The sequence below is a fragment of the Kitasatospora sp. NPDC038210 genome (genome assembly GCF_055600605.1).
On record NZ_JBVJYK010000015.1, the window covers coordinates 1 to 225,434 of the forward strand.

General features: G+C 73.5%; 193 protein-coding genes, 7 tRNA genes, 1 other RNA gene, 2 pseudogenes and 1 riboswitch (1 of these 204 running past the window's edge). Of the genes and pseudogenes, 82 read left to right on the plus strand and 121 right to left on the minus strand.

Annotated elements, in window-relative coordinates; translation table 11 throughout:
* Positions 1 to 106 precede the first annotated feature (106 nt).
* The 4 genes from ACZ7KX_RS27770 to ACZ7KX_RS27785 all read right to left on the minus strand — a co-directional run bounded on the left by ACZ7KX_RS27770 (position 107) and on the right by ACZ7KX_RS27785 (position 4,931).
* Complete coding sequence (locus ACZ7KX_RS27770) at positions 107 to 769, minus strand: nucleoside/nucleotide kinase family protein (protein ID WP_470328837.1); 663 nt, start codon at positions 767 to 769, stop codon at positions 107 to 109.
* A 100-nt stretch (positions 770 to 869) separates the two neighbouring features.
* On the minus strand, positions 870 to 1,832 hold the full coding sequence (locus tag ACZ7KX_RS27775) for a S66 peptidase family protein (protein WP_470328838.1): 963 nt from the start codon (positions 1,830 to 1,832) through the stop codon (positions 870 to 872).
* Between the two features lie 204 nt (positions 1,833 to 2,036).
* Positions 2,037 to 3,176 carry a tryptophan--tRNA ligase gene (gene trpS / locus ACZ7KX_RS27780; protein ID WP_470328839.1) on the minus strand — a complete coding sequence of 380 codons (1,140 nt, stop codon included), beginning with the start codon at positions 3,174 to 3,176 and terminating at the stop codon, positions 2,037 to 2,039.
* A gap of 183 nt (positions 3,177 to 3,359) precedes the next feature.
* On the minus strand, positions 3,360 to 4,931 hold the full coding sequence (locus ACZ7KX_RS27785) for an APC family permease (protein ID WP_470328840.1): 1,572 nt from the start codon (positions 4,929 to 4,931) through the stop codon (positions 3,360 to 3,362).
* A 302-nt stretch (positions 4,932 to 5,233) separates the two neighbouring features.
* Here ACZ7KX_RS27785 and ACZ7KX_RS27790 point away from each other — a divergent pair, with 302 nt between their 5' ends.
* Together ACZ7KX_RS27790 and ACZ7KX_RS27795 are read left to right on the plus strand one after the other, a co-directional pair.
* On the plus strand, positions 5,234 to 6,295 hold the full coding sequence (locus ACZ7KX_RS27790; protein ID WP_470329000.1) for an ABC transporter substrate-binding protein: 1,062 nt from the start codon (positions 5,234 to 5,236) through the stop codon (positions 6,293 to 6,295).
* Between the two features lie 250 nt (positions 6,296 to 6,545).
* Positions 6,546 to 7,748: a hypothetical protein gene (locus ACZ7KX_RS27795; RefSeq protein WP_470328841.1), complete on the plus strand. Its 1,203-nt coding sequence runs from the start codon at positions 6,546 to 6,548 to the stop codon at positions 7,746 to 7,748.
* 103 nt (positions 7,749 to 7,851) lie between these two features.
* Here ACZ7KX_RS27795 and ACZ7KX_RS27800 read toward each other — a convergent pair whose 3' ends face one another.
* Complete coding sequence (locus ACZ7KX_RS27800) at positions 7,852 to 8,397, minus strand: NUDIX hydrolase (RefSeq protein ID WP_470328842.1); 546 nt, start codon at positions 8,395 to 8,397, stop codon at positions 7,852 to 7,854.
* A gap of 195 nt (positions 8,398 to 8,592) precedes the next feature.
* Between ACZ7KX_RS27800 and ACZ7KX_RS27805 the strand changes: the two genes are divergently transcribed.
* Complete coding sequence (locus ACZ7KX_RS27805) at positions 8,593 to 9,576, plus strand: ATP-grasp domain-containing protein (protein ID WP_470328843.1); 984 nt, start codon at positions 8,593 to 8,595, stop codon at positions 9,574 to 9,576.
* Positions 9,577 to 9,699: 123 nt separating this feature from the next.
* Here ACZ7KX_RS27805 and ACZ7KX_RS27810 read toward each other — a convergent pair whose 3' ends face one another.
* Positions 9,700 to 13,782 carry an ABC transporter ATP-binding protein gene (locus tag ACZ7KX_RS27810; RefSeq protein ID WP_470328844.1) on the minus strand — a complete coding sequence of 1,361 codons (4,083 nt, stop codon included), beginning with the start codon at positions 13,780 to 13,782 and terminating at the stop codon, positions 9,700 to 9,702.
* A gap of 429 nt (positions 13,783 to 14,211) precedes the next feature.
* On the minus strand, positions 14,212 to 14,883 hold the full coding sequence (locus ACZ7KX_RS27815) for a TetR/AcrR family transcriptional regulator (protein ID WP_470328845.1): 672 nt from the start codon (positions 14,881 to 14,883) through the stop codon (positions 14,212 to 14,214).
* Positions 14,884 to 15,010: 127 nt separating this feature from the next.
* Here ACZ7KX_RS27815 and ACZ7KX_RS27820 point away from each other — a divergent pair, with 127 nt between their 5' ends.
* The 4 genes from ACZ7KX_RS27820 (at position 15,011) to ACZ7KX_RS27835 (ending at position 21,515) form a co-directional block, all read left to right on the plus strand.
* Positions 15,011 to 16,723, plus strand: a complete 1,713-nt coding sequence (locus tag ACZ7KX_RS27820; protein WP_470328846.1) for a carboxyl transferase domain-containing protein — start codon at positions 15,011 to 15,013, stop codon at positions 16,721 to 16,723.
* Positions 16,724 to 16,866: 143 nt separating this feature from the next.
* Positions 16,867 to 19,161, plus strand: a complete 2,295-nt coding sequence (locus ACZ7KX_RS27825; protein WP_470328847.1) for an ATP-binding protein — start codon at positions 16,867 to 16,869, stop codon at positions 19,159 to 19,161.
* Positions 19,158 to 20,144 (plus strand): hydroxymethylglutaryl-CoA lyase, encoded by a 987-nt coding sequence (locus tag ACZ7KX_RS27830; protein WP_470328848.1) that lies wholly within the window; start codon positions 19,158 to 19,160, stop codon positions 20,142 to 20,144. The genes ACZ7KX_RS27825 and ACZ7KX_RS27830 overlap by 4 nt, the downstream gene beginning before the upstream one ends.
* Positions 20,145 to 20,324: 180 nt before the next feature.
* The gene (locus tag ACZ7KX_RS27835; RefSeq protein WP_396551598.1) at positions 20,325 to 21,515 is read left to right on the plus strand and encodes an acyl-CoA dehydrogenase family protein; all 1,191 of its coding nucleotides are present in this window, start codon (positions 20,325 to 20,327) and stop codon (positions 21,513 to 21,515) included.
* Positions 21,516 to 21,748: 233 nt separating this feature from the next.
* Here the strand turns inward: ACZ7KX_RS27835 and ACZ7KX_RS27840 are convergent, their stop codons facing one another.
* On the minus strand, positions 21,749 to 22,288 hold the full coding sequence (locus ACZ7KX_RS27840; RefSeq protein WP_470328849.1) for a universal stress protein: 540 nt from the start codon (positions 22,286 to 22,288) through the stop codon (positions 21,749 to 21,751).
* Between the two features lie 1,012 nt (positions 22,289 to 23,300).
* Here ACZ7KX_RS27840 and ACZ7KX_RS27845 point away from each other — a divergent pair.
* Positions 23,301 to 24,236 carry an HAD family hydrolase gene (locus ACZ7KX_RS27845; protein WP_470328850.1) on the plus strand — a complete coding sequence of 312 codons (936 nt, stop codon included), beginning with the start codon at positions 23,301 to 23,303 and terminating at the stop codon, positions 24,234 to 24,236.
* A gap of 6 nt (positions 24,237 to 24,242) precedes the next feature.
* Here the strand turns inward: ACZ7KX_RS27845 and ACZ7KX_RS27850 are convergent, their stop codons facing one another.
* Positions 24,243 to 25,043, minus strand: a complete 801-nt coding sequence (locus tag ACZ7KX_RS27850) for a GNAT family N-acetyltransferase (RefSeq protein ID WP_470328851.1) — start codon at positions 25,041 to 25,043, stop codon at positions 24,243 to 24,245.
* A 1,085-nt stretch (positions 25,044 to 26,128) separates the two neighbouring features.
* Here ACZ7KX_RS27850 and ACZ7KX_RS27855 point away from each other — a divergent pair.
* The 5 genes and pseudogenes from ACZ7KX_RS27855 to ACZ7KX_RS27875 form a co-directional block, all read left to right on the plus strand.
* Positions 26,129 to 27,131: pseudogene (locus ACZ7KX_RS27855) on the plus strand (helix-turn-helix domain-containing protein); the annotation flags it as partial.
* 865 nt (positions 27,132 to 27,996) lie between these two features.
* A complete protein-coding gene (orn, locus tag ACZ7KX_RS27860) occupies positions 27,997 to 28,599 on the plus strand; it encodes an oligoribonuclease (protein ID WP_350628681.1) in 603 nt (200 codons plus the stop codon).
* Between the two features lie 169 nt (positions 28,600 to 28,768).
* Positions 28,769 to 28,844 (plus strand) — tRNA-His (locus ACZ7KX_RS27865).
* Between the two features lie 147 nt (positions 28,845 to 28,991).
* Positions 28,992 to 29,438, plus strand: coding sequence for a DUF4442 domain-containing protein (locus tag ACZ7KX_RS27870; protein ID WP_470328852.1), 447 nt, complete (start codon positions 28,992 to 28,994; stop codon positions 29,436 to 29,438).
* A 110-nt stretch (positions 29,439 to 29,548) separates the two neighbouring features.
* Complete coding sequence (locus tag ACZ7KX_RS27875; protein ID WP_470328853.1) at positions 29,549 to 30,463, plus strand: hypothetical protein; 915 nt, start codon at positions 29,549 to 29,551, stop codon at positions 30,461 to 30,463.
* A 145-nt stretch (positions 30,464 to 30,608) separates the two neighbouring features.
* Here ACZ7KX_RS27875 and ACZ7KX_RS27880 read toward each other — a convergent pair whose 3' ends face one another.
* Entirely contained in the window at positions 30,609 to 31,514 is a 906-nt protein-coding gene (locus ACZ7KX_RS27880; protein ID WP_470328854.1) for a spermidine synthase, read from the minus strand.
* 216 nt (positions 31,515 to 31,730) lie between these two features.
* The gene (locus tag ACZ7KX_RS27885) at positions 31,731 to 32,240 is read right to left on the minus strand and encodes a hypothetical protein (RefSeq protein WP_470328855.1); all 510 of its coding nucleotides are present in this window, start codon (positions 32,238 to 32,240) and stop codon (positions 31,731 to 31,733) included.
* A 263-nt stretch (positions 32,241 to 32,503) separates the two neighbouring features.
* Between ACZ7KX_RS27885 and ACZ7KX_RS27890 the strand changes: the two genes are divergently transcribed.
* On the plus strand, positions 32,504 to 34,126 hold the full coding sequence (locus ACZ7KX_RS27890; RefSeq protein ID WP_470328856.1) for a tetratricopeptide repeat protein: 1,623 nt from the start codon (positions 32,504 to 32,506) through the stop codon (positions 34,124 to 34,126).
* Between the two features lie 43 nt (positions 34,127 to 34,169).
* Here the strand turns inward: ACZ7KX_RS27890 and ACZ7KX_RS27895 are convergent, their stop codons facing one another.
* Complete coding sequence (locus tag ACZ7KX_RS27895) at positions 34,170 to 34,826, minus strand: histidine phosphatase family protein (RefSeq protein ID WP_470328857.1); 657 nt, start codon at positions 34,824 to 34,826, stop codon at positions 34,170 to 34,172.
* A gap of 243 nt (positions 34,827 to 35,069) precedes the next feature.
* Here ACZ7KX_RS27895 and ACZ7KX_RS27900 point away from each other — a divergent pair, with 243 nt between their 5' ends.
* From ACZ7KX_RS27900 to ACZ7KX_RS27910, 3 genes are read left to right on the plus strand one after another with little or no spacing between them, the layout of a single operon-like run.
* Positions 35,070 to 36,302: a hypothetical protein gene (locus ACZ7KX_RS27900; protein WP_470328858.1), complete on the plus strand. Its 1,233-nt coding sequence runs from the start codon at positions 35,070 to 35,072 to the stop codon at positions 36,300 to 36,302.
* Positions 36,299 to 37,924: a hypothetical protein gene (locus tag ACZ7KX_RS27905; RefSeq protein WP_470328859.1), complete on the plus strand. Its 1,626-nt coding sequence runs from the start codon at positions 36,299 to 36,301 to the stop codon at positions 37,922 to 37,924. The genes ACZ7KX_RS27900 and ACZ7KX_RS27905 overlap by 4 nt, the downstream gene beginning before the upstream one ends.
* Positions 37,924 to 39,315, plus strand: a complete 1,392-nt coding sequence (locus ACZ7KX_RS27910) for an AAA family ATPase (RefSeq protein ID WP_470328860.1) — start codon at positions 37,924 to 37,926, stop codon at positions 39,313 to 39,315. Before ACZ7KX_RS27905 ends, ACZ7KX_RS27910 begins: the two co-directional genes overlap by 1 nt.
* 53 nt (positions 39,316 to 39,368) lie before the next feature.
* On the opposite strand, the gene ACZ7KX_RS27915 is transcribed toward ACZ7KX_RS27910, so the two are convergent.
* On the minus strand, positions 39,369 to 39,689 hold the full coding sequence (locus tag ACZ7KX_RS27915) for a hypothetical protein (RefSeq protein ID WP_470328861.1): 321 nt from the start codon (positions 39,687 to 39,689) through the stop codon (positions 39,369 to 39,371).
* Between the two features lie 244 nt (positions 39,690 to 39,933).
* Here ACZ7KX_RS27915 and ACZ7KX_RS27920 point away from each other — a divergent pair, with 244 nt between their 5' ends.
* From ACZ7KX_RS27920 to ACZ7KX_RS27930, 3 genes are all read left to right on the plus strand, one after another.
* Positions 39,934 to 40,290: a hypothetical protein gene (locus ACZ7KX_RS27920; protein WP_470328862.1), complete on the plus strand. Its 357-nt coding sequence runs from the start codon at positions 39,934 to 39,936 to the stop codon at positions 40,288 to 40,290.
* Positions 40,291 to 40,471: 181 nt separating this feature from the next.
* Positions 40,472 to 41,029, plus strand: coding sequence for a bifunctional DNA primase/polymerase (locus ACZ7KX_RS27925; RefSeq protein ID WP_470328863.1), 558 nt, complete (start codon positions 40,472 to 40,474; stop codon positions 41,027 to 41,029).
* Between the two features lie 68 nt (positions 41,030 to 41,097).
* Positions 41,098 to 41,171, plus strand: a tRNA-Lys gene (locus ACZ7KX_RS27930).
* Positions 41,172 to 41,323: 152 nt separating this feature from the next.
* Here ACZ7KX_RS27930 and pgi read toward each other — a convergent pair.
* Together pgi and ACZ7KX_RS27940 are read right to left on the minus strand one after the other, a co-directional pair.
* On the minus strand, positions 41,324 to 42,985 hold the full coding sequence (gene pgi / locus ACZ7KX_RS27935; protein WP_470328864.1) for a glucose-6-phosphate isomerase: 1,662 nt from the start codon (positions 42,983 to 42,985) through the stop codon (positions 41,324 to 41,326).
* A gap of 199 nt (positions 42,986 to 43,184) precedes the next feature.
* Positions 43,185 to 44,768 (minus strand): Na+/H+ antiporter, encoded by a 1,584-nt coding sequence (locus ACZ7KX_RS27940; protein ID WP_470328865.1) that lies wholly within the window; start codon positions 44,766 to 44,768, stop codon positions 43,185 to 43,187.
* Positions 44,769 to 44,937: 169 nt separating this feature from the next.
* On the opposite strand from ACZ7KX_RS27940, the gene ACZ7KX_RS27945 reads away from it, so the two are divergent.
* The 4 genes from ACZ7KX_RS27945 (at position 44,938) to ACZ7KX_RS27960 (ending at position 47,777) form a co-directional block, all read left to right on the plus strand.
* Complete coding sequence (locus ACZ7KX_RS27945) at positions 44,938 to 45,846, plus strand: NADP-dependent oxidoreductase (RefSeq protein ID WP_470328866.1); 909 nt, start codon at positions 44,938 to 44,940, stop codon at positions 45,844 to 45,846.
* Positions 45,847 to 45,912: 66 nt separating this feature from the next.
* Positions 45,913 to 45,986, plus strand: a tRNA-Lys gene (locus tag ACZ7KX_RS27950).
* A gap of 184 nt (positions 45,987 to 46,170) precedes the next feature.
* A complete protein-coding gene (locus tag ACZ7KX_RS27955) occupies positions 46,171 to 47,142 on the plus strand; it encodes a GlxA family transcriptional regulator (RefSeq protein WP_470328867.1) in 972 nt (323 codons plus the stop codon).
* A complete protein-coding gene (locus ACZ7KX_RS27960; RefSeq protein ID WP_470328868.1) occupies positions 47,142 to 47,777 on the plus strand; it encodes a DJ-1/PfpI family protein in 636 nt (211 codons plus the stop codon). Before ACZ7KX_RS27955 ends, ACZ7KX_RS27960 begins: the two co-directional genes overlap by 1 nt.
* Before the next feature lie 31 nt (positions 47,778 to 47,808).
* On the opposite strand, the gene ACZ7KX_RS27965 is transcribed toward ACZ7KX_RS27960, so the two are convergent.
* Positions 47,809 to 48,996: an MFS transporter gene (locus ACZ7KX_RS27965; RefSeq protein ID WP_470328869.1), complete on the minus strand. Its 1,188-nt coding sequence runs from the start codon at positions 48,994 to 48,996 to the stop codon at positions 47,809 to 47,811.
* 86 nt (positions 48,997 to 49,082) lie between these two features.
* Entirely contained in the window at positions 49,083 to 50,750 is a 1,668-nt protein-coding gene (locus ACZ7KX_RS27970) for a chitinase (RefSeq protein ID WP_470328870.1), read from the minus strand.
* A gap of 213 nt (positions 50,751 to 50,963) precedes the next feature.
* On the opposite strand from ACZ7KX_RS27970, the gene ACZ7KX_RS27975 reads away from it, so the two are divergent.
* Positions 50,964 to 54,173: a S41 family peptidase gene (locus ACZ7KX_RS27975; protein ID WP_470328871.1), complete on the plus strand. Its 3,210-nt coding sequence runs from the start codon at positions 50,964 to 50,966 to the stop codon at positions 54,171 to 54,173.
* Positions 54,174 to 54,239: 66 nt separating this feature from the next.
* Here the strand turns inward: ACZ7KX_RS27975 and ACZ7KX_RS27980 are convergent, their stop codons facing one another.
* Positions 54,240 to 54,470 (minus strand): hypothetical protein, encoded by a 231-nt coding sequence (locus tag ACZ7KX_RS27980; RefSeq protein ID WP_470328872.1) that lies wholly within the window; start codon positions 54,468 to 54,470, stop codon positions 54,240 to 54,242.
* Between the two features lie 193 nt (positions 54,471 to 54,663).
* Between ACZ7KX_RS27980 and ACZ7KX_RS27985 the strand changes: the two genes are divergently transcribed.
* Positions 54,664 to 55,470 (plus strand): phosphoribosyl-dephospho-CoA transferase MdcG domain-containing protein, encoded by an 807-nt coding sequence (locus tag ACZ7KX_RS27985; protein ID WP_470328873.1) that lies wholly within the window; start codon positions 54,664 to 54,666, stop codon positions 55,468 to 55,470.
* Between the two features lie 17 nt (positions 55,471 to 55,487).
* On the opposite strand, the gene ACZ7KX_RS27990 is transcribed toward ACZ7KX_RS27985, so the two are convergent.
* From ACZ7KX_RS27990 to ACZ7KX_RS28000, 3 genes are read right to left on the minus strand one after another with little or no spacing between them, the layout of a single operon-like run.
* Positions 55,488 to 55,835: a hypothetical protein gene (locus ACZ7KX_RS27990; protein ID WP_470328874.1), complete on the minus strand. Its 348-nt coding sequence runs from the start codon at positions 55,833 to 55,835 to the stop codon at positions 55,488 to 55,490.
* Complete coding sequence (locus ACZ7KX_RS27995; RefSeq protein ID WP_470328875.1) at positions 55,829 to 56,041, minus strand: hypothetical protein; 213 nt, start codon at positions 56,039 to 56,041, stop codon at positions 55,829 to 55,831. Before ACZ7KX_RS27995 ends, ACZ7KX_RS27990 begins: the two co-directional genes overlap by 7 nt.
* 7 nt (positions 56,042 to 56,048) lie before the next feature.
* Complete coding sequence (locus ACZ7KX_RS28000) at positions 56,049 to 56,294, minus strand: hypothetical protein (RefSeq protein WP_470328876.1); 246 nt, start codon at positions 56,292 to 56,294, stop codon at positions 56,049 to 56,051.
* A gap of 131 nt (positions 56,295 to 56,425) precedes the next feature.
* On the opposite strand from ACZ7KX_RS28000, the gene ACZ7KX_RS28005 reads away from it, so the two are divergent.
* The 3 genes from ACZ7KX_RS28005 (at position 56,426) to ACZ7KX_RS28015 (ending at position 58,200) form a co-directional block, all read left to right on the plus strand.
* Positions 56,426 to 57,253 carry a helix-turn-helix domain-containing protein gene (locus ACZ7KX_RS28005; RefSeq protein ID WP_470328877.1) on the plus strand — a complete coding sequence of 276 codons (828 nt, stop codon included), beginning with the start codon at positions 56,426 to 56,428 and terminating at the stop codon, positions 57,251 to 57,253.
* Positions 57,250 to 57,453 carry a DUF397 domain-containing protein gene (locus tag ACZ7KX_RS28010; protein ID WP_470328878.1) on the plus strand — a complete coding sequence of 68 codons (204 nt, stop codon included), beginning with the start codon at positions 57,250 to 57,252 and terminating at the stop codon, positions 57,451 to 57,453. Before ACZ7KX_RS28005 ends, ACZ7KX_RS28010 begins: the two co-directional genes overlap by 4 nt.
* A gap of 102 nt (positions 57,454 to 57,555) precedes the next feature.
* Entirely contained in the window at positions 57,556 to 58,200 is a 645-nt protein-coding gene (locus tag ACZ7KX_RS28015; RefSeq protein WP_470328879.1) for a dihydrofolate reductase family protein, read from the plus strand.
* A gap of 64 nt (positions 58,201 to 58,264) precedes the next feature.
* Here the strand turns inward: ACZ7KX_RS28015 and ACZ7KX_RS28020 are convergent, their stop codons facing one another.
* The 4 genes from ACZ7KX_RS28020 to snpA (ACZ7KX_RS28035) form a co-directional block, all read right to left on the minus strand.
* A complete protein-coding gene (locus ACZ7KX_RS28020; protein WP_470328880.1) occupies positions 58,265 to 60,331 on the minus strand; it encodes a phosphocholine-specific phospholipase C in 2,067 nt (688 codons plus the stop codon).
* A gap of 197 nt (positions 60,332 to 60,528) precedes the next feature.
* A complete protein-coding gene (locus ACZ7KX_RS28025; RefSeq protein ID WP_470328881.1) occupies positions 60,529 to 61,188 on the minus strand; it encodes a pentapeptide repeat-containing protein in 660 nt (219 codons plus the stop codon).
* A gap of 182 nt (positions 61,189 to 61,370) precedes the next feature.
* Positions 61,371 to 61,994, minus strand: coding sequence for a snapalysin (gene snpA, locus ACZ7KX_RS28030; RefSeq protein WP_350628731.1), 624 nt, complete (start codon positions 61,992 to 61,994; stop codon positions 61,371 to 61,373).
* A gap of 302 nt (positions 61,995 to 62,296) precedes the next feature.
* Positions 62,297 to 62,968, minus strand: a complete 672-nt coding sequence (gene snpA / locus ACZ7KX_RS28035) for a snapalysin (RefSeq protein ID WP_470328882.1) — start codon at positions 62,966 to 62,968, stop codon at positions 62,297 to 62,299.
* 270 nt (positions 62,969 to 63,238) lie between these two features.
* Between snpA (ACZ7KX_RS28035) and ACZ7KX_RS28040 the strand changes: the two genes are divergently transcribed.
* On the plus strand, positions 63,239 to 64,213 hold the full coding sequence (locus ACZ7KX_RS28040; protein WP_350521894.1) for a LysR family transcriptional regulator: 975 nt from the start codon (positions 63,239 to 63,241) through the stop codon (positions 64,211 to 64,213).
* A gap of 63 nt (positions 64,214 to 64,276) precedes the next feature.
* Here the strand turns inward: ACZ7KX_RS28040 and ACZ7KX_RS28045 are convergent, their stop codons facing one another.
* Together ACZ7KX_RS28045 and ACZ7KX_RS28050 are read right to left on the minus strand one after the other, a co-directional pair.
* A complete protein-coding gene (locus ACZ7KX_RS28045) occupies positions 64,277 to 65,491 on the minus strand; it encodes a low temperature requirement protein A (RefSeq protein ID WP_470328883.1) in 1,215 nt (404 codons plus the stop codon).
* A gap of 468 nt (positions 65,492 to 65,959) precedes the next feature.
* Positions 65,960 to 67,663 carry an ABC transporter family substrate-binding protein gene (locus ACZ7KX_RS28050; protein ID WP_470328884.1) on the minus strand — a complete coding sequence of 568 codons (1,704 nt, stop codon included), beginning with the start codon at positions 67,661 to 67,663 and terminating at the stop codon, positions 65,960 to 65,962.
* A gap of 334 nt (positions 67,664 to 67,997) precedes the next feature.
* Here ACZ7KX_RS28050 and ACZ7KX_RS28055 point away from each other — a divergent pair, with 334 nt between their 5' ends.
* From ACZ7KX_RS28055 to ACZ7KX_RS28075, 5 genes are all read left to right on the plus strand, one after another.
* A complete protein-coding gene (locus ACZ7KX_RS28055) occupies positions 67,998 to 68,978 on the plus strand; it encodes an ABC transporter permease (protein ID WP_470328885.1) in 981 nt (326 codons plus the stop codon).
* 16 nt (positions 68,979 to 68,994) lie between these two features.
* The gene (locus ACZ7KX_RS28060) at positions 68,995 to 69,969 is read left to right on the plus strand and encodes an ABC transporter permease (RefSeq protein ID WP_470328886.1); all 975 of its coding nucleotides are present in this window, start codon (positions 68,995 to 68,997) and stop codon (positions 69,967 to 69,969) included.
* The gene (locus ACZ7KX_RS28065; RefSeq protein ID WP_470328887.1) at positions 69,966 to 72,050 is read left to right on the plus strand and encodes an ABC transporter ATP-binding protein; all 2,085 of its coding nucleotides are present in this window, start codon (positions 69,966 to 69,968) and stop codon (positions 72,048 to 72,050) included. Before ACZ7KX_RS28060 ends, ACZ7KX_RS28065 begins: the two co-directional genes overlap by 4 nt.
* A 60-nt stretch (positions 72,051 to 72,110) precedes the next feature.
* Positions 72,111 to 72,184: transfer RNA gene (locus ACZ7KX_RS28070), tRNA-Lys, on the plus strand.
* A 73-nt stretch (positions 72,185 to 72,257) separates the two neighbouring features.
* Positions 72,258 to 72,914, plus strand: a complete 657-nt coding sequence (locus ACZ7KX_RS28075; RefSeq protein WP_470328888.1) for a GOLPH3/VPS74 family protein — start codon at positions 72,258 to 72,260, stop codon at positions 72,912 to 72,914.
* 48 nt (positions 72,915 to 72,962) lie between these two features.
* Here ACZ7KX_RS28075 and ACZ7KX_RS28080 read toward each other — a convergent pair whose 3' ends face one another.
* Together ACZ7KX_RS28080 and ACZ7KX_RS28085 are read right to left on the minus strand one after the other, a co-directional pair.
* Positions 72,963 to 73,805: an alpha/beta fold hydrolase gene (locus ACZ7KX_RS28080; protein ID WP_470329001.1), complete on the minus strand. Its 843-nt coding sequence runs from the start codon at positions 73,803 to 73,805 to the stop codon at positions 72,963 to 72,965.
* A gap of 116 nt (positions 73,806 to 73,921) precedes the next feature.
* Entirely contained in the window at positions 73,922 to 74,749 is an 828-nt protein-coding gene (locus tag ACZ7KX_RS28085; RefSeq protein WP_470328889.1) for a DUF998 domain-containing protein, read from the minus strand.
* A gap of 123 nt (positions 74,750 to 74,872) precedes the next feature.
* Here ACZ7KX_RS28085 and ACZ7KX_RS28090 point away from each other — a divergent pair.
* From ACZ7KX_RS28090 to ACZ7KX_RS28100, 3 genes are all read left to right on the plus strand, one after another.
* Positions 74,873 to 74,946, plus strand: a tRNA-Lys gene (locus ACZ7KX_RS28090).
* A gap of 224 nt (positions 74,947 to 75,170) precedes the next feature.
* Entirely contained in the window at positions 75,171 to 77,603 is a 2,433-nt protein-coding gene (locus ACZ7KX_RS28095) for a transglycosylase domain-containing protein (RefSeq protein ID WP_470328890.1), read from the plus strand.
* Positions 77,604 to 77,756: 153 nt separating this feature from the next.
* Complete coding sequence (locus tag ACZ7KX_RS28100; RefSeq protein ID WP_470328891.1) at positions 77,757 to 78,806, plus strand: EamA family transporter; 1,050 nt, start codon at positions 77,757 to 77,759, stop codon at positions 78,804 to 78,806.
* 197 nt (positions 78,807 to 79,003) lie between these two features.
* On the opposite strand, the gene lepB is transcribed toward ACZ7KX_RS28100, so the two are convergent.
* Together lepB and ACZ7KX_RS28110 are read right to left on the minus strand one after the other, a co-directional pair.
* On the minus strand, positions 79,004 to 79,825 hold the full coding sequence (lepB, locus tag ACZ7KX_RS28105; protein ID WP_470328892.1) for a signal peptidase I: 822 nt from the start codon (positions 79,823 to 79,825) through the stop codon (positions 79,004 to 79,006).
* 198 nt (positions 79,826 to 80,023) lie between these two features.
* Entirely contained in the window at positions 80,024 to 80,359 is a 336-nt protein-coding gene (locus tag ACZ7KX_RS28110; protein ID WP_030060240.1) for a chorismate mutase, read from the minus strand.
* Between the two features lie 282 nt (positions 80,360 to 80,641).
* On the opposite strand from ACZ7KX_RS28110, the gene ACZ7KX_RS28115 reads away from it, so the two are divergent.
* Positions 80,642 to 81,067 carry an OsmC family protein gene (locus tag ACZ7KX_RS28115; protein ID WP_470328893.1) on the plus strand — a complete coding sequence of 142 codons (426 nt, stop codon included), beginning with the start codon at positions 80,642 to 80,644 and terminating at the stop codon, positions 81,065 to 81,067.
* Between the two features lie 619 nt (positions 81,068 to 81,686).
* A complete protein-coding gene (locus tag ACZ7KX_RS28120) occupies positions 81,687 to 83,654 on the plus strand; it encodes a putative bifunctional diguanylate cyclase/phosphodiesterase (protein WP_470328894.1) in 1,968 nt (655 codons plus the stop codon).
* Between the two features lie 103 nt (positions 83,655 to 83,757).
* Here the strand turns inward: ACZ7KX_RS28120 and ACZ7KX_RS28125 are convergent, their stop codons facing one another.
* Positions 83,758 to 84,849 carry an LLM class flavin-dependent oxidoreductase gene (locus tag ACZ7KX_RS28125; RefSeq protein ID WP_470328895.1) on the minus strand — a complete coding sequence of 364 codons (1,092 nt, stop codon included), beginning with the start codon at positions 84,847 to 84,849 and terminating at the stop codon, positions 83,758 to 83,760.
* Positions 84,850 to 85,484: 635 nt separating this feature from the next.
* Here ACZ7KX_RS28125 and ACZ7KX_RS28130 point away from each other — a divergent pair.
* Together ACZ7KX_RS28130 and ACZ7KX_RS28135 are read left to right on the plus strand one after the other, a co-directional pair.
* Positions 85,485 to 86,072: a DedA family protein gene (locus ACZ7KX_RS28130; protein ID WP_350521922.1), complete on the plus strand. Its 588-nt coding sequence runs from the start codon at positions 85,485 to 85,487 to the stop codon at positions 86,070 to 86,072.
* Between the two features lie 501 nt (positions 86,073 to 86,573).
* Complete coding sequence (locus tag ACZ7KX_RS28135; RefSeq protein ID WP_470328896.1) at positions 86,574 to 87,854, plus strand: polysaccharide deacetylase family protein; 1,281 nt, start codon at positions 86,574 to 86,576, stop codon at positions 87,852 to 87,854.
* A gap of 159 nt (positions 87,855 to 88,013) precedes the next feature.
* On the opposite strand, the gene ACZ7KX_RS28140 is transcribed toward ACZ7KX_RS28135, so the two are convergent.
* From ACZ7KX_RS28140 to ACZ7KX_RS28165, 6 genes are all read right to left on the minus strand, one after another.
* On the minus strand, positions 88,014 to 88,919 hold the full coding sequence (locus tag ACZ7KX_RS28140; RefSeq protein ID WP_470328897.1) for an alpha/beta fold hydrolase: 906 nt from the start codon (positions 88,917 to 88,919) through the stop codon (positions 88,014 to 88,016).
* Positions 88,916 to 90,046 (minus strand): branched-chain amino acid ABC transporter permease, encoded by a 1,131-nt coding sequence (locus ACZ7KX_RS28145; RefSeq protein ID WP_470328898.1) that lies wholly within the window; start codon positions 90,044 to 90,046, stop codon positions 88,916 to 88,918. The genes ACZ7KX_RS28140 and ACZ7KX_RS28145 overlap by 4 nt, the downstream gene beginning before the upstream one ends.
* Positions 90,047 to 90,165: 119 nt before the next feature.
* Positions 90,166 to 91,032 (minus strand): branched-chain amino acid ABC transporter permease, encoded by an 867-nt coding sequence (locus tag ACZ7KX_RS28150; protein ID WP_470328899.1) that lies wholly within the window; start codon positions 91,030 to 91,032, stop codon positions 90,166 to 90,168.
* Positions 91,032 to 91,835: an ABC transporter ATP-binding protein gene (locus tag ACZ7KX_RS28155; RefSeq protein WP_470329002.1), complete on the minus strand. Its 804-nt coding sequence runs from the start codon at positions 91,833 to 91,835 to the stop codon at positions 91,032 to 91,034. The genes ACZ7KX_RS28150 and ACZ7KX_RS28155 overlap by 1 nt, the downstream gene beginning before the upstream one ends.
* 56 nt (positions 91,836 to 91,891) lie before the next feature.
* Positions 91,892 to 92,689, minus strand: coding sequence for an ABC transporter ATP-binding protein (locus ACZ7KX_RS28160; RefSeq protein WP_470328900.1), 798 nt, complete (start codon positions 92,687 to 92,689; stop codon positions 91,892 to 91,894).
* A 5-nt stretch (positions 92,690 to 92,694) separates the two neighbouring features.
* Entirely contained in the window at positions 92,695 to 93,966 is a 1,272-nt protein-coding gene (locus ACZ7KX_RS28165; protein ID WP_470328901.1) for a substrate-binding domain-containing protein, read from the minus strand.
* Positions 93,967 to 94,302: 336 nt separating this feature from the next.
* Here ACZ7KX_RS28165 and ACZ7KX_RS28170 point away from each other — a divergent pair, with 336 nt between their 5' ends.
* The 4 genes from ACZ7KX_RS28170 to glxA all read left to right on the plus strand — a co-directional run bounded on the left by ACZ7KX_RS28170 (position 94,303) and on the right by glxA (position 100,386).
* Positions 94,303 to 95,064, plus strand: coding sequence for a CoA transferase subunit A (locus ACZ7KX_RS28170; protein ID WP_470328902.1), 762 nt, complete (start codon positions 94,303 to 94,305; stop codon positions 95,062 to 95,064).
* A 4-nt stretch (positions 95,065 to 95,068) separates the two neighbouring features.
* A complete protein-coding gene (locus ACZ7KX_RS28175) occupies positions 95,069 to 95,830 on the plus strand; it encodes a 3-oxoacid CoA-transferase subunit B (protein WP_470328903.1) in 762 nt (253 codons plus the stop codon).
* Positions 95,831 to 96,221: 391 nt separating this feature from the next.
* Entirely contained in the window at positions 96,222 to 98,438 is a 2,217-nt protein-coding gene (locus ACZ7KX_RS28180; protein ID WP_470328904.1) for a glycosyltransferase family 2 protein, read from the plus strand.
* Positions 98,439 to 98,454: 16 nt separating this feature from the next.
* Positions 98,455 to 100,386 carry a radical copper oxidase GlxA gene (gene glxA / locus ACZ7KX_RS28185; protein ID WP_470328905.1) on the plus strand — a complete coding sequence of 644 codons (1,932 nt, stop codon included), beginning with the start codon at positions 98,455 to 98,457 and terminating at the stop codon, positions 100,384 to 100,386.
* Positions 100,387 to 100,478: 92 nt separating this feature from the next.
* Here the strand turns inward: glxA and ACZ7KX_RS28190 are convergent, their stop codons facing one another.
* The 6 genes from ACZ7KX_RS28190 to ACZ7KX_RS28215 form a co-directional block, all read right to left on the minus strand.
* Positions 100,479 to 101,531, minus strand: a complete 1,053-nt coding sequence (locus ACZ7KX_RS28190; RefSeq protein ID WP_470328906.1) for a glycoside hydrolase family 6 protein — start codon at positions 101,529 to 101,531, stop codon at positions 100,479 to 100,481.
* Between the two features lie 214 nt (positions 101,532 to 101,745).
* Positions 101,746 to 102,474, minus strand: coding sequence for a uracil-DNA glycosylase (locus ACZ7KX_RS28195; RefSeq protein ID WP_470328907.1), 729 nt, complete (start codon positions 102,472 to 102,474; stop codon positions 101,746 to 101,748).
* 78 nt (positions 102,475 to 102,552) lie between these two features.
* On the minus strand, positions 102,553 to 103,884 hold the full coding sequence (locus ACZ7KX_RS28200; protein WP_470328908.1) for a low temperature requirement protein A: 1,332 nt from the start codon (positions 103,882 to 103,884) through the stop codon (positions 102,553 to 102,555).
* Positions 103,885 to 103,992: 108 nt separating this feature from the next.
* Positions 103,993 to 104,772 (minus strand): HAD-IIA family hydrolase, encoded by a 780-nt coding sequence (locus ACZ7KX_RS28205; protein ID WP_350521867.1) that lies wholly within the window; start codon positions 104,770 to 104,772, stop codon positions 103,993 to 103,995.
* A 194-nt stretch (positions 104,773 to 104,966) separates the two neighbouring features.
* Positions 104,967 to 105,494: a hypothetical protein gene (locus tag ACZ7KX_RS28210; RefSeq protein ID WP_470328909.1), complete on the minus strand. Its 528-nt coding sequence runs from the start codon at positions 105,492 to 105,494 to the stop codon at positions 104,967 to 104,969.
* A 190-nt stretch (positions 105,495 to 105,684) separates the two neighbouring features.
* Positions 105,685 to 106,242 carry a carboxymuconolactone decarboxylase family protein gene (locus tag ACZ7KX_RS28215; protein WP_470328910.1) on the minus strand — a complete coding sequence of 186 codons (558 nt, stop codon included), beginning with the start codon at positions 106,240 to 106,242 and terminating at the stop codon, positions 105,685 to 105,687.
* 227 nt (positions 106,243 to 106,469) lie between these two features.
* Between ACZ7KX_RS28215 and ACZ7KX_RS28220 the strand changes: the two genes are divergently transcribed.
* The 3 genes from ACZ7KX_RS28220 to ACZ7KX_RS28230 all read left to right on the plus strand — a co-directional run bounded on the left by ACZ7KX_RS28220 (position 106,470) and on the right by ACZ7KX_RS28230 (position 108,994).
* The gene (locus ACZ7KX_RS28220) at positions 106,470 to 107,207 is read left to right on the plus strand and encodes a MarR family winged helix-turn-helix transcriptional regulator (RefSeq protein ID WP_470328911.1); all 738 of its coding nucleotides are present in this window, start codon (positions 106,470 to 106,472) and stop codon (positions 107,205 to 107,207) included.
* 9 nt (positions 107,208 to 107,216) lie between these two features.
* Positions 107,217 to 108,305, plus strand: a complete 1,089-nt coding sequence (locus ACZ7KX_RS28225) for a Gfo/Idh/MocA family oxidoreductase (RefSeq protein WP_470328912.1) — start codon at positions 107,217 to 107,219, stop codon at positions 108,303 to 108,305.
* An 83-nt stretch (positions 108,306 to 108,388) separates the two neighbouring features.
* The gene (locus tag ACZ7KX_RS28230) at positions 108,389 to 108,994 is read left to right on the plus strand and encodes a hypothetical protein (RefSeq protein ID WP_470328913.1); all 606 of its coding nucleotides are present in this window, start codon (positions 108,389 to 108,391) and stop codon (positions 108,992 to 108,994) included.
* Here the strand turns inward: ACZ7KX_RS28230 and ACZ7KX_RS28235 are convergent.
* Together ACZ7KX_RS28235 and ACZ7KX_RS28240 are read right to left on the minus strand one after the other, a co-directional pair.
* Positions 108,981 to 109,403 carry a type II toxin-antitoxin system VapC family toxin gene (locus ACZ7KX_RS28235; RefSeq protein ID WP_350521861.1) on the minus strand — a complete coding sequence of 141 codons (423 nt, stop codon included), beginning with the start codon at positions 109,401 to 109,403 and terminating at the stop codon, positions 108,981 to 108,983. The two genes, ACZ7KX_RS28230 and ACZ7KX_RS28235, sit on opposite strands and share 14 nt — an antisense overlap.
* The gene (locus ACZ7KX_RS28240; protein WP_470328914.1) at positions 109,396 to 109,680 is read right to left on the minus strand and encodes a type II toxin-antitoxin system Phd/YefM family antitoxin; all 285 of its coding nucleotides are present in this window, start codon (positions 109,678 to 109,680) and stop codon (positions 109,396 to 109,398) included. Before ACZ7KX_RS28240 ends, ACZ7KX_RS28235 begins: the two co-directional genes overlap by 8 nt.
* Positions 109,681 to 110,036: 356 nt before the next feature.
* Between ACZ7KX_RS28240 and ACZ7KX_RS28245 the strand changes: the two genes are divergently transcribed.
* Both ACZ7KX_RS28245 and ACZ7KX_RS28250 read left to right on the plus strand, forming a co-directional pair.
* Entirely contained in the window at positions 110,037 to 110,330 is a 294-nt protein-coding gene (locus ACZ7KX_RS28245) for a DUF6412 domain-containing protein (RefSeq protein ID WP_470328915.1), read from the plus strand.
* An 81-nt stretch (positions 110,331 to 110,411) separates the two neighbouring features.
* Entirely contained in the window at positions 110,412 to 111,113 is a 702-nt protein-coding gene (locus ACZ7KX_RS28250; protein WP_470328916.1) for a YidC/Oxa1 family membrane protein insertase, read from the plus strand.
* 73 nt (positions 111,114 to 111,186) lie between these two features.
* On the opposite strand, the gene ACZ7KX_RS28255 is transcribed toward ACZ7KX_RS28250, so the two are convergent.
* Positions 111,187 to 111,870, minus strand: coding sequence for an HAD family hydrolase (locus ACZ7KX_RS28255; RefSeq protein WP_470328917.1), 684 nt, complete (start codon positions 111,868 to 111,870; stop codon positions 111,187 to 111,189).
* A gap of 56 nt (positions 111,871 to 111,926) precedes the next feature.
* Positions 111,927 to 112,502: an NUDIX hydrolase gene (locus ACZ7KX_RS28260; RefSeq protein WP_470328918.1), complete on the minus strand. Its 576-nt coding sequence runs from the start codon at positions 112,500 to 112,502 to the stop codon at positions 111,927 to 111,929.
* 428 nt (positions 112,503 to 112,930) lie between these two features.
* Here ACZ7KX_RS28260 and ACZ7KX_RS28265 point away from each other — a divergent pair, with 428 nt between their 5' ends.
* Positions 112,931 to 113,698, plus strand: coding sequence for a CDP-alcohol phosphatidyltransferase family protein (locus tag ACZ7KX_RS28265; protein ID WP_470328919.1), 768 nt, complete (start codon positions 112,931 to 112,933; stop codon positions 113,696 to 113,698).
* 163 nt (positions 113,699 to 113,861) lie between these two features.
* Positions 113,862 to 114,443: a hypothetical protein gene (locus ACZ7KX_RS28270; RefSeq protein WP_470328920.1), complete on the plus strand. Its 582-nt coding sequence runs from the start codon at positions 113,862 to 113,864 to the stop codon at positions 114,441 to 114,443.
* A gap of 122 nt (positions 114,444 to 114,565) precedes the next feature.
* Here the strand turns inward: ACZ7KX_RS28270 and ACZ7KX_RS28275 are convergent, their stop codons facing one another.
* Positions 114,566 to 114,979 (minus strand): ArsR/SmtB family transcription factor, encoded by a 414-nt coding sequence (locus ACZ7KX_RS28275; RefSeq protein ID WP_470328921.1) that lies wholly within the window; start codon positions 114,977 to 114,979, stop codon positions 114,566 to 114,568.
* A gap of 109 nt (positions 114,980 to 115,088) precedes the next feature.
* Between ACZ7KX_RS28275 and ACZ7KX_RS28280 the strand changes: the two genes are divergently transcribed.
* The gene (locus tag ACZ7KX_RS28280; protein ID WP_470328922.1) at positions 115,089 to 116,075 is read left to right on the plus strand and encodes a quinone oxidoreductase family protein; all 987 of its coding nucleotides are present in this window, start codon (positions 115,089 to 115,091) and stop codon (positions 116,073 to 116,075) included.
* Positions 116,076 to 116,278: 203 nt separating this feature from the next.
* Positions 116,279 to 117,115, plus strand: coding sequence for an NmrA family NAD(P)-binding protein (locus ACZ7KX_RS28285; RefSeq protein ID WP_470328923.1), 837 nt, complete (start codon positions 116,279 to 116,281; stop codon positions 117,113 to 117,115).
* 43 nt (positions 117,116 to 117,158) lie between these two features.
* Here the strand turns inward: ACZ7KX_RS28285 and ACZ7KX_RS28290 are convergent, their stop codons facing one another.
* Positions 117,159 to 117,788 (minus strand): TetR/AcrR family transcriptional regulator, encoded by a 630-nt coding sequence (locus ACZ7KX_RS28290; protein ID WP_470328924.1) that lies wholly within the window; start codon positions 117,786 to 117,788, stop codon positions 117,159 to 117,161.
* 84 nt (positions 117,789 to 117,872) lie between these two features.
* On the opposite strand from ACZ7KX_RS28290, the gene ACZ7KX_RS28295 reads away from it, so the two are divergent.
* Both ACZ7KX_RS28295 and ACZ7KX_RS28300 read left to right on the plus strand, forming a co-directional pair.
* Complete coding sequence (locus tag ACZ7KX_RS28295) at positions 117,873 to 118,718, plus strand: SDR family oxidoreductase (protein ID WP_470328925.1); 846 nt, start codon at positions 117,873 to 117,875, stop codon at positions 118,716 to 118,718.
* On the plus strand, positions 118,715 to 119,299 hold the full coding sequence (locus ACZ7KX_RS28300) for a hypothetical protein (RefSeq protein WP_470328926.1): 585 nt from the start codon (positions 118,715 to 118,717) through the stop codon (positions 119,297 to 119,299). The genes ACZ7KX_RS28295 and ACZ7KX_RS28300 overlap by 4 nt, the downstream gene beginning before the upstream one ends.
* 40 nt (positions 119,300 to 119,339) lie before the next feature.
* Here ACZ7KX_RS28300 and ACZ7KX_RS28305 read toward each other — a convergent pair whose 3' ends face one another.
* The gene (locus ACZ7KX_RS28305; RefSeq protein WP_470328927.1) at positions 119,340 to 119,636 is read right to left on the minus strand and encodes a hypothetical protein; all 297 of its coding nucleotides are present in this window, start codon (positions 119,634 to 119,636) and stop codon (positions 119,340 to 119,342) included.
* A 240-nt stretch (positions 119,637 to 119,876) separates the two neighbouring features.
* Between ACZ7KX_RS28305 and ACZ7KX_RS28310 the strand changes: the two genes are divergently transcribed.
* Complete coding sequence (locus ACZ7KX_RS28310) at positions 119,877 to 120,275, plus strand: hypothetical protein (RefSeq protein ID WP_470328928.1); 399 nt, start codon at positions 119,877 to 119,879, stop codon at positions 120,273 to 120,275.
* Positions 120,276 to 120,321: 46 nt separating this feature from the next.
* Here the strand turns inward: ACZ7KX_RS28310 and ACZ7KX_RS28315 are convergent, their stop codons facing one another.
* From ACZ7KX_RS28315 to ACZ7KX_RS28365, 11 genes are all read right to left on the minus strand, one after another.
* Complete coding sequence (locus tag ACZ7KX_RS28315) at positions 120,322 to 120,801, minus strand: hypothetical protein (protein WP_470328929.1); 480 nt, start codon at positions 120,799 to 120,801, stop codon at positions 120,322 to 120,324.
* Between the two features lie 38 nt (positions 120,802 to 120,839).
* Positions 120,840 to 121,427, minus strand: coding sequence for a hypothetical protein (locus ACZ7KX_RS28320; protein WP_470328930.1), 588 nt, complete (start codon positions 121,425 to 121,427; stop codon positions 120,840 to 120,842).
* 107 nt (positions 121,428 to 121,534) lie between these two features.
* Complete coding sequence (locus ACZ7KX_RS28325; RefSeq protein ID WP_396550599.1) at positions 121,535 to 122,305, minus strand: ABC transporter permease; 771 nt, start codon at positions 122,303 to 122,305, stop codon at positions 121,535 to 121,537.
* Positions 122,302 to 123,228 carry an ATP-binding cassette domain-containing protein gene (locus tag ACZ7KX_RS28330; RefSeq protein WP_470328931.1) on the minus strand — a complete coding sequence of 309 codons (927 nt, stop codon included), beginning with the start codon at positions 123,226 to 123,228 and terminating at the stop codon, positions 122,302 to 122,304. Before ACZ7KX_RS28330 ends, ACZ7KX_RS28325 begins: the two co-directional genes overlap by 4 nt.
* Complete coding sequence (locus tag ACZ7KX_RS28335) at positions 123,228 to 124,067, minus strand: DUF4097 family beta strand repeat-containing protein (RefSeq protein ID WP_470328932.1); 840 nt, start codon at positions 124,065 to 124,067, stop codon at positions 123,228 to 123,230. Before ACZ7KX_RS28335 ends, ACZ7KX_RS28330 begins: the two co-directional genes overlap by 1 nt.
* A 92-nt stretch (positions 124,068 to 124,159) precedes the next feature.
* Positions 124,160 to 124,717: a YlcI/YnfO family protein gene (locus tag ACZ7KX_RS28340; RefSeq protein ID WP_470328933.1), complete on the minus strand. Its 558-nt coding sequence runs from the start codon at positions 124,715 to 124,717 to the stop codon at positions 124,160 to 124,162.
* Positions 124,718 to 124,912: 195 nt separating this feature from the next.
* Positions 124,913 to 126,052 carry an adenosine deaminase gene (locus tag ACZ7KX_RS28345; RefSeq protein ID WP_470328934.1) on the minus strand — a complete coding sequence of 380 codons (1,140 nt, stop codon included), beginning with the start codon at positions 126,050 to 126,052 and terminating at the stop codon, positions 124,913 to 124,915.
* Between the two features lie 15 nt (positions 126,053 to 126,067).
* On the minus strand, positions 126,068 to 127,363 hold the full coding sequence (locus ACZ7KX_RS28350) for a DUF445 domain-containing protein (RefSeq protein ID WP_470328935.1): 1,296 nt from the start codon (positions 127,361 to 127,363) through the stop codon (positions 126,068 to 126,070).
* A gap of 130 nt (positions 127,364 to 127,493) precedes the next feature.
* The gene (locus ACZ7KX_RS28355; protein ID WP_396550593.1) at positions 127,494 to 128,453 is read right to left on the minus strand and encodes an ABC transporter ATP-binding protein; all 960 of its coding nucleotides are present in this window, start codon (positions 128,451 to 128,453) and stop codon (positions 127,494 to 127,496) included.
* A 27-nt stretch (positions 128,454 to 128,480) separates the two neighbouring features.
* A complete protein-coding gene (locus ACZ7KX_RS28360) occupies positions 128,481 to 129,371 on the minus strand; it encodes an ABC transporter permease (protein ID WP_470328936.1) in 891 nt (296 codons plus the stop codon).
* Positions 129,364 to 130,227, minus strand: coding sequence for an ABC transporter permease (locus ACZ7KX_RS28365; protein ID WP_470328937.1), 864 nt, complete (start codon positions 130,225 to 130,227; stop codon positions 129,364 to 129,366). The genes ACZ7KX_RS28360 and ACZ7KX_RS28365 overlap by 8 nt, the downstream gene beginning before the upstream one ends.
* A 325-nt stretch (positions 130,228 to 130,552) precedes the next feature.
* Here ACZ7KX_RS28365 and ACZ7KX_RS28370 point away from each other — a divergent pair, with 325 nt between their 5' ends.
* Positions 130,553 to 132,892 (plus strand): transglycosylase domain-containing protein, encoded by a 2,340-nt coding sequence (locus tag ACZ7KX_RS28370; RefSeq protein ID WP_470328938.1) that lies wholly within the window; start codon positions 130,553 to 130,555, stop codon positions 132,890 to 132,892.
* Positions 132,893 to 132,902: 10 nt separating this feature from the next.
* Here the strand turns inward: ACZ7KX_RS28370 and ACZ7KX_RS28375 are convergent, their stop codons facing one another.
* The 4 genes from ACZ7KX_RS28375 to ACZ7KX_RS28390 form a co-directional block, all read right to left on the minus strand.
* Positions 132,903 to 134,084 carry a winged helix DNA-binding domain-containing protein gene (locus tag ACZ7KX_RS28375; RefSeq protein ID WP_470328939.1) on the minus strand — a complete coding sequence of 394 codons (1,182 nt, stop codon included), beginning with the start codon at positions 134,082 to 134,084 and terminating at the stop codon, positions 132,903 to 132,905.
* Positions 134,085 to 134,217: 133 nt separating this feature from the next.
* Positions 134,218 to 134,583: a hypothetical protein gene (locus ACZ7KX_RS28380; RefSeq protein ID WP_470328940.1), complete on the minus strand. Its 366-nt coding sequence runs from the start codon at positions 134,581 to 134,583 to the stop codon at positions 134,218 to 134,220.
* Positions 134,584 to 134,647: 64 nt separating this feature from the next.
* Complete coding sequence (locus ACZ7KX_RS28385; RefSeq protein ID WP_402805227.1) at positions 134,648 to 134,950, minus strand: GroES family chaperonin; 303 nt, start codon at positions 134,948 to 134,950, stop codon at positions 134,648 to 134,650.
* Positions 134,951 to 135,139: 189 nt separating this feature from the next.
* Entirely contained in the window at positions 135,140 to 135,481 is a 342-nt protein-coding gene (locus ACZ7KX_RS28390) for a DUF3618 domain-containing protein (RefSeq protein ID WP_470328941.1), read from the minus strand.
* A 173-nt stretch (positions 135,482 to 135,654) separates the two neighbouring features.
* Here ACZ7KX_RS28390 and bcp point away from each other — a divergent pair, with 173 nt between their 5' ends.
* Positions 135,655 to 136,128, plus strand: coding sequence for a thioredoxin-dependent thiol peroxidase (bcp, locus tag ACZ7KX_RS28395; protein WP_350521819.1), 474 nt, complete (start codon positions 135,655 to 135,657; stop codon positions 136,126 to 136,128).
* 109 nt (positions 136,129 to 136,237) lie between these two features.
* Here the strand turns inward: bcp and ACZ7KX_RS28400 are convergent, their stop codons facing one another.
* Positions 136,238 to 138,682 (minus strand): chitinase C-terminal domain-containing protein, encoded by a 2,445-nt coding sequence (locus ACZ7KX_RS28400; protein ID WP_470328942.1) that lies wholly within the window; start codon positions 138,680 to 138,682, stop codon positions 136,238 to 136,240.
* A 436-nt stretch (positions 138,683 to 139,118) separates the two neighbouring features.
* On the opposite strand from ACZ7KX_RS28400, the gene ACZ7KX_RS28405 reads away from it, so the two are divergent.
* Together ACZ7KX_RS28405 and ACZ7KX_RS28410 are read left to right on the plus strand one after the other, a co-directional pair.
* On the plus strand, positions 139,119 to 139,535 hold the full coding sequence (locus ACZ7KX_RS28405; RefSeq protein WP_470328943.1) for an HNH endonuclease signature motif containing protein: 417 nt from the start codon (positions 139,119 to 139,121) through the stop codon (positions 139,533 to 139,535).
* 45 nt (positions 139,536 to 139,580) lie between these two features.
* Positions 139,581 to 139,667, plus strand: a tRNA-Leu gene (locus ACZ7KX_RS28410).
* A 64-nt stretch (positions 139,668 to 139,731) separates the two neighbouring features.
* On the opposite strand, the gene rdgB is transcribed toward ACZ7KX_RS28410, so the two are convergent.
* From rdgB to ACZ7KX_RS28430, 4 genes are all read right to left on the minus strand, one after another.
* Complete coding sequence (gene rdgB / locus ACZ7KX_RS28415) at positions 139,732 to 140,337, minus strand: RdgB/HAM1 family non-canonical purine NTP pyrophosphatase (protein WP_470328944.1); 606 nt, start codon at positions 140,335 to 140,337, stop codon at positions 139,732 to 139,734.
* A 31-nt stretch (positions 140,338 to 140,368) separates the two neighbouring features.
* Complete coding sequence (locus ACZ7KX_RS28420) at positions 140,369 to 140,758, minus strand: hypothetical protein (RefSeq protein WP_470328945.1); 390 nt, start codon at positions 140,756 to 140,758, stop codon at positions 140,369 to 140,371.
* Positions 140,759 to 141,015: 257 nt separating this feature from the next.
* The gene (gene rph / locus ACZ7KX_RS28425; RefSeq protein WP_470328946.1) at positions 141,016 to 141,741 is read right to left on the minus strand and encodes a ribonuclease PH; all 726 of its coding nucleotides are present in this window, start codon (positions 141,739 to 141,741) and stop codon (positions 141,016 to 141,018) included.
* A gap of 164 nt (positions 141,742 to 141,905) precedes the next feature.
* Positions 141,906 to 142,139: a PTS sugar transporter subunit IIB gene (locus ACZ7KX_RS28430; protein WP_030060521.1), complete on the minus strand. Its 234-nt coding sequence runs from the start codon at positions 142,137 to 142,139 to the stop codon at positions 141,906 to 141,908.
* 405 nt (positions 142,140 to 142,544) lie between these two features.
* Between ACZ7KX_RS28430 and ACZ7KX_RS28435 the strand changes: the two genes are divergently transcribed.
* The 4 genes from ACZ7KX_RS28435 (at position 142,545) to ACZ7KX_RS28450 (ending at position 148,454) form a co-directional block, all read left to right on the plus strand.
* Entirely contained in the window at positions 142,545 to 143,834 is a 1,290-nt protein-coding gene (locus ACZ7KX_RS28435; protein ID WP_470328947.1) for a PTS transporter subunit EIIC, read from the plus strand.
* Positions 143,835 to 144,367: 533 nt separating this feature from the next.
* Entirely contained in the window at positions 144,368 to 145,645 is a 1,278-nt protein-coding gene (locus ACZ7KX_RS28440) for a PTS transporter subunit EIIC (RefSeq protein ID WP_470328948.1), read from the plus strand.
* 416 nt (positions 145,646 to 146,061) lie between these two features.
* Positions 146,062 to 147,171, plus strand: a complete 1,110-nt coding sequence (locus tag ACZ7KX_RS28445) for an LLM class flavin-dependent oxidoreductase (RefSeq protein ID WP_470328949.1) — start codon at positions 146,062 to 146,064, stop codon at positions 147,169 to 147,171.
* Positions 147,168 to 148,454 carry an LLM class flavin-dependent oxidoreductase gene (locus ACZ7KX_RS28450; protein WP_470328950.1) on the plus strand — a complete coding sequence of 429 codons (1,287 nt, stop codon included), beginning with the start codon at positions 147,168 to 147,170 and terminating at the stop codon, positions 148,452 to 148,454. The genes ACZ7KX_RS28445 and ACZ7KX_RS28450 overlap by 4 nt, the downstream gene beginning before the upstream one ends.
* Before the next feature lie 28 nt (positions 148,455 to 148,482).
* Here ACZ7KX_RS28450 and ACZ7KX_RS28455 read toward each other — a convergent pair whose 3' ends face one another.
* Positions 148,483 to 149,229 (minus strand): MBL fold metallo-hydrolase, encoded by a 747-nt coding sequence (locus ACZ7KX_RS28455; RefSeq protein WP_396550581.1) that lies wholly within the window; start codon positions 149,227 to 149,229, stop codon positions 148,483 to 148,485.
* A 208-nt stretch (positions 149,230 to 149,437) separates the two neighbouring features.
* Positions 149,438 to 149,629: a MerR family transcriptional regulator gene (locus ACZ7KX_RS28460; protein WP_350521811.1), complete on the minus strand. Its 192-nt coding sequence runs from the start codon at positions 149,627 to 149,629 to the stop codon at positions 149,438 to 149,440.
* A 260-nt stretch (positions 149,630 to 149,889) separates the two neighbouring features.
* Here ACZ7KX_RS28460 and ACZ7KX_RS28465 point away from each other — a divergent pair, with 260 nt between their 5' ends.
* Positions 149,890 to 150,351 carry a type II toxin-antitoxin system PemK/MazF family toxin gene (locus ACZ7KX_RS28465; RefSeq protein ID WP_470328951.1) on the plus strand — a complete coding sequence of 154 codons (462 nt, stop codon included), beginning with the start codon at positions 149,890 to 149,892 and terminating at the stop codon, positions 150,349 to 150,351.
* 25 nt (positions 150,352 to 150,376) lie between these two features.
* On the opposite strand, the gene ACZ7KX_RS28470 is transcribed toward ACZ7KX_RS28465, so the two are convergent.
* The 7 genes from ACZ7KX_RS28470 to clpS form a co-directional block, all read right to left on the minus strand.
* A complete protein-coding gene (locus ACZ7KX_RS28470) occupies positions 150,377 to 151,345 on the minus strand; it encodes a PLP-dependent cysteine synthase family protein (protein WP_470328952.1) in 969 nt (322 codons plus the stop codon).
* A gap of 72 nt (positions 151,346 to 151,417) precedes the next feature.
* The gene (locus tag ACZ7KX_RS28475; RefSeq protein WP_030242903.1) at positions 151,418 to 151,696 is read right to left on the minus strand and encodes a MoaD/ThiS family protein; all 279 of its coding nucleotides are present in this window, start codon (positions 151,694 to 151,696) and stop codon (positions 151,418 to 151,420) included.
* A gap of 120 nt (positions 151,697 to 151,816) precedes the next feature.
* On the minus strand, positions 151,817 to 151,936 hold the full coding sequence (locus ACZ7KX_RS28480) for a putative leader peptide (RefSeq protein WP_317621128.1): 120 nt from the start codon (positions 151,934 to 151,936) through the stop codon (positions 151,817 to 151,819).
* A 139-nt stretch (positions 151,937 to 152,075) separates the two neighbouring features.
* Positions 152,076 to 152,507 carry a M67 family metallopeptidase gene (locus ACZ7KX_RS28485; RefSeq protein WP_470328953.1) on the minus strand — a complete coding sequence of 144 codons (432 nt, stop codon included), beginning with the start codon at positions 152,505 to 152,507 and terminating at the stop codon, positions 152,076 to 152,078.
* Between the two features lie 144 nt (positions 152,508 to 152,651).
* Positions 152,652 to 154,106, minus strand: a complete 1,455-nt coding sequence (locus tag ACZ7KX_RS28490; RefSeq protein ID WP_470328954.1) for an amino acid permease — start codon at positions 154,104 to 154,106, stop codon at positions 152,652 to 152,654.
* A 299-nt stretch (positions 154,107 to 154,405) separates the two neighbouring features.
* A complete protein-coding gene (locus tag ACZ7KX_RS28495; RefSeq protein ID WP_350521808.1) occupies positions 154,406 to 154,978 on the minus strand; it encodes a DUF2017 domain-containing protein in 573 nt (190 codons plus the stop codon).
* Between the two features lie 91 nt (positions 154,979 to 155,069).
* Entirely contained in the window at positions 155,070 to 155,363 is a 294-nt protein-coding gene (clpS, locus tag ACZ7KX_RS28500; protein ID WP_350521807.1) for an ATP-dependent Clp protease adapter ClpS, read from the minus strand.
* Between the two features lie 140 nt (positions 155,364 to 155,503).
* Between clpS and ACZ7KX_RS28505 the strand changes: the two genes are divergently transcribed.
* Positions 155,504 to 156,838, plus strand: coding sequence for a nicotinate phosphoribosyltransferase (locus ACZ7KX_RS28505; RefSeq protein ID WP_470328955.1), 1,335 nt, complete (start codon positions 155,504 to 155,506; stop codon positions 156,836 to 156,838).
* Positions 156,839 to 157,176: 338 nt separating this feature from the next.
* Complete coding sequence (locus ACZ7KX_RS28510) at positions 157,177 to 157,767, plus strand: isochorismatase family protein (protein ID WP_350521805.1); 591 nt, start codon at positions 157,177 to 157,179, stop codon at positions 157,765 to 157,767.
* Positions 157,768 to 157,795: 28 nt separating this feature from the next.
* Here the strand turns inward: ACZ7KX_RS28510 and ACZ7KX_RS28515 are convergent, their stop codons facing one another.
* Complete coding sequence (locus ACZ7KX_RS28515) at positions 157,796 to 158,800, minus strand: hypothetical protein (RefSeq protein WP_470328956.1); 1,005 nt, start codon at positions 158,798 to 158,800, stop codon at positions 157,796 to 157,798.
* A 256-nt stretch (positions 158,801 to 159,056) separates the two neighbouring features.
* Between ACZ7KX_RS28515 and ACZ7KX_RS28520 the strand changes: the two genes are divergently transcribed.
* Both ACZ7KX_RS28520 and ACZ7KX_RS28525 read left to right on the plus strand, forming a co-directional pair.
* On the plus strand, positions 159,057 to 159,701 hold the full coding sequence (locus ACZ7KX_RS28520) for a hypothetical protein (RefSeq protein WP_470328957.1): 645 nt from the start codon (positions 159,057 to 159,059) through the stop codon (positions 159,699 to 159,701).
* A 674-nt stretch (positions 159,702 to 160,375) separates the two neighbouring features.
* Positions 160,376 to 160,816 carry an RNA polymerase sigma factor gene (locus ACZ7KX_RS28525; protein WP_350521802.1) on the plus strand — a complete coding sequence of 147 codons (441 nt, stop codon included), beginning with the start codon at positions 160,376 to 160,378 and terminating at the stop codon, positions 160,814 to 160,816.
* Positions 160,817 to 160,886: 70 nt separating this feature from the next.
* Here the strand turns inward: ACZ7KX_RS28525 and ACZ7KX_RS28530 are convergent, their stop codons facing one another.
* Positions 160,887 to 161,483, minus strand: coding sequence for a DinB family protein (locus ACZ7KX_RS28530; RefSeq protein WP_470328958.1), 597 nt, complete (start codon positions 161,481 to 161,483; stop codon positions 160,887 to 160,889).
* Positions 161,484 to 161,690: 207 nt separating this feature from the next.
* On the opposite strand from ACZ7KX_RS28530, the gene ACZ7KX_RS28535 reads away from it, so the two are divergent.
* Positions 161,691 to 162,254, plus strand: a complete 564-nt coding sequence (locus tag ACZ7KX_RS28535; RefSeq protein WP_470328959.1) for a GNAT family N-acetyltransferase — start codon at positions 161,691 to 161,693, stop codon at positions 162,252 to 162,254.
* On the opposite strand, the gene mycP is transcribed toward ACZ7KX_RS28535, so the two are convergent.
* The 4 genes from mycP to ACZ7KX_RS28555 form a co-directional block, all read right to left on the minus strand.
* The gene (mycP, locus tag ACZ7KX_RS28540; RefSeq protein WP_470328960.1) at positions 162,248 to 163,552 is read right to left on the minus strand and encodes a type VII secretion-associated serine protease mycosin; all 1,305 of its coding nucleotides are present in this window, start codon (positions 163,550 to 163,552) and stop codon (positions 162,248 to 162,250) included. The two genes, ACZ7KX_RS28535 and mycP, sit on opposite strands and share 7 nt — an antisense overlap.
* Before the next feature lie 86 nt (positions 163,553 to 163,638).
* Positions 163,639 to 165,081 carry a WXG100 family type VII secretion target gene (locus ACZ7KX_RS28545; RefSeq protein WP_470328961.1) on the minus strand — a complete coding sequence of 481 codons (1,443 nt, stop codon included), beginning with the start codon at positions 165,079 to 165,081 and terminating at the stop codon, positions 163,639 to 163,641.
* Between the two features lie 38 nt (positions 165,082 to 165,119).
* A complete protein-coding gene (locus tag ACZ7KX_RS28550) occupies positions 165,120 to 165,566 on the minus strand; it encodes a hypothetical protein (protein ID WP_470328962.1) in 447 nt (148 codons plus the stop codon).
* A 97-nt stretch (positions 165,567 to 165,663) separates the two neighbouring features.
* A complete protein-coding gene (locus ACZ7KX_RS28555; RefSeq protein WP_350521796.1) occupies positions 165,664 to 166,365 on the minus strand; it encodes an endonuclease V in 702 nt (233 codons plus the stop codon).
* A gap of 246 nt (positions 166,366 to 166,611) precedes the next feature.
* Between ACZ7KX_RS28555 and ACZ7KX_RS28560 the strand changes: the two genes are divergently transcribed.
* Complete coding sequence (locus ACZ7KX_RS28560; protein WP_470328963.1) at positions 166,612 to 166,902, plus strand: hypothetical protein; 291 nt, start codon at positions 166,612 to 166,614, stop codon at positions 166,900 to 166,902.
* Between the two features lie 36 nt (positions 166,903 to 166,938).
* Here the strand turns inward: ACZ7KX_RS28560 and ACZ7KX_RS28565 are convergent, their stop codons facing one another.
* Both ACZ7KX_RS28565 and ACZ7KX_RS28570 read right to left on the minus strand, forming a co-directional pair.
* Complete coding sequence (locus tag ACZ7KX_RS28565; protein ID WP_470328964.1) at positions 166,939 to 167,691, minus strand: RDD family protein; 753 nt, start codon at positions 167,689 to 167,691, stop codon at positions 166,939 to 166,941.
* A 91-nt stretch (positions 167,692 to 167,782) separates the two neighbouring features.
* The gene (locus ACZ7KX_RS28570; RefSeq protein ID WP_470328965.1) at positions 167,783 to 169,360 is read right to left on the minus strand and encodes an RDD family protein; all 1,578 of its coding nucleotides are present in this window, start codon (positions 169,358 to 169,360) and stop codon (positions 167,783 to 167,785) included.
* Positions 169,361 to 169,872: 512 nt separating this feature from the next.
* On the opposite strand from ACZ7KX_RS28570, the gene ACZ7KX_RS28575 reads away from it, so the two are divergent.
* Complete coding sequence (locus ACZ7KX_RS28575) at positions 169,873 to 170,289, plus strand: SsgA family sporulation/cell division regulator (protein ID WP_350521792.1); 417 nt, start codon at positions 169,873 to 169,875, stop codon at positions 170,287 to 170,289.
* A gap of 74 nt (positions 170,290 to 170,363) precedes the next feature.
* On the opposite strand, the gene ACZ7KX_RS28580 is transcribed toward ACZ7KX_RS28575, so the two are convergent.
* From ACZ7KX_RS28580 to ACZ7KX_RS28595, 4 genes are all read right to left on the minus strand, one after another.
* Complete coding sequence (locus tag ACZ7KX_RS28580) at positions 170,364 to 171,755, minus strand: glycosyltransferase 87 family protein (RefSeq protein ID WP_470328966.1); 1,392 nt, start codon at positions 171,753 to 171,755, stop codon at positions 170,364 to 170,366.
* 197 nt (positions 171,756 to 171,952) lie between these two features.
* Positions 171,953 to 173,533, minus strand: coding sequence for a glycoside hydrolase family 18 protein (locus ACZ7KX_RS28585; RefSeq protein ID WP_470328967.1), 1,581 nt, complete (start codon positions 173,531 to 173,533; stop codon positions 171,953 to 171,955).
* Positions 173,534 to 173,832: 299 nt separating this feature from the next.
* Complete coding sequence (locus ACZ7KX_RS28590; protein WP_470329003.1) at positions 173,833 to 175,257, minus strand: sensor histidine kinase; 1,425 nt, start codon at positions 175,255 to 175,257, stop codon at positions 173,833 to 173,835.
* 17 nt (positions 175,258 to 175,274) lie between these two features.
* Positions 175,275 to 175,979, minus strand: coding sequence for a response regulator transcription factor (locus ACZ7KX_RS28595; RefSeq protein WP_350521788.1), 705 nt, complete (start codon positions 175,977 to 175,979; stop codon positions 175,275 to 175,277).
* 135 nt (positions 175,980 to 176,114) lie between these two features.
* On the opposite strand from ACZ7KX_RS28595, the gene ACZ7KX_RS28600 reads away from it, so the two are divergent.
* Positions 176,115 to 176,657 carry a hypothetical protein gene (locus ACZ7KX_RS28600; protein ID WP_470328968.1) on the plus strand — a complete coding sequence of 181 codons (543 nt, stop codon included), beginning with the start codon at positions 176,115 to 176,117 and terminating at the stop codon, positions 176,655 to 176,657.
* A gap of 84 nt (positions 176,658 to 176,741) precedes the next feature.
* On the opposite strand, the gene ACZ7KX_RS28605 is transcribed toward ACZ7KX_RS28600, so the two are convergent.
* A complete protein-coding gene (locus ACZ7KX_RS28605) occupies positions 176,742 to 177,284 on the minus strand; it encodes a VOC family protein (protein WP_470328969.1) in 543 nt (180 codons plus the stop codon).
* A gap of 269 nt (positions 177,285 to 177,553) precedes the next feature.
* On the opposite strand from ACZ7KX_RS28605, the gene ACZ7KX_RS28610 reads away from it, so the two are divergent.
* Complete coding sequence (locus ACZ7KX_RS28610; RefSeq protein ID WP_350521785.1) at positions 177,554 to 178,036, plus strand: Lrp/AsnC family transcriptional regulator; 483 nt, start codon at positions 177,554 to 177,556, stop codon at positions 178,034 to 178,036.
* A gap of 70 nt (positions 178,037 to 178,106) precedes the next feature.
* Here ACZ7KX_RS28610 and ACZ7KX_RS28615 read toward each other — a convergent pair whose 3' ends face one another.
* The 3 genes from ACZ7KX_RS28615 to ACZ7KX_RS28625 form a co-directional block, all read right to left on the minus strand.
* On the minus strand, positions 178,107 to 178,913 hold the full coding sequence (locus ACZ7KX_RS28615; RefSeq protein ID WP_470328970.1) for a S16 family serine protease: 807 nt from the start codon (positions 178,911 to 178,913) through the stop codon (positions 178,107 to 178,109).
* 38 nt (positions 178,914 to 178,951) lie between these two features.
* Positions 178,952 to 179,602 (minus strand): IclR family transcriptional regulator, encoded by a 651-nt coding sequence (locus ACZ7KX_RS28620; RefSeq protein WP_350521783.1) that lies wholly within the window; start codon positions 179,600 to 179,602, stop codon positions 178,952 to 178,954.
* A 389-nt stretch (positions 179,603 to 179,991) separates the two neighbouring features.
* A complete protein-coding gene (locus ACZ7KX_RS28625; protein WP_470329004.1) occupies positions 179,992 to 181,824 on the minus strand; it encodes a DEAD/DEAH box helicase in 1,833 nt (610 codons plus the stop codon).
* A gap of 309 nt (positions 181,825 to 182,133) precedes the next feature.
* On the opposite strand from ACZ7KX_RS28625, the gene ACZ7KX_RS28630 reads away from it, so the two are divergent.
* On the plus strand, positions 182,134 to 182,559 hold the full coding sequence (locus tag ACZ7KX_RS28630; protein WP_470328971.1) for an SsgA family sporulation/cell division regulator: 426 nt from the start codon (positions 182,134 to 182,136) through the stop codon (positions 182,557 to 182,559).
* 119 nt (positions 182,560 to 182,678) lie between these two features.
* On the opposite strand, the gene ACZ7KX_RS28635 is transcribed toward ACZ7KX_RS28630, so the two are convergent.
* Genes ACZ7KX_RS28635 through ACZ7KX_RS28645 form a run of 3 tightly spaced genes read right to left on the minus strand, consistent with a single transcriptional unit; the run spans position 182,679 to position 187,218 of the window.
* Positions 182,679 to 185,258, minus strand: coding sequence for a bifunctional lysylphosphatidylglycerol flippase/synthetase MprF (locus ACZ7KX_RS28635; RefSeq protein ID WP_470328972.1), 2,580 nt, complete (start codon positions 185,256 to 185,258; stop codon positions 182,679 to 182,681).
* Complete coding sequence (locus ACZ7KX_RS28640) at positions 185,255 to 186,577, minus strand: alpha/beta hydrolase (protein ID WP_470328973.1); 1,323 nt, start codon at positions 186,575 to 186,577, stop codon at positions 185,255 to 185,257. Before ACZ7KX_RS28640 ends, ACZ7KX_RS28635 begins: the two co-directional genes overlap by 4 nt.
* Positions 186,574 to 187,218, minus strand: a complete 645-nt coding sequence (locus ACZ7KX_RS28645; RefSeq protein ID WP_350521779.1) for a class F sortase — start codon at positions 187,216 to 187,218, stop codon at positions 186,574 to 186,576. Before ACZ7KX_RS28645 ends, ACZ7KX_RS28640 begins: the two co-directional genes overlap by 4 nt.
* A 403-nt stretch (positions 187,219 to 187,621) precedes the next feature.
* Here ACZ7KX_RS28645 and ACZ7KX_RS28650 point away from each other — a divergent pair, with 403 nt between their 5' ends.
* Positions 187,622 to 188,953 carry a polysaccharide deacetylase family protein gene (locus ACZ7KX_RS28650; protein WP_470328974.1) on the plus strand — a complete coding sequence of 444 codons (1,332 nt, stop codon included), beginning with the start codon at positions 187,622 to 187,624 and terminating at the stop codon, positions 188,951 to 188,953.
* 3 nt (positions 188,954 to 188,956) lie between these two features.
* Here ACZ7KX_RS28650 and ACZ7KX_RS28655 read toward each other — a convergent pair whose 3' ends face one another.
* The gene (locus tag ACZ7KX_RS28655) at positions 188,957 to 190,420 is read right to left on the minus strand and encodes an MFS transporter (protein WP_470328975.1); all 1,464 of its coding nucleotides are present in this window, start codon (positions 190,418 to 190,420) and stop codon (positions 188,957 to 188,959) included.
* Positions 190,421 to 190,497: 77 nt separating this feature from the next.
* Positions 190,498 to 190,812 (minus strand): DMT family transporter, encoded by a 315-nt coding sequence (locus ACZ7KX_RS28660; RefSeq protein WP_470328976.1) that lies wholly within the window; start codon positions 190,810 to 190,812, stop codon positions 190,498 to 190,500.
* A gap of 44 nt (positions 190,813 to 190,856) precedes the next feature.
* A riboswitch (guanidine-III (ykkC-III) riboswitch) is annotated at positions 190,857 to 190,922 on the minus strand.
* An 84-nt stretch (positions 190,923 to 191,006) separates the two neighbouring features.
* Between ACZ7KX_RS28660 and ACZ7KX_RS28665 the strand changes: the two genes are divergently transcribed.
* A tRNA-Cys gene (locus ACZ7KX_RS28665) sits at positions 191,007 to 191,081 on the plus strand.
* A 63-nt stretch (positions 191,082 to 191,144) separates the two neighbouring features.
* Here the strand turns inward: ACZ7KX_RS28665 and ACZ7KX_RS28670 are convergent.
* The 6 genes and pseudogenes from ACZ7KX_RS28670 to ACZ7KX_RS28695 all read right to left on the minus strand — a co-directional run bounded on the left by ACZ7KX_RS28670 (position 191,145) and on the right by ACZ7KX_RS28695 (position 198,669).
* Positions 191,145 to 193,472, minus strand: a complete 2,328-nt coding sequence (locus ACZ7KX_RS28670) for a xanthine dehydrogenase family protein molybdopterin-binding subunit (RefSeq protein WP_470328977.1) — start codon at positions 193,470 to 193,472, stop codon at positions 191,145 to 191,147.
* Between the two features lie 746 nt (positions 193,473 to 194,218).
* Positions 194,219 to 194,749 (minus strand): annotated as a pseudogene (locus tag ACZ7KX_RS28675) ((2Fe-2S)-binding protein); the annotation flags it as partial.
* A 71-nt stretch (positions 194,750 to 194,820) separates the two neighbouring features.
* Positions 194,821 to 195,687, minus strand: coding sequence for an FAD binding domain-containing protein (locus ACZ7KX_RS28680; RefSeq protein WP_229928822.1), 867 nt, complete (start codon positions 195,685 to 195,687; stop codon positions 194,821 to 194,823).
* 358 nt (positions 195,688 to 196,045) lie between these two features.
* On the minus strand, positions 196,046 to 197,656 hold the full coding sequence (locus ACZ7KX_RS28685) for a beta-N-acetylhexosaminidase (protein ID WP_470328978.1): 1,611 nt from the start codon (positions 197,654 to 197,656) through the stop codon (positions 196,046 to 196,048).
* 87 nt (positions 197,657 to 197,743) lie between these two features.
* Positions 197,744 to 198,022: a DUF3039 domain-containing protein gene (locus tag ACZ7KX_RS28690; protein ID WP_224282582.1), complete on the minus strand. Its 279-nt coding sequence runs from the start codon at positions 198,020 to 198,022 to the stop codon at positions 197,744 to 197,746.
* A 62-nt stretch (positions 198,023 to 198,084) separates the two neighbouring features.
* On the minus strand, positions 198,085 to 198,669 hold the full coding sequence (locus ACZ7KX_RS28695) for a YqgE/AlgH family protein (RefSeq protein WP_350521772.1): 585 nt from the start codon (positions 198,667 to 198,669) through the stop codon (positions 198,085 to 198,087).
* A 300-nt stretch (positions 198,670 to 198,969) separates the two neighbouring features.
* Between ACZ7KX_RS28695 and murA the strand changes: the two genes are divergently transcribed.
* Positions 198,970 to 200,310, plus strand: a complete 1,341-nt coding sequence (gene murA / locus ACZ7KX_RS28700; RefSeq protein ID WP_396550533.1) for a UDP-N-acetylglucosamine 1-carboxyvinyltransferase — start codon at positions 198,970 to 198,972, stop codon at positions 200,308 to 200,310.
* Positions 200,311 to 200,386: 76 nt separating this feature from the next.
* Here murA and ACZ7KX_RS28705 read toward each other — a convergent pair whose 3' ends face one another.
* The 8 genes from ACZ7KX_RS28705 to ftsE all read right to left on the minus strand — a co-directional run bounded on the left by ACZ7KX_RS28705 (position 200,387) and on the right by ftsE (position 209,423).
* Positions 200,387 to 200,671 carry an HU family DNA-binding protein gene (locus ACZ7KX_RS28705; RefSeq protein WP_030242980.1) on the minus strand — a complete coding sequence of 95 codons (285 nt, stop codon included), beginning with the start codon at positions 200,669 to 200,671 and terminating at the stop codon, positions 200,387 to 200,389.
* Positions 200,672 to 201,179: 508 nt separating this feature from the next.
* Positions 201,180 to 202,652 carry an NAD-dependent malic enzyme gene (locus ACZ7KX_RS28710; RefSeq protein WP_470328979.1) on the minus strand — a complete coding sequence of 491 codons (1,473 nt, stop codon included), beginning with the start codon at positions 202,650 to 202,652 and terminating at the stop codon, positions 201,180 to 201,182.
* A gap of 370 nt (positions 202,653 to 203,022) precedes the next feature.
* Complete coding sequence (locus tag ACZ7KX_RS28715; RefSeq protein ID WP_470328980.1) at positions 203,023 to 205,335, minus strand: HelD family protein; 2,313 nt, start codon at positions 205,333 to 205,335, stop codon at positions 203,023 to 203,025.
* 151 nt (positions 205,336 to 205,486) lie between these two features.
* Positions 205,487 to 205,868: a transfer-messenger RNA gene (ssrA, locus tag ACZ7KX_RS28720) on the minus strand.
* Between the two features lie 86 nt (positions 205,869 to 205,954).
* Positions 205,955 to 206,431, minus strand: coding sequence for an SsrA-binding protein SmpB (gene smpB / locus ACZ7KX_RS28725; RefSeq protein WP_396550530.1), 477 nt, complete (start codon positions 206,429 to 206,431; stop codon positions 205,955 to 205,957).
* 64 nt (positions 206,432 to 206,495) lie between these two features.
* Positions 206,496 to 207,632: a S41 family peptidase gene (locus ACZ7KX_RS28730; RefSeq protein WP_470328981.1), complete on the minus strand. Its 1,137-nt coding sequence runs from the start codon at positions 207,630 to 207,632 to the stop codon at positions 206,496 to 206,498.
* 111 nt (positions 207,633 to 207,743) lie between these two features.
* The gene (ftsX, locus tag ACZ7KX_RS28735; RefSeq protein ID WP_350521766.1) at positions 207,744 to 208,655 is read right to left on the minus strand and encodes a permease-like cell division protein FtsX; all 912 of its coding nucleotides are present in this window, start codon (positions 208,653 to 208,655) and stop codon (positions 207,744 to 207,746) included.
* A gap of 78 nt (positions 208,656 to 208,733) precedes the next feature.
* Positions 208,734 to 209,423, minus strand: a complete 690-nt coding sequence (ftsE, locus tag ACZ7KX_RS28740) for a cell division ATP-binding protein FtsE (RefSeq protein ID WP_030059730.1) — start codon at positions 209,421 to 209,423, stop codon at positions 208,734 to 208,736.
* A 350-nt stretch (positions 209,424 to 209,773) separates the two neighbouring features.
* Here ftsE and ACZ7KX_RS28745 point away from each other — a divergent pair, with 350 nt between their 5' ends.
* Positions 209,774 to 209,968 carry a hypothetical protein gene (locus tag ACZ7KX_RS28745; RefSeq protein ID WP_350521765.1) on the plus strand — a complete coding sequence of 65 codons (195 nt, stop codon included), beginning with the start codon at positions 209,774 to 209,776 and terminating at the stop codon, positions 209,966 to 209,968.
* Between the two features lie 164 nt (positions 209,969 to 210,132).
* On the opposite strand, the gene prfB is transcribed toward ACZ7KX_RS28745, so the two are convergent.
* From prfB to ACZ7KX_RS28760, 3 genes are all read right to left on the minus strand, one after another.
* Positions 210,133 to 211,248, minus strand: coding sequence for a peptide chain release factor 2 (gene prfB / locus ACZ7KX_RS28750; RefSeq protein WP_470328982.1), 1,116 nt, complete (start codon positions 211,246 to 211,248; stop codon positions 210,133 to 210,135).
* 58 nt (positions 211,249 to 211,306) lie between these two features.
* A complete protein-coding gene (locus ACZ7KX_RS28755) occupies positions 211,307 to 212,560 on the minus strand; it encodes a serine/threonine-protein kinase (protein ID WP_470328983.1) in 1,254 nt (417 codons plus the stop codon).
* A gap of 278 nt (positions 212,561 to 212,838) precedes the next feature.
* Positions 212,839 to 214,701 carry a serine/threonine-protein kinase gene (locus tag ACZ7KX_RS28760; RefSeq protein WP_470328984.1) on the minus strand — a complete coding sequence of 621 codons (1,863 nt, stop codon included), beginning with the start codon at positions 214,699 to 214,701 and terminating at the stop codon, positions 212,839 to 212,841.
* A gap of 411 nt (positions 214,702 to 215,112) precedes the next feature.
* On the opposite strand from ACZ7KX_RS28760, the gene ACZ7KX_RS28765 reads away from it, so the two are divergent.
* A complete protein-coding gene (locus ACZ7KX_RS28765; RefSeq protein ID WP_470328985.1) occupies positions 215,113 to 217,968 on the plus strand; it encodes an FtsK/SpoIIIE domain-containing protein in 2,856 nt (951 codons plus the stop codon).
* Positions 217,969 to 218,115: 147 nt separating this feature from the next.
* On the opposite strand, the gene ACZ7KX_RS28770 is transcribed toward ACZ7KX_RS28765, so the two are convergent.
* The 3 genes from ACZ7KX_RS28770 to pruA form a co-directional block, all read right to left on the minus strand.
* On the minus strand, positions 218,116 to 218,964 hold the full coding sequence (locus tag ACZ7KX_RS28770; protein ID WP_470328986.1) for a hypothetical protein: 849 nt from the start codon (positions 218,962 to 218,964) through the stop codon (positions 218,116 to 218,118).
* A 204-nt stretch (positions 218,965 to 219,168) separates the two neighbouring features.
* Positions 219,169 to 224,115 (minus strand): NAD-glutamate dehydrogenase, encoded by a 4,947-nt coding sequence (locus tag ACZ7KX_RS28775; RefSeq protein WP_470328987.1) that lies wholly within the window; start codon positions 224,113 to 224,115, stop codon positions 219,169 to 219,171.
* A gap of 286 nt (positions 224,116 to 224,401) precedes the next feature.
* Positions 224,402 to 225,434 carry the 3' portion of an L-glutamate gamma-semialdehyde dehydrogenase gene (pruA, locus tag ACZ7KX_RS28780; RefSeq protein ID WP_470329005.1) on the minus strand. 593 nt of this gene lie beyond the right edge of the window, so 1,033 of the gene's 1,626 nt are visible here — the last part of the coding sequence; its start codon lies off the right edge, out of view; the stop codon is at positions 224,402 to 224,404.

Genomic DNA, 225,434 nt, shown 5'->3' on the forward strand with positions numbered 1-225,434 from the left:
CCAGCCCGAACCTGGGAAGTGGTGTTTCAGAGGATTGGCCGCCCCGGGACCGTCCGCGCCGATGCGTGTCCGGTGCTCCCTGCCGAGCGACTAGGAAACACTACGCCTATCCGGCCTCGAAGGCAAACCCGCCCGTCCCGGAGACGGTCCGGGTGCAGAGCGCCTGCCCGGGCTTCACGTACTCACCGTTGGGGTGGTCGTTGCCGGTGACCCAATGCCGGGCGCCGGCCTCGTCGCGACCGCCGGCGCGGTGGCGGCCGAGGAGCCGCTCCTCGCGGACGGTGTCGTCGGCGTGGACGTACCAGAGTTCGCGCAGCAGGCGGCGGGCGTCCGGCCACGGAGTGTCGGCGGACGCGAGGTAGTTGCCCTCGGTGATGACGAGGCGGGTGTGCGGGCGGACCACGTGGCGGGCGGCGACCGGTTCGTCCAGGGTGCGGTCGAAGTCAGGGACGTAGATGTCCTGGAAGCGGTCGGCGGCGATGCGGCGCAGCAGGGCGACGTAGCCGTGGGCGTCGAAGGTGGCCGGGGCGCCCTTGCGGTGGGTCAGGCCCAGGCGGTCGAGCTGGGCCCCGGAGAGGTGGAAGCCGTCGAGCGGGACGTAGGCGGCGGTGCCCGGTCCTTCGGCGCGCTCGGCCTCGGCGACCAGGTGGCGGGCCAGGGTGGACTTGCCGGCACCGGGCGGGCCGGCAAGTCCGAGGATCGTGCGGGCGTTGCTGCCCGGGCCGCGGAGGAAGCCGAGGGCAAGGTCGGTGAGGCGGTCCTCGTTCATGGCCGCACCTTACTCACCGGGGCCGGGGGAACCGGGCCTTCGACGACCCCTCTTTCGACGCCCCGGCCTTCGACGACATGGGCCGCCGGCGACCGGACGCTCAGGCCGCCCGCTCGGCCAGCGCGGGCGCGTCCAGGGTGAGTGTGCCGGCTTCGGCGTCGAGCAGGGCGGGGACGCCCAGCGGAACGGTCAGGGTGGACGGGCAGTGGCCGAAGCCCAGCTCCCAGAGCACCGGTATGCCGAGTCCGCCGAGCCGGTCGAGCATCACCTCGCGGACCCGCTCGGGCCGTCCGCAGCCTTCCCAGGAGCCGAGGGCGATGCCGGCCACGCCGTCGAGGGCGCCGGAGCGCAGGAACTGGGTGAGGAGGCGGTCCAGCTGGTACGGGTGCTCGTTGACGTCTTCGAGCATCAGGATGCTGCCCTCGTAGGAGGGACGGGCCGCCGGTGTGCCGCGCTCGGCGGCGAGGACGTGGACGCATCCTCCGGCGGTGACGCCGCGGGCGCGGCCGGGAACGAGCGGGCCGGCGGTGGCCGAGGTGAGGACCGTGGTGGCGGCGGGGTCGAAGAGGGTGCGGCGCAGGTGCTCGGCGGTGGGGCCGTCGGAGATGAAGGAGGCGCCCGCGGCCAGCGGCCCGTAGAAGGTGACGAGGCCCAGGTGCCGGGCGAAGGCCTCGTGCAGGGAGCTGACGTCGCTGAAGCCGATGAAGGGCTTGGGTGCGGAGGCACGCATCGCCGTCCAGTCGAGCAGGTCGACCATCCGGTGCACCCCGTAGCCGCCGCGGGCGCAGATGACGGCGTCGACGGTGGGGTCGAGCCAGGCGCTCTGGAGGTCGGCGGCACGGTCCGCGTCGGTGCCGGCGAGGTAGCCGAGGGCGGGGTGGGTGTCGAGGACGTGCGGGGCGACGGTGACGCGCAGCCCCCAGGAGCGGAGGATGGCGCAGCCGGCGGTGAGGCGTTCGGGTTCGATCGGGCCGCTGGTGGCGACGACGGCGATGTGGTCGCCGGGGCGCAGGTGCGGCGGACGGGTCAGCCCCTGGCCGGGTGTGGTCGGGTGCTGGTCCATGGGCCGGGCCGCCTTTCGGGCGCGGGAGCGGGGACGGACGGCCGCGGTGTGGTCGCGGCCGCCCGGTGACGATATGCCCCCGCGGTGACCGGCCGATGTCCGAGGGGCGGTGCCCGAAGGACGGGGGTCGTAAGGACGGGACCCGACGGACGGCGTCCGGGCGCGGACGTCTGCGGCGTGCGGGCCCGCCGGGGTGAGGGTTCTTCAGATCACGGCGCCCATCACCTCCCGGACCTCCCTCAGGGTGGCGTCGGCGACGGCATTGGCCCGCTCGGCGCCCTCGCGCAGGATCTGCCGGAGGTGTCCGCGGTCGGCGGCGAGCTCGGCACGGCGGGCGCGCAATGGCCGGAGGTAGTCGTTGACGGACTCGGTGACGACGCGCTTGAGCGCGGCGGCGCCGCCGTCCCCGATCTCCTCGGCGACGGCCTCGGGGGCGCGGTCCTGGCAGAGCGCGGCGAGCAGGACGAGGCTGGACACCTCGGGGCGGGCGACCGGGTCGTAGCCGATGCGGCGGTCGGCGTCGGTCCTGGCGCCGCGGATGATCCGGGCGGTTTCGTCCTCGGTGGCACCCAGGGCGACTGCGTTGCCCCGGCTCTTGCTCATCTTTCCGCCGTCGGTGCCGAGCAGCATCGGGGCGTCGGAGAGCAGGGCCTGCGGGCGGGGGAAGACGGCGCTGCCGTCGGCGTGCGGATAGCGCTCGTTGAAGCGGCGGGCGACGGTGCGGGCGACTTCGAGGTGGGGCAGCTGGTCCTGACCGACCGGGACGAGGTCGGCCTTGCAGAAGAGGATGTCGGCGGCCTGGTGGACGGGGTAGGTGAACATCAGCCCGCTCACCGCGGACTGGCGGGAGTGGGCGATCTCGTCCTTGACGGTGGGGTTCCGGTTCAGTTCGGCGACGCTGACCAGGCTGAGGAAGGGCAGCAGCAGTTGGTTGAGGGCGGGAACGGCGCTGTGCGCGAAGATCGTGGACCGCTCGGGGTCGAGGCCGGCCGCGAGGTAGTCGAGGACGAGGTTCTCGGTGTGCTCGGCGAGCCGGTCGGCGAGGTCGCGGTCGGTGATGACCTGGTAGTCGGCGACCACGACGAACATCTCGACGCCCTGGTCCTGCAGTCGGACGCGGTTGCGCAGGGTGCCGAAGTAGTGGCCGAGGTGGAGCGGGCCGGTGGGGCGGTCCCCGGTGAGGACGCGGTGGGCGGTCGGGTCGTCGATCAGGGCGGTCTCGGCGGCTGCAGTGCCGGGCGCAGCGGCGGCGGGCGCGGCGACGGCAGCAGCGGACTCGGCGGCGGGCGCGGAGGTCGCGTAGGTCGCGGAAGTGACGGGCGGGGCGGCGGTCTCGGTGGTCACGGGTTCTCCTCGGTGCGGCGGTGTGGCGGCCGTCCGGGGCGAGGGGCCCCTCCCGCGGGAGAGCGGGGAAAACGCAACAGGGCCGTCCATCCCGGACGGCCCTGGTCAGGCGAGTGCTGGTGGCCGTCCTAGGACGGCCACCAGCACAGGCCCACGAAGCGCTTCATGCGCCCCAGCGTAGCGTCAGTCCTCCATCACCAGCGCGGGAGTTTCCTTGCGCAGCGTCTCGCCGCGGAAGAACTCCGGCCGCACCAGGCCGTAGCAGGTCATCAGCAGCGCGCCGAGCAGCAGGATGCCGACGCCGATGACGAACACCGAGCCGATGCCGAGGACGGCTCCGCTGCCGTAGTCGGGGGCCCAGGCGTCGGTGAGGGTCTGCAGGAAGACCGCGCTCAGCAGCAGGCCGCCGAGGAACGGGGCGATGCCCTTGAGCAGCAGGTCGCGCGGGCCGGTGCGCAGCGAGCGGCGGAAGTACCAGACGCAGGCGAAGGCGGTCAGCGCGTAGTAGAAGCAGATCATCAGGCCGAGCGCCAGGATGGTGTCCTCGACGACGTTCTCGCTGATCAGGCTCATGCCGACGTAGAAGACCGCGGTGGCGATGCCGGCCGCCACGGTGGCGTAGCCGGGGGTGCGGAAGCGCGGGTGGACGGCGCCGAAGCGCGGCGGCACGGCGCGGTAGGCGCTCATCGCGAGCAGGGTGCGGGCCACCGGGATGAAGGTGGTCTGCAGGCTGGCGGCTGCGCTGGCGACCACGGCCAGGAAGAGCAGGATGCTCCACGGCGAGCCGAGCACCGGGCGGGCCAGCGCGGCGAAGACGTTGTCGGCCGTCTCCGGGTTGCCCAGACCGGTGCCGGTGGTGCCGACGCCGGCGAACATCTGGGCGGCGATCGCGACCAGCAGGTACGAGCCGACCAGGGTGACCATGGAGATCATCGCGGCGCGGCCGGGGGTCTTGGCGCTCCCGAGGGTCTCCTCGTTCATGGTGAGGCAGGTGTCCCAACCCCAGTACATGAAGATCGACAGCGACAGTCCGGCGGTGAACGCGCTGAACGAGCCCACCTGGAGCGGGTCGAGCCAGGAGAGGGAGAAGCCGATCGAGTCGGGCAGGTCACCGGCGGCGGCCTTGCCGACGGCGATCGCCGCGAACAGCAGCAGCACGGCCAGCTGGAGCCCGACCAGACCGTACTGGAACCACTTGGTGGCGGTCATCCCCCGGTAGCTCATCGCGGTGGCACCGGCTATCAGCAGGACGACGGTGAGCAGGTGGACGGCCGTGTTCTGGTCGAGATCGGCGACCCAGCCGCTGCCGGTCATCTCGCCGAGCATCAGGTAGAGGAATTCGGTCGCCACCCCGGCCAGGTTGGAGAGCACGATGATCGTCGCGACGGTCAGCCCCCAGCCGGCCATCCAGCCGACCCTGGGGCCGAAGGCCTTGGCGGTCCAGGTGAAGGACGTTCCGCAGTCCGGGAAGTCCTTGTTCAGCTCCTTGTAGGCGAACGCGACGAGCAGCATCGGCAGGAAGCCGGCCAGGAAGACCGCGGGCATCCGGACGCCGACCGCGGTGACGGTCGGGCCGAGCGTCGCGGTCAGGCAGTAGACCGGGGCGACCGTCGAGACGCCCAGCACCACACTGCCCAGCAGGCCCACGGAACCGCCCCGTAGACCCTTGTCCCCCGCTCCCCCGGCCGTCCCCGGGTCGGGGACTCCACCACTGGTGCCACTGACCGGGGCACCGTGCGGAGCGTCGGGCGCCATTGCCCGGCCGCTACTCGTGTGCTCTGAGAGCTGCTGATCAAACACCAGCGCACTCTAAGTGCGGACACGGAATGTTGAATAGACCAACTCTTGGTGATTTTTTGCACTTACGATGACTTTTCTCCTCTTGACTCCTCCCCCGAACCCCCTCCGGGCCCCCTCTCGGTAGCGCACGGCAGATCGAGATAGGTTAGCCTCGCCTAACTTCAATCTCCCCGTTCCGACCCGTGAAGGAGCGTCGCGTGGCCCCCACCTCCGACGACCTGGCCCTCGTCCCCCGCGCCCCCGACCGCCGCAGGTTCCTGAGGGCCGGGATCGCCGGCGGGACGGTGCTCGGCCTCGGCGGCCTGCTGGCCGCCTGCGGCAGCTCGGGCGGCTCCGGTGGTTCGGCCGGCTCCGGCGGCTCCGGCGGATCGGCCCCTGGTGGCGGCTCCGCGCCCGACCGGAAGTCGGTCAAGCAGGGCGGCGACGACTACGCCACCGTCATCGAGAAGATGAAGGGCTTCGGCAGCGACGCCGCACCCGGCGTCTACCCGCGGACCGTCAAGCACGCGATGGGCGAGACCGCCATCCCGGCCAGGCCCACCCGGGTCGTGGTGCTGGACACCGGCGAGCTCGACAACGTCGTCTCGCTCGGCATCCAGCCGGTCGGCGTCGTCCACGCCGACGCTTCCAAGTCCCTGCCGTCCTACCTCAAGGACAAGGCCGGCAGCCCCGCCGCCGTCGGCACCATCAACAGCCTCAACCTGGAAGCGATCGCCGCGCTCAAGCCGGACCTGATCCTCGGCAGCCAACTGCGCGCCCAGGACCAGTACGCACAGCTGTCCAAGATCGCACCGACCGTCTTCTCGCTCCGCCCCGGCTACCCCTGGAAGCAGAACTTCCTGCTCAACGCGAGCACGTTCGGCCTGGAGGCCGAGGCCGGGGCGCAACTCGACGCCTACCGCGCGGCGGCCACCGCGATCGGCGCCGGACTCGGAGACAAGCGGCCCACCATCACACCCCTGCGCTTCATGCCGGGCCGCACCCGGCTCTACGCCGAACTCTCCTTCATCGGCACCGTCCTCACCGACGTTCCGCTGCCGCAGCCCACGATCGAGCAGGTCAAGGAGCTCGCGGTGGAGGTCGGCCCGGAGCAGATCGACAAGGCCGACGCCGACTGGATCTTCTACGGCGTGTACGGCAGCCCGAGCTCGACCAACCAGGACACGGTGCTGGGCGGCGCGCTCTGGAAGACCCTCGGAGCGGTCAAGTCCGGGCAGGCCCGGCCGGTTTCGGACGAGACCTGGTTCCTCGGGCTCGGCGTCATGGCGGCGAACGCGGTCCTCGCCGACCTCAAGGGGTTCGTCGCGCCCGGCAGTTGACCGGGCGCCGTCGGCACGGGCGGCGGCGCGGCGGCGATCTTCCGCGATCCTCGCTCGGGCCCTTCCGGGAGTCCTCGGGCTGATCCTCGCGCGGTCCTTCCGGATGCCCCCGGGCCGGTCCTCCCGCGGATCCTTCCGGATGCCCTCGTGTGGTCGTGCGGTGGTCGCACGCACACCGCCGGGTCGGACGCTTGGAGCTGGTCGCGCGGTGCGGGAGGATCGTCGGGACCGTCCCCCGAAGGGCCCGCCGATGACCTCGCCCCACCTCGCCGCAACCGATCCGCGCCCGCCCGGCCCGCCCGGGGAGAGCGCCGGATCCGCACCCCCGCCCGCTGTACCCGGGCCGGCCGCCGCGGCCGGCCCGATGTGCTCGATCGCGACCGCCGTCGAGACGGGCACGGTCGCACCCGGGTCCGCCGACGGGGTGGTCCGCCGGGCCCCCTCGCCCCGCCACGACTCGGTGCCGCAGCCGCGCAGCCGGGACGATGCGGACGCGCTCGCCCTCCCCGCGAAAGTCTCCGTACCGGACCCCTCCACGGTGGACGGCGACCCGACGGCGGCACGCCTGCGGGCGGCGTTCGCCGAACGGCTGCGGGCCGCACGGACCGAGGGCCGCTCGGTCGCCGAGCTGGCGGCCGCGTGCCGTCGGCCGGTCGCGGAGGTCCGGGCGATGCTCGGCGAGGAGGAGAAGAAGGAGGAGGCCGACGGCGGCGCCGGGAGCAGCGGCGTCACCGGGGCAGAGGCCGGGGCTGACGTCGAGGCCGAGGCCGAGGTCGGATTCGTCCGCTTCCCGTCGGTCGTCGCGCCGGAGGGCGTCCCGTCCGTACCGGCGCAGCGTTCGGTGCGCGAGGAGCTGCGGGCCTTCGGGCCCCTGCGGCCGTCGCCCTCGCGCCGACTGCGCCGGATGCACCCGCAGGCCGCACCGGACGGGCAGGAGGCGACCGCACGGGAGACGGCCGCGGCCGGCCCCGCCGGGGCGGGCCTCCCGGGTGGCGCCGCACGGACGGGCGAACTCGGCGGTACGGCGGGGGTGGTGGCGGATCAGGTGGTGCCGGGGGCCGGTGCCGCGACCGCGGCACACCTGGACGGCGGCGCCCTCCACGCCGAGGCGCCGCACACCGAACCGCAGCTCGGCATCCTGATCGGTGGGAGCCCCGGTCTGCCCGAGCCCGTCGGTCGGCCGGAGGAGCGGGCGCCGGTCCGGGTGGCGGCCGAGCCGATCCGGGTCGGCCGCGGCACCAGCCTGGTGGTGTTGCCCTCCTGGCGCCCCGCCATCGCCGTCTCGGTGCCGACCGAGCAGCTGCTGGCCGCGACCGGTCTCGGCTACGAGCAGCTCGCGGGCGCCCGGCTGACGGTGCTGATGAACCCGAGCGCGCTGCACGACCGGGAGCTGGAACTGCACGGCTGGGAGACCGGTCCGGGCGCGCGGGGCCGACGCCGCGGGCGGCCCTGACAGCACGCGCCGACGCCTGGCGACCCCCGCCCCCGACACCGCCGGACGGATACCGCCGGCCCCGTGGGGGTGGGCAGGGGGGTGGGCCGCTGCCGGTCGACGGTCAGCGGACCGCCGGGGCGTTCGGGACGTACCCGAGGTCGACGGGCACCGGCGGGTTGCCGTCCACGGCCCAGCCCCGGCGGACGGTGTCCAGCAGCTCCGGAAGCCGGGGCGGCCACAGTGCGTCGGCGTTCTCGTCGGCGAGGTCGGCCGGGGTCCACCAGCGCCAGTCGAGGATCCGGTCGACGGCGTGCACCGCGCTCACGTCACCGACCGGGCCGCGGTGTGGTCCACCGGTGAGGTAGATGTGCTCGTGCTGGCGCACCGGGGTGCCGTGCCAGGTGAAGTCGTGTTCCCAGGTGCAGAGCAGCGGGCCGGGTTCGAGGTCGGTCCAGCCGGTCTCCTCCCACAGCTCGCGCCGGGCCCCCTCCCGCGGGGACTCGCCGGCCTCCAGTCCGCCACCCGGCATCGTCCAGTGGACGCCGACCTCGTCGTTGTCCGAACGGAGCAGGAACACCGAGCCGTCCTCGTCCAGGACCACCGTGCGGGCGGCCTGTCGCGGCACGCGCTTGTGGGGGCGCAGCAGATTGCGCATCGGGTTTCGCATCGGATCACTCTCGCAGCGGGCCCCTGGAACGTCGAGCGGATGCGTCGCTCCGTCCGGCCTTCGTGCGCTGCGAGCCCTTCGAGCCCTTCGAGTCCTCGGGGGGCCTTCACATCCCTGGGGTCCTTCGGGTCCTTCTGGCTCCCGAACCGCCCGGCGCGGGCGCCGGACCTGCCCGTTCGCCGTACCCTGACGGCCATGCCCGTACCCGCGATCATCTTCCCCGTCGATCCGCTCAACCCGCGCCGGCCCGATCCGCACTTCGCGTGGGAAGCCAGGCTGCGGGAGTTGGGTGGCGAGCACCACCTCGTCGACCACGACGCGCTGCTCGCCGGACGGGCCCCGGAGGCGGTCCGGCGGGTGCCGCGGGACAGCGGACCGCTCTGGTACCGGGGGTGGATGCTCCCCTCCGCCCGGTACGCCGGCTTCGCCGCCGCGCTCACGGCACGCGGCGGCAACCTCCTGACCAGCGCGCCCGGTTACGCGGCAGCGCATGAACTGCCCGGCTGGTACGGCGTGTTCGAGGGAGCGACGCCGACGAGCGCCTGGATCCCGTCGGACGGACCGGTGGCGCCCGGGCCGCAGGAGCTGTCGGCGGCCGCGGCCCGACTCGGCGGGAGCGGCCCGGCGATCGTCAAGGACTACGTGAAGTCCCGCAAGCACGAGTGGCACGAGGCTTGCTACGTACCGGAGTTGGCCGACCTGCCGGCCGTCGCGCGGGTGGTGCGGCGGTTCGTCGAGCTGCAGGGCGAGTTCCTGGCCGGCGGGGTGGTGCTGCGGCGCTACGAGGAGTTCGAGCACGCCGGCGGCGTTGGCGGCTCCGGGGGCGCTGAGGGCTCCGGGGGCGCTGAGGGCTCCGGGGGCGCCCGCGGCTCCGACGGTGGCATGGGGGACGAACCGGGTACGGGCGGGCGGGCCGTGGAGGCGCGGGTGTGGTGGCTGGACGGCCGGCCGATCCTCGTCGGGCCGCATCCGGACGCCCCTCGCCGGAACGTCGAGCCCGACCTCACCGAGGTCCGGGCGCTGGTCCGGAGGCTCGGCTGCCGCTTCGTCACCACTGACCTCGCCAGCCGGGCCGACGGCTCCGGCTGGCGGGTGGTCGAGGTCGGGGACGGACAGGTGAGCGACCTGCCGCGCGGAATCGACCCCTCGGGGCTGCTGACCTCGCTGATCACCGCCTGACGGGTCTCGCCTGGCAGGTCTCGCGTGACGGTCTCCCCCGATGGGTCGCGTCGGGCGGGCCGCCCGGCAGATCGCGGGCAGGGCGCTCCCCGGACCGGGCCCGTCCGGGGAGCAGCCCGAGGGCTACCCGGCGGCGACGCTCTCGGCGGCCGGGTGGCCGTCCGCGATGAACGCCTGCCAGAGCCGGGCGTAGGTGCCGTCCAGAGCGAGCAGTTCGGTGTGGGTGCCGTCCTCGACCACCCGGCCGTGGTCCAGCACGATCACCCGGTCGGCACGCTCGGCGGTGGTCAGGCGGTGGGCGATGACCAGCGTGGTCCGACCGCCGCTGAGCCGGTCCGCGGCGTGGTTGACCGCCGCCTCGGTGGCGAGGTCGAGCGCCGCGGTGGCCTCGTCGAGCAACAGGACGTCCGGGTCGACCAGTTCGGCACGGGCCAGCGCGATCAGCTGGCGCTGACCCGCCGAGAGGTTGCGGCCGCGGCCGGCCACCTCGTGGTCGTAGCCGCCGGAGAGCCGGACGATCATGTCGTGCGCGCCCACCGCCCGGGCCGCCGCCTCCACCTCCTCGGCCGAGGCGCCCGGCCGGCCGTACGCGATGGCCTCGCGGACCGTGCCGGCGAACAGGTAGGCCTCCTGCGGCACCACGCCCAGACGGTGGCGGTACTGCGCCAGGTCGTAGCGGGTGAGGTCGACCCCGTCCACCCGGACGGTGCCCTCGGTCGCGTCGTAGAACCGGGCGACCAGCTTCACCAGCGTCGACTTCCCGGCGCCGGTCTCACCGACCAGTGCCACCGTCTGCCCGGCCGGGATGTGCAGGTTCACGTCGGTCAGCACCTTCGGGGCACCGTCCGCTCCGCCGTTGTAGGCGAAGCCGACCCCCTCGAAGTCGATCTCGCCGCGCAGCCCCTTGGGCACCGGGACCGGGTCGGCCGCCGGGGCCGTGGTCGTCGGCGTGCGCAGCAGCTCGCGGATCCGGCCGAGGCCCACCGAGGCCTGCTGGTAGCCGTCGAAGACCTGGGACAGCTGGTTGACCGGTGCGAAGAACAGGTCGATGTAGAGCAGGTACGCGACCAGCGCGCCGACCGTCAGCGTTCCGGCGTCGACCCGGGCGGCGCCGACGATCAGCACCAGCGCGGCGGCCACGCTGGAGAGGAACTGGACGAACGGGAAGTACAGCGAGATGTACAGCTGCGCGCGGACCCGGGCCTCGCGGTACGCGATGCCGCGCGCCACGAAGCGGTCGGTGTTGGTGTCCAGGCGGCGGAAGGCCTGCACGATCCGCATGCCGGCCACGTTCTCCTGGAGGTCGGCGTTGACGGCGCTGATCAGGTCGCGGGAGCGCTCGTACTGGTCCTTGGACTTCTTGCGGAACACCAGCGTGGCGATCACCAGCAGCGGCAGCACCGCGAAGACCACCAGGGCCAGGCCTGCGTCGATGATCAGCAGGGCGGCGAAGATCCCGGCGAAGGTCAGCAGGCTGACCACGGCGGTGACCATGCCGGTCTGCAGGAAGGACGTCAGCGAGTCCAGGTCCGTGGTCATCCGGGTCATGATCCGGCCGGTCAGCTCGCGCTCGTAGTAGTCCAGGCCGAGCCGGTTGAGGTGGGCGAAGATCTTCAGCCGGAGCGTGTAGAGGACGCGCTCACCGGTGCGGCCGCTGACCCGGTTCTCGGCACCCTGCACCAGCCAGTCCAGCAGCACCACGACCAGTGCGGTGAGCGAGGCCACCGCGACGCCGGACATCAGGCCCTTGCGGACGCCCTCGTCGATGCCGTGCCGGATCAGCACCGGCAGGACCAGGCCGGCCGCCGCGTCCAGCGCGACCAGCAGCAGGGCGATGAGCAGCGGAGTGCGGAAGGGGCGCAGCAGGCGGCTCAGGCTGAAGTCCGGGTCGCCGGCCTCGGCCTCGGGGCGGGCGACGGCCGGAGTGTCGTCAGCGGGCGGGAGGGCGGCGACCTTGTCCAGCAGGTCGGGGTCCGCGGTGCGGGCGGCCTTGGACAGGGCGGGGGTCGGGAGCTCGGGGGTGGTGGGAGCGGTCGGCTGCTCGGCGGACGGCTTCCGGTCGGACGGTGTCCGGTCGGACGGTGTCCGGTCGGACGCCTGCACGGCCGACGGCTGCCTGGAGTCCTGGTGCCGGGCGACCGTCGCGTCGGCGGCCGGATCGGCCTGCGGTTCGGCGGGTACCCCGCTCTGCGGACGACCCGCCTCGGGATCGGTGATCAGCGCCCGGTACTGGGGACATCGGGCTTCGAGTTCCTCGTGCGTACCGAGGTCCAGCAGGCGGCCGTGGTCCAGGACGGCGATCCGGTCGGCGAGCTGGAGGGTCGAACGGCGGTGGGCGATCAGCAGCGTGGTGCGGCCGGTCATCACCGAGCGCAGCGCGTCGTGGATCTCCGCCTCGACCTGCGGGTCCACCGCCGAGGTGGCGTCGTCCAGCAGCAGGATCCGGGGGTCCGTGAGGATCGCCCGGGCCAGGGCGATGCGCTGGCGCTGGCCGCCGGAGAGGGTCAGGCCCTGCTCGCCGACCCTGGTCTCGTAACCGTCCGGGAGCGCACGGACGAACTCGTCGGCCTGGGCGGCGCGCGCGGCCGCGACCACCTGCTCGTCGGTGGCGTCCGGGCGGCCGTAGGCGATGTTGGTGCGGACCGACTCGGAGAACAGGAAGCTCTCCTCCGGGACGATGCCGACCGTCGCCCGGACCGAGTCCAGGGTGAGGTCCCGCAGGTCGTGGCCGTAGAGGCGGACGGCACCGGCGGCCGGGTCGTAGAAGCGGGGCACCAGCTGGGCCACCGTCGACTTTCCGGAGCCGGAGGCGCCGACCACGGCGAGGGTCTCGCCGGGGGCCAGCTTCAGGCTGAGGCCGTGCAGCACGGGTGCGGGGTGCTCGGGGTCGTAGCGGAACTCGACCTGGTCGAACTCCAGGGCGACGTCGAGGGTCCGGGGGCCGACGGCGGCCTGCCGCGGGGTGTCGCCCGCCGGGACGGAGCCGTGTGCGAGGGCGCCGGACGGGGCGGTGCCGGACGGGGCGGTGCCGGACGGGGTGGTGCCGGACGGGATGTCGTCGTGCGCCGGATCCGGGGCGGGGTCCGCGGTGAGGTCCAGGGTGAGCGCGTCCGGGCGTTCCTGGACCAGCGGACGCTCGTCGATCAGCTGCAGGACGCGCTCCACGCCTGCCCGGGCCTGCTGGCCGACCGTGATGATCATGGTCAGCATCCGGACCGGGCCGGTCATCTGCGCCACGTACGTCGAGAAGGCGACGAAGGTCCCGAGCGAGACCTGGCCGTCGACCGCCAGCCAGCCGCCGAAGGCCAGGACGGCGACCTGGGCGAGGGCCGGGATCGCCTGCATCGCGGGGTTGTAGCGGGCGTTGAGCCGGATCGAACGCAGCCGGGCCGCGAACAGGTTGCGGGACGCCTGCTCCAGCTTGTCGAGCTCCTGCGCCTCCTGACCGAAGCCCTTGACCACCCGGACGCCGCCGATCGCACCGTCCACCACGCCCGCGACGGCGGCCGCCTCCTGCTGGGCCGCCCAGGTGGAGGGGAACAGGCGCTTGCGGCTGAGCACGGAGACCCACCACAGCGCGGGCGCCATGACCAGGGCGACCAGGGTGAGCGGCGGGGACAGCCAGAGCATCACGATCAGCGACATGACGAACATCAGCAGGTAGCCGGTCATCATCGGCACCATCGAGAGCAGGCCGTTGACCAGCTGGAGGTCGGAGGTCGCACGCCCGACCACCTGCCCGGTGTCCAGCCGGTCCTGGCGGTGGCCGTCGAGCCGGCCGAGCGACCGGAACAGGTCGCTGCGCAGGTCGTGCTGCACGTCGAGGGCGAGCTGGCCCCCGTAGTAGCGGCGGACCTGGGTGCAGCCGAAGACCACGACGGCGGCCAGCAGCAGCACCACCGCCCAGGGGGCCAGCGAGCGGGTGTGGGCGACGATGACGTCGTCGATGATCAGCTTGGTGACCAGCGGCACCAGCGCGGTGACGGCCATGCCGAGGAGCGAGGCGCCGAAGGCGAGCAGCAGGCTGCGGCGCGACCGCCAGCTGTATCCGACGAGGCGGCGCAGCCAGCCGGCGGGCTCGGTTCGCCCGTCGGCGGGGTCCGTCCCGGCGGCGCGCTCGCCGACGACGGCCTCCGGGGTCGTCGAGCCGGGGGCCGGTGGGCCGCTCGGGGATTGCTCCACCGTGGATCCGTGAGTCTCAGGCATATTTAGGGATGCTAACCATTTCGTCGGGTGGCCGCTACGGCGTTTCCAACCCGGGTGGGTTCGGGGCGGGCCGCGGCAGCCCGGATCGTCCGGTCCGGCGGACTGGGCAACAGCTCGCGGCCGGCGGAGATTCCCGATCGAACATCCGCGCGGCCGGCATCGACCGCCGCCCGCATCCAGGGTCGCCGACCGCCCGTGCAGGTGCCCAGCGACCGGGGGCGGTCCGGCGCAGTCCTTTCGGCCTAGGCCTCCGGGCGGGGACGTGCACGTAAGCGGCCGGTGCCCCGCGGGAAGCGAAGCCCGGCGGGACGCGCGCAGCCCGGGGAAGCGCGCGGCCTGGGGAAGCGCGCGGCCTGGGAGAAGGGCGCGGCCTGGGAGAAGGGCGCGGCGCGGCGGAACGACGCCGCTCCCGGCGGAACGGCTCCGCTCCTACTCGGGCACCGACGAGCCCGAGCCGGCCGCGTCCGCGGCGGCGGCGAAGGCGCCGTGGGCGAGGGTGTGCAGCAGGGCGGCCATGCCGTCGCGCTGCAGACCGGACCGGTCGCCCTGGCCGGACCGCTCCCCCTGGCCGGGGTTCGAGCCGACGCTGTGCGGGGTCGAGTTGATCAGGCCGAAGACGGCGTGCACGGCGGCGCGCGCCACCGGCTCGGCGGCGGGCTCGGCCAGCGGCGGGTAGGCCTGCCGGACCACGTCCACCCACAGCTCGACGTAGCCGCGCTGGAGCCGGCGGACCGTACGACGGTCCTCCTCCTTGAGGTTCAGCAGCTCGCGGTCGTGCAGGGTGATCAGGTCGCGGTCGTCCAGGGCGAAGTCGACGTGGCCGCCGATCAGCGCGTCCAGTGCGGCGACCGGACCGTCGCCACCGCCCGCCCGGCGGCGCCCCTCCTCCAGCAGGCGCTCGCTGATGCCGATCAGCAGGTCGGCGAGCATCGCGTCCTTGCCGGCGAAGTGGCGGTAGAGCCCGGGACCGCTGATCCCGACGGCCTTGCCGATCTCGTCCACGCCCACGCCGAGGAAGCCCCGGGCCGCGAACAGTCGCGCGGCCTCCCGGCGGATCTGGTCGCGGCGTGGGAGCGCAGAGGTTGCGGGGACGTTCGGCATGCCGTCCATCGTAGACAGTCGGGTTATCGGTCGTTAACCTGGGCGGCGTAAGTTAACGTTAATTAACGTGGGACTCCATGGGCGCCGAGGCGCCCACCTGGTGCCGAGGGCAAGGGAGCTCTTGGGAATGGTCATCTCAACCGCCGGCGCACCCACCGGCATCCAGCTCAGCGCGGCGAACGGCACGGCGGCGGCGCCGACCGCCCCACCGCCCGGAGCCGCCGCACCGGCGCCCCGGCTCGGCACCTCCGTCGACCCGGGCTCCGCGGCCTACCGCGCCAACACCGAGGCGCACCAGGAGCTGGTCGCCGAGTTGCGCTCGAAGCTCGACGCGGCCGCCCAGGGCGGCGGCGCCAAGGCCCGCGCCCGGCACACCGCACGCGGCAAGCTCCTGCCCCGCGACCGGGTGGACACCCTGCTCGACCCGGGCTCGCCCTTCCTGGAGCTGGCCCCGCTGGCCGCCGACGGGATGTACGACGGGGCGGCGCCCGCGGCCGGGGTGATCGCCGGCATCGGGCGGGTCGCCGGACGCGAGGTGGTGGTGGTCGCCAACGACGCCACCGTCAAGGGCGGCACCTACTACCCGATGACGGTGAAGAAGCACCTGCGCGCCCAGGAGGTCGCGCTGGAGAACCGGCTGCCCTGTGTCTACCTGGTGGACTCCGGCGGCGCCTTCCTCCCGATGCAGGACGAGGTCTTCCCGGACCGCGACCACTTCGGCCGGATCTTCTACAACCAGGCCAGGCTCTCCGCCTCGGGCATCCCGCAGATCGCCGCGGTACTCGGCTCCTGCACGGCCGGCGGCGCGTACGTCCCGGCGATGAGCGACCAGGCCGTGATCGTCCGCAACCAGGGCACGATCTTCCTGGGCGGGCCGCCACTGGTGAAGGCCGCCACCGGCGAGGTGGTCACCGCCGAGGAGCTCGGCGGCGGCGACCTGCACTCCCGCACCTCGGGCGTGACGGACCACCTGGCCGAGGACGACGCCCACGCCCTCTCCATCGTCCGCACCATCGTCGCCGGGCTCGGCCCGCGCGCGGCCAAGCCCTGGCCGCTCGCCCCCGTCGAACCGCCGACCGTGGACCCGGCGGGCCTGTACGGAGCCGTCCCGGTCGACCCGCGCACGCCCTACGACGTGCGCGAGGTGATCGCCCGCCTGGTGGACGGCAGCCGCTTCGCCGAGTTCAAGGCGGAGTACGGCGCAACCCTGGTCACCGGCTTCGCCCGGATCCACGGCCACCCGGTCGGCATCGTCGCCAACAACGGCGTGCTGTTCTCCGAGTCGGCCCTCAAGGGCGCCCACTTCATCGAGTTGTGCGACCAGCGCGGCATCCCCCTCCTCTTCCTGCAGAACATCACCGGATTCATGGTCGGCCGGCAGTACGAGGCGGGCGGCATCGCCAAGCACGGCGCCAAGATGGTCAACGCCGTCGCCTGCACCCGCGTCCCGAAGCTCACCGTGGTGGTCGGCGGCTCCTACGGGGCCGGCAACTACTCGATGTGCGGCCGGGCCTACTCACCCCGCTTCCTGTGGATGTGGCCGGGCGCCAAGATCTCCGTGATGGGCGGTGAGCAGGCGGCCTCCGTGCTCGCCACCGTCCGCCGCGACCAGCTGGAGGCGCACGGCGAGCAGTGGCCGACCGAGGCGGAGGAGGAGTTCAAGCGCCCCGTCCGCGAGCAGTACGAGCGCCAGGGCAACGCCTACTACGCCTCCGCCCGGCTCTGGGACGACGGTGTGATCGACCCGATGGACACCCGCACCGTCGTCGGCCTCGCGCTCACCGCCTGCGCCAACGCCCCGCTGGCACCGCCGGCCCCGTACGGCGTCTTCCGCATGTGATTCCTCGTCATGGCGCCCCTGCGTTCGTGATCCCTCCCTTCCGGGTGTGACGTCTACGGCGCCGGTCCGACCCCGGGCCGGCGCCCGACCGCCCACCGCCACCTCCTTCGTACGGCTCCCCTCGACCCGGAGGAACGCCTCCCATGTTCGACACAGTTCTGGTCGCCAACCGCGGCGAGATCGCCCTCCGGGTGATCCGCACCCTGCGGCGGCTCGGTGTCCGCTCGGTCGCCGTGTTCAGCGACGCGGACGCCGACGCTCCGCACGTCCGCGAGGCGGACGTCGCGGTCCGGCTCGGCCCGGCCGACCGCAGCGACAGCTCGGCGGCCGAGACCTACCTGCGGACCGACCAGATCCTCGCCGCCGCCCGCCGCACCGGTGCCCAGGCCGTCCACCCCGGTTACGGCTTCCTCGCCGAGAACGCCGGCTTCGCCCGCGCCTGCGCCGACGCCGGCCTCGTCTTCATCGGACCGCCTCCCGGTGCGGTCGAGCTGATGGGCGACAAGATCAACGCCAAGGAAGCCGTCCGGGCCGCCGGGGTCCCGGTGGTCCCGGGCAGCCAGGCCACCGCGCCCACCGACGAGGAACTCGTCGCCGCCGCCGACGAGATCGGCTACCCGGTGCTGCTCAAGCCGTCCGCCGGCGGCGGCGGCAAGGGCATGCGCCTCGTGCGGGACCGGGCCGAGCTGCCCGCCGAGATCGCCGGCGCCCGCCGCGTCGCACGGACCGCCTTCGGTGACGACACCCTGCTGCTGGAGCGCTGGATCGACCGGCCGCGCCACATCGAGGTGCAGGTGCTGGCCGACGCCCACGGCACCACCGTCCACCTCGGCGAGCGCGAGTGCAGCCTGCAGCGCCGCCACCAGAAGCTGATCGAAGAGGCTCCCTCCGTTCTCCTCAATGCCGAGACCCGCGCCGCGATGGGCGCCGCGGCCGTCCGCGCCGCGGAGTCCTGCGGCTACACCGGGGCCGGCACCGTGGAGTTCATCGTCCCCGGCATCGACCCGGACGCCCCCGCCTCCGCCGCCGAGGGGGTGCGGGACTTCTTCTTCATGGAGATGAACACCCGTCTCCAGGTGGAACACCCCGTCACCGAACTCGCCGTCGCCGTCGGCGCCGACGCGACCAGGCTGGACCTGGTCGAGTGGCAGCTGCGCGTCGCCGCCGGCGAACGGCTCTCCTTCGCCCAGTCCGACGTCTCCTTCCTGGGCCACGCCATCGAGGCCCGCATCTGCGCCGAGGACCCGGAACGGGACTTCCTGCCCACCGGCGGCCGCATCCTCACCCTGGACGAGCCCCGGGGCGAGGGCATCCGCGTCGACTCCGGGGTCGCCCCCGGAACCGTCATCACCAGCGCCTACGACCCCATGCTCGCCAAGGTCATCGCGTACGGGCCCGACCGCCCGACCGCGCTGCGCCGGCTCCGCGCCGCGCTGGCCGACACCCGCATCCTGGGCGTCACCACCAACACCGGCTTCCTGCGGCGGCTCCTCGCACACCCCGAGGTCGCCGCCGGCCGACTGGACACCGGCCTGGTGGAGCAGACCGCCCAGCAGCAGCCAGCCCTGCTCACCGCGTCGTACTCTCCCGTCAACGCGACCGCTCCGGCCGAGGCCACGACGCCCGCCCACCCCGGGAACGGGACCGACGCCGCAGCGGCCGAACCGCCGTCGCCCGCGCACCTCCTCTACTTCGCGGCCGCGCTCGCACGGCACCTGGAACTCACCCCGGCCGCCACCCCCGGCGGCTGGACCGACCCGTTCTCCCTTCCCTCCGGCTGGCGCCTGAGCGGCACCCCCGCCTGGACCACCCACCGACTCCGTACCCCCGGCCAGGACCCGGTGTCGGTGCGCATCCGTTCGATCACTGCGGGCAACGTAGTCGACGCCACTGACAATTCCGCCGGGCGGGCCCGCGAGGTGGAGCTCCGGCTCGGCGAGGGGCCGGTGCACCGCGCCCGCGCGGCCCTGGCCGGCGACCGGCTGCACCTGACCGTCGACGGCCTGCAGACCACCTTCTCGCTGGCCACCGACGCCACCCCCGGCCTCGCCGCCGGACCGGTGACCTGGCTCGGCATCGAGGGCGACGCCTGGCCGCTGCACGCCTACGACCCGGCCGTCGAGAGCGCCGCCGGGGCCGGCGCCCACCACGGCGCCCTGACCGCCCCGATGCCCGGCACGGTCACCGTCGTCAAGACCACGGCGGGCGAGACGGTCCGCAAGGGCCAGCCCCTGCTCGTGCTGGAGGCCATGAAGATGGAACACGTGATCGCCGCGCCGCACGACGGCGTGGTCGCCGAGCTGCGGGCCACCGCCGGCGCCACCGTCGCGATGGAGGACCTGCTGGTCGTGGTCACCCCGGTCGAGGCGGCCGCGTCCGGGGAGACCGCCGCCGGGACTGCCACCGCGCCCGCCGAACCCGCGGAGGTGCGGTCGTGACCACCCCCACCCGCGAGCCCGACGCCCTCGACCTGGGCCTGCCCGACCCCGTCCGCGCCCCCGGCCTGCCCGAGGAGGTCCGGATCCACGAGGTCGGCCCCCGCGACGGCCTGCAGAACGAGGGCGCCATGGTGCCCGTCGAGGTCAAGGCCGAGTTCATCGCCCGGCTCGCCGCCGCCGGCCTGCGCACCGTCGAGGCCACCAGCTTCGTGCACCCGAAGTGGGTGCCCCAGCTGGCCGACGCCGAGGACCTGATGCCCAGGCTCGCCGAGCTGCCGGAGCGCCACCCCGGCCTGCGGCTGCCGGTCCTGGTGCCCAACGAGCGCGGCCTGGACCGCGCGCTCGCCCACCACGCCGGCGACATCGCGGTGTTCGCCAGCGCCACCGAGACCTTCGCCCGCCGCAACCTCAACCGCTCGGCGGACGAGGCCATGGCGATGTTCCAGCCGGTCGTGACCCGGGCGACCGGGGCGGGGGTCGCGGTCCGCGGCTACCTCTCGATGTGCTTCGGCGACCCGTGGGAGGGGCCCGTCCCCATCCCGCAGGTGGTCCGCCACGGCGTCCGGCTGCTGGAGATGGGCTGCTCCGAACTGAGCCTCGGCGACACCATCGGCGTGGCCACCCCGGGCCAGGTGAGCGCCCTGCTGACCGGCTTCGCCCGGGCCGGGGTGCCGGCCGACCGGCTCGCCGTGCACTTCCACGACACCTACGGCCAGGCGCTCAGCAACACCCTGGCGGCGCTGCGCGAGGGCGTCACCACGGTGGACGCCTCGGCGGGCGGCCTGGGCGGCTGCCCGTACGCGAAGAGCGCCACCGGCAACCTGGCCACCGAGGACCTGGTCTGGATGCTGCACGGACTCGGCGTCCGGACCGGCGTGGACCTGCGCGCCCTCGTCGCGACCAGCGGCTGGATGGCCGAGCGCCTCGGCCGCCCGAGCCCGTCCCGCACCGTCCAGGCGCTGCTCGGCGCCGCCCGGGGCTGACCGCCCCGCCCCGCCCCCGCTCCGGCGCCGGCCGCGCCCGTACGGTCCGGCCGGCGCCACCCACCCCGCCCGTCCCTCACCCACCCACCCCCGACCGCACCCGCGCGTCCGTCCGACCGACCGACGCCGGTCGTCCCGCTCACGCCCGCGGCCACCAGGCCGGGCATCAGGAGGATCACCATGCTCGACCACCGACTCAGCAGCGAGTACGAGGACCTCCGGCGCACCGTCGCCGAGTTCGCCCAGGACGTGGTGGCGCCGAAGATCGGCGAGTTCTACGAGCGCGAGGAGTTCCCCTACGAGATCGTCCGCGAGATGGGGCGGATGGGCCTCTTCGGCCTGCCCTTCTCGGAGGAGTACGGCGGCATGGGCGGCGACTACTTCGCCCTCGGCCTCGCCCTGGAGGAACTCGCCCGCGTCGACTCCTCGGTGGCGATCACGCTGGAGGCCGCCGTCTCGCTCGGCGCGATGCCGATCTACCGCTTCGGCACGGAGGAGCAGAAGCGCGAGTGGCTGCCCCGGCTGACCTCGGGCGAACTCCTCGGCGCCTTCGGCCTCACCGAGCCGGAGGGCGGCTCCGACGCCGGCGCCACCCGCACCACCGCGCGGTACGACGAGACCACCGACGAGTGGGTCATCAACGGCACCAAGTGCTTCATCACCAACTCCGGTACCGACATCACCGGCCTGGTCACCGTCACCGCGCTCACCGAACCGATCGCTCGTTCGAGTGAAGAAGGCGAATTCCGCTCGCCCACGCGGGAGATCTCCTCCATCATCGTGCCCACCGGGACCCCGGGGTTCCAGGTCTCGAAGAAGTACTCGAAGGTCGGGTGGAACGCATCCGACACCCGCGAACTGTCCTTTACCGACTGCCGCGTTCCCGCGGCCAACCTGCTGGGCGAGCGTGGCCGAGGCTACGCCCAGTTCCTGCGGATCCTCGACGAGGGCCGCATCGCGATCGCGGCCCTGGCCACCGGCCTGGCCCAGGGCTGCGTCGACGAGTCCGTGAAGTACGCCGGCGAGCGCCGGGCCTTCGGCCGGCCGATCGGCGCCAACCAGGCCGTCCAGTTCAAGCTTGCCGACATGGAGCTGCGCGCCCACACCTCCCGCCTGGCCTGGCGGGACGCCGCTTCCCGGATGCTGCACGGTGAACCGTTCAAGAAGGAGGCCGCGATCGCGAAGCTGTACTCGTCCGAGGCCGCCGTCGACAACGCCCGCGAGGCGACCCAGATCCACGGCGGGTACGGCTTCATGAACGAATTCCCGGTGGCGCGCTTCTGGCGCGACAGCAAGATCCTGGAGATCGGGGAGGGCACGTCCGAGGTCCAGCGGATGCTCATCGCCCGGGAGCTCGGCATCACCTCGTGACCGCGGGTCGCCGACCGTCGGGTCGGTGACCCGCGCGGCCGTGACGGCGCCTTCGTGACCGTCACGGCCGCGGCGTCTGTGACGGCTGTGACGGCTGCGGAGGTTTCCGCGGCAGTCGCGGCCTGAGCCGAGCCTGCCGAGTCAACCTCCCGCTCCATCAACGGCGTTGAGGAGCGGGCCATGGCGGAGGAGGCAACAGGAGGGGCAGCAGCAGGAGACGACCGGACGATCCCTCAGGGGATCACGATCACCGGGCGGTTGGCCCGCCGCGCCAGCCGGCCGGAGACCGAGCCGAAGATCTTGCCGAGCAGGCCGTGCGTCGTGCCGACGACGATCGCGTCGGCGGCGTACTCGCGGCCGACCTCCTCGATCTCGTGGCAGATGTCGCCGCCGCGCTCGACCAGGATCCACGGCACCCCGGCGAGGAAGTCCGCGCAGGCGAGCTCCAGGCCGAGGACCTCGGTCCGGTGGTCGGGGAGGTCGACGAAGACGGGAGGCTCACAGCCGGCCCAGACCGTGGCCGGCAGACGGTTGGCCACGTGCACGATCACCAGGCCGCACTGCGAACGGCGCGCCATGCCGACCGCGTAGGCGAGCGCGCGCTCGCTCGACAGCGAGCCGTCGAAGCCGACCACCACACCGTGCTGGAACGTCGGGTCGAGCGACGGCGCGGGGGCGTCCTGCGCCGACGGCTCGATGAGCCCGTCGAACGGGTCGGCCGCGCCGGAAGACGCTTCCGGACGCTCCGCGCCCGGGCCCAGGCGGCCCGTCACCGGAGGCCCCGCAGGGTCGGCCGGGGCCGCTCCGCGCCGTTGGCGGGGCCCAGGGCGGTCACGGCGGGCGAGGCTGCCACGGCGGGCGAGACCACGCAGAGCGCGCGCGAGACCGTGGGGTCCGTCGCCACCTGCGGCCGACTCAGCAGGCCGAGTCGCCTCGACGCGCCGCGGGGCCTCCCCGCGAGCAACGGTTCGCGGCTCGGAGTACGCACCGGCATGCCCACCGGCATGCCCATCGGCGTGGCCAGCGGCGTGCGCGTCCCGGTGCTCGTCGGCAGGGCCGCCGTTCGCTCCGTCCGCTCCGCGGTCCGCGGGGCCGTCCGCAAGATCACCCGTGCCGCCGACGGTGCGCTCGACGGCGTGCCCGTCCACCGGACCGAGGTTCGTGCGGACGCCGTCTCCACTCCCGGTCGCCGCTCCCGCACTGCGGGGCGAGTCCGGTTCGACCGGTCGGGGAGGCTCAAAACCAGCCATGGCTCACGGCTCTTCGAGGGAGAGGGGCCGACAGGAGAGGACAACGCTGCCCGGGCGGCAGGCCCGCCCACGGGATGACGTCGGTCTGCACCGCGCAGCACCGTATGTGACCTGTTCCTTTCAGAGTACGACGGGCGCGGGGCCAGGCCCAGCGGCGAAGCCCCGGAGCGACGTTGTTCCCGCGAAAGGGGGATGCGCCCGCCGTGGCAGTGCGCCCTGTCCGCAGGCGATCGCGCCCCCTCCGGAAAGGAGGTTCCCTGGAGCTTGACTGAGCGGACCGGGCGGCGCAACAGGCCCGCGGGACACCGTGACCGGACTGTCATTGATCGGCGACGATCCGTTGCGGCACGTCGCGAACCGTGACGCCCCGGCAGTCACGACAGCCCCACCGACCTGCCCCTGCACCACCCGCACCCGGCCCGGACGGGATCCGTACGCCAGCTGTCGGAGCCCGATCCAGCCACTTGGTACGGCTTCGCGACGCGCTCTGGCATTTGCCAGGTGCATAGCCGCAGGCGCTGGCACCATGCTCGGCATGCCCCTGCTCCTGTTCGACCTCGACAACACGCTGCTCCCCCGGGACGCCGCTTTCCGGGCGTGGGCGCAGGACTTCCTGTCCGATCACGGCCTTCCGCCCGGCGACCTCGACTGGTTCGTCACCATCGACGGCGGCGGCTACGTGCCGCGCAGCACCGTACTGTCCGCGGTTCGGCGCCGCTACGGCCTGGACGTCTCCGCCGACTTCCTGCTCGCCCACTACCGACGCGGCATCAACTCCCACATCCACTGCCCGCCCCGGCACATCGAGGCCCTGCAGGCCGCGCGGGCGGCCGGGTGGACGCTCGGGATCGTCAGCAACGGCGGCACCCGGCCTCAGTTGGAGAAGATCCGGCGGACCGGTCTGGGGCCACTGGTCGACGGCTGGGTCATCTCCGAGGAGGCGGACTGCGTCAAACCGGATCCGCTGATCTTCGAGATGGCCGCCCAGCGCTGCGGCATCGCGCCCACCGGGGACTGGGCCGCGCACACCTGGATGATCGGGGACCACGCGCCCGCGGACATCGCCGGGGCCGAACTGACCGGGCTGCGCAGCGTCTGGCTGCACCACGGCCGGCCGTGGGCGGAGAGCGGCTACCGGCCGACGTTGAAGGCGGCCGGGCTGCCGGAGGCCGTCGGCCAGGTGCTCGCCGCGCGGAACGCGCCGTCGCCCCGGCCGGGGATCCGCAGCGGCGGCCCCGCCAGGCGGAGGGCTGCCGGAGCGCCGGTGGGGACGGAGGAGGCGCTGGTCGGCGCACGGTCCGGCGCACGTTCGACGGCGTCCGCCCCGGCGGGTCCGAATGCGCCCGTTCCTGCGAACGCCGGGGCGGGCAGCGCGCCGGGCACCGGAGCCGGGTCCGGTGTCCGAAACCGATCAGCCGGGTTTGCCGTGATCGCCGACGCCCGCACCGGCGTCGCGGCGGCTGCCGGGTAGCGTCCGTCAGCCCTCCGCCGACGTGCGGCTCCACCAGCGGGTTCGGGCCTGCTCGACGAACCCGAGCTTGCGGTAGAGCGGTTCGCCGAGCGTGGTGGCGACCAGGGTGGCCGGGCGGTCCGGGTGCGCGTGGGCCAACGCGGTCCGCAGGACGGCCTTGGCGACTCCGCGGCCGCGCCAGTCGGGCAGGGTGGCGACCCAGTACACGCCGGTGGCCCGTCCGTCGTCGTAGGTGAGGCAGGTGCCCGCGACGGCTCCGTCGACGCGGCCGAGCCACGCCCGCCACCCGGGTTCGCCGAGCAACTGCTCCGGGAGCGCCTCACCGCGCACCCACGGCCGGCGGGCCGGCAGCGGGAAGCCCTCCACGATCGCGCGTTCGACCAGCGCGAAGCCGTCCCCGTCCAGCACCTCACCGGCCGTCAGGCTACCGACCCCGTGCGCCCCGTACACCGCGGGCAGGACGGTCGCCGCACCTTCGACCGGGCCCGGGTCCCGGACCATCACCGGCATCTCCGGCATCCGGGTCGCCCCGAAGCGGGAGAGGTCGAGCCCGCCGTACGGGTCCTCCACGGTGAAGTGCGTGGTCGACCACGCGCTCAACAGGTCCGCCAACTCCTTTTCCACCGGGCCGGGTTCGGCGTAGGGGCGCGTCACCAGGATGCGGTGCGCGTCGTCCGGGGTGCGGGCGCAGCGGACGGCCGTCAGGCCGGGCAGGACGCGGGACCGCCAGCCGTGCACCCGGGCCTGGGCGAGCCAGAAGGCGGCGGCGTTGTCGTTGGCCCGTTCGAGCCGGCTGTCGCTGTTCACGGCAGGACCGTAACCCGGCGGTCCGGATAGCGGTTCCGCCGCACCAGGCTTGGCCGGATGAAGCCTGGGAGGCGCACGACTCGTGCCCGTGCGCCCTCTCGTGCACCGCCGATTTTCGGTCAATTTCGCGCCGATCCCTCCCCCTTGGGCAAATCCGCAGCCCAGACCCGCCGATCGGGCGCACGCGGGCCGGACACCCCAGGAACGGCCCCGCGACAACCAGCCACCGTTGCCCCGGCCCTCTTCCCAGAAGGGTCGACGGGTGCCACGCTTCGTGATCGAATGCATCACGCCAAATTGCCATGTCGACATAGCGTCGGATGGTGAACTTGTCACAACGGCAATGGTCCACCCGATAGATTTCGATCTTGGCCAGCAGTGCCGCACCACCCACACCACACCACCGAGGGGGCTTGAGCGCCTTGAGCAGGGTGAGCAGGAGCGACGCGGGTCCTGACAGCGGCCAGGCGGTGGCCGGCACTGCGGGTCGGTCCGCGAGAAGCACCGGCACCTCCGCCACCTCCGCGATCGCCGCCAGCACCCGCACCCCGGGCGCCGTCCCGTACCCCTCGCACCCCGCAGCGAACTCCCCCGCCGGCGGCCCGGGCGCGAACCCGGCCGCCGCCGAGCACGGCGCGGCGGCACCGTACGGCGGCCAGCCCCCGTTCGCCGGGCAGAGCAGCTCCGGACAGAACGGCCCTGGGCAGAACGGCCCCGGGCAGAACACCGGCAGCCTGCACCCCGCCGGACACCCCGTCAGCGGCGGGAACGTCGTCGTCGGCGGCCAGTCGATCGGGGGCCAGCCGATCGGGGCCCAAGCGACCGGCGGACAGCCCGTCAGCCGAGGCCTCGTCAGCCACACCCCGGCCTACGGCGGCGAGCACCCGGGCTACGCGGGTCACCCCGGCTACCCCGCCTACTCCGGCCATCCCGGCCACCCCGCCCACCCCGGCGGCGCTCCGGGCCCCAACGGCGCCTCCGGAGCCGTCGGCGGCCCGCTCGGCGGACTCGCGCTCGGCTCCGCCCCCGGCCACGGACCGCTGGGCCACGGCGGCGGACCCGGTGCGAACGGCTCGCTCTCCGCGGTGGCGGCCGCCGCGCCGCGCAAGCTGTCGGGCCGACGCCGCCGCGAGACCGTCGCGGTGCTGATCTTCGGCGGCGCCCCGATCTTCGAGAGCTCCATCCCGCTCTCGGTCTTCGGCGTGGACCGCCAGGACGCCGGGGTGCCCCGCTACCGCCTGCTGGTCTGCGCCGGCGAGGAGGGCCCGCTGGCGACCACCGGCGGCCTGACCCTCTCAGCCCCGTACGGCCTGGAGGCCCTCGCCCGGGCCGGCACGATCGTCGTACCGGCCTGGCGCTCGATCTCCCAGCCCCCGCCGGTCGAGGCCATCACCGCCCTGCGCAAGGCCCACCACGAGGGCGCGCGGATCATCGGCCTCTGCACCGGCGCATTCGTCCTGGCCGCGGCCGGCCTGCTCGACGGTCGGCCGGCCACCACCCACTGGATGTACGCGCCGACCCTGGCCAAGCGCTACCCGCGGGTCCACGTCGACCCGCGCGAGCTCTTCGTCGACGACGGCGACGTGCTCACCTCGGCCGGCACCGCCGCCGGCATCGACCTGTGCCTGCACGTGGTGCGCAGCGACCACGGCGCCGAGGCGGCCAACGCGCTGGCCCGCCGCCTGGTGGTGCCCAGTCGCCGAGGCGGCGGAGGACAGGCCCAGTACATCGATCAGTCTTTACCGGAGGAGATCGGCAACGACCCGTTGGCCGAGGTGGTCACCTGGGCGCTGGAGAACCTCAACCAGCAGTTCGACGTCGAGGTGCTGGCGGCACGCGCGTACATGAGCCGGCGCACCTTCGACCGGCGGTTCCGCACGCTCACCGGCAGTGCGCCGCTGCAGTGGCTGATCACCCAGCGGGTGCTCCAGGCACAGCGGTTGCTGGAGACCTCGGAGCTGTCGGTGGACGACGTCGCGCGCCGGTGCGGGTTCCGTTCGCCGGTGGCGCTGCGCGGGCACTTCCGCCGCCAGCTCGGGGTGTCCCCGGCCGCGTACCGGACCAGCTACCGGGCGCGTCGTCCCGGGCAGCAGTCGCCCGGGGCGGCCGGTGCGCACGGCGGTGACCTGCGGCTGCCCGGTGCGCTGTCGCACGCGGCCGCTTCCTCGGCGGCGGGCGGAGCGCTGTTCGGCGGGGCGCACGGCGGGCCGTCGGCACAGCCGTTCGCGCCGGGGGCAGTGCCCGTCGGTCCGCACGGACAGCCGGTGCACGGGCAGCCGGTCGGTCACGGTCAGCCGGGTGCGCACGGCCAGCCGGTCGGGTTCGGTCCGGGACAGGCCGGGACGCCGGCCTCCCAGGCCTTCCACGCCCGCGCCGGTCAGCCGTACCCGCACCAGACCGCCGCGCAGCAGCCGCACCCCGGGCAGCAGGGTGCGGCGGGACGCGGTCCGGTGCGGCCGCCGCTGGTCCCGCCGCAGGCGGGGTCGGGTGCGGGACGTCCGCCGCGCACCGCCGAGCACGCGGCGGCCGAGGACGGCCTGCCCCAGCCGGGGGCGCGCGGTCAGGGCCAGGGGCACCGCAGCGCGGTCGAACGGCCCGCGGACGAGCCGGGTGCGGCCGGTCGCGGTCACGGTGCGGCCGCCGGACGGATGCCGGCCCCGACCGGGCAGCCGGCGCCGGGGGCGGGGACGGGCGAGCTCCGCGGCCGGCAGGCACGGGCGCCGCAGGTCCGCTCCCAGGGCGGTCGGCCCGCGGCCGACGGTGCCCGGACGGCGCGCGAGGCCCGTGCCGGACGGGACGGACACGCCGTCCGCACCGGCCGGGAGGGCGAGCACGCGGACGGCCGCGGCGCGCACGGCGGGACGGAGGAGCACCAGGCCGAAGGCTGCGCTCCGGCACCCCGCTCGGCTCCACCGGTCCCCGCGGCGCGTGATCGCGCCGTAGGGTGAGTTGCGTGAATGACCGTTTGGTATGGATCGACTGTGAAATGACCGGCCTCGACCTCGACCGGGACGCCCTGGTCGAGGTCGCGGTGCTGGTGACGGACTCCGAGCTGAACGTCCTCGGCGAGGGCGTGGACGTCATCATCCGGCCGCCGGCGGAGGCCCTGGCGAACATGCCGGAGGTGGTGCGCGCGATGCACACCGCCTCCGGCCTGCTGGAGGAGCTGGAGCAGGGGGTGACCCTGGCCGAGGCCGAGGAGCGGGTCCTCGCGTACGTGCGCGAGCACGCGCCGGAGGCCGGGAAGACGCCGCTGTGCGGCAACTCGGTGGCCACCGACCGCGGCTTCCTGGCCCGGGACATGCCGGCCCTGGAGAAGCACCTGCACTACCGGATCGTGGACGTCTCCTCGATCAAGGAGCTGGCCCGCCGCTGGTACCCGAAGGCGTACTACAACAGCCCGCAGAAGGGCGGCAACCACCGGGCGCTCGCCGACATCCGGGAGAGCATCGACGAACTGCGGTACTACCGCGAGGCCGTGTTCGTCCCCCAGCCCGGCCCGGACGCCGACACCGCGCGGACCATCGCCGCGAAGTACCAGGCCCCCACGAGCTGACCCGGGAGCACCCCGGAGCACCCGGGAGCACCTGGCGGCGGCCCGGATCGGGGTCCGCGGGGGTGCCGCGTCCGCCGGAACGGAACCCTGGCGCGAGCACCCTCTCGGATCCTGTAGAGTTCTTCCTGTCGGAACGGGAACGCGAGAGCGGGAACGAACCGGACAGATGGTGGGTGTAGCTCAGTTGGTAGAGCACCTGGTTGTGGTCCAGGTGGCCGCGGGTTCGAGTCCCGTCACTCACCCCAGAGCCCGAGGGGCCGATCTCTTCAAGAGATCGGCCCCTCGGGCGTTTTCGCGTTCCCCGATCTCGCGCCCCTTCAATTGCGCCCGGTGGCCCGGCTTTTCCGATCGGCCCCTGCCGCCGGAAGCTACCGGCTAGTAACATCGTCGCCATGACCACACCTGAGATCGGCCAGATGCTCGACGCCACCGTGCCGATGGCGCACACCCTGAAGCTTGAGTACCTGGAGACCACCCCGGAGCGCGCCGTGCTCCGGCTGCCCGACCAGCCCGAGTTCCACAACCACGTCGGCGGCCCGCACGCCGGCGCGATGTTCACGCTCGCCGAGTCCGCCAGCGGCTGCATCGTGCTCGCCGCCTTCGGCGACCAGCTGTCCCGCGCCGTGCCGCTGGCCGTGAACGCCGAGATCGCGTACAAGAAGCTCGCCATGGGTGAGGTCACCGCCACCGCCGTGCTCGGCCGTCCGGCCGCCGAGATCGTCGCCGAGCTGGACGCCGGCGACCGCCCGGAGTTCCCGGTCACCGTCGAGATCACCCGCGCCGACGGCGCCGTCACCGGTGTGATGACGGTCACCTGGACCCTGCGTCCCAACTCCTGACCGCCGCGCGGTCGGTGGCCCCGGGGAACGCCGGCCCGGGGCCGCTCGCGCGATGACTGTCCGTGACGACGGGCGTGACCTCACCGCCCGTCCGCTCGTTCTCAACTCACGTGCGAGCCAATCACGCGACCGAGCCCCGGGAACCCGCCCCCCACGGCGTCGCCGGAGCCCGCGGCGGGATCGCGCGGTGGCTGCCCCGCCCCCGCGCGGTGGCGGCCGCCGGAGCCCTGCTCGCACAGCTCTGGGGCCTCGGCGTGGCCGGAGCGTACGCGGCGTCCGCCGACCCGCTGCCGGAACCGGTCCGACCCGCCGTCCGCCGCGTCCCGCACGGCGCACCGGCCCTCGACGCACCGGCCCTCGACGCACCGACGCTCGACGCGGCCGCACCCGGCGCCCCCGCACTCGACGGGCAGTCAGCCGAACGCCCCGTCGGGCAGGGACCGTCGGCGGGCGAGGCACCGCGCCGCTCCCCCGGTCCCCTCGGGGACCCCGCCGACGGCTCGGCCCGCGGGGCCGCCGGAACGTCCGGCGGCAGCCTGCGGGATCGGATCCGGGCCGGCGGACTGCCCCTCCCCGGCCAGCGGGCGGCCGTCCCCGACGCCTTCGCGCTCGCCTCCGGCCTGCTCGACACCGACCCCGCCCAGGCCGACCCGGCCGAGGCCCGCGCCGTCCGCGACGGCGAGCCCGCGGCCCCGCCCTCCGCCGAGACGCACCCCGGCGCCACCCGCTCCACCGTGCCGCGGCAGCGCGAGGACGCGGACACCCCACCCGTCCTGGAAGCCTCCGAGACCGACCCGGCGACCGGGGCCTCCACCGACCGTGACGCGACGCCGGCCCCCGCTGCCCCTGCCGCACCGGGCGCCGGCCGAACGCCCGAGACCCTCGCCATCGCCGACACCGCCACGGTGACCCCCGTGCACCACGGTTCCGCCACCGCGACCGCCGTACTCGCCCCCATCGCCGCCGGGCTGCTGCTCACCGGGGCGGCCATGTGCAAGCACCGCGGGCTGCCGCGCGGCCACTAGCGGGGCGCCCCGACCTGGCGGCTTCCGCCGCCGTCGAAGGGAGTTCGCACCCGGGACCGGGGCGCACGGGAGCAGCTGCCGAGGCGCGGTACCCGGCACGGCGGGGCTCGACGGCCCAACGGGGCGGGACGGCGCCCGCCCGCCGTCAGCGGAAGACGCCCGGCGGCGGTTCCGGGGACGGCGCGGCCGTGGCGTCCGTCGCCGGCGCGGCTCCGGCGGCGAAGTCGGTGAGGCCGCGGCCGTGTTCGACCCGGGCGTGAGCGGGGTCGGAGGCGGCGCGGCGGGTGAGGTCGGCGACCGGGAGGGGGGTGTGGGCGGCGGCCAGGACGAGGTTGCCGAAGCGCTTGCCCCGCAGCACGGCCGGGTCGGCGATCAGGCAGAGTTCGGGGAAGACCGCGCCGAGGGTGGCCACTTGGGACCGGGCGAAGGGGAGGGCGCCGCCGTCGGCGATGTTCGCGGAGTACCAGCCGCCGGGGGCCAGGGCGCGGGCGGCGAGGGTGGTGAACTCGACGGTGGTGCAGTGGGCCGGGGTTCGGGCACCGGAGAACACGTCGGTGATGACCAGGTCGACGGTGCCCTCGGGGGTGCGCTCCAGCACGCTGCGGGCGTCCCCGCCGCGCACCTTGATCTGCCAGCCGCGGTCCAACGGCAGTTCGGCGCGGACGAGTTCGGTCAGCGCGGTGTCGATCTCGGCGACCTGCTGGCGGGAACGCGGCCGGGTGGCGGCGACGTACCGGGCCAGGGTGAGGGCGCCGCCGCCCAGGTGCAGGACGGTCAACGGGCGGCCCGGCGCGGCGACCAGGTCGATCAGGTGCCCGAGCCGCCGCTGGTACTCGAAGCCGAGGTGGGTGGGATCGGCGAGGTCGACCATGGACTGCGGGGCGCCGTCGATCAGCAGCGACCACGCGGCGGGGCGGTCGCGGTCGGGCCGCAGCTCGGCCAGCCCGGACCCGACGGGGCGGGTGAGCGGCCCCTGGGCGTGGGTGCGGCCACCCGCGCCGGTCGTGGCCGCCGCCTCGCCGCCACCCGCGGCCCTACTGCTTCGTCCCATGTCGGCCATTATCGCCGCAGGCCAGGAGGGTGGTGCCGCAGCAGGCCAGGAGGGTGGTGCCGCCGCAGGCCGGAAGGCGGTGCCGCCGCCCCCTGCAAGCGCAGGGGAAGCGCCGCCGCCGAGAGGGCACACCCGCCGGTCAGGGCCGTGCCACGGGGATCGGGCCGGAGGGGCGAGCGGTGCTCGCGGCCCGGCGGGATCCGCGCGGCACGGCCGCTAGAACGGGCCGAGGCCGCCTGCGGTGAGCGTGCAGGCGGCCTCGCAGAGGGCGGAGCGGAGCACCCAGGCGTCGGTCGGGCGGGCGGCGGGGCCGGAGCCGGCGGGCGGGATCACCCAGCGCGGGTCGGTGGCGGAGGGAACGAGGGCGCCGGCCGTACAGGAGCTGCCGGGCAGGTGCCAGGTCTCCCAGGTGCCGGCCGGGACGAGGAAGGAGACGGTGCTGCCGTTGCGGCTCTGCAGCACGACTCCGCAGGCGCGGCGCAGCCTCAGGATGTCGACGGCCTCCAGACCGTGCCGCAGGGCGACCGTCACGGTGTCACAGGCGGTGACGAGGGTGCCCTCGTCGGCGAGGCGCTCGCGCCGGGGGCCGCTGCGGGGGCCGTGGCCGCCCTCGACCGGACCCCGGCCGGGGATCCGGTCGTCGGCGGGATCGGGCAGCAGGGCGGGGACTGCGCCGGCGATCACGCCCCCGCCGACGGGTCGGTGCTGCGGCAGTCCGGTGGCCATCACGGGCCCTCCTGTACCTCGTCGGATCCGGAAGCACCGCCGCCCGGAGGGGCCACCGGGCTGGGACGGGCCGGGGCGACGGCCTGGGCTTCCACGTATCAGGACAACGCCGGGGATGCACTCCAGGCCACGGGGCGCCTTACAGCAAGGCATGGCATTTCATGGCAGATATCCCGCAACATCGCCCGCTCTGCCCGGGATTGCCCTCATATCTCCCGCGAACCCCATGTGTCCGGTCGGTGACTCCGAGTACTCTCGGCGCCATGGCAGCCACCCCACCGGCCGAGCCGAACCGACCGTCCCCCAACACCGTGATGCGCGCGCTGCGCGGCGACCGCTCTCCCGGCGAGTTCGCCATGGCGGTGCGCCGGGCGGCCCGCGAGATCGGCGAGCACGTCTCCTGCGACGCCCGCTACGTCGGACGGGTCGAGTCCGGTGAGATCCGCTGCCCCAACTACGCCTACGAGCGGGTCTTCCGGCACATGTGGCCGGGCAGCACGCTCGGCGACCTCGGCTTCGCCCCCCGGACCGCCGTCCGCCGCCGCTCGGCGGACGGCGGCGCCGGGCGGGCCGAGCCGCCTCCGCTCCACCCGCCGTTCCCGCCCCTGCCCGCCCCGCGCTCACCACTCTCCACTCAACTCCCGTACGCTGCCTCGCCGTACGCGGATCCAACCGCCCCGGAAGGCCCCCCCTGGCCGAGTCCCGGCGCGGTGCCCCGGGGGCCCGATGGATCGCCCTATCTCGACGAGGAGAACGACGACGTGCGTCGCCGTACGTTCCTGGCCAGCGGCACCACCGCGCTGGCCGCCGTGATCGGCATCGACCGGCCGGCCACGGCCACCGGTCGGCCGGCCGGTACCGACGGCGCCTCCGGTGTCCTCACCGGCCGAGGTGCCCTTCCCGGTGCGGAGTTCGCCGCGCCGTCGCTGCTGTCGGCCGACCCGCCGGTGCCCGGCCGGCCCGGGCCGGTGCCGCCGCTGCGCCGGGTCGGCGCCGCCGAGGTGTTCGGTGTCGAACAGGCCGTCCGGGACATCCGGTTGGCCGACGACGCGCACGGCGCCGACGCCCTCTACGAGCTCGCCGGGCAGTCGCTGCGCAACGCGTACGTCCTGCTCAACGAGGGCGAGTACAGCGCCGCGACGGAACGCCGGCTGCAGGCCGGGGCCGGCGAACTCGCCATCTCGGTAGGGTGGTTGGCACACGACTCGAACCGGCTCGCGGACGCCCGCTCGTTCTACTCCGAGGCGCTGGCCACCGCCCGGATGGCCGGGGACTCCGCATTGGAGGCGCACGTCTTCTGCAACAGCGCCTTCCTCGCCCGGGACGCCGGCCGCCCCCGGGAGGCGCTGCGCGCCGCGCAGGCCGGGCAGGTCGCCGCCCGGGGCCTGGGCTCCGAGCGACTGCTCGCACTGCTGGCGATGCGCGAGGCCGGCGCCTGGGCACTGCTGCAGGACCGCGCCGCCTGCGAACGCGCACTCGGCCGCGCGTACGCGCTGTTCGGCCGCGGTCGCTCCGAGGCCGATCCGGAGTGGATGTCCTTCTTCGGCGAGGCCGAGATCGCCGGCCTCCAGTCGCAGTGCTGGTCCGCCCTCGGCGACTGGGACCGCGCCAGCGAGCAGGCCGGGCTGGCCATGACGCTGCAGGAGCCGCACTTCCTGCGCAACCGGGTGCTGTACACCGCCGAGCTGGCCCACGACCGCCTGGGCCGGGGGGACCTGGCCGGCGCGGCGCACCACGGCTCGTCCGCCGTCGCGCTGTTCGCGGACGTCCGCTCGGCCCGGATCCGGAGCATGCTGGCGGACACGGCGGGACGGCTGCGCCCGCACGCCGCGGTGCCCGAGGTGCGGCGGTTCCTGGCCGAGTACGACCGGGCGGCGGCCGCCTAGCCGGAGCTGCGGCGGCCGCCGGGGGCGGGGGTGCGGCCGGGCGTCAGTGCCCGGCGTTCAGGGCGTCCAGGTGGGAGAGGTCGTTCCAGATCTCCACGGCCGGGGCGCCGTACTCCCAGGACAGCACACACAGCGCCGCCGTACCGAGCTTGAACCGCTGCGCGAACTCGGGCGGCAGGCCCAGCCAGCGGGCGGCCAGGATGCGCAGCAGGTGGCCGTGCGCGAACAGGACGACGTCCCGGTCGGCGCAGTGCATCACGGTGGTGTCCGGCTCGGGGACGCCGTGCTCCTGGTGGAGGCCGGCGAGGAAGTCGTCCACCCGGGCGGCCACCTCGGACAGCTTCTCGCCGCCGGGCACGCCGTCCCGCCAGATCAGCCAGCCGGGGTGGTCGGTGGCCCGGATGTCCGCGCCGGTGCGGCCCTCGTAGTGGCCGTAGTCCCACTCCATCAGCTCGGGGCGCTCCACCGCGCGGTCGCCGAAGCCGGCCAGGGCGCAGGTCTCCTTGGCGCGGCCGAGCGGGCTGGTGTAGACGAGCGCGTCCGGCAGGCCGTCCCAGGGGGCCCGGGCGAGGCGGGCACCGAGGGCCCGGGCCATCGCGCGGCCCTCGTCGGTCAGCGGGATGTCGGTGCGGCCGGTGTGACGGCCGGTGGCGGACCACTCGGTCTCGCCGTGGCGGACCAGCACTATTCGGGCGGGCATGGGGGGCTCCTCGCAACGGGGCGGTGCAACGGTCGGTCTCACCATCGAGCACCGGGTTCCATGATCCCCCACCCGGGCGGCGGCCACGATCGCGGGCCGGTGCGGACGGGGCGCGAGCCGTGGGAACGGTCGCGGGGCACCGCTTCCGGCCACCCGTAAGGCCACCCGCAAGGCCACCCGCACGGTCCGCCGCGGCCGGTCCGCACCGCGTTGTCGGACCCGGATGCGACACTGGGCCGCACCATGAACGTCTCGACGAACGTCCCGCCCGGCGGGTCCGCTGAGCCGCTCGCCCAGCGGCTCGCCGAGCTGCGCGGACCGGCCCTCCAGCGCAGTCTGAACGCCCGTTCCCTCGCCGCGCTCGCGGCCAATCCGGGTTGTCACCGCCGTGCGGTGCTCGACGCGGCCGGGATCGACAAGTCGGCGCTGGCCGCCCGGCTCGGCCGCCCCGCCCCCTTCGGCCAGTCCCCCTTCGCGATCGCCCGCGGCGTGATCTTCGAGTCCCGGCTGAAGGCGGACGACTACGCCGCGCTGCTGGAGCCGCTCCGCCGCCACCTCGACCTCCCGGTCGACGGCCACGCCCCGCTGGCGGTGCCGGACCTGCTGCAGCGCTCCGGCCCGGCGGTCCGCGCCGACCGGACGGCGCAGGCGCTGGCCCGGGCCGCCGCCGACCCGGAGTCCTGGACGCTGCTCGACCACCCGCTGCTGCGTCTGGAGGTGGCCGGCAGCACCGCCTACCTGGAGCCGGACGCGCTCGTGGTGCACGGCGGTCGGTGCACGGTGGTCGAGATCAAGTCGTTCCCGGTGGTCGACGGCAGCGCGGACCCGGCCAAGGTCGGCGCCGCCGCCCGCCAGGCCGCCGTGTACGTGCTGGCGCTCCAGCGGGCCGCGGCTTCGGCGGCCGGGCTGCCCCTGGACGACGACCCCTACACCGAGCAGGCTCTGCCCGGCAGCCCCCGGACGAGCGTGCTGCTGGTCTGCCCCAAGGACTTCGGCAACCGGCCGACGGCGGTCGCCGTCGACGTCCGCCGAGAGCTGGCCACCACCCGCCGCCAGCTGAGCCGGATGACCGGCATCGGCCGGCTGCTGGACGCGCTGCCGCCGGACGCGGACTTCGACCTGGCGTCCGACGAGGCGGGCACGCCGGCGCGGTCCGCCGAGCAGCTGGTCGCCGCGGTCGAGGCGGTGCCCGCCGCGTACAGCCCGGACTGCCTCTCCACGTGCGAGCTCGGCTTCCACTGCCGGGCCCGGGCCCGCTGCGGCGACCGGGTCGAGCAGCTGGGCCGGGGCGTGCGCGGCGAGCTGGGCAGCATCCGGACGGTCTCCGAGGCCCTGGCTGCCGCCACCGGCGGCGGCGCGGGCACCGGCGGGACGGGCGCCGACGGGGCAGGCGGTACGGACGACGGCACGGACGACGCCGCCGAGCGCCTGGCCTACGCGGCCGCCCTGCGCGCGGAAGCCCTGGGGAAGGCATGAGTCTCCTCACCACCCTGGCCCGTCTGGAGGCCGTCCGCAGCGGCCGGGCCGAGCCGCTGGCCACCGTCCGGCACCGGCACCTGTCCGACCGCCCGATGGTGCTCGTCCCGCTGACCGCCGCCGGTGAGGCCGGCGCGCCGCTGGCGATGATGCTGGGCACCGACCGCGACGCGCCCCGGCTGCACCTGGTGCCGCAGCCGCTCAACCGCACCCTGCGGTTCGACTTCCTGGCCGAGCTGGCCGCCGACCTGCTGCCCTACCTGGAGTCCTTCGCCGACGACGTCGAGCAGATCGAGGGCTCCGAGAAGGACCCGGAGACCGGCGAGAAGACCCAGGTGTTCCGCGAGCTGTGCGCGGACGCCCCGCAGCTGGTCGTGCCGAACGGCGCGGGGATCCACCACCTCGCCCTGATCGGCCGTTCGACCCGCTTCCGCCGCACCGTCGAGGACGACGAGCCGGGCCCCTACCCGGCCCCGGTCCGGGTGCCGCTGCTGGGCCGCTGGCTGACCCACCTCAGCGAGCGCGCCCAGGTGCCCGGCTCCAGCATGCTGCTGCCGATGACCGGTCTGCTGGCGCGGCACTGGGCCACCGGCCAGAGCCACCTGGAGGACCAGCACCTGGCGGCCCGGCTGGCGTGGCACCGCCCGCCGCCCGGCCTGACCGGCGCCGGGGCCGCCGAGCTGGCCGAGTCCGCGCGGGACGAGCACGGGCAGCTGCTGCACCCGCCGGCCGGCCCGGCCACCGACCCCCGCTTCGACGAGGCCGTGCTCGCCCCGGCGATCGCCCGCTACGACTCCGCCGTGGGCGCCCTGCGGCACAGCACCGAGCAGCACGACGAGGACGCCGCCGAGCGCGCCCGGGCAGCGGTGCGGGCCGCGGTCGGGCAGCTGGAGGAGGTGCTGACGGCCGTCCTGCTGCCGACCTGGCGGGACGTCTGGCAGGGCCTGGACCTGCTGCGCGGCCTGCCGCCGGGCGGCCACCTGGAAGAGCGCTGGACGGGCGACCGCTGGTCGTACACCGGCCACCGGGACCGCCTGGCGGCCGGCGAGCCCCCGCAGCCCCGGCAGGACGACGCCGTCACCGCCGCCCGCAAGCTCGCCCAGCGCGAGCGCGAGCAGGCCCGGCTGGACGTCCAGGAGGCGCTGGACGACCCGCTGGCGATGGCCGAACACCGGCTGGCCGGCGAGGCGTTCAGTGGCGAGGTGACGGAGGTGGTGCCGGACTGGGACACGACCGGCCGCTCCCCCAAGCCCCGCCCGCTGGTCACCCTGCGCACCGCCGACCGCCCGCACGCGGACCTCGGCCGGGAGGTGCACCGGGTGTGGGGCTCCCCCCGGCCGGAGTCGGGGAGCCCGGCCGCGCAGAAGGCCGAGATCGTGGCGGTCGACACCGCCGAGGGCACCATCACGCTGCGGGTGCTGTCCGGCATGGGCCGCAGGAAGGAGCCGGAGCCGGGCAGCCTGCCCGAGCCCGGCGAGCCGGTCACCTTCACCCTGTTCGAGTTGACGGTCCGCCAGTCCGCGCCGCTGCCCGAGCCGGACGACACCCCCTGGACGCACGGCGGCCCGCCCGGCGCCGCACCGCCCGTACCCGCCGCGACCGCCTCCGAGGAGTGGGAGTGATGACCGCCTCGACCCCCCAGCCGGACCGGCACGGCCGGCCGGACCCCGACCAGGCCCCGGGAGCGGCCGCTGACGCGGCCGTGGCCGGGATCCTGGCCGCGACCGTCCGCCCGCCGGCCGGCGCCCCGCGCGGCGTGGTGGTGGACTCGCCGCCCGGCGCCGGGAAGTCGACGCTCGTGGTGCGGGCCGCCCGCGAGCTGGTCGAGGCCGGCGAGCGGCTGATGATCGTCGCCCAGACCAACGGCCAGGTGGACGACCTGGTCGGCCGACTGGCCGAGAAGGCGCCGGACCTGACGATCGGCCGGCTGCACGCGGCGGACTCCCGTCCGGGCCCGGAGGTCCTGAAGCACGCCGGGGTCACGCCCTCGGACAAGATCGCCGACCTGGTCGAGCACGACGTGGTGATCTCCACCTCGGCCAAGTGGCAGTGGGTGCGGGCCGAGGCGCCGTGGCGGCACGCGATCGTCGACGAGGCGTACCAGATGCGCTCGGACGCCCTGCTCGCGGTGGCCCGGCTGTTCGAGCGGGCGCTGTTCGTCGGCGACCCGGGCCAGCTGGACCCGTTCACCGTGGTCGGCACCGAGCAGTGGGCCGGTCTGTCGTACGACCCGTCCGGCAGCGCCGTCGTCACCATGCTGGCGCACAACCCGCAGATCGAGCCGCACCGGCTGCCGGTCTCCTGGCGGCTGCCCGCCAGCGCGGCGCCGCTGATCTCCCGGGCCTTCTACCCGTACACCCCGTTCCGCTCCGGCACCGGCCCGGACGACCGTCGGCTGACCGGCACCGTCCGTCCCGACGGCTCGGCGCTGGACGCGGCGATCGACCGGGCCGCCGAGCACGGCTGGGCGCTGCTGGAGCTGCCCGCCCGGCACACCGTCCGGACCGACCCGCAGGCCGTCGCCGCGGTCGCGGCGACGGTGCGCCGGCTGCTGGAGCGCGGGCTGACGGCGCACTCCGAGCAGGGCGACGCGCCGCTCACCGCGGACCGGATCGCCGTCGGCACCGCCCACCGGGACCAGGCGGCGGCGGTGCGCGCGGCCCTGCTCAAGGTCGGCGTCCCGGTGGACGGCACGGCCGGGCCCGCCGTCACGGTGGACACCGCCAACCGGCTGCAGGGCCGGGAGTACGACGTCACCGTGGTGCTGCACCCGCTCTCCGGCCGCCCCGACGCGACCGCCTTCCACCTGGAGACCGGACGGCTCTGCGTGCTCGCCTCCCGGCACCGGCACGCCTGCATCGTGGTGGCCCGGGCCGGGATCGCCGAGCTGCTGGACGAGCACCCGGCCACCGAGCCGGTGCAGTTGGGGGTGCCGGTGGCGTTCCCGGACGGCTGGGAGGCCAACCACGAGGTGCTGCACCACCTGGCCGGCCACCGGGTCCGCCTGCGGTAGCGGCCCGGCTCCGTCCGGGGCATCGGCGCCGGGGCCGGGGCCGGGGCCCCCGGTCAGTCCTCGGTCTCGCAGACCGCGAAGGCCTTGACGGCCGTGTGGTCGGCCTGCGCGTACCAGCTGCGGGCGTCCTGGGACGGGCCGTTGTAAGTGACGGTGTCGTGCGTCCCGGCCGGCAGCTGGTAGCCGCCGCCGGTCAGGTGGGTGCCGCTGGGGCAGGTCGCCTGCGACAGGCCGCCCGGGGCGCTCACCCCGCCCTGCACGACCACCGCCGTCTCGGCGGCGACGGCCGGCGCCGCCGCGGCCAGGCCGAGGGCGGAGGCGGCCGACAGGGCGCCGAAGGGCAGGACGAAGCGCAGGATCGTCCGCACGTGCATGGGATCTCCCCGATCTGTGGGTGACTGGACTACACGGAACCGCACCGGCACAACCGGTTCGCACGCGATCCGGATGCGCGGCACTCGGAGCACGCCTGCGGCGCGCGCCGGGGAATAGCGCCCGCACGCGCACCGTTCCGCTACCGGCCCTCGCCGCGAGACAATGGACGACGGCCACAACCCGGGCGGCGCAGCCCGGAGCAGCTCTCTGCCCGCCCCACCGAGACCCCGGAGGTGTCCGTCCATGCCCGACTCCCCTGCAGAGTCGACCGAGCCCACCAGGCGCGTGCGTCCGGCGCAGCTGCTGTTCGAGCCGCAGTCCGCCGAACCGGAGCCGGAACGATTCTTCGACCTGGAGTCGATCGAGGACCCGGCGGAGCTGCTGCGCCGCTCCACCGAGCTGGCCCTGGCCTTCCGGGCGGCGGCCGAGCGGGCCACCGACTTCCAGGCCGTCGCCGCCGCCCAGCTCGCCGACCCGCGCCGGTTCGACGCCCTGTCGGACGCCGAGATCGCCGCGCGGGCGGACTGGACCCCGGACTACGCCACCAAGATGATCGAGTACGGCCGCACGCTGCTCCAGCCGCGCCGCCACGAGGACTGAGCGCTCCCCGGAGTTCCCCTGCCCAGCGGCCCGCGTCCGGTGCGCCGCGCCCCGCGCATCACGCCCGGACACGGGCCGCTGGCATATGCGCGGCGGGAAGGGTACGCCGTCCCCCGCCGCGCTGTCCGGCGAACGGGGCTTTCCGCCCTGCCGGCGGCGCGCACGGCGCAGGCTGCTGTGCGTGGACATCTGGACGCATCAGTCGGTGGAGTACGTCAGCGTGGCCGGGGAGGCCTGGCTCGCCTCCGCCAGCGAGTACCCGCGCAGCATGCGCGCCCTCTGGGAGACCCGCCCGTGGGCGCCCTCGGTACTGCCCTGCGGGCGCGCCTTCGACGTGATCAGCATGCCGGCCCTGTTCGGCCGCCGGGTGCTGGACGAGCTGTGGGCCTCCGGTCCGGGCTGCGGGCCGGTCGCGGCCTACCGGGGGCGGACCCTGCTGTTCGTCCAGCCGGGCGCGGCGCCCCGGCTGCGCCGGCTGCTGGCCTGGGAGGAGTGGGCCCGGGACGTGCCGCCGCTGCTCTGCCACGGCAAGGGTGACGCGGTGACCGTGCCGCCGATGCAGCGCATGGTGAACAGCCCGGACTCCCCCGGCCACGGCGCCGGCCGGTGGATCGTCGCACCGGAGGACCGGGAGCCCTGGCTGCCGGGCGCCTCGGTGGTGCTGTGGGCCTGCGTCCGGGCGGCGCGCGAGCCGGGCGCGCCGGTCCCCGCCGGGGCGGCCGTCGTGACCGGCGGATGAACGCCGGGCGACCGGTATTCGATTTTGGCTCGGACGCGCGGCGCTGCTAGAGTCTTCTCTGTCAGCAGGCGCCGCTAGCTCAGTTGGTTAGAGCAGCTGACTCTTAATCAGCGGGTCCGGGGTTCGAGTCCCTGGCGGCGCACAGACAGCCGGAAGGCCCTTCGCGAAAGCGAAGGGCCTTCCGGCGTTTCCGGGGCCGTCGCCGGTTCCGGGCCCGTTACCGGGTCCGGAACCGGAGCCCCCGGGAAGCAGGTCGGCCGGGCCGCCCGCCGGAGCGGACGGCCCGGCCGGGGCTCAGCGGCCGCGCAGCGCGCGGTAGCGGGCGACCAGCTCGGCGGTGGAACTGTCGAGCTGCTCGGCGCCCTCACCCGTGAGCAGCACCGGCTCGATCCGCTTGGCGAGCACCTTGCCCAGCTCGACGCCCCACTGGTCGAAGGAGTCGATGTTCCAGATCGCGCCCTGGACGAACACCTTGTGCTCGTACAGCGCGACCAGCTGGCCGAGCACCGACGGGGTCAGTTCGCCGGCCAGGATCGTGGTGGTCGGGTGGTTGCCCTTGAAGGTCTTGTGCGGGACGAGTTCGGCGGGCACGCCCTCGGCCGCGACCTCCTCGGGGGTCTTGCCGAAGGCCAGCGCCTGGGTCTGCGCGAAGAAGTTGGCCAGCAGCAGGTCGTGCTGGGCGACCAGGCCCGGGAGCAGGTCGGCGACCGGCTTCGCGAAGCCGATGAAGTCGGCCGGGATCACCTTGGTGCCCTGGTGCAGCAGCTGGTAGTAGGCGTGCTGGCCGTTGGTGCCGGGGGTGCCCCAGACCACCGGGCCGGTCTGCCAGTCCACCGGGGTGCCGTCGCGGGTCACCGACTTGCCGTTGGACTCCATGTCCAGCTGCTGCAGGTAGGCGGTGAACTTGGACAGGTAGTGCGAGTACGGCAGCACCGCGTGCGCCTGGGCGTCGAAGAACGCGCCGTACCAGACGCCCAGCAGGCCGAGCAGCAGCGGGACGTTCTGCTCCGCCGGGGCGGTGCGGAAGTGCTCGTCGACCAGGTGGAAGCCGTCCAGCATCTCGCGGAAGGCGTCCGGTCCGATGGCGATCATCAGCGAGAGGCCGATCGCCGAGTCGTAGGAGTAGCGGCCGCCGACCCAGTCCCAGAACTCGAACATGTTGGCGGTGTCGATGCCGAAGTCCTGCACGCCCCGGGCGTTGGTGGACAGCGCGACGAAGTGCTTGGCCACCGCCGCGGGGTCGCCGCCCAGGCCGCCGAGCAGCCAGTCGCGGGCGGAGACCGCGTTGGTGATGGTCTCGATGGTGGTGAAGGTCTTCGAGGCGACGATGAACAGCGTCTCGGCCGGGTCGAGGTCGCGGACCGCCTCGTGCAGGTCGGCGCCGTCCACGTTGGAGACGAAGCGGACGTCGAGGTCGCGCTCGGTGTACGAGCGGAGCACCTCGTAGGCCATCGCCGGGCCGAGGTCGGAGCCGCCGATGCCGATGTTGACGACGGCGCGGATCGGCTTGCCGGTGAAGCCCTTCCACTCGCCGCTGCGGACCCGCTCGGCGAAGGCGGCCATCTTGTCGAGGACGGCGTGCACGACGGGCACCACGTTCTCGCCGTCGACCTCGATCACGGCGCCGCGCGGGGCGCGCAGGGCGGTGTGCAGGACGGCGCGGTGCTCGGTGTTGTTGATCTTCTCGCCGCGGAACATCGCGTCCCGCAGCTCGGCGACGCCGGTGGCCGCGGCGAGGTCGCGCAGCAGCTCCAGCGTCTCGTCGGTGACCAGGTGCTTGGCGTAGTCCACGTGCAGGTCGCCGACCTGCAGGGTGAGGCGGCGGCCGCGCTCCGGGTCGGCGGCGAACAGCTCGCGCAGGTGGGTGTCGCCCAGTTCGGCCCGGTGCTTGGCCAGGGCGCCCCACTGCGGGGTGCGGTCCAGCGGGGTGCGGGCGTCGGCGCGGGTCTCCGACATCGGTGGGTCCTCGATTCATCTGGGTGCAGAAACCGGCAGGGCCAGGCGTGAGGGTTCTTCGCGAGGTCGTGCGGGTACTGGTGGTGCGCCGACTCCGTTGACGGCCTGCCCGGGCTCAGCCTATGCAACCTCGGGGGCGGTCGCGCACATTCCGCCCGGCGGCGGACAACCCGTCACCTCGGAGCGGCCCGGCCCGCCGTCACTTCCGTTCCGAGCGCAGGTCGAGCCCGCGCAGCACCTGGTCGACCAGCTCCGGGTCGGCACCCAGCTCGCTGCGGGCGACGAGCATCTCGCGGCGGGACGCGGCGATCATCTCCTGCTCGACCTCCCGGGCGGCCCGCCACTGCGACAGGCGCAGCTTGGCCTCGGCGGCCTCCTCCTCGGCGTAGTTCTCCGGGCAGAGCCGGGCCAGCCGGTCGTGCTGACGGTCCCGCAGCCGGTCGGCGACCTCGGCGGGCAGCCGGTCCTGCTCCTCCAGTTCGCCGAGCCGGGTGAGCCCGGCCTTGGCGGCCCGCCACCAGAGCTGACGGACGGCCTGCTCGTGCTTGTCCTGGTCGATGTCCAGCCGGAGCCGCTTGGCCACCCAGGGCAGGGTCAGGCCCTGCACCAGCAGGGTGAAGAGCACCACGCTGAAGGCGATGAAGACCAGCCGTCCGCGCTCGGGGAAGTCCGCTCCGGAGTGCAGGGTGAGCGGGATGGCGAGCGCCAGCGCGACGGTGGCCACGCCGCGCATGCCGGACCACCAGAGGACCACGCTCTCCTTCCAGCTGAACGGGGTGTCCTCGTCGTCGCCGCTGCGCAGCCGCCGGGACACCCAGCCGGCCGGCAGCAGCCACAGCAGCCGGACCACCACGACGACCGCGATCACCACGGCGGCGTCGCCGATGAAGCCGGTCCAGCCGCGGCCCGCCTCCTTGAGCACGGTGGCCAGCTCCAGGCCGATCAGCCCGAAGGCGACGCCGGTGATCAGGATCTCGACCACCTCCCAGAAGGCGTTGCCGACCAGCCGGTAGGAGACGGCGTCGGCGTCGGAGGCCCGCTCGGCGAGGTAGAGCGCGCAGACCACGACGGCGAGCACGCCGGAGCCGTGGATCTCCTCGGCGATGGTGTAGGCGGCGAACGGGACCAGCAGGTTGAGCGCGACCTGCTGGGTCGGGTCGTCCAGGCGCTCGGCGAGCTTGGCGTTGATCCAGCCGAGCGCGACGCCGACGACCACGGCCAGCACCGCGGACAGGACGAAGCGCAGCACCGCGTGGCCGACCGAGAAGTCGCCGCTGACCACGGCCTCGATGGCCAGCGAGTAGATGACGATCGCGGTGACGTCGTTGAACAGGCCCTCGCTCTCCAGGATCGACACCAGGCGGCGGGGCAGGCCGACGCTGCCGGCCACCGCGACGGCGGCGACCGGGTCGGGCGGGGAGACCAGCGCGCCGACCGCGATCGCGGCGGCGATCGGCAGGGCGGGCAGCAGCCAGTGCACCGTACTGGCCACCACGGCGGTGGTGACCACCACCAGGGCGACGGCCAGCAGCAGGATCGATCGGATGTTGGCCTTGAAGTAGCGCACCGAGGAGCGTCGGGCGACGGCGAAGATCAGCGGCGGCAGGACCAGCGGGAGGATCAGCTCGGGCTCGATGGTGACGTCCGGGATCTGCGGGACGAGCGCCATGACGATGCCGAGCAGCGTCATCAGGACCGGCTGCGGCACGCCCGTCCTGCGTCCGAGCGGCATGGTGACCACGGAGGCGAGCAGCACCAGGAAGAACAGGGGCAGCTGGCCCACGGGAAGGTTCCTCTCGACGGCGGACGGCTGAGCGCCGCCAGGATAAATCTGACAATGCGCCCATCCGTGAAGGCACACCGTACGACGGCTTGACCTCAAGCACGCTTCAGGTTGAAGGATCGGCACCGGTCGACGAGAGCGGTCGAACGGTCGAGGGGCGGGAGCAGACATGAAGGCGGTCGTCGTCACGGAGTCCGGCGGTCCGGAGGTCCTGCGGGTCCGGGTGGTGCCCGATCCGGAGCCGGGCCCGGGCGAGGTGCGGGTGCGGGTGTACGCGGCCGGGGTGCAGCCGGTGGACCTGGCGGTCCGGGAGGGGTTCCGGCCGCCGGGGCTGACGGTCGAACCGCCGTTCGTCCTCGGCAACGAGTTCGCCGGGGTGGTGGACCGGCTGGGGCCCGACAGCGGGGACTGGCGGGTCGGCGACGAGGTGCTGGGGTTCCGGCTGCTGGACAGCCACGCCGAACTGGTCACGGTGGCCGCCGACCAGCTGGTGGCCAAGCCCGCGGGGATGCCCTGGGAGCAGGCCGGCTCCCTCTCCGCCTCCGGCCAGACCGCGCACACGGCGCTCGCCCTGCTCGGGGTCGGCGCCGGCGACACCGTTCTGGTGCACGGCGCCTCGGGCGGGGTCGGCACGGTGGCCGTCCAGCTGGCCCGCACCTGGGGCGCCACCGTGGTCGGCACCGCGAGCGAGCGCAACCACGGGTACCTGCGCGAGCTGGGCGCGATCCCGGTCGCGTACGGGGAGGGGCTGGTCGAGCGGGTCCGGGCGGTCGCACCGCAGGGGGTGACCGCCGCCTTCGACGCCGCCGGACGGGGCGCGCTGGAGGCCTCGGTCGAGCTGGTCGCCGACCGGGACCGGATCGGGACGGTTGTCGACTTCGAGGGCGCCGGCCGGCTGGGCGTCCGGCCGCTGCGCACCCAGCGCACGGCCGCCCGGCTGGCCGAGCTGGTCCGGCTGTGGGAGGCGGGCGGGCTGCGGCTGGAGATCGCCGAGGCGCTCCCGCTGGAGAAGGCGGCCGAGGCCCACCGGCTGGTCGGCACCGGCCACGTCCGGGGCAAGGTGGTGCTGACCGCCTGAGCGGGGGCCGCCCGGGCCGATTGTGTGATTCGGCCGCTGACCAGGTAATGTTCTCCACGTCAGCAAGCGCCGCTAGCTCAGTTGGTTAGAGCAGCTGACTCTTAATCAGCGGGTCCGGGGTTCGAGTCCCTGGCGGCGCACAGACAGCCGGAAGGCCCTTCGCGAGAGCGAAGGGCCTTCCGGCGTTTCCGGGGGCGTCGCCGTTGCCGGTTCCAGGGCCGGGGCCGGGGCCGGGGCCGGGGCAACGGGCCACTCGGGAGGGGTGGCAGGAAAGGTGGGAATCAGGTCATTGCTGCCACCACGGCCCGCTGACAGGCTGGCCGCATGAGAGCGCGCAGCGTGCTGGTCCTCCTCTACGAGGGCGTGCAGAGCCTCGACGTGACCGGCCCCGTGGAGGTGTTCACGGGCGCCGGCGCCGCCTCCGGGCAGCCGGGGGCGTACCGGGTGGTCACCGCCTCGCCGGGCGGGCAGCCGGTGCGCAGCACCGGCGGGCTGCGGCTGCTGCCGGACGCGGACCTCGCCGAGGTCGGGCCGGTGCACACCCTGCTGGTCCCCGGCGGGACGGGCGCCGAGCACCCGGACGGCGCACTGGTGGCGCGGATCCGGGAGCTGGCCGGACGGGCCGAACGGGTGGTGTCGGTGTGCACCGGGGCCTTCCTGCTCGCCGAGGCCGGACTGCTGGCCGGGCGCCGGGCGACCACGCACTGGGCGTACTGCGAGGAACTCGCCCGGCGCTTCCCTGACGTCGAGGTGGACCCGGACCCGATCCACGTCCGGGACGGGCGAATCGCCACCTCGGCCGGCGTCACCGCCGGGATCGACCTGGCGCTCGCCCTGGTCGAGGAGGACCTCGGCCGGGAGACGGCACTGCTGATCGCCCGTCACCTGGTGGTCTTCCTGCGCCGCCCGGGCAACCAGGCCCAGTTCAGCACCCAGCTGGCCGCCCAGGTGGCGGCCCGGCAGCCGCTGCGCGAGGTCCAGCGCTGGATCGCCGAGCACCCGGAGGCCGACCTCTCGGTCGAGGCGCTGGCCCGCCGCTCGGCGCTGTCGCCGCGGCACTTCGCCCGCGCCTTCACCGCCGAGGTCGGGGTGACCCCGGGCCGGTACGTGGACGGCGTCCGGCTGGAGGCCGCCCGGCGTCGGCTGGAGGACACCGACGACGGCATCGAGGAGATCGCCCGCCGCTGCGGCTACGGCACCCCGGAGGCGATGCGGCGCGCCTTCGTCCGGGTGCTGGCCGCACCGCCCGCCGAGTACCGACGCCGCTTCCACCCGAGTCACCACGGAGGACACTGATGCGCACCGCCATCCTGCTGTACGACGACTTCACCGCGCTGGACGCGGTCGGCCCGTACGAGGTGCTGTCCCGGATCCCCGGCTCCGAGGTGGTGTTCACCGCCGCCCGGCGCGGGCCGGTGCGCACCGACATGCGGAGCCTGGCGCTCACCGCCGACGCCGCACTGGACGAGGTTGACTCGGCCGACGTGCTGCTCGTGCCCGGCGGGCCCGGAACGGAGGCCCGGCTGACCGATCCCGCCGTGCTGGAGTGGGTGCGCGCCGTGGACGCGACCACCACCTGGACCACCTCGGTCTGCTCGGGCTCGCTGATCCTGGCCGCCGCCGGGCTGCTGGAGGGGCGCCGGGCCACCTCGCACTGGTGCTGCCTGGACCAGCTGCCCCGCTTCGGTGCGGAGCCGACCGGGACGGAGCGGGTCGTGGTCGACGGCAAGTACGCGACCGCGGCCGGCGTCTCGGCCGGGATCGACCTGGCGCTGACGCTGACCGGCCGGCTGGCCGGCGACCGAGTGGCGGAGGCGATCCAGCTGGTCATCGAGTACGACCCGCAGCCGCCGTACTCGGCGGGCTCGACCGCCGCGGCCCCGCCCGAGCTGGTGGCCGAGCTGCTGTCGAACCGGCTGCTGCTCCGCTAGGACCCCAGGCCTGCGGCCCGACGCCGGGGGCCTACCGGACCGGGGGGAAGGCGTGGCGACGGGCGCCGACGACCACGGCGAGGACGGGGAGCATCAGCGCGAGGACCGTCCAGGGCAGGGCGGCGGTGCCGAATGCGCCCAGGACGACGCCGCCGACCACCCCGCCGGACGCCATCGCGACGTTCCACAGGGTCACCAGCACGGACTGGGCGGCGTCCGCGTGCTCCCCGCCCGCGTCGCCGAGGGCGGTCTGCAGCAGGGTGGGGGCGCCGCCCCAGCCCAGGCCCCAGAGCAGCGCCGCGAGGTACACCGCCGGCGCGCTGCCGGACCGCACCGCGAGGGCGCCCGCCGTCACCGCGACCAGCAGCGCGCCGCCGATCGTCAACTGCCGCAGCCGGCGGTGGATGTGGGCACCGGTGAGCCAGATGCTCGCCAGCGAGGCCAGCCCGAAGACCAGCAGCACGGTGCCGGTGGCGCCGCCGAGGCCGGCCCGGTCGAGCAGGGGCGCGATGTAGGTGAACAGGACGGTGTGCGCGAGCACGAAGAGCACCGTGACGGTGAGCACCGGCGCCACGCCGGGCACGGCGAGCGCGCGCCGGACGGGCGAGCGCTCGCCGTCCGGCTGTCCGGGCTGGTCGGGCAGCAGCACCGCGATCCAGCCGACCACGCCCACCGCCAGTGCCGTCATGGCCAGGAACGGCACCCACCAGGCGGATATCCGGCCGACGAAGGTGCCGATCGGCACTCCGAGCGACAGCGCCACCGGCACACCCGCCATCGCGACGGCCATCGCCCGGCCCTGCTGCCCGACCGGCACCAGCCGGCGGGCGTACCCGGCCAGCACCGCCCAGGCGAGGCCGGCCGCGACGCCCGCGAGGAAGCGGGCGGCCAGCGTGAGCGGGTAGCTGCCGGAGACCGCGGTCACCGTGTTGGCCAGCGCGAAGCCGCCCATCGCGGCGAGCAGCAGCCGCTTTCGGCCCAGCCCGGCGGTGGCCGCGGTGAGCGGGATCGCGGTGACGGCGGTGCCGATCGCGTACACGGTGACGGTCTGCCCGGCCGCCGACTCGCCGACGCCGAGGGACTCCCCCATGCCGGGCAGCACCCCGGCGGGCAGGGTCTCGGTGAGCGCGGTGACGAAGACGGCGGTCGCCAGGGCGAGCAGGGAGGGGAGCGGGAAGGGCCGGTGGGGTGCGGGAGCCGGGAGCTGTGTGGTCGCCATGGGGACCATGCTCGAACCTCACACCGGTGTCAGGTTCAAGCACGGTCCCGTGGTCCTCGGGTCAGCGGCCGACCGTGGCCGTCGGGTCAGCGGCCGAAGTAGCCGTCGAAGTTCCTGGAGAACTCCCCGCCGCCGAACCGGTCCCAGTTGATCGACCAGGTCATCAGCCCGCGCAGGTTCGGCTGGGCACCCGAACGCGGCACGTACGCGCCGCAGTTGGCGAGCCTGGTGAGGCAGTCCAGCGCCTTGTCCACCTCGGCGGGGGCGACGTAGCCGTTGCCCGCGTTGGTGGTGGCCGGCATGCCGATGGCGACCTTCGAGGCGGGCAGCGGCGGGAACACGTTGTTCGCGTTGCCCGCCACCGGGAAGCCCTTGAGCAGCATGTCGGTCATCGCGACGTGGAAGTCGGCGCCGCCCATGGAGTGGTACTGGTTGTCCAGGCCCATGACGGAGCCCGAGTTGTAGTCCTGGACGTGCAGCAGGGTGAGGTCGTCGCGCAGCGCGTGGATGACCGGCAGGTACGCCCCGGCCCGCGGGTCCTGGCCGCCCCAGGGCCCGGATCCGTAGTACTGGTAGCCGAGTTGGACGAAGAAGGTCTCCGGCGCCATGGTCAGCACGAAGCCGGGGCCGTACTTGGCCTTCAGGGTCTTCAGCGCGGAGATCAGGTTGACGATGACCGGGGTGGTCGGGTTCCTGAAGTCGGTGTCGCCGGCGGCGAGGGAGAGCGAGTGGCCCTCGAAGTCGATGTCCAGGCCGTCCAGGCCCCACTTGTCGATGATCGCCGAGACCGAGCTGACGAAGGTGTCCCGGGCGGCGGCGGTGGTCAGCTGGACCTGGCCGTTCTGGCCGCCGATCGAGATCAGCACCTTCTTGCCCTGGGCGCGCTTGGCGGCGATGGCGGCCTTGAAGTCGGCGTCGGACTCCACGGTCGGGCACTCGGTCACCGGGCAGCGGTTGAACCGGATGTCGCCGGAGGTGACGGAGGTGGGCTCGCCGAAGGAGAGGTCGATGAAGTCCCAGGAGTTCGGGACGTCCGCCATCCGGGTGTAGCCGGCACCGTTGGCGAAACTGGCGTGCAGGTAGCCGACCAGGGCGTGGCTGCCGGCGGGCGGGCTGGTCGGCGTGCCCGTGGGGGTACCGGTGGGCGTGCCCGTCGGCGTCGCGGTCGGCGTCGCGGTCGGCGAGGCGGTCGCGGTGGGCGTCGGAGTCGGCGTCGCGGTGGGCGTCGCGGTGGGCGTCGGGCTGGGCGTGCCCGGGCCGTCGAGCGACACGTCGTCCGCGTAGTAGGTGCCCTGGCCGTACCAGCCGTGGGTGTAGACGGTGGCGCTGGTCTGGGTGGCGCCGGCGGTGAAGCTGAGGCTGAGCTTCTGGTACGAGCCGCCGGTGCCGGGCGTCCAGGTGCTGGGGCCGCCGCCGTCGACGCCCAGGTAGACGTACGAGCCGTTGACGTACGCGCTGAGCGTGTAGGTGGTGCCGGGGGTGACGGTGACGGTCTGGCTGCACTGGGCGGTGTCGCCGGCCGTGGCCGCGCCGGCGAGCGCGCGGCTGCCGCCGTGCACCGGGCCGGAGACGACGCTGCCGGTGCCGCCGGAGCAGCTCCAGGGGCCGAGCGAGCCGGACTCGAAACCGCCGTTGACCAGGAACTCGCCGGCCGAGGCGGTGGGCGCCAGGCCCAGGGTGATGCCGACCAGGGTGGCAGCGGCGACGGCGGAGGCGGTGCCGGCGGCGAGGCCGTTTCTCAGGGTTCTGCGCATGCGGGTGCTCCTGCGATGGCGCGGTCGTGGGGGACGTCCGAGGGCACGCCGGTGCACGCGCCAGTGGGGGGAGCGGCCCGGCCTGGCACCCTAGTTGGACTAGACCACTGAAGTGGATCCGCCGATGCCCTGTCAATGGTCCAGACCGGTCCTGACGCCTTCCCCGGTCCCCTTCCGGTTGCCGGGTGTGACACCCCGTCGAAGGATGGAGGGGTGACCCCGCCCGGCTACCTCCGCCACCCCCACCTGCACGGCGGCCTGCTCACCTTCACCGCCGAGGACGACGTCTGGATCGCCCCGCTGGACACCGACGGCGCCGTCACCGGCCGGGCCTGGCGGGTCACCTGCGACCGCACCCGGGTCAGCCACCCCCGGTTCTCCCCCGACGGCACCACCCTCGCCTGGACCAGCTGGCTGAGCCTCACCCCCGAGGTGTGGACCGCACCCGTCGACGGCGGCGAGGCCCGCCGGCTCAGCTTCTGGGGCAGCCAGGACACCCGGGTGCGCGGCTGGCTGCCGGACGGCGAGGTGCTCGCCGTCACCTCCTTCCACGAGCCCTTCGGCCACTACACCTGGGCCCACGCCCTGCCGCCGGACGGCTCCCCCGGCCGCCGGATGCCCTGGGGCCCGGTCGGCGACGCCCAGATGAGCCGCGAGCGGACCGTCCTGCTCACCGGCGCCGCCCCGCACGACCCGGCCGCCTGGAAGCGCTACCGGGGCGGAGCCGTCGGCCGGCTCTGGGCGGACGGCGAGCAGATCCTGCCCGCACACACCGGGCACCTCGCCGCCCCGATGCCGGTCGCCGGGCGGGTGGCCTTCCTCTCCGACCACGAGGGCATCGGCAACCTCTACTCCTGCCGCCCGGACGGCACCGACCTGCGCCGGCACACCGACCACGCCTCCTACTACGCCCGCGAGGCCGCCACCGACGGCACCCGCATCGTCTACCAGCACGCCGGCGACCTCTGGCTGCTGGACGGCCTGGACGCCCCCGCCCCGCGCCGGCTGCCCGTCCCGCTCGGCGGCGCCCGGGCCGGCCGCCGCCCGTACCAGGTCGGCGCCGCCTCCCAGGTCAAGGACCTCGCCTGCGACCAGACCGGCCGGGCCGGGGTGATCACCGTGCGCGGCAGCCAGTACTGGCTCACCCACAAGGACGGTCCGGCCCGCGCACTCGCCGACACCCCGGGGGTGCGGACCCGGCTGCCGGTGGTGCTCGGGCACACCGGCGAGGCGGCCTGGGTCACCGACGCGAAGGGCGCCGACGCGATCGAGGTGATGCCGCTGCCCGGGCACGAGGGCGCGGAGAAGCACCGCCACCGGATCCTCGCCTCCGGCCGGCTCGGCCGCGTCCTGGAGCTCACCGCCTCCCCCGACGGCAGCCGCCTCGCCGCCGTCGCCTCGGACGGGCGGCTGCTGCTGGTCTCCGCCGCCGACGGCGAGGTGCGCGAGCTGGCCGCCTCCGAGTACGGCCCGGTCTCCAGCGCCCGCTTCTCCCCCGACTCGCACTGGATCACCTGGTCCCAGCCGGTCGCCGGGCGCTCGCTGCGCCGGATCCGGCTCACCCGCACCGAGGCGCCCGCCCCCGTCACCGAGGTCACCGACGGCCGCTTCGAGGACGAGCAGCCGGTGTTCACCCGGGACGGCCGCTACCTGGCCTTCCTCTCCTGGCGCGGCTTCGACCCGGTCCACGACGTGCACACCGGCGACCTCTCCTTCCCGGTCGGCTGCCGCCCGTACCTCGTCCCGCTCACCGCAGACACGCCCTCGCCGTTCTCGGCACCGGTCGAGGACGGCGCCCCGCGCGGGGACGGCGGCGGCGACGGCACCGTCCGGGTCGAGCCCGCGGGCATCGGCGACCGGCTGCTGCAGTTCCCGGTGATCGCCTCCAAGTACTCGGCCACCGACGCGGTGCGGGGCGGCCTGGTCTGGCTGCGCTGGCCGATCGCCGGCACCCTCGGGCAGACCTTCGCCAGCCCGGAGGACACCTCGGGCCGCCCCTCGCTGGAGTACTTCGACCTGGCCCGGGGCAGCCGCAGCACGTTGGCGGACAAGCTCGACGGCTACGCCGTCTCCGGCGACGGCGGCTCGATCGCCGTCTACTCGGCCGGGACGCTGCGGGTCGTCCCGGTCACCGCCCCCTCCGCCGGCACCGCCGTCGACCTGCGCCGGATCACCCACACCGTGCACCCGGCCGCCGAATGGCGCCAGGCCTACCACGAGGCCGCCCGGATCGTCCGGGACCAGTTCTGGGACGAGCGGATGTCCGGCCTGGACTGGCCGGCGCTGGTCGCCCAGTACGAGCCGCTGCTGGACCGCGTCTGCTCACCCGACGACTTCGCCGACCTGCTGCGCGAACTCCTCGGCGAACTGGGCACCTCGCACGCCTACGTCACCCCGTCCCGGCGCGCCGAGGGGCCCTCGCTCGGCCAGCAGCCGCTCGGCCTGCTCGGTGCCAACGCCCACCGCACGCCCGACGGGCGCTGGCTGGTCGACCGGGTGCTGCCCGGCGAGTCCTCCGACCCGCGTGCCCGCGCCCCACTGGCCGCCCAGGGCGTGCGCGACGGCGACGAACTGCTCTCGATCGGCGGACGCCCGCTGGACCCGGTGCGCGGACCGCTCCCGCTGCTGGCCGGCACCGGCGGCACCACCGTGGAACTCGCCCTGCGCAGCGGCCCGGACGGCCCGGTGCGGCGGATCGCGGTCACCCCGCTGACCGACGAACGGCCCATCCGCTACCAGGACTGGGTGGCCAAACGCCGTTCCCTGGTGCGGGAGTTCAGCGACGGGCGGTGCGGCTACCTGCACATCCCGGACCTCGGCGGCTCCGGCTGGGCGCAGTTCAACCGGGACCTGCGGCGCGAACTGGACAAGCCCGCGCTGGTGCTGGACGTCCGCGGCAACGCCGGCGGCAACGTCTCCGAACTGGTCCTGGAGAAGCTCACCCGACACGTCCTGGCCTGGGACTTCACCCGGGACCGCCAACCGGTCCGGTGGCCGCGGCACGCCCTGCGCGGCCCGCTGGTGGCCCTCGCGGACGAGGCGACCAGCTCGGACGGGGACGTCATCATCGCGGCGATCAAGCTGCTCGGGCTCGGCCCGGTGATCGGCAACCGCACCTGGGGCGGCGTGGTCGGGATGTCCGGGCGGCACACCCTCGGCGACGGCACGCAGATCTCGGTGCCGAAGAACGCCTCCTGGTTCGACGGCGGCCTCGGCTGGTCGGTGGAGAACCACGGCGTCGAACCGGACGTGCACGTGCTGCGCACCCCGCGGGACTGGGCCCGGGGGCGCCACCCCGAGCTGGTCACCGCCGTCCAGCTGGCCCTGGACCTGCTGGAGGACGCGCCCGCCGCGGTGCCCCCGCCGGAGTCCACGGCCCGGCCGGACCTGCGGCGCCCGCCGCTGCCACCGCGGGAGCGGTGACCAGCGGGGGCGGCAGTGACCGGCACGTGGGCGGTGGCCGGCGGGGGCGGTGGCCGGCGGGCGGTCTCAGTCCCAGGGGTCGCCTTCGGCCGTCATGTTCTCGGCGGCGCGCCGGTCGGCCTCCTCCTGGGAGATCCGTTCCCGGGCCATCCGCTCCTGCGTGTCCCTGCTCCGCTCGACGTCGTCACCGAACGCGTCCGCGGCCTCGTCGTGGGCGAGGGCGGCCCGCTGGGCGGCGTCCTCGCCGGTGGCCTCGTGGTGCGGCGGCCGGTGGAACAACCTGTCGAAGATGCCCATGACTCCTCCTCCGGAGGGGAACGTCGGACTACCGGGCTGCCCCCACTCTCACACCGTGACCGGGCCGACGCACCTCGGGCCCCGGTTGAGCCCTTGGTCCCTGGTGAACGCGCCCAACGGCCGTAGCGGGGCGGTGCGCGCCGGGCGGAGGGTGGAGCCGTCGGCCGAACTGACGCCACCGTTGGAGCCCGCTGTGACCGTCGTACATTCCGGAAGCCACGCCCGGCGCACCGCCGAGGACCCGCACGACGGACCGCGCCGCCGGGTCGGCCCGCTGGCCGCGCTGGACGGGCGGCTGCCCGGCGCGCACGACCTCCTGTTGATGCAGTGCCCCAGCTCGTTGCGGCCCCTCGCGGGCGGCGAGCTGCCGGACTGGGCGCGCGCTGTGCTGCGGGCACACCCCTGGGTGACGGTCGGCCGGGCGCCCGCGGTGGTCGGCAACCCGGCGGACCTGCCGCACCCGCAGCGCTGCACCCGGGACCCCGAGGCCGCGCCCGAACTCTGGTTCCCGGTCACCGTGCGCGGCCCGCGTCACGGGCAGCGGCTGGACGCGCTGGCGCCCTGGGCGGCGGTGGCCCGGACGCTGCGGCCCGAGCAGCTGGCCGAGCGGCGCGAGCGGCTGTCCCCCGAACGGCTCACCGGGATCCCGGCGCTGGCGCTGCTGCCGGAAGTCGGCCGGCTGGTGGCGGACCACCGGATGCCCTGGGGTCCGATCGGCGCGGTCGGCTACGAACTGGGCAGCGGGGTGCCGGTGTCCGGCCCGTTGAGCCCGCTCCGGCTGGTGCTGCGCTCCCCGCAGCCGATCAGCCGGCGCGACGCGCTGCAGCTGCGGCGCGCGCTCACCAAGCTGCCGGTGCCCGTGCAGGCCGAGCTGGAGACCCGGCACGGCTCGGTGCAGCTGGCCGAGTACGCGGCGGGCGTGCACACCCTCACCCTGCTGACGCCGTACGGGCCCCGGGAGGTCCACGACCCGTGGTTTCCCCGGGGCCCGTACGCGTGAGCCGCCGGGCCGCCCCGTCAGTCGGGCCGGTTGGGCGGCCGGGACGCGGGAGGCCGACGGCGGCGGGGCACCGCAGCGAGCTCCCGGGCCGCGGCGTACCGTGCCGCGGCCCGGCGGAGCCGTTCCGTTGCCTCCCGCAACTCGGCGAGGAGCGCGTCCCGGGTGGCCTCGCGGCACGCCTCTCGGAGCTGCCGCTCCTCCGCGAGCATCCGCGCTGCGGCCGCGACCGCGCGACGGCGTTCGGGACTGAACCACAGGACCGGCGCGGCGAACCGGAGGTACCCGCCCCAGACCCAGGACCAGGTGCTGCGGGGTTCACGGATCAGGCCGAGGACCGTGCGGCCGAGGAAGGAGATCGTCAGCACGGTTCGTCCCTCCTCCGGAAGCGGAGGCGGCGGCCGAGGGCGATCAGGGGCTCCTCGAAGGGCTGGTTCGCCAGGTAGGCCGGAGACCAGGCGACGCCCCACCGGCCGCACTCCGGGCAGTTCCACGTGCGGCCGGCCTCGGTGGCGTCGCCGAGCACGTCGACCGGCGAGCAGCAGTTCGGCGCGGGACAGGTCGGGCTGGTCATCGGCGGCTCACGCGGCGCCCTCGGTGTCGACGCGGGGTCGGCCGCGCCGCTTGGCGGGGACGAGGCGGAGGACCACCGTCGGCCCGCCCGGGAGCGGGTGGATCCGGGCGGGATCGACGGTCCGCTCCAGCCCGCCGCCCACCGGCCGCACGTAGGCGAGCCCGCCCCGGGTGTCCATGTAGACGACGTCCTGATCGGTCGTCACGTCCTTGACCAGCTCGCCCACCTGCGGGCAGTAAGGCGGCGGCCCCACGGGAGACGTCCTGCGCGTCACGAGCCAACTCCCTTCCGTAGCCATATGACTACTCAGAGATGCCAACTGTGGTCTAGAGTGAGGAGGTCTTCAACCTGTCGGATCTGCTTGGGGAGATGGAATCGACACCCATGAACAAGGTTGAACTGGACCCTGATTCGTCTCCTGCCGCCAAGTTCGGCTCAGATGTCCGCAGCGCACGGGAGGCACGGGGGTGGACCCAGGATGAACTGGCACATGCCATCGGCTACTCGCCGACGCATGTATCGGCCGTGGAAACTGGTCGCCGCCCTCCAACCGCTCGTCTGGCACGCGAACTTGACAAGGCGTTTGGATTCGAGAACGTATTTGTCCGCAAGTCGCGCGATCTCAAGTCGTCGACCATCCTCGAAGGCTTCCCGGAGTACGTCGCGCACGAGTCCAAGGCGGTGGAGCTGAGGCTGTTCGACCTGGGCATCGTGCCGGGACTGCTCCAAACCGTGGCCTACGCACGGGCCATTGCGGCGGGCGCGGTCCGGCGAGGCAGTATCACGGAGGACCAGGCCGAGGAGCGGGTCACCTATCTCGCACGGCGACAGTCCAACCTGCGCCGAGAATCCCCGCCACTGATCCACGCCGTTCTGGACGAGAGCTGCCTCCGGCGGCCGGTCGGCGGGGACGCCACCATGGCCGCCCAGCTCGAAGAGCTCATCGCCTTCGCCCGGATGCCCAACACCGTTCTCCAGGTGGCTCCGTTCGCCCTCGGCGAGGAACGAGCGTTTGACCTGCCGGTGAACATCCTGACCCTGCCGGACCGATCGCTGATGTCCTACGCGGAATCGGCGCACCAAGGGCACCTGGAACGAGACAGCGGCGCGGTGCCGCCGATGCTCACGGCCTACTATCAGCTGCAGGCCCTGGCTCTCTCACAAGCCGAGTCCGTGGCCCTGATCAGCCAGCTACGAGAGGACCTGCCGTGACCGCCGAGCCTCAGTGGTTCAAGTCTTCGTACAGCAGCAATGGGGGCAACTGCGTCGAGGTCGCGGGGAACCTGGTCGCGTCCGACACCGTCCCCGTCCGCGACTCCAAGGACCCCGCCGGGCCGGCCCTCGTTTTCCCCGCCGAGGCCTGGCAGTCCTTCGTCTCCGCCGTCCGATCCGGCGAGTTCGGCGCGCTCTGAAAAACCCTCGCGGGCCGATGTCAATCCGGCCGCGTCCGCTCCGACGACGGGGTGTGCGGCGCCCCGCCGTACGAGGACGCGACCGGACCTGACGAGGAACCCGTGGACCAACTGCTCAGAGTGATGAACTTCAACGTCTCCAGTGACGGCATCGGTGCCGGTGAGCACCAGAGTCTGGAGCGGCCGTTCGGCCTCGACGGCCCCGAGCGGCTGTTCGCCTGGGCCGGGGCCACCGCGAGCTGGCCGATGCGCACCGATCCCGGGGGCAGCCGGGGTCTGGACGACTACTTCACCCGGGACTTCGCCCGCAGCATCGGTGCCGAGATCATGGGCCGCAACAAGTTCGGGCCGCAGCGCGGGCCCTGGCAGGACCACGAGTGGCGTGGCTGGTGGGGTGACGAGCCCCCGTTCCGCACTCCGGTGTTCGTCATGACCCACCACGTGCGTCCGTCGATCACGCTCTCCGACACCACCTTCCACTTCGTCGGCGGCGACCCGGCCGCCGTCCTCGAACGCGCGCGGACGGCGGCGCGGGGCAAGGACGTCCGACTCGGCGGCGGTGTCACCACGATCCGGCAGTTCCTCGCCGCCGACCTCGTCGACACCCTGCACATCGCCGTCTCACCGGTGGAGCTCGGGTCCGGACTGCGGCTCTGGGAGTCCCCCGAGGAGCTGCTCGACCGGTTCCACCTGGAGGTCGTGCCCAGCCCGAGCGGCGTCACGCACCACCTGTTCTGGCGCAGGTGACGCGAGGGCCCCACGACCCGACGGCGGGTCGTGGGGCCCGTGAGCCGTGCGCAGGGAGCGGCCGTCAGCCGCTGATGCTGGCCGCGCCGGTCTCCAGGTGGCCGGTGAAGCGCTGCGACCAGCTGCTGTCGGCGTCCACCGTGACGGTGAAGTCGTACCAGCCGTTGGTGTAGGCGACGGCGTTGAAGTAGTCGCTGACGTTGCCGCCGGCCGGGACCTGGTACGTCCAGGGGCCGTCCGTCCGGTAGTTGTTGGGGGCGATGGTGAAGGTCATCGGCGTGCTGCCGCTGTTGGTGAGCTTGAACCAGAGGGCCAGCTTGCCGGTGCCGGACTCCACCGCGTACGAGGCGGTGACCGCCGCGTTCTTGCCCGCCTTCGTCGCGTCGCCCTTGAAGCGGCGCAGGAAGCGGTTGGGGCCGACCACCGACAGGTCGTAGGGGCCGCCGCCGAAGCCGGTGCCGCAGTTGAAGAAGTCGCTGGTGCTGCCGCCCGGGTCGACGGTGTACTGCCAGGGGCCGCCACTGCGGTAGGCGTTGGCGTAGGCGGCGAAGTGCGAGGACTTGGAACCGCCGTTGGCCATGGCGATCCAGACCTTCATCACCCCGCCCGAGCCGAACTCCAGGTGGTCCAGGTTGGCGTTCGGCTGGTACGGCAGGGCGCGGGCCGGGCGGGTGCCGGACTCCTGCAACGGCAGCTGGTTGTTCACCGGGGCCGGGTTGGGCAGCGGGCCGCAGGCGGACAGGCCGATGGTCTGCGAGGTGTCGGGCAGCGCCGGCAGGCCGTACACCGGGTTGGCGAAGTCGAACACGCTGGTGAGGTCGCCGCAGACGCGCCGGCGCCAGTCGCTGATGTTCGGGCTGGTGGCGGGCCTGCCGAGGGCGGCCGTCCAGACCTCCAGGAAGCGCAGCACCGAGGTGTGGTCGAAGGTCTCGGAGTTGACCCAGCCGCCGCGGGTCCAGGGCGAGACCGCGATCATCGGGACGCGGAAGCCGAGGCCGATGTTGGTGCCGTTGTAGAACTCGCCCGGAGTGCCGGCCGGGGCGACCGGCGGCGGCACGTGGTCGAAGAAGCCGTCGTTCTCGTCGTAGTTGATGAACAGGACGGACGAGTTGAAGACGTTCGGGTCCGCGTTGAGCGCGTCGATCACCATGTGGACGAAGTGCGCGCCGTCGGCCGGGGTGGCGTACGGGTGCTCCGAGGAGGCCTGGTCGGGGACGATCCAGGAGACCTGCGGGAGGGTGCCCGCCAGCACGTCGGCCTTGATCGCGGCGGCGATGTCGTCCGGGGTCCTTCCGGTGACCTTGGGCACCGAGCCCATGCCCTTGACGGCCAGCGGGCTGCCCGCCGCAGCGCCGGAGAACTGGTTGAAGTAGGCGAGGGCGTTGTCGCCGTAGTTGTCGGCGGCGTTCTGGTAGACCTTCCAGCTGACCCCGGCGTTCTCCAGGGCCTCGGCGAAGGTCTGCCAGCGCAGGCCCTTCTCGTCGCCGCCGTCGTAGGCCGGGCCGCCGGCGGCGCCGGACGGGTCGATCTGGCCGGACCAGTGGTAGGTGCGGTTGGGGCCGGTCGCGCTCAGCACCGAGCAGTGGTAGGCGTCGCAGATGGTCCAGTTCTCGGCCAGCGCGTAGTGGAACGGGATGTCCTGGCGGGTGAGGAAGCCGAGCGTGCGCACGTTGCCCTTGGCGGAGACCCAGTTGTCCATCTTGCCGCTGTTCCACGCGCTGTGCTGGTCGCTCCAGCCGTGGCTGAGGTCGCCGTTGCACTGGGCGAGGCGCTCCGGGTCGGCGCCGCCGGCCGGCTTGGTCTGGCTGAACTGCCACGGGTACTGGCGGCTGAACAGGCCGTTGGGCTGGTTGAAGACGCTGTAGCCGCCGGCGATCTGGATCGCGCTGCGGTCGGCGAAGCCGCGCACGCCGCGCAGCGTGCCGAAGTAGTGGTCGAAGCTGCGGTTCTCCTGCATGAGGATCACCACGTGCTGCACGTCGCCGATGGTGCCGCTCTGCCGCAGCGTGGTGGTGGAGGCCACCGCGGGAGCGCCCGGGGCGGCGCCCGCGGCACCGGTGCCGGCCACGGCGAGACCTGCGGCGGCCGCCCCGGAGAGCGTGACGAACTTCCTACGACTCAGCTCGGCCATCAGCCCGGCCCGTCCCTTCGCTGGCGATGTTGTGTACACAAGTCGGGGCTCATCGATCGCGAAGCAGTCTCCACCGCGTGCGGAGCGGGCCACCAGATGCGTGCACCAGGTTTGGCGGACTGTTCGTCCTGCGGTCACCGAGCGACGCCGGGCTGAACGCGGGACGGAAACGCCGGGGAGGGACGGAGGGGGCCCGGTCAGCGGTCCTTGACGTCGATCCCCAGCGCCTGGGCGAACTGCGGCGCCAGCTCCAGCAGCTGGGTGGAGCTGATCACCGCGCCGCGCAGCCCCTGGTGCCCGTCGGCCAGCCCGAGCCGGACGGCCCCGCGCAGGTCGGTCTTGCTCAGCGTCGCCCCGCGCAGCCGGACCTCCTCCAGCGTCGAGCCGGGGAAGCACACCGAGGTCAGCTTCGCCTCGCCGAAGTCCACGTCGCGCAGCAGGCAGTCCTCGAAGACGACGTCCCGCAGCACGGCCGACCGCAGGTTGACCGCCTCCAGCTTGCAGCCGCGGAAGACCACCCGGCGCAGCGCCGAACCGTACCCGGCGACCCCGGCCAGCACGCCGCCGACGAACGAGCTGTCCTGCCACTCGGTTTCGCTGAGGTCGCAGGCCACCCAGCGGCCGGCCTGCACCCAGACCTCGTTGAACCGGGCCTGGCGCAGCTTGACCCCGCTGAGCGCGACGCCGGTGAAGGCGCATTCCAGGAAGGCCGCCCCGGCGACGGACTCGTCGGTGTGCTCGCCGCCGTCGAAGTGCACGGTGTCGTACCGCTCGTCGCTGCGCAGCGGCCCGGCGTGCGGGCGCAGCAGTTCGGCGTACGGGAGGTCGTCGAGCCGGTCGGGGACGGAGCGGGTCATGGCGGCACCTTGCGATCGGGGGCGGAGGGGTCTCGCCCGCATGCTCGCACGCGGCACCGACAGTCCCGCCGCCACACGCCACCGCCGCCACCGCCGCCGTCAGTGGCAGCGGCGGCAGCCGGGAGCGCGACGCCCCGGGCCGGCCGCAGCGGTGTGCGGCCGGCCCGGGGGTGTCCGGTGGATCAGCCGCGCGCCCAGAGGGAGTTGACGCGGCTGCGCTCGGTGCTGTTCGGGTAGGGGTTGGTGCAGGAGGTGCCGGGGCCGCCGCCCGACATCAGCTCGCTGCACGGGCCGGAGTAGTGGTCCGGCAGGCCGAGCACGTGCCCGGTCTCGTGGGCGGTCACCCGCACCGAGTTGTACTGCCGGTTCTGCTGGTAGTCGAGGAAGATGTAGCCGCGCCCGTGCCCGTCGGTGCTGGCGTAGGAGCCCCGGCTGTCGTTGCCCTCGTAGTAGCGGAAGTCGGCGGCCGAACCGGACCGCAGCTGGACGTTGCCGACCGAGCTGTTCCAGATCTGCGCGGCCTGGGATATCTGGTTGCGGAAGGTCGGGGCGGAGCTGGCGTCGTAGGTCACCACGACGGTCGCCAGGCCCGGGTTGGCGGCCTGCTTGGCCTTCGCGGAGGCCATCACGGCCTGGAAGAAGGCCTGGTTGTCCGCGGTCTCGGCGGCCGAACCGGCGTACGTCGAGGCGGTGTAGCCCTGCGTGGCCGGGGCGGCCGGGGCGGCGGCCGCGGCGGTGGCGGGCAGCACGGCGAGGCCGGCCGCGAGGGCCAGGCCGAGGGTGGCGGACAGCACGGATCGCTTCATGTGGGGGTCTCCGGTTCCTGTGGTGTCGTGGCCGGTTGGGGGCCGGCCCTGGGGGACACCTGGTCAACGGGTGATGTCCCCAGAGCTTCGGACAGCCCGGCGGGCGCGCGGATGATGTCAACCCGCGATAGCTCGGTGCAATACCCCTGGGGCACGGCCGATTTGAGCCGTCTTTTCCTCGTCTTGACTCAACCGTGCCCCTGGCATTCCGTTCCGGTGGCGGCTAGGCTCCGAGGCGGGGAAGTACCCGGAGCGGCGGGCCGCTTGATTCCGGCCGAGCGGCCCGCCGCGCCCGAACTCCTCTACCGGGCAGCCTTGTTCGCTGCCGCAAGACCGTTCGCCCAGAGGTCGTCGACCTGGCTGCGCTCGCTGGCGTCGGGATAGGGGTTGGTGCAGGAGGGGCCGGGGCCGCCGCCGGACATCAGCTCGCTGCACGGGCCGGAGTAGTCGTCGGGCAGGCCGAGCACGTGCCCGGTCTCGTGGGCGGTCACCCGCAGCGAGTCGTACTCCTGGTTCTGCTGGTAGTCGAGGAAGACGTAGCCGTGGCCGTGGCCGTCGGTGCTGGCGTAGGAGCCCCGGCTGTCGCTGCCCTCGTAGTACGAGAAGTCGCCGTTGCCGCCGGTCTCCTGGAGCTGCACGTTGCGCACCGAGCCGTTCCAGATCCGTGCGGCGCCGGCTATCTGGTCGGCGAAGGAGGGCGCGTTGGCGGTGTCGTAGGTGATGGTGACGGTCCGCAGCCAGGGGTTCGCGGCCCGCTTGGCCTCGACCGAGGCCACCACGGCCCGGAAGAAGGCCCGGTTGTTCGCGGCCTCCGCGGCCGAACCGGCGTACGTGGCCGGGGTGTAGCCCTGGACGGCCGGGGCAGCCGGGGTCGCGGGTGCGGCCGGCGCGGCGACGGCGGCGGTGGCGGGCAGGGTCGCGAGGCCGGCCGCGAGGGCGAGGCCCAGGGCGGCGGACAGCACGGATCGCTTCATGTGGGGGCTCCGGGTTCGCGGTGCGCCGCCCCGCCGGGACCGGTGGGGGCCGGGCACGGCGGCGGCGCGCGGTGGGGGACCGCCGGGGCCGGTGGCCGCGGCGGGTTGCTGCCCCCGAGCTTCGGACAGCCCGGGCCGGTCGCGGATGATGTCAACCGGCGATAGCACCGCCGCATACCTGCCGGGACCCGTCACACGTTCCGTCGAGGCACCCTTGACTGCCTGTCATGTCCTTGGCGATCCGGCGCGGAGGCGTCTATGCTCCGGAACGTGGAGCTCGACGTGAGACACCTCCGGGTGCTGTGCGCGATCGCCGACAGCGGCAGCCTCCGCAAGGCCGCGCTCCAGCTCGGCATGACCCAGCCCTCCCTCACCACCCAGCTGCACCGCATCGAACGGGCCATCGGCGGAACCCTGTTCACCCGCGAGCAGACCGGCAGCAGGCCCACCCCGCTCGGCCACTCGGTGCTCTCCCGGGCCAGGCCGGTGATCACCGAAATGGCCGCGCTGGTGGCCGCCGCCCGCCAGGAGGCCCGCGACGCGACGGGGTCCGGCCGGCACCGGCGACTGCGCATCGGCAGCGTCGGCAGCCGCGCGGTCGCGGCCTGGCTGCGCCGGGTGCACGAGCGGCTGCCGGACACCGACACCACGATCCACGTCGACGTTTCGGCCAGCGCGCTGCTGCGGATGGTCGCCGCCGACCAGCTGGACGTGGCCTTCGTGCACGAGAGCGAGGGCTTCCCGCTGCGGGTGCCGCCGGACGCCGAGCAGCGGGTGCTGATGGCGCGCGAGCCGCAGTACGTCGAGCTCGCCGCGGGGCACCCGGCGGCGGCCCGCCAGGTCGTCCGCCTCACCGACCTCGCCGAGGACACCTGGATGGTCGACCCGACCGCCGACCACGAGTACGCGGCGATGCGCCGGGTGTTCAGCGGGGCCGGGCTCAACCCCCGCGTGCTGCAGGTGCGGGACAACGCGACCGCCGCCGAGTTGGTCGCCTCCGGCGAGGCCGTCCGTCCCTGTCAGCCGACCTCCCCGCCGGGGCCCGGCACGGTCGTCCGCCCGGTGCACGGGGACCCGTTGGCCGTCCGGCTGCTGTTCACCTGGCGGCCGCGCGCGCTCAGCCCGCCCGCGCTGGACGCGCTGTACGGCGAACTGCGCGCCGCCTACCTGGACCTGGCCAAGGTCAACCCGGCCTACCTGGCCTGGCTGTCACGGCACGAACCCGTCCTGCTGGGGCGGAGCTAGGACGCCCCCGGGGCGGAGTCGGGACACCCCCGGGGTCCGGGCCGGGACTCCGCCGCGGCGGAGTCAGGACACCCCGGCGATCCTGCTCTCCCGGCCGTGGATCAGCACGCCCGCCGCCACCATCAGCGCGCAGACCAGGCCAGCCGCCAGCACTCCCGGGCCGCCGAACGCGGTACAGGCCAGCACCAGCGCGGCCCCGACCGGCGCCACCGCCTGGGCGACCGCGCCGCGCTTGGTGTGCCGGGAGTGCAGGAACCAGACCGTGACCAGGTAGACCGCGGTGGGCACGGTGACCGTCGCGGTCGCGGCGGTGTCGGAGATCTCCGCCTTGTGCACCGCCGACTCCACCGCCACCTCCAGTCCGGCGCCGATCGCCGCCGCCGAGGCGAACACCACGTAGTGCCCGTAACCCCAGGCGAAGGCCTGCCGGTTGGATCGCAGGTGCTCGTGGACGGGCCGGGCGAAGTAGATCCACCAGGCGGCGAAGCAGATCAGCAGACCGCCGACCGCCACCGGCACCAGCCGGCCCAGCTCCTCGTGCTCGTCCACCGCCGACTGGACCGCGACGGTCGCCGCCGCGACCGTCTCGCCGAGCACGATGAGGGTGAACAGTCCGTACCGCTCGGAGATGTGGTGCGGGTGCCAGGAGGTCTGCATCCGCAGCTCCGCGATCACCGGGACCGCCAGCTCGCACAGCACGCCGATCGGGATGACGTACGGCCGGACGTCCTGCGGCAGGAACACCACCACCACCCAGCCGATCTGGCAGATCGTGATCCCCACCGCGTACCGCAGCGCGACCCGGCGGGCCTCCCCCTGCTCGCCGGCCGCCGCGCGCAGCCACTGGGTGACCATCGCGAGGCGCATCACCACGTACCCGGTGATCGCCAGGGTCAGGTCCTGGGTGGCGAACAGCCGCGGAACCCCGGCGGCGAGGATCAGCACCCCGGCGATCTGGACCAGTGTGGTGATCCGGTACGGCACGTCGTCGCAGTCGTACGCCGAGGCGAACCAGGTGAAGTTCATCCAGGCCCACCAGATCGCGAAGAAGGCGAGGGTGTAGCCGCGCAGGCCGTCGCCGTAGTGCCCGGCCGCGAGGGAGTGGGCCAGTTCGCGCCCGGCCTGGCCGACCGCGACCACGAAGCAGAGGTCGAAGAAGAGCTCCAGCGGGGTGGCGACCCGGTGCGGCTCGTGGCGGTCGCGCGGGACCATCCGGCGCACCGGCGGCGGGTCGACGTGGTGCGCGCGGGGTGCCGGGGCGGCGGGATCACTGGCCATCGGGGCTGCTCCGGGGTCGGGAGGGGCGGATCGTCCCCGCGCATCCTGACAGCGCCCCGGGCCCGGCGCACGCACCGGCACGGCGCGTGCGCCGGGTGGTGCGCCCCTGCCGGGACCCGCCGCACCCCGCCGGCGAAGAACCCGAATGCCCCTTTCTTCCCTTGCCGTCAGCCGTAGTTGACGCACCGGTGCGCGAAGTGGGTGACAGCTCGGCGGGTTTCCGGACGCGCCCCGCGTGATGCACCGCGAGGGGCCGGGGCGCCGCTAGATTCATCCCCGGTCGGAAGAGCGCGGGCCCTGCGGGGCCCATGACACGGGCGGTCTGCGGGCAACGCGGAAGGTCAAGGCGGGTGGCGGGACAGCGGGGGCGGCAGAGCCGGCCTTCCCGTGTCCGCACCACCGGCCTCGTGATCACCGCGCTGCTCGCCAGCGCCTGCCGTGCGGCCCGCGTCGCCGTGCCCGCAGCGGCTACTTCTCCCAGCCGACCTTGCTGTAGTCCGTGCCGGCCAGACCGAACGCGCCGTAGTTGGCCAGGCCCTTGCGAGCCGCCACCACGGTCGGCCGCTGGTAGAGCTCGACGGTGTGGCCGAGTTCCCAGATCTTCGCGTCCGCCTGGTTGTAGAGCTTCGCGGCCTCCGCCGGGTCGAGCGTTCCGGCAGCCTTCTTCAGCAGCCCGTCGATCTCCGTGGTGCCGAGCTTCGAGTAGTTGCCGAAGACGTTGTCCCCCACCGGCAGGCGGAAGTTGGTGAGCGAGCTGGAGAGCGGGAACGAGTCGGTGTTCCGCCAGCTGGCGATCTCGAACTTGCCCGGGTTCACGTACTTGGTGAAGAAGTCGTTGGACGCCACCTTGTCCAGGTCGACCTTGACCCCCACCGCCTGCCACATCGCCGCCGCCGCGGTGGCCAGGTCGAGCTGGGCCTGCGGGGTGGCGTCGTTGATGACCCAGTGCAGCTCCAGCTGCTGCCCGTCCTTGGTGCGCGGCCGGCCGCCGTCGGCCTCCTTCCAGCCGGCCTCGTCCAGCAGCTTCTTCGCCGCGGCCGCGTCGAACTTCGCCCAGTCGCCGGAGTTGTCCTGGTAACCCGTCTGGTTGGGCATGATGATGTGGTTGCCGAGGGGCTTGAACTCCACCGGGACACCGTTGTTCGCGATCTTGATCAGCGCCGACCGGTCAAGGGCCTTCCCGAGTGCCTGGCGGACCTTCTGGTCCGCCAACGCGCCGCCCTGGCCGAACGAGATGTGCACCTCGTCCCACGGGCTCGCGGCACGGATCACGGCGTCCTTGGAGTCCTTGAGCTGCCCGTACGCGGCCGCGGTGCCGGCTGCGGCGAAGTCGATCTCGTTGTTGAGGAACGCCTGCGTGGTCGCCGACTGGGACATCACCCGGAAGGTGATCCGGTCGAGCTTGGGCTTCGTCCCCCACCAGGCCGGGTCCGGGACCAGTGACAAGGTCTGCGCGGTCTTGTCCGCCGTCCCGACCTTGAACGGGCCCGCGGTGATCGGGAACTTCTCCACCCACCCCTGGTTGAAGTCGTCCGCCGTCCCGATGCCGGCGGCCGGGATCAGCGGGCGGAACAGGTTCTGCCAGTCGGCGTACGGCTCGGAGAAGGTCACCTTGACCTCGGTCGGGTCCGCCCCCTGCTCGACGGCGGAGATCAGCTCGTAGCCGGCGGAGTCCGCGATGTTGTAGCCGTCCTTCTTGCCGTTGCTGGCCTCCCAGTCCGCCTTGAAGTCCAGGTAGCTCAGCGGCTTGCCGTCCGACCACTTCGCCTTGGGGTTGAGCTTGTAGGTGATCACCTGCGGGGAGGACGAGGTGACCTTGGCCTCCTGCAGGTAGTCGGTGACCGGTTGGAAGTTGCCGGAGGCGTCGGTGGTGAAGAGGTCCGGTTCCAGCGTGCGCATGATCTCGACGGCGTCGCCGTACCGGCCGTCCACCTGGAACGGGTTCCACTGGGTGATCCACTGGTACAGCGGGAAGCGCACCTCGCCGCCGTCCTTGACCTGGTCCAGCGGCTTGGCGTTGATGTCCTGGGAGTCCTGTCTCGGCGGCTCGCTCTTGGCCACGCCGTCGCCCGAACCGCCCCCGCCCGAGGTGCACGCGGTGACCGCCAGCGCGGCGGCGACGGCGAGGGCGGTGGCCCGGCCGAGGCGACGGGCCGTGGTGGAAGCGTCCATGAGGGTCCCCCTGGTGAGGTCTGCGGAACGGGAGTTGCGGCACGACAGGCATGACTCGGCTTGAGCATGGGCACTCAATCCGGCATCGAGCCAGAGGAACGTAACAGCGGATCAGATCCGCCACCAGGGGGAGGAGCGTGCGCCTGATCCAAACGTCACAGGAGGCAATACCGCCGCAACACCGCCGCCGTCCCCGAGTGCTTCACTCTGACCTGCGCTTTCCCGACTCCTCTGCCAACACCGCCACCTGACGGCCCGACCGGGCCCCGACCGAAGGCCGAAACCCGATGCCCACCAGACGCGTCGGCCCCGCCCCCACCCCGGGCGGCCGTTGATGCTCCGCTACCTGGCGAAGCGGCTGAGCTACTACGCGGTGCTGCTGATCGCCGCCGTGTTCCTGGCGTACGCGATCTCCGCGACCGCCCTGCAGCCGCGCACCTACTTCGACGCCAAGGTCCCGCGCCCGTCCGCTGCGTCGGTCGAGCAGCAGCTCACCGCGCTCAACCTGAACGACCACACCCCGGTCGTCGAGCGCTTCGGCCACTGGGCCGGCGGACTGCTGCACGGCGACCTCGGCCGGACCATCCACGGCACCCCGGTCTCCGACGACTTCGGCCGCAGGGTCTGGGTCTCACTGCGGCTGCTGCTGATCGGCAGCCTGCTCGGCATCCTCCTCGGCGTCGCCGCCGGGGCGTGGAGCGCCGTCCGCCAGTACCGGATCTCCGACCGGCTGCTGACCGTGGTGTCCTTCGTCCTGCTCTCCACACCGGTCTTCCTGGTCGCGCTGTTCCTCAAGAACGGCGCCATCGCCGCCAAGGACGCGGCCGGCCACGAGGTGGTCCCGTTCACCGGCTACGAGACCCCCGGGCTCACCGGCGGCCTCGGCACCCACCTGGCCGACTGGGCGCTGCACCTGCTGCTGCCCACCATCTCGCTGGCCCTCGGTGGCCTCGCCACCTACAGCCGCTACCAGCGCGGCACCATGCTCGACGTACTCGGCTCCGACTACCTGCGCACCGCCGAGGCCAAGGGCCTCACCCGCGGGCGGGCACTGCTGAAGCACGGGCTGCGCACCGCCGTGATCCCGATGTCGACCATGTTCGCCTACAGCTTCCTGGGCATCTTCACCGGCGCGATCTTCACCGAGACGATCTTCGGCTGGCACGGCATGGGCGAGTGGCTGATCCAGTCGATCAACGAACAGGACGTCAACTCGGTCGTGGCGATCAACCTGTTCACCGCCGTCGTCGTCCTCTTCTCCGGCTTCCTCGCCGACACCCTGCACGCCGCCCTCGACCCGCGCGTGCGGTCCTGATCGGAGGAGACCCGAGATGACCACCCTCTCCGCCGAACCGGCCGAGCCCACCGGGACCGCCGAACTGCCCGTTCCCGCCGCCGCACCCCGGGCCGCCGGCCGCGGACGGCTCGTGCTGGCCCGGCTGCTCGCCGCCCGCGGGGCGCTCGCCGGAGCCGCCCTCGTGCTGCTGCTGTTCGCGCTCGCCTTCGGCGGGCCGCTCCTCACGCCGTGGGACTACGCCACCCCCGACTTCTCCGCGCTGCACCGACCCCCTTCCGCCGAGCACTGGTTCGGCACCAACGGCGTCGGCCAGGACGTTTTCGCGCAGACCCTCCGCGGGCTGCAGAAGTCGCTGGTCATCGGCCTGCTGGTGGCACTCTTCTCCACCGTGCTGGCCTCCGTGGTCGGCGCCTGCGCCGGCTACTTCGGCGGCTGGGCCGACCGGGCACTGATGTTCCTGGTCGACCTGCTGCTGGTCTTCCCCGCCTTCCTGGTCATCACCATCGTCTCCTCGCGGCTGAAGAGCGCCGGCTGGATCGCCTTCGTGCTGCTGCTCGCGCTGTTCAACTGGATGATCACCGCCCGGGTGGTCCGCTCGATGACCATCTCCCTGCGCGAGCGCGAATTCGTGCGCGCCGCACGGTTCATGGGCGTGCGGCCGCTGCGGATCATCAGCCGGCACGTCCTGCCGAACGTCGCCTCCTTCCTCATCATCGACGCCACCATCGCGGTCGGCGGCGCCGTGATGAGCGAGACCGCCCTCTCCTACTTCGGCTTCGGGGTCAAGGCACCGGACGTCTCCCTCGGCACCCTGCTCGCCGCCGGGACCAGCGAAGCCCCGGTGTTCCCCTGGCTGTTCTACTTCGCCGCCGGCCTGCTGGTGCTGTTCGTCCTCGCCGTCAACCTGATCGGGGACGGGCTGCGCGACGCCCTCGACCCCACCTCGGGGGCCGCGCCCCGCCGTTCGCGTCGCAACCGCCGTTCCGACAGCCGTAGGAAGCGCCCGTGACCACCACCGTCGAAACCCCGCTGCTCGCCGTCCGGGACCTGCGGGTGGACTTCGCCGGGCCGCACGGCCCGGTCCCCGCCGTCCGCGGGGTGGACCTCACGCTGCGGCGCGGCGAGACCCTCGGCATCGTCGGCGAGTCCGGCTCCGGCAAGTCCGTCACCGCGCTGTCCGTGCTCGGCCTGCTGCCCGGGACGGCACGGGTCAGCGGATCGGTGCGACTGGACGGACGGGAGCTGGTCGGACTGCCCGGCAAGGAGCTCGCGGCGATCCGGGGCCGCCGGGTCGCGATGGTCTTCCAGGACCCGCTCTCCGCCTTCACCCCGGTCTACCGGATCGGCGACCAGATCGCCGAGGCGGTCCGCGTCCACCAGCGGGTGGACAAGGCCACGGCACGGCGCCGGGCCGCCGAACTCCTCGACCTGGTCGGCATCCCGGCGCCCGACCGGGCCCTGGACAGCTTCCCGCACGAGTTCTCCGGCGGCATGCGCCAGCGCGCGATGATCGCCATGGCCGTCGCCAACGAGCCCGACATCCTGCTCGCCGACGAGCCCACCACCGCGCTCGACGTCACCATCCAGGCCCAGGTGCTGGACGTGCTGCGCACCGCCCGCCGGGAGACCGGCGCCGCGCTCGTCCTGGTCAGCCACGACCTCGGGGTGATCGCCGGAACGGCCGACCGGGTCGCGGTGATGTACGCGGGGCGGGTGGTCGAGACGGCGGGCGTGGACGAGCTGTTCACGGCCCCGCACCACCCGTACTCGCTCGGGCTGATCGGCGCGCTGCCCCGGCTGGACGGGCGCGGCGGTCCGCTGGTGCCGATCCCCGGCGCTCCCGCGCCGATGGCCGAGCTGCCGCCGGGCTGCCCGTTCGCGGCGCGCTGCCCGCTGGCGGAGGAGCGCTGCTCGGTGTCGGAGCCGGTCCTGGAGGGCCCGGCCGACCACCTGTCGGCGTGCGTGCGGTCGGCGGAACTCGCCGAGCGACGGCCCGCGCCGGCCGAGGTCTACCCCGTACCGGAGCTGCCCGCCGCCTCCGCTCCCGGGGACCGCGCTGACCTGGCGCCGGTGCTGGCGGTGAGCGGCCTCGGAAAAACGTTTCCGCTCCTCAAGGGCGCGGTGTTCAAGCGCAAGGTCGGCGAGGTGTACGCGGTGGACGGCGTCGACCTCGACCTGCGCGAGGGCGAGACCCTCGGCCTGGTCGGGGAGTCCGGCTCCGGCAAGTCCACCACGCTGTTCGAACTGCTGCGGCTCGGCGCCCCGGAGACCGGCCGGATCGAACTGCTCGGCCACGACACCGCAAAGCTCACCCGGGCCGAGGCCCACCGGCTCCGGGGCGAACTGCAGATCGTCTTCCAGGATCCGATGGCGAGCCTCGACCCCCGGATGCCGATCGGCGACATCATCGCGGAACCCCTGCTCGCCCAGCGCGCCCCCCGCGCGGAGATCGCCCGCCGGGTGCCCGAACTGCTCCGCCAGGTGGGCCTGGACCCCGGCCACGCCGTCCGCTACCCGCACCAGTTCTCCGGCGGCCAGCGCCAGCGCGTCTCGATCGCCCGGGCGCTCGCCGTCAGCCCCAGGCTGCTGGTGCTGGACGAACCGGTCTCCGCCCTGGACGTCTCCATCCAGGCCGGGGTGCTCAACCTGCTGCAGGCGCTCAAGGCCGAACTCGGGCTCTCCTACCTGTTCGTCTCGCACGACCTCTCGGTGATCAGACACCTCGCCGACCGGGTCAGCGTGATGTACCTCGGCCGGACGGTCGAACAGGGCGAGGTCTCCGCCGTCTTCGACCGCCCCCGCCACCCGTACACCCGCGCCCTGCTCTCCGCCGTCCCGCTCCCCGACCCCGCCGCGGAACGCGCCCGCGACCGCATCCTGCTCGCCGGCGACCCGCCCTCCCCCACCGAGCGCCGCACCGGCTGCCCCTTCCGCACCCGCTGCCCGCGCTACGCCGCGCTCACCGCCCCGGCCGACCGGACCCGCTGCGAGCAGGAACGGCCCGCCCTGATCGGCGGCCCCCCGCGCACGGACCACCAGGCGGCCTGCCACCACCCGGAGGGACCACCCGCGGGCGGTCACGTCGGGTGACCACCCGCGCACGATTCGGTGGATCGGGCCCGCGCCGTGTAATGTCTTCGACGTCAGCAAGCGCCGCTAGCTCAGTTGGTTAGAGCAGCTGACTCTTAATCAGCGGGTCCGGGGTTCGAGTCCCTGGCGGCGCACATGGCAAGGTCTCAGGCCGTCCACTCCGGTGGGCGGCCTGAGGCGTTTCCGGAACGGGTAGACGTTCCCACCATGACCTCCGACACCCGCCCGCTGGCCGAAGAACTGCTGCTGCTCTGCGCCGATCCGACCACCGGGCGCCTGAGCTCCCCGACCACCTTCCCGACCGCGATCGCGGGCGCCGTCCTCGCCGAGATGCAGCTGATGGGCACGATCACCGTCGAGGACGGCAGGATCACCGCGTTCCGGCAGACGGACGAAGGCGACGAGTTCGCCACGAGGGTCCTGGCCGCGCTGGAGCGGGCGGACGGGAGCCGTCGCCGGACCACCCTCGACCACGTGCTGAGCACCCTCGGCCACCACAGCCGCCCCCGGCGGTACCTGGACCGGCTGACCGACCAGGGCGTACTCACCGTCCGCACCCCCGGTTTCCTCGGGCTGCCCCGCCGCCGCTGGACCGCCACCCGGCCGGACGTCGGGGTGCTGATCGCCCAACGGGTCGCGGCAACGCTGGCCCGGACCGCCGGCTCCGGCCCGACCACCCCGACGGAGCAGCGGGACCACCAACTGGCCGGACTGATGGGAACGGCCCGGCTGGAGCGCCGACAGTACCGGGGACCGGAGGGCGAGCCGACCCGTCGCGCGGTGCGGCAGCTCTCCCGCAACCTGCCCGTCCCCCGGGCCGTCACCCGGGTGGTGGCCCGGCGGAACCAGTCGCTGAACAGCTGACCGCTGCGGCTCCGGTCCACTCCGGTCCGGGCCCCTCCGCTTCGGGCCTCAGCGGGTGTCGAGCACGGCCGAGGCCACCGCGTCCGGGCGGTCGAACATCACCAGGTGCCCGGCCGGGGCCGTGGTGCGGAAGTCGGCGCCGAGCAGTGCCGCGAGTTCCCGCTGCTCGGCCAGCCAGGCCTCGGTCCGGCGGTTCCGGCAGCCGTCGTCGGCGGCCAGGACGGTGATCGGCAGGTCCTCCGGCAGCAGCCGGGTGCGGCGCAGCCCGTCCAGCTCGGCCGCCGTGTCCAGGTAGCGCGCGTTCTCCCGCAGCAGCGCGCGCAGCGCCCGGCCGGTGCGGTAGCAGTGCCGGACCAGCGGTTCCGGGGCTAGGTCCTCGCGCCGGACGGTGGACAGCCGGGCCACCGTCCGGCGGACGGTCGGGCCCAGCAGGTAGGGCACGGCGAGGGCGGTGGCGGCGCCGGCCAGCGCACGGGCCGCCAGGTCGCGGGCGGCGGGCGCCGGGTACGGCCGGGCCGCCGGTTCGACACTGCCGTCGACCAGGACCAGCCCGGCGGTCCGCTCGGGGTGCAGCCGGGCGAAGGCCTCGACGTGGAAGCCGGCGAGCGAGTGGCCGACGACGGTGCAGGGCTCCTGCAGCCCGAGGCCGTCCAGCACCGCCAGGATCCGCCCGGCCTCGCCGGCCGCCGTCGGAGCGGGCCGACCGGTGGCGGGCTCGCCGGCGCTCAGCCCGTAACCGGGGCGGTCGTAGCGGACCACGGTGCGGTAGGGGGTGAGGAACGGGACGACGAGGTCCCAGTCGAACCAGCTGCTGCCGAGGCCGCCGCTGAGCAGGCAGACCGGGCCGCTTCCCTCGGTGCGGACGTGCAGCGGCACGCCGTCGATGCGCAGGAAGCGCGCCCGGGTGCCAGGACCGCCCGGACCGCCGGGGCCGCCGGGGCCGCCGGGGCCGCCGGGATCGCCGGAGGTTCGGGGGTCACTGGGCTGTCGGGGGTCGCCGGGTCCGGTCAAGTCGGCCTCCGTTCCGGGAGCGGCCGGGCCGGGTGCTGCTCCGGCCGGTCCCGCCGGGCGGACCGGGCGACGCCCACGGCCAGGACGGCCAGCCAGAGCGCGACCAGCAGCACCTGCAGCCGCTGGCCGGCCCCGAGCGCCCAGGTGCCGCGCCCGGCCTGGAAGGCGGCGATCGCGGCGAGGCTCCAGCCGGTGGCGAGGAGTTCGGCGCCCAGCAGCCAGGGCCCGATCCGGCCCACCGGCGGCCACCCGCCGTGACGACGGGCGGCGACGGTGAGCGCGACCAGCGCGGTGAGCGCGCCGAGCACTGCGAGGCTGCTGGTGACGGCGTGTGCCGTGTGGGTCGCGGGGACGAGCCCGGCGGTCTCGCGGGCGGCGCACATCTCGTCGCTGGTGGGAGTGCAGCTGAGCGGCAGCCGGGAGTCGGCGGTGGTCGCGGCGCCGAAGACGGCCAGGGCGGACCAGCCGACGAGCGCCCAGCGGCAGCGCCGGGAGCCCCCGGTCCGCCCGGTGGCCCGCCCGGCCGTCCGTCCGGGGCCCTCCCCGGGGGCCTTCCCCTCGGCCGTCCCGCTCGCGAGCCCGCTCGCGAGGGCGGTACCGGCGGCGGCGAGCAGGCAGAGCCCGGCGACCAGGTCGGTGGCCCGGAACAGACCGCCCAGCGGCTGGTCCTCGGCGGCGAGTTCGCTGATGTACGCCTGCACCGGGTCGAGACCGGTGCTCAGCACGACCTCCAGCACCCAGGCGGTGTACGCCACGGCGCTGAGCAGCAGCAGGACGGCGACCGTCGTCCGCCCGGCACGGTGTCCTGGCTGGGGGCTGGGCACGGTTCCACCCTAACCAGCGGCGAACTCCGGCCCAACCCGGAGGAAACGGACGGGTCGGACGGCTGCCACCGGAAACGGTTCGAGGCACCCCTCCGGACCGTGTATTGTTTTCCAGGTCAGCAGGCGCCGCTAGCTCAGTTGGTTAGAGCAGCTGACTCTTAATCAGCGGGTCCGGGGTTCGAGTCCCTGGCGGCGCACGGACAGTTGGGGAGCCTCTCGCAGCAGCGAGGGGCTCCCCGATTTTTTGGCCCTCGAAGTCCGATTTGCGTGTGATGTCGGTCTCGATTGGTGCCCCGACGGAGCCATCAGGCCCGTCCTGCTCGTCAGGGCAGTAAAACCGGAATCGGGACAAAGGTCCCCGACCGCCGATGTCCCCCGCCCGTGCAGGCTGCTTCGGTCCGCCCGCAGGAAAGGCCGCGCTTTGTCCCGAAACGCCCAGAGCGGCCGTCGCACGCCGCCGATCAGTCTCCGGCCGGTCAAGCGCTTCGTGCGCTCCACCGGCGCGGCCGGCTTCTCCGGCGGACCCGGTGGGTCCGGTGGGTCCGGTGGGTCCGCCGGCGGGAAGTCGCGTCGGCCGAAGCGCACCGGCTGGCGCCGGCTGATACCCACCTGGCGGTTGACCCTGCTCGGCTTCGCCTCGGCGCTGCTGCTCGGCATCGGTCTGTTCGTGCTGGGGATCACGCTGGTGAAGGTCCCGGACGCGCACGCCGCCGCGACCGCGCAGAGCAACACCTGGCTCTACTCGGACGGCTCGGTGATCACCCGCACCGGCCAGACCAACCGGCAGAACGTCACCCTGGACAAGGTCTCCCCCGCCGCCCAGCACGCCGCGCTGGCAGCCGAGGACCGCAACTTCTACAACGAGGGCGCGGTCAACGTCCAGGGCCTGGTCCGGGCCGCGGTCAACACCGCCAAGGGCGAGGGCACCCAGGGCGGCTCCACCATCACCCAGCAGTACGTGAAGAACACGTACCTGAACCAGAAGCAGTCGATCACCCGCAAGGTGAAGGAACTCTTCATCGCCATCAAGGTGGACGCCACCGAGAGCAAGGACGACGTCCTCGCCGGCTACCTGAACACCTCGTACTACGGCCGTGGCGCCTACGGCATCCAGGCCGCGGCCCAGGCCTACTTCGGCGTCGACGCCTCCGCGCTCAACCCGGCGCAGGGCGCCTACCTGGCCACCCTGCTGAACGCGCCGAGCGCCTACGACGTGGCCACCGCGACGGCCGCGGGCAAGCAGAACGCCGTCAACCGCTGGAACTACGTGCTGGACGGCATGGTCAAGGAGGGCTGGCTCTCCGCCGAGGAGCGGGCCGCCACCACCTTCCCGGACGTCCGGGATCCGCAGCCCAACCCGGGCCTCTCCGGCCAGGCCGGCTACCTGGTCGACGCGGCCACCCAGTACCTGACCTCGACCAACGTCATCAGTGAGACCGAGCTGGCCAAGGGCGGCTACACGATCAAGCTGAGCATCGACCCGGGCCGCCAGCAGGCCCTCCAGGACTCCGTCCAGGCGCAGCTGCGCGACACCCTGAACCCGGACAAGCGGAAGAAGGACGCCTCCGCCCAGGCCGGCGCCGCCTCGGTGGACCCGAAGACCGGCGCGGTCGTCGCGCTGTACGGCGGCGTCGACTACGTGAAGCACTACGTGGACAACGCGACCCGGCGCGACTACCAGGCCGGTTCGACCTTCAAGGCGATCGCGCTGGCCGCCGCCTTCGAGAACGACGCCAAGACCCAGGACGGCCGCACCGTCACCCCGCGCACCGTGTACGACGGCACCAGCGGCCGGAAGGTCCGCGGCGGCAAGGGCACCCCGTACGCGCCGCCGAACGAGGGCGACAAGAGCTACGGCCAGATCACCCTGCAGCAGGCCACCGACTGGTCGGTCAACTCGGCGTTCGCGCAGCTCGCACAGGACACCGGACTGCAGAAGGTCAAGGACACCGGCATCGCCCTGGGCCTGCCCGGCAACACCCCGGGCCTCGACCCGGTGCCCTCCATCCCGCTGGGCGCGGCCACCCCGAGCGTGCTCGACATGGCCGGCGCGTACGCCACCCTGGACAACGGCGGCAAGCAGATCACCCCGTGGCTGGTGCAGTCCGTGGACCGCGAGGGCGAGGCCGTGCCGCTGCCCGCGCACAAGACCACGCAGGCGATCAGCGCGGACACCGCCAACCAGGTCACCTCGATGCTCCAGGGCGTGGTGAGCGACCCGGGCGGCACCGGCTGGCGAGCAAAGGGGCTGGGTCGCCCGGTGGCGGGCAAGACCGGCACCACCGACGACCAGAAGTCGGTCTGGTTCGTCGGCTACACCCCCGAGCTGGTCACCTCGGTCGCCCTGTTCGGCCAGGACCCGGGCACCGGCGCCCAGGTCAGCCTGAGCGGCGTCGGCGGGATCGACGGCGCGGCGGGCGGCCAGTACCCGGCGCAGATCTGGACGGCCTACATGAAGGCCGCACTCAAGGGCCAGCCGGTCAGCGACTTCCCGACCCCGGCCGACGACTACTCGGGCGCCGACGACCTGCCGACCGCGCCGAGCACGCCGAGCGGGACCCCGTCGACGGGCGCCCCCACCGGCGGCCCGACCAGCGGCCCCACTCCCTCGGGCTCCGGCTCGAAGGCGCCGTCGGACGGAACCGGCGGGGCCACCACGGCGCCGACGGCTCCCCCGACCGACCAGCCGACCAGTCAGCCCACCACCCGGCCGACCGGACGACCCACCACCCGGCCGACGCCGACCACGCAGCCGACCACGGACCCGACCTCGCAGCCGACCACCCAGCCCACGGGCGGGACGGACGCGCTCGTCGGGGCGGGCACGGCGGCCTCGTCGCGGTCCGGGGGCTGACCTCGGGGGAAGCGGGTGTTCGACTGATCGGGCTCGGCCGACCGGGCCCGATCGGTCGACTCGGTGATTGCGCCAGTGCGCACAGTTGAGTGCAGGACCAAATGCCGAAATGGCGCCTTACCGAACTATCGGTATGACTGTCACAATGCGGCGGTGCACAGATCAACGGCCTCCCCCACCCTCCCCTCGGGCCGAACCCTCGGCCTCGGTCTCGCGCTGGTCTCCGCCTTCGCCTTCGGCGGCTCCGGCACTGCGGCCAAGCCGCTGATCGAGGCCGGCCTCTCCCCGCTGCACGTGGTGTGGCTACGGGTCACCGGCGCCGCCGTGGCACTCCTCCCGATCGCCTACCGGCACCGGGACGCCGTCCTGCGCCGTCCCGGCCTGCTCCTCGGCTTCGGCCTGCTCGCCGTGGCGGGCGTCCAGGCCTGCTACTTCGCGGCGATCTCCCGCATCCCGGTCGGCGTCGCCCTGCTCATCGAGTACCTCGGACCGCCACTGCTCATCGGCTACGTCAAGTTCGTGCAGCGCAGGCCGATCAGCCGGGGCTCGGCCATCGGCGCCGGCATCGCGGTGGCCGGACTCGCCTGCGTGGTCGAGGTCTGGAACGGCCTGAGCTTCGACGCCCTCGGTGTGCTGTTCGCGCTCGGCGCCGCCTGCTGCCAGGTCGGCTACTTCGTGCTCGCCGACGCCGGCCGCCGCGGCGAGCGCCCGGTCGACCCGTTGGCCGTCAGCGCGTACGGGCTCCTCATCGGCGCCGTCCTGCTCACCGCCGTCGCCCGGCCCTGGCAGGCCGACTGGAGCCCGCTCGGCGGCGACGTGGTGATGAACGGGCACACCCTGCCCGCGTTCGTCCCGGCCGTATGGATGGTCCTGATCGCGACCGTACTCGCCTACCTGACCGGCGTGATCTCCGTCGGGTACCTCTCGCCACCGGTCGCCGGGGTGGTGGCCAACCTGGAGGCCGTGGTCGCCACCGTGCTGGCCTGGGTGCTGCTCGGCGAACACCTGGGGCTGCCGCAGATCGCGGGCGGCCTGCTGGTGCTGGCCGGGGCCTTCGCGGCGCAGGTCAGCACACCCGGGGCGGAGGAGGAGGCGGCGGTGGCCCCGGACGCGGCTGCCGCCGTGGCCGGGACGGCCACCGGCCCGGACCCGGAGGACCGAGCGGCCAGGACCGCTCGGACGGGATCCGCGACGGCTTCGTAGGAACCGGCGGCGGCCACCGGCTCCCGTCGCCGGCGGGCTGGCGGCTCACCACCGAACGTGAGACCGACGGGGTCGCCGCCGAACGCGGGGCCCACAAGTCACCGCCGGACGCGGGGCCGGCCGGCCCTTCGCCGAGCGTGGGGTCAGCGGGCTCACCGCCGAACGCGGGCCCGACAGGGTCGCCGCCGAGCGTGGGCTCAGCGGCCGGTCCAGCCGAACCAGTCGAAGTGGTTGACCGGCCAGACGACGGCCGACACCGGCCCGACCACATTGCTCACCGGCACGGCGCCGCCGCCGGGGCCGCGCTGGTGGTAGCGGGAGTCGGCCGAGTCGCTGCGGTGGTCGCCCTCGACCCAGACGTAGCCCGACGGCACCTTCACCGGACCGAAGTCCAGGCCCGCGCAGGAGTCGTCGCCCGGGTGCAGGTACGGCTCGTCCACCTTCCGTCCGTCGACGCTCAGGGTGGTCCCCTCGCACTGGACGGTCTGGCCGCCGGTCGCGATGACCCGCTTGACCAGGTAGTTGTCGTCCTTCGGCGGCACCAGCCCGACGAAGCTGAGCGCCGAGCTCACGCCGTCGGTGAGCGGGTTCGGGTCGGTGGGCTGGGGCGGCAGCCAGCCCCCCGGGTCCTTGAACACCACCGGCTGCCCCGGCTGCGGCTCCCAGCCGGTCAGCGGCGCCAGCTTGTTCACGCCGACCCGGTCGCCGATCCGCAGGGTGTTCTCCATCGAGCCGGACGGGATGGAGAACACCTGGAACAGGCAGGTCTTGATCAGCAGCGCGACCGCCAGGCCGACCACGATCATCGCCGGCAGCTCGATCCACCACGGGCGGGGACGGCGGCCCGAGCGGCCCGTCCCCTCACCGCCACCCGGACGGGTGCCCCGGCGCCCGCGCGAGCCACGGGCCCTGCGGCGCGCCTCGGCACGGCCGCCGGACACCCCGTGGGTGTGCGGGGCGTCCTGGGCGGCGGAATCGCCGGGGGCTCCGCTGGGCGTATCGGGCAGGTTCACCGCCATCGTCGCTGCTCCACCTCTCCGGCCGGGGAACCTGCACGGTACGCCAACCGCGGAGCCTGGCGAAATCGGGCATTTAGCCGTCACCGACATCCCGGGGTGCCTCCGTCCCGCCCAGCGCGGGCTGCGGACGGATGCCGGCGGCGCCCCCGGGCCCCCTCCTTCCTGCGGTTCTCCTCCTCAGGAGCCGCAGTTCCCCCTTCAGGCGCGGGCGATGGCCTCGTGGTGCCGGATGACCTCGGCGATGATGAAGTTCAGGAACTTCTCAGCGAAGACCGGGTCCAGCTTCGCGCCGGCGGCCAGCTCGCGGAGCCGCTTGATCTGGTCGCGCTCGCGTGCCGGATCGGCCGGCGGCAGCTTGTGCTCGGCCTTGAGCCGGCCGACCCGCTGGGTCGCCTTGAAGCGCTCGGCCAGCATGTGGACCACCGCGGCGTCGATGTTGTCGATGCTCTCGCGCAGGCTGGTCAGCTCAGCCCGTACGGCGTCGTCGATCCCCTCGGACAGGCCGGCGTCGGGGGTCGTGGAGTGGTCCGTCATCGGGGCGGCTCCCGGTGTCTGGGTGGGCGCCCGACCGTACGGCGGCCGGGCTCGGGCCCGGGCAAATCTAACAGGGCCCCCGCTCACGCCAGGCACCGCTGAGCGGATCCGTCCACGATCCGGACAGCCGTCCGGACCCCCGGAACACCCCCGGCGACCCGCACCGCCCGGCCCTGCCGACGCGGCGTGACACGCCGGGCCGGGCACCGGGCTGCCCGTAGGCTGGTGCGTGCATGACCGGAAGTGACCGCTGAGCAGTCCCCTGTAGTGGAGGTACCGATCGTGGCAACCACTCGCACCGCTCGTACGGCCTGGGAGGGCAACCTCCTCCAAGGAAAGGGCCAGACGACTTTCGTCTCGTCCGGGATCGGCACGTACCCGGTGTCCTGGCCGGCCCGCGCCGAGCAGCCCAACGGCATGACCAGCCCGGAGGAGCTCATCGCGGCCGCCCACTCGGCGTGCTTCTCGATGGCCCTCTCGCACGGCCTGGCCAACGCCGGGAACCCGCCCCGCACGCTGGACACCCAGGCCGACGTCACCTTCCAGCCGGGTGAGGGCATCACCGGCATCCACCTGACCGTCACCGGCGACGTGCCGGGCCTGGACGAGGGCGGCTTCGTCAAGGCCGCGGAGGACGCCAAGGCCAACTGCCCGGTCAGCCAGGCCCTGACCGGCACCACCATCACCCTGACGGCGAAGCTGGCCTGACGGCCCGGCGACTGACGCCCCGGCGGCGGACGGCCCGGCGACTTCCTCCGACGTTTCGTCCGCTCGTCCGCCCCAGGTGCGACCCCGGCGCGCAACCGGCGCCCGGGGGCGCGACTTCGGCGCACGCGCCCCTGGTGCACATCATGTGATGTGCACCAGGGGCGTCTGCACGTACCGCCACCCATGATCACAAAGCGGGCGAATCACCCTCGCGGCGGTCACCGCGCGTTGCCGTCGCGGCCTATGATCGGCCGAAGCGCCCTGTTCTTCACGCGGGTCCCCGTGCGACAGCGCCCCACGGCGGGCGCCCCGCAGCGGACCGACTCCGAGGACCGCGACAGAGTGCGGAGCCGGCCGCCGGAATCCCGACTGACCGGCCTGACCATCGTCAAGCGTCAGCAGCGGACGGGAGCATGCCGTGCCGGGCCAGAACGAGGGGGCCGACGCACACCACCCGGGCGTGCGGCACGAGGAATCACCACACCACCGCCACCTCGCCGCGCCGTTCCTCGACCCGGCCGCCGCGCCGGTCCCCGGCGCCGCAGTCGGACCCGTCGCAGGGGTCGGACCCGTCGTCGGAGCCGCGACCGGGCCCGCAGTGGGGCCGGCGGGAGGGCCGGTGGGAGGGCCGACCGCAGGATCCGGCGCCAGGCCGTCCGCCGGAGCGCTCGCCCCGCCCGGTGCCTGCGGGACGCTGGAGGAACCCGAGGTGCTGCTCTGCCCCACCTGCTCGGCCCCGCTCACCGACGGCACGCACCGCGCCGGCGCGGACGGGGCCGACCGGGCGAACGGCGGCGACCGGCTGCTGGCCGCACTGCGGGCCAGCGAGTCCCGGTTCCGGGCAGCCTTCTGCGACGCAGTCATCGGGATGGCCCTGATCGACCCCGAGGACCGGATCATCGAGGTCAACCCCGCCTTCGCCACCCTGATCGGACGGGGCGTCGGCGACCTGGTCCGCACCCACCTGCACGAGATCATCGACCCGGAGGGCATGCCGGCCAGGCTGTTCTCCGAGCTCGTCCACGGGGAGCGGGAACGGTTCCGCGTGGAGAAGCAGCTCAAGCACCGCGAGGGCCACGACGTCTGGAGCAAGGTCACCGTCTCGCTGATCCGGGACGGCGCCGGGGAGCCGCTCTACACCCTCGCGCTGGTGGAGGACATCTCCGAACAGCGCCGGCTCGGCGACCGCCTGGAGTACCAGGCCCTGCACGACCCGCTGACCCGGCTGCCCAACCGGGCCTACTTCTTCGAACGGCTCGACGCCGCCTGCGTCGCGGCCGCCGAGGAGCCCGCTCCGGGCCCGACCGCCGACGAAGGCCGCCGGGTCGGCGTCTGCTACCTGGACCTCGACGGCTTCGCGGCGATCAACGAGGCCCTCGGCCACCACATCGGCGACCAGCTGCTGATCGCCGTCGCCACCCGGCTGCGGCGCGGGTTCGACGGGTACGACACCCACCTGGTGGCCCGGATGGGCGGCGACGAGTTCGCCGTCCTGGTCACCGACAGCCTGGGCAGCGAGCAGCTGACCGAACTGGCCGGCCGGATCCTGGAGGTGCTGGAACGTCCCTTCGACGTCGCCGGACACCGGCTGGTGATCACCGCCAGCGTGGGCGTGGTCGAACGGTCCGTGCACGAGACCACCCCGACCGACCTGGTCAAGGACGCCGACGCCACCCTCTACTGGTCCAAGGCCGACGGCCGCGCCCGCTGGACCCTCTACGACCCGGACCGCGGCGCCCACCAGCTCACCCGCCAGCTGCTCGCCACCGCGCTGCGGCCGGCCCTGGAACGCGGCGAGTTCACCATCGAGTACCAGCCGCTGGTCGGCCTGGCCGACGGCGCCGTGCACGGAGCCGAGGCCCTGGTCCGCTGGCGCCACCCCCGCTACGGGACGCTCTCCCCGGACCGGTTCATCCCGCTCGCCGAGGAGTCCGGCGCGATCGTGCCGCTCGGGAAGTGGGTGCTGGAGGAGTCCTGCCGTCAGGCCCGCCAGTGGCTCACCGAGTTCCCGGACACTGAGACCTTCGTCAGCGTCAACCTGGCCGCCCGCCAGATCTGGGACTCCGATGTCGTCGCCGACGTCGCCCGCGCCCTCGAACACACCGGCCTGCCCGCCCGGCTGCTCCAGCTGGAGATCACCGAGAGCGCCCTGCTCGGCCCCGGCGGACGTCCGCTGCAGGCCCTCCAGGCCCTCGCGGACATGGGCGTGCGGATCGCCATCGACGACTTCGGCACGGGCTACTCCAACCTGGCCTACCTCTCCAGGCTCCCCGTCCACGTACTGAAGCTGGACGGCACCTTCATCGAGGGCTTCCGCGACCCGGCCCCCGCCGACCGCCCCGGCCTCCCCGAGCTCGGCACCCGCCGCAGCGACGCCGACGAGCAGATCGTCGGCGCGATGGTGCAGCTGGCCCACACCCTCGGCCTGACCGTCACCGCCGAGGGCATCGAGAGCGCGGCCCAGGCCGAGCGGCTGCGGCTGACCGGCTGCGACACCGCCCAGGGCTGGTACTTCGCCCGACCGGGCGAGGCCGCGCTGGTCGCGGCCATACTCCGCGACGGCCGACCCGCCCTGGACGGGCGGTAGCGGCAGCGGGACGCGCGGGCTGACCGCCCCGGGCGGCGGCCGCCCGGGGCGGTCAGGCGTGCACAGCGGCGGTCGGGCCCCTGCTGTCAGGCGGCTCCTGCCGTCAGGCGTCTGCCGTCAGGCCGTACGCCTCGGCGATCAGGCCGTAGGAGCGGAGGCGGGCCTCGTGGCCGTGGATGTGCGAGGTGACCATCAGCTCGTCCACCCCGGTCCGCTTGCGCAGGGCCTCCAGTCCGTCGGCGACCCGGCCCGGGTCGCCGAGCACGACGTTGTCGAGCCAGCTGTCGATGAAGTCCGCCTCGGCCGGGCCGTACGGGTACTGCTCGGCCTCCTCCGGGGTGGGGATCGGGCCGGGGTTGCCCCGCCGCAGCCGGAGCATGCCGAGCGCGGCGGAGCGGGCCAGCCGGCGGGCCGAGGGCTCGTCGTCGGCGGCGACCGCGCTCACGCCGATCAGGGCGTACGGCTCGGCGAGCACGGCGGAGGGGCGGAAGGACGACCGGTAGAGGTCCAGGGCCGGGAGGGTGTTGGCGCTGCTGAAGTGGTGGGCAAAGGCGAACGGGAGGCCGAGGCGGCCCGCGAGTCGGGCGCTGAACCCGGAGGACCCGAGCAGCCAGACCGGCGGGCGGCCCTCGCCCCGGGGGACGGCGGTGAGCCGGGCGTACGGGTGCCCAGCGGGGAAGTCGCCGTCGAGGAAGTGGGTCAGCTCGGCGAGCTGCTGGGGGAAGTCGTCCGCGCCCTCGGCCTGGCCGCGGCGCAGCGCGCGGGCGGTCGCCGGGTCGGTGCCGGGTGCGCGGCCGAGCCCGAGGTCGATCCGGCCGGGGTGCAGGGCCTCCAGCAGGCCGAACTGCTCGGCGACGGCCAGCGGGGCGTGGTTGGGGAGCATCACGCCGCCCGAACCGAGCCGGAGCGTCGTGGTGTTCGCCCCGAGGTGGGCGAGCAGGACGGCCGGGGTCGAGCTGGCCACGCCGGGCATGCCGTGGTGCTCCGCCACCCAGAACCGGTGGTAGCCCCACTGCTCGGCCTCGCGGGCCAGCGCCGTGGTGGCCGCCAGCGCCTCGGCGGGCGTGTGGCCGGCGCCGACGGTCGCCAGGTCGAGGATCGAGAGCGGAGCGGGCGCCGTACCGCGGGCGGTGCCCCGGATCGCCGCGCCGGCCACCGCCCCGGTCCCGTGCTCCTGCTGGTCCTCGCTGGTCATGCCGTCCGCCCTCCTGGCTGTCGTGAGCCGTCCTCCGTGTCGCGACGTGCCGGTCCCGGACGGCCCGGCGGTCGCTGTTGCCGACCGGGGTCAACCACGGCGGGCGGCTCGCTGTTCCCGTGGTCGGGGCACCGTTCGCCCCCGGTCCGAACACGTTTCGGCCATTCCTCCGGAGCCGCCGACCACTCGCGCGACTGACGGAGAGCCAGCGCGCGGACACGGTTGGCGACTTCACGCCAGCGCCGGAAGTCGCCAGGGTCAGGACTCGCGACGGCGGCCGACATCCGGCAGGCTGGTGATCAGGAGCGGATCGCCGAGCGGGATCCGCGCTCCACCAGCAAGATCGTCGGGCTGGACCAGTTCCGGACGATCACTGCGAGCCCTCGGCGCGGCACCCCGCCCCGGGGGCTCGTTCGGTTCCTGGCGGCGGCGACGGCGGCGTTCCCCGACGGAGGCTCCCCCTCCGCCCCGCCCGGTGCGCACGGCCCGGCACCCTGCGCAGCGGCCGGAACCGGCGGTCGTGACCTGCGGCATACCGGGGTGCTTCATGCCATGAAAAGTCGAGGCGCTAGCGTTGACCCCTACAGCCACCTGCTCGCTCGGGCGGCGTGGAGGGAGTAAGGGCCTTGAACTTCGTGGCGGCGATCGGATCCTCGTGGATCTGCGCCCTGGCTCTGTTCGCCGTGCTCGGCGACGCCCTCCTCCCCTTCATCCCCAGCGGGACGCTGGTCATCCTGGCGGTGCTCAAGACGGCGCAGATCAACGGGGCTCCGCTGATGCTCGGCCTGGGCGTGGCGGTGGCCTCCTTCCTGGGTGATCTGCTGTTGCTCCACCTGGCACGGCGCGGCGCCCCGATGCTGCACCGCCGGCTCGCCCGGCGCCCCAAACTGGCGGCCAGCGTGGCCCGGGTCCAGGAGGCCCTGGTCGAACGCCCGCACGGCGCGGCCGCCGCGATGGTGGTGATCGCGCGGTTCGTCCCGGCCGGGCGGACCGTCCTCGACGTGGCGATCGGCCACTCCCCCGCCCATCCGCACCGCTTCCTGCACTGGTCGGCACTGGCCGCGCTGATCTGGGCCGCCTACATCGTCACGCTGGGCTGGCTGAACAGCCACTGGTTCAACACCGCCTGGCTGAGCCTCGTGGTCTCCTGCGCGGCGGCCACCGCCATCAGCACGGCGATCGCGCGGATCGTGCGCCGCAACCGGCGGCTCGCCGCGCTCTGATCGGCCCACCCGGGGCTGCCGGCCCTCGCCGCTCCTGCCGGCCTCGGCCCCTGCCCTCGACCCCTACCCTCGGCCGCCGACCTCGGCGGGGCGACCTCCGACCTCCGACCTGCGACCTGCGACCTGCGACCTCCGCGGGGCGCTGTCCGCGTTGGAACTACTGCCCTGGGGGCGCACTACCCATCAAGGGGCAAAAATTTCCCCAAAAGGGCGATCAAACGGGCCGAATGCTGACGAACCGCCACCAACCCCGGACGGACCGGCGGTACCGTACTGCGCGGGCCGCGAGGAATGCGAAGCGTCACAAGACGGCAACAGATACCGGATCCCTGCAGCCCGGCCGGACGCACCCGACGTGTTGAGAGTCGTCGGAGCCCGGCGGCGTTGGAGGCCACTGCGGCGACATGACATGCTAGCGGCGGAATAATCATCAATTGCCCGATTTGACCGGTGCGGCCGCCGGACCGCCCTCACCACCGGTATCGGTACCCAGGGGAGACCATGACCAGCATCTCGCGCAGGACGGTGCTCAGTGCGACCGCTGCGACCGCGGCCCTCGGCGCGGTCTCGGCCTGCTCCAGCGGCGGATCCGGGTCGGGTCAGGGCTCCGCCTCGCCCGGCTCCGGCGGCGCGAGCGGCACCCAGGACGGCGGCGCCGGCGGTCAGGCCCAGCCGGTGGTGCCCAAGGGCACCCCGATCGGCGACGGCTCCAATGCGGACACCGGCCCGCAGCCCAACCAGCCCAAGCCCGAGAAGCTCAAGCCGGGCGAGCGGCCGCCGCAGTTCGTGGTCTTCTCCTGGGACGGTGCCGGCGGCACCGAGGACGGCCAGTTCCCCCGCTTCCTGAAGCTGGCGGAGCAGTACAAGGCCACGATGACCTTCTTCCTCTCCGGGATCTACGCCCTGCCCAAGGGCAAGGCCGACCTGTACCACCCGCCGAAGCACTCGGTCGGGGCCTCGGACATCCCGTACCTGTCGGACGGCGCGGTCAAGAGCACGCTCAAGCTCATCAGCCAGGCCTGGCTGGCCGGGCACGAGATCGGCACCCACTTCAACGGGCACTTCTGCTCCAGCCGCCCGGACAAGAACGGGGTCAACATGTGGACCCCGGAGGACTGGCAGAGCGAGATCGACCAGGCCATCGGCTTCGTCACCCAGTGGCGGACCAACACCGGCTTCACCGACGTCGAGCCGCTCCCGTTCGACTACAAGAAGGAGCTCATCGGCGGCCGCACTCCCTGCCTGGAGGGGCAGAAGGCACTGCTGCCGACCATCGCCAAGCTCGGCTGGAAGTACGACGCCAGCTCGTCGGGCGGCCTCCAGATATGGCCGCAGAAGGTGCAGGACGGCAAGGTCTGGGACTTCCCGCTGCAGTCCATACCGTTCCCCGGGCACACCTTCCAGGTCCTGTCGATGGACTACAACATCCTGGCCAACCAGTCCAAGGGCAGCACCAAGGGAGACCCGGCCAGCTACAACGACTGGCGCACCCAGGCCGCCGGCTCCTACCTGGCGGGCTTCGAGCGCGCGTACAACAGCAACCGCGCACCGTTCTTCATCGGCAACCACTTCGAGCAGTGGAACGGCGGCATCTACATGGACGCCGTCGAGCAGGCGCTCAAGTCGATCGCCGGCAAGCCGGACGTCCGGCTGGTCTCCTTCAAGCAGCTGGTCGAGTGGCTGGAGGTGCAGGACCAGTCCACCCTGCGCAAGCTGCGCTCGCTCAACGTCGGCCAGGCGCCGGCGGGCGGCTGGGAGACCTTCCTCGGCACGGCCGGCTGACGCACGGCCGGGGTGCGGCGGAGAGCAGCACCGCTGGGGGGCACCACCAGGAGGGTGGACCGACGGGAACGGGGCCACCGGGGGCGTGGCGGCCGGTGGGTGTCCTGACCCCGCCGGCCGCTGTCGCCCCCGTCCGCCCCGGTCCGGTCAAGCGGGTGGCTACCCCGTGGCGGGGGCGTCCGCGAGCAGGCTGCGGACGATCCGGTCGGCCCCGGCCTCGCCCCAGAGGATCGAGTAGTGGTTGGAGTCCGGCACCGGCGAGGCCGCAACCCGCTCCGGGTCCAGCCCGGCCAGCCCGATCCGCTGGTGGTCGTAGAGGCCCTGCGGCTCGTCGAGCAGTCCGCGTTCCGCCCAGAGCAGTTCGGCCGGGCAGGGCAGCCGGTGCACGGCGGCAGCCGCCTCCCGGTCCAGGAGCACCTGGGCGCCGTCGGCCTGCACGGCCTCCAGCACGCAGGAGGAGTGCAGTTCGGGCACCGCGCCGACGAGGTCGCGCCGGGTGTAGGCGTCGATCCCCTCCGACCACGCACCTCCGAAGGCCGGGTGTCGGCGCCAGAACTCCCGGTAGGCCTCCTGGTCCGGGAAGGTCATCGACAGCCGGGCCAGTGCGGGCCCGAGCACCGCGGCCAGGGCGTCCTCCTCGCGAACGCCCTCCGGCAGCGGGAAGGTCACCGCGCCGTCCACCAGCAGGACCCGGCGGACGAGTCCGGGGTGCCGCACGGCGGCCAGGGCGGCGACCCAGGCCCCCATCGAGTGGCCGACGACCACGGCGGGCCCCGTGTCGAGGGCGGTGATCAGCGCGGCCACGTCATCGGCGTGCCGGGCCAGCCCGTACGGTCCGGAGACCGAGCGGCTGGCGCCACGGCCCCGCAGGTCGGGCGCGACCAGGGTGACGCGTCCGGCGATCCTGCGGGCGACCTCGAACCAGGCGAGGCCGTTGGCGGTGATGCCGTGCACCGCCACGACCGTCGGCGCCCCCGGTTCGTCGGCGGGCCAGCGCAGGACGGTCAGGCCCCCGCCGGGCACGGGAACGGTCGACTCCTCGGGCTTCAGTGGCGACTGGCTCACGCGGGGGCACCTCCGGTGGGGCGGGCGGTCCGGACGTCGGCCGGCGTCCGGGCGGAGCGGGCGGATCGGGCGGCGCGGATGCGGGCGGGCAGTCCGGCCAGGCCGCCGGGCAGCAGGTAGACCACGGCGACGAACAACGCACCGAGCAGGAAGAGGGGTTGGGAGAGCGGCACCCGCAGCGCCGCGGGCAGGTCCGCGACGGCCGTGGAGTTGGCGAGGTCGCCGAGCCGGTGGCTCGCCCAGGTGTACAGGACACCGCCGAGCAGTGGGCCCCAGCGGGTGCCGGACCCGCCGAGGACGACCATGACCAGGAGGGCGAGCGTGGCGTCCGAGGAGGCGGCCTGCGGGGTGGCGCCGCCGGTCAGCAGCAGGTAGACCACCCCGCCCAGCCCGGCGAGCGCGCCGGCCAGCACGAAGGCGACCAACTTGTAGCCGTAGGGGCGCAGTCCGAGCACCTCGACCCGGCGCTCGTTCTCCCTGATCCCCTCCCAGACCCGCCCGATCGGCGAGTTGACGGCCCAGTGGACCGCGGCGACCGTCAGCACCAGGTAGCCGACGGCGATCCAGTAGAGGGAGGCGGTGTTCTCGATCCCGAGCAGGCCGGAGGGCAGCAGGTCGGCCGGGGCGGACCGGCCTTCCTCGCCGCCGGTGACGCCACCGGGGTTCCGCTGGACGAGGATGGAGCCGGCCTGGGCGAAGGCGAGGGTGACCATGGAGAAGCCGATGCCGGTGACGCGCAGGCTCACCGAGCCGAGCAGCAGGGCCAGCAGCACGGTGCAGGCGACGCCGAACACCGCGGCGGCGGCGAACGGCAGTTGCAGCTCCAGCATGCCGAGGTCGGTGGCGTAGAGGCCGGTCGCGAAGTAGAGCGCGTGGCCGAAGGAGAGCAGTCCGGTACGGCCGAGCAGGAGGTCGTAGCCGGTGGCGAGGGCCCCGTAGAGCAGGCACAGGGCGAGGAGTTGGAGGCTTCCGGGGCTGCCGAGCGGGCCGTCGAGCAGTCCCGGGACGGGAAGCGCACTGTATGGGGCGACAAGGAGCGTGATCAGCAGGGCGATCGGCCACCAGCGTAGCGCTCTGTGCAGCACTGTCCAGCGATGAGTGAATGAATCACCTGTTCGAGTGATCATGGCGGACCCGTGTGTGTGTTCCCCGTGGGTCCCGGGAAGGCCCGTGTCAGTCCCCCCTGCCGGGGCGGCACCGTGGTGGACCGCGGGGCCACCGGTGCTCGTGATCGGGGTTTCGGCGGTCACGCGAGCCTCCCGGTGAGTCCACGGGGTCGGACCAGAAGCAGTACGGCGAGCAGGACGACGACCGAGAGGTCGCCGAGCCCGGCGCCGGTGTAGTAGTTGGCGAACTGCTGGACGAGGCCGACGCCCACCGAGGCGGCGGCGGCCCCGGTCACGGATCCCATGCCCCCCATGACCACGACGACGAAGGCGAAGATGAGCAGACCGGTCCCCTGGCCGGGATTGACCGAACCGAAGTAGAGACCGCCGAGGGCGCCGCCGAGCGCGGCGGCCGCCCCGCCGAGGGCGAAGACGAGGGTGAACGCCCTCCGGACGTCGATGCCGAGCGCCGTGACCATCGCCCGGTCCTCGACGCCGGCCCGGACGACCAGCCCGTAGCGGGTGCGGGCGAGGAACAACCGAAGAGCGGGCAACAGCAGCGCGGCGGCAGCCACCAGCACGAAGCGGTTGACCGGGACGGTCGCACCGAGCACGTGCCAGGTGCCGGACAGCAGGGCCGGCTGGGGGAAGGGGCGGGCGTCCGCGCCCCAGATCCCCATGAGCAGGGCGGGTACGGCGAGCCCGACCCCGACGGTGGCGAGGATCTGATCGCGCGGGCGGCTGTAGAGCGGCCGGATCAGGAAGAGCTCCAGCAGGACGGCGGCGGCCGTCCCGACCAGGGTGCCGAACGGCACCGCGAGCCAGAAGGAGAGACCGGCCTCGGCGCCCGCCCACCAGGTGGCGTACGCGCCGATCGAGAGCAGGGCGCCGTGCGCGAAGTTGAGCACGTCCATCAGACCGAAGATCAGCGACAGACCGGAGGCGACCAGGAAGTACAGCGCGCCGAGACCGAGCCCGGTACAGGAAAGGAGGACGACGGTGTCCATCAGGGCTTCACCTCCGCGGTGACGGCAGGAGCGGCCGGGGAGGCCGCGGGCCGGGGGCCGCCCGCGAGCGGGTGGCGGGAGCCGACGCCGAGCAGGCGGCGGGCGGCGTCCTCGTCCGCCAACAGCTCGGCGGTGTCCCCGCGGTGGGCGGTGCGGCCGTCGGCCAGGACGGCGCAGGTGCCGGCCAGTCGGCGGACGAGGGCGAGGTTCTGCTCGACGAGGAGGACGGGCACGGCCTCGGCTGCACGCGCCAGGACCTCGGCCACCTCGGCGACGATCCTGGGCGCCAGGCCCTTGGTGGGCTCGTCGGCGATGATCAACCGGTTGCGGTTGAGCAGCGTCCGGCCGATCGCCACCATCTGCTGCTGGCCACCGGAGAGCGTCCCGGCCAACTGTCCGGCGCGGTGCTTCAGTTCGGGGAAGAGCTCGTGGACGAGCGGGTAGTTCGGCTCGGCGACGCTCTCCCCGCCCGGGGCCCCGCGCTCGGCGAGGCGGAGGTTCTCGGCGACCGTCAGACCGGCGAAGACCCCCCGGTCCTCGGGCGCGTACCCGATGCCATGGCGAACGACCAGATGCGTGGGAAGGGAGGAGAGTTCGGCACCGCCGAGGCGGATGCTGCCCGTACGCGGCACCAGGCCCATGACGGCCTTGACGGTGGTGGTCTTGCCCGCACCGTTGCGGCCGAGGAGCGCGGTGACCCCGGTGGGAGCCACGTCGAGGTCGACCCCGTGCAGGATGTGCAGCCCTTCGACGACCACCCGCAGGTCACGGACGGAGAGGAGGGGTTCGGCACCCGACGACAACGAGGAGGACGGCTGAGGAGAAGCGGACGACTGCGGCGAGGAGAACGGAGAGGAGGTCACAGCGCCTCGCCCAGGTAGGCCTGCTGCACGGTCGGATCGGCCATCACGGCCTCGGGGGTGTCCAGCGCGAGCAGGGTGCCGTGGTACATCACCGCGAGCCGGTCGGCCAGACCGAGCAGGACGTCCATGTGGTGCTCGACCATCAGGACGGTCCGGCCCAGGTCGCGGTGCACGGAACGGATCAGCTCGGTGAGGGCCGGTACCTCCTCCGCGCTCACGCCGGCCATCGGCTCGTCCAGCAGGATCAGCCGCGGGTCGGAGACCAGGAGGACGGCCAGCTCCAGCTTGCGCTTCTCCCCGTGCGAGAGCGCGCCGGCCAGGGTGTCGGCGCGCTCGGTGAGCTCGGTGCGGTGCAGGGTGTCGGCCAGCTGCTCCTCGTAGCGGTCGGCCCGGCGCCAGAGCCGGTACGAGGCGCGCGGGCCGGCGGCTGCCTGTGCGGCCAACCGGACATGGTCGGCAACCGTCATGCCCGGCCAGAGGGAGGAGGTCTGGAAGGTGCGGCCGAGCCCCCGGCGAGCCCGCGCGTGCACGCTCTCGGCCGTGACGTCGGCGCCGTCGAGCCGGAGCCTGCCGCGGGTGGTCGGGTGGATGCCGGAGATCAGGTTGAAGAGGGAGGTCTTGCCGGCGCCGTTGGGTCCGATGAAGGCGATGAACTCGCCTTCGGCGACCGAGAAGGAGACGTCCTCGACGATGGGAACCCCGCGGACGGACCAACCGAGCCCGTCCAGTCCCAGCACCGTAGAGGAGGAGCACACGGCCGACGCGGCATGAGCGGCGGCGGTACGGGCGGGCATCGGGATCAACCCGCCGTCGGGGCGACCGGCGGCGCCACCTCGTCCGCGGTCAGCACCTTCTCCACCGAGGGCTTGGCAGCGGACCCGGTGCCGGTCAGCCGGACCTGGAACATCGGCTGGAGGAGGGCGTGGTCCTCGGCGCGGACCGTGGTCTTGCCCTTCACCCCGTCGAAGCTCCAGCCCTCCAGCGCCTTGACCAGGGCCGACGTGTCGTCGGCGGAGCCGTGGGCGGCCTCGACGGCGTGCACGATCATCTGGGCCGCGGTGAAGCCGTCAGGGGTGAAGATGTCGGTCTTCCCACCGGCAGCGGTGACGGCCTCGTCCATGGCCCTCTCGACCGGGGTGCCCGCGGCACCACCGAAGTAGTGGTTCAGGAAGGAGATCTTCTCGCCGGCCGGTCCGAACAGCGGGTAGGAGGCCGCCAGGTCGAGGCCGGTGACGACCTTGGTGTCGGTGAACACGTCCTGCTGGTTGAGCGCCGTCCACAGGGCCGAGGCGGTGTCACCGGCCCAGGCGACGAACAGCAGGTCGGGTTTGGCGGTCCTGGCCTGGGTGGCGAACGGCGTGAGGTCGGTGGCGCTCGGCGGGGCGAGCACCTGGTCGACCGTCGCCCCCTCGGCACCGAGCACCGCCTTGACGGCGGCCACGTTGGCCTGCCCGAAGGCGTTGTCCTGGGCGAGCACGGTGACCTTCTTGCCCTTGGCATCGCCCACGAACGAGGCCGCGGTCCTGATGTCCTGGTAGGACTGGCGGCCGGAACGGAAGGTGTACGTGTTCAGACCGGTGACCTTGTCGGCGGCGGCCGGGCCGCTGATGAAGAGCACCTTGTTCTGGGCGGCGATCGGGCCGACCTGGAGGGCCACGCCGGAGGCGGTGGAGCCGGCCAGCACCTTGTAGCCCTTGCCGATCAGGTCCTTGGCGGCGGACACCGCCTTGGCCGGGTCGCCCGCGTCGTCCTGCTCCTCGAACTCGATCTTGTGCCCGTCGACCGCTCCGGTGCCCTTGGTCGCGTAGCTCAGGCCGGCCTTGAATCCCTCCAGGTACTGCTTGCCGTAGGCCGCCAACGGTCCGGTCCTGGAGTACACCAGGCCCACCTTGACCGGGCCCTTGCCACCGCCGCCCGCCGCGCCCGTCCCGGCGGTACCGGCCTTGGCGCAGCCCGCGGCGAGCAGGACGCACGCCGCGAGGACGGCGAGCTTCCGGGCCGGTCCGCCGGTCAGGGAATCGCCCGGGCCGACGCCGGAGGCGGTCCCGGTGGGGGCTGTCGAACTGCGCATGGTGACCGACTCCTGAGGTGCGGCGGGGTGGATGCCGGAACCGTAGGTGTGCGGTGGGAGCGGCGACATGTGGCCGGGCGATGCATCGGACCGGCGGGATGTGGCCCTGATCGACATACCGCCGGTCCGGCAACGCCTCCGGGGCGCGCGGGTGTGGCCCGCCGACACGGGTCCGCACCCACCCATGGTGGTGGCCGCCATCGCTGCGCCTACCCGTGGGCGGTGACGGTGGAGAGGGGCACCGGTGAGCCGGGACGGCCCCGGGAAGGGAACGGGCCGGGCCCGCGCCCGCTCTCCCCTCCCCCCCTTCCTTCCACTCCCTCACGAGGTGATCCCTTGGACAAGGTCCTGGACTCCCCCGCCGACGCGGTCGGGGACATCCCCGACGGCGCCGTGCTGGCCGTCGGCGGCTTCGGCCTCTGCGGCATCCCGAGCGCCCTGATCGGTGCGCTGGTGGACGCCGGCACGACCGGGCTGCGCGTGGTCTCGAACAACTGCGGGGTGGACGACTGGGGGCTGGGCCGGCTGCTGCGGGCGGGCCGGATCGCCCGGATGACCTCGTCGTACGTCGGGGAGAACAAGGAGTTCGCCCGGCAGTACCTCTCCGGCGAGCTGGAGGTGGAGCTGACCCCGCAGGGCACGCTGGCCGAACGGCTCCGGGCGGGCGGCGCCGGCATCCCGGCGTTCTTCACCCCGGCCGGGGTCGGCACCCAGGTCGAGGAGGGCGGGCTGCCGTGGCGCTACGCGGCGGACGGTTCGGTGGCCGTGGCCTCGCCGCCCAAGGAGGTCCGGGAGTTCGGCGGCCGCCGGTACCTGCTGGAGGAGGCGATCACGGCGTCCTTCGCGCTGGTCCGCGCCGAGGTGGCGGACCGGCACGGCAACTGCGTGTTCCACGCGGCCGCCCGCAACTTCAACCCGCTCTGCGCGGCGGCGGGCCGGATCACCCTGGTCGAGGCGGACCGGATCGTCGAGCCGGGCGAGCTGCCGCCGGACGCCGTGCACCTGCCCGGGGTGTACGTCGACCGGGTGGTGGCCGCCGACCCCGAGGACCGCCGCATCGAGCGCCGGACCGTCCGCCCCGCACTCCAGGAGGCCTGAGCCGATGTCCGCCCCGAGCAGCACCCTGCCCGTCCCCGGCACCGGCGCCGGCCCCGCCTCCAGTACCGGCCGCGGGGACGGCGCCGCGACGACCACTGCCGCCACCGCCACCGCTGCCACCACTGCCACCGGCCTCGACCGGCGCAACGCCCTGGCCGCCCGCGCCGCCCGGGAGTTGGTCGACGGGCAGTACGTGAACCTGGGCATCGGCCTGCCCACCCTGATCCCCGACCACCTCCCGCCGGGCGTCGAAGTGGTGCTGCACTCCGAGAACGGGATCCTCGGCGTCGGCCCGTACCCGGAGCAGGGCGCCGAGCACGCCGACCTGATCAACGCCGGGAAGGAGACCGTGACGGTCGCCCCCGGGGCCTCGTACTTCGACTCCGCCCTCTCCTTCGGCATGATCCGGGCGGGCCGGATCGACGTCTCGGTGCTCGGTGCGATGCAGGTGTCGGCCGCCGGTGACCTCGCGAACTGGATGATCCCCGGCAAGACGGTCAAGGGCATGGGCGGTGCGATGGACCTGGTGCACGGGGCCCGTCGGCTGATCGTCGTGATGGAGCACACCGCCAGGGACGGCTCGCCGAAGATCGTCGACGAGCTGTCGCTCCCCGCGACGGGTCGAGGAGTCGTGGACCGGATCGTCACCGATCTCGCGGTGATCGACGTGACCCCGGAGGGGCTGCGCGTGGTGGAGACGGCGCCGGGCGTCGGGTTCGAGGAGGTCCGGGCGGCGACCGGAGCCGCCCTGCTGCCGCCCGGGTGACCCCGTCGCCCGCTCCGACGCGCCACGGGCTCGCCCTCGGAAGGAATTCGTATCCATATCACCTCCGGCCGCGAGATCGGCCCGGAACCGCTGGGTCTTCATGCCTGGGTGGTGATCATTTCTCGGAACGGTTGCAATCACCGTGACGCTCCGGGAGAGTTGACCACCTAGCGGATCTGAGCGCCCGGAGGGGAAGCCGGGAGTTTCGCCGGGTCCCGCATTCGAAGTCACCGTGCAGGCGCACAACTGAACCAGTCGCACACTTCATGTGCCGAACAGCCCGGTGAACTGCCTGGAAAGGCCGCAGTTCACCGGGCCGTGTTCTGTCTGGACGACGACTCCACGACGAGGCCGAGCAGTAGAGCAAGGTGGACTCCGGGGGGGAGCAGCTATGACCACGCCGTTCTCGCGACGAAAGGGCATCGGAACGGCCCGGAGGCGAGGCACCGGGCAGCTCGACGGGGCCGCCCTGAGCGAGTTACCCATACCCGAAGCCCCGTACGACTACGGCCACTTCAGCCGCCTCGCCGGCCCGGCACACGATCCGGACGACGACGGCGACCTCGGCGGCGGGATCTACTGCCCCGAGCCGGCCCACCCCGGCCCCGGCCCCGGCCACATCCCCAGCGCCGGCCCCGGCCGCACCCCCGACGCCAGTCCCAACCCCGGCCCCGCGACAACCCCCCTGGGTGGCCGGGCGGCCCCACCCGCGGCAGGCGCTTCGCAACCCGGGTCCTCCGCCGACCCGTACCGCGCGCCCTATCGCGTCCGCTACCGCAGCCTGTTGCGCCGCGAGCCGCACCGGGTCCGGGCCGCCCTGCTGCTGGCGGCCGCCCCCGTCGTGGAGGCGGTGCTGCTGATCTGGCTCCTGCTGCCGGAGCACTGGCCGGAGCGGCTGGACGAGACGAACGTCCTGGTGCTGCTCGGCGACAAGGTGATGATCGGGATCATCGCCGTGGTCGAGGTGTTCCGGCTGGTCAACGTGGTCTCCAACGCCCACGCCACCCTCGTCGCCCGCGATCCGATCCCCGTGACCCCGGAACGGGGCACCCGGGTCGCCTTCCTCACCGCCTGCGTGCCGGGCAAGGAGCCGCCCGAGATGGTCCGGGCCACGCTGGCCGCCGCCCGCGCCGTGCGGCACGACGGCCCCTACGACGTCTGGCTGTTGGACGAGGGAAACGATTCTGCAATGCGGGAGCTCTGCGCCGAGCTGGGCGTCCGCCACTTCACCCGGGCGGGCCGGCCGCACTGGAACCGCCCCGAGGGCCGGTTCCGTGCCAGGAGCAAGCACGGCAACTACAACGCCTGGCTCCAGGCGCACGGCGACGACTACGACTTCTGGGTGGCCGTCGACACCGACCACGTTCCGCTGCCGGACTTCTGCGAGCGCATGCTCGGCTACTTCCGCGACCCCGACGTGGCATTCGTGGTGGGCCCCCAGGTGTACGGGAACTACCGCAGCTCGGGCTCCGCCGTCACCAAATTCTCCGAGAGCCAGCAGTACCTCTTCCACGCCCTCATCCAGCGCGCCGGAAACCGTTACGGCGCGCCCATGTTCGTCGGAACCAACAACGCCGTCAGAATCCGCGCACTCCAGTCGATCGGCGGGTTGTACGACTCCATCACCGAGGACATGGCGACCGGTCTGGAGTTCCACCGGAGCCGTAACCCGGAGACCGGAGAGCGCTGGAAATCCGTGTACACCCCGGACGTGCTCGCCGTCGGCGAAGGCCCCTCCTCCTGGACCGACTTCTTCTCCCAACAGCTCCGCTGGAGCCGGGGCACCTACGAGACCCTGCTCACCCAGTACTGGCGGGTGCTCCGGCAGCTCTCACCCGGCCGGCTGCTCAACTACTCGCTGATGGTGCTCTTCTACCCGATGGCCGCGCTCACCTGGCTGCTCGGCGGCCTGTCCAGCGTGCTCTACCTGGGCTTCGGCGCCTCGGGCGTCCACGTCTCCTCCGAGATCTGGATGATGCTCTACAGCGACGCCGCCGCCCTCCAACTCCTGCTCTACACCTGGAACCGCAAGCACAACGTGAGCCCGCACGAGCCGGCCGGCTCGTCCGGGGTCGCCGGAATGGTGATGTCGGCGCTCTGCGGACCGATCTACGCGGCCTCGCTGCTGCAGGCGCTGGTGCGCCGCCGCAGCCGTTTCGAGGTGACGCCGAAGGGCCGCTCGGCCAGCACCGACCGCCTCGGCACCTTCCGCTTCCACCTGTTCTGGACACTGGTGTTCGGCGGCGCGATCGCCGCCTCGTACTTCACCGGCTACGACCACGTCGCGATGCGCACCTGGGCCTGGATCGCCCTGGCGCTGACCCTGCTGCCGCTCCTGATCCTGGCCGGGGACACCGCACGCCGCCGCCGCACCCGGCCCACCGCCACCCTCACCGTCACGGGCGGCCCGGCCGCAGACCCGAAGGTCCTCCTGGAGAAGCGCCGCCCGCGCCACGCCCGCGACCCCCGGGCCCCGCAACCCGCCCAGCCCGCACAGCACCCGCACCCGCACCCGCACCCGCAGCAGCCGGCGCAGCCCGCGCACCCCGCGCACCCCGCATCGTTCGTCCGGGCCCCGCAGCACGAGAGCGGCACCCCCATCCACTGAGGGAGTAGCAACCACCGTGAGGATCCACAAGACCGGCCGCACCAAGCGCTTCGCCCTCGGCAGCACCGTCGCACTGACCGTGGCGGGGATGAACGCACCGGCCGTCCTCGGCTTCGCGACCCAGCAGTACCACCACTACGTGATCAACCGCCCCGAGTACAAGGCGCAGTACGGCCACTGGCAGACCCTGACGCTGCCCGCCGAGTTCCGGGTCAACGCCGTCCACGCCACCCTGCTGCGCACCGGAAAGGTGCTGGTCGTGGCCGGTTCCGGCAACGACCAGAAGCAGTTCAACGCGGGCACCTTCAAGAGCCTGCTCTGGGACCCGGCCCGGAACACCTACAAGCTGGTGCCCACCCCGGCCGACATGTTCTGCGGCGGGCACACCTCGCTGCCGGACGGCCGGGTCCTGGTCGCCGGCGGCACCCAGCGGTACGAGAAGCTGGCGGGCGCGGTGAAGAAGGCGGCCGGCGTCATGCGGGTGCGCAACGAGAGCCCCGAGCGCGCCCGGACCCTCCCGAAGGGCACCGTCTTCGTCGCCCCGAACGGCCGCGAGTACGCGAGCACCGTCCCGGTGACCGTCCCGGCCGCGACCAAGAGCGGCTCCGGCAAGCAGACCGTGATCACCGCCGGCGAGCAGCACGTGTTCGTCGAGGCGGTCGGCACCGGCCCCGACTACGTCGCCGGCTCGCCCGCCCAGTACCGGATCAAGGACCTGAGCGGCGCCGACGCCCGCAACCTCTACGGCCAGAGCGACAAGCTCAGCCTGGACAAGCAGGAGTACCAGGGCATCCGCTCCGCCTTCGAGTTCAACCCGGACACCGAACTGTACGAGCCGGTCACCGACATGGCCTACGCCCGCTGGTACCCGACGCTGACCGGGCTGGGCGACGGCCGGGTGGTCACCGTCTCCGGGCTGGACGACGCCGGCCGGATCCTCAACGGCAACGACAACGAGATCTACGACCCGAAGGACAAGACCTGGGCCAAGGCGCCCGACCACTACTTCCCGACCTACCCGGCGATCTTCCTGACCGCCTCCGGCAAGCTCTTCTACTCCGGCTCCAACGGGGGCTACGGCCCCGCCGACAAGGGCCGCGAGCCCGGCGTCTGGGACCTGTCGAACAACACCTTCCAGCCCGTCCCCGGCCTGCGCGACCCGGGCCTGACCGAGACCTCCTCCTCGGTGCTGCTGCCGCCCGCGCAGTCGCAGAGGGTGATGGTCCTCGGCGGCGGTGGCGTCGGCGAGTCGCCGCTGTCCACGGCGCGCACCGACATCGCCGACCTCGCCGCCGCCAAGCCCTCCTTCACCCCCGGCCCGGACCTGCCGGCCGGCGGCACCCGCTACCTCAACAGCGTGATCCTCCCGGACGACACCGTCTTCACCACCGGCGGCTCCAGCGGCTACCGCGGCCGCGGCGACAGCGACCTGCTCAAGGCGCAGGTGTACCACCCGGATTCCAACAGCTTCACCACCGCCGCCGAACCGACCGTCGGCCGCAACTACCACTCGGAGGCGCTGCTGCTGCCCGACGGCCGGGTCGCCGTGCTCGGCTCCAACCCGCTCTTCGCCGACAAGGCCGAGACCCAGCCCGGCGGCTTCGAGCAGCGCATCGAGATCTACACCCCGCCCTACCTGTACCGCGGCGACCGCCCCCAGGTGGGCACCGCACCCCGGGCGGCGAAGCTCGGCGGCACCGTCAGCGTCGGCACCTCCCGGCCGGAGGCCGTCGCCACCGCCAAACTGATCCGGCCGAGTTCGGTCACCCACGTGACGGACGTCGAACAGCGCTCGGTGGCCCTCGACATCACCGGGCGGACGGCGGACGGCATCTCGCTCGCCCTCCCCGGCAACCCCAACCTCCTGCCCCCGGGCTGGTACATGCTGTTCCTGACGGACGCCGCCGGCACCCCGTCGGTCGCCCGCTGGATCCAGGTCACCGGCTGAGCGGACCGGCCCGGGAAGGCAGCCGGACCGGACGGACAGGCAGCCCGACCAGGCGGACGCACGGTCCCGGGGCACGGGCACGGCCCGCTGCCTCAGCGCGCCGCCTGCGCCAGCCCGAGCGCGTACGGCAGCCAGAACTCGCCCGCCCGGGGCTCGCCGCGTCCGCAGTCCCCGTCCGACTCGCCCGGGTTCTTGATCCACAGGTAGGCGTCCACCCCCGGCCGGCCGGTCTCGGCGGTCGGCCGCTCACCCAGGGCCCGCCCGGGCGGGTTGCACCAGGAGTCGCCGCCCAGCGCACCGTTGCCGCTGCGACTGGTGTCGATGACGAAGTGCTTCCCGCCCAGCGCGGCGGAGAGCCGGGCGCCGTACGCCGCGTTCCGTTCGGTGTCGTAGAAGTTGGCGACGTTCACGGCGAAACCGTCCGCAGCGGCGATGCCCGCCTTGCGCAGCGCGCCGGCCAGCTCGTCCGGGTCCTGCGCCCAGCCGGGGTTGCCCGCGTCCAGGTAGACCCGGACGTTCGGACGCTTCTTCAACTCCTGGACGGCGAAGGCCAGCAGGCCGTACCGCTCGGCGGCCAGGTCTCCCTTGATGCCGCAGGTGTCCAGGGTGTGCGCGACGGCGTCCGGCTCCAGCACCACCCAGGCCTTGCGGTCGCCGAGGGCCCGGGCCACGTCGGTGATCCAGGCCCGGTAGGCGGCGGCGTCCGCGGCGCCGCCGGCCGAGTACTGGCCGCAGTCGCGGTGCGGGATGTCGTACGCGACGAAGACCGCCGTCCGGTCCGCCTCGGCGGCCCGCCGGCTCACCTGCTCGGCGATCTCCTTGGCCCCCTGCTCACCGAGCCACTGCGACGAGGGCTGGGAGGCGATCCTCAGCAGCGTGTCCGCCTCCGCCGTCCGGCCCTGGCCGCGCAGCGCCGTCACCTGCAGAGCCGCGTTGGTCCGGTCCGAGACGAAGAAGGTCTGCCCGGACAGTTGGGCGAGACCACCGGACGCGGCGGCCGTGCCCGCGACGGTGGAGCCGGAGGTGGCTGCGCCGCCCGACGACGCGGACCCGCCGCCTGCGCCACCGCCCGAACCGCTGCAACCGGACACGGCCACCAGCACCCCGGCCAGCGCCGCCCCCACGGCCCACCGGGAGGCCCTCACCCACCGAAACGTCCTCGCCCGCCCCAGCCCGTGCACGTACCGCCCCTCCCAGGACCGGTCCGGCGACCGATCGGCACCAGCTAAGCACACCCGGTACCGACCGACGGCCACCAGCCGTGAACGCCAAGTGGCCGTGGGCGAACGGGAGATCGAACCCGTCCGACCACGGCCACCGGACCCCGGGATCCGCCCCCGACGAAGCCCGGGCCGAGGCTCAGGCCTGCTTCAGGTCGGGCACCTGCCAGTCGATCGGCTCGCCGCCGAAACCGTCCAGCGCGGCATTGATCTGCGAGAACGGACGGCTGCCGAAGAACAGCTTGGCGGACAGCGGCGACGGGTGCGCGCCCTGCACCACCACGTGCTTCTCGGTGTCGATCAGCGGCAGCTTCTTCTTCGCGTAGTTGCCCCACAGCACGAAGACCACCGGCTCCTCGCGCTCGCTCACCGCCTTGATCACCGCGTCGGTGAACTTCTCCCAGCCCTTGGCCTTGTGCGAGTTCGCCTCGTGCGCACGGACCGTGAGCACCGCGTTGAGCAGCAGCACGCCCTGCTCGGCCCAGTGCATCAGGTAGCCGTTGTCCGGAGCCGGGATGCCCAGGTCGGCGTCCAGCTCCTTGAAGATGTTGCGCAGCGAAGGCGGCGTCCTGGTGCCGGGCAGCACCGAGAAGCTCATGCCGTGGGCCTGGCCGTTGTCGTGGTACGGGTCCTGGCCGAGCACCAGTACCCGGACCTTGTCGTACGGAGTGGCCTCCAGCGCGGCGAACTCCTGGCCGCTCGGCGGGAACACCTCGTGCTCCGCGCGCTGGGCCGCCACGAAGGCCGCCAGCTCGGCGAAGTACGGCTTCTCCGTCTCGGCGCCCAGCACCCCGCGCCAGGACTCGGGCAGCTCCAGCCCGCCGCCCTCGCCGGCCTCGACCACGCCCGCCTCGACCGTGTCCGTCACGACATCTACCTCCCACACCGCGGCTGCTGCGCCGCACGCCCTCTTTCACCCCGAACGCTACACAGGCCCACCGACAACTCACTCCACAGGAGCGGGCGCGGAGCCGGCGGCCGGGACCGGAGCGGGCGCGGAGGCAGGATCCGAGGCCGAGGCCGGAGCCGACGCCCCGGCGGCGGAGCGCGCGGTGCGCTCCACCCGGAGGTGCTCCAGCACGTTGAGCGTCACCAGCAGCACCGCCAGTGTCGACAGCACCACCAGCGCCGGCAGCCGGACCATGGCGGGCAGCAGCGCCAGCGCCACCACGGCAGCGGCGATCCGGGTCGACGCGACCTGGCGGAACATCATCCACCGCGTGTACCCGAAGGTCAGCAGGTACAGCCCGCAGCCGCCGTACAGCAACGTCACCGACCCCGGGCCGAGCGCCTGCCACGGGTCCGCGACCGTCTCCCCGAAGCCGACCGCCACCCCGATCACCCCGGCGACCAGCGCCAGGTGCCCGTACTGGAAGATCCGCCGGACCACGTCCCGGCGCGAGTCGGCGATCACCACGGCATGCCGCATCGCATCGGCCGCGTACACGAAGTACTGCCACCACAGGCCCGCCGAGATCGTGAACGCGACTGCCACCGCGGCGAGTTCGGCCACGTCCAACCGGGCGTAGGCCGCCGTGCCACCGATCCCGACGATCGATTCGCCGAGCGCGACCAGCAGGAACAGCGCGAACCGCTCCGGCATGTGCTCGGGGTGGTAGGCGACCTTGGCGAGCCGCCGGCGGAACACCAGCGGCGCGGCCAGGTCACAGAGCGCGGCCGCCGTCCACATCACCAGCCGCGGCCCGTCCGGCAGCAGCCCGCCCGTCACCAGCAGCGGCCCGCTGACCAGCACGCCCACGCCGTACGGGCCGCGCCAGACGCCCGGGACGCGGACCAGCAGGAGCAGCAGCACCAGCCGGGCCAGCCAGTACGCGGCGCCGAGCAGCACGCCCCGCCCGCCGTACGCGCCCGGGATCGCGAGCGCCATGAACAGGCCCGTCAGGCCGACCAGCAGGATGCCGAGGCGGTCCCGCAGGTTGTCCACGTCCCGGATGTTGGCCTGCACGGTGGTGCCCACCCAGCACCAGTAGACCGGCACGAAGACCACCAGCGCCCGGACCAGGCCGGCCGCGTCGTGGTGGTGGTGCAGCAGGCCGGAGACCTGCGTGATCGCGAAGACGAAGACCAGGTCGAAGTAGAGCTCCGCCCAGGTGACCCGCTTCTCCTCCGGGCCCGCCTGCTCGGGCTCCCGCGGTTCCGTCCCCGGCAGCTCGGGCTCCCGCGACTCGGCCCCCCCGAGCTCCGGCCCCCTCAGCTCGGATCCCGTGAGCTCCGGCCCCCGCAGCTCGGACTCCGGTGACTCCCCCGTCGTGCTCATGCGCGCCTTGCCTCCCCGCATGCCGAAGCCTCCCGCATGCCGAACCGTACGAAGCGGGCCCCGCCCCGGCGAACGGCCGGAACGGGGCCCACGACAGCACCGCAGAGGCTAGACCAGCTCGACCAGGTCCGCGATCGACTTGACCACGCGGGTCGGCCGGTACGGGAAGCGCTCCACGTCGGCGGCGGAGGTCAGGCCGGTGAGCACCAGGATCGTCTCCATGCCCGCCTCCATGCCCGCGACGATGTCGGTGTCCATCCGGTCGCCGATCATCACGGCGCTCTCGGAGTGGGCGCCGGCGGTGTTCAGCGCCTCGCGCATCATCAGCGGGTTGGGCTTGCCGACGAAGTACGGCTCGACGCCGGTCGCCTTGGTGATCAGCGCCGCGACCGATCCGGTGGCCGGCAGCACGCCCTCGGGCGAAGGGCCGGTCTCGTCCGGGTTGGTGCAGATGAACCGGGCGCCCTGGTTGATCAGGCGGATCGCCTTGGTGAGCGCCTCGAAGGAGTAGGTGCGGGTCTCGCCGAGGACCACGTAGTCGGGGTTGTTGTCGGTCAGCACGTAGCCGGCCTGGTACAGCGCGGTGGTGAGCCCGGCCTCGCCGATCACGTAGGCGGTGCCGTTCGGGCGCTGGCTCTTGAGGAACTTCGCGGTGGCCAGGGCGGAGGTCCAGATGCACTCCTCCGGGACCTCCAGGCCCATCCCGGCCAGGCGGGCGCTGAGGTCGCGCGGCGTGTAGATCGAGTTGTTGGTGAGGACCAGGAAGGGCTTGCCGGACTCCCGCAGCCGGCGCAGGAACTCCTCCGCCCCGGGGATCGGCGTGCCCTCGTGGATGAGGACCCCGTCCATGTCGGTCAGCCAGGACTCGATGGGCTTGCGCTCTGCCACGTAGGTGTCTCCTCGGTCTTGCAACGGTTCTGGTCGATCTCGTAACACCGCTCCGGACCGGACACCCTCGGCCGGCCGGGCGCCACTGGCTGCCCTGACACCGCCCAGCGTAGCCGTCCGTCAGCGCGCCCTGAAGAGCCGACCTGCCCGGCCGTCCGCACCGCCGCCGAGGCCGCCCCGGCGGGCGGGACCGGTCAACGTGGAACCCGCCCGACACTGCACACCCACACCGGAAACGGTGCGACCTCCGGCTCGGGGGCCCGCCCGCACCGGTCGTGCACATCCTCAAGGTCCGACCCGTCCTCAAGGTCCGACCAGGCGACGACGCCCGACTCCCGGTCGCCCAGGAAGCCCTCGATCACGGCGCCGAGGTCGCCGGACGGCACGTGGGCACCGCCGAACGGCAACTCGTCCGCGGCCACCGATCCGGTCGAGCACCGGAGCTGCCCGGCCTGCTCGTCGTGCCACACGTAGAACGTCGCCACCCCGGCGAAGCCCGTCCCGCGGATGCGGCGCCGGATGCCTTCGGCGGTCCGCTCGAAGGCGGCGACCACCTCCGGCACCGACGGGGCCCGCCTGTCCTCGTCCTCCGCACCCGGCCACCAGGTGTTGGTCTCCCACTCCACCCGCCGGTCGGTCGGCTCCAGCACCAGCGGCTCATCCGCCACCTCGGCGATCCGGGTCAACAGCACCCCGGAGGTGTCCCGGCGGACCTCGGGCACCGGGGAACGGCCGACCCGGGGGAGCCGGCGCCGCCTGCGGACCGGACGGTGGGCGCGGAGCGGCACTGCGGCGCACCGGCGCACCCTCCCGCCGCGGTCGGGGGGTGCGCCGGTGCGCCGCGCCGACACCCGGGGCCCGGCCCGGGACCGGAACCCGGGCCGGGACCATGACCGGGCCCCGGCCGTCGGCCTAGGCGCCGGCCGGCGTCGGCTCGGGCAGCGGAACGGCCGGGAAGTCGATCTCGGTCCGGCCGACCGAGTTGAACCAGTTGGTGAAGGAGTTCAGCGCGACCGCGCCGATGATCTCGCCGATCTCGCCGTCCCCGTAGCCTGCCGCGCGCACCTCGGCGAGGTCCTCGTCGGAGACGAAGCCCTTGCTGCGCAGGACGGTACGGGCGAACCGCAGGGCCGCGGCCTCCTTCGGGTCGGCGGCCCCGGCGTGGCCGCCGGCGGCGAGGTCGGCCGGGCTGACGCCCGCGCGGGCGCCCAGGACGTGGTGGGCGGCGTAGCAGTAGTCACACGCGTTCTCGACGGCGGTGACCAGGGCGATCTGCTCCCGCAGGCCGGCGCCGAGGCGCCCCTTGGCCAGGGCGCCGCTGAAGGCCAGGTAGGCCTCCAGGACGGCGGGCGAGGAGGCCATGGCGCGCATCATGTTGGGCGTCACGCCGAGGGCCCGCTCGACCTTGCCGAGAAGGGCCTTGGTGGCGGGTTCGGCGGTCGCGGGGTCGATCGTGCCGAGTCGGGGCATGGCTGTGCTCTCCGTTCGCTGCGATTGACTTTCGTTGGCAGTGCCAAGTGATTGTTGGCAGAGCCAAATATAGTTGGCACTGCCTAGAATGCAAGGGCGCACATCGCACGCCGGCCACCCGACCCGAACGCCGAGCCACCCGACGGCCGAGCGGGCCCGACGGCCGGACGGACCCGACGGCCGGGCCGCCCGGGCGGAAGGCCGACCAGAGGAGAGGACCGGACACCATGGCGGATCCGCTGCCCGGCCCCTCCCCCAGCGAGCAACTGCTGATCGGGCTCACCCGACTCGGCCAGGCCGTCCGCCTCAGCACCTGGCACAACGCCGGCCCGGTCCGGCTCACCCCGCTCCAGGCCGACATCCTGCTGTTCCTGGCCGGCGACCGGCGGCCCCGCCGCCAGGGCGAGATCGTCACCGCACTCGCCTCCACCGCACCCACCGTCAGCGACGCCGTCCGCGCCCTCGTCGGGAAGGAACTGGTGGACCGTCAACGCGACCGGGCCGACTCGCGCGCCGTCACGCTGGCCCTCACCGACGCCGGGCGCGCCGAGGCCGAACGCCTCGCCGTCGTCCCGCCGCCGCTCGGCGAGGCGCTCGCCGCCCTCGACGGGGACACCGTGGCCGCGATGCTCCGCGGCACCACCACGATGATCCGCGCGCTCCAGCGCCACGGCGCCGTCCCGGTCTCCCGCACCTGCGTCACCTGCCGCTTCTACCGGCCCGACGCCCACCCCGAGAACCCGCGCGCGCCGCACCACTGCGACTTCGTCGACGCCCCGTTCGGCGACGGCCAGTTGCGCGTCGACTGCCCCGACCACGAGCCGGCGGTCCTCCCCGACGACGCCCGCAACGACGGCCCCGACCAGGAGCCGTCCACGCTCCCGCGCCGCACCCCCGCCCGGGACCGGTCGGCGCTCCCCGACGCCGTGCACCAAACCGGGAGCAACCGGGCGCCCCGTGATTGAGTAGGCCTCATGAACCCGCAGACCTCCCGCCCCCTGCCCGAACAGCCGCTGCGCGTCGGTCTGATCGGCTACGGCCTGGCCGGCTCCGCCTTCCACGCACCGCTGATCGCCACCACGCCGGGGCTGCGGCTGGACGCCGTGGTCACCGCCAACCCCGAGCGCCGCGAGCAGCTGGCACGCGAACACCCGGGCGCCCGCGCCGTGGACACCCCCGAGCAGCTGCTCGCCGACCCGGACGCGCTCGACCTGGTCGTCATCGCCTCCCCCAACCGCACCCACGCCCCGCTCGCCCGCGCCGCCCTGCGGGCCGGCCTGGCCACCGTGGTGGACAAGCCGCTGGCCGGCACCGCCGCGGAGGCGCAGGAACTCTGCCGGCTCGCCGAGGAGCGGGGCGTCCTGCTCTCCGTCTTCCAGAACCGGCGCTGGGACGGCGACTTCCTCACCGCCGGCCGCCTGGTGCGCGGCGGCGCGCTCGGCCGGGTGCACCGCTTCGAGTCCCGCTTCGAGCGCTTCCGCCCCAAGCCCAAGCCGGGCTGGCGCGAGCTGGCCGACCCGTCCGAGGTCGGCGGCACCCTGTACGACCTGGGCAGCCACCTGGTCGACCAGGCGCTCACCCTGTTCGGACCGGTCGAGACGGTGTACGCGGAGATCGACGTGCGGCGCGACGGCGCGGTCGTGGACGACGACGCCTTCCTCGCCCTCACCCACGCCTCCGGCACCCGCTCGCACCTGTGGACCAGCGCCATCACCCCGCTGATCGGCCCCCGGCTGCGGGTGCTCGGCGACGCCGCCGGGTACGTCAAGCCCGGCATGGACCCGCAGGAAGCCGACCTGCGGGCCGGCCTGCGCCCCGACGGCACCCGCCCGTGGGGCGCCGACGAGCCCGGGCACTACGGCACCCTCGGCACGGACGAGTCCGCGATCTCCCTCCCGACCGACCCGGGCGACTACCCCGCCTACTACGCGGGCATCGCCGCCGCCCTGGCCGACCCGGGCACCCCGCCCCCGGTCGACCCGCGCGACGCGGTGGCCACCCTCACCGTCCTGGAGGCCGCCCGCACCTCCGCCGCGACCGGGACGGCGGTCCGCCTGGGCTGACCGGCAACCCGCGCAGGCTCCGGCAGGATCTGCCGCCCGCCGGAGCCTGCCGCTCCCGCCGACCCGCCTCCTAGGATGAGCGGATGAACAGTCAGCGGGGGCGGCAGATCAGCACCGACGAGCGTCGCGAACGCGAACGGGCGTGGTCCGCCGAGCAGAAGAAGCGCGAGAAGGCCTGGACCACGGAGTTCACGAAGCGCCAGGAGGTCGTCGAGACCGAGACCCGGGAACACCAGCGGACCGCGTCCATCGCCGCCGAACGGAAGGCCTGGGCAGAGGGCAGGCGGGCCGGGTCGATCGGCTACCTCGACGTCACCGGCCCCGACGACGAGCCCGTGCGGATCGCCGTGGTGTGGCTCGGCCGCTTCCGGGCCACCCGCAAACCGCTGGACGGATACGACCCCGTCCCGCCCACCGACCTGAGCAGCGGTGGCGTCGAAGGACTCGTCCTGTTCGTCCTCTACGTCGTCCTCGTCGGCCTGAACGCCGGCCTCCGCTGGCTGGCCCTCCGGCTCGCCGACCGCCCGCGCTGGGCCGTCGGCGCCGCTGCGGGCCCCGACCGGGGCAGGGGCGGCGACAACAACGTCATCCTGCTGCGCAGCCGCAGCCGGCGCGAGGCCCTGCGGTTCGCCGCCGCCCTCGCCGACCGGGTCGAACGGGACGGAACCGCCGCCCTCACAACCCGATGACCTCCACCGCCGAACCCAGCCCCCGGAAGTCCGCCACGTTGCGCGTGTACAGCGGCAGCCCGTGGGCGGAGGCCACGGCGGCGATCATCAGGTCGATCCGGCGCGGCCGCGGCTGCCGGCCGGCGGCGATGGTCAGGGTCACCAGCGTCCCGTAGCGGGCGGCGGCGGCCGCGTCGAAGGGCAGCGGATCGAAGTCGGCCATCGCCGCGCCCAGCACCTCCAGCCGGGCCGCCCGGCTCGCCGGGTCCCGGGCCATCGACACGCCCTGCTGCAACTCCGCGAACGTGATCGCGGTCAGCTCCGGCACGGCCGGCAGGTCCGCCGGGTTGAGCAGCGCCAGGTCGATGTAGACACAGGTGTCCAGCACCCCGGCGGGCCGCCGCCGGGACGCCCTGCGGCGCTCAGCCACGCCGCCGCTCGAACGGGTCGTCGCCCTCGTCCCCCACCAGCTCCTCGGGTCCGAAGTACTCCTCGGCCTCCTTGCGCATCTGCTGGTAGTCCACCCGCGGCAGCTTCACGTGCCGCGCCACCAGCTCCTCCGCCGTGAGCCGCCGTCGCCCGGACACCGGCCGCAGCTCCGCCACCTCGACCCCGTTCCTGGTGATGTGGAAGGTCTCCCCCGCCTCCACCGCGTCCATCACCGCGGCGGAGTTGTTCCGGAACTCCCGCTGGGAAATCGTCCTCATGCCATCCACGGTAGCCCCGCGTAGCGCCGATGGCTACACCCCGCGCGTCCCCGCGAAAGCGCCTCCTGACCTTGCCCCGTCCGCCAGGTTCGGGCACCGGTGGTTCCACGCAGAGGCGGGCTTCTGTTCATGGCCGACACCGACGATAGGCACCGGAACCCGTGGCTCTACGGCCCGGACGCACCGCCCGCGCCGGACCCGTCCGTGGCGGCGGAGGCGGGCGGGGGCACGCGCGTGTTCGTGGACGCCCGGGAGGTGCCGTGACGGGATTCCGTACGCCGCGGGAACCCGGTGGGTCGTAGGATCGTCGTGCTGTACGTCCGGGAGCCGGCGAGACACTGAGGAGGGCACGGGCCGTGGCTGTTGTCGCGATGTTGCTCGGGCTGCTCCGGGTGCTGACCGGGAACCTGGTGAGCGAGAGCGGGTCGCTGGCGTCCGTTGCCGCCGTTGCTGCCGTGGCGCTCGTGGCCGGGGCGGTTGCCGGGGCGTTGGCCGGGGCCCGGCTCCTGGGGGCGCGGGCGCCGGCGGCGGTGCGCAGCGGGGTGCTGCGACGCCGGGCGTTCCGGACGGCTTTCCTTCCGCAGCGTGATCCGGACGCCCGGGGCAGGCGACGCCCCAGGGCGCCGGGTGCGGCCCTGGCGGCCGCGTAAGCCCCGGTAGTTCCATTCCGTCTTCGCGGCCGTCCTCCGCCGACCACTCGTGTTCCGAGACCCCGGAGGGCTCGCTCCACCATGTCCGTACTCGCTGTTCTCGACCCGGCCGTCGCCGCCGCGCACGCCGTCGTCGCCGCCATCGCCCACGTCATGCCGACCGCGCTGGCTATCGTGCTGTTCACCGTTGCCGTCCGGCTCGCGCTGCACCCGTTGGCACGGGCGGCGTCGCGCGGGGAGAAGGCCAGGACGCGGCTGGCGCCGCAGGTCGCCGCGCTGAGGAAGAAGCACGAGAAGCGCCCGGAGAAGCTGCAGGAGGCGCTGGCCGAGATGTACCGCAAGGAGCAGGTGTCGCCGTTCGCGGGGTGCCTGCCGGTGCTGGTGCAGATCCCGTTCTTCTCGGTGATGTACCGGCTGTTCACCACCCCGAACGACCTGCTCGACCACACCCTGTTCGGCGTGCCGCTGGGCCTGCACGTCGGCGGTGCGCACGGCGCCGGGCAGCTGGCGGTGTTCGGGCTGCTGTACGCGGGGCTGGCGGCGGTCGGGGTCGTCAACTTCCGCCGGGCCCGGCGTGCGACGGCCGCAGCCGCGGCGCAGCCCACGCCCCAGCCGGGGGCGGGGCTGCTGCCCTACCTGTCGTTCGGGTCGGTGCTGTTCGCGACGCTGGTGCCGGTGGCCGCCGCGCTGTACCTGCTGACGACGAGCGCGTGGTCGGCCGCCGAGCGGGCGTGGCTGTACCGGGACGGGGCGCAGGCCCCGGTGACGGCGCTCACCATCTAGCTCGGCCCGATCCAGCTCGGCCCGGCCCGATCCAGCTCGGCCCGGCCCGGCCCGGCTCGGCCCGCCGTCCGGATCAGAAGTGGCGCAGCAGCTCGGGGAAGGCCCCGAGCCGGAGCGTCGCCGCGTCCGGGCCGAGCTCCTCGTGCTCCAGCACCCAGGTGTGCTCGTGCGGGATGTGGACGGTGCGCAGGCCGGCCCGGTGGGCGGGGGCGATGTCGGACTTGGGCGAGTTGCCGATCATCCAGGTGCGGTCCGGGTCGAGGTCGAGGTCCGCGGTCAGCTGCCGGTAGGTGTCGACCGACTTCTCGGCCACGATGTGGATGCCCCGGAAGTGGTGGTCGATGGTGGACGCCGTCACCTTGCCCTGCTGCTCGTCCTGGTCGCCCTTGGTGAGCAGCAGCAGGTGGTGGCGGTCGGCGAGGGTGGTGAGGGTGTCGGCGACGCCGGGGATCAGCTCGACCTGTCGGCTGTTCAGCGGGGTGAGGAGTTCGTCGATGCGGGCGAGCTCCTCCGCGGAGGGAGTGCGGCCGCTGAGTTGCTGCAGGCAGTCGGCGAGGCTCTGCCGGAAGACGGTGGCGCCGTAACCGAGGGTGGCCGAGTTGGCGGCTTCGATGCCGTCCAGGAGGGAGCGGGTGCGGTCCCGGTCGGCCGGGGTGGCGACCCAGTCCAGGAAGCCGTCGATGACCCGCTCGAAGAGGACGTTGTTCTCCCAGAGGGTGTCGTCGGCGTCGAAGATGAGGATCTGGTCGATGTGCATCCGGTGGTCTCCAGGCCGAGGGTCGTCAGGTGTGCGGGAGGGGGCGGCGGGGGGCGTCAGGCGGGCGGGAGCAGGCGGGCGACGCGGGCGAGGGTCTCGCGGAGGTTGTCCTCGGTGGTCCGCTGCACGGCCTCCTCGACGGTGAGCCATTCCAGCGGGGAGGCCGGGTTCTCCGGCCGGGCCCGGTCCGGGGTCCCGGTCGCCAGGAGGAACCGCAGGTCGGCGTGCTCGTGGGCGGGCTCGACGGGTGAGGCCGGGACGGGGACCACGACGAGGTGGGCCAGGGCGGCGTCGGGCCACGGGGTGAGGTCGGCGAGGCCGGTCTCCTCCCGGCCCTCGCGCAGGGCGATGTCCAGCGGTCGGGTCTCCCCCGGGTCGCCGTGGCCGCCGACCTGCAGCCAGGCCTGCTGGCGGACGTGCCAGCGCAGCAGGACGCGGCGGGTCGGCGGGTGGACGATCAGCGCGGAGGCGGTGAAGTGGAGGGGGAAGGTGCCGCGGTTCCAGGGGTCGGCGGCGCCGAGGAGGCTGCGGGCGCGCTCGTGGTCGGCCGTCTCCTCCGGGCCCCGCGGTCGGTGGTCGTCCAGCAGTCGGGCCAGGTCGGGGCCGTGCGACGGGCTGCCCGTGGTCACCATGGATCTGTACTCCTGTTCTGCTGCGGGCCCGGTCCGGGACTGTCGCCGCCGCCGTCCCGGATCCGGCCGGACGGCTCCGAGGCGGGTCGGAACGGCCCTGGCCTGGTGACGTCAACGGGCCTGATGGCGTCGACGGGCCTGGTGACGCCATCGGGCTTGATGACGTCAACGGGCTTGCAAGGAACGGGTGGTCGGGCCCGGGGCTTCCGGTTCCGGCGAACCCGCGAAGCCTAGCCCGGGGCTCGTCGGGGGCCCACCGGTTTTCGCCCGGCCGCACCGGCCATGCCGGCCGGTCCACGGAGGTCGCGCCGGCCCGTCCCACGGGGGTCGTGCCGGCCGGCCCGCAGGTGCCGTACCGGCTGGTCGGGGCGTTACCGGGAGGCCGTAGCCTGTGCTGATCGTCACGGGACAGGTGGAGGGATGTCGTCATGGTGGCTGCTCCGGCACTCGCCGAGCTGCGCGAGGTGTGCCAGCCGCAGGCCAAGCTGCAGAGCCGCAACGGTGAGCACTGGGCGGGTCGGCTGTACATGCGGGCGATCTCGCTGCGGACCACCCGGCAGCTGGTCCGCACCTCGGTCTCGCCGAACACCCTGACCTGGGTGATGGTGGTGTGCGGGGTCGGCGGCGGCGCGGCCCTGCTGATCCCGGGCCCGACCGGCGCTGCGCTGGCGGCCGTGCTGTTCCAGCTGTTCCTGCTCTTCGACTGCGTGGACGGCGAAGTGGCGCGCTGGAAGCGCCAGTTCAGCATGGCCGGGGTGTACGTGGACCGGCTCGGCGCCTATCTGGCGGACGCCGCACTGATGATCGGCGCGGGTGTCCGCGCGGCACGCGGCGGTTCGGAGCTGTGGGTGTCGGCGGGTCTGGCGGCCGCGCTGGGCGTGGTGCTGCTGAAGGCCTCGACGGACCTGGTGGACGTGGCCCGCGCCCGCAGCGGTCAGCCGCCGGCGGACGAGGAGTCGACGCAGCCGCGTTCGCAGGGCATGGCGACGGCCCGTCGGCTCGCTTCGGTGTTCAAGATCCACCGGGTGACCAACGGCATCGAGGCCTCGCTGGTGCTGCTGGCGGCAGCCGTGGTGGATTCCGGGCTCGGCAACCTGGACGCGACGCGGGCGACGCTCGCGGGGATCACGGTGATCACCTGGGGCATGGTGGTCGCGCACCTGGCATCGATCCTGTCGTCCTCGCGGCTGCGCTGAGCACCCTGCCCCGCGGCGGCACGGCTGGGCGTCCTCCCGGCACCGCAGGCGAGGCGCCCCGGCAGCCGGGGTGAGTCGCTCCTCCCCCGCCCGGGGGAGGAGCGCCGCGAAGCCCGTCGCCGGGTGGACGCGGCGGGCCGGGGCCCGGCGGGAGGGTAGGGGCATGACGACGCCCCAGCCCTCCTCCGACACCCGACCCCCCTCCACCGCCGCTCGCTCCCTCGCCGTCGTGCCCGCGCCGCCCCGGTGGGCTGTGCGCGCCGCCCACGTCGCGGCCGTCACCGCGCTGCCGGCCGGGCTGTGGCGGCTCGGGCTGGTCGCGGGCTGGCACGGCGGGTACACCGACGCGGGGTACCGGGCGATGGGTTTCGGCGGGTGGGGCGCGGTGTGGCCGGTCTTCCTGAGCCTGTTCACGGAGGCGCTGGCTCTGCTCACCGTCGGACTGGTCCGCCCCTGGGGCACGGCGCCGCCGCGCTGGGTCCCGTTCGTCGGCGGGCGCCCGGTCGATCCTCGTGCGGTGGTCCTCGTGGCGTCGCTCGGCGCCGCCGGGCTGGCCGTGCTCTGGACGCCGTTCGCCGGGTGGTGGGCGATGCCGGGCACGGACATGACCCGGCTGGGCCACTTCCTGGTCGGCTTCCTCTACCTGCCCACCGTCGCCTGGGCCCCACTGCTGGCCGCCGTGACGGTGTCGTACCACCGCCGCCACCGGGTCGCGGCGACGGCGCCGCTCCCCCGCTCGACCTGACGGCCCGCCGGCATCGACGGACTCGGAGGCAGTGGCCCGCTGCCGACCGCTCCTGCACCGGCGCGCGGCGGAGCCCGGCCGTACGGCGACCGCGGACCGTACGGCGACGGCGCCGAGTCCCGCTAGCCCTTCTCGCCGCCCGCGTCCCCGCCCCCACCGTCGTTCCCGCCGCCACCGCCACCACCGGCACCGGGCACGGAGTCGTCCCCGGCGCGGCCGTGGGCGGCGAGGACGGTGTCGAGCAGGCCGGGAAAGCGTCGCTCCAGGTCGACCGTGCGCAGTGCGGAGAAGCGCCGGTTGGCCTCCTCGCGCTGGCTGATCAGGCCGGATTCGCGCAGCACCTTGAAGTGGTGACTGAGGGTCGAGGGCGCGACGTCCACCGGGAAGGTGCCGCAGGCCCGCTCGGGTTCGGCGCGCAGGACCCGGACGATGGTCATCCGGGTGGGGTCGGAGAGGGCGTGCAGGACGTCGAAGAGGTCGATCTCCTCGGTCGCGGGGTGGGCGAGCGCCGGTCGGCGGCGGGTGCTGCGAGGCATGGTCAGACCTACCTGATCTGCGATGTTCGACATCCATAGAAACGGCGTGGTACCACTGTGCCGCGTCAATTTCGTAGTTCGTCGAATATCGTATCGGAGGGGGACCGACATGCGTGCACTGGTGATGACCGCGCCCGGCGGAGGCGAGAACTCGCAGATCCGGGAGGTCGAGGCACCGCGCCCCGGACCGGGGCAGGTGGCGATCGACGTCGCCTACGCCGGACTGAACTTCGTGGACGTGATGACCCGCCGCGGCGATGCCGCGTACGCCACCGAGTGGCCGCACCGACCGGGCAAGGAAGTGGCCGGAACGGTCCGGGAGGTCGGCGAGGGAGTCACCGGCCTGGCCGCGGGCGACCGGGTCGTGGCCGCTCCGGTCGGCGCCGGGCTCGCGGAGGTGGCGGTCGCGGAGGCCGCGCTCACCGTGCCGCTCCCGGACCGCGTGGCGCTGCGCGAGGCCGCCGCCGTACCGCTCGGCCTGGCCACCTCGGTGCTGCTGCTGACCGACGCCGGCCGCTTCGACGCCGGTGACACCGTCCTGGTGCACTCGGCGGGCGGCGGGATCGGCCACGCCGTCGCCCAACTCGTCCCGCTGCTCGGCGGCGGCCGGTTGATCGGCACCGTCGGCCGGCCGGAGAAGGCCGCCGCCGCGATCGCCTCCGGCTACGACCACGCCTTCGCCCGCGACGAGGCACTGCCCGAAGCGATCCGGGCCGCCACCGGCGGCCGGGGCGTCGACCTCGTCCTCGACCCGCTGGGCACCGAGGCCCTGGAGCTCGACCTCGCCGTGGCCGCCCCCGGCACCCGGATCGTCCTGTTCGGCAACGCAGGCGGCGGAGCCGTCGCCGACCTGCCGCCGCTCGGGCGGCTGATGGCGGGCAACCTGACCGTCACCGGCTTCAGCCACCGCCTCCTGGCCGCCACCGCGCCGGAGCGCCTCGCCCGGGCCATCCGCCGGGCCGTCGACCTGATGGCCGACGGCGGCCTGAAGCTGCCGGTCACCGAACTGCCCGACCTGGCCGCCGTCCCGGCCGCCCACGACGCGATGGCGGACGGGCGGGCGACCGGGAAGTACGTGGTACGGGTGGCCGGTTGAGCCCACCGGGCGCCGCGGATCCGCGCGCCGCGAGCCCGCGCGCCGCGCAACCCTGACCGGCGCTCCGGGAACACCCGCAGGGCCTTGCACGGGAAGTCGGCCTCGCCGACTTCCCGTGCAAGGCCCCCGGCGTCGGATGCCGGGGGCCAGGGGCCAGGGATGCCGGGGGCATACCTCCCACCCGGCGCGCGTTGGGGGCGGGCATGACCAAGATTCTGGTGATCGGCGCAAACGGCAGTGTGGGCAGGCACGTTGTGGCCTCGCTGGCCGAAGGCGGCCACGAGGTACGGGCATTGGTGCGGGACCCTGCAAAAGCCCTGCTGCCCAAGGGAGTCGAGCCCGTGCAGGGCGATCTGACCGCACCGGAGAGCCTGGAGCCGGCACTGGCCGACGGGGTGCAGGCGGTCTACCTGATGTGGCCCGGGCTGCCCGTGGAGCCCCGGGTCGTCGAGCTGATCGCCCGGCACGCCGAGCGCGTGGTCTACCTGTCGGCGGACGTCGCCGACCTCGCGGACGACGAGCCGGCCGTGATCTTCCACCAGGAGATCGAGCGGATGATCCGCCGGTCGGGCCTGGGCTGGACCTTCGTACGGGCGATCGACTTCGCGGGCAACCTGCTCGCCTGGGCCGACCAGGTGCGGGAGGGCGTGGTCCGCTGGCCGTACGGGCAGGCGCGCCGTTCGTTGGTGCACGAGCGGGACATCGCGGACGTCGCGGTGCGGGCGCTCACCGAGGACGGGCACGACGGCGGCGCGTACGTGGTCACCGGGCCGCAGTCGCTCTCGCACGCCGAGCTGGCGCGGATCATCGGCGAGGAGCTGGGCACCGAGGTGCGGTGGGAGGAGCTGGCGCCGCAGACGGCCCGCGAGCGGCTGACGGCGGCCTGGGGGAACGCGGCGTTCGTGGACTCCCGGCTGCGGGCCTGGGAGTCGTTCACACGCGAGCCGGAGCGGGTGACCGACACCGTGGAGCGGGTGCTGGGACGGCCGGCGCGCGACTTCCGCAGCTGGGTGCGGGACCACGCGGCGGACTTCCGCTAGGCGCCCACCGTGCAGGTCGGGCCCAGCGCCGGACGGGCCAGGCTCAGCGACTCACCTCAGGAACCTCAGGCACCTCCGGGATCGCCGGCACCTCCAGCGCGTCCAGCCAGCGCAGCAGGCGGGCGCCCTCGCGGGTCATCACGTCCGGGTCGCGCAGGGCGTTGGCCAGCAGCGACATGCCCTGGTAGCCGGCGACCAGGGTGAGCGCCAGGTCGTCCGGATCGGGCAGGCCCAGCAGTCGGAACTGGCTCCCGACCCAGTCGAGCAGGCGCCGGATCACGGCGCCGGCCTCCGCGTCGAGGACCCCGTCGGCCCGCTTGTCGAGTTCGGCGGCGAGGGTGCCGGTCGGGCAACCGAACCGGGCGGCGACGTCACGCTGGTCGATCCAGGCCCGGACCAGCGCCTTGAGGCGCTCCCGCGGGTCCTCCGACCGCTCCAGCGCGTCGGCGAGTTCGTCCAGGTGCGCGCCGTGCTCGGACAGTGCGGCGCGGACCAGCTCGTCCTTGGTCTTGAAGTAGTAGTAGACGTTCCCGACCGGGACGTCCGCCTCGCGCGCGATGTCGGCGAGGGTGGTGCGCTCGACGCCCTGCTCATGGAGGACGCGGGCCGCGGCCGCGGCGAGTCGCCGGCGCTTCTGCGACGCCCGGACACGTCGATTCACTGAGTCAGTCACCCAACTGACTATAGACAGCCGCCGATGGCCGCATGCTACGGTCTTTCTAAGTCAGCCGACTAACTCACTTTGGAGGGGATCTCGATGATCACAGTGACGGGAGCCACCGGAAACATCGGGCGGACGCTGGTGGAGCTGCTGGCGGAGGCGGGCGAAGAGGTGGTGGCCGTATCGCGGCAGCCGCAGTCCGCCCCCGCACCGGCCGGTGTCCGATGGGCCCAGGGCGGCGTCGGTGACGCCGCGGGCATGCGGCCCGCGCTCGAAGGAGCCCGTGCGCTCTTCCTGCTGCTGGGCGGCGAGCTCAACAGTCGGGGCGAGAGCCCGAACGTCCTGCTGGACGCCGCCGCGGACGCCGGGGTCGAACGGATCGTCCTGGTCTCCTCGCAGGTCAGCGCCACCCGGCCGGACGCGCCGTCGCACGCCCGCCTGCGGGAGTTCGAGGCCGCCGTGCGCGGCTCCGGACTCGACTTCACCGTGCTGCGCCCCAGCGGGTTCGCCTCCAATGCCTTCGCCTGGGCCGAGACGGTCCGCGCCGGGCGCACGGTCCACGCCCCGTTCGGCGACGTGGCCCTGCCCGTCGTCGACCCGGCGGACATCGCGGCGGTCGCGGCGGTCGCGCTGCGCGAGGACGGACACGCGGGCCGCACGTACGAACTGACCGGCCCCGAGCCCATCAGCCCGCGTCGGCAGGCCGCGGCCCTCTCCGAGGCCCTGGGCGAGGAGGTGGCCTTCGTCGAGCTGTCGCGCGAGGAGGCCCACGCCCACCTGGCGCGGTTCATGCCGGAGCAGGCCATCCCCGGCACCCTGGACGTCCTCGGCGTCCCGCTCCCGGCCGAACTGGCGGTCAGCCCCGACGTCGCGGCGGTGCTCCGGCGCCCGGCCGCGCCGTTCGACGCGTGGGTCGAGCGCAACCTGCCCGCGTTCCGGTGACCGCCGCGGGTCACGGGAGGGCCCGCCCGACCGAGAAGCCGGGCGGGCGAGCCTCGGGTCGTGCTCGCTACGCGGCCGACCTGCGGGAACACGTCGAGGTCTCGCTCGCCGAGCACGACCCGGCCGACGAGGCCGCCGTCCGTCAGGTGCTGGAGCGGCTGGGCAGCCCCCGGCGCCTCGCCGACGCCGCGCTCGCCGAGGACGGACTGACCCTCCCCGAGCCGGAGAGCGCCCGCCGAACGAACGTGACGCTGCTCCTCGCGGTGCTCCCGCTCCCACTGCTGGTCGTCCCGGCCGCCGGGCCCGCGCTCGCGCTGGCCGCCGCCGTCACCGCCGCCGTCCGCGTCAGCAGGTCCCGGGCGTGGAGCCGCCGGCAGAAGAAGCCGGCCGCGCTCCTCCTGATCGCCCCTGTCCTGACCACGCCGCTGGCCGCCGTCGCCGTCGCCGCGACATCCTCGACGGGGCTGACCCCGGTCGGCGTGCTCACCGCGTGCGTCGTGGGCTTCAGCCCGGCGCCGGTCGCGGCGACGCTGCTGGCCCGCTCCGCCGCCCGACTGCGCGGCGTCGCCGCCACGGCCTGAGGCCGGTCGGGGCCGCGGCCGGGTCGTGCTCGGCGGGCCTTCACCGGGCCCGGCGGTGCCTGAACTCGGCCAGCCACTCCCGCACCTGGGCCTCGTCGTGCAGGTACGGCTCCCCGGGCCCGGACCGCAGGTCGATGCCGTACAGCCGGCTCAGTGCCCGCAGGGACGGTTCGTCCCAGTGCAGGTCGTCGTCCAGGTACCAGCGCCCGGCCCAGCGGTCGGCCTCGTCCCTGCTGACCCGGCCGTCCGCGACGGCGGCGAACCACCACTCGATCTCGTCCGGGCCGGGCCGCCCGGCACCACCGGGCGCATCCGCGCCCGTGCCGTCGCCGCTCACAGGTCGTCGGGCCCGGCGACCATGACGTCGGCGCAGAACGCTGAATCCATCTCGTCAGTATGGCGGTGCGACCGTCGCGGATCGAGAACGGCTTGATCGCATCGCTGCCGAACCATCCGAGCGCAAGGCGGTTTTCCGATGAGCGGAGCCCGGGTAGTGACGAAGGCGTTCGCACCCGCACCGATCACATCCGCGGTGCGGCAGTGCGACTCTGACGACCACTCAATGGAAGGCATTGCCATGATCCGGAACCTCCGGAACGCCCTCGCCGTCCTCTTGACCGCCGGCGCCCTCGGCGCCGCCGCGGCTCCCGTCGCCACCGCCGCGGAACAGGCGCAGCCCGTGGCCGGGGTGCAGGCACAGGTCCGCAACCCGAAGACGGTCAAGGCCGACGCCTACAACCAGGCCCGCAGCATCCTCGCCAACGCGGGCAGCCAGACCGCCGCCAAGTCGCACCCGGTCCACGGCAAGAACGACGTCCCGGTCTCCTACGGCACCGGCCTGCTCGCCTCCGCCCGGGACGAGTTCCGCGCGGCGGACAAGAACCTTCCCGCAGGCCAGAAGAAGTCCGACATGTCGGTCCCCCACTACAACGCCATCCACAACGCGGCGAACGTCATGGGCATCGACCGCTGGTAGCCACCCCGCTCCCCGGCCCCCGCGCGGCGGCACCGCCTGCGGGGGCCTACCCCTCCTGGAAGCGGAACCCCAGGGCGTGGACGAGGTCCGACACCAAGCCCTCGGCGAGCGGGTCGGCTTCGCGCTCCAGCACGGCGTGCACCTCGGCTCCGTCGGGCCTCAGGCCGATGGACGCGGCCCAGGCGGCCGCGCGGGGCGCGACCTCGGCGGGCTCGCCGAGCCACTTCGCGGGCACCTCGTAGTCCAGCGCCATCTCCCGGGGGAAGGCGCAGTGCCAGTCCAAGCCGCCGGGGCCGAAGGCCTGCGCGAAGACGAAGTCGCTGTCGAGGACGTGCATCACGAGCACCGGAGTACCGGTCTCGGCCACGATGTCGGTGGCCGTCTCCACCGGTCGGCCCGTCTGCAGGATCCGCCAGTCACCGTCCGCGGCCTCCCGCTCGGGCAACACCTCCTCCGCCCGCACCGCCGCCAGTTCGACCAACGGACGCGTGGAGCGCGCCACCACGAAAGCCCCGGAGAATCCCATGGCCGGTGACGATAGCGCCGCCCACCGACAAGCACTCCCTACCGGCGGGTGACCTCCGGCTCACCCAGCCGGCCGTCCCGCTTCACCGGGTACTCCCTGATCTCGTTCCTCGTGATCACCGTGATCCGGTTCGACCCGGACCACTCGGCCCGCAGGAAGCCGTCGCCGTCGTCCCAGGTGCCCAGGTTCCAGTGGCGGGCCGTCCAACCGCTGCCGGTCAGCAGCTCCACGCGGTAGACCGGGTCGATGGAGAAGGCCATGTCGGTGATGGTCAGGACGTGCTCGGGGTTGCCCGGATCGGGCTTGCGCTCCATCAACCGGCCGTCGCCGCCGAGGAAGTAGGTGACGGCACCGATGGCCACCGAGACCATGATGAGCGGGGACAGGATGGCGGCGCAGCCGAGCTGCGCCCACCGCTCTCGGAACTCGAACTGGACCAGCATCGACACCATGAGCATCACCGCTGCCGCCCCGAGCAGCAGCACCGGGTGGTTCAGCCAGCGCTCGACCTCCACCAGCCCGCCCGAGCGGGAGGCTTGGTGGCCCGACAGGTAGGCCAGGAACGCTACCAGCGCCGCCCCCCTGAACCACCACTCGATCCGTCTGTGCCACGCGACCGCTGCCATGTGCTCCCCCTGGGTGAACTTTTGCCCGGACTTTACTACGGGCACACCCTGCGGCCCGGGCGACGGTGGTTCCGTCACCCGGGCCGCGGCCGCCGGCCGTACCCCCGTCACCGCCGGTGGAAGACGCTCCGCGACCAGAAGTAGCCGAGCAGCGTCAGTCCGGTGCACCAGGCGAGGGCGCTCCACCCGCTGGTGCCGATCCCGGTGCCCGTCAGCAGGCCCCGCAGGGTCTCGATGATCGGCGTGAAGGGCTGGTACTCGGCGAACCAGCGCAGCACCGTCGGCATGGAGTCGGGCGGGACGATCGCGCTGCCGATGAAGGGCAGGAAGGTCAGCGGCAGCGGCGTGTTGCTCGCGCTCTCCGGGGTCTTGGACACCAGCCCGATGCCCGCCGATATCCAGGTCAGCGCCAGCGTGACGAACATCAGCAGGCCTGCGGCCGCCAGCCACTCCAGCGGCCCGGCACTCGACCGGAACCCCATCGCGAAGGCCGCGCCGATCACCAGCAGCAGCGCGATCATCGTCTGGACCACGCTGCCGACCACGTGTCCGGCGAGGAACGCCGACCGCGAGATCGACATCGTCCGGAAGCGGTTGACGATGCCCTCCGTCATGTCGACGCAGACACCCACCGCCGTGGCGACCGAGCCCGCTGTCGCCGTCATCAGCACGATCCCCGGCGTCACGTAGTCGATGTAGCTGCCGCCCCCGATCCCCGCTCCCAGCGCGCCCCCGAAGGCGTAGTTGAAGAGCGCCAGCATCATCACCGGCATCACCACGACCGAGAAGGTCATCGCCGGGTACCGCTGTGCGCGCTTCAGGTTGCGGCGCAGCATGGTCAGCGAGTCGCTGACCGCGTAGCTCGTCGTCGCGCTCATCGCGCGCCCTCCCCGGTGAGCGTGAGGAACACGTCGTCCAGATCGGCCGTCTCCACGACCAGCGACTCGGCCCGTACGGAGGCGTTGTCGAGGGCGTCCAGCACGGCCTTCACCGTGAGGACGGAGTTGTCCCCCGGGATGTCCAGCCGCAGTGCCTCGGTGTCGGCGGCGGCGTAGTCGAACAGTGCGGTGGCGGCGGCCAGTTGGCGGGCGTCGGCGAACTGGAGCCGGATCCGCCCGCCGGGGACGATCCGCTTGAGCTCCTCGGCGGTGCCCTCGGCGACGATCCGCCCACCGTCCAGGACGGCTATCCGGTCGGCGAGCTGGTCGGCCTCGTCCAGGTACTGGGTGGTGAGGAAGATCGTCACCCCGTGGTCGGCGACCAGTCCGCGGATGATCTCCCACATCGTGCGCCGGCTGCGCGGGTCCAGCCCGGTGGTCGGCTCGTCGAGGAAGATCACCTCCGGGTCGCCGACCAGGGTCATCGCCAGGTCGAGCTTGCGCCGCATGCCGCCGGAGAAGGTGGCGACGGGCTTGCGTGCCGCGTCGGTGAGCTCGAAGGTCCGCAGCAGGTCCTCGGCCCGCCTCCGCCCCTCCCGACGGCGGAGGTGGTTGAGGTCGGCCATCAGCATCAGGTTCTCCTCGGCGGTGAGGAGGTTGTCCACGGCCGAGAATTGGCCGGTCACCCCGATCGCCTTCCGCACTCCGTCTGCCTGCCGGGCCACGTCGTGTCCGGCCACCCGGGCCGAGCCGCCGTCGGCGGGGACCAGGGTGGAGAGGATCTGCACGGTGGTGGTCTTGCCGGCGCCGTTGGGCCCGAGCAGCGCGAACACGCTGCCCGCCGGGATGTCCAGGTCGATGCCCTTGAGGACGGCCTTGTCACCGTAGGACTTGGTCAGCCCGACGACGGAGATCGCCGCCATCAGGCCCTCCGGATGGTGATGCTGCCGACCTGGGTCTGACCGCGGACCTCGACGGTCTCCCGGGCCTCGCCCGGGCCCTCGGCCGCACCGAGGGTGTTGCGGACGGCACCGAACTTGCTGTGCACGTCGAGCCAGGCCGCCGTGCCCTCCGCGATGCCGACCTCCACGTCCCCGACGCCGGACTGCACGGTGACCTTGCCACGGACCACCCGGCCGATCCGGATGTGGCCGTTCGCCGTCTTGGCGTCCACTCCCGCCCCGGCGTCACCGACGTGGATCCGGCCGTTGGAGGCGTTGGCCGCCAGCTCGCCGTGGACCTCGTCGATCTCGGTGTCGCCGTTGCTGTTCTTGACCGTGAGCCGGCCCTCGACGGTGCCGACCTCGATCCGGCCGGCCCCGAACACCTCGGCGTCGCCGGTGGCCGCGCCGAGCCGGATGTCCCCGTGGTCGGTCTTGAGCCGCACGTTCTCGGCCCGGTCGACCTGGATCCGGCCCATGGAGGCCTTCACCCGGCAGTCGCCGAGCGGGCCCTCGGTGACGAAGTCCGCCATCGGCGACTCGGCGTGCACCGCGGAGCCGGCCGGCAGTTCGACGACGACCTCGATCGAGCCCTTCTTGTTGGAGAACACGGTGCGCTGCTTGGGGCCCTTGATGGTGAGCCGACCGCCGGAGAAGTCGACCTGGGTCAGCCCGGCGGCCTTGATGTCGGCGTCCCTGGCCGCGTTGGCGGGGCGGATCTCGACCGCGGTGTCGGTGCGCTTGCTCGCGCGGATCCACACCGAGCCGATCTCGAACTCCAGGGTCGCGGAGATCGGTCCGTCGGTCTCGTACGTAGGCATGGCTGTCCCGTCCTCTTGGCTCGTATAGGTGTTCCCGCTGGTCGGAGCGGGGGTGACGTCGAAGGTGCAGGGGTGTGGGTGGTGCGCAGGCGTCAGTGGACCCAGCCGGTGAAGCCCTGGCCGCCGACGCCTCGCGGGGCTCGGGCGCCGGGGTCGGCGACCGGGCGGGCCGGCTGGCGGGCGCCTTCCAGAGCGCCGGCGACGGCCCGGACCAGCCAGGCGTTGAGGGAGACGCCCTCCTGTCCGGCGGCCTCCTCCGCCCGGGCCTTGAGGTTGGCGGGCAGGCGCAGGTTGATCCGGGCGGTGCCGCTCTCGTCCGACTCCGGCACCGCCGGCGCCACCGATGGCACCACGGGCGGCACCGGTGGCACCGCCGTCGGCGCGTCGCCGTGGAAGCCGTCGGAGCCAGGCGGTGCGGTCACCACGAACTCCGGGTCGAGCCCGCGCAGGCGCACGTCCACCGAGCCCGGCGCGAGGTCGCGGGTGACCTCGCCCATGGCGGCCGAGAGCGCGTTGAGCAGGGTGAGCCGCACGGCCGACTCCAGCGGGAGCGTCAGCCGGTCGGCCAGCGCACGGGCGTCGTCCCCGCCGGCGGCAGCGGCCACCGCGAGCTCGTTCCGGAGGTTTTCGACGTACGGCGTGAGATCCATGGCTCAAGCATGGCACGGGAGTGGCGCCATGTCGAGTCATTTGTGGCACCACTTTGGCACCACCGGTCGGAGGGGTGTGGCGCCGGACGTGAACCACCCCACCGAAACGCGAACCGCCCCACCGAACGTGAACCGCCCCGCCGACCGAGGTCGACGGGGCGGTTCACGACGGGGCCGTCGGCCCCGCGGGGAGGGTCAGCGCTGCCAGCCCGCCAGATAGGCGTCGATCTCGCCGACCAGCCGGGCCTTGCCGGCCGTGTCCAGGAAGGAGGCCTCGACCGCGTTGCGGGCCAGACCCGCCACCCCGGCCTCGTCCAGGCCCAGCAGCCGCGCCGCCACCGCGTACTCGGTGTTGAGGTCGGTGCCGAACATCGGCGGGTCGTCGCTGTTGACCGTCACCAGCAGGCCCGAGTCCACCATCTGCTTGATCGGGTGCCCCTCGATCCGCTCCACGGCCCGGGTGGCGATGTTGGAGGTCGGGCAGACCTCCAGCGGGATCCGGTGCTCGCCCAGGTAGTCGAGCAGTGCCGGGTCCTGGACCGCCTGGGTGCCGTGCCCGATGCGCTCCGCACCGAGCTCCCGGATGGCGTCCCAGACCGTCTGCGGCCCGGTGGTCTCGCCCGCGTGCGGGACGCTGCGCAGGCCGGACGCCCGCGCCCGGTCGAAGTACGGCTTGAACTGCGGGCGCGGCACGCCGATCTCCGGGCCGCCCAGGCCGAAGCTGACCAGGCCCTCGGGGGCCAGCTCGGTGGCCAGCCGGGCGGTCACCTCGGCCGACTCCAGACCGGCCTCGCCCGGGATGTCGAAGCACCAGCGCAGCACGACGCCGAGCTCCTTCTCGGCGCGCAGCCGGGCGTCCTCGATCGCCTCCATGAAGGCGACGTCGGGGATGCCGCGCTTGACCGAGGAGTACGGGGTGATGGTCAGCTCGGCGTACCGGATGTTCTGGCGCGCCATGTCCTCGGCCACGCCGTAGGTGAGCGCCCGGACGTCCTCGGCGTCGCGGACCAGGTCCACCACGCTCAGGTACACGTCGATGAAGTGCGCGAAGTCGGTGAAGGTGAAGTACTCGGCGAGCGCCGCCGGGTCGGTCGGCACCTTGGACTGGCCGGCGTGCCGGGCGGCCAGTTCGGCGACGACGCGCGGCGAGGCCGAGCCGACGTGGTGGACGTGCAGTTCCGCCTTGGGCATCCCGGCGATGAACGCCTCGATGCCGCTGCTGCTACCGGTGTTCCCGGTGGGGTTTCCGATCCGACTTCCGTCCGGCTGGACCACGGCGGTGCCCTTCTTCCTTCTCCGCGCCTCTACGCGCGTTCCGACTGTGCTGGCAAGCATAGGCCGACTCCCGGCTCATCCTCCGAGCGCGACCGCCACGGTGTGGATCAGCAGCCCGGCCAGGGCGCCGACCACGGTGCCGTTGATCCGGATGAACTGCAGGTCGCGGCCGACGTTGGCCTCGATCTTGCGGGAGGCCTCGTCGGCGTCCCAGCCCGCCACGGTCTCCGAGATCAGCGAGGTGATCTCGGCCCGGTAGGTGTCGACCAGGTACTGCGCGGCGTCCTGCACCCAGCCGTCCACCTTGGCCTGCAGCTTGGGGTCGGTGGCCAGGCGCTCGCCGAAGCGGCGCACACCCTCGCGGATGCGCCGGCGCAGCTCGCTGTCCTCGTCCTCGGCCGCGCCCATCACCAGGCCGCGCACGGCCGCCCAGGTGGAGTTGATCAGCTCCTGCACCTCGGGGCGGCCCAGCAGCTCGCCCTTGGCCCGCTCGACCCGGGCGATGGTCTCCGGGTCGGTCTGCAGCTCGGCCGCGAAGTCGACGAGGAAGTTGTCGATCGCGCCGCGGGCCGGGTGGTCGGGGTCGTCCCGGATGTCGGTGACGAAGCGCAGCAGCTCCTTGTAGACCCGCTCGCCGACCTGGTGGTCGATGAACCTGGGCGTCCAGCCCGGCGTCTTCTGGGTGACCTTCTGCACCACCTCCTCGTGGTTGGCGGTGAGCCAGCCGTGCGCCCGGACCGCCACCAGGTCCACCACGCCGTGGTGCCCGCCGTCGGCGACCACCTTGCCGAGCATCCGGCCCATCGGCTCGGCCACCGAGGTCGCGGCCGCCCGCCGGGTCACCGCCTCGGCGACGACCGCCCGCACGTCGTCGTCGCGGAGCACGGCGAGCAGGCCGCGCAGCGCCGCCGAGGCCTCCTTGGTGACCCGCTCGGCACTGCCCGGCGCGGCCAGCCACTCCCCCAGCCGGCGGCCGATGCCGAGCGCCGCGAGGCGCCCGCGCACCACCTGGCCGGAGAGGAAGTTCTCGCCGACGAAGTCGCCCAGCGAGCGGCCGAAGGCGTCCTTCTTGGTTGGGATGATCGCGGTGTGCGGGATCGGCAGGCCGAAGGGGCGGCGGAACAGCGCGGTCACCGCGAACCAGTCGGCCAGCGCGCCCACCATGCCCGCCTCCGCGGCGGCCGCCACGTAGCCGGCCCAGGCACCGGCACCGGCCGCCTCGGCCCAGGTGGAGAGGGCGAAGACCAGGGTCGCGAAGGCCAGCAGGCCGGTCGCGATGGTCTTCATCCGGCGGACGCCGCGTCTCTTCTGCTCGTCGGCCGCGGTGAACCGGAACCCGGGGCCGGTCCCGCGGAAGGCATCGTCACTCACCCCGCCAGTCTGCCCGGTACCCGGCGCGTACGGGGGCGTCCCCCGCGATCACGCGCCCCGGGACCGCTCCCGGCCGCCGTGCGGGCGGCACGGCGGCCGGGAGGCGCGGGCGGCGCGGGCGGCGCGCCGCTCAGCCGATCGCCACCTCGGCGTACATCCGGGCGATCACGTCCTCGATGGCCGGCTCACGCACCGACAGGTCCACCAACGGGTACCGCTCCGCGACCGCCGCCACGATCGGCGCGGCGCTCTGCTGCGCGGGGAAGGCCAGCCACTGGCGGGGCCCCTCGACCTTGACCACCCGCGCCCCGGCCACCTCGATCGGGGCCCGGGACTCGGCGAGGTCCACCACCAGCGTCCGCTCGCTGCGCCCGGTGGTGTGCAGGCCCTCCAACCCGCCGTCGTACACCACCCGGCCGTGGTCGATCACCATGACCCGGCCGCAGAGCTGCTCGATGTCGGTCAGGTCGTGGGTGGTGAGCAGCACGGTGGTGCCCCGGTCGCGGTTGACCTCGCGCAGGAACTCACGCACCTTGCCCTTGCTGACCACGTCCAGGCCGATGGTCGGCTCGTCCAGGTAGAGCACCTGAGGGTCGTGCAGCAGTGCGGCCGCGAGGTCGCCGCGCATCCGCTGGCCGAGCGAGAGCTGGCGCACGGGGGTGTCCAGCAGGCCCGCCAGGTCGAGCAGTTCGACGCAGCGGTCGAGGTTCTCGCGGTACCGCGTGTCGGGGATGCGGTAGATCCGGCGGGCGAGTTCGAAGGAGTCGCGCAGCGGGAGGTCCCACCAGAGGGTGGTGCGCTGCCCGAAGACGACGCCGATCCGACGGGCCAGCGCGACGCGTTCGCGGGCCGGGTCGACCCCGGCCACGCGCAGCCGCCCCGAGCTGGGGACGAGGATGCCGGTGAGCATCTTGATGGTGGTGGACTTGCCGGCCCCGTTGGGCCCGATGTAGCCGACGCACTCGCCGGCGTCGACGGTGAAGCTGAGCCCGTCCACCGCGCGCACCTCGCGCTTGGTGCGGCTGAACCGGCCGGCGCGGGCCCGTACGGTGAAGCTGCGCCGGACGTCCTGGAGTTCGATCAGTGCCATGGGAGCTCCTCGAAGGCGACGGGGGTTTCAGCTGCCGGTGCCGCGGTAGGCGCGCAGCCCGGCGCGCCAGGCGAGCCCGGCGGCGGCGACGCAGACCGCGGCGGCGACCGGGGAGGCGTACTGGAAGGCGGTGGGCAGGCCGAGCGGATCGGGCCGGCCGAGAATGCGCAGGGCCGGCAGCCAGTTGACGAAGGCCAGCGGGACGCCGAAGACCACTCCGGCGACCAGTTCCTTGGCGAAGATCGTCGGCGGGTAGTGGAGCAGTGTCGCCCCGCCGTAGGTGAAGGAGTTCTGGATCTCCTTGGACTCGCCCCACCAGAACTGGACGGTGGCGCCGCCGATGTAGATCGCGCCGAAGATGACGCTGCCGCAGACCAGCAGGACGGGCACCAGCAGCACCCGGTCCCAGGTCCAGTGCACGTCCAGGGCGGCCAGCGACCAGACGAGCACCACCGCGGCCTGCAGCGGCCGGCCGAGCCGGCGCAGCGAGAAGCGTTCGGCGCACAGCTGGGAGAGCGCGGGCGCGGGGCGGATCAGCATGGTGTCCAGCGTGCCGTTGACGATCCGTACGCCGAGGCCGTCGGCCGAGCCGACCAGCAGGTTGGCGACGCCGAGGGAGAAGGTCGCGGTGGCGTAGAGGAAGGCGATCTCCGGCAGGGTCCAGCCGCCGAGGCGGTCGGTGTGCCGGAACATGATCACCAGCACGACGAAGTCGAGGGAGTGGGTGACCAAGCTCGCCAGCAGGTTCAGTGCGAACGAGGCCCGGTAGGCCATCATCGAGCGCATCCACATCCGCGCGCACAGCCACCAGGAGCGGACCGCCCAGGCGGTGCGGGGGGCGAGGCGCTCCCGCACGGGCGGCGGCCCGGCCGCGCGGTGTCCGTCCGTGCGGGGCCCGGCCACGAGGTGCTCAGCCACCCTGCACCACCACCCGGCGGGTCGCGAGCCACTGTGCGCCCCGCCCGGCGGCGAGCAGCGCGGCCGCCCAGGCGAGCTGGAAGCCGAACGCGCCGAGCAGCCCGCCGCCGCTCGCGCGCTCCAGGAAGACGTCCGTCGGCACCTTGATCAGTGCCGCCCAGGGCAGCACCGCGCCGAGGTCGCCGAGCAGGCCGGGGAACAGCGCGATGGGCAGCAGCATCCCGGAGAAGAACATCGAGACCACCAGCATCACCGCGCGCACGCCCTCGGAGTCGTGCAGCCAGAAACCGGTGATCGAGACCAGGAAGCGCAACCCGAAGCTGACCACCACCGCGAGCAGCACCGAGAGCAGGAAGAACACCCAGGTCAGCGGGTGTTCGGGCATCCGGGTGCGGAACACCAGGGCGCCCACGAGCAGCGGCACGGTGCCGCGGACCAGCAGCTGGAAGGCGGCCCGGCCGAGGTCGCCGGCCAGCCACCAGCCCTGGAAGTCGACCGGGCGGTAGAGGTCGACGGCGATGTCCCCGCTGCGGAAGCGGTCCTGGAGGTCGTCCTGGAAGCCGCCGCCCCACACGGCGACGGTGACCAGCAGACCCTGGCTGACCCAGATGTAGGTGACGGCCTGGCTCTGGTCGTAGCCGCCGAGGTGGGGGCGGGCCTGCCAGAGGGCGAGGAAGGAGGAGGCGAGGATGATGCCGAAGACGGTGTTGGTGAAGGTGCCGGCCAGGGTGGCGGCCCGGTAGGTGGAGTAGCGGCGGAAGGCGCCGCGGGCGACGGCCGCGTACAGCCCGAGGGAGGCGGCGAGGGCCGCCCCGGGATCGGGGGGCCGCGCCTCGACGGGGGCAGCGTTCAGCATATTGTCTCCTTGTCGACAAATACGGGCACAGAGGTGCCCGCACGCGTCCGCGCACACCCCAGCGGCTCCGACCGGCCGAACCCGGGGGTACCGGGCCGGCCAAGCGGAGCTGACGAAGTGGGCGCGCTATGAAGTTCGCATCTTTCACCGTACCTCCGGGCACCCACGCCCGCACCCGGTTTTCCGGCAGTCGCAACGGCACCCGCAACAGCCCACGCAACAGCCCCCGCACCCCGGCGCGAGAAGCAGCAGCCGAAGCACACAACAGCGCACGTCAGCCGCCCGCACACCGCTGATCCGACGTCAAATAGCACATAATCACGGCATGACCTTGAGCACCCGACGCCAGGCCAAACGGGCCGCCCGCCGCGAGGCCCGCCGCGCCCTCCCGCTCTGGCGCCGGCTCCTGCCCACCTGGCGCATCACCCTCGGCACGCTCACCGCACTGTTCCTGCTCGCCGTCGGCAGCTTCGCCGTGCTCTACGTCATCGTCCCCGTACCCGACCCCAACGCCCACGCCGTCGCCCAGAACAACATCTACCTCTACGCCGACGGCACCACCGAGATCGCCCGCACCGGCGCCGTCAACCGCACCGACGTCACCATCGACCAGATCCCGCTGCACACCCAGCAGGCCGCCGTCTCCGCCGAGGACCGGACCTTCTACCAGAACCGCGGCATCGACCTGAAGGGCATGATCCGAGCCGGCTGGAACACCCTGACCGGCAAGGGCATGCAAGGCGGCTCCACCATCACCCAGCAGTACGTCAAGAACTACTACCTGACCCAGAGCCAGACCATCGAACGCAAAGGCCGCGAACTCCTCATCGCCCTCAAGGTCGACCAGCAGCGCGACAAGAAGGACATCCTCGCCGGATACCTCAACAGCAGCTACTACGGCCGCGGCGCCTACGGCATCCAGAGCGCCGCCCACGCCTACTACGGCGTCGACGTCTCCGGCCTCACCCTCACCCAGAGCGCCTACCTCGCCTCCCTCCTCCAGGCCCCCAGCCTCTACGACGTCAAAACCGCCACCCCCGCCAACCGCGAAAAAGCCGTCGCCCGCTGGAACTACACCCTCGACGGCATGGTCCAACTCGGCTTCCTCACCACCGCCGACCGCGCCGCCGCCACCTTCCCCGACCCGATCGACCCCCAGCCCACCACCGGACTCTCCGGCCAGGCCGGCTACCTGGTCGGCGTCGCCGACGACTACCTGATCTCCTCCGGCACCATCGACGCCGCCACCCTCAAGGCCGGCGGCTGGCGCATCACCACCACCTTCGACAAGCCCCGGCAGGACGCCTTCGCCAAGGCCGTCCAGGACGAACTCGCCGGCGACCTCGACCCCAGGTCCCGCCCCACCACCGACACCGACGTCCGCGTCTCCGGCGCCTCCGTCGAACCCGCCACCGGCCGCGTCGTCGCCGTCTACGGCGGCCCCGACTACGCCAAACAGCCCTACAACGACGCCCTGCGCCAGGACAACCAGATCGGCTCCACCTTCAAACCGATCGACCTCGCCGCCGGCCTCCTCGCCCAACACACCCTCGACGGACGCCCGATCACCACCGAGTCCCACTACGACGGCACCAGCGAACGCCCCGTCACCGGCGGCCCCACCCCGTACGCACCACCCAACGAGGACGACACCGACTACGGCAACATCACCCTGCGCTACGCCATGGTGAAGTCCGTCAACTCCGTGTACGCGCAGGAAGGCGTCGACGCCGGACTCGCCCGCGTCCGGGACACCGCCGTCAAACTCGGCATCCCCGACAGCGTCCGCGGCATGGACCCGGCCAACACCTCGATGACCCTCGGCACCGCCACCCCCAGCGCCCTCGACCTGGCCGGCACCTACGCCACCCTCGCCAACCACGGCCAGGCACACACCCCGTGGTCCGTCCTCAAACTCGAACGCGTCGCCCCCGGCGGCGCCATCGACGTCCCCAAGATGCCCGAACACAACCCCACCGACGCCGTCGAACGCACCGTCGCCGACTCCGTCACCGACGTCCTGCGCGACGTCGTCAGCCCCCGCGGCACCGGCGCCGCCGCCCTCGACCTCGGCCGCCCCGCCGCCGGCAAGACCGGCACCACCGACTCCAACCTCTCCGCCTGGTTCGCCGGCTACACCCCCGAACTCACCACCACCGTCGGCCTGTTCCGCGAGAACCCGAAAACCCACGCCAAGGAACCACTCGCCGGCACCGCCGGACTCACCCGGATCAACGGCGGCACCATCCCCACCAAGATCTGGACCGCCTACATGACCGCCGCCCTCGACGGCACCCCCACCCAACAGTTCGACCTACAGAGCGGACACGACACCCCCGGCACCGACACCTGGCCCACCACCGCCGACAGCACACCCCCGGGCACCGGCGCCACCCCGCACCCCGGCCCCGCAGCACCCAGCGCCACCATCCCCGGACTCATCACCACCGTCCCCACCCACGCCCCCAGCGCACCCCCCGCCGCCACCGGCAACCCCGCACCCGGCCCGACCGCGCCCAGCCCGCCGGCCCCCCAGCCCACCGCCACCCACGAACAACCCAGCCCCACCACCAGGCCCACCCAGACCCCACCGCCCAAGCCCACCGACCCACCCACCGCCACCGGCGGACCCGCCACCCACCCCGCGGCGACACCCACCCCGTGAACCGGGCGGACTACCGCGCCGCCACCAACTCCTTCTCCACCGGCGTCCGGAACCGCGGCGTCACCCGCACCTCCCCCAACCAGCCCGCCAACCGCTCCGCCTCCGCCGCGACCGCCCGCTCCGCCTCACCCCCGACATCCCGGAACAACCGCCACACCAGCTCACCGTCCGCCCGCTGCGCCCAGCCGCCCACCACCTCGCCGCACCACCACACCGTCGGCCCGGCGTTCCCCGCCCGGTCGAACAGCGACGGCACGTCCTCCGGCCGCAGGTACCAGTCCCGCCCCCGCCAACCCATCACCGCCGGGTCCAGCGCGGGCAACAGCGCCGCCCACGGCTCCGGCTCCGCCACCGGGGCGTCATCGCCCGCCAGCACCAGCCCGGCCGCACCGCCCGCCAGCTCCACGTCCAGCACACCGACGTCCGCCAGCGCCTTGCGGACGTCCCCCAGCGTCCAGCCCGTCCACCACTTCACGTCCTCGACCGTCGCCGGACCGTACGCCGCCAGCCAGCGGCGCACCACCTCCGCCTTCGCCTCCCGCACCGCCACGTCCGGCCACTGCGGCATCAGCGCCCACGGATAGCTGCTGCTCAACCACGAACCGCGCGGACGGCAGCGGCGCACGTGCCCGTCCGAGGCCAGCAACCGCAGCAGCCGGCTGCCCACGCTCTGCTTCGCCTCGTACGCCTTGCCCGCCGACATCAGCATCGTCTCGCGCAACTGCGGTACGTCCTCGCCGAGTTCCTTCGTCGTCGCCTCACCCCGCGCCGCGAGCGCGGCCAGCACCTCGCGCTCCGTCACCGCCAGCCGCGCCTCGTCCCAGCCCTCCGCGTGGTCCCGCAGGTGCTTCAGCAGCGTCGCCCGCTCCTTCGCCGCGATCGCCCGCGCCGCCGCCGAACTCACGAACGGGGCGAAGCCCTCCGTCACCGCGAAGATCGTCCGCCGCATCGACAGCAGCTTCACCAGCGAGACGTCCTCGTACAGCGCCCGGTCCACCTCCGCCGCCGAAGGCTCGGCCAACCGCGCGCACGCCGACAGGTACACCGTGGCCGCGTCCGTCGCGTGCAACCCGACCACCGCGTCGGCCACGTCCTCCACCCGCGCCACCCGCACCGAGGGCGCCAACAACTGCCGCCGGCCCAACCGGGCCCGACGCTCCCCGTCACCCATCACCGGCACACGCCTCGTCATGCCGGGACCCTAACGCCTCCCACCGACACGACCGGTCCGGCGCTCCCGGCCGCCACCTCTGCCGCCGGCCCGCGAACCCCGCGAGCAACGGCGACGTCCGCCCCTGCCGCCCACGCCGGACAGACCTGGTGGGTCACGGCCGGTCGGCCGAAGCCCCTCGCACCGGGCCGGCGGGCGTCCAGCGGGCCGGCCGGAACCGGTCCACGACCGTCCACTCCGGTCCGAGCTCCCGTCGCAGTGCCTCCAGCGCGGCCCGGGCAGCGTCGTCGAAACGGACCGCCTCGTCCCGCGACCACGGCGACGAGCCACCCGGGTCGTCCCAGTCCAGCGAGGACTGGAACCAGGACGACAGCCCGTCCAGTTCGGCCGCGAGCCCGGCACTGATCGGCAGCAGGCCGAGCTCCGCCGGGTAGCCGTACGGGCTGTCCACGTCGTCCGGCCACAGCGCCGTGCCGACCACACCCGCCTCGAAGAAGTAGCGCAGGCGCCGACCGGTCACGGGCAGAGACCGGTCACGGGCAGAGACCGGTCACAGGTTCAGCCCGATCACAGGTACAGCCCGGTCACAGGTACAGCCCGGTCGAACCCTCGGTGTCACCGAACCGCGCGGCCGCGACCGCGTGCAGGTCACGCTCGCGCAGCAGCACGTAGGTGGCGCCGCGGACCTCGACCTCCAGCTTGTCCTCCGGGTCGTACAGCACCCGGTCGCCCGGCTCCACCGCGCGCACGCTCTGGCCCACCGCGACCGCCTCGGCCCAGGTGCAGCGCTTGGACAGCTCCGCCGTCGCCGGGATCAGGATGCCGCCGGTCGAGCGGCGCTCGCCCTCGGCTCCCTCGATGCGCACCAGCACGCGGTCGTGCAGCATCCGGATCGGCAGCTTCTCGCCCAGCCGGTCGTGCCGGGCGGCCTCGTGCTGATGGTCGGAGTGGGTCTCGTCGTTCGTGCTCACGATCCCGAAGGTACCGCCCCCGGGCGCGGAGCGTGACGCTGGCCCGGCACGCGGAAGGCCGGGCGCGCACCGCGCCCGGCCTCCGCCCGCGTTCCGCGGTCCGCGTCAGCCCTTGCGGCGCTTGCGCGACGAGGCGACCAGCAGCACCAGGCCCACCCCCACCAGCGCCGCCGGGACGATCCGCTCCCGGCGCGGCCGGCCCTTCTCGTCCACGAACTGCGCCTTGACCTTGTCCACCATGCCGCTGGCGGCCACGTACGCCCGGCCGGCCCGCTCCTCGACGGCGGCCGCCGCCTTGGCCTTGACCTGCGCGGAGATCGTGCTCGGGTGAACGCGCACGGCCAGCTCGTCCAGGGTCGTCGCCAGCCGGTCGCGGGCGCTCGCGATGTCCGCCTCGATCTGGGCGGTCGTCCGCGCCGACTTGTCCTGCGTGCTCGCCTCGCCCACTCGGGCCACCCCATTCACTTGCCGATGTCGATCCGTGCGATCGGTTGCGCTCTGTGCGACTGACCCAGTGTGTCAGCTGCCGCGCACGGTCGCGCGGCCCCACCCACCATCGGGGGTAAGTTTGCCGTGGTACGACCGCCCGCCCCAGCAGCACGCACCAGGAGAGTCCACCCATGACTGAGCGTCTCCAGCCCGGCGACACCGCGCCCGCCTTCAGCCTGTCCGACGCCGACGGCAACCAGGTCTCCCTCGCCGACCACGCGGGCCGCAAGGTCGTCGTCTACTTCTACCCCAAGGCGCTCACGCCGGGATGCACCAAGCAGGCCTGCGACTTCACCGACAACCTGGAGGTCTTCGCGGGCGCCGGCTACGACGTCATCGGCATCTCGCCGGACCAGCCGGAGAAGCTCGGCAAGTTCCGCGAGACCGAGAACCTCAAGGTCACCCTGCTCTCCGACCCGGACAACAAGGTCCTGGAGGCGTACGGCGCCTACGGCGAGAAGCAGAACTACGGCCGCACCTACCAGGGCGTGATCCGCTCCACGGTCATCGTCGACGAGCAGGGCAAGGTCGAGCGCGCGCTCTACAACGTCAAGGCCACCGGCCACGTCGCCAAGCTGCTGCGCGACCTCAAGATCGAGGCCTGAACCGGCCGGCCGGGAACGCCCGGCAGGCCCGGAACGCAGCGGTGGCGGCACGCCCCCCGACCGGGTGCACCGCCACCGCCGTCCCTCACCTCGGCGGACCGCTGTCGGCTCAGCAGGTCCCGAGGTCGCTCCAGACTCCCCACGCACCGCTCGCCGCGGGGTCGTCGCCCTTGGTCCACCACTTGTTCTGGTAGTAGTGGCCCTTCCAGGACACCTTGGTGGGCGTCGCGTAGGTGGTGCCCGCGTCCCAGCCCGGCGCACCCGCGCACCCGGCCGGCGGGGTGGTGGGAGGCGTGGTCGGCGGGGTGGTCGGCGGCGTCGTGGGAGGCGTCGTCGGCGGGGTGGTGGGAGGCGTGGTCGGCGGGGTCGTGCCGCCGTCCGTCGCGCCGCGGGTCAGGTCACCCTTGATCCCGTACAGCGTGCCGCCCACGTTGACCGTCCAGTTCGACGGCGTGGACACCGGCAGGTAGTAGACGAAGTCCATGTCCACCGACGCGCCCGGCGCCAGCGACTGCCAGCCCGGCAGCTTGACCGACACCCGGTTGTAGGTGCCCTTCAGCCCGCCCGCGTTGCCCGGGCCCGGGTTGTCCTGCCTGATCACCTGCAGCCCGAAGCCGGACTGGTCCTTGGCGTTGCCCGGGGCCGAGTTGGCGTAGTCGAACTGGAACTCGGTGCCGCCCGGCAGGGTCAGCGTCGAGTTGTTGACGATGTGCAGCTTCGGGTTGATCGGGTAGTTCGAGTCGCCCAGCGCGAAGTTGGTGAACGACACGTCGACCGGCAGGGTCTGCTGCGGCAGCGCGACCGTCGAACGGGTCGCACCGTACGGGGCCGCCGACTTGAACTTGTCGTACATCAGCGACGTCAGCGTCGAACCGGGCACGTACTCGCCCTTGCCGCCGTTCGCGGTGGCGTCCCACCGGTAGTCGCCCGCGAGCTCCCAGATCATCGCGCCGCCCGCGCCCTGGTCGACGATGTAGTCCGCCTTGGCGCCCACCGACTGCTCGTCCTCGGTGGAGAGGAACACCTTCTTGGTGTCGTTCCACAGCCACGGCGCCACCAGCGAGGAGCTGTAGTTGCGGGCGTAGGTGCCCTGCAGTGCGGTGTCCGTCACGCCGTACTTGGCGAGGTAGTCGGGCAGGATGCCCTTCTCCAGGTTCTTGGCGTGCCACATCGGGTTCGACCCGGCCGGGGACTCCTTGCCCGCGTCGTCCTTGTCGTTCCAGATGTTGTCGATGCCGACCGCGCCGTCACCGCACGAGGTCAGGCCGGAGCCGACCGGACAGGTGGTCGCGGACGCCGTGCCCCAGAGGCCGTTGGTACCGCCCTGGACGTTCTTGAAACCGCGGGTGTAGTACGGCAGGCCGACGTTGATCCGCCCGCCGGGCATCGCCCCGCGGAAGTAGTGGTACGACCAGTCGGCGTTCAGGTAGCCGATCCCGCCGTACTGCCCGGTGCCGTAGACGTTGGCCGCCGCCAGCTCGCCGTCCTTGCCGTCGTCGAACAGCGAGGCGTTCGGCCCGACGTACTTGTTCCAGGCTCCGTGCAGGTCGTACGACATGATGTTGACGTAGTCCAGGTACTGCGCCACCTGGAACGTCTCCATGCCGCGCAGCAGGTAGCCGGACGACGGCGCCGCGACGGACAGCAGGTAGTGCTTCCCGTCGGCGGCACCGGCCTTGTCCAGGCTCTCCCGCAGCGTCTTCATCAGCGCCGCGTAGCCCTTGGCGAGCGAGCCGCGCTTGGAGTTGGCGAGCTGCCAGTCCAGCGGGTTGCCGGCGTCCTTCATCGAGGTCGGGTACTCGTAGTCGACGTCGACGCCGTTGAAGCCGTACTTGCGGATGAAGTCGACGGACGACGCGGCGAAGGTGTCGATGCCCGCCTGGTTGACGCTGCCGTCCGGGTTGACGGTCATCGAGTAGAAGCCGCCGGAGTCCACCCGCTTGCCGTCGTCCCCGAAGTAGCCGCCCGTCTCGGTCCAACCGCCCACCGAGATCAGGGTCTTGACGTTCGGGTACTGCTTCTTGAACTTCGTCAGCAGGTTGAAGTGACCCTTGTACGGCAGCGTCGGGTCCAGCTCGGCACCGGGCACGCCCGGGAAGGAGATCCCGGTGGCCTCGTTCGTCGGGCCGTCCGTGCCGACCGACAGCTTGTTGTCGCCGCCGACGTGCCCGAAGGCGTAGTTGAGGTGGGTGACCTTGCCCCAGGGGACGTCGCTCACCAGGTACGGCTGGTCGCCGTTCTTGCCGGTGCGCCAACCGGTGAAGTACCCGATGATGCGGCGCTGGTGGTCCGCACCCATCTTCTCGCGCCCGCCGGTGTCGTAGACGGAGCAGTACGGGACGTCCACCCCGGGGGTCCGGTACAGCCCGTCGGGCCGGCAGGCCGCGTTGTCGACGGCCGCCGACGCCTGCGAGGGCGCCGCACCCAGCGTCGCCATCAGCAGCCCGGCCAGGGACGCCGCGGCCAACGAGGCCACGCCCGCCCGGCGCACCGGACTCTTGTGACGGCGGGTGGCGGCGGTGGGACGCCGCTCCGCCGTGCTTCGGATCAACACTCGGTCCTCCAGGAGAGAGTGTCGGCGCGTGCCTGTGGGGGAGCACGCACGTGGGGGATTGCAATTGGCGCAGAAGCTATGTGGTCTGAACCACATAGGTCAATAGGTCTGTACCAATTGGTAATCAGCAGTCAAACATCACAGGTCGGGCCCCCTCGACAACCAGTCGGCCGGTGGCCGAAACCCGCCCATCCGTAACCTCTTCACCTGCCGCTCGTTGACCGCCCGGGAGGAAGGGGTCCACCAGCCCACACAGGGGGACGCCCATGCCGGTCGAGTACACCCGCGAACTACTGGCCTCTCTCGCGGCCGAGTCCAGCAGCGTCAACGAGATGGCGTGCAGACTCGACATGTCAACGACGTGCGGTGCCCATGACTACCTGAACAAGCGACTCCGGCGCCGAGGCATCGACACCACACACTTCGACCAGGGCAGATGCTGGTCACACTCGACCGCGAGCCGAGCGAGTACAACCGCAAGTACCTGCGACAGAGGATCAAGGCGTTCGGGATCGACACCTCCCACTTCACGGGGCAGGCCCACGGACGGGGCAAGCACGCGCTCACCAGACTTCCCGCCGACCAGCTCCTCGTCCGGCGCCCCCAGGGGGCCAAACGACTCCCCGGCTCACGGATCCGCAGCGCGCTGGCCGAAATCGGCCGACCGGAGCTCTGCGAGGACTGCGGCACGGGCCCCGCGTGGCGCGGCAGGCCGATGACGCTGGAAGTCGATCACATCAACGGCGACTGGTCCGACAACCGGCCCGACAACCTCCGGCTGCTCTGCCCGAACTGCCACTCCGTCACTCCGACCTACTGCAGGCGGAAGAAGGCGTCCACACCGCCGCGCTGAATCGCGCTGTCCCCGCCTCGGCCGAAGCCCTAGACTGAAGGCCATGCGGCCTTGGCGTAACCGGCAGCCGCGCGGGTTTTAGATGCCCGTGGGAGTAATCCCGTGAGGGTTCGAGTCCCTCAGGCCGCACCAGCCTTGGAATCGAAGGCCCACCCGGAGGTGATCTCGGGCGGGCCTTCGATTTGCCGACTTGCCGTCAGCCGATGAGCTCCTTGACCACCGGTGCCAGGGCCCTGAAGGCCTGGCCGCGGTGGCTGATGGCGTTCTTCTCGTCCGCGGTGAGCTCCGCACAGGTGCGGGTCTCGCCGAGGGGCTGGAGGATCGGGTCGTAGCCGAAGCCGCCGTCGCCCGCAGGGGCGGTGCGGAGGGTGCCGAGGAGGCGGCCCTCGACGACGCGCTCGGCGCCGTCGGGGAGGGCGAGGGCGGCGGCGCAGAAGAAGTGGGCGCCGCGGTTCGGCTCGGCGATGTCGGAGAGCTGGGCGAGCAGCAGGTCGAGGTTGGCGCGGTCGTCGCCGTGCTTGCCGGCCCAGCGGGCGGAGAAGATGCCGGGTGCGCCGTTCAGCACGTCGACGCAGAGGCCGGAGTCGTCGGCGACGGCGGGCAGGCCCGTGGCGCGGGCCAGGGCGTGGGCCTTGAGCAGGGCGTTCTCGGCGAAAGTGACGCCGGTTTCGGGGACGTCCGGGATCTCGGGGTAGGCGTCGGCGCCGACGAGTTCGACGTCGAGGCCGGCGTCGCCGAGGATGGCGCGCAGCTCGGCGACCTTGTGCTGGTTGCGGGTGGCGAGGATCAGACGGGTGGACATATCGCCCACCCTATCGAGCGGCGGTGGTCCGTCAGCCGGTGCACGCCTTGGTGAGGTTGCCGGCCGCGTCGCCGAGCGGCTTGAGGTCGGGGACCTGGTTCTTGTCGGCGGCCTGCTGCACGTTGTCGACCTGCTTCTGCAGGTCCGTCACGGCCTTGGCGACGTCGGTGTTCTTCGAGTTCTTGCCGACCTGGTCGAGGTCGTTCTTGAGCTTCTGCAGCGCCTTCCCGGCGGCGGCCGAGTCGTTGCTGGCGTTGTCGTAGGCCTTGGTGACGTCGGCGATGTCGCCGGTGATCCGTACGGCGGTGCTGCCGCAGTCGATCGCCTTCTGCGCGGCGGAGCAGCTCACCATGGAGAGCGGGAGGATCGCGATGAGTCCGGCCACGGCGAGGGCGGCGGGGCGGGCGATGCTGGACGGCATCCGGTCCTCCTGTGGGGCGCGGGTTCCGTGGTGGGGACGCGCGCCGGGGGGTGCGCGGTTCCCGCAGCGGGGTGCTGCGGGAACCGTACGGGCTCGGGGCCCGGCGTGTACAGCAGGCTGTCCGGTGGGCCGTGTGGCGGGGTGTCGGTCCCGGGTCGCGGTTGTGGGGCCGCGCCGGTTCGGTCCGCCGACAGCCCCTCAGCCCGCCGGCGCCCGGTCCGCCCGCCCCGGCCTGCCCCGGCGCGTGTCAGCGCGTGTCAGCCGCCGAGGGCCTTGCGCTGGATCCCGTCGAGCTCCGCGCAGCCGAGGCTGCCGAGGTCGAGGAGGCGGTCGAGCAGCTCGCGGTCGAAGGGTGCGCCTTCGGCGGTGCCCTGGACCTCGACGAAGCGGCCGTCGGAGGTGCAGACGATGTTCATGTCGGTCTCGGCGCGCACGTCCTCCTCGTACTGGAGGTCGAGCATCGGGACGCCGTCGATGATGCCGACGCTGACGGCGCTGACGCCGCCGGTGATGGGCTGACCCTTGGCGCGCAGGAGCTTCTTGTCGCGGGCCCAGGCGACGGCGTCGACGAGGGCGACGTAGGCGCCGGTGATGGCGGCGGTGCGGGTGCCGCCGTCGGCCTGGAGGACGTCGCAGTCGAGGACGATGGTGTTCTCGGCGAGGGCGCGGTGGTCGACGACGGCGCGCAGCGAGCGGCCGATGAGGCGGCTGATCTCGTGGGTGCGGCCGCCGATGCGGCCCTTGACGGCTTCGCGGTCGCCGCGGGTGTTGGTGGCGCGGGGGAGCATGGAGTACTCGGCGGTGACCCAGCCTTCGCCGCTGCCCTTGCGCCAGCGGGGGACGCCTTCGGTGACGCTGGCGGTGCACAGCACCTTGGTGTCGCCGTAGGAGATGAGGACGGAGCCTTCGGCGTGCTTGCTCCAGCCCCGTTCGATGGTGATCGGGCGGAGCTGTTCGGGGGTGCGGCCGTCGATGCGTGACATAGGCACTGAGCGTAGTGGCTCGGGGTGGTGGTTCGGATGCGGCTCGGCCCGGTCGTGGGGGGCTCGCGGGGTGTGTCTGGCGGGGTGCTCCCCCGGTAGCCCGCGGCCCGCCGTTCCCCTGGGTGGGGCGGCGGGCCGGGGCGGGTGAGCGCGGGTGGCTCAGCTCACATCATGTCCTCGATGTCGGCGGCGATCGGGTCGGCATCGGTGCCGATGACGACCTGGATCGCGGTGCCCATCTTGACGACGCCGTGGGCGCCGGCGGCCTTGAGGGCGGCCTCGTCGACCAGGGAGGCGTCCTTGACCTCGGTGCGGAGTCGGGTGATGCAGCCCTCGACCTCTTCGATGTTGTCGATGCCGCCCAGACCCGCGACGATCTTCTCAGCCTTGCTGGCCATCTGCTCTCTCCCTCTGTCTCGGCTCGCCGGCGGCTCTGCCGGGTGCCGTCGTGCGTTGTGCTGTGGGGGTCGTTCCTCGGCCGGGTGCGGCGAGGTCCGTGCCGGTGGCTGACGCGGGGTCAGTCGTGGCCGTGCTGCCGGGCAGCGCGACCAGCATCACCCGTGCAGGTCCGGTTTGCCACGTTAGTCCACATTCGGCCCATTCCGGCGGGCAGGCCCCCGGCCGTCGCCCGAGGATGACGATCAGCGGGGCCGGCGTCCCGGAGTGCGGCCTGCGTCCCAAGGTGGTCTACACCAATATATGTGTACTCCGATGAACGCAGGACGGACCCCGGGTGTTCCCGGGCCCCGCCCGAGGGTCCCGCAGGGACCACCGGCCGGCAACTGCTTCCCGGAGGGCGAAGGATGAGTTCGGCAGGCGCCACCGCCCCGCAGACGACGTGGTGGCACACCGTCTACGGCGGCCTCCAGAAGATGGGCCGCTCGCTGCAGCTGCCGGTGGCCGTGCTCCCCGCGGCGGGCATCCTCAACCGGCTCGGCCAGCCGGACGTGTTCGGCAAGGACGGCCTGGGCTGGGACAAGGTCGCCAAGGTCTTCGCCGCAGCCGGCGGCGCCCTGCTCGACTCCTCGCTCGGCCTGCCGATGCTGTTCTGCATCGGCGTGGCGATCGGCATGGCCAAGAAGGCCGACGGCTCGACGGCCCTGGCGGCCGTGGTCGGGTTCCTCGTCTACTACCAGGTCCTGCGGGCCTTCCCGGAGAAGTGCGCACCGCCGACCGTCCTGGTCAGCGACCAGTGCGTGGACTACACCTCGGCGAAGGCGGCCGCCGCGACCTACCAGAACCCGGGGGTGCTCGGCGGCATCCTGCTCGGCCTGATGTCGGCCTGGCTGTGGGTGCGGTTCCACCGCACCAGGCTGGTCGACTGGCTGGGCTTCTTCAACGGCCGCCGCCTGGTCCCGATGATCACCGCCCTGGTCGGCATGCTGCTCGCCGTCGTCGCGCTCTGGGTCTGGCCGCCGATCGGCCGCGGCCTGAACGACTTCTCGCAGGATCTGGCCGATCTCGGTGCGGGTGGTGCCGGCATCTTCGGCGTGGCGAACCGCGCGCTGCTGCTGATCGGCATGCACCAGTTGCTGAACACCTTCGTCTGGTTCCAGTTCGGCGAGTTCACCAAGCCCGACGGCATGATGGTGCACGGCGACATCCCGCGTTTCCTGGCGGGCGACCCGACGGCCGGCCAGTTCCTCTCCGGATTCTTCCCGATCATGATGTTCGCACTGCCCGCCGCCGCGCTCGCGATCGCGCACTCCGCCAAGCCGCACCGCCGCAAGGAGATCTACGGGCTGATGCTCTCGGTCGGCCTCACCTCCTTCGTCACCGGTGTCACCGAGCCGATCGAGTACTCCTTCGCCTACATCGCCCCGGCCCTGTTCGCCGTGCACGCCCTGCTGACCGGCGCCTCGATGGCGGTGACCTGGGGACTGGGGGTGCACGACGGGTTCAGCTTCTCGGCCGGCCTGATCGACTACGTGCTCAACTGGGGCCTGGCCACCAAGCCGTGGCTGATCATCCCGATCGGCCTGGCCTTCGCCGCCGTCTACTACGCCCTCTTCCGGTTCATCATCGTGAAATTCAACCTGAAAACCCCGGGCCGGGAGGACGATGACCAAGTCGAGGACGTCACCAAGGCCTGATTCCCGCACCCCCGGACATCTCCCGCGAAGGCCCCCGGACCGTACGGCCCGGGGGCCTTCGGCATTTCGGGAAAGGACCGAATTCCCGGCCGGATAGCCGCCGGAAAGGCAATTCGGTCGCGATCCGGTCGCGCCGGGCTCGCTTCGTACGGGTGCCCACCGCGCGCGGGAGTGCCACATCGTGCACGTCCGCGACCTCGCGGTCACTCTCAGCAGCCCCCGGGCGGGCCCCGGAACGGCGGGGTCGCCCCGGGACCGCCCCGGGCGTCCGCCCCGGCCGGGCCGCCGCAGGGGCGCGGCTCTTTTTGTTGCGCAAATAGCCAAAATCCCAATCCCGCCGCTAATCATGATCGTCGTTCCGCGACTAGGTTTCGATTTCATAGCGCTTCCCGGCGGCGGCGCTTTCCGGGGTTCCTTGCCTTGTCCGCCCGTGCTACAAAACTGGTCTACACCACCCGTGGTGTAGACCAGTTCGCGGTTCGGCCCCCGTGCCTTCCCCCGACCGACCGCCATGCCGTTAGGAACCCACCCCCATGAGTCAGTCTGCGCAGGCACCGGCGCCCGCCGCGGCTCCGGCCACGCCAAGCCCCGCCAAGAAGTTCGGCCAGAACCTCCTCCAGGGTCTGCAGAAGATCGGCCGCAGCCTCCAGCTGCCCATCGCGGTGCTCCCCGCCGCCGGCCTGCTGCTGCGGCTCGGCCAGGACGACGTGTTCGGCAAGGACGGCCTCGGCTGGGACAAGGTCGCCTCGGTCTTCGCCACCGCCGGCAGCGGCGTCTTCGACAACCTGCCGCTGCTGTTCGCGGTGGGCATCGCGATCGGCTTCGCGAAGAAGGCGGACGGCTCCACCGCCCTCGCCGCGCTCGTCGGCTTCCTGGTGTACAAGAACGTGCTCACCGCGTTCCCGATCACCGAGGGCCACATCGCCGACGGCAAGTGGGTCGCCCCGACCTACCAGAACCCCGGGGTGCTCGGCGGCATCGTGATCGGTCTGCTGGCCGCCGTGCTGTGGCAGAAGTACCACCGCACCAAGCTGGTCGACTGGCTCGGCTTCTTCAACGGCCGCCGCCTGGTCCCGATCCTGATGGCCTTCGTCGGCACCGCCGTCGGTGTGCTGTTCGCCCTGACCTGGGGCCCGATCGGCGACGCCATCAAGAGCCTGAACGACTCCCTGATCGGCGCCGGCGCGTTCGGTGCGGGCGCCTTCGGCCTGGTCAACCGCGGTCTGCTGCCGGTCGGCATGCACCAGTTCGTGAACTCCTTCGCCTGGTTCCAGACCGGTGACTTCACCAAGGCCGACGGCACCGTCGTGCACGGCGACCTGACCCGCTTCTTCGCCGGCGACCCGACCGCCGGACAGTTCATGTCGGGCTTCTACCCGATCATGATGTTCGCACTGCCCGCCGCCGCACTGGCCATCGCCCACTCCGCCAAGCCGCACCGCCGCAAGGCCATCACCGGCATGATGGTCTCGCTGGCCCTGACCTCCTTCGTCACCGGTGTCACCGAGCCGATCGAGTTCGCCTTCGTCTTCATCGCCCCGGCCCTGTACGTCATCCACGCGCTGCTCACCGCCGTCTCGATGGCCGTCACCTGGGCGCTCGGCGTGCACGACGGCTTCACCTTCTCCGGCGGCCTGATCGACTACCTGCTGGCCTGGAACAAGGCCACCGACCCGTGGATGATCATCCCGCTCGGCCTGGTCTTCGCCGCGCTGTACTACTTCCTCTTCCGCTTCGCGATCACCAAGTTCGACCTCAAGACCCCCGGTCGCGAGGACGACGACGAGATCGAGGACGTCACCAAGGCCTGACGCCCGTACCACTCCGTCCGAAGGCCCCGCCCCGCCGCTGCTCCCCCAGCGGCGGGGCGGGGCCTTCGGCGTGCCCGGCCCCCGCGCCCCGCGGAAACGGCGGTTGACGAACCGACGGAGACCCTGGTCAACTGAAGCGGTGAACGCCTCGTGCCCGCTGGTCACCCGCAGCCACATCGACTTCGGTCGCGTGTGGTCCGCGGCGTGTCGCGGCTGAGCTGACCGTTCCCCCGCCGCCGCCCGGCTGACGTCCCGCCGGCGCCGGCTCCTCCCCTCCCGCCCGTCGGGGCTCCGCCCCCGGGCCGTCACCGCGCATCCGCGTGCTCCCGCGCACCCGTGGCCCGTGCGGGCCGACCGGCGCGCACACGCGTCCGCCGGTGCGCGCACGCGTCCGCACGAGGAAAGTCAGGCTCGCCATGCCCCGCCAGCTCCACCTGTCCGCCGCCCTCGACAGCCCCGGCCGCTTCGACGCCGGGCACTACGCCGCCCTCGCCGGCCTCGCCGAGCGGGCCACCCTGGACTTCGTCACCCTCGACGACTCCTTCGCCGCCGAGCCGGGCCGACCCGACGCGCTCGCCGCGCTCGCCCGGATCGCCCCGCTGACCGGCCGGATCGGACTGGTGCCGACCGTCACCACCACCCACACCGAGCCCTTCCACACCTCGATCTCGGTCAACACCCTGGACTGGGTGAGCCGCGGCCGGGCCGGCTGGCTGGTCGGCGTCTCCGCGACCGAGGCCGAGGCGAGGGCCTTCGGCCGCCGCCCGGTCGCCCCGGCCGACGCACTGTGGGCCGAGGCGGCCGACGCCGTCGAGGTCGCCGCCCGGCTCTGGGACAGCTGGGAGGACGACGCGGAGATCCGCGACACCGCCACCGGGCGGTTCGTCGACCGCGACAAGCTGCACTACGTCGACTTCGAGGGCCGGCACTTCTCGGTCCGCGGCCCGTCCATCACCCCGCGCCCGCCGCAGGGCCGCCCGGTGGTCGTGCTGCCGGTGGCCGCCTCCGACCTCGCGCCGGACGCCCCGCCCGGCGGACGTGCCAGGGCCACCGCCGCGATCCGGCACGCCGACGTCGTCCTGCTCGACGCCCCCGACCGGGCCGCCCGACTGACCGCCGCCACCGAGCTGCGACTGCGCGCCGGCGAGAACCTGCGGATCCTCGCCCGGCTCGACATCGCCCTCCCCCCTCGACCCGACCGAACCGACCGCGCCGACCGGGCCGACCGCGCCGCCGAGGAGCGCCTGCTCGCCGAACTCACCGCGACCGGCAACGGCGTCGACGGCTTCCACCTCGTCCCCGCCGACCCGGTGCGCGACCTCGCCGCCCTGGCCGACCGGATCGCCCCGGCCCTGCGCTCCGCCGGGCTGCTGCGCACCGGGTACCCCGGCCGCACCCTGCGCGACCACCTCGGCCTGGCCCGGCCGACCAGCCGCTACGCCACCGAGCCCACCGCCGACGTCGTCGCCGTCGCCGCCACCCCGGCATCCCCCGTTCCCGCCGCGTTCGCCGAGGCGACCCGATGACGGACCGTCCGCTCAAGCAGATCCACCTGGCCGCGCACTTCCCCGGCGTCAACAACACCACGGTGTGGAGCGACCCGGCCTCCGGCAGTCACATCGAGTTCGACTCCTTCCGCCACCTCGCACGGACCGCCGAGCGCGGCAGGTTCGACTTCTTCTTCCTCGCCGAGGGCCTGCGGCTGCGCGAGTCCAAGGGCCTCATCCACGACCTGGACGTGGTCGGCCGGCCCGAGTCGATCACCGTGCTGAACGCGCTGGCCGCCGTCACCGAGCGGCTCGGGCTGGCCGCCACCGTCAACGCGACCTTCAACGAACCGTACGAACTGGCCCGCCGCTTCGCCTCGTTGGACCACCTCTCCGGCGGCCGCGCGGCCTGGAACGTGGTCACCTCCTCGGACGCCTTCACCGGCGAGAACTTCCGCCGCGGCGGCTACCTGGACCACGCCGACCGCTACACCCGGGCCGCCGAATTCGTCCGGCTGGCAAAGGAGTTCTGGGACGCCGGGGAGGAGGGCGTCCGGCACCGCGGCCCGCAGTTCGAGGTCGAGGGCCGGCTCTCGCTGCCGCGACCGCCGCAGGGCCACCCGGTGGTGATCCAGGCCGGGGACTCCGAGGAGGGCCGGGAGTTCGCCGCCGCCACCGCCGACGTGGTCTTCACCAGGCACTCCACCCTCGCCGCCGGCCAGGCCTTCCACGCGGACGTCAAGCGCCGGCTCGCCGCGTACGGGCGCGGGCCGGACGAGCTGAAGATCATGCCCGGGGCCACCTTCGTCCTGGGCGACACCGACTCCGACGCCGACGAACGCGCCGCCGAGGTCCGCCGGGCGCAGGTCGGCCCGCAGACCGCGATCGCCTTCCTGGAGCAGGTCTGGGGCGTGGACCTCTCCGACCACGACCCGGACGGACCGCTGCCGGACATCGACCCCGAGCCGGACAGCACGCTCGTCCAGGGCCGGGTCCGGTTCGGCGACCCGAGGGCCGTCGCCGAACGGTGGCGGGCCGTCGCCGCGGAGAAGGGGCTGACCACCCGCGAACTGGTCATCGAGGTGACCGGCCGGCAGTCCTTCGTCGGCTCCCCCGCGACCGTCGCCGCGCAGATCGACCACTTCGTGCAGAACGACGCCGCCGACGGGTTCATCCTCGTCCCGCACCTCACCCCGGGCGGCCTGGACGAGTTCGTCGACCGGGTGGTGCCGCTGCTCCAGGAACGCGGGGTGTTCCGCGCCGACTACACCGGCCCGACCCTGCGGGACCACCTCGGACTGCCCGTCCCCCGGCGGCCCTGAGGCCCGTCGTCGAGCCCCCGCCGGCCGGTCAGACCTCGTACACCGCGCCGGCGCGGGCGATCTCGACCGGGCCGGCGTAGGCGGCGGCCGCGTCGCGGCGGTTGTGCTCGGCGTCCGTCCACGGGGGGATGTGGGTGAGGACGAGCCGGCGGGCGCCGGCGGCAGTGGCGTGCTCGCCGGCTTCGCGACCGTTGAGGTGGACGGCCCGGTAGGTGTCCCGACCGTCGATGTAGGCGGCCTCGCAGAGGAAGAGGTCGGTGTCGCGGGCCAGTTCGACGAGCTCGGTGCTCTCGCCGGTGTCACCGCTGTAGACGATCGAGCGGCCGCCGTGTCCGAGGCGGAAGGCGAAGGCGTCGACGGGGTGGTTGACCTGCGCGACGTCCACCCGGAACGGGCCCAGGTCGAAGCTGCCCGGCGTGAGGGTGCGGAACTCGAAGACCTCCTTCATGCCGGGGTTCTCCGGCATGTCGTAGGCGCGGGCGAGTCGCTCGGCGGTGCCGGCCGGGCCGTACACCGGGAGCGGGTCGGGGCAGCCCTCGGCGCGGTAGTTGCGGGCCACCCAGTACGCGCACAGGTCGATGCAGTGGTCGGCGTGCAGGTGGCTGAGCAGGACGGCGTCGACGTCGTAGAGGCCGGTGTACTTCTGCAGGGCGCCGAGGGCTCCGTTGCCGAGGTCGAGGACGACGCGGTAGCCCTCGGCCTCGACCAGGTAGCTGGAGCAGGGCGAGTCGGCGGACGGGAAGCTCCCCGAGCACCCCACCACGGTCAGTTTCATCCGAGCCCCTCCGCCCCGACACGTCCTGGCTGCTGCTGGAAAACGGCATGGAAAACGGCAGGCCGGGCCGGTGGACCGGCCGGTAGCACTGCATTGGTGTGTCGAGGGTAAGGGTGGAGCGGCACTTTGCCCCCGTCCCCGTGCCGGGCTGTGGCTGGAATCACCAGAACGCCGGGGACGGCGGCGGGGGGCGGGGGCGCGGGTGGGATCAGCGGTGCCGGGGGCGGTTGCGCGCCCAGGCGCGGATGGTGTCGGGGTACCAGCGGGGGTGGCCGCTGCCGTCGGTCGCGTCCGGGTCGGGCAGCAGTCCGTGCCGCCGGTAGCTGCGGACGGTGTCGGGCCGGACGCCGATGTGCCGGGCGATCTCGGCGTAGGACCACGGTTCGTCGTCGCGGCTCACGCGCACCCCCCGACCGTTCTCCGGTCGGCCGTTCGCTCGTCGACCGTTCGCTCGCTTCGTTCACGTCGCTCACTCACGAGGCACCTCCGGGGCGGGGCGGGCGTTCGTGACGCAGCCTCCCCGGAGCGGGGCGGGCGTTCGGCACAGAACGGGCACCGTGGCGGTTCCGTGACGAACCGGGAGCAACGCGGGGACAAATACTCAACTGTCATGGTCGGCACGGTGGTGGCGTCCGCCGTCGGCCCGGTACGGTTCGCCGCATGAACGGCATGACTGGTACCTGGGTCGTCCTGGCACTGGCCGGCATCGCGCTGGTGGCGGCCGTCGCGGCGGTGCTGGCGCGGCGCACCCGCCCGGCCGCGCGCCCGGCGGGGCCGACCGGCCCGCGGCCGCGCCCGAGCACCCGGGCGGCCCGCCCGGAGCCGCAGGAGATCTGGTGGGCGGAGGTGCCGTTCGAGGACGGCCCCGGCTCCAAGGACCGCCCGTGCCTGGTGCTGCGGGTGCACGGCCGGACGGCCACCGTCGCGAAGATCACCAGCAAGCACCACGCCGAGCGACCGGGGGTGCTGCCGCTGCCGCCCGGTTCGGTCGGCGACCGCCAGGGCCGGTCCAGCTGGCTGGAGACCGACGAGCTGCGCGAGGTGCCGCTGTCGGCGTTCCGCCGCCGGGCGGGCACGGTGGACCGGCAGGTGTGGGCCCGGGCGCAGAAGGTGCTGAACTAGCCGGGGCCGGGTCCGGGTCCGGGCCTCAGGCCCAGAGCTGGCCCTGCAGCGCCTCGACCGCCGCCTCGGTGGACTCGGCGGTGTAGATGCCGGTGGACAGGTACTTCCAGCCGCCGTCGGCGACCACGAAGACGATGTCCGCGCGCTCCCCCGCGGCCGCCGCCTTGCGCCCGACGCCGATCGCCGCGTGCAGGATGGCGCCGGTGGAGACGCCCGCGAAGATGCCCTCCTGCTGCAGGAGTTCACGCGTGCGGCGGACGGCGTCCGCGGAGCCGACGGAGAAGCGGGTGGTGAGCACCTCGGCGTCGTACAGCTCGGGGACGAACCCCTCGTCGAGGTTGCGCAGCCCGTACACCAGGTCGTCGTAGCGCGGTTCGGCGGCGACGATCTTCACGCCGGGGACCTTCTCGCGCAGGTAGCGGCCGACGCCCATCAGGGTGCCGGTGGTGCCGAGGCCGGCCACGAAGTGGGTGACGGTCGGCAGGTCGGCGAGGATCTCGGGGCCGGTGCCGGTGTAGTGGGCACCCGCGTTGTCGGGGTTGCCGTACTGGTAGAGCATGACCCAGTCGGGGTGCTCGGCGGCGATCTCCTTGGCGATCCGGACGGCGGTGTTGGAGCCGCCGGCGGCCGGGGAGGGGATGATCTCGGCGCCCCACATGCGGAGCAGCTCGCGCCGTTCCTCGCTGGTGTTCTCGGGCATGACGCAGACCATCCGGTAGCCCTTGAGCTTGGCGGCCATGGCGAGGGAGATGCCGGTGTTGCCGCTGGTGGGCTCCAGGACGGTGCAGCCCGGGGTGAGCCGGCCGTCGGCCTCGGCGCGCTCGATCATGTGCAGCGCCGGGCGGTCCTTGATCGAGCCGGTCGGGTTGCGGTCCTCCAGCTTGGCCCAGAGGCTGACCAGGCCCTCGGCGTTGCCGGGAACGGCGGCGGACAGCCGCGGCAGGCGGACGAGCGGGGTGTTGCCGACGGCTTCGAGCGGACTGTCGTAACGCAAGGGAGGCCTCCGGCCACGGCGGTGAGGGTCACGAGGGGTGGTTCCCCCGCCGGTGGCGGGGGAACCGGGAGGTCAGCGGGCGCCGCCGGCCACGGCGGGCAGGATCGTGACGCTGTCACCGTCGGCGAGGGCGGTGGAGATGCCCTCCAGGAACCGCACGTCCTCGTCGTTCAGGTAGACGTTGACGAAGCGGCGCAGCTCGCCGCCCTCGACCAGGCGGGCGGCGATGCCCGGGTGCCGGGCGTCGAGGTCGGTGAAGAGTTCCCCGAGGTTGCTGCCGTTGCCCTCGACGGCCTTGGCGCCGTCGGTGTAGGTGCGGAGGATGGTCGGGATGCGGACCTCGATGGCCATGGGTGCGCTCCTGTGCGAGTCGTGGAGTGGGTGGGCCGCAGCGGGCGCGGCAGGGCGGACGGGTGCCCGGGGCTCGGCGCCGCCGCAGGGGTGGCGGTCCCGGGTGGGGTGCGGCGGCTCTCAGCGCGAGCGCGCGGGCGTGCCTGGACAGATCGCGCCGGCGTGCCGGCACAGGTCGATGTGCAGGCGCGCCACGAGGCGGGTGCCCGGGGCCTGGTTGCTCACATCGACGGAACGCATGGGCTCATCGTATAGATTCCCGGGCCCGCTTAGACATGCCCGTCTCGGGATCCGGATGTTCCCGTCCCCGGTGCTGAGACGGCGCGGGCCCGCCGGTCGCTCGCCGGCGGTCGGCGGGCCGCGTCCGGGCGGGTGCCGGTCAGACCTGGTACGTCCCGACGACCTGGACGTCTTCCTCTGTGATCTCGCCGTCCACGATGCGGAACGAGCGGAACTGGTAGGGGTCGTCCTCGCCGTTGCCGTCCGCGGTGGAGACCAGGACGTAGTGGGCGAACGGCTCGGAGGCGTAGCTCACGTCGGTGCGCGAGGGGTAGGCCTCGGTCGCGGTGTGCGAGTGGTAGACGATCACCGGCTCCTCGTCCCGGTCGTCCATCTCGCGGTAGAGCTTGAGCAGGTCGCCCGAGTCGAACTCGTAGAAGGTGGGCGAGCGGGCGGCGTTGAGCATCGGGATGAACCGCTCGGGCCGTCCGCTGCCGGCCGGGCCGGCGACCACGCCGCAGGCCTCGTCCGGGTGGTCGGCGCGGGCGTGGGCCACGATCCGGTCGCGGAGTTCTCGGGTGATGGTCAGCATGCGGTCAGGATAGCCACGCCCCGGCGGGTGTCCGCCGGGGCGTCCGAGGCGCGGTCGGCGGGCGTCCGCGGGGTGGGCGACGGACACCGGCCCTCCCGGCGGGGGCGCCCGCCGGGTGGGCCGGTGTCCGTACGAGGCCCGGGATCAGCCGCCGTTGGCGACCTGCGCGTGGTCGCGGCCGGCCTCCTGGGCGGGGCCGTCGACGGCCTGCGGGTCGCGGCGCCGCAGGAAGCGGTAGCCGACCACCAGCACCAGGGCCCAGCCCGGGAACACGTAGAGCGAGATCCGGTTGTCCTCGTCCAGGCCGATCAGGACCACGACCAGGGCGAGGAAGGCGAGCGCGGCCCAGCTGACCCAGGCGCCGCCGGGGGCCTTGAAGCTGGGCGCCGGCAGGCGGCCGGCCTGCCAGGCCCGGCGGTAGCGGATCTGGGAGATCAGGATCATCGCCCAGGTCCACAGGCCGCAGACCGTGGCGACCGAGGTGATGTACTCGAACGCCCGCGCCGGGACGAGGTAGTTGAGCACCACGCCGAGGCCCATCAGCAGGCTGGAGACGGTGATCGCGAAGGCCGGGGTGCGGCGGGAGTTGAGCTTGGTGAGCTGCCCCGGGGCCTGGCCGCGCAGGGCGAGGTCGCGCAGCATGCGGCCGGTGGAGTACATCCCGGAGTTGCAGGAGGAGAGTGCGGCGGTGAGCACCACGAAGTTGATGATGCCGGCCGCGGCCGGGATGCCGATCTTGCCGAAGGCGGCGACGAACGGGCTGACGCCGGGCTGGAACTCGGTCCACGGCACGAGCGAGAGGATGACGACCAGTGCGCCGATGTAGAACAGCGCGATGCGCCAGGGCAGGGTGTTGATGGCGCGCGGCAGGGTCTTCTCGGGGTTCTCGCTCTCGCCCGCGGTGACGCCGACGAGTTCGACGCCCAGGTAGGCGAACATGACGATCTGAAGGGTCATCACGGTGGCGCCGATGCCCTTGGGGAAGAAGCCGCCGTCCTGCCACAGGTGGGTGATCGACGCGGTGTCACCGGCCTTGCTGAAGCCGAGGGTGAGCACCCCGATGCCGATCAGGATCATGCCGATGATGGCGGTGACCTTGACCATGGAGAACCAGAACTCGATCTCGCCGAACAGCTTCACCGAGATCAGGTTGGCCGCGTAGAGGACGACCAGGAAGGTCAGCGCGCTGGCCCACTGGGGTATGCCGGGCGCCCAGAACTTCACGTACACGGCGGCGGCGGTGGTCTCCGCCATGCCGGTGACGACCCAGAACAGCCAGTACGTCCAGCCGGTCACGTAGCCTGCGAAGGGGCCGAGGAACTCCCGCGCGTACTCGGCGAAGCTGCCGGAGACCGGGCGGTAGGTGAGGAGTTCACCGAGGGCGCGCATGATCACGAAGATCACCACGCCGGCGACGGCGTAGGAGAGGATCAGGCTCGGGCCGGACTTGGAGATCGCGGTGCCGGCGCCGAGGAAGAGCCCGGTGCCGATCGCTCCGCCGATCGCGATCATCTGGATCTGGCGGCTGCCGAGTCCCCGCTCGTAGCCCTCCTCGTCCGGTTTGGTGTCGACCACGTGGTCGTACGACTTCTCGGCCATGGTGCACCGTCCTGCTCGGTCTCGGGGGTGGAGAAGTCGTACCACGCACGATCCGGATAGCGGTGTCCATCTGAGCGATATTTGAGCATGCCCTGGCAGGGTTTGCCCGATTTTGGAGGGAAAAGCCGCGGCTGATCGTCCACATGCTGGACCCAACCGCCGGGGCCTGCCCGAAAGCGGGCAGGATCATCCCGGAAGTGCGAACGGGAGAGAACCGCGACGCCCCGCGTACACGCGGGAACTCCCTTGAGTTCAGGCCCCGTTCACCTGACCGGGGCCGTCCGCCCGACCGGCGCCGCTCAGTCGGCCATCGCCTCCAGCAGCGACTCCTGCAGCGCACCCAGCCAGAGGTACGCCATCACCAGCGGCTTGCGCTCGTCGCCGTCCGGCAGCGCGTAGAGGCCCTCCTCGTCGTCCTCGGTGACCTCCAGCCGCACGCCGAGGGCCAGCCGCAGGTCGTTCAGCGCACCCAGCCAGCGCAGCACGTCGGGAGCGCCCAGCTTGAGCACCCCGGCGCCGCCGAGACCGTCCAGCGCCCGGACGACGAACAGCGCGTCGTCCCGCTTGCGGGCCCGCAGGTCCAGCTCGGTGAAGCGGCGGAACTCCCCGGACGCGGCCCGGGCCTCCTCGTCGTCCGGCTTCTCCGGGTCCCGGTAGGCGTCCGGGAAGAAGCGGTTCAGCACCGGGTCGGCGGGCGCCTCGGTCGGGCCCTCGGCGAACAGCGCGGCCAACGGGTCGCCGCCCTCCCCGCCCGGGCCGGGGCCGATCAGCTCCAGCAACTGCACTTCCAGCGAGCGGAGGATGGAGGCCTCCCACTCGTCCAGCGCGATCGCCGCGCCGCCACCGCCGGTGCTCTCGAACAACCCAGCCATCTCTATCGGTCAGCCCGTCTTCGTCGTCTTCGTGTCGTGCGGTCGGCGTTCGGCCGGTCGGCGCGCGGCCGCCCGGCCCGTCGGCCCGGCGTCAGTCGTGCTGCAGCGTCGCCCAGAGGCCGTAGCCGTGCATCGCCTGGACGTCGCGCTCCATCTCCTCGCGGGAGCCACTGGAGACCACCGCCCGCCCCTTGGTGTGGACGTCCATCATCAACTTCCGGGCCTTGTCCTTCGGGTAGCCGAAGTAGGCCTGGAACACGTACTGGACGTAGCTCATCAGGTTGACCGCGTCGTTGTGCACGATGGTCACCCAGGGCGTGTCCGGCTCTGTCACCGGCAGCCCCTCGACCTCAGGGCGCTCGATCTCTGCGGGCGCGACACTCACGCCGGGTCCTCCTCGCTGCACACTCGTCCGTTGGTCCTCAAGCCCCATGCTGCCATCCGGGGGACACCCGGGCGATTCCGACCCGGTCCGCTCGGGGAGAAATCGTCACTCTGACGCTAAGTGGTAGTAGCATCATCCTCATGGACGCCACTTCAGTGCGCGCGGCCGGCTCGACCGCGCTGCTCACCGACCGCTACGAGCTCACCATGCTGCAGGCCGCCCTGCGCAGCGGGGCCGCGCACCGCCGCTCCGTCTTCGAGGTGTTCACCCGCCGCCTGCCGAACGGCCGCCGCTACGGCGTCATGGCCGGCACCGGCCGGGTGCTCGACGCCGTCGAGAACTTCCGCTTCTCCAGCGCCCAGCTCGACTGGCTGTCCGGACAGGACGTGGTCGACGAGGACACCCTGCGCTTCCTCGCCGACTACCGCTTCCGCGGCGACATCCACGGCTACCCCGAGGGTGAGGTCTACTTCCCCGGCTCGCCGCTGCTCACCGTCGAGGGCAGCTTCGCCGAGGCGGTGATCCTGGAGACGGTGATCCTCTCGATCCTCAACCACGACTCGGCGATCGCGGCCGCCGCCTCCCGGATGACCGCCGCCGCCGGCGGCCGCCCGGTGATCGAGATGGGTGCCCGCCGGGCCCACGAACAGGCCGCCGTCGCCGCGGCCCGGGCCGCCTACGTGGCCGGGTTCGCCGCCACCTCCGACCTGGAGGCCGGATTCACCCACGGCATCCCCACCACCGGCACCGCCGCGCACGCCTTCACCCTGGTGCACGACAGCGAGCGGGACGCCTTCCGCGCCCAGATCGCCTCGATGGGCAAGGGCACCACGCTGCTGGTCGACACCTTCGACCTGCACGAGGCCGTGCGCACCGCCGTCGAGGTCGCGGGCCCCGAGCTGGGCGCCGTCCGGATCGACTCCGGCGACCTCACCCTGCTGGCCCACCGGGTCCGCCGCCAGCTGGACGAGCTGGGCGCCGGGAACACCCGGATCATCGTGACCTCGGACCTGGACGAGTACGCGATCGCCGCCCTGGCCGCCGCGCCGGTGGACGGCTACGGCGTCGGGACCAGCCTGGTCACCGGCAGCGGGCACCCGACCTGCGCGATGGTCTACAAGCTGGTCGCCCGCGCCGGGACGGACGGCGGTCCGCTCGTGCCGGTGGCCAAGCGCGCGGCCGGCGGCAAGACCAGCATCGGCGGCCGCAAGTGGGCCGCCCGCCGGCCCGACGCCGACGGCGTGGCCGAGGCCGAGGTGGTCGGCACCGGGCCCGTCCCGGACGAGCTGCGGCCGCACCTCGTGCAGGTGCCGCTGGTGCGGGCCGGCGAGACGGTCGGCCGGGAGCCGCTGAGCGCCGCGCGCGAGCGCCACGTCCGCGCCCGGGCCGCGCTGCCGCTGTCGGCCACCCAGCTCTCCAAGGGCGACCCGGTGCTGCCGACCGAGCTGCTCCTGCCGGCCGACGTGGTGCTCTGACGGGGCGCGGCCCCGACCGACGCACCCCGTCCGACGCACCCCGTCCGGCGACCGACATACCCCGTCCGGACGGACGGCCCGCCCGCGGACGGACGCGGACGCCCGTGCGGGCGCCCGCACGGAGGCACCGGTCCGGACCACCGGACCCGCCTCCGGTCCGGCCACCGGACGGGCCCCGGGGCTTCCGCCCCCGCGCGGCACTCCCTAGAGTCAGCCGTAGAGTTCCCCGGAGCTCCCCGAGAACCCCCCGAGCCCGCACCGCCGGGCCGAGTACTCCCGAGGGCTCCCCCACCGGGGCGCCGCCTCCCGCGGGCCCCCGACATCCGAGGATGCGAGCCATGCACCGGGCACTGATCGTCGTCGACGTTCAGAACGACTTCTGCGAGGGCGGCAGCCTGGCCGTCGCCGGCGGCGCCGAGGTGGCCGCCGCCATCACCGACCTGATCGCCGAGTCCTCCCCCGGCTACCAGCACATCCTCGCCACCCGCGACCACCACATCGACCCGGGTGCGCACTTCTCCGCCGAGCCGGACTACGTCGACAGCTGGCCGCCGCACTGCGTGGCCGGCACCGAGGGCGTGGGCTTCCACCCCAACTTCGCGCCCTCCGTGATCTCCGGCGCGGTCGAGGCGGTCTTCGACAAGGGCGCCCACTCGGCGGCGTACAGCGGCTTCGAGGGGCTGGACGAGAACAACCGCGGTCCGGTGGAGTGGCTGCGCGAGCGGCAGGTCGACGCGGTCGACGTGGTGGGCATCGCCACCGACCACTGCGTCCGTGCGACGGCGCTGGACGCCGCCCGGGCGGGCTTCGCGACCCGCGTCCTGCTGGACCTCACCGCCGGGGTGGCTCCGGAGACCACCGCCGCCGCGCTGGAGGAGCTGCGGGCGGCCGGGGTCGAGCTGGTCGGCGCGCCGGTGGTCCGTTCCTGACGCACCCGGCGCCCGCGGCACCTCCGGTTCAGACCACCAGCAGCTCCACCACGTCCGTACCGCCGGCCAGGTGGGCCTCGCGCAGCTCGCCGCCGACCGCGTCCGGGTCGGCGGCGAGCCGGGCGCCGGAGACGTACACCACCCGGATGCCCAGGTACTCCATCCGGTGCTGGCCGCCGCGCACCCAGGCGGCCTCGCCCTCGCTGACGCAGCGCAGGTCCGAGTCCACCTCCACCGCGACACCGCGCTCGGGCCAGTAGAGGTCCGGGACGGCGATGTACGTACCGCCGCGCATCCGCAGCTCGGGGGCGTTCAACGGGACCGGCAGCAGCCACTCGTCCACCAGGTGGCCGAGCCGCTCCAGCACCGAGTCCCGCTCGGCCGCGAGGAGTTCGTCCAGCGCGGCACGCACCCGGGGCTCGTCGGTCAGCCCGGACTCGATCAGCTCCACGGCCAACTCCCGCACCGTGCAGCCGTTCTCGCGACGGGAGACGGCCTCGCGCAGCACCTCGCGCACCGGCGCCGGGGCTCCCGGGACCGCCGTCCACTCGCCGAGCGCGTCCGCGACCGCCCGGGCCACCGGCGCGCAGGCCAGGCCGTGCACCGAGTGGGCCACCAACTCCCGCTCGGTGCGCCGGATCCGCACCTCGCCGACGTCCTTCAGCCGACGCTGACGGGGGACCAGGACGTCCACCCCGGTCACCGCCGGCAGCCGCGGCACGGCCGCGAAGCCGTACAGCGCCAGCGCGGCCGCACCGGTGATCACCGCCCCCTCGCGACGACCCTCCTCACGGCCGTTCTGCGCGGCGTACAGCAGCGCGGCCCAGATCCGCTGCTCCGGGGTCGGCCCGTCGGACTGCAGCAGGTAGACCCGCGGCAGCATCCGCTGCCAGGGGCCGCCCCGACGGCAGTGCTCGGTGATGACGCGGGCCGGCACGCCCCGGGCGCGCAGCTGACTCGCGGTGACGACGTTCTGCTGACGCTTCGCCAGCTCCTCCAGCGACGGCGGAGGCGAGGGAATCCGGTAGCTCATGCCGACACCATCCCCAACCACCCCGACCCGCGACCGGGAGCCTGACGCACTGTTACGCAACCGTCGCTAAACCGGGATCAGCCCGCACTAAAGTCCTCATACCCTCACTCATTTGGAGTAATTGACGCCCAGCCGGTTGCCATATCTGATCGAAAACGATCGTCGACCTGGTCGCCTGACCCAGAGTGACCAAAGGCATACGGCGAGGGACCCTCCAGGCGTCAATCCCGCCCCGGGGATTGCCTAGGCTTACGTCATGTCACGTGACGAGACCGCCGGCCTCCGCGCGGCCCAGCTCCGCCTCGGCCGCCTGCCCGGATACGTCCGCCGCCCGGACCCCGCCCGCCGCAGCGGCGAGAAGGGCCATACGTACAAGAAGGGCTGGGAGGTCCGCTTCACCGCCCGCAGCGAGGCCGAGATAGCAGAGATCCGCGACCTGGTCGTCGCCGCCGGGTTCGCCCCGGCCAGACCGTTCTTCAAGGGCCACCAGCTCATCCAGCCGGTCTACGGCATGGCGGCGGTGCAGGCCTACCTGGCCGCTAGACAGGCGGCCGAGGAACACGCCGCCCGGGCCGCCGTCGGCGGCCGGCGACGGGCGCCGGGGCGGGGCTCCGGTGGGCACGCACCGACGGTTCACGCGGGCGGGGCGCACCCGGGCGGGACGCACGGCCCCGGTGCACACACCACCGGGGCGCACGCCGGCGGGACGCACGCCGGCGGGACGGCGCACCGCTGCGAGCGCGAGGAAGCGGCCGCCGGGGCAGCCGTGGCGGCTGCGGCCGCGGCAGCCACGGCCGCACAGGCCGCCCGGCGGCGGGCCGTCGAGTCCTTCCCCGCCCAGATCGAGCGGGACACCGCCGCCGACCGGATCTCCCCGTCGGAGGCCCGCACGACCACCTGACGACCACCCCGACGGACACCCCCCGACGGACGACCGCACCGTCCGTCCGCACCGCCCCGGCCGCCGAGGCCAGTTCCGGCCGCCGGGGCACGATCGACGGACGTCGACGGACGTCGACGGACCCCGGAGGACACCCCGTGCACCGACGGACACCCCCGCACGCCGGCGCCCGCGGTGGTGCACGGCCCGTGCCCACTCCGCGAGCGCGGTCCCGGATAGGGCCATGCGTGTGGTCGTGGTGACGCCCGTACCCGCATCCGCATCCCTCGTCACGGTGATCGCCGTTGTGGTCGTGAGTGCGGTTGTGCGGGTGGTTGTGCGGGCGCGGGTTCGCGCCGTGGGCGTGGACGCCAGCCTCCGGAGGGCCTACGGTGGCACATCAACTGCCTTGCAGCCACGGCCGTTCCACACCCTCTGACCAGCCGCGACGCTCTCGCACCTACGCTTCCCACGTCACTGCGCAGCACCACCCCGCCGGACCGGCGCCGGCCCCCCGCCAGCCCCGCCCGACCGCTCCACCGCCCCGTCGCACCCGGTCGCCACCGGAACCGGCCGGGCGGCAGCGGGTTCCGGGCATTCCATCGGATTGGTCACCCAGCGCACCGAGGGCCTACCGTAGAGTGAGCACAGATGATCGACCGTCAGAAACCCATCTCCCTTTCCGAGAAGACGAGATGACCAACCGTCACGCGACTTCAGCCGAGCCACCCCCGGGGCCCGGCGAGCCGGAGGACGTACCACTGGAGTTCACGGCCTTCTGTGAGCTCCACCGCCCCCGGTACCTCAGCTACGCCAGGGTGTGGCTGACCGAGCACGGCGACGCGGCCATCGCCGTCCAGCAGGCGTTCGCCGAAATCGCGGTGCACTGGCGCGAGTTGATGGGAAGCTCCAATCCGACCGCGCACGCCTGGGAGATCCTGCGCGGCACCGTCGCCGAGCGCACCCGCCGGGAGCCGCCGGACCCGGACCGCCACCCGGCCGACGACGACCTGGCGATCCTGCACTACGTCGTCGGCCTCGCCGCCCCCGAGATCGCCGACGTCATCGGCACCGACGCCGCCAGCGTGGCCGGACGGCTGCGCCGCACCATGCTGCGCGAGGCCTCCGGCTGGTGACCTCGGGCGCCACGCGGCCCACGCGCTCCCCGTGCCCCGCCGTGCGGCCCCGCGCGCCCTCCGGACGGCCTCAGACCCGCTCGCCCGTCACGTCGACCAGGTGGTGCACCGGGTCGTGGATCAGGTACCGGGAGAACGACTCGACGGTGAACCGCGCCCCGTCGCTCCGGCTCCCGGTCCGCCGCCACTGCTCGCCGGTCACCCGCTCGAAGCCCGCAGCCAGCGTCTCCGCCGCCTCCGCCAACTCCCCGGCCACCACCCGCGGCAGCTGCTCCCCGTAGCGCTCGGCGACGGCCGTCTCGTCCTGGTCCCAGTTCGAGAACAGCGGGTCGTCCTGGTCGAGCATCAGGTTCAGCCGGACGTGGAACAGCCGGAAGACGTCCCGGACGTGGCACGCGTACTCCAGGTGCGACCAGACCCCCGGCTCCGGCCGGCGACGCAGCTCCTCCTCGTCCCCGGCCAGCACCGCCAGCCAGCCCTCCGCGTTCGCCCGGATCATCCCGGCGACGTCCTCGCGCACCACCCGCGGCGTGTCCAACCCGCAGTCGGGGCAGGGGCGTTCGAGCACCCAGGTCCAGTCCTTGGTGTCGGGGACGATCTCCCCGGCGGCGGCGGTCACCGGAGTCCCGGCAGTCTCGGAGGTCCCCGCGTTCTCAGAAGTGCTCATGTGCCCAGCATGGCCGCCACCGCGGACACCCCACCAGCGGCAGGAACGCCAGCGGCCACCGAAATCCTGCCAGTCCGCCCCCGGGTCCTCGGTCCCCGCATCGCCCGAGCCGACCTCGCCGCCGCCGAAATGACCGACCGGACCGACCGGACCGACCGGACGAAAATGCGTGGACGAACCGGAAACCGTCCCACCATCCTGAACCGCATGACCGCCGACCTAGCCGCGCTCGCCGTGAAACCCACCCTGCACGGGCCCACCGTCCGCCTGGTCCCCCTCGACGGACGCCACACCGACCCGATGTGGGAGCTCTGCTCCGACGAGACGACCAACCGGCTCACCGGCACCCGCACCCGCTTCACCCGCGACCGGATCCACCAGTGGTGCACCACCCGCGCCGACCGGCCCGACCGCCTCGACCTCGCCGTCGAGGACCCCGCCACCGGCCGCTTCCTCGGTGAGACCGCCCTCACCGACGTCGACCCCGACAACGCCTCCGCCGAGTACCGGATCGCCCTCACCCCGGACAGCACCGGCCGCGGCATCGGCACCGAGACCACCCTCCTGGTCCTGCGCCACGCCTTCGAGACCGTCCGCCTCCACCGCGTCCGGCTCGAAGTCTTCGAGTACAACGAACGCGCCGCCCGCGCCTACCGCAAGTCCGGCTTCGCCCTGGAAGGCCGCGCCCGCCAGGCCCACCACTGGGACGGCCGCTACTGGGACGTCCTCCACATGGCCGCCCTACGGGAGGAATGGCTGAGCACTCACTGATACGTCCCGCCGTGCGGAGGCTGCTGGTACGGCGGCTGGGCTCCCCCGGCCGCCGCCCGCCTCCGCCGCCGCGCCTGGACCACCGCCACCGCCGACAGCCCCAGGACCACCGCGCCGGCCGCCGCCGCGCCGATCACGAGCCCGGTGTCGCCCCCGCCCCCACCACCGGCGGCCGCGGGCACCGGGGGCTCCACGGACGGCTGGTCCGTGTCGTCGCTCGCGTCGTCGCCGGGCGGCGTCCCCTTGGTCTCCGGCCGCTTCGCCAGCGGATTCTCCCGAGGCCCGCCGTCCACGGCCGGGTTCGGCTCCAGCGCCTTCGCGGGCGCGAGGATCCCGTAGCCGTAGTGGCTGTTGGGCACGACCGTCCCGTTGGCGGGAGGGGTAGCCGACTTGATCATCCGATTGATGACCTGCCCGGCCGACAGGTCCGGGTACTTGGACCGGATGAGCGCGGCAGTGGCGGAGACGTAGGCGGTCGAGTCGGAGGTGCCGCTCCCCGATGCGTAACTCGTCGCGGTCGCCGAAGCGTGGTAGATCCCCACGCCGGGCGCAACCAGTGTCGTCTCGGAACCTGGTGTGGATCGTTCCCACACGGCTCCCTTGGAGTCCGCTGCTCCCACGGCCACCACCCCGGGGAAGGCGGCCGGGTACTCGACGCCGGCCAGGCCCGACCCGCTGTTGCCCGTCCCGGCCACCACCACGACGTCTTTCGACACCGCGTAGTTGACAGCCTTTCGCAGCTGCGAGTCGAATCGCGACACCCCGGAGAGCGAGATGTTGACGACCTTCGCGTTGTGGTCCACCGCGAAACGAATCGCCTCCGCGAGTTCGCTCTTCGGGGAATCAGCACCTTGCGAGGAGTCAGGATTCTGCGAAGCGCCGGGGCTGGGGTTGTCCGCGTCCGTCGTCACCCGAACCGGAAGGATCTTCGCCTTCGGGGCCAGGCCCATCACCCCTGCTTGTGCACCGTGCCCGTGCCCGGCGATCAGGCTGGCCATCGCGGTGCCGTGACCGTCCTGGTCCAGGCGGCCGTCCGTGGCTCCGCCGGAGAAGTCAGCACCGGGAAGCACCTGCCCGGTCAGATCCTGATGGTCCTGGTTCACGCCGGTATCGATCACCGCGACGACCACCCCGTCGCCCTGGCTGACCGTCCAGACCTTCGCCTCGGCCTCGAAGAACGTCAGAGGCCACTGCTGGTCCCTGACCTGATCGGCCGAGGCCGCCGGAACGGCAAAGCCGACCATCAGTACGGCGGCGGCCAGAGCCGCCGCACCACGCGCCACCCGGCGGCTCGTCAAACCTGGTCACCCCACTCAGCGAGGCATCCCGCAGACCACCGACCTGCGGGATGCGATCAGATCACCCGTCCGTCCACGGACCGGCCTCATTCCACCACGTTCGGGTTCGCCGGCTCGTCCGACGCCCAGGTCTCCTCGTCCTCGACGAGGTAGTCCGGCCGCTTGCCGTCCTTCTCGCGGTCCTTCCTGCGTCCCTGTGCCCCGCTCGGCGGGACGCCGGGCGACATGCCGTTCGCACTCGCGGCACCCGGCTCGCTCCGGACTCGATTCCGCGCTCCCAGCCCGGATCCGCCTTCCGTGAACGCCTGCTTGCCCGGTGATCCCGCCCCCGGTTTCGCCGTCTCCCCGGCGGAACCGATCGGCCGCACCGGAGACCCGGTCGTCTGCTTGCCTCCGGGCGGCAGTCCACGCCCTCCGGCTCCCGAGGAGACCTCGCCACCGCCGACCCGCCCACCGCGCGGCGCAGCGCCCTCCACCGGCGCGACGCCGACAGACAGTCTCCTGTCACCGGCGCCGACCTTGCCCTGGCCGACAACCGGCCCGATCGGCGAAGGGGCCGGGTTCGGGGCCGCAGGTCGGACGGTCTCATGCCCGCCACCGCCCCCGAGCGGCCCGTTGGCAGGTCTCCCGGTTTGGACTGCGTCCAGCCCGGAGGGCTGCGTCCCGGCGAGCACTGGGCTCGGCACGGTCCCGCTCGGAACGGGCACCGGCCTGCCGGAGATCCCGTCACCCGGACCACGACTCGGAGGACCCGACGGCTTCGCCGGAGCCTGCGCCGTGCCGCCCTTGATGCCCGAGTCCGTCGGAACCGACGCACCCTTCACGGCGGAGCGCGCCGCCGTCGGGGACTGGGCGGACCTCGGTCGTTGCACGGACGGTCCGCCGGTCACCCGCGACGACACTCCCGACACGCCGATCGACGTACCCGACACCATCGCGGCCGCTGCGGCCGCCGCCCCGCTCGGATCGTCCTGCGAGCCCCCGTCAGGTGATTCGATCCTCGTCGGCGGCTTCTTCGGATCGTAGGGCTGCGGAGCCTTCAGCGCCGGGGTCGCGATGCGGTAGTGCATGGCGAGGGTCTGCATGACGGTGGCGGCTTCGGCCTTCTTGCGGTCGGCGATGGGGATGTGTTCGTCGTCGCCGCCGCCGAAGACGGAGGCGAGGCCGTCGCCGACGTGGTCCTTGAAGGTGTCCCAGTTGCCCGGCTCCTCGGGCATCTCGCGTTTGGCCTTGGCCATGGCCTCGGAGACGCTGTGGAGGATGTTGGCCGCGTCGTTGGCGTAGGCGGCGGCGTTGTTGATGCCGGCGGCCAGGTTGAGCATGCGGGTGTGGAAGGCGTCGCTGGTGGTGCCTTCCCAGGTGGTGGCGGCTTCGGTGCTGGCATTGGTGAGGGTCAGGCGGATCTGCTTGAGGGTGTCGGAGGCCGCGCGCCAGGGGTCGCCGGCGGCCATGACCGCACCGGGGTCGAGGGCCTGTGCCATGGTGCGGAGTTGGGCGTGGCTGTACTTGGTGAAGTCGGTGTAGACCACGGGCGGTTCGCCTCCGTTCGGGTCCGGGCGGGCGGCCGCTAGATGGTGGCGTTGCCGCGGTTGGACGGGGTGAGGTTCTTCTCGTGCGCGGCCTGGCTGGTGGCGGAGGGCTGTGCGACGGACCAGCCGTCACCGTTGAGCTTGAGCTTCTGCGCGGTGTGCTGGTCCTGTTCCTCGTAGTTGGTGGCGGTGAGGTCGGCGTTCAGCTGGGCCTCGTTCACCGCTTCCTGGAGCTGGTTGAGGACGTCGCGCAGCGCGTCCCGCATGGTGCTGTAGCGGCCGTGGATCTCGGCGGCTTCGGCGAACTCGCCGAAGGCGTTCTTGCCGACGCCGCTGCGCCCGTGGGTGTCGGTGCCGTCGGCGTGTTTCTGGAAGTCGGCGAGCAGGAGCCGCACTTGGCCGGCGAAGGCGCGGAGTTGTTCGATCTCGACGCGGTAGCCCTGGCCGGCTCCGCCGGTCGAACCGGTACCCGTGCCTGATCCCATTTCGGCGCCTCCCCCGTGCGTCCGTCCCTGGCGGTCGGGGCCGGGCCCCGGTGCCTCATGTCTAACACACCGGTTCCGAATCCTGCCCCGGGCTTGGTCAGTTCGCGGTCGTCCCGTCGCGCAGGGCTTCGGCGAGGGCGCGGCGGCACAGGGAGTCGGCGTGCCGGGTGGTCTCGGGGAGGCGGTAGCGGCGGGCGAGGTCGAGGGTGGTGCGGACGGCGGTGTCGAGGCCGATCCGGTGGCCGACGGAGACGAAGACGGGTTTGACGCCGGGTCGGGTGCGGACGGCGCGGCCGACTTCTTCGCCGGTGGCGGGGTCGGTGAGCGGGGTCCAGGAGCCGCGGGGCGCGTCGGGTTCGTGGTGGTCGAAGGTGAAGGGGGTCTTGGCAACGCCGAGGGTGCGCAGGCCGGTGACGACGCCGAGGTGGCTGGCGAGGCCGAGGCGGCGGGGGTGGGCGAGGCCGTAGCCGTCGCAGACGACGGTGTCGGGGGTGCGGGTGAGGGCGGCCAGTGCGTCGAGTACGGCGGGGAGTTCGCGGAAGGCGAGGAGTCCCGGGAGGTAGGGGAAGGCGATCCGGCCGACGGCGGTGGCCTGTTCGACGACGTCCAGGGTGTCCCGGTCGAGCAGGACGGCCGCTGCGACGACGAGGTCGCGGTCGTCGTCGTAGGCGACGTCCACGCCGGCGATCAGGTCACCGGGGGCGTCCTCGTCGTCGTGGGCCCGGACGAGCGGGCGCAGCCGCTGCTGTTCGGCGAGTGCTGCGGCCTCGGTGGTGGGCCAGTCGGCGGGCACGGGCACGGTCGGTTCCCCCGGGGAGTGGTGGTGCTGCGCGGTGGGCGCGGCGTTTGCGTGGTGGTGCGTGTCGTCGACGCGCTGCGGTTCACCGTACAGACCGGGGCGGACGACCCCGGGGTGAGCCCGTGCGCCCCCTGTGCTCCCGGGTGGGGGGACTAGCCTGGACGTATCGAACTGCCGTGCCGGGTAGGACTCCTGGAACCGGCACCACTCCCGCCCGTTTCCCCCGACGTGCGAAGGACCCCCGCCATGCCGCGTCCCTCCGCTGCCCAGGCCTGCCTCGGCTCGTTCACCGTCGTCGCCGCCACGGTGGCGCTGCTGGCCGTTTCGGGCGCCTCGGGCGTCCTGGCGGTCGCGGTCGTGGTGGTCGTCGCGTTGGCACTCGGCACCGTGGTGACGGTGCTGTCGCTCTCCCGCTCGGCGGCCACTGCCGCGACCGCCGGCACCGCCGCAACCACCGAGCCGGGCCCGGTCGAGACGCCCCGCGCCACCCCGGCCGGCCCGACCGCCCCCGAGCGCGCGTACGCCCGGCAGCGCTGATCCGCCGCCGGGCGCAGGAGCGTTCCGCGCCGCCGCTCAGACTTCCGTGGTGACCACCACGGTCTTCGCGGCCTTGTCGTGGATGCACTGCCGGTACGGCTTGTCGAAGACGCCGAAGAGCAGGTCGATGACCCACCAGAGGGCGGCGCAGCAGAGCAGGGCCGGGAGGATGAAGACCGCCGAGCGGGTCCAGGCGGCGGACTGGGTCGGGATGTTGCCGTCGATGAGCATGGCGACGCGGACCTTCGTCGCCTTCTTTCCGAGGGTCTGGCCGTCCCGGCTGAGCATCAGGGCGTCGTAGACGAGGTAGATGAGGCAGGCGAGCCAGAACGCCTCGGCGGAGCCGCTGCGCGCACCGAGGTCGACGAAGGGGCCCACCACGATCAGGGCGACGGCCTGCACGAGGAGGTAGTCGATCAGCCGGGCGAGGATCCGCTTGGGCCAGGTGCCGAGCGGCGGCATGCCGGGGACGGGTCCGCCGCCGGGCGTCCCGTACGCGCCGGGGCCGTAGCCGGTGCCGTAGCCGGGCGGGGGCTGGTCGTACGGATTGTGGTCGTACGGGGTCCGGCCGTGGGCGGGTCCGCTCTGCGCGGTCCCGCCGTAGGTGCCCTGGTAGGCGCCGGGGCCGCCGGGCTCACCGCCGGGCGGGCCTTGCGGCGGCTCTTCGGGCGGGGTCGGGCCCGACGGCTCGCCTTCCGGCGCGCCGCCGCCCGGCTGGGGGGACTGCTTGTCGAAGGAGGGCTTGCCGCCCCCCTCCGGCTGGGGGCCTGAGGGGTCGTGGGTGCTCATGCCCCGAGTAGAACATCACACATTCTCAGGGTTCGGGATATTTCGCCCGTTTTGCTGTCGCTGCCACGGAAGGGCCGAGGGGCTCGGCGTCTCAGACCCGCACCACCCGGGTGCGGGCCGCGCGGTCCTGCCAGCCGCGCCTCGCCGGACGGTCGAACACCGGCCAGACCAGGCCGAGCAGCAGCACCGCGCCCACCTGTCGCACGGTCCACCGGAGCAGTGACCGGCCGAGGCTCAGCCGGGTGCGGGCGGGGGACGCGGCGTCCACCACGCGGATCCGGGCCAGCCGCTTGCCGAAGGTCTGGCCGGTGCGGGCGATCGGCAGCACCTCGTAGAGCAGGCCGACGAGGAGAAGGATGCCGATCAGCACGGCGATCTTGCCCAGCACCACGTCGTCCACCAGCCAGACCTGGACCTGACGGCGGGTGAGGGCGCTGGCCATCCGGGCCTGGTCGAGCTTCTGCTGGAGGTGGTCGGAGACCGAGCGTCCGAGCGGGATGGCGGCGGCGACGGCGACCACCAGCAGCACGACGGTGTCCACCGCCCGGGCCGCGAGCCGGCGCCCCAGCCCGGCCGGCACCGCGGCGGGGGCGGCGGAGCGACGACGGGCGGCGGCCTTCCGGGCCGGCCCCACGGCGGGCAGCGGGGCGGTCGGGGCGACGGCGGCGGGTGCACCGCGCCTCGCGGAACCGGCGGACCCGGCCGACTTGGCAGGCGCAGCGCCCGTGGCGGAGCCACCGGGGCCCGTCCCCTCGGCCGCCGTCTCCTCCACCACCGGCACCGCACCCGCGGCCTCGACGGGCGGGACCTCGGCGGGCGCGGATTCAACGGGTGCGGATTCAACGGGTGCGGCTTCGACGGGCGCGGCTTCGACGGACGGAGCCGGGGCCTTCCGCAGGGCCACTGCCGCAGCGGGTGCGACGGCGGCAGCCGGCGCCACGGCTGCCGGAGCGCGCTCCGGTTCCGCACGCCCGTCCTCCTCGTCGGGCGCCCCCGGAAGCACCCCCCAGGAGACCCAGCGCGGCGCGCCGCCGGTCTCCATCAGCCCACGTTGCGCCCCCGGATCGGCCTGCCATCCCGACTCCCCCGGGGCCGCCTCCGGCACCGGCGCCGGCGCCGGCCCGGGCAGCGCGGCCACCGCCGGCTCCGCGAAGCCCCCGGCGAACGCCGCGCCCGCCGGGCCCCCCTCCCCGAACGACGGGTCCGACATCGCGGTGCCCCCGGCGCCCGCGCCCGCGGCCGACGACGTCGACGACGCCGGCCCGACCGTCCGGAACACCGGACCGCCGATCACCTCCGCCACCCGCGGCCCGATCACGAAGGACGCCCCGCCCGTGGTCTGGTCGAAGTACACCGGCCCGGTGTCGCCCCCGCCCGCCGGCGGCCGCCCCTCCGGCACCGGCATGGGCGCAGGCGCCGGCACGGCGGCCGCCGGAACCACCGGTGGCGGCACCGCCCGCGCCGGCGGTCGGCCCGGGGCGGGCCGCCGGGCCGCGTACCGGGGCGGCTCCAGCAGCTCGCCCTCGGCGGGCGCGGGCCGGCTGGTGCCGGGCACCCAGGCCGAGCCGCCCCAGTACCGGACGAAGCCGGGGATGGAGGGGTCGGGGTAGTAGCCCGGCTGGGGCGCGACGGCCGGGTCGCCTCCGTCGGCGAAGGAGCGGTCCGTCATGGGGGTCTTCTTTCCTGGCAGGTCCTGACGAGGGCAAGGAGAAGGACGGTGGCGGGCGGCGAGGGCCGCGGGAGAGCCGGATGCGGCCGCCCGGGACCGACGAAACCAGTGGAGCGGTGGAGCCGGTGGAGCCGACGAAGCCAGTGGAGCCGGTGGAACCGTGAGTCGACGTGCGCCGCGTCCGCCCGCGCGCACAACCCGGCGCGCCCGGCGCTCGGCGCGCGTGGGGCACCACCGATGGGCGGACAGTCGCCGGGCAGTCACAAAGGGTAGTACCTCGTCGGAGCCCTGACGGGAAGTTCGCGAATCCCCGGACAGCGCCGGGCCGCTCGCGATAAAGAACCAGGCGCGCGGCGAACGCTCGCACGCCGCGCGACCGCCCCCTTCACCACCCCTCGTCGAACTTCCCGAAGAAATCCCGGAAACGTGTGTAAGAGCCGGTGCGGACCGCCCTCTCAAAGGTCACAGGGCCCGGAACCGGGCACACCCCGCAGGCAGAGAGGAAGACGATCATGGAACGCCACGTCAGCGTCGTCGAGCACGAGCTGGAACTCAACCTGGTGCTCTCGCCCGAGCACAGCGTCCCCGTCCCGGCGCGGCTGTCCTACGGCAGCCACGACCCGTACGCGGTCTACATCACCTTCCACCTGGACACCGGCTCCCCGGTGACCTGGGTGTTCGCCCGCGAGCTGCTGGTCGAAGGCACCTTCCGCCCGTGCGGCCAGGGCGACGTGCGGATCTGGCCGACGCGGTCGGGCCGGCGCAGCGTGCTCTGTCTGGCGCTGAGCTCGCCCGCCGGCGACGCGCTGCTGGAGGCGCCGCTGCCGGCCGTCGCGGCCTGGCTGGAGCGGGCGCACCGCCTGGTGCCGCCGGGCAGCGAGCTGGCCGCGCTGGACATGGACGGTTCGCTCGCCGAGCTGCTCGCGTAGGCGTGCGCCGCAGCATGCAGCGCGCGCAGCACCACGCACCGGAGCGAGGAAGCAGGAGCGGCGCCCCCGTCGGCTCAGCGGGCCGCGGGGGCCTGCTGACGACCGCGGGCGGCGTCGGGGCCGCCGGCGTCGCGCTGTCCGGGCAGCCGGATCGCCGGCACGCCGGCGGAGCGTCGCCGCGCCCCTATCCGGATCGCGGCGGCCAGCAGGAAGCAGAGGCCGACCCAGGGGTAGACCGAGGTCGGCAGCTGGCGCCACGGTGACATGTGGAGGACGGCCACGCCGACCGGCTTCGCCGCCCACATCGCGAAGGAGAGGAAGGCGACCAGCGTGGCCCAGAAGACCGCCCGCCAGCGCAGTCGCCGGACGCCGGCCGGGCGGGCGTGCTCGACGGAGGCCTCGGCGGCGAGCAGGACGAGCAGCGGCACGCACCAGACCCAGTGGTGGGTCCAGCTGATCGGGGAGATCAGCACGGCGGTGACGGCCGCGCAGCAGACGCCCCAGGCCTCGGCCCGGGGCAGCCAGCGGGCGCTGCGGGCGGCCCAGGCGGCGACGGCGAGGCCGGTCACCGCGACCAGGCCGGCCCCGAGGGTGGCGACGGTGCCGGGGTCGGCGCTGTGCAGCAGGCGGGCGAAGGCGCCGCGCAGCGACTGGTTGTCGACGATCCAGGTCTTGCCGACCCGGGAGGAGTCGTAGAGGTACTTGGTCCAGAAGCCCCAGGTGGCGTCGGGCAGCACGAGGGCGCCGAGCAGGAAGGTGCCGAGGAAGGTGAGGCCGGCCACGAAGGCGGCCCGGATCCGGCCGGTGACCAGCAGGTAGACGGCGAACAGGCCGGGGGTGAGCTTGATGCCGGCGGCGATGCCGATCGCCACGCCCTTGCTGCGGCGCCCGTCCGGGCGGGTGAGGTCCCAGAGGACCAGGCAGGCGAGCGCGAGGTTGATCTGGCCGTAGCGGAGCGTGGTGAAGACGGGCTCCAGCCAGACCCCGAGGCCGGTCACCAGGATCACGCCGATCGGCCGCAGCTCGCGGCGCGGCCAGCCGACCAGCTTGAACGACAGGTGGGTCAGCAGGGCGAGCAGCCCGACGTTGCCGAGAGTGATCACGATCCGGAGGACGGGGACCGGGAACCAGGTGGTCGGGACGAACAGCATCGCCGCGAACGGGGGGTACGTCGCGGGCAGGTTCCACTCGGTGACGCGCAGCCCGTACAGGTCGGAGCCGTCGGCGACGGCGGCGCCCTCGGCCCGGTAGACGATCATGTCCACCATCGAGGTGTGGACGAAGTGGCGCACCACTGCGTACACGACCAGGGAGAACAGGGCCAGCGCGGAGGCGGCCAGCAGCGGACGGCGGGGGGCCTCGCGCAGGGCCCGGACGGGAGCGCCGAGCACGCGGCGCAGCCGGTCCGACAGGGGCTCGGGCGAGGGGTCGGGTGCGGTCCGCACCGGGCTTCGCTCGTCTTGCACCGCTGTCACTGTCCACTCCGTCCACCGCTCGGCCAACCAGCGACGATACCGGATGCCACCCGAACGGTACGGGACTCGTTCGACTACGGAACGCGACAAAGGCGCCCCGGCCGGCCGCGCAGTGGCTCGGGGTGGAGCTCGGAGCGCGGACGGCCGGGGCGGGGAGGGCCACCAGGGCCCGGGAGGGGCGTGGGCGGTCAGCCCGTGTACGCCCCCAGGGCCCGGGTGAAGTCCAGCGGCTGCTGGACGATGCTGCTGCAGGTGGCGTCGGCGTAGCCCTTGGCGCCACCGTCGCAGGCCTTGTCGCGGGTGCCGGACCACATGGCCAGCCAGGCGAGGTGCTTGGCCTTGGCGAAGTCGGCGAGCTGCTTGGCGTCGGCCACGGTGAAGACCTCGCTGGCCACGTCGTTGACGCCGATCATCGGGGTGACCGCGACCCTGCGCCAGGCGGCCGCGTCGTCCAGCCCCAGCACGCTCTTGACCTGGGCCTGGGTGGCGGTGGCCGCGGCGATCGCGTACTTGCCCATCTGGCCCTGCGGGTTGGGGGCGACGCCGTCGCCGAAGTCCATCGCCATGATGTTGACGGCGCCGATCGCGACGCCGTTGGCCTTGGCGTCGGCGACGAGGTTGACGCCGTCCTGGGTCAGGCCGGAGGGCAGCGCGGGCAGGGTGTAGGAGACGTCGATGGCCTTGCCCTTGGCGGCGGCGTTCTTCTGCAGCTGGGCGACGGCCTGGGCGCGCCGGGTGTTGGCGGCGGCGTCGGCGATCGCGCCGCCCTCGACGTCGAAGTCCAGCTTGGTGGCGCCGTACGCGTCCACGACCTTCTGGTACGCGGCCGTGAGGTCGGCGGTGGAGGAGCAGGCGAGGGCCAGTTCGCTGCCGTTGGCGCCGCCGAAGGAGATCCGGACGTCGCCGCCGATCGCCCGCAGCGCGCCGATCTGGGCGGCCACCGCGTCGGCCGACAGGTCGCTGACGCCGCCCCACTTGGGCACGCAGCCGCCGCCGGACACCACGAAGGCGAGGTTGAAGTTCTTCACGCCGCTCGCCTTGGCGGTGGCGACCAGGTCGTACGGCGGGTACAGCGAGGTGTCCACGTACGGGGCGAAGCCGGCCCCGGCGCCGACCGGAGGAACGGGCACACCGGTCGCCGTGGGGGTGACGGTCGGGGTGGGGGTCGGCGCCGGGGTGGTCGGCTTCGCCGTGGCGGTGGGGCTGGGCTTGGCGGTGGCGGTCGGGGTGGCACTCGCCGTCGCGGTGGGGGAAGCGGTCGGGGTGGCCGTGGCGGTGGCGGTCGGACGCCCGGAGGGGGTGGGCGGCGTCCCGTCGCCCGCCTTGCAGGAGACGTTGTTGATCAGGCAGTTCCCCGGCTCGGCCTGCGCCGCGCCCGCGCCCTGCGCGACGAAGCCGACCACCACGCTCTTGCCGGGCTCCAGTCGCTTGCTCCAGGACTCCGGCCTGACCGTGACGTGCTGCCCCTGGGTGGTGAAGGTGGCGTTCCAGAGCGAGTCGATCTTCGCGCCGGCCGGCAGGTCGAAGCTGAGCGTCCAGTCCTCGATCGGGCGGCTGTCCGGGTTGGTGACCAGGTACTGGCCGGTGTAGCCGGCGTCCCAGGTGCTGGTGCGGCTGTAGACGGCGCCGAGCGAGGCGGCGCTTGCCGAGGAGGCGAGGACGACCGTCCCGCCCGCGACCAGGGCGGCGGCGACCGCGGCGGCCCCGACGATCGCGCCCTTGCGGCTGCGCCTGCGACGGCCGGAGCGGCGGGTGGGCTGGGTGGTCATGGCGCGTTACCTCCGCGGGTGACGTCGGTCGGCCGCCGTCCGGGGCGCGGGGTGCCTGCGGACGTCCGGGCGGCCGGCCCGGCTCGGTCGGGTGACCGGCGCGACCGACGCTAGCGGCGGCCCGGGGGCCGGAACGGCTTGCTGAGAGAGGGGTAGAACTCCCTTAGGCCGCAGTTAAGGAAGACCCCTCCGCCGACCCGCCGTCACCACCGGAACCACCGTCACCACCGGAGGCCGCCGTCACCACCGGAGGCCGCCGGAGCCCGCCATCAACCGCCGGAACCGCGACCGCCGGCCCGTCACCGCTGGAAGAGCGCTCCCCGGCTCCGCCGCCGTCCGGTCCGAGCGCCCGCCGCCTCCTGCGGCCGGGTGCGCAGCCGCAGCCTGGTCTCGGCGCCGCCGAGGACGGCGGAGCGGCCGAGCGCGAGGTCCCCGCCGGTGGTCTCGGCGAGCTTGCGGACGATGTCCAGGCCGAGGCCGGTCGAGCCCTCGCCGCCGTGGCCCTCGCCGCGCTTGAGGGCGGCGGCCGGGTCGCTGTACCCGGGGCCGGCGTCGCCGACCAGCACGATCACCGAGGAGTCGGTGGCCAGCACGTCCACCGAGAAGGCGGTGCCGATGGCGGTGTGCCGGAAGACGTTGCCGAGCAGCGCGTCGACGGCGGCCGCCAGGTCGCCGCGCTGGACGGGTACGGGTGCCGGGCGCTCGGCACCCGCGAGCTGCCAGCGGCGCCCCTCGTCCTCGGCCAGTGCCGACCAGAAGCCGACCCGCTCGCGGATCACCTCGGCGGCGTCGCAGCCGACCGTGACGGCGGGCGCGTCCTCGGGGGCGCGGCGGGCCGAGCGGATGATCTGGTCGACCTCGCGCTCCAGTTGGGCGACCGCGTGCCGGGTGGCGTCGGCCGCGTCGCCGTCGCCGAGCGAGGCGGCGTTGAGCCGCAGCACGGTCAGCGGGGTGCGCAGCCGGTGGGACAGGTCGGCGGCCAGTTCCCTTTCGGCGGCGAGGAGTTGGACCACCCGGTCGGCCATGGTGTTGAACGCGTGGCCGGCCTCGCGCAGTTCCTCGGGGCTGCCGTCGACCTGCTTGCCCGTCACCGGGACCCGGACCGCGAGGTTGCCTGCGCCCAGGGAGCGGGCGGCGCCGGCGAGCCGCCGGGCGGAGGCGACGATCCGGTTGCCCATCCGGTCGGCGACCAGCACCGAGATGGCGACCAGCGCGAGCGCGACGGCGGAGAGCACCAGCCAGGCGGTGGAGACGCCCCGGGTGAGGTCGCTCTCGGCCACGAACACCTCGACGACGGCCGTCCGCCCGGTGTCCACCGCGACCGGTTGGAGCAGGGCGTAGCCGCCGGGCACCTGCACGGTGAAGGAGCGGCCCTGCCCGCCCGCGGTGGCCACGTCGCCGGCGGCGGCCCGGCCCTCCCCCAGCGTCGGGCCGCCGGGCCCGCCCGTCCCGGGGGTCCCGGGGGTCTCGGGTCGGCCCGCGGCCGGCAGGTGGACCGCCATCCGTCCCTGCCCGCCCGCGTCCGTACTGGCCAGGGCCCGGGTGACGGCTTCCTGCTCGGTGGTGATCGCGAGAGCCGGTCCGAGCGCCGCGGCCTGGCGTTCGGCGGCGGTGAACGCCCGGTCCCGGGCGGTCTGCTGGACCATCAGGCCGAGCGGGATGAGGAAGGCCAGCGCGACCATGGTGGTCCCGGCGACGGCGGCCTTGATCAGGGCCCAGCGCAGCGAGTGCCCGAACCTCCTCATGTCCGGTGCCCCGCCGGGCCCCCGACGGCTTCCAGCCGCACCCCGACGCCGCGGACGGTGTGCAGGTAACGGGGGTTGGAGGCGGTCTCGCCGAGCTTGCGGCGCAGCCAGGAGAGGTGGACGTCGATGGTCTGGTCGCCGCCGTAGGTCTGCTGCCAGACCTCGGCGAGGATCTCCTTGCGCGGCACGACCACGCCGGGGCGGGCCGCCAGGAAGGCCAGCAGGTCGAACTCACGGCGGGTCAGGTCGAGCAGCCGGTCGTCCAGGGAGGCCTCGCGCCGCTGGAGGTCGATGGCCAGTCCGCCGACCCGCAGCACCTGGGCCACGGGGGCGGCGCCGCTGCCGAGCCGGCGCAGCACGGCGGCCATCCGGGCACTGAGGTGCTCTCCGGAGAAAGGTTTCACCAAGTAGTCGTCGGCACCGTCGTTGAGCAGCCGGACGATCTCGGCCTCGTCGTCCCGGGCGGTGGAGATGATCACCGGCACGTTGGTCAGGCCCCGGATCATCTTGAGCGCCTCGCTGCCGTCCAGGTCCGGCAGGCCGAGGTCGAGGATCACCAGGTCGCAGCCGACCTGGGCCACCTCCCGCAGCGCCTCCAGCGCGGTGCCCACGCTGCGGACCGCGTGACCCGTGTCGGTCAGGTGGCGGATGAGGGCGGAACGTACGAAGGGGTCGTCCTCGACCACGAGCACTGTTGCCATGGGCCTGCACGGTACGCCATCGGGGGGCAGTGGTCTGTACCTCGGGGCCACGTCCGGACATTGTGCAACTGCCCTGAGGAATGGCGGGGGTGCCGGTCTCGGGCGGGGCGGAAAGTACGGCAGGATGTGCGCACGATGCGGAACGGACTGGTACAGCTCGGCGCCTGGGCGGCGGCCACCGGGGCGGCGGTGGCGCTGTCCTGGCTCGGCGTGCACGCGGTGCTGACCGGCGCCGCGTTCGAGCAGCCCACGGCGCTGCCACTGCCCTCCCCCAAGGCCGACGGAACGCCGTACTCCCCCACCGCCGCCCCCGAGCAGCCGCGGCCGGCCGAGCAGCCGGCGACCCCGACGCCGACCCAGCCGACGTCCCCGCCCGCCACCGCGACGCACGGCACGACCCCGGCCACGACCGCCCCGCCGCCCACCCGGCGGCCCACCCCGACGCCCACGCCGACGTCCACGGTCAAGAGCTACCCGATAGCGGGCGGCAAGGTCGCGCTGGACCTGATGCCCGACCGGGCCTCGCTGGTCTCCGCCACCCCGGACCCGGGCTGGCAGATGCAGGTGTGGAACGGCCCGCAGTGGATGCGGATCGACTTCACCAGGGACGACCAGGCCAACTCGGTCTTCGTCTACTGGAACGGGCACCCGCCGATCGTGGAGACGGCCGTCCGCTGACGGGTCGGCGCCGATCGGGCCGGGTCGGGCGCCGATCGGGCCGCCCCCGGATCTCCCCGGGTCTCCCCGCCCGGCGGCACTCCGTCAGAACCCGTCGTGCGGCACGTAGCCCGGCAGGTACGGCCCCGCGTACCCGGCCCGGTCGACCAGCGTGTGCCTCGTCCCGCCGGGCACTCCGATGGTGGCCAGCACCACCGTGCCGTACGCGTCCCGTGCCCGGTACGGCTCGGCCAGCGACAGCGCGCCGCGGTCGACCGCGTAGTCGTAGGCGTAGTAGACGTCCGGCACGCTCACCGCGACGTCCAGCACCCCCTCCCCGCACCGCTCCAGGTACGCGGCCAGCTCCCGGCCCCGCGGGCCGATCGCCTGCACCAGCGAGGTCAGCACGATCCGCGTCCCCGGCGCGGCGAGCACGTACGAGGTGGTCTCCGGCTCGCCGGTCTCCGGCCCGGCGTACGCGGTGCACCGCAGCCCGAGCGCGGCGCAGTAGCGACGGGCCGCCCGTTCGGCGTCGCCGACCGCGAAGACCACCGCGTCGGCGCGGCCCGCCGGCAGCGGCCCCGGTTCGCCCGCGTCCGGTGTGACGCCTGCCCGGAGCAGGACGGGTTCGGCGGCGGTGTCGGTCATGACGGCCCTCCCGGTGGGCGTAGGGACGACGCTGGGGCCCCGGCGCCGGGGTGGGGGCCCGGGCAGGGGGTGGTGGCTGGAGGGTGGCGCCGAGCCGACCGACGCGCAACTGTTCCGTTTCCTCCTGGTCAAGCTGTGCCCCGGGGCGGGAGAATCGGCCGCGCAGCTGTACAGAATGCCCACCGGAGGACGGTGCCGCGATGCCCCCCGCCCACTCCCCGAGCCCCCACGACTCGCCCAACAGCGCCGCCCCGCAAGGTACTTCGATCGTGGGCAGCACGAACGACACCATCGACGCCCTGGACGGCCGGCTGATCCGGCTGCTCGCCGAGGAGCCCCGGATCGGGGTGCTGGAGTGCTCGCGCCGGCTGCAGGTCGCCCGGGGCACCGTGCAGGCCCGCCTGGACCGGCTCCAGGCCAAGGGGGTGATCGGCGGCTTCGGCCCGGAGGTGGACCCGGCGGCGATCGGCTACCCGGTGACGGCCTTCGCGACCCTGGAGATCTCCCAGGGGCAGGGCACGGACGTGCGCGCCCACCTGGCGAGCGTGCCGGAGGTGCTGGAGCTGCACACCATCACCGGGATCGGGGACATGATGGTGCGGATCGTGGCCCGGTCCAACGCCGATCTGCAGCGGGTGATCGACCGGGTGGTCGGCTTCGACGGGATCGTCCGCTCGTCCACCGCGATCGTGCTGGAGAACCCGGTGCCGTACCGGATCCTGCCCCTGGTGGACCAGGCCGCCGCCGAGTAGTCGCCGAGGCGGCACGCGCCGGAGCGTCCCCGCCCCGGCCCCGGACCCGTACCGTCCCGGCGCGCCCGGATCAGCAGGAGGGGACGCTGCCGCCGCTCTTGAGCGCCTTCAGCGCCGAGACCGCCTCGTCGAGCGTGCCGACCGGCACCAGCCGCAGCGACTTCGGCGTGTTCACCTTGGCGTCCGTGCACTCGTCCCTGGGCAGCAGGAACACCGTCGCGCCGTCCCGGGCGGCCGCCTGCGTCTTCAGCGGGACGCCGCCCACCGGGCCGACGGTGCCGTCCTTGTCGATGGTGCCGGTGCCCGCGATGGTGAGCCCGCCGGTGAGGTCGCCGCCCATGCCGTCCCCGGCCAGCTTGTCGACGATGCCCAGCGCCAGCATCTGGCCGGCGCTGGGGCCCCCGATGTCGCCCAGGTCGACCTTGACCTTCACCTGGTCCGGCGACAGGTGGAGGTAGCTCAGCGCGGCCGCGGTCGCACTGTCCTGCGACTCTGCCATCTGCTGGGCGGTGACCTCCTCGGCCTTGGCCGGGTCGCCCTGCGGGTACACGGTCTCGGTCGGGCGGACCGCCTCCTTCGGGTCGAACCAGGACTGCATCGACCGCAGGAAGGTGTTGCGCTGGTCCGGGTTGGTCGCCGTGATGGTGACCATCCGCAGCTGCCCGTCGGTGGTGCGCAGCGGGGCTCCGGTGATGGTGAGCACCGGCTTGTCCTGGTAGGTGCCCAGGGTGTCCGCGGTCAGGCCCGGCCAGGTGAGGGTGTACGGCAGCGGGACGAAGGCGGCCACGCCGAACAGCGCGGCGACCAGCGCCCCGCACAGCGCGAGCGCGCGGGTCCGCGGGGAGGTGAGGGCCTTGGAGAGCTTGGTGTCGGACACAAGGGGAATCCAAACACACCCGGCGCCCCGCGCGGGCGCTACCTCAGGGCGTCCGCCACCTCGGTCGCCGCCTCCACGACCCGGGGTCCGACCCGCTCGGGCACCATGCCGTTGAGCATCACCACGCCGACGCTGCCCTCGATGCCGCTCAGCCCGAGCAGCGCGGCGGCCGCCCCGCACGCCCCGGACTGCTCCTCCGCACGGGTGATGACGAAGCCCTGTTCGGGACGCCGCTGACTGGGGAAGGCGCGCGCGTCCAGGATCGCCCGGCCGGCCGCGCTCTCGGTGAGCGGGTGGCGCAGGCCGGTCCGGTAGGCGACGTGGAAGTCGGTCCAGCTCGGCTCGACCACGGCGACGGCCAGCGCCTCGTTGCCGTCCACGAGGGTGAGGTGGGCGGTGGCGCCGAGGTCCTCGGCGAGGCTGCGCAGGGCGGGCAGCGCGGCCTCGCGCAGCAGCGGGTGCACCCGGTGCGCGAGCCGCAGCACGCCGAGTCCCACCCGGGCGCGGCCGCCGATGTCCCGGCGGACCAGGCCGTGCTGCTCCAGGGTGGCCAGCAGCCGGTAGACGACGGTGCGGTTGACGGCCAGCCGGGCCGCCAGTTCGGTGACGGTCAGCCCCCGCTCGGAGTCGGCAAGGAGCTTGAGGACCCGGACGCCGCGGTCCAGGGTCTGGGAGGTCTCGGCTGTCACGACGGGCAATCCTTTCCGCGGCGCTCGCGGGGCGGGCGGCGCCGGTCCAAGGTCGGTGTCGCGCGCAGGTGGGGGTGGCCGCGCTCGGGCCGTGCGCGACGTCGTCCTTGACGCCGGTACGGCCCTGCGGCGCCGTCCCGCGGGGTTTGCCCGACGGAAGAGCGTGGGGGAAAGGTAGTGAAGGAAATGTCGCGGCGGAAGTGGTTGTCCAAAATTCGGGCGTGATCGACTTCAACACCGTCGCGAAATGCGGACGAAAACGCCCAAAGCGCCGGGCCGGTCAGCGCACGGGTTCGATCCGGGTCCGATGTCCGGACACTTCGGGCCGCGGGCCCCCGCCCGGGGCCGGGCGGGGCGGGGAGGCCGGCCCGGGAGGGCCCGTCGGGGTGTTACTTCGCCCACTCCCGGATCCGGGCGATCCGCGCCTTGAGCTGGTTGGCCGTGGCCTGCGCGGTGAGCGGCCCGCCGCACTGGCGGCGCAGCTCGTTGTGGATGGTGCCGTGCGGCTGGCTGGTGCGGTGGTGCCAGGCGGCCACCAGCGCGTTCAGCTCCTTGCGCAGCTCCCGCAGCTCCTGGTGGGTGACGACCGGCCGCTCCTCGGCGGGCAGCTCCAGCAGGTCGGCCTCCTCGGCCGGCTTGGCCTTGGAGCGCTGGATCTGGCGGTGCTGGCGCTTCTGCAGCAGCATCTGGACCTGGTCCGGCTCCAGCAGGCCCGGGATGCCGAGGTAGTCCTCCTCCTCCTCGCTCCCCGGGTGGGCCTGCATGCCGAACTCCATGGCGTTGTACAGCACCCGGTCGAAGACCGCGTCGGAGCCCAGCGCCTCGTAGGAGAACTCCTCGCCGCCCGCGCCGTCCGGCCCGTCGTTGGCCCGTTCGGCCTCGGCGAGCAGCCGGTCCTCCTCGTCGAAGAGGCCGTCGCCCTCCTTCTTCGGCCGGTCCAGCACGTGGTCGCGCTGGACCTCCATCTCGTTGGCGAAGCTCAGCAGCATCGGGATGGTCGGCAGGAACACCGAGGCGGTCTCGCCGCGCTTGCGGGCGCGCACGAAGCGGCCGACGGCCTGGGCGAAGAAGAGCGGGGTGGAGATCGAGGTCGCGTACACCCCTACGGCCAGCCGGGGCACGTCGACGCCCTCGGACACCATGCGGACCGCGACCATCCAGCGGGAGGTCCCGGCCGAGTAGTCGGAGATCCGCTTGGAGGCCTCGGTCTCGTCGGAGAGCACCAGGGTGACCTTCTCGCCGCTGATCTCGCGCAGCATCTTGGCGTAGGAGCGGGCCACGGTCTGGTCGGTGGCGATCACCAGCCCGCCGGCGTCGGGGATGGCCTTGCGGACCTCGGTCAGGCGCCGGTCGGCGGCCTGCAGCACGGCCGGGATCCACTCGCCCTGCGGGGACAGCGCGGTGCGCCAGGCCTGGGCGATCAGGTCCTTGGTCATCGGCTCGCCGAGCCGGGCCTCCAGCTCGTCGCCGGCCTTGGTGCGCCAGCGCATGTTGCCGCTGTAGCTGAGGAAGATCACCGGGCGGACGACGTGGTCGGCGAGCGCGTTGCCGTAGCCGTAGGTGTAGTCGGCCACGGACTTGCGGATGCCGTCGCTGCCCGCCTCGTACTGGACGAACGGGATCGGGTTGGTGTCCGAGCGGAACGGCGTACCGGTCAGCGCCAGCCGGCGGGTGGCCGGCTCGAAGGCCTCGAAGCAGGCCTCGCCCCAGGACTTCGAGTCACCGGCGTGGTGGATCTCGTCCATGATCACGAGGGTCTTGCGGGCCTCGGTCCGGTTGCGGTGCAGCATCGGGTTGACCCCGACGCCCGCGTAGGTGATCGCGATGCCGTGGTACTCCCGGGACAGCGGCCCGGAGGAGTACCCCGGGTCCAGCTTGATGCCTATCCGGGCGGCGGCCTCGGCCCACTGCTTCTTCAGGTGCTCGGTCGGCGCGATCACGGTCACCTGCTGCACCAGGTGGTTGTGCAGCAGGTACGAGGCCAGGGTGAGCGCGAAGGTGGTCTTCCCTGCGCCCGGGGTGGCGACCGCGAGGAAGTCGCGTGGCTGCGTCTCGATGTACTTGTCCAGCGCACCCTGCTGCCAGGCCCGCAGCTTGCCCGCGGTGCCCCAGGGGGCGCGGCCGGGGAAGGCCGGGGAGAGGTGGTGCGAACCGGCGGTCGCGGCGTGGCCGGCGGACCGGGCGGGCGCCTGGATCTCCGAGGCGTCGGAGAACAGCGGCATCGAGGAGGCGGCGGCAGTACTCACGGTCTCCGAGGGGGGATCATCGCAGGTCAGAGGCGGTTTAGCGGCCCCGTCCCGCGGTCGGGCGGCGATCGGACAACCCGCCCAGCCTACCGGCCCGGCGCCGTTCGGGCCTCCAGGCGGGCCCCTTCGGCGGGCCCGCACGGCCGGATTTCGATGTGACGCGGATCACGCCGGATCGCGCGCGGAACCGGGTAATCACGACCGTCGGGACGACTCTCACCGGGGTGAGGCCGCACCGACCACCCCTGCCGAAGCGCGGCCCGCACCCGACCGAAGGGACCGCCCGTGCGCACCGTCGAAGAGACCGTCCAGGCCCGCCTGATCCTCTCCCCCCACCGCTCCGTCCGGCTGCGGGTCGTCCTGTCCTACCTGCCCGAGGACCCGCTGGCCGTCCGGATGACCTTCCCCGCCGAGTTCTCGCTCGACGACGACGCGGAGGACGGGGCCGGCGAGGACATCGTCTGGATCTTCGCGCGCCAGCTGCTCTCCTCCGGCATCGAGGTGCCGACCGGCGTCGGCGACGTCCTCGTCCGGCCGTCTCCCGCCCGGCGCACCACGGTCGAGCTGCGGGCCCCGGAGGGCACCGCGCTGCTCCGGTTCGACACCGCCGACCTGCGCCGTTTCCTGTGGCGCAGCCGGCTGCTCGTCCCCGAGGGCGACGAGCACCTGCACCTGGACGCCGACCGGGCCCTCGCCCAGCTGCTCGGCTGAGCGGCGGCACGGCCGAACGGGGGGAACGGCCGGAACGGCCGGCACGGGGAGCAGGGCGGAGCGGCAGGAACGGGCGGCGGGGCGGGCACGGCACGCGCCCCGTCCGCCCCGCCCCGCCCTCAGCCCGACAGCTTGCGCATCAGCCGGACGCCCTGCGCGGCCGTCAGGTGCGGCAGGTACGCCTTGCCGATCGCCCGGGTGATGCCGGGCAGCGCGGCCGGGTCGGGGTAGGCCATGTACATCGGCCGGTACTCGGGCTGGAACTTCGCCTTGAACGCGAGCAGCGAGCGGAAGCCGTAGACCGGCTCCAGCACCTTGCCCATCCAGTCCAGCATCCGCTGCAGCCCGGTGGGCTCCTCGTCCTGCCCGGTGCGGGCCAGCGGCGCACCCGACAGCGACAGGAAGCGGGCGCCCTCCTCCTTGAAGCCGAGCGCGGCCGAGGCGATCAGGAACTCGTTGACGCCGCGGAAGCCGTCCGAACGGCGGCGCATGAAGTCCAGCGTCCAGCCGACCGGCACGCCGTCCTCGTACACCGGCATCCAGCTGGTCAGGCCGTGCACGACCCGCTGCTCGTCCACCGCGACCAGCACCCGGACGTCCGGGTCGTCCAGCTCCTCCAGTCCGCCGAGCGTGAAGCCCATCTCCGGCAGGCCCTTCTCGGAGACCCACTCCTCGGAGATCGCCCGGATCTGGTCCCGCAGCGCGAGCGGCGCCTCGGGGTACGCCCACCACTCCGCGCTGATGCCCTGCTTGCCGGCCTTGTTGAGGGCGGTGCGGATGTCCTGCCACTTTCGGCCGGTGAAGGCCAGCTCGGGCAGCGGGACCACGGTGTCCTCGGCGACCTGCACCGAGCGCCAGCCGAGCTGCGCGGCGGCCTCCCTGGTCTGCCCGCAGACGCTGTAGAAGCAGGGCGTCCAGCCGCGCGCGTCGCAGAACCGGGCGAAGCCCGCGACCGCCCGGGCCCGGTCCTCCGGGGCGCCGAACGGGTCGCCGGTGGTCAGCGCGACGGTGCCGATCACCCGGTAGGCGACGCCCGCCCGGCCCTGCTCGTCGAACCAGTAGTGGTTGCCGTCCCAGGTGGTGATGAACGACAGCGTCCCGCCGCCGTGCTCGGTGAGCAGCGCCCTGGCCCGGGCGGCCGCCGCCGCGTCGGTGTGCAGCACCGGCCTGCGGAAGGCGGTCAGCAGCGCGACCAGCGCCACCACCCAGAACGCCAGCCCGCAGTAGGTCTCCAGGAAGCGCGCCAGCGGGCCGACCGCGATCGGGTAGTCCGGCGTCAGGTCGTTGTACGCGGGCGGCAGGAACTGCGCCGGCAGCCCGTGCAGCAGCCGGCGGACGTTCGCCCCGGGCTCGAACTGGTCGGCCACCAGGCGTCCGAGGCCGACGTACGCGGCCGAGGAGACCAGCGCGGCGCCGCCGAGCACCAGGGCGAGCCGGCGCACCGCGGGGCCGGACAGCCGCAGCCGGAACCGCTTGCGGGTGGCCAGCAGCAGGCCGGTGGTCAGCAGCGGCAGCAGCATCGCCTCGACGAAGTACTGCACCACGTCCCGGCTGACCGGCCCGGCGTCCAGGTACAGCCAGCCCAGCAGTGCCGTCCAGAGCAGCTCGGTGGCGATGGTGACCAGCCAGGCGAACCGCAGTCCCCGGCGCAGCCCCTCGGCGAGCACCAGCAGCAGGGCCGGGAACAGTGCGGCCATCAGCCGGCCGGGGGTGTCGAAGATCCGGACGACGGCGTGCGCGCGGGCGCAGTCGTGCGCCGACTGCGCGCAGAGGTCGGCGACCTCGTCCAGGCTCAGCCGGTGCGAGAAGTACAGCTCGGAGAAGGTGTTGAACGGGCCGCTGGCGTTGTCGTACAGCGAGGCGATCAACGGCCCGAAGGCGGCGGCGACCAGACAGAGCGCGACCAGCACCCGGGTCTCGGAGTGCGAGGAGCGGTGCGAGCGCAGGTACGGGCGGCCGTGGCTGAGCAGCGCGCCCGCGCCGACTCCGACCAGGGCGGCGGCGCACCGCTGGACGCTCTGCAGGTGGCCCACGTACAGCGTCATGACCAGCGGGACGAGCAGCACCAGCAGGTGCAGCCGACGGCGCCAGAGCACGGTGAGCCGGTACCCGAGCACCCCGGCCAGGGCGAACAGTCCGACGCCGGGGCCGACCGAGATCTGGTCGGCCACCGAGGCCGTCCACTGCTCGCCGGCCGAGGAGCCGAAGGCGACCAGCCCGACGCCCAGCAGGGTGCCGACGACCTGCCCGCCGACCAGCACCGCGAGGGTGCGCAGCCGGCCGAGCCGGTGCTCGGCGGCCGGGCCGACCAGGAGCAGCAGCAGGCTGCTGAACACGTACGAGCCGATGCCGGAGCACCAGGCCGTCGAGGTGACCGGCGACCACCAGTGGCCCTCGGCGAGCGTGGGCAGGCCCACCCCGGCCCGGTCCAGCAGCCGTTCGGACGGTCCGTGGCGCAGGCTGCCGGTGGCCGCGCCGACCAGCCAGAGCCCGGCCAGCAGGGTGAGCGTCAGCGGCGCCGCGCGCAGCCGGGTGCCCAGCACGCGGGCCGCCCGCCGGACCCGCTGCGGGCGCGGCTCCTGGGTCCGGGCGACGGGCGCCCGGTCCGTGCCCCGCTCGGAGCCGCGCTGCGCGACGACCCGCTCGGACTTCTGATCGTTCTCGCCGACGGCGGCGACCGCGGTCCCCGCCCCGCTCACCGGGTCAGACCGGTCTGCTGGGCGAGCCACGGGATCTGCTGGACGATGCCGGGGCGGAAGACGACCCACCCGTGGCCGCCCGGCATCAGTTCGAACTTCGCCTTCATCCCGGCCCCCTGAACCGCGCGGTAGATCTTCTCCATCTGAGGCTTGAACTCTTCGTCGGTCGCGCCGACGAGGAGCGCGACGTTGGTGTCCGTGAACTTCTTGCGGCCCATCACCTGCACCGGATCGACCGCGTCGAACTTCTTGCCGTCCCCGCCGAACGCGGCCTTGACGGTCTGCTCCCGGGTGCCGAGGGTCGGCTCCTCCTGCCCGGACATGTCCAGGACGGTGCCGTACACGTCGGGCGCGTTGACCCCGAGCTGGAGGGCGCAGGTGCCGCCCATCGAGGCGCCGCCGATCGCCCAGGACTGCCGGCCGGTGGCGGTCTGCAGGTTCTGGTGGATCCAGTAGGGGACGTCCGACGCCAGATAGGTCTGCGTCTTGGCGATCTTCGAGTCCATGCAGAGCGAGTTGCCCCAGGTCGAGCCGTTGTGGTCGGGCATCACCACGATCGGCGCGAGCCCGCCGTGCTTGGCGGCGAACGCGTCGAGCACCTCGTTGATCTGCCCGGAGAGCACCCAGTCCCCCGGCTGCCCGGGCTGGCCGGTGAGCATGACGACCACCGGCAGCAGCGGCCGCGGGGTGGCCTGGTAGGCGGGCGGGAGGTAGACGTACGCGTCGCGGGCCTTGAAGCCCGACCGCAGGCCGGGGATCGGCACCACGGAGACGGTGCCCTTGGCGGGCAGGTCCGCCGGGGGCTGCCAGACCTCGTCGAGCACCTTGTCCGGCGGGGCGGCCACGGTCTGATCGGCCTTGGGGACGAGCCCGTCGGTCTTGGTCAGCCACGGCGCCAGCATCACGCGCCCGCTGGGGAACTGCCCGAAGCCGATGTTGACCTCGGAGGCGGCCATCAGCAGCACCAGCCCGCTCAGGCCGAGCGCGATGCCGCGCCGGCGCCAGGTGAGCCGGCCGAACCGGTAGCCGGCCAGGCAGAAGCCCAGCAGGGCGACGGCTATCCACCAGGTGACGTACTCCGGTGTGCCCTCGGGGAAGGGGTGCCACCAGCCGTCGACGACGGCTTCGAGCAGCAGGCTGAGCGCGGCCGCGGTGAACAGCGCGGCGGGCAGGCGCACCCGCCACCAGCTGCGGCGGCGGCCGACGGCGAGCGCGAACAGCGCCAGCCAGCCGGCTGCGAGGACGGCGTGCGGGATCGGGCCCTCGGTGAGCGGCCAGTCGATCGGGTTCCAGCGGGTGGCGAGCGTGAGCGTGGTCATGCGGCTTTGCCCGGATGGGTGGTGTCGGCCAGGAACCCGTAGGCCACGACGTTGCCGTCGTAGCCGTGCTCCTCGCTGTAGGCGCCGCCACAGGTGATCACCCGTAGTTGCGCGTCGGCGGCCTGACGGTAGACCCGATCGTCCGGGAAGTCCTTTCGGTCGTGCACTTCGATGGCGTACAGCTGGTAGACGGCGGTGGCCCCGTCCGCCCGGGCGATCTCGATCCGGTCTCCTCTACGGAGCGCGCCCAGATGATAGAAGACGGCCGGACCCGCCTTGTTGTCGACGTGCCCCGCAAGGATCGCGGTACCGCGCTGACCGGGGCTGGCCCCGCCGCGGTACCAGCCCGCCAGGTTCCGGTCCGCCTCGGGCGGGGCCTGGAGGTGGCCCTCGGCGTCCAGCCCGAGCGCGGTGACCGGGGCGTCCAGGCGGACGGCCGGAATGCGGATCCGGGTGGGCGCCGACGGCCCCAGCGGCGGGACGACGGAGACCGGCGCGATGCCGGCCTGGGCCTGGCCGACGCCCGGGGCGGGCGGCAGCACGGGCGAGCCGCCGTCGTGCAGCAGCCAGGCACCGAGCACCAGCGCGGAACCCGCCGCCAGGGTGCCCGGCCACGGGCTCCTGCTCTGCTGGACGCCCACGGGCGCTCCCCTCTGCCGACGGAATCCCGCTTCCTGGGAGTTTCCTGGGAACAATTCAACCGGATCGGACTGTAAGGCACGTCCATACGACGGTCGTACCGACACCCGCCGATCGGCAGGGCTGCCGGCCGCTTCCCTGCGCCGGGTGCACATGCGGTCGCGGAGCGCGATGACCGCCCCCCATCGACGGTCACCGCGGGACCACGTCCCGACACGAGCATCCGACGGTTCTACGGCCGGGATCGGTTGCGGCGTTCGGGCGATCACTTGCGACCGCCCGCTGCGCCTCTTCGACCGAATCCGCCCGCGTGCCATGCTGACGCGGTCACGGGTTCGATCCGCCGGACATCCGATCGGACCCACACTCCCGCACGTTGACGAACGCCCGATGAACGGAGTGATCATGGACGCTCTCTCCCGCCGCACCCTGCTGACGGCCGGCGCCGCCACCGCCGCCACCCTGGCGGCCGGCTGCGGCAGCAACCACGCCGGCGGCGGCGAGCGGGCGACCGGTTCCACCGGCGGGGACACCGAGCAGAGCGCCACCCCCGCCCCGGTCCCGGACCCGGCCGTGAAGCCGCAGGCCGTCCTGATCGGCGACGGCTCCACCTCGGACACCGGCGCCCAGCCGCACCAGCCCGTCCCCGAGCGGCTGCTCCCCGGGCAGCGCCCGCCGCAGTTCGTGGTCTTCTCCTGGGACGGCGCCGGAGAGCTCGACAACGGCCTCTTCGGCCGCTTCCGCCGGCTGGCCCGGGAGCACGACGCGAAGATGACCTTCTTCCTCAGCGGCCTCTACCTGCTGCCCGAGGCCAAGAAGGACCTCTACCGCCCGCCGCAGCACAACGCCGGCGCCTCCGACATCGGCTACCTGAGCGACCGGCACATCCACGACACCCTGGAGAACGTGCACGCGGCCTGGCTGGAGGGCCACGAGATCGGCACCCACTTCAACGGCCACTTCTGCGGCGCCACCGGCGTCGGGAGGTGGTCCCCGGAGGAATGGGACAGCGAGATCCAGCAGGCGATGGACTTCGTGACGAACTGGCGCACCAACACCGGCTTCACCGACCTGCCCGCGCTGCCCTTCGACTACCGCAAGGAGCTGATCGGCAGCCGCACCCCGTGCCTGGAGGGCCAGCGCAACCTGCTGCCCACCGCGGTCAAGCGCGGCTGGCGCTACGACAGCAGCGGCAACGGCACCCAGGTGTGGCCGCAGAAGATCCAGGGCGGCGCACTGTGGGACCTCCCGCTGCAGTCCATCCCCTTCCCCGGGCACACCTTCCAGGTGCTCTCGATGGACTACAACATCATGTACAACCAGTGCGGCACCAACACCAAGGCCGACCCGGCGCTCCACCCGGGCTTCCAGGCCCAGGCCCGCGACGCCTACCTGATGGGCTTCGACCGCACCTACAACGGCAACCGGGCGCCGTACATCATCGGCAACCACTTCGAGGAGTGGAACGGCGGCATCTACATGAACGCCGTCGAGGACGCCCTCAAGGCCATCGCGGGCAAGCCGGAGGTCCGGCTGGTCTCCTTCCGCCAGCTGGTCGACTGGCTGGACGCCCAGGACCCCGCGGTGCTGCGCAAGCTGCAGACCCTGGCCCCGGGCCAGTCCCCGACCGGGGGCTGGGAGGCCTTCCTCGGCACGCCGGCGGCGCCGCCGGTCCCCTCCCCCGACACCACCGCCGCCGCCACCGCGGCCGTCACGACCGGCGCCACCGCCGGCTGACCGTCAGGACCGGGTGCGGACCCGGCCGGCGAGCAGCGCTCCCAGCAGCGCCACCCCGGCCATCACCAGCAGGATCACCGCGAAGGCGCCGGGCGAGCCGGCGCCTTCGGCCTGTTCGTGGCCGGCCGCCGGGGCGCCGTCGCCCAGCGCCGCGAACAGCACCCCGGCGAGGCCCGTGAGCAGCACGTTGCCCAGCGCGTCGCTCATCTGCAGCGCGGCCGAGTTGGCGCCGGCGTCCTCCGGGGCGGAGAGCTTCATCATCAGCACGCTGACGCTCGCGATGGCCAGGCCCATCCCGACACCGCCGATCCCCCAGGCCACCGAGGCCACCCAGGCCGGCACCGCCGGGACCAGCACCAGCGCGGCGCCCGCGATCGCCAGCGCGGTCAGCAGGAAGCCGCCCCGGATCATCGCGCCGCGGTAGCGCTCGGCCCCCGGCCGGCCCTGCAGCCAGGAGCCCAGCGCCCAGGAGAGCCCGCCGCTGGTCAGGGTGAGCCCGGCCAGCGTCGGCGACAGGCCGCGCTGGGTGGTCATCATCAGCGGGATGAAGGCCTCGGCCGCGAAGAACGCCCCCGCCGCCACCCCGCGCAGCAGGATCACCGTCGGCAGCCCGCGCCCGGCCCGCAGGGTCCGCTTCGGCAGCAGCCCCAGGACGGCCGGCACCAGCAGCGCCGCCCCGGCGATCCCGGGGAGCAGGCCGATCAGGTCGCGGCGCTGGCCCGCGTACTGCAGCAGGCCCGCGCCGAGCGCCGCCATCGCGGCGAGCAGGGTGCGCCGGCGGTCGAAGTCCGCGCCCCTGAGCACCGGGTGGTCCCTCCCCCAGCCTCCGGCCGGGGGGACCCCCATGGAGCGGCGCAGTGCCGGGCCCATCACGGCCAGCGGCAGCAGGATCAGCACCGGGACGGCCAGGAAGACCCAGCGCCAGCCGAGCTGCTGGGTGACCGCCCCGGCGACCAGCGGGCCCACGATCGAGGGCAGCACCCAGGCCGAGGAGAAGGCCGCGAACACCGACGGCCGCAACCGCTCCGGATAGGCCCGGCCGACCACCACGTACAGCGCGACGATCACCAGCCCGCCGCCGAGGCCCTGGATCGCCCGCCCGGCCACGAACACCCACATCCCGGGCGCCGTCCCGGCCACCAGCAGGCCGGCGCCGAACACCGCGATGCCGGTGAACAGCGGCTGCAGCGGTCCGCGCCGGTCGCACCACTGGCCGGAGACGACCAGGGCGAACAGCGTGGTGGTGAAGTAGCCGGAGAAGGCGAAGGCGTACAGCCCGAGGCCGTCCAGCTGGCGGGCCGCCGTCGGCATCGCGGTGTTGACGGCCGTCGCCTCGAAGGCGATCACCAGGACCACCGAGACGATCCCCAGCGTCAGTGCGCGGAAGCGGCCGCTGAGCACCCCGCCGCCGGGATCGTCGTGGGGTATCGGTACCGGGTCGACCGAGGTGGGGGAGGCTGTGGTCATACGGAACATCGTAAGAGCCGTCCGCCCCGATGACCCCTGACCGGGGTCGGCGACCGGCTCGGCCGGTGCGGCACCGGTCAGTGCAGCACCTTGAGGCCCACCACGCCGGAGACGATCAGCAGCAGGCAGCCGATCCGGGCCACGGTCACCGCGTCCCCCAGGACGGCCATGCCGTAGAGCGCGGTGCCGACCGCACCGATGCCGACCCAGACCGCGTAGCCGGTGCCGATCGGAATGGTGCGCATCGCGTACGCCAGGCCGCCCATGCTGAACAGCAGCGCAACGCCGAAGACGAGGGTGGGAACGAGGCGGGAGAAGCCCTTGGACGATTCCAGGGCGACCGCCCAGACGGTCTCCAGGAGACCCGAGACGATCAGAACGAGCCAGGCCATGACGGCGATGCCTCCGCAGTCCACAGCGGCCGGGTTGCCGCTGAACTGCGCCGTCTTGTCGTCACCGGGTACGACGCGCTCGTCCGGGGTGGCGGGAATTCGCCACCGGCCTTCGACCGTAGCACACATTGCCACACAGAATTTACAAAACTTCGTTGACCCCCTTCCCCCGGATCCGCCACCATGAATTCACTGGCCGTGTGCCCGAGTGGCTCAGGGAACCGTCTGCAAAGCGGTTAACGCGGGTTCGATTCCCGCCACGGCCTCCACGAAAAGGAATTGCCGGCCGACCCGGAAAAGTCGACCGGCAATTCCTTTCCGCATTTCTCCGCTCAGGCGGTGACGGCGTCCTCCGCCCGGATCGGCAGCCGGCCGACCGGCAGGCCGGTGGCGGCGCGGACGGCCGCGGCGACGGCCGCCGGGGCGACCACCGCGGGGGCGGCACCGACCGCCTTGGCGCCGAACGGGGCGACCACGTCGCGCTCCTCCAGCAGCGCGGCGATCCGCACCTCGGGGGTGTCCAGCGCGGTCGGCAGCCGGTAGCCGGTGAGCGAGGGGTTCTGCAGCACACCGCCGGCGGTCTGCAGGTCCTCCAGCAGCGCCAGGCCCACGCCCTGGGCCACGCCCGCCTCGATCCGGTCCTCGATCTGCCGCGGGTTCAGCGCCCGGCCGACGTCCTGGGCGACCGTCATCTCGACCACCCGCACGGCGCCCAGCTCGATGTCCACGTCCACCACCGCGCGCATCGCGCAGAACGAGATGGAGACGAAGGCGTCGCCCTGCCCGGCCTCGTCCAGCGGCTCGGTGGGGTGCGGACGGCACTGGGCGGTGGCCCAGAGCTCTTTGCCCTCCAGCGCCTCGGCGACCGGCATGCCGAGCACCCCGTCGTAGGAGGTGATCTTGCCGTCGGCGATCTGCAGCAGCTCCGCCGACATCCCGAAGTTGGCCGCGATGGGCTGCAGCAGCTGGTGGCGGACCATCAGGGCGGCCCGCTCGACGGCACCGCCGGAGACCCAGGTGTGCCGACCGCGGGCCGAGGGCCCGGCGATCGACTGGTCGCTGTCGGCCGGCGCGATGTAGACCTCGCTGACCCCCAGCACGGTCTGCACGATCTGCCGGGCCAGCGTGGCGAAGCCCTGCCCGGAGTCGACGGCCGCGCAGATCACCGTGGCGTGGTCGCCGCTGACCCGCACGGTCGCGGTGGACACCTCGTCCTCGCCCTCGGCGCCCAGCATGTGCACCATGCCGACGGCGTAGCCGATGCCGCGCCGCACCGCCGCCGGGTCGCCCGCGCCGCCGGGCCCGCCGGGCAGCAGCCACTCGGCGTCCGGGTCGTCCACCGGCAGGGCCGGCAGCGGCTCGTCCGCGACCGCGTCCAGCAGCGCCCGCACCGGCGCCGGGCAGGTGACGGCCTGTCCGGTGGGCAGCGGGTCACCGGTGGACATCGCGTTGCGCCGGCGGATCTCCACCGGGTCCACGCCCACCCGGGCGGCCAGCTGGTCCAGCTGCGACTCGTAGGCGAAGCAGGCCTGCAGCGCGCCCTCGCCGCGCATCCGCCCGGCCGGCGGGTTGTTGGTGCGCACCGCCCAGGCGTCCACGAAGACGTTGGGGCAGAGGTACGGTCCGACCGAGAACGCCGTCGCGGCGGCCAGCGCCTCGGCGGAGACGTCCGCGTAGGCGCCGCCGTCCAGCAGGATCTGCGCCTCGACCTTCACCAACGTGCCCTCGGCGTCGGCGTGGTGGCGGTAGCGCAGCAGCGCGGGGTGGCGCGAGGCGTGGGTGTGGAAGGACTCCTCGCGGGTGAGCGTCATCTTCACCGGGCGGCCGGTGCGCAGCGCCAGCAGCGCCAGGGTGACCTGGAAGGAGAGGTCCTCGCGGTCGGTGGTGGCGCCGGGCACGCCGGTGACCACCAGCCGGACCCGGTCGGGCTCCAGGCCGAGGCAGGCGGCGGTGCGGTCGCGGTCGCCGTGCGGGTCGGTGGAGGACAGGTGCAGCTCGACGCCGCCGTCCGGGCGCGGCACCGCCAGCCCGGCCTCGGCGCCGAGCGGTGCCGGGTCCTGCCGGCCGACCTGGTAGAGGCCCTCGACGACGATCTCGCCGACCGCGTCCGGGTCCCCGGTGCGCAGCGGCAGGTGGCGGAAGAGGTTGCCGTCCGGGTGCAGCGCCGGAGCGGTGAAGGACTGCTCGGGGTCGGTCACGGGCTCCATGGGCTCGTAGTCGACCGCGATCAGACCGACCGCCAGCCGGGCGGTGTCCGGGTGGTCGGCGGCCACCGCGGCGATGGGCTCGCCGTGGTGGCGCACCACGCCGGCGGCCAGCACCGGCCGGTCGGCGACGACCGGGCCGGCCGGGGCGCCGTCAGGGGTGCCGTCCGGGCCGGGCGGCAGGTCGGCGGCGGTGACCACGGCGTGCACGCCGGGCAGCGCCAGCGCGGCCGAGGTGTCGATGCCCCGGATGCGGGCGTGCGGGTGCGGCGAGCGCAGCACCGCGCCCCACAGCAGCCCCTCGGCCCACAGGTCGGCCGCGTACGGGTAGATGCCGAGCGCCTTGGGCAGCGCGTCACTGCGCAGCGGGGAGCTGCCCAGTCCGAACGGCTCCGGTGCGCCGCCCTCGCCGCCGTCCTGCTGGAGTGCTGCGCCGATGTCGGTAGGCGACGTCATGATGCGTGGTCGTCCTCGGGGAGCCGGATGCCGTGGGCGGGGGTGGCGCCGTACGGGACGCCGGCCGGGGCACCGCCCTCGACCGGGGCACCGTGCGGGTGCGGGGCGTACGGGGTGCCGTGCGGCGGCGTGCCGTCGTGGACGGCGCCGGGCAGCGGGGTGCCGTGCGCGGGGGTCGGCTCGTAGACCGGGGCGTCGTAGCCGGTGTCGTACCCGGTGCCGTAGCCGTTCTGCTGCTGGTGGCCGTCCGGGTAGGGCAGGTAGGTGCCGTGGGCGGGGGTGCCCTGGTACGGCTGCTCGGGGTAGCCCTGCGGCGGGTAGTAGACCTGGTCGTCGGCGGTCTGGGTGGGGACGGCGCCCTGGACCTGGATCGGCACGGTGTCGTAGACGCCGGTGTCGTAGCCGCCCGACACGTCACCGTAGGGCATCCCGGCCGGAGCGTGGGGCTGCTCGACGGGCTGCGGAGCGACGGGGTGGGTCTCGGCGGGGTGGGCCGCGAGGTGCTGCGGCTCGACGTACTGCTGCTGCTCGGCGTACTGGGGCTCGACGTGCTGCGGCTCGACGTGCTGCGGCTCGACGGGCGGCTGCTCGGCGTACTGGGGCTCGGCGGGCGGCTGCGGGACGTGCTCGATCCAGGCGTCGGCGTCGGTGTAGACCGGCGGCTCGACGGCGGGCCGGGGTTCGGCGGGCAGCGCGGACAGGGCCTCGGCGGCCGCCTCGGCCGCCGGGTCGGCCGGTGCCCCGGTGGCGGTCTCCCCGGCCTGTGCGGCGGTGGCCTCGGCCGCCTCCTCCGCCTCCTCGGCCTCGACCGCACGGGCCTCCGCGACGGTCTGCACGGCGGCCAGCACGCCCTTGTAGCCGGTGCAGCGGCAGAGGTTGCCGCAGAGCGCCTGCCGGGCCTCGACGTCGGTGGGCCGGTGGTTGCGCTGGAGCAGGTCGTGCACCGCCATCGCCATGCCGGGGGTGCAGTAGCCGCACTGCACGGCGCCGGAGGCGGCCAGTGCCTGCTGGACGTCGCTCGCGCCGCCGCCGGCCGACAGGCCCTCGACGGTGTTGATCTCGCTGTCGGCGGCCAGCGCGGCGGGGACCAGGCAGCCGGCCACCAGCTGGCCGTCCACCTGGACCGAGCAGGCCCCGCACTCGCCCTGTTCGCAGCCGTCCTTGGCGCCGGCCAGGCCCAACCGCTCGCGCAGCACGTAGAGCAGGCTCTCGCCGATCCAGGCGTCGGTGACGGGCCGTTCGAAACCGTTGACCCGCAGCGTGTAGGAGGCGCACGGGCGCAGCTCGCGGCTGACCTGCGGGGAGAGGCCGAGCGGGTCGGCGTCGAGGGTCTCGATGGGGTCTGTGGTCACTTCAGCGCCCTTCCCAGTGCCCGTCGGGCCAGCACCGCTACGGTACGCCGCAGCCGAACGGCCGCCGCGGTCGGCCCCTCGGTCACGGCTTCCCAGGCCCCCTCGGCGCCGTAGTTGTCGGGGACGCAGGCAGTGGCCACGTACTCGCCGAAGGCGGCGTTCGCGGCCGGGTCGATCTCGCGGCTGCCGTCCCAGTCGATGCAGCCGGCCACCCAGGCCTCGGCCTCCAGCGGGCGCAGCGGCACCGGGGCGACGGCGCCGACGGCGCAGCGCACCGAGCGCCGGGCGGGGTCGAGGACGAGGGCGACGGAGGCGGTGGCGCGGGCCGGGCCGCTGCGTCCGGTGGCCTTGAGGAAGACCTGCGGGGCGTGCAGCAGCGGGACGCGCACCCAGGTGAGCAGTTCGCCGGGGCGGACCGGGTCGAGGCCGGTGAGCAGGTGGCTGACCGGTACCTCGCGGCTGGCGCCGGCCCGGGCGAGGGTGACGGTGGCCTCCAGCGCGGTGAGCACCGGGAGGGTGTCGCCGGCCGGGGCGGCGGTGACGATGTTGCCGCCGAGGGTGCCGACGTTGCGGACCTGCGGCGGTCCGGCGGTGCGGGCGGCGTCGGCGAGGGCGGGGATGAGCGCGGCGAAGTCGGGGCGGTCCATCCGGGCGTGGGTGAGTCCGGCGCCGAGCACGGCGGTGCCGCCGTCCTCGTAGCGCCAGCCGCGCAGTTCGGTGATCCGGCCGAGGCCGACCAGGGCGGCGGGGCGCAGCCGTCCGGCGTTGACGGCCTCCATGAGGTCGGTGGCTCCGGCCACCGGTACCGCGGCCGGGGCGGCGGCCAGCGCGTCGACGGCCTCGTCGAGCGAGGCCGGCAGCATGATCGTCCGGTTCACCTGGGTCCCACCGTGCTCCACTTGCTCATCGATCGCCTGCCGCCCGCGGCCTTGGGCCGTGGTGTCCGCGTCAGCAGCCCGGCCTGGCCCGTAGGGTACGGGCGATCGGGCCGGGTTGGGCAACTCTGGCACACAATGCTCGATGATCATTTCGGGGCCGGTGAACGGGACTGCCCGATTGGGACCGTTACCGGGCGGTATCTGCCCCGGCCCGGATGGGGCCGGGGCAGATGTTCATCTGTTCTTGACGTCCGACGACCACTCAGAAGTTCCCGGCGGGTGGCACCCGTGCCCGTCGCCGCCTCCGGTGGACAGCAGTGCGACGCCCCGGCGACGCCCTCGCCTACCGCACCGGCGGCGGGCCCTCGATCGGCCGGCCGGCCACCCCGGGGCGGCGCTGCCAGGGCAGCGGCCCGTCCGCCGGGCGGTACTCGACGCCGAGCGCGTCCAGCGCCTTCAGGTGCGTGGCCAGCCGCCGTTCGAAGCCGGCGAAGTCGCGCTCGGCCGGCCGGACCGGCAGCTCGGACCAGGCGACCTCGGCGAAGGCGACCAACCGGGGGAAGGCCCGGTAGTCGATGTCCCGGGCGCTGTCCGCGAACTCGCTCCACAGGTTGGCCTGGGTGCCGATCACGCGCCGCGCCGCGGCCCGGTCCAGCTCCGGGGGCACCGGCTCGAAGCGGTAGACGTCCTCCAGCGTGCGCACGAATCCGACCGGGATCGGCTCGTCCGGCCCGTCCGCCTGCCGGTGGTCGAAGTAGACGTGCTGCTCGGGGCACATCACCACGTCGTGCCCGGCCCTCGCGGCAGCGATCCCGCCGCCGAAGCCGCGCCACGAGGAGACGGCCGCGCCCGGGGCGAGCCCGCCCTCCAGGATCTCGTCCCAGCCGATCAGCCGGCGGCCGCGCTCGGCGAGCCAGCGGTCGAAGTGCCGGATGACGTGGCTCTGCAGCTCGTCCTCGTTGGCCAGGCCCAGCTCGCGGATCCGGGCCTGGGCGGCGGCGCTGTCCTTCCACTGCTCCTTGGGGCACTCGTCGCCGCCGAGGTGGACGAACTCGGACGGGAAGAGCTCCAGCACCTCCTCCAGCACCCCCTCGAAGAAGCGCAGGGCCTCCTCGGAGGCGTTGAGCACGTGGTGGCTCACCCCCCAGTCCGTCCAGACGCCGAGCGCGGTGGTGTCCACCACGTCGGTGTTGCCCAGTTCGGGGTAGGCGGCGACGGCGGCCTGGGTGTGGCCGGGCAGGTCGATCTCCGGGACGACGGTCACCCCGCGCGCGGCCGCGTACGCGACGATCTCGCGCAGGTCGTCCTGGGTGTAGTAGCCGCCGTGCGGGCGGTCGTCGCGCCGCTGACCGGAGCGGTAGCCGACCATCGAGCGTTCCCGCCAGGCACCCCGCCGGGTCAGCCTCGGGTAGCGCTTGATCTCCACCCGCCAGCCCTGGTCGTCGGTCAGGTGCAGGTGCAGCACGTTGAGCTTGTGCGCGGCCAGCAGGTCGACGAAGCGCAGCACGTCCGCCTTGGGCAGGAAGTGCCGGGCGACGTCGAGCAGCGCGCCGCGCCAGCCGAACCGGGGTGCGTCCTCGATGTCGGCGCCGGGCAGCACCCAGCCCTCGTGGCGCAGCGGCGACCGCCGGTAGGCGTCCGGCCCGAGCAGCTGCCGCAGGGTCTGCGCGGCCCAGAGCGCGCCCGCCGGGCCGCCCGCGGCGAGCAGCGCGTGGCCGGGGCGCACCGTGATCCGGTACGCCTCGGCGGCGAGCGCGTCGTCCCGGACCAGTTCGATGCCCGCGCCCGGCCGGCCGGGGCCCAGGGGCAGCCCGGTGGCGGCGGACAGCGTGCCGCGCAGCCAGCGCTCGGCGTCGGCCAGCGCGGGCGGTGCGGTCAGCGTGGTGGCGGCGTCGAGCCGGAAGTCCTCGTCCGGGCGGCGGACGGCACTCGAAGGTGCGGGAATGAGGTCCATTCCGACATCCTGCCCACGCCCGGAACGATTGGCATAGACCACCGCGCGATCGCGGTGCCATGCAAAACGGCCCTGCGGGACCGCGGACTACTTGTTGTCGCCGTCGCCGCCCTGCGGCTTGCCGATGCCGTCGTAGATCTCCTTGCACATCGGGCAGACCGGGTACTTCTTCGGGTCGCGCCCGGGCACCCACACCTTGCCGCACAGCGCCACCACGGGAGACCCGGAGAGGGCGCTCTCCATGATCTTGTCCTTCTGGACGTAGTGCGCGAAGCGCTCGTGGTCGCCGTCCCCGTTGGACACCTGCGGGACGGGCTCGACCAGGGTGCCGGTGCCGAGGCCGCGCTCGGGCTCAAGAGTGCTCATGAGTGCCAAGTCTATGGGCGCCCCGGGAAACCGGGCCAGTGTCGCGCCGCGGGGCCCGTTCCTCAGTTCATCGTGGGGTCGTCCGGGTAGGTCGCCAGCAGGGCGAGCGGACCGCGCTGGCGGCGCAGCACCGAGCGCCACAGCCGCTCCGGCTCGGGGCTGGAGACGTCCCCCGGCTCGCAGTCCACCAGGAACCAGGCGCCGCTCTCCAGCTCGGCCTCCAGCTGCCCGGGCGACCAGCCGGCGTACCCGGCGAAGATCCGCAGGCTGCCCAGTTCGCCCGCCAGCACCTCGGGCGGCGCCTCCAGGTCCACCAGGCCGATCGCGCCGTGCACCCGCCGCCAGCCCAGCGGCTCGCCGGTGCCGGGCTCCCCGGGCGCCACGGCGAGGCCGAGCGCCGAGTCCAGCGCCACCGGCCCGCCCTGGAACACCACGGCCGGTTGCCCGACGAGCCTGCCCCAGCCGTCCAGCACGGCGCCCACCTCGACCGGCGTCGGCCGGTTGAGGACCACACCGAGCGCCCCCTCGGCGTCGTGGTCGAGGAGGAGCACCACCGCCCGCGCGAAGTTCGGGTCGGTGAGCAGGGGCGTCGCGACGAGCAGACGGCCGGTGTGGGACCGGCCTCCGTGCGAATGGGCCGCCGTCATGCCTCACATGATCCCGCAGAACGGCCGCTCGGACACCGCAACGCGCGAAACCCCGCCACGCCGCACGAACACCCGTACGGGCGCACCGGCGGGCGCCGCCGACCCCGGAGAGAGCACCATCACGGGAGAGGCTCACGGGAACCATCGGGACGCCCACTACCATCTACGTCTGGTGGACGCCCTTATGCGGTGCCGACTCGGTCACGCCGGGGGCCCGAACGCGCCCGTACGACCGGTCCACCACCGGCTCTCTACCGGAGCCCTTCCCCGACTCCTCTGGCACCCCGGATTGCGAGAACGATGACCGACGACGTCCTGCTGGTCCACGGCGGAAACCCGCTCGAAGGCGAGATCCGCGTCCGCGGTGCGAAGAACCTGGTTCCCAAGGCCATGGTCGCCGCCCTGCTCGGCCAGGGCCCCAGCAGACTGCGAAACGTCCCGGACATCCGCGACGTCAAGGTGGTTCGCGGTCTGCTGCAGCTGCACGGCGTGACGGTGCGCGCCGGCGACGAGGACGGCGAGCTGATCCTCGACCCCTCGCACGTCGAGAGCGCCAATGTCGCCGACATCGACGCACACGCCGGTTCCTCGCGGATTCCGATCCTCTTCTGCGGCCCGCTGCTGCACCGCCTCGGCCACGCCTTCATCCCGGGCCTCGGCGGCTGCGACATCGGCGGCCGCCCGGTCGACTTCCACTTCGAGGTGCTGCGCCAGTTCGGCGCCACCATCGAGAAGCACCCGCAGGGCACCTACCTGGTCGCCCCGCAGCGCCTGCGCGGCACCAAGATCGAGCTGCCCTACCCCTCGGTCGGCGCGACCGAGCAGGTGCTCCTCACCGCGGTGCTCGCCGAGGGCGTCACCGAGCTGCGCAACGCGGCCATCGAGCCGGAGATCGTCGACCTGATCTGCGTCCTGCAGAAGATGGGCTCGATCATCACGCTGGGCACCGACCGGACCATCCTGATCACCGGTGTGGACGAGCTGAACGGCTACACCCACCGTGCGCTGCCGGACCGCCTGGAGGCCGCTTCCTGGGCCTGCGCGGCGCTCGCCACCAAGGGCGACATCTACGTCCGCGGCGCCCGCCAGCTGGAGATGATGACCTTCCTCAACACCTTCCGGAAGGTCGGCGGCGCCTTCGAGGTGGACGACGAGGGCATCCGCTTCTGGCACCCGGGCGGCGAGCTCAAGGCGATCGCCCTGGAGACCGACGTGCACCCCGGCTTCCAGACCGACTGGCAGCAGCCGCTGGTCGTCGCGCTGACCCAGGCCACCGGCCTGTCCATCGTCCACGAGACGGTGTACGAGTCGCGGCTCGGGTTCACCGGTGCGCTGAACCAGATGGGCGCGCACATCCAGCTCTACCGCGAGTGCCTGGGCGGCACCCCGTGCCGCTTCGGCGCCCGGAACTTCCTGCACTCCGCGGTCGTCTCCGGCCCCTCCAAGCTGATGGGCTCCGAGCTGGTCATCCCGGACCTGCGCGGCGGCTTCTCGTACCTGATCGCGGCGCTGGCGGCCGAGGGCACCTCGACCGTGCACGGCATCGACCTGATCAACCGCGGCTACGAGAACTTCATGGACAAGCTCCGTGACCTCGGCGCCCACGTCGAGCTGCCCAGCGAGCAGCTGGTCGACGCCTGATCAGCGGTCCGGCACACGGCGAGAGGCCGGGCTCCCCACGCGGGGAGCCCGGCCTCTCGGGCGTTCAAGGGGTGGCTCAGGCAGCGCCCTTGGCGGCTTCCTTCAGCTTGGAGCCGGCGCTCACCTTGGCGCTGTAGCCCGCGGCGATCTGGATCGGCTCGCCGGTCTGCGGGTTGCGGGCGGTGCGGGCAGCGCGGTGGGTGCGCTCGAAGGTCAGGAAACCGGGGATGGTGACCTTCTCGTCGCCCTTGGCGACGACCTCGCCGACGATCTCGGCGAAGGCGGCCAGAACGGCGTCGGCGTCCTTGCGGGTCACCTCGGCGCGCTCGGACAGCGCGGCCACCAGCTCACTGCGGTTCATGTGTACTCCTGTGGTCTGTTCGCTTGCGGTGTGCGGGGGCCCATCGGTGCTCCCACCGGGGGGCACCCGGATGGGCCGCAGGTCCGCACACTGTGCTCATGCAGGCAATGCGTGGTCGCAGGCCGGGTCCGTACCCGATGCCGCGCGCCGGAGCCTTCGAAGGCCCGCCCGCCCGCCTGGATACGAATCCTGCCCCGACCGGCCCCGAGAAAGCCAATCGGGCCCCGGCCGGGCCACCCGAACAACGCCCGCCCGTTGGAGGTGTGACGCTCCGTCGGCTCCGGCGGACCGGGCGCGGGCGGCGGTCGGGACGACTCGCCGGAAGACCAGGGGGACGTTCCGTACTTGTCGGACACGCCTGCCCCGTGCAGGGCTACCGTACGCCCTACGACTGACAAGCCCAAACACGCCCCTCGCCCTTGTGTCGCAAGGGTTCGGGGCGGGCTGGGCGGGTATGACCGCTATTCGTGCGTTTGAGCGACCGACGACACGTCCGCCGGTCCGGTCGTCAGAGCTTGACGGTGGGGAAGGCGGAGGTGTCCAGGGTGCCCACGATGCCCGGGGTCGGACGGGCCGGCGCGGGGGCCTCCTGACCGCCCGCCAGGGCCGCCTCGCGCACCGCGGCGGCGACGGTCTTGGCGACGTCCTTGTGGAAGACGCTCGGGATGATGTAGTTCGCGTTCAGCTCGTCGTCGGCGACTGTGGTGGCCAGCGCCCGGGCGGCGGCGATCATCATCTCGGTGTTGACCGTACGGCTCTGGGCGTCCAGCAGGCCGCGGAAGACGCCCGGGAAGACCAGCACGTTGTTGATCTGGTTGGGGAAGTCGCTGCGGCCGGTGGCGACCACGGCGGCGGTCTGCCGGGCGATCCCGGGGTCGACCTCCGGGTCCGGGTTGGCCAGCGCGAAGACGATCGCATCGGGGGCCATGGTGGCCAGGTCGTCGCCGTCCAGGACGTTCGGGGCCGAGACGCCGATGAAGACGTCCGCACCCGCCACGGCCTCCTTGAGGCTGCCGGTGCGGCCCGAGCGGTTGGTGTGCTCGGCGATCCACCGCAGGTTGTCGTTGAGGTCCTCACGGCCCTGGTGGACCACGCCGTGCACGTCCGCCACGGTGGCGTGCTCGACGCCGGCCGCCATCAGCAGCTTGAGGATCGCGGTGCCCGCGGCGCCGGCGCCCGACATCACCACGCGGATGTCGGCGATCTCCTTGCCGACCACCTTGAGCGCGTTGGTGAGGGCGGCCAGCACCACGATCGCGGTGCCGTGCTGGTCGTCGTGGAAGACCGGGATGTCCAGGGCCTCGCGCAGCCGGGCCTCGATCTCGAAGCAGCGCGGCGCGGAGATGTCCTCCAGGTTGATCCCGGCGAAGCCCGGGGCGATCGCCTTGACGATCGCGACGATCTCGTCGGTGTCCTGGGTGTCCAGGCAGATCGGCCAGGCGTCGATCCCGGCGAAGCGCTTGAAGAGGGCCGCCTTGCCCTCCATGACCGGCAGCGCGGCCGCCGGGCCGATGTTGCCCAGGCCCAGCACCGCCGAGCCGTCGGTGACCACGGCGACGCTGTTGCGCTTGATGGTGAGGCGGCGGGCGTCCTCGGGGTTCTCGGCGATCGCCATGCAGACCCGCGCGACACCCGGGGTGTAGATCATGCTGAGGTCGTCACGGTTGCGGATCGGCAGCTTGGACGACATCTCGATCTTGCCGCCGAGGTGCATCAGGAAGGTGCGGTCCGAGACCTTGCCGATCGACACGCCGTCGATCGCCCGGAGCTTCTCGACGATCTCCTCGCCGTGCGCGACCGAGGAAGCCGCCACCGTGACGTCGATCCGCAGCGCCTCCAGGCCGGAGGCGGTGACGTCGAGGCCGGTCACCGATCCGCCGGAGGACTCCACGGCCGTGGTGATCGCGCTGACGGCGTTGCCCCGGGCCGGGACCTCCAGCCGTACCGTGATCGAGTTGGAGACACTGGGCACCGTCGCCATCGACGCTTCCTTCTTCCGTCTGTCCCGCAGGCTCAACATTTTGTTGAAGGCATCGCCTGCGCATGCTAGACCTCGATCGTCGCACCTTCCAAGGGGTAGCCAGAAATATCGTTCATTGAGTGTGCGGATCCGACAATCCGGCCGGCTCCCGCCGACCTTCCGCCGACCTTCCGCCGCCGACTCCTTGCCTCTCCGGGCCGATGCGTTACATTGGACGGGCACCGGCTCGATCCAAGCCCCCGGGCCCAACCTTCGTCCCTTCGAGGGACCACTTGCCGCGAGGCGAGCATGGCGGGTCGGTGTACTAAACGTCTGAAGGCCCCTCACCGAAGCGGTGGGGGGCCTTCTTCCGTGGCTCCGACAGGGTCCGTCAGCTGCCGTCAGCCGTTTGCAGCAGCGCGGGCACGCCGGCCGCGTCCGGCAGGTCGTCCGGGCCGGACAGCACGGTCAGCCGCTGGGTCGCGCGGGTCAGCGCGACGTACAGCACCCGCAGGCCGGCCTCCGACTCGCCGGCGATGCCGGTCGGGTCGGCCACCACCGTCGCGTCGTACTCCAGGCCCTTCGCCTCCAGGCTGCCCAGCGGCACCACGCGCTCGCCCAGGCCCTCGGCCCAGCCGGCCGCCTCGGCCCGGCGGTCCATCGGCACGACGATCGCCACGGTGCCGTCCACCTCGGCCAGCAGCCGCTCCAGCTCCGCCGTGGCGGCCTTGCCGAACGCCGCCGGCGAGGGATCGGTGACGGCCGCGAAGCGCGGCTCCACGCCGACGTGGCGGACCGCGCTCGGCGAGGGCGTGCCCGGCGCGGCCAGCGCCAGCACCTTGGCCGCGACCTCGGCGATCTCGGCCGGGTTGCGGTAGTTCACGGTCAGCGTGAAGCGGCGGCGCGGCTTGCCGGACAGCACCTCGTCCAGCGCGGACTGGGCCTCCTGCGGGAACGGCCAGGAGGACTGCGCCGGGTCCCCGACGATCGTCCAGGTGGCCATCCGGGCCCGGCGGCCGATCATCCGCCACTGCATCGGGGTGAGGTCCTGGGCCTCGTCCACGATGATGTGGGCGTACTCCTTGCGCTCCACCGGCTGGCGCTCGCGCTGGCGGGTGGAGCGGTCGGCGAAGGTGGTGACCTCCTCCAGACCGGTCAGCAGGTCCATCGCGTCCACCTCGCGGACCTTCGGCCGGGACGGCTCGCCGAGCAGCACCTGGAGTTCGTCCACCAGCGCGACGTCGTGCGCGGACAGCGCCCCCTCGCCCTCCGGGGACAGGTGGCGCCAGGAGGCGGCCAGCAGCCGCGCCTCGTCCGGCGTGACGACGCGGCGCGCGATCCGGTTGATGTGACGGTGCTGCTTGAGCGTGCCCAGCACCCGCCGCGGGGTCACGGCGGGCCACCAGGCGTCCAGGAAGTCCAGGAACGGCGCCTCGTCCGAGACGTACTCGTCGAAGCTCTCCTTCTCCTCCTGACGCTGCTCCCGGGCGTAGTGGTCGGCGGGCTTCGGGAGGCCCTTGACGACCTCCTGCCACAGGGCGTCCAGCAGCAGCCGACGGGCCCGCGGACGCAGCAGGTTCAGCGGGGTGCCGCCGGAGCCCACCACGTTGCCGCGGACGGCCTTCAGCCGGCCCGCGTCGAGCTTCAGCACCTCGCCGCGGGCGACGACCTTCAGCTCCTGCGGCGCGCCCAGCTCCAGCGCCGCCCGGGCGGCCCGGCGCAGCAGCTGCGCCATCCGGGCCGAGCCCTTGACCCGGGCCGCCTCGGGGGTGTCGTAGGTGCCCGCCTCGATGCCGTCCACCAGGGAGCCGACGGCCCGGATGGCGACCTGGCCCTCCTCGCCGAGCGAGGGCAGCACGCCCTCGGTGTAGGAGACCAGCAGCGGGGTCGGCGAGACGACCAGGATGCCCCCGGCGTAGCGGCGGCGGTCCTGGTACAGCAGGTAGGCGGCGCGGTGCAGGGCGACGGCGGTCTTGCCGGTGCCGGGGCCGCCGGTGACGAGGGTGGCCCCGGCCGCGGCGGCCCGGATCACCTCGTCCTGTTCCTTCTGGATCGAGGAGACGATGTCGCGCATCGAGTGGCTGCGGGCGCGGCCCAGCGAGGCCATCAGCGCGCCGTCGCCGACCACGGCCAGCTCCTCGCCGTCCAGGGTCGGGGTGAGGTCGGGGCGCAGCAGGTCGTCCTCGACGCCGATCACCTTGCGGCCCTTGGAGCGGATCACCCGGCGGCGGATGACCCGGCCGGGCTCGACCGGGGTGGCGCGGTAGAACGGGGCGGCGGCGGGCGCGCGCCAGTCGATCACCAGCGGGCCGTACTCGGCGTCCAGCACGCCCAGGCGGCCGATGTGGAGGGTCTCGGCGACGGCCGGGTCGGCCGGGTCCATCGGGGTGTTCGAGGGGATGCCGTGCTCCTCCGGGGCGTCCGCCTGCTGGAGGTCGATCCGGCCGAAGAGGAAGTCCTCGAACTCGTTGTTGAGGCGCTGGAGGTGCGCGCCGGCCCGGTAGACCTGGGCGTCGCGCTCGGCGAGCGCGCCCGGGGTGCCGACCTGGACCCGCTTGGCGGCGTCCTCCAGGATGTACTCGGCCTCGGCGAGCTTCTCCTCCAACCGGTGGTAGACGGTGTCGAGGTGCTGCTGCTCACCGGCGATCTCGCGCTCGCGGACGGTCTCGTGATCGGCGGTGGGGGTGGTGTCCGTGTTGCTCATGGCCTCGGTGGTTGCGGCGGAATCCGGCTCCGGAAAACGAGCGGACGGATGATCCTACGCCGCGACCCCCGGGGCGCGCTGCTCCGGAACGTACAAAAGTTGAAGGCCGCCCTCCGCGGAGCGGTGGACGGCCTTCGGTGTGAACATGGGGTGGTGGAGATGCCGGGAATCGAACCCGGGTCCAGTGGAGTTAATTCAGGGCTTCTCCGAGCGCAGTCCGCTGTGATTTTCTCGGCCCTGGCGGTCACGCGGACAAGCCGCCAACAGGCCCAGCTGCTGTTTGATTTCCCGTCCACCCCCGCAGCCCGGGTGGACGGTTGAGTTCCCTAGATTATGCCAGGGTCCGGGTCGGGAACTCCCCGGTCTGACACCCAAGCGCTATCGGTGCTTATTAGGCAGCGAGAGCGAACTGCTGGGAATCGCGCTTAGAGTTGGCGATTATTTTTTTGCGACACGTGGTTTACGAGATCATTGCCGCGTTCCTCGGCTCGCTTCCCCTGTTTCAACATCCCCTGTCGAAACCGATCATCCCCATGTTTTTTTGAGAAACAGCTCGGACGGTGACCGTCCGTGTTGCTTGCGCCATAGTACGCGAGGCGACGGGCGAGGGTCCAGCGGATTAACCCTGGCGCCGCCGCGCCGCCGCCACCGCGCGGGCCGTCTCGCGGGTGTCCTGCTTCTCGCGGAGCGTCTGGCGCTTGTCGTACAGCTTCTTGCCGACGGCGAGCGCGAGCTCCAGCTTGACCCGGCCGTCCTTGAAGTACAGCGACAGCGGGATCAGGGTGTGGCCCGCGTCGCGGACCTTGGTCTCGATCTTGCGGATCTCCAGCTTGTGCAGCAGCAGCTTGCGCTTGCGCCGGGCCGCGTGGTTGGTCCACGTCCCCTGGGTGTACTCGGGGATGAAGACGTTGTCGATCCACGCCTCGTGGTTCTGGATGTAGGCGTAGCCGTCGACCAGGTTGGCCCGCCCCTCGCGCAGCGACTTGACCTCGGTGCCGGTGAGTACGAGGCCGCACTCGTAGGTGTCGAGGATCGTGTACTCGTGCCGCGCCTTCTTGTTCTGCGCGATCAGCTTGTGTCCGGTTTCCTTTGCCATAGCGCGGTCATTCTCGCACTTCGGGGCGGGATCGGGCAGCTGCTTTAGCCGCGGGTTCCGGCGCTCAGGCCCGGGTGCCGAGCCCCGCGAGGACGCGCAGGGCGAGCGCGTCGGCGTCCTCGCCGGTGGCCGCCGGGACGTCGGGGGTCAGGCCGGTGCCGTCGAGGGAGCGGCCGGCCGGGGTGAAGTAGCGGCCGACGGTCATCTCCAGCACCGCGCCGTCGGCGAGCCGGCTGGGCTGCTGCACGGTGCCCTTGCCGAAGGTCCGCGCGCCCACCACCACGGCGCGGCTGCGGTCCTGGAAAGCGCCGGCGAGCAGTTCGGCGGCGCTCATCGTGCCGCCGTCCACCAGCACCACCAGCGGGGTGCGCTGGTCGCCACCGCGCGGGGCGGTCAACTCCCTGGTCCCGCCGCGCTCCTGGTACGAGCCGACCGGGCCGCCGTCCAGGAAGATCCCGGCCGTTCCGGCGGCCTCGTCGACCAACCCGCCGGAGTTCCCGCGCAGATCGAGCACCACGCCGGTGTGCGGGGTGCGCAGCGCGGCGCGCACCCGATCGGCCACGCCGTTGGTGAAGGCCCGCACGGTGATCCGCAGGACGCCCTCGTCCAGGTGCTCGGCGGCGACCTGCTGACTGTCCAGCAGGGCGCGCCGCAGCCGCAGTTCGCGCACCTCGCCCCCGCCGCGCCGGACCTCCAGGGTGACCTCGGAACCGGCCCTGCGCTCGCCGCCCTGGCCGCGCAGCCGCGCTACCACCTCGGTGACCGGCAGGTGGTCGGCCTGGTCCTGGCCGACCCGCAGCAGCCGGTCGCCGGGCGCGATCCCGGCCGCGGCGGCCGGGCCCTCGGGCGCGACCTGGGAGACCTCGGTCACGCCGTCCTCGCCGCGGCCCACCGACAGGCCGACGCCCAGGTACCGGCCGTCCAGGCCCTGGCTGAACTCGGCGTACTCCTGCGCGCTGTAGTACGCGCCCCAGCGGTCGCCGCTGGCCCCGAGCAGGTGCTCGGCCTGCTGCTCGGACAGCGTGCTGCCGGCCGGGTCCGCCGGGAGCCCGCCGCCCGCGGCCCGGGCGGCGTCGACGGAGGGGCGCGGCAGGTCGCTCGGGTCGCCCCAGGCTCCGGTGGCCGCGCCGACCAGCAGGACGGCACCGAACACCAGGCTGAGGGCGGCCACCTGACGTGCCCTGCGCGGAGTTTGCAGCATGGCATCGGAGTGTAGACACCGTGCCGCGCGCGACGGGCCGGAACGGGGAGCGCGGAACGACGGCGGCCCCGGACGGCGCAGTGCCGTCCGGGGCCGCCGAGGCGTCCGGGATCAGACCTTGAGGTACTTGCGCAGCGTGAAGAACGCCGCCACGCCGGCCATGCCCATGCCCACCACGACCAGCAGCGGTATCACCGCGAGCACCGAGCCGAGGCCGATGAAGTGGATGAACTGCACCCGGTCGGCCAGCCAGTTCTGGACGAAGAAGTGGCCGCCGATCAGCAGCCCGGAGGCCATCGCCGCTCCGAGCAGCGCGGCGAACGCGGCCTCGGCGATGAACGGCATCTGGACGTAGAAGTTCGAGGCACCGACCAGGCGCATGATGCCGGTCTCGCGCCGCCTGCTGTACGCCGACACCCGGACGGTGTTGACGATCAGCAGCAGGGCCACGAAGAGCATCAGCACCATGATCACGAAGGCCGCCGTCTGCAGGCCGTTGAGCAGGCCGAACAGGTTCTCCAGGATCTTGCGCTGGTCCTCGACCGACTTCACGCCCGGCTTGCCGGCGAAGGCGCTCTGGATCACGTCGTACTTGGTCGGGTCGTTGAGCTTGACCCGCCAGGACTGCGGCATGGCGTCCGGGCCCAGGACGGAGATGAGCGGGTTGTCCGGGTTCATCTCCTTCCAGTGCTTGTACGCCTCGGGCGAGCTCTCGTACGTGGAGGACTGGACCACCGAGGTCATCTTGTCCAGCTGGTCCTTGATGTCCTGGACCTGCTGGTCGGTGGCCGCGCCCTTGTCGCACTGGGGCGAGTTGCGGGCATCCGCCTTCGTGCAGAAGTAGATGCTCACCTCGACCTTGTCGTACCAGTACCCCTTCATGCTGTTCACCTGGTCGCGGACCAGGAGCGAGGAACCGGCGAGGGCGAGGGAGAGCGCGACGCTGACGACGACCGCGATGGTCATCGTCAGGTTGCGTCGGAGACCCACACCGATCTCCGACAGGACGAACTGGGCACGCATGCGGAACAACTCCAGGGTCGGTACTGCTCTGGGTCGGGCGGTTCGGGCCGGCGGCCCTACGGGGTCAGCGCTGGTGGGTCAGTGCTGGTACCCGTAGACGCCGCGGGCCTGGTCGCGGACGAGCAGCCCCTTGTCGAGCTCGATGACGCGCTTGCGCATCTGGTCGACGATCGCCTGGTCGTGGGTGGCCATCAGCACCGTGGTGCCGGTGCGGTTGATGCGGTCGAGCAGCTTCATGATGCCGACCGAGTTCTGCGGGTCGAGGTTTCCGGTGGGCTCGTCCGCGATCAGCAGCATCGGGCGGTTCACGAAGGCGCGGGCGATCGCCACGCGCTGCTGCTCACCACCGGAGAGCTCGCCCGGCATGCGGTCCTCCTTGCCGCCGAGGCCGACCAGCTCCAGCACCTCGGGCACCACCTTGTTGATGGCGCTCTTGGGCTTGCCGATGACCTCCAGGGCGAAGGCGACGTTCTGCGCGACCGTCTTGTTGGGGAGCAGGCGGAAGTCCTGGAAGACGGTGCCCAGCTGGCGGCGCATGTGCGGCACCTTCCAGTTGGACAGCTTGCCCAGGTCCTTGCCCAGCACGTGCACCGCGCCGGTACTGGGCCGCTCCTCGCGCAGGCACAGGCGCAGGAAGGTGGACTTGCCCGAGCCGGACGAGCCGACCAGGAAGACGAACTCGCCCTTCTCGATCTCCAGCGAGACGTTGTCCAGGGCGGGACGGTTCTGCTTGGGATAGGTCTTGGAGACGTTGTCGAATCTGATCACGGCTGCATCACGGAGGCCATCCTAGGCGGCGCCAGTCCTCGGTCGGTCCGCCCCGGGGGCCCGGTCCGGGCGCGGGCGAAAGGAGCGCAGAGGGCGGCTCCCGGTCTGGGACCATACGCGAATCGGCGACCGGCCCGCAGGGGCAGCCCGTGACAGCTCCCGGAATCTGCGGGAGAATGTCCGTTTATGCCCCGAATATTGCGAGGCATCTCACAGCCCGGGAGCCGGAACCGCCGGAACCTGGCAGAGTGGAGGTGGCGACCGTGACCGGCCGCTCCCCCGTACAGGGCAAGAAATGGAACCAAAGCCCCGTCCGGTGCGTTTGCAGTAAGCAGCGAGGAGGAGATCGCATGACCTGCGACCATCTGGTGTGCGCCAACTGCAACGGCCGCGTCAGCGACGGGCGTTGCCCGGTGTGCCGCGCCAACCGGGCCCGGCTGCAGGAGCAGCAGGGGCCGTTCGCCGCGCTCTCCCCCGCGCTGCTGCTGGCCCTGGTGGCCGGGCTGCTCGCGGTGGCGCTGATCGCCCGGCAGGCGCTGGCCTGATTCCGTCGACCGACGACGAAGGGCCCCCGACCGCTGCGGTCGGGGGCCCTTCGCTCTGTGTTCTGCCGTGTGCCCGGCGCGCTACCCGGCGCCGGTCCCGCGCTGCTCGCGCCGGCGGACACCGGCCTCGATGCCGTGCTCGGTCGTCATCGAGGCCGACCTGCTCACGCCTCGGTCGACGTCTCGCGCTGCTTGCGCCAGCGGATCCCGGCCTCGATGAAGCCGTCGATGTCGCCGTCCAGCACGGCCTGCGGGTTGCCGGCCTCGTACGCGGTGCGGACGTCCTTGACCATCTGGTACGGGTGCAGGACGTAGGAGCGCATCTGGTTGCCCCAGGAGCTGCCGCTGTCCTTGAGCGCGTCCATCGCCGCCTTCTCCTCCTGGCGGCGCCGCTCCAGCAGCTTGGCCTGGAGGACGTTCATCGCGGACGCCTTGTTCTGGATCTGCGAGCGCTCGTTCTGGCAGGAGACCACGATGCCGGTCGGGATGTGCGTGATGCGCACCGCCGAGTCGGTGGTGTTGACGCCCTGGCCGCCGGGGCCGGAGGCGCGGTAGACGTCCACGCGCAGGTCGCCCTCGTCGATGTCGACGTGGTCGGACTGCTCGACGACCGGGAGCACCTCGACGCCGGCGAAGGAGGTCTGCCGGCGGCCCTGGTTGTCGAACGGCGAGATGCGGACCAGGCGGTGGGTGCCCTGCTCGACCGAGAGGGTGCCGTAGGCGTACGGCGCCTTCACGGTGAAGGTCGCGGACTTGATGCCGGCCTCTTCGGCGTACGAGGTGTCGTACACCTCGGTGGGGTACCCGTGCCGCTCGGCCCAGCGCAGGTACATGCGCATCAGCTGCTCGGCGAAGTCGGCGGCGTCCACGCCACCGGCCTCGGCACGGATGTTGATCAGCGCCTCGCGGGCGTCGTACTCGCCGGACAGGAGGGTGCGGACCTCCAGCTCCTCGACCGCCTTCTGGAGGGCGACGAGCTCCACCTCGGCCTCGGCGCGGGTGTCCGCGTCGTCCTCGGCCTCGGCCAGCTCGAACAGCACGCCGAGGTCGTCGATGCGGCCGCGGAGGCCCTCGACGCGGCGCAGTTCGCCCTGGAGGAAGGAGAGCCGGCTGGTCACCTTCTGCGCGTTCGCGACGTCGTCCCACAGGGTGGGGGCGGCTGCCTCCTCCTCCAGGACCGCGATGTCGGCCCGGATCTTGTCCAGGTCGAGGACGGCCTCGATCGACCCCATGGTCGTATCGAGGTTCTTGAGCTCTTCGGAAGGATCGACGGCTGCCACGCCCCCCAGGGTAATGGTTCCGGGGGTGGTCATGACGACACCCCCGTTCCCACCGCGGTCAGGGCGCCCGCGGGGCGGTGCTGTGGACGACCGGACGGGCCGGCCGGCCGCCGTCCGCCCCGGTGGCCGCGAAGGCCGTCCAGGCCGCGGCGGCGCCCGCCAGCAGCAGGACGGTGGCCAGCAGGACGGCCAGCAGCCGGCGGCGGCGCAGCAGGGCCTGGCGGTCCCGGCGGTGCCCCGGGGCGGTGCGCTGGGCCCGGGACTCGGCGGCGTACGCGGCCAGCTCCTCCGCGGACGGGCGGCGCAGGCTGGTGTGGGTGTCCCGGGTGGAGTCCGGGGCGGCGCCGGGGACCAGCGGGACGGCCGGGCCGCGGCGGCGCTTGTGCAGGCCCGGGCCGGTGTCGGCCTCGGCGTAGACCGCCTCGCCGGGGGTCAGCTGCTCCTCGGCCGGGGCGCGGCCCTGGGCTGGCAGGGCGATCACCGGCAGGCCGGCGAGCGACGGCAACTGCTCGCGCAGCCGGGCGGCCAGCTCAGCGGCCCGCAGCCGGGAGGCGGGGGCCTTGGCCAGGCACTCGGAGATGATCCGCCAGAGCCCGTCCGGCAGGCCGGGGATCGGCGGCACCTGCTCGGTGACGTGCCGGCGCAGCACCGCGCCGGTGTGGCCGCCGCCGAACGGGGTGAAGCCGGCCAGCAGCTCGTAGAGGACGGTGGCGAGGGCGTAGATGTCGACGGCGGCGCGCGGCTCCAGGCCCTCGATGATCTCGGGGGCGAGGTAGTCGGGGGTGCCGATGATCCGGGTGGCGCGGGTGCGGCGCGGGGCGTCGACCAGGCGGGCCACGCCGAAGTCGGTCAGCTTGGCGCGCGGGGCGCCGCCGGGGCCGGGGGCGGCGGCGAGGTCGAGCAGGACGTTCTCCGGCTTGACGTCGCGGTGGACGATCCCGGCCGCGTGCGCGGCGGCCAGGCCGTCGGCGACGTCGGCGATGATCGAGGCGGCGGTCTGCGGGGGCAGCGCGCTGTCCCGTTCCAGCCGGGAGCGCAGGTCGGTGCCCTGGACCAGCTCCATCACCAGGGCGAGGTCGCTGCCGTCCACGACCATGTCGCGCACGCCGACCACCCGGGGGTGGTCGAGGCTGGTCAGCGCGGTGCGCTCCTGGACGAAGCGGCCGACCAGCACCTGGTCGGAGGCGAGGTCCTCGCGCAGCAGCTTGACCGCCACCGGGCCGTCGGGCCCCTCACCGAGCCAGACCGTCCCGGCCGAACCCCGGCCGATCACCTGGTGGACGGTGTACCGGCTGCCGATCTTGCGTGCCAATGCTGCTCCGTGGGCGGCGGGAGCGCTCCGGGGGTCCGGTTCGCTCGGTGGGGCGGGACAACAGCGACCAACCTACGCGCCCGGAGGCCCCGCGGGGGCCGCCTGAGGGGCCCGGAGCGGGAGTCTCGGGCGGGAAATCTCGTGAATTGTCGACAAAGCGTCAATCTTGCCGTCCGGCACGGGTTCGGAGGCCCGGAACGGTCCGCCATGGCCCGGTCCGCAGCCCGAACCGGCCCGAAGCGGGTCGTTCCGGGCTCCCCGACCGGGCCCCGGCGGCGCTACTTGCCGAAGACGCTGTTCACCCAGTCCCGCGCCGAGTCGAACCAGCCCACGGCGTTGTCCCAGTAGTGCGGCAGCGGGGTGAAGTTCCACAGCGCCAGCGCGGCCACGGCCAGCACCAGCAGCACCATCAGGCAGCCCTTGAGGCAGCCGAGCCCCGGGATGTACATCCGGTTGCGGCTGCGCGGGCGCCGCTCGCGGGCCGGCGCGGGCTCGCGGCGGGCGGGCTCGCGCGGCGGCTCCTCGCGGCGCGGCGGCGCCTCCCGGTACTGCGGCGCGGGCGGCTCGGACCGGCGCGCCGCCGGGGCGGGCGGCGGCGGGTAGCCGCCCTGCGGCCGGCCGTACCCGGCCGGGGCCTGCCGGTTGCCGCCGGGCGGCTGGGCCTGCGGCTGCCGGCCCTGGCGTCCGCCCTGGGGGTCCTGACCCCCCGGCCGGGCCTGGTAGGGCGGCGGGGCCACCGGCGGGCGCTGCGCGTAGCCGGGCGGCGGCGGGGCCTGCCGGTAGCCGGCCGGCGGCTGCCCCTGCGGCGGACGGCCCGGTGCTCCCCGGCCGGGCTGCCCCCCGTGTCCGGCCTGGTAGGGCGGCGGGGCGACCTGCGGCTCGCCGTACTCCTCGTAGTCCTCCGGGCCGAAGTACCCGACCTCGGTCTGCTGGTTGCGGTCCCGCGCCGCGCGCAGCTGGGTCTGCCACGGGTGCGGCGCCTCCTCCTGCGGGCCGGGGGGCGCGGTGGGCGGGGGCGGCGGCACGGCGACGGGCGGCATCACCCGGGTGCGGTCGGGGGCGCCGTACGGGGGCGCGGGCGGCTGCTGGGTGCCCATCACCCGGGTCGCCGCGGCCGGGTCGTAGTGCGGGGCGCCGGGGGCGGTCGGCGGCAGCACCTGGGTCCGGTCGTCGGTGCCGGGCGGACCCGCCGGAACGGCCGGGACGGTCCCGGGGACGACGGTGGGCTGCGGGTCGGGCTGCAGCAGGGCGGCGACGGCCAGCGCCTCGTCCACCGCCGCCGGCGAGGCGTGCACGCCGACACCGGCGGCGACCACCCGCAGGGCGCGGGCCAGCGAGGTGGCGCCGGGCCGCTGGGCCGGGTCCTTGCGCAGGCAGCGCTCGATCACCGTCCAGAGCGGCTCGGGCATGGTGCTGGGCCGCTGCGGCTCCTGCGCCAGGTGGGCCTGGAGGACCGCGAGCGCGCCGTCGCCCTGGAACGGCTGGCGTCCGGTGACCAGCTCGTACAGCATGATCCCGGCGCCGTACACGTCCACCGCGGAGGTCTGCGGGCGGCCCTCGGCGGACTCCGGCGCGACGTACGCGGGGGTGCCGACGAACTCGTGGGTGCGGGTGACGCCCGGGGAGTCGGCGAGGCGGGCGATGCCGAAGTCGGTGAGCAGCGGGTGCATCCGCTCGACGCCGTCCACCACGGTGGAGGCGAGCAGCACGTTGGCCGGCTTGAGGTCGCGGTGGACGATGCCGTCGGCGTGGCTGGCCGCCAGCGCGTCCGCCACCTGGGCCATCAGCAGGGCGCCCGCGATCGGGCTGAACGGGCCGTTGGCGCGCAGGTAGCGGGCCAGGTCGGGGCCCTCCACGAGGTCCATCACCAGGGCCAGCAGCTCGCCCTCGACGACCAGGTCGCGGACCCGCACGATGTTGGGGTGGGACAGCCGCAGCAGCAGCGAGCGCTCGCGCAGGAAGCGCATCACGACGTCGGGGTCGGCCGCCAGCTCCTCGCGCAGCACCTTGATCGCCACGCGCTGCCCGGGCTCGCTGCCCGGCACCTGGACGTCGTCGCGCACCACGCCGCGCCAGACGGTGCCGGTCGCACCCCGTCCGAGGGTCTCATCCAGCAGATACTTGCTGCCGACTGGCCGCACCTGTCGCACTCCTCGCCGTGCCGCCCGCGCGGGGCGCTCCTCCGCCGGTGCGGTGAGCCTGCCGGGCCCGTGTCTGCGGCCACTCTAACGGTGTCCGTTCGGGTTTTCGGGGTGACCGGCAGGGCATCCGAGCAGGGTTGGGGGACATCCCCTAGGGGAGTGCCCGGAGCCGGTCGGCGGGCCTGCCCGGGAGCCGCGAGGGGGGCGGTTGACCTGACCCACCGTCGCCTCCACCATGGCGATGATCGCAAGATCGTCAAATCCGGTACCGTGCGCGGACCGTCCGTGCCGGATGGCAGGATGGACACTCGCCACTCGTGTGGCCCAATGGGGTCGCCGCGGCCGCCCGGTGCGTCCGCGACGGCGCCGGGGTACCAGGCTTCACACCAGCAGAAGGGACCCGCGGGCGAGATGCAGATCCGGCTGACCGTCCTCCGACCGCGCAGCGGCCCGACCGCCGCCGGCTCCGCCATCCCCTACGTGGACGTGCTGGTCACCGCTCCCGTCGGCACCGCGCTCGGCGCCATCGCGGGCGCCCTCGCCGGCGCGGTCGGCGTGCGCGGACCGCGGGCCGCCACCCATGTGCACCTGTACGCCGGGGCGCACCGGGTGGACGAGCACACCCTGCTCGGCCACCCCCCGCTGCTCGACGGAGCCGTCCTCAGCCTCAACGAGCCCGACCCGACCGCCGACGACTCCGACGACACCCCCGCCGTCGCCGAACTGCGCGTGGTCGGCGGACCGGACGCCGGCGGCGTGCACCGGCTGCACGGCCGGGAGATCCGGATCGGCCGTTCCGGTGAGGCCGACGTCCCGCTCGACGACCCGGACGTCTCCCGGCTGCACCTCGCGCTGCACCTCACCGAGGACGGCCGGGTCTCCGTGCGCGACCTCGGCTCCACCAACGGCACCACCCTGGACGGCCGGCTCGTCCCGCCCGGCCCGCCCGAGGCCGCCGTCCCGCTGGAACCCGGCGCCCTGCTGCGGATCGGCGAGTCGACCCTCCAGGTGACGGCCCCCGACCCGGCCGACGCCGCCGCGGCCGTCCGCGCCGCCCTGCCCGACGGCCACGGCCACCTCCAGCTCGCCGCGCCGGGCCCGGTCCGGCCCGCGCCGCCGGCGGCCGAACCGCCCGCCGCCCCCGAGCCCGCCCCCGGCCGCGGCCGCGGCCTGTTCTCCCTGCTGCCCGGCCGCACCGCCGAACCACCCGGCCAGGAGAGCGCCGAACGCCACCACGCCGCCGTACGGCTGCGCCAGACCGCCGCCCAGCGCGAACGCTGGCCCGACCTCGCCGCCCTGCTGCTCGGTGCCGTCGGCCCCGGCCCCCGGCTGTGGGAGCGCGGCCCCGGCCACCCCGACGCGCTCACCCTGCGCCTGGGCACCGCCGACCGCCCCGGCGGCCCCGGCACCACGCCCGGCACCCTGCTGCCCGCCGTCCCGGTCACCCTCGACCTGCAGACCGCTGGCAGCCTCGGCCTCTGCGGCCCGCGCGAACGCCTGGACGCGCTCACCCGCGGCGTCGTCGCCCAGCTCGCCGCACTGCACCCGCCCACCGGCCTGAGCCTGGTCGTGGTCGACGCCGACCCGACCCGCGCCCCCGAGGAACGCGCCGACACCTGGGCCTGGGCCCTGTGGCTGCCCCACCTGCGCCCGGCCGACGGCCAGGACTGCCGCCTGCTGCTCGGCCTCGACGACGAACAGGCCACCGCCCGGCTGACCGAGCTCACCGCCCGGCTCAGCGGCCCCAGCGGCCTCGGCGGCCACCCCGCCACGGTGGTCGTGGTGGACGGCCGACCGGCCACCGAGACCGCCCGGCACGCGCTCGACCTGCTGCTGCGCCAGGGCCCGGCGGTCGGCATCTTCCCGATCTGCCTCGCCGAGCAGCCCGAACTGCTCCCCCGGGGCCTCGGCGCCACCGCCCTGATCACCGGCGAGGTCGGCACCCAGCTCTCGCTCGACCGCCCCGTCGCCCGCGGCCGCGAGACCCTGCACGAGGTCTCGCTGGACGCCGTCTCCGACGCCTGGGCCGAACGACTGGCCCGCGTCCTCGCCCCCTTGCGCGAGGCCACCCCGGCCGCCCGGGGCCCGCTGCCCGACGCGCTGCGCCTGCTCGACCTGCTGCAGCTCGACACCGTCACCCCGGCCAAGCTGTCCGCCCGCTGGGCCGCGCACGCGGGCGGCATCGGCGCCGCCACCGCGCTGCTCGGCACCACCCGGGACGAGCTGTGCACGCTCGACCTGGCCGACCCCGAGCTCGCCCTCCCCTCCCCCGACCCCGGTGGCCCGCACCTGCTGATCGGCGGCGGCCGCGGCTCCGGCAAGACCGAGCTGCTGCGCACCCTGATCGCCTCGCTCGCCGTCTCCGAGCGCCCCGAGCGGCTGACCGTCACGATCGTCGAGGGCCGGGCCACCGAGGACGGCCTGGACGGCTGCACCGAGCTGCCGCACGTCATCGGCCTGGTGAACGCGGCCACCGACCCGCGCGCCGCACTCCTCGCGGCCGAGGCGCTGGAGGACGAACTCGCCCTGCGGGAGCGGCTGTTCGACGGCCTGGACTTCGCGTCCTGGCACGCCGCACGGATCCTGGACGGCCAGCACGGCCGGCACGGCATGGACGAGCAGCCGGCGGACCATCCGCAGGTGCCGGTGCCCGCCACCGTCGGAGCCGCGGCCGCCTCGGCGCCCCGGATCATCGCGCCGCGCAGCGCGGACGGCCCCCGGCCGGGCACCCCCGCGCCGCCCGCCCCCTCCTCGCCCGTCCCGGCCCGGCTGGTCGTCGTCGTGGACGACTACGACGCCCTGCTCTCGCCCACCTCCCCGGCCGGCCGGCCGCTCGCCCGCGCGCTCGCCGGCATCGCCCGCCGCGGTGGCCCGCTCGGCGTCCACCTCGCCGTCGCCACCGGCCGCCCGGAGGAGAGCGCCGGAACCGAGGTGGACGAGGCCGCCCTGCTGCGGATCGCGCTGCGCACCGACGACCCGGCCGACTCCGACCTGCTGATCCACCTCGGCGACGCCGCCGCCCTCCCCGAGGACACTCCCGGCCGCGGGTACCTGCGGCTGCCGGACGGCGGCGTCACCGCCTTCCAGACCGCCCGGATCAGCGGCCGCATCCCGCGCACCGCCACCCTGCGCCCGACCGTGGTCGCGATCGACCCGCTCCAGCTCGGCGCCCCGCCCGCCCGTCGGCCGGTCCGCGAACTCGGCAACGGTCCCACCGACCTCGCCCTGCTCGCCAGCGCCCTCCAGCGCGCCGCCGCGCAGCGCTGATCCGACGGCGGCCCGCCGCGCGGCGTCGGCCCCGCCGGATCCGGCGGCGGGCCTCCCCGACGGACAGCCCCGGCCGGACGACGGAGGGCCCCGGCGAACCGGATGGTTCGCCGGGGCCCTCCGCGGCCGGTCAGCCGGTCGGACCGGTCAGACGCACTTCAGGTCGCGGTTCACCACGGCCATCCCCGCGACCTTGCCGTCCGCCATGGTGAACTCGTACTGCCAGCCCTGCTGACCCTCCACCGGGAACACGTACTTCCCGTTCTTGGCCTGCTGGAGGCCCTTGGCGCCGTACGCCGCCTGCAGGGCCTCCAGGGTGGTGCCGGCGCCGATGCCCTCGGCCGTCTTCGCCTCCGCCGGGGCGACCAGCTCGCGCAGGCCGGCCGCGGCGAAGGAGACCCGGCCGGTGGCCAGGTACGCCTTCTCCTTGGTCTCCCGGGCGACCATCATGTCGACGATGGACTGCGTGGCGTCCGCCATCAGCTTGGCGGTGGCGGCCGAGTCCTTGGCCACGGCGGCCGAACCGGCGGCGGCGGCCGCCGCGTCCTTCGCGGAGGCGTTCGGCGGCACGGTGCCCCCGGGGGCGGGCGCCTTGCCGGCGGCCGCGTCCGCCTTGGCGTTGAGGTCCTTGTAGCGGGCCTCGGTGGCCGCCTCCGCGGTCATCCGGGCCTGGTCCGGCGCCGGGCCGCCCTTGTAGACGAAGTCCGTGCAGCCGTCGAGCAGCGAGACGGGCGCGGCCTCCAGCGCTCCGGTGGCCAGACCCGCGTCCTTCGCGATGCCCGGCTTCAGGCCGCGGTAGCCGGCCGCCGTGAAGGCCTCCGGCCCCTTGGGCGTGGGCGCCGCCGAGGACGCGCCCGGCTGGGCCGTCGCCGCGGTGTCGGCCTTGGCCGGGTCCTTCTCCTTGTCGTCGGACGAGCAGGCGGCCGCTCCGGCGACCAGCAGCGCCACCGAGATGCCCACGCCGACCGCGCGGACCGAGGCCCGGTTCTTCCCCATGTCCTTTACCCCCACTTGGTTGTTCGAGGATCACCGTAGCGAAGGGCCACCCGTGATCCACAACCGGTTTCCGGGGGTCGCGGGGGCGGCCGCGCAAGCGGTGGGGGTCGGGGCGCACGGCGCGGGGCCCGGGCCGCGCAAGGGTGTCCGGACACGCGGAAGGGCCCGCGTCCGTGGACGCGGGCCCTTCCGTGCGGCTGTCCGTCAGCGCATCGAACCGGTGCGCAGCAGGGTGCGGATGACGCGCATCGCGACCGAGAGGCTGGACAGCTCGTAGTTGTCCGAACCCCTTATGTCGTCGAGGGTGCTCTTGGCCCGGTTGAGCAGCGTGGCGTTGAGCTCGGCCCAGGCCGTGTAGCGCTCCTCCGGGGTGGCGCCCTCGGGGCCGCAGGCCAGGATGTCGGCGGTCAGCGCCGCGTGCGCCGCGAAGAGGTCCTCGCGGATCGCGGCCCGGGCCATCGACGACCAGCGGTCGGTGCGGGGCAGCTCGATGATGCGGTCGAGCAGGTGCGAGATCTGCAGCCGGTCGCCCAGGTCGTAGTACAGCTCGGCGACGTCGGCGACGTCCTTGCCGGAGCGGTCCGCGACCTCGGTGATGTCCAGGGTCGGGAAGACCGAGGAGAGGCCGGCGATCCGGGTGGCCAGCTCCTCCGGCACACCGGCCGCGGCGAGCTCGTCGTACACGGACTCGAACCACGTGAGGTCCTCGCCGCGCAGCGGCTTGGGCAGCGAGCCCCAGACCTGGTTGACCCGGTCGTGGAAGAACTCGATGGTGCCGGCGATGTCGAGTGGCTGGCGGCGGTTGTTGAGCATCCACCGGGTGGCGCGCTCGACCAGGCGGCGCGAGTGCAGGCGCATCTTGGTCTGCACCCGGGCCGGGACCTGGTTGTCCAGGCCCTCGATCTCGCCCCAGATCGTCTCCAGGCCGAAGACGGCCCGCGCGGCGGTGTGCGTCCGGGCGATCTCCTCGTAGGTCGCGCCGGTCTCCTCCTTCAGGCGGAAGGCGAAGGTGCAGCCACCGCGGTTGATCGTGTCGTTGACGATCAGCGTGGTGATGATCTCGCGGCGCAGCGCGTGGCTGTCGATCGCGTCGGCGAACCGGGCCCGCAGGGCGCTGGGGAAGTACTCGTGCAGCGCGGCGCGGAAGTACGGGTCGTCGGGCAGGTCGGTGGCGAGCAGCTCGTCGGCCAGGATGATCTTGGTGTAGGCGAGCAGCACGGACATCTCGGGCTGGGACAGCCCGCGGCCGTTCTGCTGGCGGTCACGGATCTGGCGCTCGGTGGGCAGGAACTCCAGCGCCCGGTCCAGGCGGCCGGCCGCCTCGAAGCGGTTGATCATCCGGGAGTGGACGTTGACCATGCTGTGCGCCTGGGCCACGGCGTTGGCCAGCACCACGTTCTGCGCGTAGTTGTTGCGCAGCACCAGGTGGCCGACCTCGTCGGTCATCTCGGCCAGCAGGGCGTTGCGCTGCTTGACCGTCATGTCGCCCTCGGCGACGACCTGGTTGAGCAGGATCTTGATGTTGACCTCGTGGTCCGAGGTGTCCACGCCGGCCGAGTTGTCGATCGCGTCGGTGTTGATCCAGCCGCCGGTGCCCTCCGGGCCGCCGGTGGCCGCGTACTCGATGCGGCCGAGCTGGGTGCAGCCGAGGTTGCCGCCCTCGCCGATGACCCGGGCCCGGACCTGCTCGCCGTTGACCCGGATGGCGTCGTTGGCCTTGTCGCCGACCTCGGCGTTGGTCTCGGCGGAGGACTTGACGTAGGTGCCGATGCCGCCGTTCCAGAACAGGTCGACCGGCGCCTGCAGGATCGCCTTCATCAGCTCGGCCGGGGTCAGCTTGCCCGCCTCGACGCCGAGCGCGGCGCGGACCTGCGGGCTCAGCTGGATCGCCTTGGCGGACCGCGGGAAGACCCCGCCGCCGGCCGAGATCAGCGACTTGTCGTAGTCGTCCCAGGAGCTGCGCGGGAGGTCGAACAGGCGGCGGCGCTCGGCGTACGAGGCGGCCGCGTCCGGGTTCGGGTCGAGGAAGATGTGGCGGTGGTCGAAGGCGGCGACCAGGCGGATGTGCTCGCTGAGCAGCATGCCGTTGCCGAAGACGTCGCCGGACATGTCGCCGATGCCGATGACGGTGAAGTCCTCGGTCTGGGTGTCGACGCCGAGCTCGCGGAAGTTGCGCTTGACCGACTCCCAGGCGCCGCGGGCGGTGATGCCCATGCCCTTGTGGTCGTAGCCGGCCGAGCCGCCGGAGGCGAACGCGTCGCCCAGCCAGAAGCCGTACGACTCGGCGACGCCGTTGGCGATGTCGGAGAAGGTCGCGGTGCCCTTGTCGGCCGCGACGACCAGGTAGGTGTCGTCCTCGTCGTGGCGGACCACGTCGGCCGGGTGCACGACCTCGCCGCCGACCAGGTTGTCGGTGATGTCGAGCAGCGCCGAGATGAACGTCTTGTACGAGGAGACGCCCTCGGCCAGCCAGGCGTCGCGGTCCACCGACGGGTCCGGCAGCTGCTTGGCGACGAAGCCGCCCTTGGCGCCGACCGGGACGATGACGGTGTTCTTGACCATCTGCGCCTTGACCAGGCCCAGGATCTCGGTGCGGAAGTCCTCGCGCCGGTCGGACCAGCGCAGACCGCCGCGGGCGACCTTGCCGAAGCGCAGGTGCACGCCCTCGACCTGCGGCGAGTAGACCCAGATCTCGAACGCCGGGCGCGGGGCCGGCAGGTCCGGGACGGCCTTCGGGTCGAACTTCATCGACACGTAGGTGTGCCAGTCGCCGTCGGCGGCGTGCTGGAAGAAGTTGGTCCGCAGGGTGGCCTTGATGAGGTTCAGGAAGGAGCGCAGGATGCGGTCCTCGTCCAGCGAGACGACCTCGTCGAGGGCGCCGGACAGCTCCTCCAGGATGCCCTCGGTCAGCTCCAGGGCGCCCGAACGGTGGCTCGGGCTCAGCCGGGCCTCGAACAGGTTGACCAGCAGGCGGGTGGTGTGGGTGTTGTTGCGGAGCGCGTCCTCCATGTAGTCCTGGGAGAACGTGGAGCCCGCCTGGCGCAGGTACTTGGCGTACGCGCGCAGCATCATCGCCTGCCGCCAGGTCAGCCCGGCGGTGAGGACCAGCTCGTTGAAGCCGTCGTTCTCGGCCTTGCCGGTCCAGGTGGCCGCGAAGGTCTCCTGGAAGCGCTCGCGGGCCTCGTCGCTGAGCCCGGTGGCCTCGCGCAGCTTCAGGCCGAAGTCGATGACCCACGCGGTGGTGCCGTCGGAGCGGCGCAGCGCGTACGGGTGCTCGTCGAGGACCTCGACGCCCAGGCGCTGGAGGACGGGCAGGACCTCGGTCAGCGAGATCGGGCCGCCGACGCGGTAGATCTTGAAGCGGCGCTCGTCGTCGCCGGCGCCGACCGGCTGGTACAGGTTCAGGCGGAAGTCGCCCGCGCCGTGCAGCGACTCGATCTGCTTGATGTCGGAGACGGCGGTGCGCGGCGGGAAGTCGGCGCGGTAGCCGTCGGGGAAGGCGTTGGCGTACTTGTGGCCGAGCTCGGCGGCCTTCTCCTCGCCGAGTTCGAGGTGGAGCTGGTCGTGGAAGCCGTCCATCCAGAACCGGGCGGCCTCGGCCAGGCGGTTCTCGATCCGCTCGATGTCGGAGTCCGAGAGGTGCGGCAGCTCGGTGCCCGGGGCGACCCGGACCACGAAGTGCAGGCGGGTCAGCACCGACTCGGTGGCGTACACCGTGTAGTCGATGGTGGCGCCGTTCAGCTCCTCCTTGAGGATGTCGGTGAGCAGCAGCCGGATGCGCGTGGTGTAGCGGTCGCGCGGCAGGTAGATGAAGGCGGAGAAGTAGCGCCCGTACTCGTCCTGGCGCAGGAAGAGGCGCAGCTTGCGGCGCTCCTGCAGGTACAGCACGCTCGTGGCGATCGAGAGCAGCTCGGAGGCCGGGGTCTGGAAGATCTCGTCCCGGGGGAAGGTCTCCATGATCTGCAGCAGGTCGCGGCCGTCGTGGCTCTCGCTGGAGAAGCCGGAGTCCTCCAGGACGGCCTGGACCTTGCGGCGCACGACCGGGATGCGGGTGACCGACTCGGTGTAGGCGGCGGAGGAGAACAGGCCGAGGAAGCGGCGCTCGCCGATCGGCTCGCCGGCGGCGTTGAACTTCTTCACGCCGACGTAGTCGAGGTAGGCCGGGCGGTGCACGGTGGCGCGGCTGTTGGCCTTGGTCAGGACGAGCAGCTTCTTCTCGTGGGCCTTGGCGCGCACCGGCGCGGAGAGCCGGCCGAAGGCCTCGCTGACCGAGTGGTGGCGGTCGTCGTGGCTGTGCGGGTCGGAGCGCAGGATGCCCAGGCCCGTCCCGGCGACGGCCTTGAGGACCTCTTCGCCCTCGTGCTCGACCAGGTCGTACTCGCGGTAGCCGAGGAAGGTGAAGTGGTCGTCGGCGAGCCAGCGCATCAGCTCCCAGGCCTCGCCGACCTCCTGCTCGGGCAGGCCGGCCGGGGGCTCCTCGGCCAGCTCGTCGGCCAGGCGCAGCGCGCTCTCGCGCATCTTGCCCCAGTCCTCGACGACCTCGCGGACGTCGCCGAGCACGCGGCGCAGGTCGCCCTCGATGGTGCGCAGGTCGTCGCGGTCGGTCTCGCGGTCGATCTCGATGTGCATCCACGACTCGACGGTCGCGTCGGCGGGCCACTCGGTGCCGGCGGCCTGGCTGCGGGAGCAGGCGTCGACGTCCAGGATCTCCAGCAGCTTGCCGGTGATGTCACGGCGGACGACCAGCTGGGGGTGGATCACGATGTGGATCGCGCGGTCCTGGCGGGACAGCTCGTTGGTGACGGAGTCGACCAGGAACGGCATGTCGTCGGTGACCACCTCGACGACCGTGTGGCCGCAGGACCAGCCGTTCTCCTCGACCGAGGGGGTGTGGACCCGCACCTCGGCGGTGCCCTGCGGGCGCTTGAGGCCCAGGCGGTAGTGGGAGGCGGCCGCCCCGTAGACGTCGACCGGGTCGCGGTCGACCAGGTCCTCGGGCGCGGTGTGGAGGTAGTAGTGGTGCAGGTACGCGGTCAGAGCGCCGTTGCTCAGACCCTCTCCCGGCGCCGCTCCCCCTACCTGGCTGTTCTCAGCGGCTGCGGCTGCCTTCTTGAGCAGTTCGGCCTTGGCTGCGTCCAGCTTGGTCTGCATGACTTCTTGGCTCCTGTCGCGCGCCGTTGCGTGACTCGGTGGTGTGTGGATGTACACCGACGGGTCAGCCGCAATCCTGCCGCACCATCCGACTGAAAGGGGCTCATGGCGCGCATGAAACGTCCTCCCAGTGGGTAGGACGTCACGTTCGTCCTGCAAGCCACCCGACGACGCCAGCCAGCCTAACCGGATCAATCGAAGGTGCACAGGGACAGGGAGGCGCAAACCTGCAGGATGTCGGGTCCGTCCTGGACAGCATGTCCAAACCGGAGGCTGATGTTCACTCTCAGCCCATGTGGGGGTAGCCGTGGTGGGTCGGCGGCACGAAGGACTCCTTGATCGACCGGGCCGAGGTCCACCGCAGGAGGTTCTGGGCGGCCCCCGCCTTGTCGTTGGTGCCCGAGGCCCGGCCCCCGCCGAAGGGCTGCTGGCCGACCACGGCGCCGGTGGGTTTGTCGTTGATGTAGAAGTTTCCGGCGGTGAAGCGCAGCTCCTCCACGGCCTGGGCGATGGCGTAACGATCCTGCGCGATCACCGAGCCGGTCAGGCCGTACGGGGCGCCGTCGTCGATCCGCCGGAACACGTCGTCCCAGCGGGAGTCCTCGTAGACGTGGACGGCGAGGATCGGGCCGAAGTACTCGGTCCGGAAGATCTCGCCGCGGTGGTCGGAGGAGACCAGCACGGTGGGCCGGACGAACCAGCCGATCGCGTCGTCGTACTGGCCGCCGGCCGCCAGCTCGACCGTCGGGTCGGCCTTCGCTCGGTCGATGGCGTCCCGGCTCTTCTCGAAGGCGCGCCGGTCGATCAGGGCGCCCATGAAGTTGGACAGGTCGGTCACGTCGCCCACGGCGAGCGCGTCCACCTCGGCCAGGAGGTCGTCCTTGATCTTCTGCCAGAGGCTGCGCGGCAGGTACGCGCGGGAGAGCGCGGAGCACTTCTGGCCCTGGTACTCGAAGGCGCCGCGGATCAGCGCGGTCCTGAGGATGTCCGGGTCGGCCGAACGGTGCGCGAGCAGGAAGTCCTTGCCGCCGGTCTCGCCGACGATCCGCGGGTACGTGCGGTAGCCGCCGATGTTGGCGCCGATGGTCTGCCACAGGTGCCGGAAGGTGGCGGTGGAGCCGGTGAAGTGCAGCCCGGCGAGCGCCGGGTCGGCCAGCGCGACCGGGGAGACCTGCAGGCCGTCGCCGGTCACCAGGTTGATCACCCCGGGCGGCAGGCCGGCCGCCTCCAGCAGCCGCATCAGGTGGTACGCGGCCAGGGTCTGGGTCGGCGCGGGCTTCCAGACCACGGTGTTGCCCATCAGCGCGGGGGCGGTGGGC

Bases quoted from the DNA above. Each gene is read 5' to 3' on its own strand.
- ACZ7KX_RS27920 (WP_470328862.1), top strand. From the start codon at position 39,934: ATGCCCGACTCCCCTGCAGAGTCGACCGAGCCCACCAGGCGCGTGCGT.
- ACZ7KX_RS28230 (WP_470328913.1), top strand. From the start codon at position 108,389: ATGAACAGTCAGCGGGGGCGGCAGATCAGCACCGACGAGCGTCGCGAA.
- ACZ7KX_RS28110 (WP_030060240.1), bottom strand. From the start codon at position 80,359: ATGACGGACCACTCCACGACCCCCGACGCCGGCCTGTCCGAGGGGATC.
- ACZ7KX_RS28365 (WP_470328937.1), bottom strand. From the start codon at position 130,227: ATGCTGAACGCTGCCCCCGTCGAGGCGCGGCCCCCCGATCCCGGGGCG.
- ACZ7KX_RS28660 (WP_470328976.1), bottom strand. From the start codon at position 190,812: ATGGCCTGGCTCGTTCTGATCGTCTCGGGTCTCCTGGAGACCGTCTGG.
- ACZ7KX_RS28255 (WP_470328917.1), bottom strand. From the start codon at position 111,870: ATGCACATCGACCAGATCCTCATCTTCGACGCCGACGACACCCTCTGG.
- ACZ7KX_RS28270 (WP_470328920.1), top strand. From the start codon at position 113,862: ATGACGACGCCCCAGCCCTCCTCCGACACCCGACCCCCCTCCACCGCC.
- ACZ7KX_RS28710 (WP_470328979.1), bottom strand. From the start codon at position 202,652: ATGGCGACGGTGCCCAGTGTCTCCAACTCGATCACGGTACGGCTGGAG.
- ACZ7KX_RS27800 (WP_470328842.1), bottom strand. From the start codon at position 8,397: ATGCGAAACCCGATGCGCAATCTGCTGCGCCCCCACAAGCGCGTGCCG.
- ACZ7KX_RS28505 (WP_470328955.1), top strand. From the start codon at position 155,504: ATGGACGCCACTTCAGTGCGCGCGGCCGGCTCGACCGCGCTGCTCACC.
- ACZ7KX_RS27845 (WP_470328850.1), top strand. From the start codon at position 23,301: ATGCCCCTGCTCCTGTTCGACCTCGACAACACGCTGCTCCCCCGGGAC.
- ACZ7KX_RS28515 (WP_470328956.1), bottom strand. From the start codon at position 158,800: ATGAGCTACCGGATTCCCTCGCCTCCGCCGTCGCTGGAGGAGCTGGCG.
- ACZ7KX_RS28440 (WP_470328948.1), top strand. From the start codon at position 144,368: ATGAGTCAGTCTGCGCAGGCACCGGCGCCCGCCGCGGCTCCGGCCACG.
- ACZ7KX_RS27825 (WP_470328847.1), top strand. From the start codon at position 16,867: ATGTTCGACACAGTTCTGGTCGCCAACCGCGGCGAGATCGCCCTCCGG.
- ACZ7KX_RS27785 (WP_470328840.1), bottom strand. From the start codon at position 4,931: ATGGCGCCCGACGCTCCGCACGGTGCCCCGGTCAGTGGCACCAGTGGT.
- ACZ7KX_RS28765 (WP_470328985.1), top strand. From the start codon at position 215,113: ATGCAGATCCGGCTGACCGTCCTCCGACCGCGCAGCGGCCCGACCGCC.
- ACZ7KX_RS28375 (WP_470328939.1), bottom strand. From the start codon at position 134,084: ATGACGAGGCGTGTGCCGGTGATGGGTGACGGGGAGCGTCGGGCCCGG.
- ACZ7KX_RS28285 (WP_470328923.1), top strand. From the start codon at position 116,279: ATGACCAAGATTCTGGTGATCGGCGCAAACGGCAGTGTGGGCAGGCAC.
- ACZ7KX_RS28455 (WP_396550581.1), bottom strand. From the start codon at position 149,229: ATGAAACTGACCGTGGTGGGGTGCTCGGGGAGCTTCCCGTCCGCCGAC.
- ACZ7KX_RS28335 (WP_470328932.1), bottom strand. From the start codon at position 124,067: ATGCCTACGTACGAGACCGACGGACCGATCTCCGCGACCCTGGAGTTC.
- ACZ7KX_RS27775 (WP_470328838.1), bottom strand. From the start codon at position 1,832: ATGGACCAGCACCCGACCACACCCGGCCAGGGGCTGACCCGTCCGCCG.
- ACZ7KX_RS28770 (WP_470328986.1), bottom strand. From the start codon at position 218,964: ATGGGGAAGAACCGGGCCTCGGTCCGCGCGGTCGGCGTGGGCATCTCG.
- ACZ7KX_RS28595 (WP_350521788.1), bottom strand. From the start codon at position 175,979: ATGGCAACAGTGCTCGTGGTCGAGGACGACCCCTTCGTACGTTCCGCC.
- ACZ7KX_RS27955 (WP_470328867.1), top strand. From the start codon at position 46,171: ATGAGAGCGCGCAGCGTGCTGGTCCTCCTCTACGAGGGCGTGCAGAGC.
- ACZ7KX_RS28465 (WP_470328951.1), top strand. From the start codon at position 149,890: ATGAACGGCATGACTGGTACCTGGGTCGTCCTGGCACTGGCCGGCATC.
- ACZ7KX_RS28075 (WP_470328888.1), top strand. From the start codon at position 72,258: ATGACCTCCGACACCCGCCCGCTGGCCGAAGAACTGCTGCTGCTCTGC.
- ACZ7KX_RS28445 (WP_470328949.1), top strand. From the start codon at position 146,062: ATGCCCCGCCAGCTCCACCTGTCCGCCGCCCTCGACAGCCCCGGCCGC.
- snpA (WP_350628731.1), bottom strand. From the start codon at position 61,994: ATGAAGCGATCCGTGCTGTCCGCCACCCTCGGCCTGGCCCTCGCGGCC.
- ACZ7KX_RS27870 (WP_470328852.1), top strand. From the start codon at position 28,992: ATGACCACACCTGAGATCGGCCAGATGCTCGACGCCACCGTGCCGATG.
- ACZ7KX_RS28175 (WP_470328903.1), top strand. From the start codon at position 95,069: ATGTCCGCCCCGAGCAGCACCCTGCCCGTCCCCGGCACCGGCGCCGGC.
- rdgB (WP_470328944.1), bottom strand. From the start codon at position 140,337: ATGTCCACCCGTCTGATCCTCGCCACCCGCAACCAGCACAAGGTCGCC.
- murA (WP_396550533.1), top strand. From the start codon at position 198,970: ATGACCGACGACGTCCTGCTGGTCCACGGCGGAAACCCGCTCGAAGGC.
- ACZ7KX_RS27795 (WP_470328841.1), top strand. From the start codon at position 6,546: ATGACCTCGCCCCACCTCGCCGCAACCGATCCGCGCCCGCCCGGCCCG.
- ACZ7KX_RS28405 (WP_470328943.1), top strand. From the start codon at position 139,119: ATGCTGGTCACACTCGACCGCGAGCCGAGCGAGTACAACCGCAAGTAC.
- ACZ7KX_RS28605 (WP_470328969.1), bottom strand. From the start codon at position 177,284: ATGACCGACACCGCCGCCGAACCCGTCCTGCTCCGGGCAGGCGTCACA.
- ACZ7KX_RS27835 (WP_396551598.1), top strand. From the start codon at position 20,325: ATGCTCGACCACCGACTCAGCAGCGAGTACGAGGACCTCCGGCGCACC.
- ACZ7KX_RS28655 (WP_470328975.1), bottom strand. From the start codon at position 190,420: ATGACCACAGCCTCCCCCACCTCGGTCGACCCGGTACCGATACCCCAC.
- ACZ7KX_RS28730 (WP_470328981.1), bottom strand. From the start codon at position 207,632: ATGCTGCAAACTCCGCGCAGGGCACGTCAGGTGGCCGCCCTCAGCCTG.
- ACZ7KX_RS27895 (WP_470328857.1), bottom strand. From the start codon at position 34,826: ATGCCCGCCCGAATAGTGCTGGTCCGCCACGGCGAGACCGAGTGGTCC.
- ACZ7KX_RS27815 (WP_470328845.1), bottom strand. From the start codon at position 14,883: ATGCCGAACGTCCCCGCAACCTCTGCGCTCCCACGCCGCGACCAGATC.
- ACZ7KX_RS28250 (WP_470328916.1), top strand. From the start codon at position 110,412: ATGTCCGTACTCGCTGTTCTCGACCCGGCCGTCGCCGCCGCGCACGCC.
- ACZ7KX_RS28495 (WP_350521808.1), bottom strand. From the start codon at position 154,978: ATGGCTGGGTTGTTCGAGAGCACCGGCGGTGGCGGCGCGGCGATCGCG.
- ACZ7KX_RS28150 (WP_470328899.1), bottom strand. From the start codon at position 91,032: ATGGACACCGTCGTCCTCCTTTCCTGTACCGGGCTCGGTCTCGGCGCG.
- ACZ7KX_RS27980 (WP_470328872.1), bottom strand. From the start codon at position 54,470: ATGGGCATCTTCGACAGGTTGTTCCACCGGCCGCCGCACCACGAGGCC.
- ACZ7KX_RS28685 (WP_470328978.1), bottom strand. From the start codon at position 197,656: ATGGACCTCATTCCCGCACCTTCGAGTGCCGTCCGCCGCCCGGACGAG.
- ACZ7KX_RS27900 (WP_470328858.1), top strand. From the start codon at position 35,070: ATGAACGTCTCGACGAACGTCCCGCCCGGCGGGTCCGCTGAGCCGCTC.
- ACZ7KX_RS28020 (WP_470328880.1), bottom strand. From the start codon at position 60,331: ATGGCCGAGCTGAGTCGTAGGAAGTTCGTCACGCTCTCCGGGGCGGCC.
- ACZ7KX_RS28485 (WP_470328953.1), bottom strand. From the start codon at position 152,507: ATGCTGACCATCACCCGAGAACTCCGCGACCGGATCGTGGCCCACGCC.
- ACZ7KX_RS28160 (WP_470328900.1), bottom strand. From the start codon at position 92,689: ATGCCCGCCCGTACCGCCGCCGCTCATGCCGCGTCGGCCGTGTGCTCC.
- ACZ7KX_RS27770 (WP_470328837.1), bottom strand. From the start codon at position 769: ATGAACGAGGACCGCCTCACCGACCTTGCCCTCGGCTTCCTCCGCGGC.
- ACZ7KX_RS27885 (WP_470328855.1), bottom strand. From the start codon at position 32,240: ATGGCCACCGGACTGCCGCAGCACCGACCCGTCGGCGGGGGCGTGATC.
- pgi (WP_470328864.1), bottom strand. From the start codon at position 42,985: ATGTCGGAGACCCGCGCCGACGCCCGCACCCCGCTGGACCGCACCCCG.
- bcp (WP_350521819.1), top strand. From the start codon at position 135,655: ATGACTGAGCGTCTCCAGCCCGGCGACACCGCGCCCGCCTTCAGCCTG.
- ACZ7KX_RS28220 (WP_470328911.1), top strand. From the start codon at position 106,470: ATGGCGGATCCGCTGCCCGGCCCCTCCCCCAGCGAGCAACTGCTGATC.
- ACZ7KX_RS27915 (WP_470328861.1), bottom strand. From the start codon at position 39,689: ATGCACGTGCGGACGATCCTGCGCTTCGTCCTGCCCTTCGGCGCCCTG.
- ACZ7KX_RS28325 (WP_396550599.1), bottom strand. From the start codon at position 122,305: ATGAGCGCGACGACGAGCTACGCGGTCAGCGACTCGCTGACCATGCTG.
- ACZ7KX_RS28550 (WP_470328962.1), bottom strand. From the start codon at position 165,566: ATGGGATCAGGCACGGGTACCGGTTCGACCGGCGGAGCCGGCCAGGGC.
- ACZ7KX_RS28585 (WP_470328967.1), bottom strand. From the start codon at position 173,533: ATGACCACCCAGCCCACCCGCCGCTCCGGCCGTCGCAGGCGCAGCCGC.
- ACZ7KX_RS28695 (WP_350521772.1), bottom strand. From the start codon at position 198,669: ATGACGGCGGCCCATTCGCACGGAGGCCGGTCCCACACCGGCCGTCTG.
- ACZ7KX_RS28320 (WP_470328930.1), bottom strand. From the start codon at position 121,427: ATGGCAGCGGTCGCGTGGCACAGACGGATCGAGTGGTGGTTCAGGGGG.
- ACZ7KX_RS28560 (WP_470328963.1), top strand. From the start codon at position 166,612: ATGCCGCGTCCCTCCGCTGCCCAGGCCTGCCTCGGCTCGTTCACCGTC.
- ACZ7KX_RS28005 (WP_470328877.1), top strand. From the start codon at position 56,426: ATGAACAAGGTTGAACTGGACCCTGATTCGTCTCCTGCCGCCAAGTTC.
- ACZ7KX_RS28280 (WP_470328922.1), top strand. From the start codon at position 115,089: ATGCGTGCACTGGTGATGACCGCGCCCGGCGGAGGCGAGAACTCGCAG.
- ACZ7KX_RS28490 (WP_470328954.1), bottom strand. From the start codon at position 154,106: ATGGCCGAGAAGTCGTACGACCACGTGGTCGACACCAAACCGGACGAG.
- ACZ7KX_RS28330 (WP_470328931.1), bottom strand. From the start codon at position 123,228: ATGGCGGCGATCTCCGTCGTCGGGCTGACCAAGTCCTACGGTGACAAG.
- ACZ7KX_RS28385 (WP_402805227.1), bottom strand. From the start codon at position 134,950: ATGCTGCACGACCGCGTGCTGGTGCGCATCGAGGGAGCCGAGGGCGAG.
- ACZ7KX_RS28275 (WP_470328921.1), bottom strand. From the start codon at position 114,979: ATGCCTCGCAGCACCCGCCGCCGACCGGCGCTCGCCCACCCCGCGACC.
- ACZ7KX_RS28265 (WP_470328919.1), top strand. From the start codon at position 112,931: ATGGTGGCTGCTCCGGCACTCGCCGAGCTGCGCGAGGTGTGCCAGCCG.
- ACZ7KX_RS28125 (WP_470328895.1), bottom strand. From the start codon at position 84,849: ATGACCAGCGAGGACCAGCAGGAGCACGGGACCGGGGCGGTGGCCGGC.
- ACZ7KX_RS28260 (WP_470328918.1), bottom strand. From the start codon at position 112,502: ATGGTGACCACGGGCAGCCCGTCGCACGGCCCCGACCTGGCCCGACTG.
- rph (WP_470328946.1), bottom strand. From the start codon at position 141,741: ATGTCACGCATCGACGGCCGCACCCCCGAACAGCTCCGCCCGATCACC.
- ACZ7KX_RS28570 (WP_470328965.1), bottom strand. From the start codon at position 169,360: ATGACGGACCGCTCCTTCGCCGACGGAGGCGACCCGGCCGTCGCGCCC.
- ACZ7KX_RS28165 (WP_470328901.1), bottom strand. From the start codon at position 93,966: ATGCGCAGTTCGACAGCCCCCACCGGGACCGCCTCCGGCGTCGGCCCG.
- ACZ7KX_RS28340 (WP_470328933.1), bottom strand. From the start codon at position 124,717: ATGGATCTCACGCCGTACGTCGAAAACCTCCGGAACGAGCTCGCGGTG.
- ACZ7KX_RS28240 (WP_470328914.1), bottom strand. From the start codon at position 109,680: ATGAGGACGATTTCCCAGCGGGAGTTCCGGAACAACTCCGCCGCGGTG.
- ACZ7KX_RS28565 (WP_470328964.1), bottom strand. From the start codon at position 167,691: ATGAGCACCCACGACCCCTCAGGCCCCCAGCCGGAGGGGGGCGGCAAG.
- ACZ7KX_RS28530 (WP_470328958.1), bottom strand. From the start codon at position 161,483: ATGAGCACTTCTGAGAACGCGGGGACCTCCGAGACTGCCGGGACTCCG.
- ACZ7KX_RS28525 (WP_350521802.1), top strand. From the start codon at position 160,376: ATGACCAACCGTCACGCGACTTCAGCCGAGCCACCCCCGGGGCCCGGC.
- ACZ7KX_RS28575 (WP_350521792.1), top strand. From the start codon at position 169,873: ATGGAACGCCACGTCAGCGTCGTCGAGCACGAGCTGGAACTCAACCTG.
- ACZ7KX_RS28225 (WP_470328912.1), top strand. From the start codon at position 107,217: ATGAACCCGCAGACCTCCCGCCCCCTGCCCGAACAGCCGCTGCGCGTC.
- ACZ7KX_RS28625 (WP_470329004.1), bottom strand. From the start codon at position 181,824: ATGCCGCTGTTCTCCGACGCCTCGGAGATCCAGGCGCCCGCCCGGTCC.
- ACZ7KX_RS28775 (WP_470328987.1), bottom strand. From the start codon at position 224,115: ATGCAGACCAAGCTGGACGCAGCCAAGGCCGAACTGCTCAAGAAGGCA.
- ACZ7KX_RS28420 (WP_470328945.1), bottom strand. From the start codon at position 140,758: ATGCCGTCCAGCATCGCCCGCCCCGCCGCCCTCGCCGTGGCCGGACTC.
- ACZ7KX_RS28535 (WP_470328959.1), top strand. From the start codon at position 161,691: ATGACCGCCGACCTAGCCGCGCTCGCCGTGAAACCCACCCTGCACGGG.
- snpA (WP_470328882.1), bottom strand. From the start codon at position 62,968: ATGAAGCGATCCGTGCTGTCCGCCGCCCTGGGCCTCGCCCTCGCGGCC.
- ACZ7KX_RS28055 (WP_470328885.1), top strand. From the start codon at position 67,998: ATGCTCCGCTACCTGGCGAAGCGGCTGAGCTACTACGCGGTGCTGCTG.
- ACZ7KX_RS28295 (WP_470328925.1), top strand. From the start codon at position 117,873: ATGATCACAGTGACGGGAGCCACCGGAAACATCGGGCGGACGCTGGTG.
- ACZ7KX_RS28310 (WP_470328928.1), top strand. From the start codon at position 119,877: ATGATCCGGAACCTCCGGAACGCCCTCGCCGTCCTCTTGACCGCCGGC.
- ACZ7KX_RS27880 (WP_470328854.1), bottom strand. From the start codon at position 31,514: ATGGGACGAAGCAGTAGGGCCGCGGGTGGCGGCGAGGCGGCGGCCACG.
- ACZ7KX_RS28025 (WP_470328881.1), bottom strand. From the start codon at position 61,188: ATGACCCGCTCCGTCCCCGACCGGCTCGACGACCTCCCGTACGCCGAA.
- ACZ7KX_RS28475 (WP_030242903.1), bottom strand. From the start codon at position 151,696: ATGGCCATCGAGGTCCGCATCCCGACCATCCTCCGCACCTACACCGAC.
- ACZ7KX_RS28520 (WP_470328957.1), top strand. From the start codon at position 159,057: ATGTCACGTGACGAGACCGCCGGCCTCCGCGCGGCCCAGCTCCGCCTC.
- ACZ7KX_RS27945 (WP_470328866.1), top strand. From the start codon at position 44,938: ATGAAGGCGGTCGTCGTCACGGAGTCCGGCGGTCCGGAGGTCCTGCGG.
- ACZ7KX_RS28650 (WP_470328974.1), top strand. From the start codon at position 187,622: ATGGACGCTCTCTCCCGCCGCACCCTGCTGACGGCCGGCGCCGCCACC.
- ACZ7KX_RS28135 (WP_470328896.1), top strand. From the start codon at position 86,574: ATGACCAGCATCTCGCGCAGGACGGTGCTCAGTGCGACCGCTGCGACC.
- ACZ7KX_RS28510 (WP_350521805.1), top strand. From the start codon at position 157,177: ATGCACCGGGCACTGATCGTCGTCGACGTTCAGAACGACTTCTGCGAG.
- ACZ7KX_RS28600 (WP_470328968.1), top strand. From the start codon at position 176,115: ATGCGGAACGGACTGGTACAGCTCGGCGCCTGGGCGGCGGCCACCGGG.
- ACZ7KX_RS28215 (WP_470328910.1), bottom strand. From the start codon at position 106,242: ATGCCCCGACTCGGCACGATCGACCCCGCGACCGCCGAACCCGCCACC.
- ACZ7KX_RS27905 (WP_470328859.1), top strand. From the start codon at position 36,299: ATGAGTCTCCTCACCACCCTGGCCCGTCTGGAGGCCGTCCGCAGCGGC.
- ACZ7KX_RS27960 (WP_470328868.1), top strand. From the start codon at position 47,142: ATGCGCACCGCCATCCTGCTGTACGACGACTTCACCGCGCTGGACGCG.
- ACZ7KX_RS27995 (WP_470328875.1), bottom strand. From the start codon at position 56,041: ATGACCAGCCCGACCTGTCCCGCGCCGAACTGCTGCTCGCCGGTCGAC.
- ACZ7KX_RS28690 (WP_224282582.1), bottom strand. From the start codon at position 198,022: ATGAGCACTCTTGAGCCCGAGCGCGGCCTCGGCACCGGCACCCTGGTC.
- ftsX (WP_350521766.1), bottom strand. From the start codon at position 208,655: ATGCGTGCCCAGTTCGTCCTGTCGGAGATCGGTGTGGGTCTCCGACGC.
- ACZ7KX_RS27965 (WP_470328869.1), bottom strand. From the start codon at position 48,996: ATGGCGACCACACAGCTCCCGGCTCCCGCACCCCACCGGCCCTTCCCG.
- ACZ7KX_RS28045 (WP_470328883.1), bottom strand. From the start codon at position 65,491: ATGGCCAGTGATCCCGCCGCCCCGGCACCCCGCGCGCACCACGTCGAC.
- ACZ7KX_RS27890 (WP_470328856.1), top strand. From the start codon at position 32,504: ATGGCAGCCACCCCACCGGCCGAGCCGAACCGACCGTCCCCCAACACC.
- ACZ7KX_RS28640 (WP_470328973.1), bottom strand. From the start codon at position 186,577: ATGACCACGCTCACGCTCGCCACCCGCTGGAACCCGATCGACTGGCCG.
- ACZ7KX_RS28680 (WP_229928822.1), bottom strand. From the start codon at position 195,687: ATGCTGCCGGCCTCGCTCGACGAGGCCGTCGACGCGCTGGCCGCCGCC.
- ACZ7KX_RS27820 (WP_470328846.1), top strand. From the start codon at position 15,011: ATGGTCATCTCAACCGCCGGCGCACCCACCGGCATCCAGCTCAGCGCG.
- ACZ7KX_RS28355 (WP_396550593.1), bottom strand. From the start codon at position 128,453: ATGGCACTGATCGAACTCCAGGACGTCCGGCGCAGCTTCACCGTACGG.
- ACZ7KX_RS28480 (WP_317621128.1), bottom strand. From the start codon at position 151,936: ATGCGTTCCGTCGATGTGAGCAACCAGGCCCCGGGCACCCGCCTCGTG.
- smpB (WP_396550530.1), bottom strand. From the start codon at position 206,431: ATGGCAAAGGAAACCGGACACAAGCTGATCGCGCAGAACAAGAAGGCG.
- ACZ7KX_RS28345 (WP_470328934.1), bottom strand. From the start codon at position 126,052: ATGCTTGCCAGCACAGTCGGAACGCGCGTAGAGGCGCGGAGAAGGAAG.
- ACZ7KX_RS28315 (WP_470328929.1), bottom strand. From the start codon at position 120,801: ATGGGATTCTCCGGGGCTTTCGTGGTGGCGCGCTCCACGCGTCCGTTG.
- ACZ7KX_RS28200 (WP_470328908.1), bottom strand. From the start codon at position 103,884: ATGAGCACGACGGGGGAGTCACCGGAGTCCGAGCTGCGGGGGCCGGAG.
- ACZ7KX_RS28670 (WP_470328977.1), bottom strand. From the start codon at position 193,472: ATGACGTCGCCTACCGACATCGGCGCAGCACTCCAGCAGGACGGCGGC.
- ACZ7KX_RS27805 (WP_470328843.1), top strand. From the start codon at position 8,593: ATGCCCGTACCCGCGATCATCTTCCCCGTCGATCCGCTCAACCCGCGC.
- ACZ7KX_RS28050 (WP_470328884.1), bottom strand. From the start codon at position 67,663: ATGGACGCTTCCACCACGGCCCGTCGCCTCGGCCGGGCCACCGCCCTC.
- ACZ7KX_RS28715 (WP_470328980.1), bottom strand. From the start codon at position 205,335: ATGAGCAACACGGACACCACCCCCACCGCCGATCACGAGACCGTCCGC.
- ACZ7KX_RS28060 (WP_470328886.1), top strand. From the start codon at position 68,995: ATGACCACCCTCTCCGCCGAACCGGCCGAGCCCACCGGGACCGCCGAA.
- ACZ7KX_RS27910 (WP_470328860.1), top strand. From the start codon at position 37,924: ATGACCGCCTCGACCCCCCAGCCGGACCGGCACGGCCGGCCGGACCCC.
- ACZ7KX_RS28705 (WP_030242980.1), bottom strand. From the start codon at position 200,671: ATGAACCGCAGTGAGCTGGTGGCCGCGCTGTCCGAGCGCGCCGAGGTG.
- lepB (WP_470328892.1), bottom strand. From the start codon at position 79,825: ATGGCGGTGAACCTGCCCGATACGCCCAGCGGAGCCCCCGGCGATTCC.
- ACZ7KX_RS28745 (WP_350521765.1), top strand. From the start codon at position 209,774: ATGACCTGCGACCATCTGGTGTGCGCCAACTGCAACGGCCGCGTCAGC.
- ACZ7KX_RS28180 (WP_470328904.1), top strand. From the start codon at position 96,222: ATGACCACGCCGTTCTCGCGACGAAAGGGCATCGGAACGGCCCGGAGG.
- ACZ7KX_RS28145 (WP_470328898.1), bottom strand. From the start codon at position 90,046: ATGATCACTCGAACAGGTGATTCATTCACTCATCGCTGGACAGTGCTG.
- ACZ7KX_RS28450 (WP_470328950.1), top strand. From the start codon at position 147,168: ATGACGGACCGTCCGCTCAAGCAGATCCACCTGGCCGCGCACTTCCCC.
- ACZ7KX_RS28370 (WP_470328938.1), top strand. From the start codon at position 130,553: ATGACCTTGAGCACCCGACGCCAGGCCAAACGGGCCGCCCGCCGCGAG.
- ACZ7KX_RS27970 (WP_470328870.1), bottom strand. From the start codon at position 50,750: ATGCGCAGAACCCTGAGAAACGGCCTCGCCGCCGGCACCGCCTCCGCC.
- ACZ7KX_RS28430 (WP_030060521.1), bottom strand. From the start codon at position 142,139: ATGGCCAGCAAGGCTGAGAAGATCGTCGCGGGTCTGGGCGGCATCGAC.
- ACZ7KX_RS28435 (WP_470328947.1), top strand. From the start codon at position 142,545: ATGAGTTCGGCAGGCGCCACCGCCCCGCAGACGACGTGGTGGCACACC.
- ACZ7KX_RS27810 (WP_470328844.1), bottom strand. From the start codon at position 13,782: ATGCCTGAGACTCACGGATCCACGGTGGAGCAATCCCCGAGCGGCCCA.